This is a genomic window from Nocardia sputi (genome assembly GCF_023501985.1).
This window is the reverse complement of record NZ_JAMFLC010000004.1, coordinates 114455-339162: the sequence shown is the minus strand read 5'-3', so window position 1 is coordinate 339162 and position 224708 is coordinate 114455. Positions and strand designations below refer to the sequence as shown.

Below are 224708 nucleotides of genomic sequence, written 5' to 3'. Positions count from 1 at the left end.
TGGTGCGCTTCGGCGGCGACGCCGAGCGGGCGGCCAAGGTGTACGAAGGCATCGACCCGCTGGTCGCCCAGGACATCGCGGAGGTCATCGGCTTCGTCGCGTCCCGGCCCGCGCACGTCAACCTGGATCAGATCGTCATCAAGCCGCGCGACCAGGCGGACGCGGGCCGGTTCGCCCGTCGCACCTGACGTTTTCATAGCCGAAGCGAATCACTCGATATACGTGGCTGGCCCGGCCGCGAATTGCCCAGACTTCGCCGAGCGGCCCGAGCCGTTAGCATCCCAGACGCCACAAGACATCGGATGGGAGTGGTTCGGCTCATGTTCAAGGGCTTCAAAGAGTTCCTGATGCGGGGGAACGTCATCGACCTCGCGGTCGCCGTCGTGATGGGCACCGCGTTCACCGCCGTGGTGACCTCGGTGACGAAAGGCCTCATCAATCCGCTGCTCGCGGTCTTCGGTAGCACCCACGAATTGGGCCTCGGCGTGCAGTTGATCGGCTCCAAACCCGCCACTTTCATCGCGTTCGGCCCGATCATCACAGCGGTCATCGATTTCATCATGGTCGCCGGGGTGCTGTATTTCGCGCTGATGCTGCCGATGAAGACCATCAAGAACCGCTTCGGCACCACCAAGGCCGCCGAGCCAACCGAGACCGAGCTGCTGATCGAGATCCGCGACCTGCTCGCCGAGCGGCACGACGCGGTTCGCGCCCAGCGCGCCGCCGATCGCGAAGTCGAAGAGCAGGACGCGAACGCCCGCTAGCTCCGGTCAGCGGGCGCCGGCGGGCTGCGGAGGCACGGGCGTCGCCGAGACCACGGCCGAGGGGGCCCCCCGCAACGCCGACATGGTCTTCCAGGTGTTCCAGTCGATGGTCCAGTCGTAGAGGTCGCCGTCCGCGGCCGAGAGCGGGATCGCGGTTCCGGTCACCTCGACCGGGTCGCCGTACAGGGCCGTGGGGAAATAGGCCTGGGCATCGGCGGGCGACAGATTGATGCACCCGTTGGTGACATTCGCCGAACCCTGCGCCGACAGCGATTCCGGGTTGGCGTGGATGAATTCGCCGTTGTTCGAGATGCGTACCGCCCAGCGTTCGCGGACATTGGTGTAGTACGGCGGATTCGACATCATGAAGTCCTCGTATTTCTCGGTGACCACGTGGATGCCGGAGCGGGTGACATTGCGCGGCTCGTTGCCCTCGCCGTAGCTGACCGCGAAATCGAACAACGTTCGCCCGTCACGGATCACCTGCATGCGGTGACTCGGGGCGTTCGCCTTGACGATCTGGCTGCGGCCGATGCGAAAATCCGAGGTCAGATCGGAGTAGCCGTAATTGCCGCCGCCCAGGTCGAGTCCGTAGAGCCGAGCCGAGACATGCACGCTCGTGCCCGGCGTCCAGTACTTCTCGGGACGCCAGTGCAGCCGCGAGCCGCCGTCGTCCGGGAACCAGGCCCACGCGCCCTCGGTGGGCGGGTCGGTGGTGACCGTGAGCGCCCGCTCCACCGCCGCCTTGTTCACGACGGAGGACTTGAATTGCAGGATGATCGGCGCCGCGATGCCGACTTCCTGGTTGTCACCGATGTTCAGGGTCGCGGGGACGGTGTTCGCGGGCGCGAGCGTGCGGAAGGATCCGTCGATCGGGATCGGCTTGCCGTCGGTCCCGACTGCGGTGCCCGACCAGGTGTAGGTGGCGTCGTAGCCGAGCGGCTCGGTGATGGTGTAGCCGCGCCGGTCGGGTGAGAGTTCGCCGCGGACCTGCTTGCCCGCGGCATTGGTCAGCGCGACCTGATCGATTGTGCCGTCGCTGATCGTCACCGACACCGGAGCGGTCGGATTGACGTTCGTGGCGTCGTCGGCAGGGGTCAACGTCACCTCGGCGATCGGACCGGAGCCGGTGCCCGGCCCGCCCGAGTCGCGGTCTGCCGTGCAGCCTGCCGCGAAGGCGACGACCACCAGCAGGACGGCCGACACCACGGCAACCGATCGGCGGATCATCGGGCGGTGGTTCACCGAATCGAATCTACGCGCGGCGCGCGGTCGGATCCGTCGCCGCAGCGTGTGGTGTCCACCTCAGCCGATCACAACGTGACGCCGACGGTGACCGGTTCCGGTTCCAGACGGATTCCGAAGCGCTCGGCGACGCCGTCGCGCACCGTCCTGGCCAGCGCGACCAGATCGGCCGCACTGGCCGCGCCCCGATTCGTCAGTGCCAGGGTGTGTTTGGTCGACAGCCGGGCGGGCGCCCCGGCGCCGGGGAAGCCCTTGGCGAAACCCGCCCGCTCGATCAGCCAGCCCGCGGAGAATTTGACCCCCTCCGGCGCGGGGTAGGTCGGAATCGTGACCTCGCCCACGTGAGCGGCGATCGCGGCGCGTACCTGCGCCACCCGCTCCGGCGCGACCACCGGGTTGGTGAAGAACGAACCCGCGCTCCAGGTGTCGTGATCGGCCGGATCGAGCACCATGCCCTTGCCCGCGCGCAGCCGCAGTACCGCGTCCCTGACCTGTCCCGCGGGCCGGGACTCGCCGTCCGCGGCGCCCAGCGCCGAGGCCAGTTCGCCGTAGCGCAGCGGCACACTGGAACCGTCGGCGCGCAGCGCGAAGTCGACCGCGAGCACGACGGCGTCGTCGCGGTGCTTGAGCACGCTGGTGCGGTAGCCGAACCCGAGTTCGCCGGGCTCCACCCAGCGGATCTCCCCGGTGGCGCGGTCCAGCAGGCGCACCCTGCGCAGCAGATTCGCCACCTCCGCGCCGTAGGCGCCCACGTTCTGCACCGGCGTCGCACCCGCCGAGCCGGGGATGCCGGACAGGCACTCCAGTCCCCCGAGACCGGCGCCGACCGTCGCGCGCACCACGTCGTCCCAGTTCGCGCCCGCCTCGGCGACCACGCCGCCGTCGCCGAGTTCGACGCCCGTGGTGGCGACCCGGACCACCACACCGTCGAAGCCGTCGTCGCCGACGAGCAGATTGGAACCTCCCGCCAGCAGCAATACCGGGACACCGGCCGTGTCGAGGGCCCGCACCGTGGCGACCAAGGCTTCGGTAGTCGCACATTCCGCGACCAGTGCCGGCCCGCCCACCCGCAGCGTGGTCAGGTCTGCCAGCCGCACGTCGGGGCGCAGCCGCGCACCGGTACCCGCGAGGAGATGCGAGGGCACCATTCGTGAAGTTCGCACGCCACACGGTAGCGTGCGCGCTCACGGCTACACGCCGGCGTATTCGGCCCGCGAGCAGATCGGATGCCACCATTCGTCTCGCTCGCGCGCCACACGGTAGCGTGTGGTGCCATGGCTACACCGCTGGCGTACACGGCCCGCTACTCTTGCCCGCCCGCCGCGGTGCGCGCCGCGTTCGCGAACGACCAGTACTGGAAGGATCGCATCGCGGCGGTCGGTGGCCCCGACGCCCGGCTGGAGTCGGTCACCGTCAGCGGTGAGCAGGTGCGCATCGAGATGGTGCAAGCCATCGCCGCCGAGAAGCTGCCCGCCGCGGTCACCGCGGTGCGCCCCGGCGATCTGATCATTCCGCGCGTCGAGGACTGGACCGGCGAGCACGCCTCCTTCGAGGCACGCGTCGAGGGCGCGCCCGCCGAGGTCCGCGGCACCATCACGCTGGCCGCCGACGGCTCCGGCGCCGTCGCCACGGTCGAGGGCACCATCGAGGTCAAGATCCCGCTGTTCGGCGGCAAGATCGAGAAGGCGATCCAGGAGCACCTCACCGAGCTGCTGAAGAACGAGGCGGAGTTCACCGCCGACTGGCTCGCCGCGCACTGATCCGAGCCGGGAGCACGGGCACTGTTCGACGTCACATCGTGCGGCGCCCGCGTTCGTGTCACCTCCGCACTCCACCCGCCCGGCGAGGTCGGCCCCGCCGGACCCAGTAACGTGTGAGCCCATGGCACGCCGATTGGACTACTCCGCCCGATACCCGCTGCACACCACAAAAGAGCTGTACGCGGCGCTGTCGAACCGCGATTACTGGGAAGCGCGGATGGAAGAGATGCGGAAGTACTCGCCCGGCAACCAGGTGGTCCGGCTGGAAGCCGGCGACGGCGGGATCGACATCGAACTGCATCACATCCTGCCCCGGGAGATGCTGCCGGAGATCGCCCAGACGGTCATACGCAAAGACATGGTGATCACCCGCAAGGAGACCTACAGCCCCTACGGCGCGGAGGAGATCACCGGTAAGTACTCGGCGTCCATCCCGGCGGGGCCGGGCAGCCTCGGCGGCACCATTCGCCTCTTCCCCACCGAGACCGGCTGCACGATGCGCTTCTCCTCGGAGGCGAAGGTGTTCATCCCTATGGTCGGGCCGCGCCTGGAGCAGCTGATGCTGGTGAACCTGGTCGATCTGTTCCGCGGCGAGGCCGAGTTCACAGTCCAGTGGTTGGAAGAGCAGCACCCCACCCGCTGACCAAACCGGTCGGCACCATCACCCGTGGCACCACCGCCGTCAACCGTCTCCGCCGCAGCGATCGCTGGCTGATCAACGACGAGTTCGTCGCAGACCGGCTGGCAGGCGCTCCCGATCCGCTGGTGGTCGACCTGGGGTACGGCGCGAGCCCGTGGACCACGTTCGAGCTGGCCGCACGGCTGCGCACGGTCCGCGCCGACGTGCGGGTGGTCGGGCTGGAGATCGACCCGCAGCGCGTGGTGCCCGGCCGCGACGGCGTCACCTTCGCCCGCGGCGGGTTCGAACTGGCCGGGCTGCGCCCCGTCCTGGTACGCGCCTTCAACGTCCTGCGGCAGTATCCGGAAGCGGCGGTTCCCGAGGCGTGGTCCACCGTCCTGGCCGGGCTCGCGCCGGACGGCCTGCTCGTCGACGGCACTTGCGACGAACTGGGCAGACGCTGCGCATGGGTCCTGCTCGACCGGGACGGACCGCGCTCGCTCACGCTGGCCTGGGACCCATTCACCGTCGAACGCCCTTCGGACCTGGCCGAACGCTTGCCGAAGGCGTTGATCCACCGCAACGTTCCCGGTGAGCCCATCCACGCGCTGCTCGCTGCCGCGGACCGCGCGTGGGCACGTGCCGCGCCGATGGCGCCTTTCGGTCCGCGCGTCCGGTGGCGGGCGGCGGCGCAGGCGCTCCGCGAGGAAGGCTTCCCGATCCGGCACTACCGCCGCCGTCTGCGCGACAACGTGCTGTCGGTGCCGTGGTCGGCGGTCGCGCCCCTGGCTACCAGCTGATCGGGCACTTCCCGACCCGCACAAGTTTCGTCACGCTACGGCCAGCGCCCGGTACAGCCGTTTCGCGGCACGCGGTGACAAGCGCGCCCCCGCGTCGGTGATCTCCTCACCCGCACAGCGGTGGATGGCGGCCGCGTCGGCGACCACTTCGTTCAAGGCGTCCTGCCCGATGTCGGCCTCGGCCAGGTCGAGCACCGTGCGCACTGGTGTCGTCACCAGGAACGGGCCTGCCGATTCGAAGTCGGCGCCGGTCAGCGAGCGGCGCAGGACCACAAGCCGCGGTATGGCCGGGGCGCGGCCCGCGCGCACCGACAAGTGCAGGAACCGCGGGCCCAGACTGCCGAGTCCGTGCAGTTCCGCCGCGCTCTGATGGGAGACGACCGAAGCACCGTCGAACCAGGCCGCCCACATCGCGTATTCGTCCAGCGGACCGTCCGGCCACTCGGCCAGCCGCAGCACGCCCACCCCGGCCCTGGTCACCGAACCGTCACCGAGTCCTGCCCGCACTCGCGCCCCGCAGCCGGTGCGCAGGACCTGCCGAGTTGTGAAGAAACCGGCGTGCCGACCGGCCCAGCGGCGCAGGACACGCCATCCTTGTTCCGCGGATCCGATCGCGCGGCTTGCCGCATCGCCAGCCATGGGCACCAGGCTACGCTGGGTTTTTGTGCCTCATGTCACATTCGGACCCCTCACTGCCTCCACAGAGACGGCACAGAAAGGTCGGGAAGAATTTTCGCCATGAGTACGGACGCAAGCTCCACCTCGACGGTCAACCGGCGGGCCCTGCTGATCGCTGTGACCGTGGTAGCGATTCTGCTCGCCACGGTCCTGGTCGGCGGTGAGGCGTACGCCAGGCACAGGGTCTCGAACTGCATCAGCTCGCAGTTCGAGAAAGAGATGGGATCGAAGATCGACGTGAGCTTCGGTCCGAAGCCGATGCTGATCACCTGGATCGACGGCAAGGTGCCCACGGTGCGGGTGAACAGCAACGACACCAAGTTCGGACCCGCCGTCGGCATGGTGGTGCACTCCGTCTTCCGGGACGTCGACGTCGACGATCCGAACGGGAGCGTGATCGGCAGCTCCTCCGCCGACGTCACCTGGAGCAACGAAGGCATCAAGGAGACGCTCGGCGGGATGGTCAGCAATGTGAGTTCCTCCTCGAGCTCGGGCATGCTCACCCTGTCGGTGCTCGGCGGTCTGGCCGAACTGCAACTCAAACCGCAGATCGTGAACGGGGCGGTACAGGTGGAGACGATGTCGGCGGAGCTGCTCGGCATCGGCATGCCCGCCGACCTGGTGCAGAGCATCGTCGACATCTTCACCGAGAGCTTGCAGAGCTACCCGCTCGGCATGACGGCGACGAAACTCGAGGTCACCGACTCCGGCGTCGATGTCCAACTGGCGGGTGGACGTACCCAGCTCGAGCCCGCGAGCGACAACTCCAGCACGCGCTGCTGAAACCCACCACGGCAACGCCTCCGGATCCGGCGGCGGGCGAACCGGGTGCCCGCGAGAGCTTTCGGCCGCCGGTCAGGCCGCGAAGCCGTCCAGCACCTCGCGCGATCTCGACAGCCCGAGCCGAGTCGCGCCCGCCGCGATCATCTCCGCCGCTGCTTCGGCTGTCCGGATACCGCCACTGGCCTTGACGCCGAGGCGGCCGCCGACTGTCTCGGCCATCAACCGCACCGCGTGCGGGCTGGCGCCGCCCGCGGGATGAAAACCCGTGGAGGTCTTCACGAAATCGGCTCCTGCCCGCTCGGCGGCCCGGCACACCCGCACGATCGCTTCGTCCGGCAGCGCGGCGGATTCGATGATCACTTTCAGCAGCGCCCGATCGCCCACCGCCTCGCGCACCGTGACGATGTCGGCGAGCACCGCCTGGTAATCACCCGCGCGGGCCGCGCCGACGTCGACGACCATGTCGACCTCGGCCGCGCCCTGGTCCACCGCGAGCCGCGCCTCGGCGCCCTTCACCAGCGAGTGATGTTTCCCCGAGGGAAATCCGGCGACCGTCGCGACCACGAGCCCCGGCGCGCGTACCGGCAGCATGGAGGGCGACACACAGATCGCGAGCACGCCCAGCGCACGCGCGTCCTCGATCAGCGTGTCGACGTCGGCGCGGGTCGCCTCCGGGGCGAGCAGGGTGTGGTCGATCATGGCGGCCACTTCGGCCCTGGTCAGCGACGCGGAACTTGCCATGGGGTGAGAGTCTGGCATACCGGAGGCGAATTGCGTTGCGCGCGTGGCGGCACTTCCCGCACACTCGTAGCTGACGGCGCATCGGAGAACGTAACGCCTGGCCTCGACTGACTAACGTGTGCGGATGGGCCCTACTTCGTTCGGGAGGAGACGACCGTGCTGATCCGTCGCGAACGCGCCGACGACGCCGCTGCGATCGCTGCGGTGCACCGCAGCGCATTCGCACCGCACTATGCCCGTGCCGAGCATGTCGAGGAGGCCGTGGTGTCCGGCAATCCCGGCAGCGCGGATCCCCCGGAGGTTGGTCTCGTCGCCCAATTGCGCAGCGACGAGGGCTGGATCCCGACGCTGTCGCTGGTGGCGATCGAGCACGACAGCGTGGTCGGACACCTGTGCCTGACCAGAGCCGCGGTCGGCCCGTTCCCCGTGCTGGCACTCGGCCCGATCGGCGTCCTCGCCGATCATCAAGGCGCGGGCATCGGCTCGGCGCTCATGCACGCGGCGCTCGGCGCCGCCGACGCGCTCGACGAACCACTGATCGGCCTGCTCGGCAGCTTGGAGTTCTACCCACGCTTCGGTTTCGTCCCCGCCGCCCGTCTCGGCATCACACCGGACGACCCCGCCTGGATCAGCCACTTCCAGGTCCGATCCCTGTCGGCCTACGACTCCCGGATCGCCGGCGAATTCCATTACGCGGAACCGTTTTACACCCTCTGACCGACCGGACGACATGGATCGTCCGCCGAGGCGACCGGTGACGCCCACGCGGTTCGATCCCCACCCTCGACCGTGCGGCGTGCGGTTCACGCCCAGGGGTCGATGACACTCACCCCGGCAGCCTGGCACGGCGCGCAATCGCGAGTCGCCACGGCCATGTTCGCGGCACTCGCCGTCGCGGCGACATAGCCGTCCGCGGCACCGGCAGCCCGTGCCGTGGCCATGAGTTCCGCATATGCGATGGAAGCAGTCGAGTCGAATGCGAGCACTCGTCCCGCGAACAGGGGCAGCACCCGAGTTTCGAGTCGTTCGCGCAAATAGGGCGGATAAGGATGCTTCGGACCTCCCTCGGCTCGCAGGCCGCAGCGCGAAGGCGCGGCAAATCTTGTACGGCGCACCTGGGAGGATGAACGCATGAGTTCCGCTCCACCCGTTCAGGACGACCGCCGCTACGTGCTGACCCTCGGCTGCCCGGACCGGCCCGGCATCATCGCCGGGATCACGTCGTTCATCGCCGAGTTCGGCGGCTCGATCGTGGAGGCCGGATACCACTCCGATCCGGATACCGGCTGGTTCTTCACTCGCCAGGCGATCAAGGCCGCGACGGTGCCGTTCGGGATCGCGGAACTGCGTGACCGGTTCGCCGCGGTGGCGGCCGCCCTGGGTCCGGAGACCGAATGGCAACTGCTGGACTCCGGCGCGCGCCGCCGGGCGGTCCTGCTGGTCAGCAAGGACGGCCATTGCCTGCACGACCTGCTCGGACGCGCCGCCAGCGGTGAGTTGCCCGCCACCATCGAGGCGGTGATCGGCAATCACCCGGATCTTGCCGCGATGACGGAGGCGCACGGCGTGAAGTTCCATCACGTGCCGTTCCCGAAGGACCCGGCCGAACGCGGTCCCGCGTTCGAAGAGGTCCGCGCCCTGGTGGACGCGCACGACCCGCACGCGGTGGTGCTGGCCCGGTTCATGCAGGTGCTGCCCGCGCGGCTGTGCGAGCACTGGGCGGGCAAGGCGATCAACATCCACCACAGCTTCTTGCCGTCTTTCGTCGGCGCTCGCCCGTATCACCAGGCGTTCGCCCGCGGCGTGAAGCTGATCGGAGCCACCTGCCACTACGTGACCGCGGAACTGGACGCGGGCCCGATCATCGAGCAAGACGTCATCCGCATCGATCACGCCGACGAAGTGCGCGACATGGTCCGCCAAGGCCGCGACATCGAGCGGGTGGTCCTGGCGCGCGGGTTGCGCTGGCACCTGGAGGGGCGGGTCCTCGTGCACGGTCGCCGGACGGTCGTATTCTCCTGACCTGCGCGCGAACGGGAACCCGGTAGATCAGCCCGCGAGATCCGCGCGGGCGGGTTTGCCCACCGCGGCGAGCAGGCGCGCGAGCTCCTGGTTGAACCGCTCGTAGGCCTCGACATTGCCGAGATGGCCGGTCGGCAGCATCTGGTAGCGCACCGGACTGCCGGTCTGCCGGAGCATGTCGACGATCCGCTCGGAGTGGACCGGCGGCGTCATGTCGTCGAATTGGCCCGAGAGCACCGTCGTGGGGACCACCAGGTTGCGCGCCGACTGCCCGACATCCATCGTGGCGAGCAGGAAACCGAACTTCGAACGCACCCAGGCCGGGCACGAGCGAACGATGGCCATGCTGAAATCCAGCAGGTCGCCTTTCGCCGCGGTGCTGAGAATCTGGCGCGCGAACAGCCAGCGCACCGGCGCGACAGGCGGGAAGACGATCGGAGCGCCGAGGCCGAACCTGCCGAACAGGAACGGCAGCGGCACCTTCAATTGCAGCAGCCGCAGCGGCCGGTTCAACAGCGGCACCACCGTGGTCTCCAGGATGAGCCGGTCGGCCGCGGTATTGGTCAGCAGCACCGCCAGCGCCTGCCGCGCGACCCGCTCGGGATAGCGTCCCGCCCACGCCTGCAGGGTCATGCCGCCCAGGCTGTGGCCGACCAGCACGGCTCGCTGTCCGGGGGCGAGCGCGGCGTCGAGCACCGCGGCCAGATCGTCGGCCAGCAGGTCCGTGGTCAACTCGCTCGACCCGTATTCGCTCTCGCCGTGGCCGCGCTGATCGTAGGCGATCACTCGATAGTCGTCGGCGAACGCGTTGATCTGCGGGTTCCAGTATTCGAGGCAGCAGGTCCAGCCGTGGACCAGCACGACGACGGGACGATCCGACGGACCGTAGGCGTGAACTCGCAGCCGTGCCCCGTCGCCTGCCCGGACCGGAATCACCTCATGGCGCACGGTCGGGGGATTGAACGCGGCGGTCCGGTAGGTACGGGAACGCAAGTCGGCGCTGTGCGCGGCGCGCAAGCTCCGGAGCAGCCCCGGGAAGCTGGTCAACGCGGTCGGCAGCATGGCACGCATCGGACACTCCTTTGTGTTACTGATAGATACAGTAACCCCGATTCGCACCGCTTGCTAGTGCAAGCACCCTTACCCGTCGGCGAACTCGCCTCTCACCAGCGCGGACCTCGCTGCACCTCGTCCACCTTGGGCCGGACGTCGGCCAGGTAGATGCCCGTCGCGATGATGGCCGCGAAGGAAAGCAGGCCCAGACCTGCCGGGAAGAGAACGAGCACGAGCACGGCCGCCCCGAGAATCGCCAGCCAGATCGGCTTGGTCAGCTTGTCCACCGCGGTGAACGCGTCCGGACGCTGACGCACGGCGTGGATCAGCGCGAAAATCGTCGCACCGAGCGCCGCCAGCCACAGCACCAGCAGGATCATCCCGGTCAAACCGTGCACCATATTCACCCCACCCATCATAGAAGCAACGCCCCCGCACACCAGGGGTGTACGAGGGCGTCGGGCAGCCTCAGCGCGTATCGGTCAGGCCTTCTTGGGGGCGGCCTTCTTCGCCGGAGCCTTCTTGGCGGCGGTGGCGGTGGCGGGAGCGGCCTTCTTGGCCGGAGCCTTCTTCGGCGCGCCGTTCACGACGGGAGCCGCGGCGGGCTCGGTGGTCACCTCGACGACCTCGGCCTCGACGACCGGCGCCGGATCGGCCGCCTGCTCGGCCTCGGTCTCGACCTTGGCCGGGCGGCCGAGCAGTCCGTTGACGCGCTCGAGCACATCCTCGGCGCGGCTCACCGCGTCGCCGTAGATGGTCTCGACCTTGCCGATCCGCTCCTCGACGAGGTGGTTGGCGCGCAGCCGGTCGATGGCTTCCTCACCGCGGACGGCGAGGTCGGCGTAGATGTCGAGCGCCTGCCGGTAGTACCTCTCGGCCAGCGTGCGCAGCTCCTCGGCGGTGAACTTCTCGCGCAGCTCGGCGAGGTCCTCCGGGAGTTCCGACGGCAGCCCGGACAGCCGCTCGCGCAGCGACTCGAACTGCGCCTGCACGTCGGCGGGGACGTTGGCGAAGCGCTCGCGCGCCTCCTCCACCCGGGCCTGCACCTCGGTGGCGACCGCACGCTCGCGCACCTGCGCGACGACGTCGTTGACGGCGGTGTAGAGGGCGTCACCCGCGCCGACGGTGGCGAGTAAGGGCTTGGTGACGGTGGCGTTCTTCTCGGTCATTGTGTTTCGTTCTCCTGGCGTGGCGGAGTGTCGGTTGTCGTACGCGGAACGTCGCTGTCCCATACGTCCCCCCCTGCCTCGTTTCCTCCGTTTTCCCGGCGAAACGATTCATAGATGTCCAGCAGCACCTGCTTCTGCCGCTCACTGATGAACGTGTCGGCGAGCAGTGCGTCCCGGACCGGACTGTGCGGCCGCTGCTCGAGATAGCCAGCCCGTACGTACAAGACCTCCGAGGAGACCCGCAGCGCCTTCGCGATCTGCGTGAGCACTTCGGCGGACGGGTTACGCAGTCCGCGCTCGATCTGACTGAGGTACGGATTGCTCACCCCCGCCAGCTGGGCGAGCTGGCGTAGCGAGACTTGCGCGGCTTCGCGCTGCGCCCTGATGAAGCCTCCGATGTCGTGCGCCGCACTGACGACGCGCCCTCCTCGTTCGCCGACGCCGGACGAGTGCTCGTCCGATCTGTCGGTGTACTCGGCGGAAACCTCGGGCTGGTCTGCCATCACTCACCTTCTGGCGGTTTGTACGGGTTCGATTCTAGGTCAGGGTGCTAGCTATTGCAAGCAGTCTGCTAGCAGCGACTGGGCAAACGTTCCGCGTGCCGTGGATCAACCGCCGAACATCAGATGCGAAATCGTGTAGATCGCCAGTCCGGCAAGCGAACCGACGACAGTTCCGTTGATGCGGATGAATTGCAGATCCCGGCCGACCTGCAATTCGATCTTCTTGCTCGCTTCGTCGGCATCCCACCGGGCAACCGTGTCGGTGACCAGGGTGCTGATCTCACCCGCATAGTTTTCCACCAAGTAGCGAGCGCCGCGGTCGATCCAGCCGTCGACGTTGGCGCGCAGGTCCGCGTCGTCGCGCAATCGCTCCCCGAGCTGCTGGACGTTCTCGGCGACCTTGCGCCGCAACGTGCTGCCCGGATCGTCGGCGGATTCCAGGATCAGCCGCTTCGCCGCGCGCCAAGTGGCCGAGGCCAAACCGGTGATCTCCTCGCGACCCATGATCTGCGCCTTGATGCGTTCGGCCTTCTTGATCATGGCGTCGTCATATTGCAGGTCCTCGGCGAATTCCTCCAGGAAGCGATTCGCGGCGAGGCGGACTTCGTGCTCCGGATTCGAGCGGACTTTCCAGGTGAACTCGACCAGTTCCCGGTAGATCCGCTCGGAAAGCAGGATGTTGACGAATTTCGGAGCCCACTGCGGCGCGTCCCGCAACACGATCCGGTCGATGGTCTCCTGCGAGCCGAGCGCCCACTGGTGCGCGCGCTCGGCGAGCAGGTCCAGCAGCGCCAGCTGCCGGTTGTCGGCGAGCAGTTCCGCCAGCACCCGCCCGATCGGCGGACCCCACAGCGGCTCGGCGATGCGCTTGACGATCGTGTTGTCGATGACCTGCTCGACATCCTCGTCGCGCAGCACGCCGACGACGGCCCGCAGGATCGTCGAACTCTCCTGCGCCACCCGCGCGGCATGACCGGGATCGGCCATCCAGCGCCCTACCCGCCAGGAGATCTGCGCTGAGTTCACCTTGGCCGACACCACTTCCGGCGCCAGGAAATTCGTGCCGACGAAACTACCGAGACTGGCGCCGAGCTGGTCTTTCTTTCGCCGGATGATCGCCGTGTGCGGAATCGGCAGGCCGAGCGGATGACGGAACAGAGCGGTCACCGCGAACCAGTCCGCCAGCGCGCCGACCATGCCCGCCTCCGAGGCAGCCCGCAGATAGCCGACCCAGTCGCCACCCGCCCCGCGCGATTCGGTCCAGCGGCAGAACAGATAGATCGCGGTGGCCGAGGCGAGCAGGCCGGTCGCGAGCGCCTTCATCCGCCAGAGGTCGCGACGCTTGGCGGCCTCGTCGAGCACGGCGTCGAAGCCGAAGGACGCGGCGGCAGGCGCGGCGGGGGCGTCCAGCACCGCGGTGTTGCCGGGGGCTTTCTCCATACCTCCCATTCTGCTGTGCGCGGCGAAGTAGGCGAGCGGGCGAGCGGATCTCGACACGCCCGACGCGCCCGACGCTGTGGTTCGTACCGCATCCGGGCCCAAACGCGCATATCACGGGTAGCGGGGACCTAAGCTGGTAGCCACCGGAGAAGTTACGAACGAGGGAGCCCACGCTGTCCACCGAAGATCTTGTCGATATCGACGAGCGACCGTCGGCGGTGCGCGGCGGCCGGATGGACGGCCGCAAGCGCCGGTGGCGGCAACACAAGATCGATCGCCGCGAGGAACTCGTCGACGGCACCCTGGCCGCGGTGCGCGCCCGCGGCAGCAACGCGGGCATGGACGAGATCGCCGCGGAGATCGGCGTCTCCAAGACCGTGCTCTACCGCTATTTCTCCGACAAGAACGACCTGGTCCACGCGACCATGCAGCGGTTCATCGAGACCACGCTGATGCCCCGGGTCTACGGCGCGATCAGCCTGGACGCCGACGAGTATCAGCTGGTGCGCTCGGCACTGGCCGAGTACGTCGGCACGGTCGACGAGGACCCGGAGGTCTACCGGTTCATCATGGGCAACGGCTCGGCCGACCAGTCCTCGCTCGCGGAGTTCGAGAAGCTCTTCGCCGAGGTGGTGTGCGCGGTCATCACCGAGCGCGCGCGGGAGCGGGGCGTGCGGACCGAGGGCGCCGCGCTGGCGTCGTACGTGCTGGTCGGCGGCATTCAGCTGGCGACGCACTGGTGGACGACCAACAAGTCGCTGTCGCGCGAGGACGTCATCGACTACCTCACCATGCTCGCCTGGAGCGCCATCGAAGGCATGGCCCGCGCGGGCGGTTCGCCCGCGGCGTTCAACGCCCAGACGCACGTGCTGTCCACCCCTGAGGCGCCCGCGCAGGACTGAACCGGCCCGATCCCCGGGGTGCTAGCTGGGCCGCTTGCTGAAGTTCACCGGCCCTCTCGACTTTGCCGGAACGTTGGCTAGTCTGAACCCGAGCGGTGCGCCGAGTGCGCTGCGTCACCGCCGGCGCCGTACGCGACGGCGGTCTGCGCGGGACACCACGGTCACGCAAGGGGCCGCCTGCGTCCGTCGCTCCGACCGCGGCACCAACGGAGGTACCTCGATGGCGAAGCAAGTACCGACCTCTCGGCTTGCTCGTGGCACCAAGCTGGGTGCGGTGGCAGCCAGTTCGGTGCTTCGCACACAGCGCGCACGGTTGACCATGCGGGGCAGATCCGAAGCCGTCCGGGCGAAGATGGCCGAGGAATCCATGATTCGCACCACCGAGCAGGTGGTCATGGTGCTGGGCACCATGAAGGGCGTCGCCATGAAGCTCGGCCAGATGATGTCGGTGCTCGACCTGGATCTGGTCCCCGAGGACCACCGGGAGCGATTCCAGAAACGCCTGGCCGTGCTGCGCAACGCGGCCCCGACGGTCTCCTTCGCGGCCATGCGCCAGGTGATCGAGGACGATTTCGGCAAGCCGCTCGACGCGGTCTTCGCCGAGTTCGACGCCGAGCCGGTCGCCGCCGCCTCGATCGGCCAGGTCTACCGGGCGCGACTACACGACGGCCGCCAGGTCGCGGTGAAGGTGCAATACCCGGGCATCGACGCCGCGGTGCGCGCGGACCTGAAGAATCTCGCGATGTTCCGGCGCGTGCTGCAATCCGCGATGCCGTGGGTGACGCCCGCGGTGCTGGACGAATTGCGGCTGAACATGGAAGCCGAACTGGACTACCGGGCCGAGGCGGCCACGCAATTGCAGATCGCCGAGCTCTACGCCGAGCATCCGTTCGTCATCGTGCCGCGCTCACTGCCGGAATTCTCCACCACCCGAGTGCTGGTCACCGAGTATGTGCAGGGCAAGGGCTTCGAGGCGATCCGGCAGTTGCCCCAGGCCGAACGCGACCGGATCGGCGAGATCATCTACCGGTTCTACGTGGGGTCGCTGTTCACCTTCAACGAGTTCTGCGGCGACCCGCATCCCGGCAACGTGCTGCTGGCCACGGACGGCCGGGTCGGGTTCCTGGATTTCGGGTTGTTCAACCGGATGGATGCCGAGCACGTGCAGTTCGAGCTGACCTGTCTGCGGGCCGCCGCGGAAGATCGCGCGGAAGATCTGCGCGAGTTGATGATCGAGCGCGGCGTCATCGATTCGCCGCAGGAGATCGGCGCCGAGGAGTGCCTGGAATACGTGCTGGCCGCCTCGGAATGGTGTCTGGTCGACGAGGAGCTGACCATCACCCCCGAACTGGCCAGCGGCGCCTTCCTGCTCGCGGTCGACCCGCGGGCCAGCGAGTTCACCGGCATGAAGCAACAGAATCTGCCGCCGGAGCACCTCTTCTCCCGCCGCGCGGACTTCCTGACCTTCGGCATGCTGGGTCACCTCGGGTGCACCGCCAACTGGCACCGCATCGCCCGGGAGTGGCTCTACGACGAACCACCGGTCACCGAGCTGGGCCGGACCCATCACGCCTGGCTCGCCGACCGTGCCCACACCGCGTCGCAACGGCCGCGGGCGCGCAAGAAGACCACGAAGTAGCCGATCGGCGACACGACCCCAGAACGGAAAACCATGGCAGACACTCGGGAATTCGACCTGGTCCTCTTCGGCGCGACGGGTTTCGTCGGCCAGCTGACCGCGGAGTATCTCCTCGCGGCAGCACCGGAATCCGCGCGGATCGCGCTGGCGGGCCGGTCGCTGGACAAACTGACCGCCGTGCGGGAGGGTCTGGGGCCGAAGGCCGCGAGCTGGGGGCTGGTAGTGGCCGACTCGAAGGACCAGACCGCGCTGGACGAGCTGGCCGCGCGGACCAAGGTCGTGGTCACCACCGTCGGTCCGTATCTGCGCTACGGGATGCCGCTGGTGGGGGCATGCGCCAAGGCCGGAACGCATTACGCCGACCTCACCGGTGAGCCGCTGTTCATCCGCGAGGCCATCGACGCCTATCACGAACAGGCCGTGGCCACCGGCGCGAGAATCGTGAATTCCTCCGGCTACGACTCGATTCCGTCCGATCTGAGCGTGTACCAGCTCTACCGCCGCACGGTCGAGGACAACGCCGGTGAGCTCGTCGACACCACGCTGGTCGCCTCGTTGAAGGGCGGTGTCAGCGGCGGCACCATCGATTCCGGCCGCGCCATGATGGAGGCGGTCGCCGCCGATCCGGCCAAAGGCGCGGTGCTGTCGCATCCGTATTCGCTGAGCCCGGACAAGTCGATGGATCCCGATGTCGGCCGCCAGTCCGATCAGGCGCTGGCCCGGGCGAGCGCGATCGACCCGAGTCTGGACGGATGGGTGAGCACGTTCGTCATGGCCGCGCACAACACCAAGATCGTGCGCCGCACCAATGGGCTGCTCGGCTGGGTGTACGGCAAGAACTTCCGCTACCGCGAAGTGATGAGCGCGGGGAAATCGCGGGTCGCGCCACTGGTCGCGGCGGGCGTGGCCGGCGGCATCGTGGCGGGTCTGACCGCGGGCGCGCTGCTGTCGCGGGCCGCCGCGGGCCGCAAACTGCTGGACCGCGTGCTGCCCAAGCCGGGGACCGGGCCCAGCGAGGAGGCCCGCAAGAGCGGTTGGTTCACCATGAAGACGTTCGCGCACACCACTTCGGGCGCGAAGTACGTGGCCACCTTCTCCGGCGCTGGCGACCCGGGATATCAGGCCACCGCGGTGCTGCTCGGCGAGAGCGGCCTGTGCCTGGCGTTCGACACCGGCAAGCAACCCGAACTCGCGGGCATCCTCACTCCCGCGGCGGCGATGGGCGACGCGCTCACCGACCGGCTGCGCGCGGCGGGCATGACCATCACGGTCGAGCGTGCCTGAGGTCGCACGCCGGTGAATCTCGCACGCAAGACGATGAATGCCCCGGCCCTCGCCGCGGTGTACGAACGAGCCTGGCGGCCGACGCTGTTCTATCTCGCCAGCGGGCGCACGACCGCGGCGGACCGGCGCGACGCGGTCGCCACGCTGCGGCTCGGCGGCGCGCAGAAGGTTCTCGACATCGCCTGCGGGCCGGGCAATTTCACCAGATACCTGAGCGAGGCGCTGTCGGGTGACGGCTACGCGATCGGTTTGGACTACTCCGAACCGATGCTGGCGCGCGCCGTCGCCGACAACGCCGGACCGCGCGTCGGGTATCTGCGCGGGGACGCGCGCAGGCTCCCGTTCGCGGACGGAACTTTCGACGCGGTCTGCTGTTTCGGCGCGCTCTACCTCATTCCCGACCCGCTCGTCGCCGCTCGGGAGATGATCCGCGTCCTCGCTCCCGGTGGCCGCATCGCCATCACCACCAGCCACCGAGCCCCCAACCCCGTCGGCGAGGTGAGCCGCGTGGTCGGCGGCTTGAGCGGTCTGCGGGTGTTCGGCACCCGGACGTTCCCCACCCTCTTCGCCGAACACGGCTTGGTGGAGATCGACCAGCGGGTCCATCGCCTGCTCCAGTACGTCAGCGCGACGAAACCGGCTTAGCCCCGGCGCTGCTCACCGGTGACGGCTCGGATCAGGAATTCGAGTTTGTCCACGGTGTGATCGAGCGGACGGATGCTGCGTTCGGCCCGGCACATCGCCACCGTGCCCTCCATCGCGGCAACGACCAGGGTGGCGGTCTGCTCGGCGTCGATCTCGCTCGCGCCGTGCTCGCGCAACGACCGTGCCAGCAGTCCGGTCCAGTTCTCGAACGCGGCGGCGGCGGCACGCTGCGGTTGGTCGTCGTCGCCCGGATCTTCGATCGCGACGGCGAGCACCGGGCATCCTGCCTGGAAGTCGCTGTCCAGCACCACCTTTCGCCACATGTCCACAAATGACCGCAGACCGGCGACCGGCCCGGCCGCAAGCCCCCCGGCGAGTTTGCGGGCGGCCAGCGCGTCGGTGAACCGAACCGCTTCGGCGGCCAGTTGCGATTTGCCGCCCGGGAAATAGTGGTAGGTGGAGCCCAGCGGCGCCTGGGCGTGCTTGGCGAGTTCCCGCACGCTGGTCGCGTTCAGGCCGCGGCGGCGGATCATGTCGGCCGCGCCGGCCACCATCCGCTCCCGCGCCTGCGGCGTCTCGGCCATCGCTTCCCCTCCCTTGCTCATGACGACTGTCATAGCGTACCGTGCAGGAGTTATAACGATCGTTATAGACGCCGATATTCGTTTCGAATGGAGTTCGACATGCCGATGATCCAGCTGACCCTGCCCACCGGAGTCCTGTCCGCCGATACTCGCGCCGCGCTGCGCGGCAGGCTCGCGTCCACCTTGCTGAAGTGGGAGGGAGCGCCCGACGCGGCGTTCTTCCGCGCGCTGGCCTGGAGCCGCATCGATGAGGTCCCGGCAGGCGCTTTCGGCAGCGACGAGGACGAGCTGCCGAGATTCCGGGTCGACGTCACCGTGCCCGCGGGGGCACTGTCCGATCGCCGCAAAGAGGGCCTGATCAAGGAGGTGACCGCGGACGTCTCGGCTGCGGCGGGACTCGGCGACGCCGACGGCTTACGAGTGTGGGTGCTCATTCACGAACAGCCCGAAGGCACCTGGGGCGCCGCCGGGAACGTGGTCCGCTTCGCTGAGCTGGCCGCTGTGGCCAAAGGTCAGCGCGCCGATGCGTGAGCCGCGCCTTCTCGAGCCATCCGCCACAGCTGTCTGTCGCTGCCTCGACCGCGGCTCACTATCTGAGAGTACGGGCGCGAGGGGATCAGGGCGTGGGCGGGGCCGCGCCGAGATCGACCATGCGGTGGAGGATGGCAGGGGCCAAGGCCAATTCGAATTCGGTTCCGCTACTTTCGAAGACGAAGGCCAAGTAGTCGTCGCGAGTTAGTGGGGCCAAGCGGACCGAGCACTGCTCCCCCACGACCACCCAGCCGCCGACGGTCAACTGATCGGACATCGCCACTCCCCACCCTCCGACACTTCCGACAAGTGGACTATGCCAGTTGCGGGCTCAGGGTGTCAACGGCGGAAATTGGCCGCTGAGCTGGTGAAATACTCCTGTGCGCACCACTGGCCGGGCGGATGGGTGATCTCACGGTACTCGAGCGCGACGCGCCCGGCGTCGAGGCCGACGCGGCGCACCACCAACACCGCGGCCGGGTGTGGGAGCGCGAGGTGGCGGCGTTCGTCCTCCGTGGCCAGCCGGGCGCCGACGCTCTCGCGCACGACCGCGGTGACGCGACCGACCGCCGATTCCAGGTAACGCCGGACTTCACAGGGCAGCGGATCGGAGCCGAGCAGGAGGGTGGCGGGTTCGGCGAATCCACCCGGAAACCAGCAGGTGATCAGCCGCGTGCCCGCGGAAGCCGACTCCCGCAGTGTTGTTCGCACGATCACCCGGCTTCGCGCGGGCACGCCGAGCGAGTCGGTCACCTCTCGTGGCCCTTCGACCACCTCCGCGCGCAGCACGGTCACCGACTCGCCCGCGAGCGCGGACGATCCGTATCGGGGCGCGCTTTCGCGCATCAGCACGCCGCGTTCGGCGACATAGGTGCCCGATCCACGGCGGGTCTCCACGATTCCCTGTCGGCGCAGGACATTCAGCGCCTTGGCGGCGGTGGGTCGTGCCACCTTCCAGCGCGCCGCGAGCTCCCGTTCGGAGGGCACCTCGGCGCCGGGAGCCAGCTCGCCGCTCTCGATCAGCCCCAGCAGATACGCCGAGATCCTCAGGTATTTCGGATATACGTCATGGATTTCGGCCACCGGTCGCCCTCCCCTGCCGACACCGCCCCTCGGACCGCTGGCCAGTGTAACAACGGCGCGCGGGGTCGCCGGGGGCCTCGCACAAGCCGGTACCGAGTCGGTCCACGGTGTTGTACCGACCGGTAAAGTGCGGATCCAGTACAGCGCGGTACGAGCAGGACCGAGCGGAAGGGGGCTTCCACGTGGCGGTACCCGATACCGGACAGGGGACGGCGCGAGAGCTGTACGCGGCGGCCATCGGCGCGGGCGGGGGCGAACCGTTCGAGCTGGACACCGCGGTGGCGGAGAATCTCGCCGCGGCGTGCGACAAGCTGGTCGACGATCTAGGTCGCGCGATGACCGGCCAGCACTTGGTCACCGACGTGACCGGCTTCCCGGATCTGCCCACCGGACATGGCCTCACCCGCGGATTCGCCGACAAAGGACGGCAATACCTGGACACCCTCGCGGCGTTCCAGGAAACCGCGCTGCTGTTCAAGGCCGCGTATCTCGCCGCGGCCAACCGGCTGGCCGAGGCCGAAGCGGCCAACCAGGCCGCGCTGCGGCTGATCGCCGAATACCTGGAGCCCCGATGAGCGGGCCTCCCCACGCCGGGATCGACTGAGGGGGACGAAGAATGGCAGACTCCGCGGCACGGGCCGCCGCCGACGACATCCGGCAGGAGCTGGCCGGATTCACCGCTGGTGCGACCGATCCCGCCTACGCGCCGGATCGAGAGCTGTTCGGCGCCTACACCCATCAGCAGATATGGGACCTGGTGCACGAAACGCTCGACCCGGCGGCGCTCGGCCGGGTCGCCGCGGCGTGGCACACCAACGCCGCCGCGATGGCCGAAGCGTTCCAAGCCTTCTCCGATGCCACCAACCGGGAGTTCGCACGCTGGTCCGGCCGGGCAGCCGACGCCGCCGTGGGTGCGACCAGGCAGTTCGTCCGCGCGGGCGAGGAGGCTCACGACGTGTGCCGGGCGGTCGCGCGGCTGATGGAGTTGAATAGCGATGCCGCGCAAACGGTCCGGGGCGCGATCGCGCCACCGCAGCGGTATCGGCCACTGGCGGACCCGGCCGCCGAAGCGGTTTACGGTGGAAAACGTAGGATGGAACACGATAGTGCGGCGGCAGACATCGAGGCGGATGTCCGGGACACGATGACTTACGTCTACACCCCGACGATGCCCGCCACCGGCGACCGCGTTCCCCAGTTCCCCCAGCCACACGAAGGCTCGACCGCCGACAACGGCGCACCCGCTGATCCGGACTCCGTCCGCGGAGGCGGCGCACGGTGAAATGGGTGCTCACCCCGGACGAATTCACGCATGTCTGGACGAACGAAACGAGCCTGGACCGTAGGCCCTACCCGGTCAACATGGTCCCCTCGGCTACCGTGCGCACCGAATCGGAGTATCACGCCCTCGGTTTGCCGCAGCGCTTCTCCCGGCAGGCCGACCCCGATCTGGCCGCCGCGCTGATGCTCTGCGCGCGCCACGACGCGACCACCATCACCGTCTCCGGCGAGCGTTCCGCGGCGTCGCACAACGGCAGCGCGGCGGAACCCGTACGGATTCTCGCGTTCGCCGCGGTGGTGCACAACCACGCGAGCATCCTGGTCGCCACGCCGGACCGGGTGACCGTGCACATGTGCCATGTCCGGGCAGTCGGCGAACGCCTGGTGCAGATCATCGGTTCGGCGCGGCCGGGCAGACTCGCCCCGATGCGTGAGCCGCAGGACGCCGTGCTCAGTCCGGACCGCACCGAGCCGTTCGTCACCAACGGCCAGCGCGGCGCGGCGAAATTCCGCCAAATCCTGCGCAAGCCGGTGGACGGGCGCGGCTTCATCACCGTCACGGTGGAGCCGGAGAATCCCATGTCCCCACCCACCCGCCACCGCACCTGGCTGGACTTCACCGGTGACGGGCGCTACCTGCTCACCACAGCGCACGATCTCATCCTGACCCCCGTATCGGACGAGGAGTTCGCCGCCCAACTCCTGCGCCTCGCGCAGATCTGACCACTCGCGACTACCGCGGGTAGGTTCGGAACATGTCGAAGCTGTGGACGGTCACACCTGCCGAGGCCCTGAAAGCGGACGGGTTGCGAGTCGCCGAGCTGGATACCTCCGGGCGCCCTGGATTCACCGGCGACAAGAAGACAGGCCTCGAACTGCTCGCCGAACGCAGCGTGGTGCTGTCGGATCTGCAGGAGAAGCTGTACGCCAACGGCCGGTCCGGCGGCGACCGGCGCAGCGTGTTGCTGATCCTGCAGGGCATGGACACCGCGGGCAAGGGCGGCATCGTCCGGCACGTGATCGGATCGGTAGATCCGCAGGGCGTCGACCACGCCGCGTTCGGCGTGCCGACGCGGGAGGAGCGGCGTCATCACTACCTGTGGCGCATCCGCAAGGCGCTGCCGCGCGCCGGTCAGCTCGGCGTGTTCGATCGCTCGCACTACGAGGACGTGCTCGTGGTGCGAGTGCACAATCTGGTGCCGCCCACCGTGTGGGAGCCGCGCTACGAGGAGATCAACACCTTCGAGCGCGAACTGGTGGACGAGGGCATCTCGCTGGTGAAGGTCGCGATGTTCGTCTCGCTCGACGAACAGAAGAGGCGGCTGGCCGAGCGGCTGGAACGTCCGGACAAATTTTGGAAATTCAACCCCTCCGACATCGATGAGCGCGCGTTCTGGCCCGCCTACCAGGAGGCATACCAGGCGATGCTGGAACGCACGTCCACCGAGTACGCGCCCTGGTACGTCGTGCCCGCCGACCGCAAGTGGTTCGCCCGCCTCGCGGTGACCGAACTGCTGATCGCGGCGCTGGAGCGGCTGGAGTTGGATTGGCCCCCGGCGAAGTTCGACGTCGAGCGGCAGAAGCAGCGGCTGGCGCAAGCCTGAGTCGACGCGTCCTGTTGTCGGGCCCCAAGCGGCTCGCGCGAGACCACATCGCCGTGCTCCAGTCCGCCGGAGCCAGGCCGCCCCGCTCGACGTAGATCTCCGATGCCGTCCCTTCGAGCTGTCCGCCGGCGCGGCCGGGGCGGCCTGCGGCGCGGGGTTCCAGCTCCGAGTAGGCGAGTGCGCTGCCGACGACGTGGTCGCGGTGCCGCTGACCCGGCAGCGGATGCGCGTCGGGGGCCTGGACGCACTCCTAGCTGCTCACGGGACCAGAGGTCGGACCTCCTCGGCGACGAACCGGAGGAAGGCGGCGGGATCCGGATCGTCGGCCGTGGTCTGGAGCACGACGGTGTCGGCGCCCGCTTCGGCGAGCATGGTGACCGCCGCGGCGATCGCCTGCGCGTCACCGGCCACACCCGCGCCCGGCGCGTGCGCCGGAGTGCGTTCGGCGGCCAGGCGCGCGTCGGCCTCGGGGCCGGTGACAGCCAGCAGATTCGCCACCACGTGGTGGTGATCGGTGCGCCCCGCGGCGGCGCGGCCCTCGTCGATCAGCGTGCGGGCGGCCCGCACACCGTCGGCATCGGTGATCGAATCGAGCAGGGTGCCGTCGGCGTGCTCGCCGGACAACCGGATCGAGCGTGGGCCGCGCGCGCCCGCGTAGACCTTCGGCGCGGTCGCGGGTGGCCAGTCCAGCGCGACGTCGTCGAGATGCACATAGCGGCCGGAGACGGTGACCCGCTCGCCGCCCAGGAGAGCGCGCAGCGCGGCCAAGTGCTCGCTGAGCAATGTCACCGGCGATTCGACGCGGCCGCCGACCTGAGCCATCCAGCTCTGCACACCGTGTCCGACGCCGAGAGTCAGCCGGGCGGGGAACAGACGATGCAGCGTGGCGGCCTCCATGGCGGTGAGAGCGACGTTGCGCAACGGCACGGGTAGCAACCCGATACCGACGCGCAACCGCTCGGTCCACGCCAGTACCGCGGCAGCGCTGGCGATTCCGCTTTCCAGGAAGCAGTCCTCCCACAGCCACAGTTCCTCCAGGCCCGTGGCCTGGGCCACCTGAGCCGCCTCGCGCAGCAGTTCGGGTGGATTTTGCGGGCGGAACACAGCACCGAGAACAGTCATCCCACCATTCCTACCCGCCGAGCCCGGCGGACGCGGGTTTTCTCGCGTGGAGACGGCCGACGCGGCCGCGCTCAGGGTAGCTGCCGGGCGAAACGCGAGTTCGGTCGATGTGCCGTCCAGTCGGGGTCGCCGATTCGTCCGGTGTGGACGAATTCCCCCCAATACCGCCGGGTTCGGATGCCCAGCGCGTCGATCTCGGCGGGGGTGAGCGGCGCGAGCATCGGCGCCGCGCGCCATGTATCGGCGTCGCCGAACAACAGCGGCAGGTCGACGCAGTGGCAGGCGCCGTACGGGTTCGCCGGATGCAGCCGTCCCACGCGGTAACAGTAGACGGTGGCGCCGGCATCGACCAGCTCGTCGGCAAAGCGGAAAAGTCCTTCCTCGAACGCTTTTCGCCCGATCAGGCGCTGCCCCGCCGAGTCGAGCCTGCCCCCGATCCCGGGCAATCGCCGCAGCCTGCCGAAGACCGGGTGCGGGCCGCCGTAGAACGCGCGCGCTTCCTCGGCCGCGCAACCGAGCACCACCGGCAGTCCGCCCGCCGCGTCCCGCACCGCCTGTCGCCACTCGCGCTCGCCGGGCAGCGGGCCCGCATCGGCTACGGGCAAGAAGGGCGGTGCGGAGTTCAGTGCTGCCGGTCCCGCCGCGCGGCGCACCGTACGACCCTGCGCGGCGAGCAGGTCGGACACCGGCGCGGTGAACGGATCGGCGCCGAGTTCGGCGAGGAACATCGCCCCCGTCCGCTCGGCTTGCCGGTGGTTGTGGAATCCGACGCCGAAGGGAGCGCTCTGCACGATCGCCTGGGCGAACAGCGGCCTCGCTTCCGCGATGCCCAGCAGCGCGACGACCGATTGCGCGCCCGCCGACTGCCCCGCCACCGTGACCCGCCGCGGATCGCCGCCGAACTCGGCGATGTGCTCGCGCACCCACCGCAGCGCCGCGATCTGGTCGCACAGCCCGAGATTCCCCGCCGAGACGCCCGGCGCGCGAAGGTAGCCCAGCACGCCGAGCCGGTAGCTCACCGACACCACCACGACGCGCGTCTCACGCACGAGCCGGTCCGCGTCGTACAGGTTCCATTGCCCGCTGCCCGCGAGGTATGCGCCGCCGTGCAGCCACACCAGCACCGGACAGCTGCCCGGTTCAGCGCCCGCTGGGATGGTGACGGTTAGCGCCAAGCAGTCCTCCGACTGCTCGAGCGGGTCCGCCCGCCCGATCACCCCCTCGAGCCGTCCGGGCAGTTGGGGTGCGACGGCGTAGCGGCGCGTCGCGTCGTACACCCCCGTGTGTGCCGCGACCGGCTCCGGCGCACCGAATCGCTCGGCCCGCGCGTAGGGAATCCCGCGGAACACCACGGCCGAGCCGCGGGTCTCGCCCCGCCAGCGCCCCGAGGGCGCGACCACGTCGTTCATGCCTCTCTCACCTTCTATCGCAAGTCTACTTGCGATAGCACCACGCTAAGGCTCGAAGGCGAAACAACGCAAGAGGAGTTGCGATAATCGACGCATGAGTGACTCCCCCGCGCAGATCCGTGGTGCGCGCCTGCAGAAGGCAGTGCTCGACGCGACACTGGCCCGCATCGAGTCGGCGGGCATCGGCAACGTGCGCGTCGCCGACGTGGCCGCGGACGCCGGCGTGCACGAGACCTCGATCTACCGACGGTGGAAAACGCTGCCTCGGCTGCTGCTGGACGCGCTGCTGTCCCGAGTGGCCGAGGAGATCCCGCTGCCGGACACCGGGTCGCTGCGCGTCGACCTGGAGCGGTTCATGACCGATCTCATCCGGTTCGCGCGGACACCGTCCGGCCAGGCCCTGATCCGGGGCACCGTGATCGCCGAGTCCGATCCCGAGGTCGACGCCGCACGGCGCGAATTCTGGGTACGGCGGCTGTCGGCGTCGGAGGAGATCGTCCGGCGCGGTATCACCCGTGGCGATGTGGCCGCGACGGTGGACCCTCGGCTGACCATGCTGACCCTCGGCGGACTGGTCCACCTGCACGTCACGCAACTCGGCGCGGAACTGCCGCCCGGCTTGGCCCGCGACGCCGTCGACCTCGTCCTCGGCGGCATCACGCCGCGTTGAGCGCGTCTTCTCGGCACGCTCCCGCCCGGTATCAGCGACCGTAGGCGGGATGTTTCGGAATCTCTCAGGTACGCCGACGATGATGACCGCGTGTGGCCCGATCACCCGGCAAGGTGGTCGGCGGATCTACCATCGTGGCGGTAGGAAACCGTCCGGCGAGCGAAAGGCGTGGTGAGCGCACGGTGAGCAAACAGGGTGGGAAGTCGAACCCGCTGCTGGCGGCGGAACGCGCCGACCGCAACCGCAAGATCTTGATCCAGGTGGCCGTCGCCGCCGTGCTCGTCGGGTTGATCGCGGCCATCGGCATCGGCATCGCGGTGCAGAAGGCCCGCAAGGACGACCCGGGCCCCACCCCGTCCATCGCCGCGACCGGCGCGGCGAACGCGGGCCCGGTGGCCGCCTCGATCACCGACAGCGGCGCGGTCCGGATCGGCAAGCCGGACGCGAAGGTCAGCGTGCGCGTCGTCGCCGACCTCCAGTGCCCCGCCTGCAAGGCCTTCGAGTCGGCCAACGGTCAGGTGCTCACGGACGCGGTGAACAACGGCACCGCCGTCGTCGAGTACAACATCATCGCCTTCCTGGACAAGGCCTCCACCACGCGCTACTCCTCGCGCGCGGGCAGCGCCTCCTACTGCGTCGCCGAGGCCGACCCCACCAAGTACCAGGACTGGCTGAAGGCCATGTTCGCGCAGCAGCCGCCGGAGGGCGGCGCGGGGCTGTCCGACGACCAGCTCGTCCAGATCGCCAAGAGCGTCGGCTATACCGACGACGCGGTCGCGCAGTGCATCACCGAGCACAAGTACGACAAGTACATCCAGGCCCGCACCAAGGAAGTGCTGGAAAGCGGCATCCAGTCCACCCCGTCGGTGTTCGTCAACGGCAAGAAGGTCGAGTCCAGCCAGGAGATCTTCGGACCCGGCGGCCTCGCACCCGTGATCAGCGCCGCCGCTGCCCAGTGATCACCGCGGGGCCGCGCGCCGCGTGGGTGCTGCTGGTCGGCGGACTCGCCGGCTGGCTGGCCGCCGTCGCGCTGACGGTGGAGCGGTTCAAGCTGTTCACCGACCCCGGCTACACCCCGTCGTGCAGCATCAACCCGATCCTGTCCTGCGGGTCGGTGATGGTGACCGACCAGGCTTCGGTCTTCGGGTTCCCGAACCCGCTGATCGGCGTCGTCGGGTTCTCCGTCGTCGTCACGCTCGGCCTGCTGTCGGTGGCCGGGGTCGGCTTCCCACGCTGGGTCTGGGGCAGCCTGTGGCTCGGCGCCCTGCTCGGGGTCGGCTTCGTCTGCTGGCTGATCTTCGAAAGCCTCTACCGGATCAACGCGCTGTGCCCGTACTGCATGGTGGTCTGGGCGATCATCACGCCGCTGCTCGCGGTGTGCACCGATCAGCTGTGGGGAGGCTCGCGCGGTCCGCTCGGCGTGCTCGCCGAATGGCGCTGGACGATCGTCGCGCTGTTCTTCGCGGTCGTGCTGCTGCTGGTGTTCCTGCGTTTCCAGGACTACTGGTTGTCGCTGGTCTGATCCGCCGGTTCAGTTCGGCGGGCCCGCGACCAGGACCACGGCTACCGTGCGCGCCCCGTGTGCGCCGGTGACGCCCAACCGGACGGTGTCGTTCGGCTTGCGCGTGTTCAGCGCGGCGCGCAGGGACTGCGCACTGCTGACGGCGTGACCGTCGATCGAGGTGATCACGTCACCTGAGGCGAGACCGGCGGCGTAGGCGGGCATGCCGTAGATCGCCACGTCCACGCGCGCTCCCGTGCCGACGGGCAGCGCGTTGGAAACGAGCACACCGAGGGTTGCCGTCGGGCCGATGTGCACGGTGTCGGTCGGGGTGCCGGAGCGAATCTGCTGGACCACTCGCATCGCGGCGTCGATCGGCACCGCGTAGCCGTTCGCCGGCTCGTCCGCCGCGCGCGCCCCGTCACCGGATGCCGCGGCGATGACACCGACCACGTGCGCCTTCCGGTCGACCAGAGCTCCGCCGGATTGGCCGGGAGTGACCGCCGCCGCGACCTCCAGCATCCCGCTGAGCGCTTTGCGCGACAGATCGGCGGCGTTGACCGCCACGATCGCGCTGTCCAGGTCGGTGAGCGGGCCGTGCACCGCGGTCGGCGCGCCACCGGTCCCGCCCGCGTTGCCGATCGCGAGGACCTCCTCACGCAGGCGCAATCCGGCCGAACTGCCGATCGTCGCGATCGGCAGCTCGGCGGCGGCCAGGTCGAGCAGCGCGATGTCGGCCTCCGCGTCGTAGCCGAGCACGACCGCGTCGTAGACCTTCCCGTTGCCGACGTCGGTGACGGTCACGATATCCGCGCCTTTGACCACGTGGTGGCTGGTGAGCACCTCGCCGTCGGCGGTGAGGACGATGCCGGACCCCGCCGCGCCGGGCCCGGACCGCTCGGTGGAGGCGTTGACGTTGACCAGCGCCGGACGCACCGCCGCGGTGACCAGTCCCGGGTCCAGCGGATCGGGCGGGGCGAACGCGACCGAGGCCGGGGCCCCAACGGTGCGATTGTGATCGGGCAACTCGCCGCGATACCCGAGGAAAGCGACGACCGTGAGCACGAAGGTGACGACGAGCACGAACACCCGGCCACCGCCCGGCGTGCGCCGCGCCCCGGTCCACTGCTGCCGTTCTTCGTCCATGGCTCTCCCGCCTCGGCCGAACCGCTCACCGATTCCATTGTCCCCACCAGACGCCGCCGAAGATCATCGAACCGGGGACCGCGCCCGAAAAATACCCCGTGACCGCGCCGTTCTCGTGTCCCAGTTGGCAACCGCACCCATGCGACGGTAGGCATGTCCTCATGAGCACAGCCGCCGCCTACGCCCTGAACGCCCCCGAGGGCTCGTTCGAGAAGGTCACGATCCAACGCAGGGACCTGGGCCCGCACGATGTGCTGATCGACATCAAGTTCGCGGGTATCTGCCACTCCGACATCCACACCGCGCGAGGCGAGTGGGGCCGGACCCGCTACCCCTGCGTGCCGGGGCACGAGATCGCGGGCGTGGTCGCCGCGGTCGGGTCCGCGGTGTCCAGGCACCGGGTCGGTGATCGTGTCGGCGTCGGATGCATGGTCGGTTCCTGCGGGGTGTGCGCACCGTGCCTGGCCGACGAGGAGCAGTACTGCGCCGCGGGCGCGACCATGACCTACAACACCGTGGTCGACCCGGCGGTGCAGCCGGGCGGGCACACCCTCGGCGGTTACTCCACGCAGATCGTGGTGACCGAGAACTTCGTGGTCGCGATCCCCGAGGGCATCGGCCTGGATGTCGCCGCGCCGCTGCTGTGCGCGGGCGTCACGCTGTACTCGCCGCTGCGGCACTGGGGCGCCGGACCGGGCAAGAAGGTCGCGATCATCGGCATGGGCGGGCTCGGCCACGTCGGGGTGAAGCTCGCCGCCGCCATGGGCGCCGAGGTCACGGTGCTCAGCCACTCGCTGAGCAAGCAGGACGACGGCAAGCTCTTCGGCGCCGCCGCCTACTACGCGACCGGCGACGAGCGGACCTTCCGTGAGCTGCGCGGCCGGTTCGACCTGATCCTCAACACGGTGTCGGCGGACCTGCCGATGGACGCCTACTTACGCCTGCTCGCTTTGGACGGCACCCTGGTGCTGCTCGGTCTTCCCGAGAACCCGTTGACCGTCCGGCCCTTCCACCTCGCCGCGTACCGGCGCTCGCTGGCGGGCTCGTCGATCGGCGGCATCGCGCAGACCCAGGAGATGCTGAACTTCTGCGCCGAGCACGGCATCGGCGCGGAGATCGAGTTGATCGCCGCCGACGAGATCGATGGCGCCTACGACCGGGTCGTGGCCAGCGACGTGCGCTACCGTTTCGTCATCGACATATCGACCATGTGAGCCTGCTCGCCCACCGGCGCGGCCACGCGGTGTCCGGCCGCTAACCGAACGCGGCGTGGGTACTTTGACCTTGTGTCTGTGGAGGACGAAGACGAGACGCCACCACCCGACAACGGTGGAGGCCGCGGCATGCCGCCGTGGGTGCCGCGAGCATTCCTGCTGGCGGCGGCGACGATCACCGGACTGCTGGCGGCCTTCTGGGTGCTGGAGCGCCTGCAGGGTCTGCTGACGGTTCTGCTCGTCTCGCTATTCCTCGCCTTCGCGATCGAGCCCGCGGTGAACTGGCTGGCGCGGCGCGGCATGCGGCGTGGGCCGGCGACCGGATTGGTGTTCCTGGTGATGACGGCCCTCGTCGTCGCCTTCCTCTGGACCCTCGGCGCGCTGCTGGTCGAGCAGGTCACCACTCTGGTCGAGAACGCCCCCGAATACGCGGACCGGGGCGTGGAGTGGATCAACAACACCTTCAAGACGGATGTGTCCAGCACCGACATCCAGAAGTACGCCACCGACTGGAGTTCCACCCTGGAGGGTTACCTCACCGGACTGGCGGGTGACGTGTGGGGCATCGGCACCGCCGCGCTCGGCGCGCTCTTCCAGGGCCTCGGCATCCTGCTGTTCACCTACTATTTCGCCGCCGACGGTCCGCGCATCCGCACTGCCGTCTGCTCGCTGCTGCCGCCGCGGCGTCAGCGGCATGTGTTGCGCGCCTGGGATATCGCGGTGGAGAAAACCGGCGGCTACATCTATTCGCGAGCTCTGCTCGCACTCTTCTCCACGCTCGCGCACTACGTGGTGCTGCGCGTGCTGGACGTGCCATCCGCGTTCGCCCTCGCGCTGTGGGTCGGCGTGGTCTCCCAGTTCATCCCCACGGTCGGCACCTATCTCGCCGGTGCGCTGCCGGTCATCGTGGGGCTGGTGCACGGCCCGAGCACCGCGCTGTGGATTCTCGGCTTCATCGTGCTCTACCAGCAATTCGAGAACTATGTGCTGCAACCGCGCGTCACCGCGACCACCTTGGACATGCATCCGGCCGTCGCTTTCGGGGCGGTGCTGGCGGGCGCGGCGATGCTCGGCGCGACCGGTGCACTGCTCGCCATTCCGGTCACCGCGACGGTGCAGGCGTTCTCCGGCGCCTACATCCGCCGCTACGACGTCCCGGCCGACGTGGAAGCCGACCTCGACCGCACGGCCCCGCGCAAACGACGGCGAAAGTTGGCCAGGCAGTTGACCCTTCGTCTGGCGGGCCGCCACAACCCGCCTCCGCGCTGAACCCGGCGCGGGGTCAGCCGGCGCGAACGGAGGTCAACGCCCCGATCAGCGCCTGGCGTACCGCGCCGAGCTGGGCGCCGCTGTGCCGCGCGGTGTCGTACTCCACCTGAATGGTCATCCTGCCGTCGACCGTGAAGACGGTCAGTTTGGGCGGCATGCCCGCCGCCATGGCGAAGACGTCGTCGCGGATGATCCGCACACCCGGCGGCGTGGAATGCGCGGGCAGCCGACCGATATTCGAGATGGTGAAGGTGTTCTGCGCCGCGAACATCGCGGCCGTGGCCGGATCGGTGACACGCTGTGCGGTGAGCATCATGCCCAGCGCTTCCCCGCGTTCGGCCGAAGCCCGCATTCCCGCCGCTACCACGTGCGCCAGCGCGACCGGGTCCGCTTCGGCTTCGACCAGCGCGAACGTGCCGACCCCGGACACGCAGTTGAGCACGGTGCTCGCAGGCAGCGGCGGCGCCAGATCCGCGCGGACGTCCGCCGCGTGGCCGCACACCATCGGCAGCGCTCCCGTCGATGGCGCCAACTGGGCCCGGAACGCGGCGAACGCCGCCCCGCCGATCAGGCTGTTCACCGTGAGACCGTGCGAGCGAGCGGCCACGACCACGGCGGCGGTTTCGCTGTGATCCAGCTCGATACGGTCGAGGGTCAACCGGCCCGGCGCGCCGACGCCGAGTTCCGGCAGGTAGCGCGGCGCGAGATCCGGGCTCATCATCGCGGCGCCCGCGCGCATCAGGTCGAGCAGCTGGGCGACCTGCTCGTCGGAGACGATCCGGGCCAAGCGGATGTCCATCGCTTCGGGCAGGCGCTGATCGGATTCCGGTCGCGGCGCGAAGGCGCCCGTCACCTGCGCGGTGTAGCGCTCCCACAGTTCCGCCAGCAACGCGAAAGCCGATCTGCCATCGGCGATTCCGTGATGGAGAATCAAAACGATCCGATCGCGGTCACCCGCGCGGAACAGATGCGCGTGGAACAGCCCGTCGTTCCAGTCCTGCGGCGTGTTCACCAGGTCCAGGTACTCGGGTTCGCCGCCCTCGGTGATCGCCAAACGGGGCAGGTAGGAATCGTCGCGCCGGAAGTATTTCGCGCCGTGGTCGTCCACGAGCTGCTTGCTGCGCAGCAGGGGGTGTGCGGCCGCCAGTTCGGCGAACACTTCGCGCAGTGTGGGCACGTCGAGCGCGCCCTGCACGGTCGAACCGATGAACAGCGGCATGCCGCCGACCGGGATGCTGCCGATTCTGGTGCCGGAGCCGAAGTAGCCGGCCTCGAAGGGGGACAGGACGCGCTGAGCAGTCATCATCTCGTTCTTTCTCGTGGGAGTGACCACCTGAACATACAAGCGTTTCAAACGTCTGTCACATACGATTGTTTGAAACATGTGTGTTAAACGCCTGTATGGCGCGCTGCTAAGGTGCAGGAGTGGGAACCCGGGAAGACCTTCTCGCCGCGGCCAAGCGGTGCCTGGCCGAGCGCGGTTACGCGCGAACCACCGTGCGCGAGATCGTCGCCGCCTCCGGCAGCAACCTGGCGGCGATCAACTATCACTTCGGCACCCGTGACAAGCTGCTCAACCAGGCGATGATCGAATCGAGCGCCGAAGCGGTGCAGCGGATCGCCGCGGCGCTGCCGCGGGACGACTCGGATACTCCGGCGGCGCGTCTGGAAGCGTTCTGGCGGGAACTCATCGCGTCGTTCACCGAGGACCGGCCGCTCTGGTCGGCGAATATCGAAGGCATGGCACAAGCGCTGCACTCCCCCCAGGTGCGCGCGGAGTTGGCGGTCGCGCAGGAACGCGCACGCGAGTCGATCTGGCAACTCTTCGGCCCGACGCGCGGCGCCGAAGCCGACCGCGCCGTAGGCGCTGTGTTGCACGCGCTGATCGGCGGTCTCATGGCCCAATGGCTGGTCGATCCCGAACACGCGCCCTCGCCCGATGACCTGATCGCAGGGTTGCGCACACTCGCGGGCGAGATCGGCGCCGACTGAGCCCTCCAGCACCCGGGTGCGGGTATGAGCCTTCCGAGAACCGGGGCGCACGGCCTATCCCACGCTGTGGGTAGCCATGGATCGCGCGCCGATGTACAACTCTTCGGAAACGATTAGCACCACTCGGTGCCGAGGCTGGATGGGAACAATGCTGAAGCGGCCGCCGGACCTGGCCTTCGACCTCGGCAAGATGCACCGCAGGCGCAACGACGTGGCGGCCGCGCGCGAGGCGTTCCAGATTGCGATCGCCTCCGGTCATCCGAACTGGGCGCCACTGGCCGCCGCGGAGCTGGGTGGGCTGCTCAGCGCGGTGGGTGACAAGCCGGCCGCGGAAGGCGCCTACCACGTCGCGGTCGATTCCGGTCACGAGGACGCGGCGCCACGCGCCGCCTACAACCTCGGACTGCTGCTGGCCGAGCGCGGCGACACCGCGGCGGCCGAGGCGATGTACGAGCGTGCCGCCGAGTCAGGGCATCCCGACGCCGCGCCCCGGGCCTGGATCAATCTCGGCTACTCGCGAGCCAAGCGCGGGGACTCGGACGCGGCGCGCACCGCCTACCAGCACGCGATCGACGCGGGCCCCAGTGACATCGCCCGGCTCGCCCTGTCCAATCTCGCCTACCTCCTTCGCACCGAAGACGATCTGGACGGCGTGAAAGCCGCCTATCGCGGCGTCATCGACGGCTGGCCCGAGGATCAGGCGCTCGTCGCCGCGGGCGATCTGGTCCAGCATCTCGGCGAGGCCGGAGATCTGTCCGGGGCCAGGGAGGTCAGCCGGTCCATGGCCGAATCGGACGATCCCGCGGTCGCCGCGCGGGCCAGCTTCGACGTCGGGGTGTTCAGCGAGCGGCTCGGCGAACCGGACGTGGCGCTGGCAGCCTTCCAGCGAGCGCTCGATTCGACGGATGCCGAAGCCCGGACCCGGACCGCCGCCGCGCTCGCCCCCATCTACCACGAGCGCGCCGCGACGGTGCTGCGCGAGACGGACTGGGCGGGGCTGTCACACGCCCACGGAGCAGCCCTCGACGCGCCCGCCATGCTCGCCGACCTGATCGGCGCCGCCGTAGAAGACCAGACCCGCGGCGTCGTTTTCCTGTACTCCGCTGTCCTGCATCAGGGTTCGATCTACTCGGTCACCGCGCCCGCAGCCGAAGTCGTGCTCGGCGCCCTGCTGCACGAGCGCACGGACGTGACCTATGCCCGCGCCTGGGTGCACGAGCCGCAACCGCTGCGCTTGGAGCTGCTCAACTGGCTGCACGAGGTGATCGTCACCGCCGCATGGCAATCCGCCGTCGAGGACGACGCCGAGACGACCCCGGCCGACCGGGACGCCGCCGCTGCCTGCTTGGCGCTGTTGCCGCACGTCCGCGCCGCCACATCGGCCGCGCTGGCCATGGCCGGAGCCGGCTCGGTCGCCAACGCCGCCACCGAGGTGCTCGCGACGCTCAGCGCGCTGTCCGCGGTCGGCGAGTGATCGCGCTCACCACCGCCGCGACCGACTGTTCGGCGAGTTCGTCCGACAGCGGCAGGTGGCCGAACAGCGCCCGGTAGTAGATCGGCGCGGCGACCGAGTCCAGGACGAAATCCAGATCGATGCCGGGGTCCACGTCGCCGCGCGCGATGGCCGAGCGCAGCGCCGTCGCCGTGGTCCGCCTGCGGGGTTCGAAGACGGTGGCCAGGAAGTGGGCGCGCAATTGCTCGTCACCCGCCAGATCGGCGACCAGCGCGGGCAGCACACGGTGCAGCGAGGTGTCGCGCAATGCCGCGACCAGATCGCGCATCGCGCCCACCAGGTCGGCGCGCAGGTCGCCGGTGTCCGGGGTCGGTCGCAGGCCGAGCAGGTCGGCGACGACATCCACCACCAAGTGCCGCTTGGACGGCCATCTGCGGTAGATGGCGGGACGGTGCAGGCCCGCCCTGGCGGCGACCCGGCCGATGGACAGGTCGGCGTATCCGACCTCGTCGAGCAGCTCACGCGCGGCCTCGAGCACCGCTGCGTCGATGCGGTCGTCGCGAGTTCGTCCCGCCATCAGAAGACCGGCCGCGGCATCAGGACGACCCGCCAGCCGTCCGGATCGGGAAAGGTCAAGCCGCCGTTGGCGGCCCAGAACGGATTCTCCGCCCGCACCGGTTCCACGCCGAACTCGCCGAGCCGCTGCGCCGCGTCGTACATCTGCGACTCGCCCTCGAAGTAGAGCACCAGCAGGTTCTCCGCGCTCGGCGCATCGCCGGGGCTGCCGTCCGCGTGCGTGGTGAATTCCAGATGGTATGCGGCCCCGGGCAATCCGAGCATCACCCCGTCATATCCCGCGTGGTTCCGGAAGCGGTAGAGCTCGCACAGGCCGAGCCCTTCGACATAGAACCGCACCACCTCGTCGAGCCGGTCGGTGGGGCGAGCGATCCGGACCTGCGCGACGCGCAGCGAGTCCGGCCAGTCGTTGTCGGTCTCCATACTCGAATATTACAGTACGTACTGTACCGAAATAGATCCCGGACAGACCGAGGGCCGCCCCGTTCGGTCGAACGAAGGCGGCCCTCGATGCGCTGTCGCGCCTATCTCACTCGGCGGCCTCCGCGCGCCTGCGGACGCGCCGAGCCGCAGCGACCATGTTGCGCAGCGACGGTTCGAGCTGCCAGTAGTGCCGGGTCTTCAGGCCACCGTCCGGATTGGCCCACAACCGTTGCGGTGTCACGGCTTCGGCCGCCGCGGTGAGCAATTCGTCCAGCTCGTCGATGTCCGGGATGCGCGCGGAACGGCTCTCGTACACGCCGGGCCCGACGCCGTGGCTCAGGCCGTGCCCGGAGGCGCAGTCCTCCTTCAGCGCCCGCAGCACCCACTCGATGGAGCGCGTGGCCACGATGGCGGTGACGTCGGCGTCGAGTTCATCGATCGCCTCGACCACCTCGGCACGGCCGGAATAGCCGATGTGCGTGTGGATCTGAGTCTCGGCCTGCACCCCGGAGGTGGCCAGCCGAAACGCGCCGATCGCCCAGCGCAGGTACTCCGCGCGGCCCTCCGGCCGCAACGGCAGCATCTCGCGGATCGCGGGCTCGTCGACCTGGATGATCGATATCCCCGCCTTCTCCAGGTCCACCACCTCGTCGCGAATGGCCAGCGCCACTTGATCGGCGGTCTCGTGCAGCGGCTGGTCCTGCCGGACGAAAGAGCGGGCGATCATGGTGACCGGCCCGGTGACCATGCCCTTGACCGGCTTGTCGGTGAGCGACTGCGCGTAGCTGATCCACTCCACCGACATCGGCGCCGGGCGCGACACGTCGCCGTAGATGATCGGCGGCCGCACGCAGCGGGATCCGTACACCTGCACCCAGCCGAAGTGCGTGGTCGCGAAGCCGTCGAGCAACTCGGCGAAGTACTGGATCATGTCGTTGCGCTCGTGCTCGCCGTGCACCAGCACGTCCAGGCCGATGTCCTCTTGCAGCCGGATCGTCGACTCGATCTCGGCCTCGATCCGCTTGCGGTACTCCTCGTAGGACAACCGGCCCTCACCGAGTTCGTAGCGCGCCTGACGGATCCGGGCGGTCTGCGGGAAGGACCCGAGCGTGGTCGTCGGCACCGGAGGCAGATTCAGCTTGCGCTGCTGGGCTTCCCTGCGGACCTCGTAGGGTTCACGCGAGCGCATGTCCGGGGTGACCGCGTACACCCGCTGCCGCACCGCGTGCTTCTGCTTGAAGTGCACCTCGGTCGGGCGCTTGCGCCACTTGTCCGATGGGCCCTCGGTGAGCGCCTTGGCCAGCGAGACCACCTCGCCCACCTTCTGTTTGGCGAAGGCGAGCCGGTCGGCGACGTGCCCCTCGATGTCGTACTCGATCAGCAGGTCGTAGGGCACGTGCAGCAGCGTGGTGCCGGTGGAGACGACCAGGTCCGGGCACACCTTGGCCAATTCGTTGAGGTATTCCAGCGTGACGTAGCGGTCGGCGCGCCACACGTTGCGGCCGCTGATCACACCCGCGTACAGGCGCTTGCGCCGGATGCCGGGAATCTCGGCCAGATCCTGCGGCCGCATCCGGTAGCTGGCGAGGTCGAGGCCGATCGCCTCGACGTTGGTGCTCGCGAGAATGGTCAGCGCCTCACCGAAATCGCCGTACTGGCCGGTGACCAGCATGCGCGGGCGCAGCGGCGCCTTCGCCAGCCGCTGATAGACGGCCTCGAACGCGGCCAGTTCGGCGGGCGTGCGCTCACTGGTGAACGCGGGCTCGTCCAGCTGCACGCAGGTGGCGCCGCGCTTGGCGAGGATCTCGAACAGTTCCTCGTAGACCGGCAGCAGCTTGTCCAGCAGGCTGATGGTGTCGAATCCGCCCGACTCGCCGGGGATGTGCCCGGCCTTGGACAGCAGCAGCAACGACACGGGGCCGAGGACGACCGGCCGCAGCTCGATGCCGACGGCCTTCGCGCGGTCGAACTCGTCGAGCAAAGCCTCGGGATGCAGCGAGAACTCGGTCTCGGCGTCCACTTCCGGCTGGCGGTAGTGGTAGTTCGTGCCGAAGAAGCGGACCAGCTCGAGCGGCGGCAGGTCCGGACGGCCGCGGGCCATCAGGAAGTAGAAGTCCAGCGGGTGCATGCCCTCGCGGTAGGGCTCGAACCGCCTGGGCACCGCGCCGAACAGCAGCGCGTTGTCCAGCACGTGGTCGTAGAACGAGAAGGTGTTGCCGGGCACCTGGGTCAGGCCGGTGGCCGCCAGCTCGTTGAACTGGGTCTCCTGGATCTCCCGACCGACCGCCAGCAGTTCCTCGCGATCGAGCGAACCGTGCCAGTAGGCCTCCAGCGCCCGCTTGAGCTCGCGGTGCGGTCCGATCCTGGGATAGCCGAGAATGCTCGACCCGTAGCCGTCGGTCACGTTCACCATGAGCGGATTACCTTCTTTCGATCACCTGCGCGGCCCGCCGAGATCGACGGGTCGATCCGGCTGCGCTCTGGATACCCAGCCGCACCGTCGACATGGCCCGGCTGTTGTGCAGCTTATGCCGACCGTCCGAGTGCCCGCCGCGGGCGCGAGCGGCGGGCACTCGGACGCGAGACTCCCAGGGGCCGCGAACACGCGGCGCCGCAGGCGCCGCGAATCAAGCCCGGTACTGGTAGAAGCCCGCTCCGGTCTTCTTGCCGAGCAGGCCCGCCTCGACCATGCGCATGAGCAGCGGCGGCGCGGAGTACAGGGGCTCCTTGAACTCGGCGTACATCGAATCGGCGATGGACTTCACCGTGTCCAGGCCGACCAGGTCGGTCAGCGCCAGCGGGCCCATCGGGTGGGCACAGCCGAGCACCATCGCCTTGTCGACGTCCTCTTTGGTGGCGAAGCCGGACTCGACCATGCGGATCGCCGACAGCAGGTACGGCACCAGCAGCGCGTTGACCACGAAGCCGGAGCGGTCCGCCGACCGGACGACCTGCTTGCCGAGCACGTCTCCGGCGAAGGCCTCGGCCCGCACGGAGACCGACTCGCTGGTCTTGAGCGTGGTGACCAGCTCGACCAGCGGCAGCACCGGGACTGGGTTGAAGAAGTGCATGCCGACCACGCGCTCAGGGTTCGCCGTGGCGACCGCGATCTTCATGATCGGGATGGAGGAGGTGTTGGAGGCCAGCACGGCCGAGGGGTCGGTGACGACCTTGTCGAGCTCGGCGAAGATGCTCGTCTTCACCTTCTCGTCCTCTAGCACCGCCTCGACCACCAGCTGGCGGTCGGCGAAGTCGCCGAGATCGGAGGTGAATCGCAGACGCCACGCGGCCTGTTCGCGTTCGCGCTCGGTGATCTTCCCGCTGCTCACACCGCGATCGAGGGACCGCAGGATGCGGGCGCGGCCCGCAGCGGCCAGTTCCCGGGTCTGCTCGAACACCAGCACGTCGATATGCGCCCTGGCACACACCTCCGCGATTCCGGCGCCCATCTGGCCGGCGCCGATAACACCGACGCGTTGGATCTTTTCGCTGCTCACGTCCCGCTCCTGCTGGGTTGTCTGGCTCTGGGGTGGCTGGTCTGCGAAGGTGTCGCTCCGGTGTGAGCGCGCCCTTCGATGGTCCAAGGTATAGGGATGCCCTCCCCGCCGGGGCTGTTCAGCGGGGAGGGCAGTACACCCCTACCGGAGTAGAGGAATGTCGGTTTTCACGTCGGGAACCTCACTTCCCTTTGCGAGCACCTGATGTGATTCAGCTCAGTGGAACTGGCCTTCTTCGGTGGAGCCCTTCAACGCCGCCGTGGAGGTGTTCGGGTCCACGGTGGTGGCGATGGTGTCGAAGTAGCCGGCACCGACCTCACGCTGGTGCTTGATGGCGGTGAAGCCACGCTCGGCGGCGGCCTTGAACTCGCGCTCCTGCAGGTCGACGAAGGCGGTCATGCCCTCGCGGGCGTAGCCGTAGGCCAGGTCGAACATGCCGTAGTTGAGCGAGTGGAAGCCGGCCAGGGTGATGAACTGGAACTTGAAGCCCATCGCGCCGAGCTCACGCTGGAACTTCGCGATGGTCGCGTCGTCCAGGTGAGCCTTCCAGTTGAAGGACGGCGAGCAGTTGTAGGCCAGCAGCTGGTCCGGGAACTCGCCACGGACGGCCTCGGCGAACTTGCGCGCGACCTCGAGGTCCGGCACGCCGGTCTCCATCCAGATGAGGTCGGCGTAGGGGGCATAGGCCTTGGCACGCGCGATGCAGGGCTCGATGCCGTTCTTCACACCGAAGAAGCCCTCGGGGGTGCGGGTGCCGTCCAGGAACTCCCGGTCGCGCTCGTCCACGTCCGAGGTGATCAGAGTGGCGGCCTCGGCGTCGGTGCGGGCGATGATCACCGACGGCACGTCGGCGACGTCGGCGGCCAGACGCGCGGAGGTCAGGGTGCGGATGTGCTGCTGGGTCGGGATCAGCACCTTGCCGCCCAGGTGGCCGCACTTCTTCTCGGAAGCGAGCTGGTCCTCCCAGTGCACACCGGCGGCGCCGGCGGCGATCATGGCCTTCTGCAGCTCGTAGGCATTCAGCGCGCCACCGAAGCCGGCCTCGGCGTCGGCGACGATCGGGGCCAGCCAGTTGGAGACGGCGGTGTCGCCCTCGACCTTGGCGATCTCGTCGGCGCGCAGCAGCGCGTTGTTGATGCGGCGGACCACGGACGGAACCGAGTTGGCCGGGTACAGCGACTGGTCGGGGTAGGTGTGGCCGGACAGGTTCGCGTCACCGGCGACCTGCCAACCCGACAGGTAGATGGCCTTCAGGCCGGCGCGGACCTGCTGGACCGCCTGGTTGCCGGTGAGGGCGCCGAGGGAGTTGATGTAGTCCTCGTTGTTGACGAGATCCCACAGGATCTCCGAGCCGCGGCGGGCGAGGGTGTGCTCCTCGACGACGGTGCCCTGGAGCTTCGACACCTGCTCCGCGGTGTAGTTACGGGTGACGCCCTTCCAGCGGGGGTTGGTGTCCCAATCCTTCTGGATTTCCGCGGCGGTCCTCGGGGTGCCGGTGGTCGACATCTGTGACTCCACTTCTTCGTTCGGTCCATGCCGCCCGGTCGAGCTACGAGGCAGCTCGTACTGCTGAAGCGGCAATTTGCAGGCTTGCTAGGCCCGTGGGGTGTACTTCCACACGATGGCACACGAAGAAATGGCCGTCTACCTGTTGTTCATGTGAATCTAAGCTAGGTTTCCAAGCCGCTTTGCTAACCCTGCAAAATTTGCCCCCGAATTGCAAAGGTGCAATCTACTGGCGGGTAGCCCTGACGTGGGGTTTTAGCGTAACGCTTGTACTGTTAGCGACCGACGAGCGGCCCCCGCCCGGAGAGCCGTGCGCGGCCCGACTGTGAGCACCTTCACAAGCCCGCTGTGGCCGGCGCCACGTCCAGGATCCGACCGTTCCAGCTCACGACGAGGCATTCACCGGATGCACCGCGCGCCAGTGTTCGGCTATGTCGAGGCGTCGGGTGATCCATACCTGGTCGTAGGACTGCACGTGGTCGAGCAGGCGTTCCAGGGCGGCGGTGCGGGCGGGGCGGCCGATGAGGCGGCAATGCAGGCCGATCGAGAGCATTTTCGGGCTGCCCTCCGCCCCTTCGCGGTAGAGCACGTCGAAGGCATCGCGGACGTGTGCGAAGAACTGGTCGCCGGTCGGGAAACCGGCGGGTGAGGCGAAACGCATGTCGTTGGTGTCCAGGGTGTAGGGCACCACCAAGTGGTCGCGGCCGTGCACGCGCACCCAATAGGGCAGGTCGTCGGCGTAGGAATCCGAGTCGTAGACGAAACCTCCGTGCTCGACGACCAACTCCCTGGTGTGCGGGGAATCGCGACCGGTGTACCAGCCCAGCGGCGCGGCGCCGGTCAACTCGGTGAGGATGCGCACCGCCTCGGCCATGTGCGCCCGTTCGGTGTCGCGGTCGGTGAGCTGGTAGGACTTCCAGCGCAGACCGTGGCAGGCGATCTCGTGGCCGAGTTGCCGGAAGGCCGCCACCGCCTCCGGGTTGCGTTGCATGGCGCGAGCGACCGCGAAGATCGTCAACGGCAGGCCGCGTCGCTCGAAGACGCGCAGTACCCGCCACAGCCCGGCGCGTGAACCGTACTCGTAGAGCGACTCCATGCTCATATGACGGTTCGGAAACGCCTCCGCGGGCGTCATTTCCGACAGGAACGTTTCGGAGTGGTCATCACCGTCGAGGACGTTGTTCTCGCCGCCCTCTTCGTAGTTGAGTACGAACTGAACGGCGATCCGCGCCTTCCCCGGCCATTTCGGGTCCGGCGGATTCGGGCCGTAGCCGACGAAATCCCGTGCATCGCCCGCCGTCACGCTGCACTCCCCCCTCCGGCCCGACCGCTCACGACCACGCCCCGTCGCCGCTCGGCTGCCCGCCCTGGAGCTTGGCTCCTCACGACCGCGCCTGGTCGACGCTCCGCTCCCGCAGGAGCGGTGCGCGGTATCGACTTCCGCTCGCCGCGCATCCTCACGCGCCGAGTTCGCCGTACAGCCGCAGCCGCGCCAGCCCGCCGTCCGGGTAGATATCCAGACGGACCTGCTCCACCGACGCGGCCATCGGTGCGATCGGGAACCGGTGCCTGGTATCGGGTTGCAGCGCGGTGCGCGGCAACAACTCCAGCTCGGTGCCGTCGTTGGTGCGGCCGGTGAGCCGGGCCGCGCCCGGGCTGTTGCCCAGGAAGTAGGAGGTGTCGAGTTCGGCGAGCCGGATCAGTCCCGGACCGGCCAGGCGGATGCGCACCCAGTCGTTGCCGTCGTCTCTGCGCCGCGCTGTCTCCCAGCCCTCCCCCATGGTCCGGGCCCGGCCGGGATACAGCAACTGGTTCGGCGAGCTGTAGAAGCGGTTGGAGCAGTCCAGCACCAGCGCGCCGTTCTCCAGCGCGGCCAGATCCAGTGGGCCCAGTCCGAGCAGTCGCGGATCGGGCCTCCCCTCGCCGTGCACCCGCAGCCTGGCCACGCCGCCGTCGGGATGGATGGTGAGTTTCACGTGCGTCCAGCGCTTCTCGTTCTCGACGGAGAACAGGTTGCGGCTGTCGCCCGCCACCGGGGAGCGATCGACCAGCATCACCCAATCGTCACGCGCCGCGATGGATTCCGCGGATGGGTAGTCCTCGATCTCCAACGCCGAAACCGAGACGGCGGGCGGGTAGTTGCCCGTGAACCACGCGGTGTCCACGACGATCCCGCGGATCACGCCGGGCACGCCGAGTCGCACGATCGCGGAGTCGTCACCGGGGCGCCCTCGGTGTCTGCGGGTCTCCCAACCGTCGTAGATCTGCCCCTTGTGCCCGAAGGTGGACGGTTGGAACCGAGGCGGGCCAGGGTTTATCAGATTCTCCTTCTCCGCGAAGAATTCGTCGCTCGCCCAGATCACCGAGCCGCCGATCGGCCGGGCGGCCAGATCCGGCAGTAGCGTGAACTCCTCGTCGTCGCCCCGGTCGCCCATCGCTTCTCCCGTGTCGGTAGGGACCGTCCCGTTCGGATGGCCGGTCACGGCGTGTCCGTCGGCAGCGGCGCGCGTGCCGCCAAGGCGCGCAACACCGCCTCGGTCAGTTCCGGAGCCCCCGCGTCCGGACGGGCGCCGCATTGGATGCCGCGCAGTACGGTGGCGGCCAGCGCTTCCGCGGTGGCAGGCTCGTCGACGACGTCGCCTCCGCGCCGCGCCAGGTAGTCCCGCAGGCGCGGAACCGCCACGTCGATGGCCCCGCGGAAGAAGTCGTAGGTGGCCAGCCAGCGCGTGACCAGGTGACCCGGGTGCATGTCCCAGCCCTGGTAGTACCCGCGTCGCAACGCTCGCGCGACCAGGCGGTGATGGTTGCGCAACGCGGCTTCCGGGTCGCCGTCGGGCACGACCTGAGTGGAGCCGTCGCACACCCACACCCCGGTCTGCGCGGCGGCCACCTGCATGACCGCCTTCGCGTAATCGGCGGCCGGGTGGTCGAGCGCTTGGTCCGGCGCGGCGACGCCACAGGCGGCGGTGTAGTCGTAGGTGCCGAAATGCAACGCGCTGCAACGTCCCTCGGAAACACTGAGCATCGAGGCCACCGGCGCGGTGCCGTCCGCGGCGATGATCGCCTGCGGACTCTCGATCTGCAGCTCGAAGCGCAGGCTGCCTTCGGTGATGCCGTACGCACGCTCCAGCCCGACGCACAACTGCACCAGAGCCGTGACTTGCTGCACAGCGCGAATTTTCGGCACCGTGAAGACAAAACCCTCTGGTACCGCGCCCGCGCCCTCCAACACGAGGTCGAGTGTGCGCAGCGCGCGACGACGCTCACCGCCGGCCAAACCCTTCATCCGGATGCCACTGCGGCCCGGTGCGTCCGAACGCCGCGCCCAGGCCGCGAGCGCGGCGCCCGCCGCCGCGGCCGCGCGATCCTCCTCGGCGTCGGGGCGCAGGCCGTAGCCGTCCTCGAAGTCGATGCGCAGATCCTGGACCGGGTCCACTTCCAGCCGTTTGCGCACGTCGGGCAGTGAACCCGTCTCATCGAGCGTGGCCAGCAGGTCGTGGTGGCGGTCGAGCAGTTCTACCGCGGTCGCGCCCCATTCCCTCGGCGTCTCCTCGGCGATCCGGTCGGCGGGGACGTACACCGTGTGGATCGGTTGCTGCCGCCCGTTCGATCCGGGATATCGGCGGCGCAGCTCGGCGTCGACCCCGTCGAGCATCGACTCTATCCGCGCGCGAACATTTTCCGGCACCTTCATCGTGACCCCTTCTCGCGCAGCGCGGCCCAGATCCGGTCCGCGGTCATCGGCAACCGGTCCAGCCGCACGCCGACCGCGTCGCGAATCGCGTTGGCCAGCGCGGGCGCCACCGGGTTGTACGGCGACTCGCTCATCGACTTGGCGCCCAACGGGCCGAGCGCGTCGGCCGTGTCGGCGAAGTACACCTCCGTGCGCGGCACGTCGGCGAACTGTGGCACATGGTAGTGCCGCAGGGTTCGCGCACCCACCACCCCGCGCGCACTGCGCATGTCCTCGTACAGCGCCGTGCCGATGGCCTGCGCCGCACCTCCCTCCACCTGCCCGCGGCACTGCACCGGATTGAGCACCGTGCCCGCGTCGGCGGCCTGGATCGACTGGAGGATGCGCACCGAGCCGGTGGCGGGGTGCACGGCCACGCGGAAGGCGTGCACGTTGAAGCTCACCGACCTCGGGCTGCCCCCGTGCTCGGCGTGGGCGGTGAGGTCGCCGCCGGTCAGCAGCTCCCGCGCGTCGAGCAGCCGGTCACCGCAGTGCACGCCGCCGGAGGTCAGCACGCAGTCGCCCTCCGGAACACCCGACAGTTCGGCCGCTCTGGCCAGGAGCAGTCCCCGCAGTGCGCACGCCGCCGCGTACACGGCTTTGCCGGCGACCACGATGCCGGTGGACCCGAACGCGCCGGTGTCGAAGTCGACCAGATCGGTGTCGGCGTGCCGGACCACGATGCGAGCGACCTCGGTGTCCAGCGCGGTGGCCGCGAGCTGGGCGTGCACGGTGGTGGTGCCGTTGCCGAACTCTGCGGTGCCGACTCGGATCTCGTAGCGTCCGTCGGGTAGCAGCGACGCCGTAGCCGCCGACCGGTGCCCGCGCGGCGGGATGGTCGCGATCATCGCGGCGGCCATGCCGGTGCCCACTCGCCACTGCGGGCCCGGCGCGTGCACGTCGTTGCCGCGCAGCAGCGCCCGTTCGGCGAGGTCGAGACACTGGTCGAGGCCGTAGCTGCCGAACTCGAGGTCGCTTTCGTTCACCGCCGCGCCGACGAACCGGTCGCCGGGCGCCACGACGTTGCGGCGGCGCAATTCGAACGGGTCCATGCCCAGCGCGTGCGCGAGTTCGTCCAAGGCCGACTCCACCGCGAAGATCACCTGCCCGAGCCCGTACCCGCGGAACGCACCGGAAGGAACGTTGTTGGTGTACACCGCCTGTGCGTCCACCCGCTTGTTGGCGCAGCGGTACAGCTCCACCGACTCGCCGACGCCGTGATACATCACCCCGCCGCTGTGGTTGCCGTAGGCGCCGGTGTCGGCGAGCACGTCGACGGCCAAGGCGGTCAGCACGCCCTGCGCGTCGGCCCCCGCCGTCACCGCGACCCGCATCGGGTGCCGGCACGTCGCGGAGGTGAACTCGTCCGAACGCGTGAACTCGTACTGCACCGGCCTGCCGGTGCGCAGCACGGCCAGCGCGATCAGGTCCTCGGCCAGCATTTCCTGTTTCGCGCCGAACCCGCCGCCGACCCTGGCCGCGAACACCCGCACCCGCCTCGGCGGCAGACCGAACAGGCGGCACAGTTCGTCGCGGACGAGGAACGGAACCTGGGTGCTGCACCGGATGACCAGCCGCCCGGCGTCATCCAGCCATCCGACCCCGCCGTGCGTCTCCAAGTGCACGTGCTGCCCACGCGGCGAATGCCATACGCCCCGCACGACGTGAGCCGCGGCGGCCAAGCCTGCCTCGACGTCGCCCACCTCACCGTGCAGTTCGGCGACCAGGTTGCGGCCCGGATCGGCGATGCGGGCCGAATCCGGCTTGTCGACGTGCAGTTTCGGAGCGTCCGCGCCCAGCGCCTCCCGGGGGTCGAACACCGCGGGCAGGACCTCGTAGTCGACGACCAGCAGCCGGCACCCCGCACGGGCGAGCGCGACGCTGTCGGCCACTACCGCGGCCACCCGCTGCCCCACGAATCGGACGGTCCGGTCGAGCACATAGGTGTCGTCGGGGTCGTCGGTGCGCAGCTCGTGCCGCGCGGTGGAGAACGGCAGGTCCGGCGCGTCGGCATGGGTGAGCACCGCGTGCACGCCCGGCAGGGCCTCGGCCGCGGCGGTGTCGATCGAGCGGATTCGCGCATGGGGATGCGGACTCGTCAGCACCGCGATATGCAGCGGGGCGGTCGGCGGTGTGGTGGCGGCATCGCCCGATCGGGGGTGGTCGGCAGCGAGAACGGCGGCCGCTGGGAGGTCCAGGGTGAACGGCTCGCCGCCGCAGACGATGCGGGGTCCGGCCGGGGCGCCGACTCCCGCACCCGCGCCCACGGTGGTCGTCGCGGTGGGATCGGGGGCGACGGCGGCGGGGTCGTCCGGGGTGAGCGGCTCACCCAGGGCGGCGCGGATAGCGCGGTAACCCGTGCAGCGGCAGAGGTTTCCCTTCATCAGTTCGGCGAGTTCGTCCCCTGACCGCTCGGCGCGCTCATCGGCCCCACACCCCAGTCCCGCGGCCGTGACCACCATGCCCGCGGTGCAGAACCCGCATTGGAATGCGGCGTTGTCGATGAATCGCCGCTGCACGGGGTGCGGGCGCTCGGGGGTCCCGAGCCCGGCGGCGGTGGTGACGGAACGTCCGGCGGCCCGGTAGGCGGGAAAGACGCAGGAGTGCACCGTCGATCCGTCGACCAGCACTGAGCAGGCCCCGCAATCGCCCGAGTCACATCCCTTCTTCACCGCCAGGTTGCCGCTGTCCCGCAGCACCGTACGCAGGCACTGCCCCGGTAGCGCCTCGATCTCGACTGGCCTGCCGTCCACCTCCAACCGCATCACGGCCCCCGCAGTTCCTCGGCGACCTCGCGGGCGAGCAGCCCCGCGACGTGCCTGCGCCACTCCGGCGACCCGTGCGGGTCGTCGAACCAGAGTTCGGGGCCGATCGTGCCGAGGGCGTCGTGGATCTCGCGCTCGCTCGGCGGTGCGGCGAAGTCCAGGACGACCGGCTTGGTCGTGGCGGCCGTGATGGTGACCGCGCTGCGGCCGTCCCGTTCCCGGCGTCCCATCACGACGGCACCGGACCGGCCGAGCGGAGCGAGCGCGATCTTCCGGAAACTGGTGTGTGCCAGCAGACTCGAGCGCGGCAGGAGAATCGAGCGCAGCACCTCACCGCGCCGCAGCGCCGTGCGTCCCGGACCGATCACGAACTCCCGCAACGGAATACGCCTGTCGACCCGATCCGCCCCCCACACCGTCGCCATCCCGTCGAGCGCGACGAGCGCCCCGAGCACCGCGCCCGCGGGCAGCGCGAGGCAGACGTTGCCCCCGACGGTGGCGGTGCGCCAGATCTTGTGCGAGGCCAGCAGCGCCCGGCAGGACGGAGCGAACAGCGCGGTCCCCGGCCAGGCATTGTGCAACACCGGCATCCCCAGCTCACGCCCCGGCGCGGCTGCGGCGAACTCGGCCAGGGTGCAGGTCGCGGCGATCTCCAGTCCGTCGTCCACGACCTGGAGCGCGGGCCACCCCAGGCCGGTGATGTCGACCAGGCGCACCAGCTGATCCTGGGGTTCGGAGAACAGGAAGGTCCCTCCGGCGAGCACCGCGGTCGACGCGCCGAGCAGCGCCAGGTCTTCCCGTTCCCGGGCGATCACCACCTCGCGGATCGTGTCCAGGTCCACGTCTCACCTCGTTCCGGCCTCTCCGTCACCGTAGAGCCAGTCGGTTGCCGCCATATTGCGCGCGACGCACGTCAGGTTGCGCGGCAGTTACCTCGCCGCCACGACGACCGCCCGCCGCCGCGGCTGAGCGCTCCCTCCGCGACACCACAGCTCCCGCCCACCGCACGCGGGCCGTGCGAGCCGACACTGCTTCAGTATCGCGCGTCCGGGCTGACCAGGCACGACGCCCCGCCCGCAGATTCGATGGCGATCTCCCGCGGAGGCCGGTTCACCCGGCCTTCGCGATCAACGCCGCCTGCGCTCGCGCCACCTGCGTGGCGACCACATCCATATCGACCGTCCGGACCTCGCCGTCGCGTACCACCTCGCGTCCGTCGACCAGCAGCGCCGCCAGCGGCGGGGCCGAGCCGAGCACCAGGGCGGTGACCGGGTCCGCGATCCCGGCGTGCGCGGCCGTGTCCACCCGCCACAGCGCCAGATCCGCCAGCTTGCCCACCTCGATCGACCCGATCTCGGCGTCCCGGCCCAGTACTCGCGACCCGCCGATGGTGGCCAGTTCCAGCGCGGTGCGCGCGCTCATCGCGCGCGGTCCGCCCCGGTTGCGCGCCCACAGCAACGCGTGCCGTGGCTCCTCGATCATCGAACCGGACTCGTTGCTCGCCGCGCCGTCGACGCCGAGCCCCACCGGGACGCCCGCGCGCACCAGGTCGGCGATGCGGGCGACGCCCGCGCCGAGCCGCGCGTTCGAGGTCGGGCAATGCGCCACGCCGGTCCCGGATTCGGCCATGGCGCCGATCGCGTCGTCGTCCAGGTGGACGGCGTGCGCGTACCAGACATCCGGGCCGAACCAGCCGAGCCGCTCCATGTACCGCGCGGGCGTGCAACCGAAGGTCGCCACGCAGTAGTCGTGTTCGTCGACGGTCTCGGCGAGGTGGGTGTGCAGCCGGACCCCGGTGGCGCGGGCCAGCGCCGCCGACTCGCGCAGCAGGTCCGGGGTGACCGAGAACGGCGAGCACGGCGCCAGCGCGATCCGCAGCATGGAGTCGAACGACGGGTCGTGCCACCGGGCGATGGCCTCCGCGCTCGCGGCGAGGATGTCGTCCAAGCGCTCCACCAGATGATCAGGCGGCAACCCGCCCGCGCTGATCCCGAGGTCCATCGAGCCACGGCAGGGGTGGAACCGCAACCCGACCTCGGCCGCCGCGGTGATCTCGGCCGCGAGCGGATCACCGCCGTCGCGCGGGAACACGTAGTGGTGATCGGTGGTGGTGGTGCATCCGGTGCGCGCGAGCGCGGCGAGCGCACCCCTGGCCGCCACTCGCACCCCGTCCTCATCGATACCCGCCCACACCGGGTAGAGCGTGGTGAGCCATTCGAACAGCGTGTGGTCGGTGGCCAGGCCGCGGGTGATCCATTGGTAGAGGTGATGGTGGGTGTTCACCAGCCCGGGAGTGAGCAGGCAGCCGCGCCCGTCCACAAGCCGCGCACCCTCGCCGAGTGCCGGTGCGTCGCCTTCGCCGACCGCGTCGATCCGATTGCCGCGCACGACGACGTAGCCGCGCGGATACTCGGTCCCGTGCGCGTCGACGGTCGCGACGGCGCAGTCCGCGACGACGGTCACCTGGTCCACGCGGGACCGGCTTCCGGCGCGTCGGCACGCGCCACGGTGGCGTGGATCAGCCCGTAGGGACGGTCGTCGGCGTGGTAGACCTCGCCGCGATTCTCCATGCCGAAGCGGGCCAGGTCGTAGTCGAAGTGATGTTTGTTCGGCGCCGCGAGCCGGATCTCGGCCAGCACCGGGTACGCCGACAGCGCGGACTTGCCCATCTCGAACAGTGTCTGTTGCAGCGCCTTCGAGTGCAACGTCGCGAAGGTCTCCACCAGCCGCGCCCGCACACCGGTGTAGACCTCGTCCCAGTCGATGCCCGCACTGTGCGCGAACCGCCACTCGGCGACCAGCGTGGTGGCCAGCATCCGATCGTCCGTCGGCGCGAGCACGGTGAAGTCGTCGGTCAGGAAGTCCGTGAACTGCGAGCCGGTCGACTTCAAAATGGTCAGATCCTTCACCCCGCCGACGACCCACGCCTGCCGGTCGGCGCCGCTGCCCACCACGGTGACCGCCGCGGTGCGCACTTCGGGACCGCCGCGCACCCAGGTGTGGTCGTGCTCCACGCCGCCCACCGGCACGCGCCGCCAGGCATATTCGTCGACCTCGACGCGCGCGCTGCGCACCGGTTCGATGTCGGCGACGAAATGATCGGCCAGCGCCAGCGCGTAGTCCTCGATTCTCCGCAGGCCCGGCTGTTTGGCGAAGGCGTAGGCGGTCTGCTTCTGCGAGTCGGTGGGCAGGACCTTCGCCTGGTCGCCGGTGACGTACGCGTCGGCGAAGTCGCCGCGCAGCACTGTGGAGACGTTCACATCGCGGATCTCGTGCCGTGCGCCGTCCCGGCGGATACGGACGATCCGGTTCTCCGCCTTGCCGTAGCGGTGGTCGGTCAGCACGATCGGCCCGGTCAGTTCCATGCTCGGCTCAGCTTCCTCGATAGGTGGAAAAGGCGAAGGGCGACAACAGCAACGGAACGTGATAGTGCCGCTCCTCGGTGACGGCGAACGCGACTGTCACCTCCGGATAGAAAGTTTCGACCTCCCGGCCCGCGAAGTACGCGCCGGTGTCGAACACCAGCCGATAGGTTCCCGGCTCGATCGTTTCGCCGAACGCTCCGATCCGCCCGTCGACGTCCGTTTCGCCCGAATCGATCTGCCGTACCCCTCGATACAACGTCACTGTGACGCCCACGGCGGGCGCGCCGCGCACCGCGTCCAGCACGTGGGTACTCAGCGTGCTCACGGCCGATCCGCCAGCATCGCGTGCAGCCGGATACGGTTGATCTTTCCCAGTTCTGTTCGCACGACGCGCCTTTCGGTTTCGGGGTCATTGCGTAGCCGGGCGTTGAGCAGCGCGAGCAACTCCTCGGCCGACTTTCCGCTCGCGCACACCAGGTAGATGTGCCCGAACCGTTCCTCGTAGGCGCGGTTGCCTTCGGCGAGCGCCGCGCGTACGTCCTCGGCGGCTCCGGCCACACCGGCCTGTTCCCGCGCCGAAACCGCGCTGTGCAGCCGATCGCCGATGCGCGGGTGCCCCGCGAGCGCCAGGTCGAGTTCGGACTCCGGCAGTCGCGTCAACGCCGCGTCCGCCGCGTCGAGCAGCGCCTCGACGCTCCGGTACGGACGGCCTGCGACCAGCGACCGCGCCAGGCCCGGGGACGAGCAGCAGCCGAAGATCGCCTGATAGGCCGCGTCGTCGGACAGCGCGTCGAAGGCCGCGATCCCGGGTCGCTGATCCGTCATCGGACCAGCATCGAATACGACCCGGCGAGCCGCCACCGGAACGGGACGGAACCCTTTCGGCGTGTCGCCCCGGGAAGCCGCCTGAGCACCGTTTTCACATCGTGCGAGGCAAACCGCGCGGTATTACCGTTTATCCATGGCCGACTCCGATCGTCCCGCCGTGGCGCCCTGCGCGGGCGTTGTGCTCGCCGCGGGCGCCGGAACCCGCTACGGAAAACCCAAGGTGCTCGCCGAGGACGGCGCGTGGCTGCGAGCGACGGTCGCCGCGTTACGCGACGGGGGCTGCGATCCGGTGATCGTGGTGCTCGGCGCGACCGGACCGACGCCGCGGATCGTCGATCTTCCGCCGGGCGTGCGGCACGTGTGGGCCGCCGATTGGGCTACCGGCCTCAGCGCGTCACTGCGTGCGGGGCTGATCGCCGCGGCGGCCACCCCCGCGCGCTATGCCGCGATCATGCCGGTGGACACCCCCGACGTCGGGGCCGACGTGATCGCCCGGGTGCTCGCCGCCGCGCTCACCGCCCCGAGCGGCTTGGCACGCGCTGTGTTCCACAACACACCCGGCCACCCTGTTGTTATCGCCCACAAGCACTGGAATGCGATTTCTGGGTCCGCCGCCGGAGATTCCGGAGCCCGCACCTATTTGACCGGGAGAAACGATATGGTGTGCGTCACGTGCGACGATTTGGCGACGGGCGTCGATCGTGACTTCCCGGCCACGACCGCACGGTGATCGGAGCTAGCTGATGCGGGACATCGTCGACGACCTGTTGCGGGTGTGGCACTCGGGCCGGACCGGCGGACTCGGCACCGTCGTGCGCACCGTGGGCGCGGCCCCGTTGCCGGTGGGCTCGGCAATGCTGGTCGACCCGGAGGGGGGTGTCTACGGTTCGGTCGCCGCGGGCGGGCTGGAGGAGATCGCCTACGAGGCGGTGCTCCAGGCAGCGCGGACCGGCCGTCGCGCGATGCACCGCTTCGGCGTTGCCACCGGCCTCGAGGCGGGCGCGAACGGCGAGGGGATGCTGGACGTCTTCACCGAACCGTTCTCCCGAAGACACTTCCCGGAGTTCCCGGATGTCGCCGCGGAGATCGCGGCACACCGCAGGGTCACCGTGTTCACGGTGGTGTGGAACTCCGATGCCGACCTGATCGGCCAGCACCTGATCACCGACAAGAAGCACGCCACCGAACTGGTTGCGCTACCGGATTCGGACGTGTTCGTCGCCTCGTTCGCCCCGCCGCCGCGGCTGATCGTCTTCGGCGCGAATTCCTTCGCCGCCGCGCTGACCGTGCAAGCCGAATTGCTCGGCTACCGGGTGACGATCTGCGATTCGCGCCCCAATTTCGCTACCCCGGAGTCGTTCCCCGGCGCCGAGGTCGTGGTCGACTGGCCGCACCGCTACCTCAACACCCTCTCCGCCGCGGGTGAGATCGACAGCAGCACAGCCATAGTCGTGCTCTCGCACGATCCCACCTTCGAGATTCCGCTGCTCACCGTGGCGCTGCGACTACCCGAGCTCGGTTATCTCGGGGCGATGGGATCACGACAGGTCCACATCCGGCGCATGGAGGACCTCCAGGCATGCGGTTTCAGTGCCGAGACGCTCGCGCGTCTGCACTCGCCCGCGGGCATGGACATCGGTGCGCGCACCGCGCCGGAGGTGGCGGTCGCGATCGCGGCCGAGCTGCTGGCCGCCCGCGCCGCGCAACCGGTGCGCGCGGTCGATCCCTACAGCGGCGAAATCCCGGTCACGCCGAAAACCGCGGTCGGACTCGGTATCTGATCACTTCAGCCCGGGATTCTCGGCATACACCTCGCGCAGCACCGACAGGTCGAACAGCTGCTCGGCCTTGATATCTATCTTCGCGGTGCGCAGCGCGGCGATATTCTGTTCGATCAACGCGTCGGTCATGGTGAGCAGGCCGTTGGTGACCGTGTCCGGTGAGACCACCAGATCGTTCTGCGCGATGGCCTCTTTCGTCTGCTCGGCCAAATCCAGCTTTTGATCCTTGCCGTAGACCTCGACGGCGAGCCGGGCCGATTCGGCCGGGTCGGCCACCGCGTCCTTCCAGCCCTTGATCTCGGCGACCAGGAACGCCTTCAGCTTGTCGCGCTCGTTGTCGATGGTGGACTGCGCGACCGTGAGGGTCTCGGCGACCAGCGGCAGATCGAAGTCGGCGAACAGGAAATGCGTGTTCTGGAAGCCCTTCGCCGCCAATGTGATCGGCTCGTTCGTCACATAGCTGACCCAGCCGTCGACCTCGCCGTTGGCCAGTGGGGTGGGATCGAATTGCGCGGGCACCACGGTGACGTCACCGGGCTTCAACCCGTTGGCGGTCAGCAACGCGTTGAAGATCAGCTGGTTGGTGTCCTGCACACCGATCTTGCGGCCCTTCATGTCCTCAGGCGACTTGATCGGCTTCGCCGCGGAGGAGACGATCGCGAACGGATTCTTCTGATAGGTGGTGGCGACGATCTTCGCGGGCAGTCCCTCCAGGATCGCCGGTGCGGTGGTCTGCGGCGCGGACAGGCCCAGCCACACTTTCCCGGTGTCCAACCCGGCCTCCACCGAAGTGCTGGCCGCGCCACCCGCGATCAGCTCGACCGAGCCGAAACCGGCTTCGGTGAAATAGCCTCTGGCGTCGGCGAAGTATTCACCCGCGAATTCGATGTTCTTCAGCCAGGACAGCTGCACCGCGACGCGGCCGTGTTTCGATCCGTCCGGAGTGGAGCCGCCCGGCGCGTCGCCGGCATTCCCGCCGCAGGCGGCCAGCGCCCCCGCACCACCGAGCGCGGCCCCGGCGAGCGCGGAGTAACGGAGAAACGAGCGTCGGTTCAGGTGCCCGAACGTGGAGCGTTGCACGGGTGTCATGGGCCGAATCTAAGGGGAAGGCGTTTCGTTTTCTTTACTTTGGCGTTCCGAGCGCGAATTCGCGCGAATATCATCGGTCGGACATATCGGTCAGCTTCGCCCGGCTTCGGGTCCGAACCGCGCGAGCACCAGATTCTCGACCACCCCGACGATCGCGTAGAGCGCCACCGAGACCAGGGTGACGATGACGATCGAGGCCCACAGCTTGCTGTATTGGAACGTCGGGATGGCGCGGATCAGGCTGGCGCCCAACCCGGTGCCGCTGCCCAGCCACTCCCCGAGCAACGCCCCGATCAGCGCGCCCGGCACCGAGATCCGCGCCGCGGCGAACACCGAGGGCAGCGCGGCGGGCACGGCCACCATGCGCAGCCCGGTCCACCGCGACCCGCCATAGGCGGCCACCAGCTCCAGCGCTTGCCGCGGCGCGCCGCGCAGGCCCGCCATGATCATGACCAGAGCGGGGAAGAACACCACGATCGCGGCGAGCACCGCCACTCCGGCCAGGCCACGGCCGAACACCAGCACGATGATCGGCGTGAGCGCAACCAGCGGCACCGAGCGCAACAGCATCGCCACCGGAAGGAAGGTCTGCTCGACCGCGGCGAACGACACGAACAGCGCGGCGACCACCAGCGCGGCGAGCATGCCCGCGCCGAATCCGATGGCCGCGTCGCGCAGCGTGATCCGCAAATCGTCGATGATCGCTTCCCGCGCGGCGTCGGCGCCCTGCGCCGTCACCAAGTAGGTCCAGATATCGCCGGGCGTCTTGCCGACCCGCGGGCCGACCTGCGGGAACGCCTTCAGGAAGACGTACCAGATCCCCAGCATCAACAGCAGCGAGGTGCACAGCGGGAACAGGAAGACCCCGATTCGGCGCAGGAGGTTCATCCGGCGTCCTCCACATTCGCGGTCGAGACAAGGCCCGTCGCATGGCTTTTCATCGCGCCTCCTGCGCGGTCCACGGAGCGGCCATCCGGGCGGCCAAGGCTACCAACGCGTACCCGAGTCCGGCCAGCGCCGCGGCGGCCAGCGCCATACCCCAGGTGCGCGGCACGTTGTAGGACGTCTGCGCAGCGGTCAGCGCCACCCCGATACCGCTGTCCACGCCGCCGAGATACTCGCCGATGATCGCGCCGAGCACGGCCGAGGGCGCGGCGATCTTCAACGCCGCGAAGGTACTGGGCAACGCCGAAACCGCCCGCACCCGGGACAACTGCTGCCAGCGGCCGCCGCCGTAGGCGCGCACCAGGTCCAGACTGGTCCGGTCGGCCGAGCGCAGACCGGTGACGGTGCCGACCATGGTGGTGAAGAAGCAGTACATCGCGGCGAGGAACACCGTCGGGGTGCGTCCGCCGAAGACGACCAGGATGATCGGGCCCAGCGCGAGCAACGGAGTGCAGTAGCTCAGGATCGCCAGCTGGGTGGCCAGCGACTCGATCGGCGGGATCAGCACGATCAGGATTGCCAGCGCGATGGCCAGGCCGTTGCCCCAGACGAATCCTTGCAGCGCGCCGAGGGCGGTGATCCGGAAATTCGGGCCGTACAGATCCCATCCGTCGGTGTACATGGTGTGCAGCACTCGCCAGGGGCTGGGTATGGTGCCGCCCGCGACCTCGAACGCCGCCAGAGCCCACCACACGGCGACCAGTCCGAGAACGCCGAGCGCACCACCGAAGCGCTTCATGCCACCCCTCCTTTCCCCGAGGTCCCGAACAGCAGCTCCGACAAGTAGTCGTGCAACTTGTGGAACTCCGGCGTGCGCATCATCTCCGGCAGTCGCGGGCGCGGCAGATCGATCTCGACCAGTTCCAGCACCCGTCCCGGCCGCGGGCTCATCACGGCCACCACGTCGGACAGGAACACCGCCTCCGCGATGCCGTGCGTAACCATCAGCGTGGTCGCGGGCTTCTCGGTCCAGATCCGCAGCAGCTCCAGATTGAGCCGCTGCCTGGTCATGTCGTCGAGTGCGCCGAACGGTTCGTCCAGCAGCAGCACCGCCGGCTGCACCACCAGCGCCCGCGCGATCGAGACACGCTGGCGCATACCGCCGGACAACTGCGCGGGTTTGGCCTTCTCGAACCCTTCCAGCCCCACCAGCCGGATCAGGTCATCGATCCGATTCGCCTCCGGCGTGATGCCCGCGACTTGCAGCGGCAGCTTGATATTCGATTCCACCGAACGCCACGGCAACAGCGCCGAATCCTGGAAAGCGATGCCCAGCGCGTGGCGTCCGCGCAGCTCGGCGGGGGTCGCGCCGTCGATCAGCGCCTTGCCCGCAGTCGGCGTCTCCAGCCCGGCGAGAATGCGCAGCACGGTCGACTTGCCGCAGCCGGAAGGACCGAGCAGCGACAGGAAGGCACCCTGCTCGGTGTGCAGATCGACGCTCGCCAATGCCTGCACGGTTTTCCGCCCGACCCGGAAGGTCTTGGTCAATCCGCTGAGATGAATTCCGGTTCCCCCGGCGGCGGCGCTGTCCGTGCTCATGACGGCCACCCTAGGAGCACGCCATTGCACCTATATTGCGAATCGCGCCGCCAGATTGCGCAATCGTTAAGGTCCGCACCGCGGCCGCGAGGTGGATTTCGAATCGCGGCGATCCGATCCGGATGAGAAACGGCCCGCCGCGGGTTGCACGACAGGTGAACCCGATCCTCACGCTGCTCGACGCCAAGTTGCACATCGCGGGCTCGGAGATCCTCTGGCGCGAAGTGATCGGCAACGGCTTCGGCTTGGCCTCCGCGATCGGCGGCATGCGGCGGCGCGTCTGGGCCTGGCCGGTCGGCATCGCCGGGAACGCCCTGCTGTTCACCGTGTTCGTCGGCGGCGTCTTCCACACCCCTCAGCAGCTGAACATGGCCGGGCAGGCCGGACGCCAGCTGATGTTCGTCGCGGTCAGCGTGTACGGCTGGTGGAGCTGGTACCGCCACGCGGCGCGGGAGACCGGGCTCGAGCATCGCGGCGTCGACCCGCGCTGGGCAAGGACGCGCGAACGCGTCGTGCTCGTGGCGGCGATGCTCGTGGGCACGGTGGTGTTCGCCCAGCTCTTCGAGTGGCTCGGTTCCTACGGTCCGTGGGCCGAGGCGTGGATCTTCACCGGCTCGGTTCTGGCCACCTACGGCATGGCCCGCGGGCTGGCCGAGTTCTGGCTGATCTGGATCGCGGTCGACCTGGTCGGCATCCCGCTGCTGGTGCGCGCGGACTACTACCCCTCGGCCGCGCTGTATTTCGTCTACGCGGGCTTCGTGGCCTGGGGATTCCTCGTCTGGACACGCGGCATGCGGCCGGACGCCGAGACCCCGCGGCCGCTGACGCCCGCCACCGCGGAGTAGGCCGGAAAACGGGCAGCGTCCCGTATCCGGCTCCGCTACACCACGTCGACCCGCACGCCCGCCGCTCGGATCTTCTCCACCGCGACCGGATCGGCGTCGGTGTCGGTGACCAGCACGTGCACCTGCTCGATGCCGCAGATGCGAGCCAGGGCGGTGCGTTCGAGCTTGTCTCCGGTGGCCACCACCAGCACCCGCCCGGAACGCCGCACCATCTCGGTGGTCACCCCGGCCTCGTCGATGTGCCTGCACTGGGCGCCGCCCTCGGCGGAGATCGCGTTCACCCCGAGCACGAGCTCGTCGAGCCGCAATTCGGCCAGCGCCCGTTCGGCCAGCGGCCCGTGCAGCTCGTAGGACTCCCGCCGCGCCACTCCGCCGAGGACGATGGTGCGCATGTGCGGCCGCAGCACCATCTCTCCCGCGATGTTCAGCGCGTTGGTGACGATGGTCAGCTGCTCGTCCCCCGACGAATCCGGATCGGTGCGCCCGGCCAGCGCCCTGGCCACCGCCGTTGTGGTGGTGCCGCCGTTCATCCCCACCACCGCGTGCGGATCGACCAGGGATGCGGCGTGCTCGGCGATGCGCTGCTTGGCCTCGCCCGCGCTCTGCCGGTAGCGGGCGGGCAGGTCGTAGGCCACCGAGGTGGCCACAACACCGCCGTGCGTCCGGGTCGCCAGCTGTTGCTCGGCGAGCGCGGTGAAATCGCGGCGCACCGTCGCGGCGGACACGCCGAGCCGCTCGGCGGCCTCCTCCACCGAGAGCCGACCGGACTCGGCGAGCAGCTCGAGCAACCGGTTCCACCGTTGCGGTCGATCCGTCGACCCGGTCATCTCACACCGCCCCGCTCGCACGGGGGACCTGCTGTTTCGGCGAGCACGCGAACAATATGACCACACGCACGCGCCGACCGCGAAGATTGCCTGCGGCCGGTGCCGAGCCGGGTCGGCTCAAGGCACATCGACCTCGACCGCGGGCCTCGACCGGAGCGTCGGTGGGTGGGAAAAGCGTCCGGCCCCGTCTCCCCTGGGCACATCGGCCCCTGTGAGAGACAGACCGGAGTTCACGAAATAGGCGATTTCTTCGCAGATTTCGTCCAGACTCACTGTCGCGTCCGGGGCGGTGCTGTGCACCAATTCCTGGGCCAGGGACGTGACCGCGCCGATCACCGCCAGCGCGAAGAGATCGAAACGCCGCGGGCCGGTCTCGCCGCGGCCGACGGCGCGTTCGGCCTCGCTGATCAGCAACGCCGAGAGCAAGCGGCGCTGCTGCCTGCGCCACTCCTCCACCGCGGCGCTGACGCCGACGATCTCCACATAGCAAACTCGCGCGCACCGGGCGTCGGCACACGTGACGCTCAGATACGCGCGGAAACTCGCCACCACGCGCGCGGGCAGGGGCTCGTTCTCGGTGGCCGCCAGTGCCGCGATCGCGCATTCCAGCGCACGGGAGGTGATGCGATTGGCCAGGGCGATGAGCAGTGCCTCGCGGCTGCCCATGTCCTCGTAGAAACTGCGCGTGGAGACATTCGCCACGGCGCAGAGGCGTTCGATCGATGTGGCCGCGTAACCCTGGGTGCCGAATAGTTCGAGAGCGGCGTCGATCAGCCGGGTCTGCCGCTGGGCAACCCGCTGTTGCTTGGACAGTCCGCCGTAGCTGCGACCGTCTCTGGGTCGGTGATCCCGCCGTGTCACCGTTCGATGCTACCGCGCGGCTACCTTTCGTCAGCGCGCTGAACGGTAGACACGCGACCATGTCGCCGGACGTTTCCGCCATGGGCGGCAACGGAATCGATCGTGCCCGAACTATTTCACGCTGCCCGCCGTCAAGCCGGCGACCAGACGCTTCTCGATGACAGCGAACAGCAGCACCACCGGGATGATGCCGACGGTGGAGATCGCGAACACGTACTGCCAGGCGGTGTCGTACTGGCCGACGAACTTGGTCAGCGCCACCGACAGCGGCTGATTCTCCGGCGTGGTCAGCACGACCAGGCTGGCGGCGAATTCGTTCCAGCACGCCACCGCGACGAAGATCGTCGCCGTGACGATGCCGGGCCAGACCAGCGGCAGGCTCACCCGCACCAGCGTCTGCCAGCGGCCGAGTCCGTCGAGCATCGCGGCTTCCTCGATCTCCACCGGGATCGCGGCGAAGAAGCTGTGCAGGATCCACACCGCGAAGGACAAGTTGAACGCGGCGTTGACCAGGATCATGGCCAGCCAGGTGTCGTTGATGCCGAGCGCGAAGAACTCGCGGATCAACCCGGTGACCAGCACCGTGGGCTGCAACATCTGGGTCACCAGCACCACACCGAGAAACACTCCGCGACCCGGGAACCGGTGCCGGGCGGTGTAGTACCCCGCCGGTATCGCCACGGCCAGCACCAGCGCGGTGGCGCAGACGGTGATGATGATCGTGCTGGCCAGATTGAACGGCAGCGGCGTCTCGGGGGTGTCCCACATCGTCGTGTAGTTGTCCGGATGCCAGGACTGCGGCAGATACGTCGGCGGGATGCGCAGGATCTCGGCTCCGCTCTTCAACGACCCGAGCACCATCACGACGAAAGGCAGCAGGAACCCCGCGGCGAGCACCACGCCGACCGCGGTGAGCTCCCAGCGCCGTCGCTCCCGCCGCGCGGGTTCGGCCGCGGCGACCGGCGCCACGGGCACCTGCTCGCGTACCCGCACCCGCGTCGTCATCGGTCGACCTCCCGGGTCGGGCGGGCCAGCCGGACGTAGATCGCGATGACGACGACGATCAGCGCGAAGTTCAGCACGCTCATCGCGGCGGCGGTGTCGACCTGCTGGTTCTGCCGGATCAGCTTGAACGTGAGCGTCGTGGTGGTGTCCGCCGAGAACCCGGCGATGCTGCCGGTGATCACTTGCAGGATCGGCAGCGAATTGAACACGTTGATGATGTTGATGATGGTCGCCACCGCGATCGCCGGACGCAGCTGCGGCAACGTGAGATAGCGGTAGCGCTGCCACGCGCTCGCGCCGTCGACCCGCCCCGCCTCCTCGATCTCCGCCGGGATCGACTGCAACCCGGCCAGAATCGTGTAGGTCGTGAACGGCACCGAGACGAATACCGCGACGGCCATCGCCACGAGGAACGCCTGTGCCGGCTGCTTGGTGAAGCCGTAACCGCGGTCGAGCAGGCCGATGTCGACCAGGAACCGGTTCGCGATGCCGACGTCCGGGTCGAGCATGTAGTAGAAGATCGTCGTCGTCATCACCACCGACGCCGCCCACGGCACCAGGATCGCCATCCGCACGGCGGTGCGGCCGGGGAAGTCCTTGTGCAGGAACTGGGCCAGCGCCGCGGACAGCACCAGGGTGAGCAGCACGACGCCGACCACCCAGACCACCGTGTGGGCAAACACCGAGCCGAGTTCCGAGATCGCGAACAGGGTCCGGTAGTTGGCCAGTCCGGCGTTGCCGCGGTCCTGGCCGTAGGCGGTGAGGTCCCTGGTGCTGGTCCACACCATGTAGCAGGCCGGGAAGGCGACGATGCCCGCGATCAGGACCAGCGAAGGCGCGATCCACGGCAACGCCGCCGGCAATCCCCTGCGCCGCACGTCAGTTCGCGGCTTCCTGGATGCGACGCAATACCTGAGCCGGGTCCGCGCCCTGTCCGATCGTGCCCATCTGCTGGCGGATGGCGCCCTGAGCCGCGGCCCATTTCGGGTTGTTGCTCGGGTAGAACCGTGCCACCGAGAGCGTGGCGGCGAACGCTTTCGTCACGGGGTCATCGGCGAGCGCGGCGGCGGCACTGTGCGTGATCGGGATGAAGCCCTCGTGCTTGACGAAGTTCGCGTACACCGCGGCCGAATAGAAGTAGTCGAGGAACTTCTTGATCGACTCGGCTTTCGCGCCGTCCTTCTTGAACGCCATCAGGTGGTCGGCCACACCCAGCGTCACCGGGTTGCCGGTCTTGGTCGGCGACGGCGCGGTCGCGTAGCGCAGGCCGGGGTTCTTCGCGGTGATCTGGCCGATGGTGGGCGGCAGCGCTTCGATCATGCCGATCTTGCCCTGGATGAAGGCGTTGATCACGTCCTTGCGGTCGGTCGCGCCCGGATTCGGCTGAGTGGCGCCGGCATCGATGAGTTCACGCATGGCCCGCACACCCTCCAGGTTCTCCGGGGTGTCCACGGTGATCCGGTCGCCGTCGGCCCAGGAGCCGCCCGCGCCGAAGGTCCAGATGGAGGCCTCGCCCTGCGCCTCCTCGCTACCCAGTGGGAGCCCGTACCCGGAGACGCCGCCGCCGAGCGCCTGGATCTTCTTCGCCACGTCGGTCAGCTCGGCCCAGGTCTTCGGCGGCCGGACGATGCCCGCCTTGTCGAACAATTCGGTGTTGTAGAACAGGGTGCGAGTGGAGGCGAACAACGGCAGTGCGTACTGGGTGCCGTTCAGCGACGCGTTCTGCGCGAAGGCCGGCTGGATGTCCGCCAGCACCGGCGCGGAGACGATGTCGGTGGCCGGGTAGAGCAAGCCGTCTGCGGCGAAGCTGGCGTAGGCGTCGATGTTGAGGATGTCCGGGGTGGTCGCCTGCGACTGGAGCTTCGTGCGCACCACGTCGTTGATCGAGTTCCACGATTCCATCTGCAAATTCACCGTGATGCCCGGGTTCTGCTTCTGGAATTCGGCGATGATGCCGTCCCACAGCGCCTTGGTGCCCGTGGCGCCGTCGCTGTAGGCGGGGGCCAGGAGATTGATCGTAGTGTCGGAGTCCGCGGCATTCTTCGGACCGAACCCGCAGGACGAGAGGGTCAGCGCGAGGCCGGTGACCATCGCGACTCCGGCAAGCACGCGGTGGAATGGTCTTTTCACGAGCAGAACCTTTCAGATTTACCCACCCGGCGCCAGCGGAGCCGCCGATGATGGGAGGACACACCGTCCGTGCGCCTCAATCTAGCCCGGATGGTGATCATATGTGACCGATTTGATCGTAAATTTGACATGAACGATCACTCGAGCGAAGCTGTTCAGGTGCCTACGCCTGCCGACCACACGCCGGAACCACATCTGGCCACCGAGGTGGCGACCCAGCCGGACGACTGGACGCACGCCGCCACCATCGCCGCGGATCATCACGCCGCACTGCCGAAGCCGGGCGAGCGCGTCGCCGTGATCGGGTGCGGCACGTCGTATTTCATGTCCCGGGCGATCGCGGCGCTGCGGGAGGGCGCGGGCCGGGGGCTCACGGATGCCTGGCCAGCCAGCGCGGTCCCGGCCCGGGAGTACGACCGCTACCTCGTGATCTGCCGCTCCGGCACCACCACCGAGGTCATCCGCGCCATGCGGGCGATCCCGGCGCGCGTCCCTCGCGCGGTGATCTGCTCCAGTCCCGGCACACCTGTCCTCGAACTGGGTGATCCGATCCTCATCGAGCAGGTCGACGAGCGGTCGGTGGTGCAGACCCGTTTCGCGACCACCACCCTCGCCATCCTGCGCAGCCACCTCGGCGAGGACCTCACGCCGGTGATCGCCCAAGCTCGCGCCGTGCTCGCCGAGCGGCCCGCCGAGTCGCTGGCGGCGGTACGCGGCGCCGAGCAGATCAGCTTCGTCGGCATGGGATTCGCGGCGGCCATCGCCGACGAGGCGGCGCTCAAGCTGCGCGAATCCTGCCAGTCCTGGACGGAGGCCTATCCGGCGACCGAGTACCGCCACGGCCCCATCGCCATCTCGGCGCCGGGCCGGGCGGTTTGGGCCTTCGGGCCGCTGGAGCCGGGATTCGCCGACGATGTCGCCGCCACCGGCGCCCACCTGGAACACCGCGAGATCGACCCGATGGCTGATCTGCTGCGGGTGCACCGGCTCTGCGTCCTGCGTGCCGCCGACCTGGGGCTGGACCCGGACCATCCGCGCGGCCTGAATCGCTCCGTGGTCTTGAAGTCGTGATCGAGCACGTGCGGTGAGAACCGGTCGTGGCCAGGCCGCGCGCACCCTGGCCCAGGGTTCGCCACGAACTACTCTGCCGAGCATGGGAAACGAACAGCCGAGGACACCGGCGGGTTCTGGTGCGTCCGTGGCCGGGCCGCGCACCCCTGAGACCAACTCGCGCCGCGACGAGCCGACCGGGCGTTCGGGCTCGGGGCGGGCCACGACCGTGCTCGGCACGACGACGCTCACCGCGCCGCTACCGGGCGAGGCGCTCGTGCTCGGACTGGATGTCGGCGGAACCACCATCAAAGGCGAGGTCACCGATGCCGAAGGCGCGGCTCTGGCGATGGGCTCGGTCGCCACGCCCCACGGTCCGGTCGCCTTCGACGCGATGGGCGAGCTCGGCGAGCGGTTGCTGGCCGAACTGCCGGAATCCGACCGCGGCCGGGTGCGCCGCGCGGCGGTGGTGCTGCCGGGGATCGTCGATACCACGCGCTCGATCGCGGTGTTCAGCAGCAACGTCGGTTGGCGCGACGTGCATGTGGGCGATCGCTTCACCGAGCGCTGGGGCGTGCCGACGCTGATCGAACACGATGTCGCCGTGGCCGGTTGGGCGGAATGGAAGTACGGCGCCGGGCAGGGCCACGAGAACGTGTGCGTCGTCATTCTCGGCACTGGTATCTCCGGGACGCTGTCGGTCGGCGGGCGGTTGGTGCGCAGCAGCTACGGGCAGGTCGGCGAGTACGGGCACGTGCCGGTGCGGCGCGCGGGCGGCTTGCCCTGCCCGTGCGGCAATACCGGCTGCGTCGAGACGGTCGCGTCGGGCGCGGCCATCGCGCGCGCCTACACCCGCCGCACCGGACGGGAGACGACCGGCGCCGCCGAGGTCTTCGCCCTCATGTCCACCGACCCCGACGCCGCCGCCGTGGTCGAGGACGCGGTCGAGGCGCTCGCCGACGGGCTGGTCGGCATCGTGCACGCCGCCTGTCCCGAACTGGTCGTCCTCGGCGGCGGCCTCGCCGGAGCGGGCACGGCGCTGACCGCCCCACTGCACCGGGCGCTGACGGACCGGCTCCGCCTGGTCCCCGCACCGCGAGTGGTGCTCGGCGAGTTCGGCGCCCGCGCCGGGCTGGCGGGCGCCGCCCTCTTCGCCCGCCGAGGGGCACTGACATGACGCCGTACACCGAACTGATTCGCGGACGCATCGTCTCGGCGAGCGTCACGCTGAACGACGGCGTCGTCCTGGTCTCCGGAGACCGGATCGAGGCGGTCCGGTCGTTCAGGCAATGGCGCGCGACGCATCCCGATTTACCTGAGCCGCCATTTTCCGGCACCGTGCTGCCGGGGCTTGTGGACATTCACAATCACGGCGGATTCGGGTACCGGTTCGACACCGTGAACAGCACGTACGCGCGGATGGCGGCCGAATCGCACCATGCGCGCGGCTCGACCACGGTGGTGGCGAGCGTGGTCACCGGCCCCGGCGCGGAGATGGTGGCGCAGACCGCCACCCTGCGCGAACTCGCCGAGGAAGGCGTGCTCGGCGGAATCCATGTCGAGGGGCCTTTCCTCTCCGAGGCGCGATGCGGAGCACAGGATCCGCGTTTCCTGCGCGACCCCGATCTCGGGTTGACCGAGCAACTGCTGGCCGCCGGAGGCCCACACCTGCGGGCGATGACGCTCGCGCCGGAGCGCCCCGGCTACGCGGCCGTCGCGCAGCGGCTGACCGACAACGGGGTGGTGGTCGCGCTCGGCCACAGCGACACCGACTACCGGGCTTTTCGTAATGCCCTGCGCCCGCACGGATCGGGCAGCATCGTGACGCACCTGGCGAACGGCATGCCACCGCTGCATCACCGGCACCCGGGTCCGGTGGCGGCGGCTCTGGTGGCCGCGGCCGCCGGGGACGCGATCGTGGAGCTGATCGGCGACGGCGTGCACGTGGATCCGGGCTTCGCCGCGCTGGTGTTCGCGACCGCGCCGGGGCGGGTCGCGCTGGTCACCGACGCCATGCAGGCGGCCGGACTCGGCGACGGCGAGTACCAGCTCGGTCCGCAGCCGGTGACCGTGCGGCACGGGGTGGCGCGCATCGCCGACGGGTCGATCGCGGGCGGAGTCAGCACCCTGCTGGAGTGCCTCGCGCGCGCGGTGCGCGAATCCGGCGTCGGGCTGCGGGAGGCGGTGTGCGCGGCCACCTCGGTTCCGGCCGCCGCGCTCGGGCTCGCCGACGTCGGTGACCTGCGGCCCGGCCACTTCGCCGACATTCTGACAGCCAGTGACAATCTCCACTTGCGCAGGGTGCTCAGACGTGGACAGTGGTTGAGGTGATCCTCACCGTGACAATGAATCCCGCGTACGACATGACCTATCGCGTCGAACGCTTCGAACGCGGGCAGGCGCATCGGGTCCGGTCGGTGGAGCAGCGCATCGGCGGCAAGGGCATCAACGTGACCCGGGTGCTGAACCAGCTCGGCAGGTACGCCAGGGCTACCGGATTCTCCGACCACGCCTTCGCGGCCGCCGCCGAACTGGAGTTGCCGGTCGACTTCGTGCACGCGCTGCCCTGGGTGCGCCGCACCGTGGTGATCAGCGAATCCGACGACGGGACCGCCACCGCGCTGTGGGAGCCGGGCGCGCGGGTCTCCAATCCGCATGCCGCCGAGCAGTTGGCCGTCCGGGTGGCCGGCATGCTCCCCGACATCGCCGGGCTGGTCATCTCCGGGTCGCTGCCGGGCGGCATCGAACCCGCGCTGCCCGCCGAGATCGCGCGCAACGCCATCGCGGCCGATGTGCCCACCATCTGTGACGTCGACGGCGAGGCACTGCGCTTGGCCGCCCAGGTACCGGGCATCGTGCTCACGCCGAACGCGGCTGAGCTGCAACGCCTCACCGGCGCGGAACCCGCGTCCGCGGACGAGATCGTCACCGCCGTGCACCCGCTCATCGAGAACGGAGTCCGGGCCGTGATCGCCACGCGCGGGACGGAGGGAATCACCGCGGTGACCGCTGACGGCGCGTGGTCGGCGGCGTTGCCCGAACCGCTCGCCGGGAATCCCACCGGTGCGGGCGATGCGGCGGTGGCGGCGGTGATCGCCGCCCTGGCATCCGCATCGAGCACGGACTGGCCCGCGCTGCTCGCCGACGCGGTGGCGACCTCCGCGGCGGCCGTGGTGGTCCCGGTGGCCGGTGAGATCGACCGTTGTCTGCGGACCCGACTGGCCCCGACCGTTCAGGTCGAACAACTGGATCTACCCGAACCACAGAAAGCGCTCCCATGACCACCGCCGACCACACCGAGCCTCCAGCGGAGGCCGAAGGGCAGCGCGAACTATGCCACTGACCTCGATCCCGGATCTGATCTCCGCGGCCCGGCCGGGTGGGCTCGGCGCGTTCAATGTGATCACCCTCGAGCATGCCGAGGCGATCGCCGCAGCAGCGGAGTCGGCGAAAAGACCAGTGGTCTTGCAACTTTCGGAGAACACGGCGATCTATCACGGCGGCATCGCGCCCCTCGCACTCGCATGCCTGCGCATCGCCGCCGACAGCGACGCCGCCGTCGCGGTTCATCTCGACCATGCCACCAGCGCCGAATTGGTGCGCACCGCGGTCGATCTCGGTATCCACTCTGTCATGTACGACGGCTCGGCCCTCGACTACGCCGACAACCTCGCGACCACCGCCGAGGTCGCGGCCTGGTGCCATGAGCGCGGGGTGCACGTCGAAGCCGAACTCGGCGCGGTGGGCGGCAAGGACGGCGCGCACGCACCCGGGGTGCGCACCGATCCCGACGAAGCCGTCGAGTTCGTGAGCGCCACCGGTGTCGACGCACTGGCGGTGGCCGTCGGCTCTTCGCACGCCATGCACACCCGCACGGCGGCACTCGACAACGACCTGATCGCCCACCTGGCGGCGAAGGTTCCCGTCCCCTTGGTGCTGCACGGCTCCTCCGGCGTCCCGGATCGAGGTCTCCGCGACGCCGTGGACCACGGCATGACGAAGATCAACATCGCCACCCGCCTGAACATTCGGATGACAGCCGCCGTCCGCGCCTGCCTCGCATACGATTCCCACCTCTCCGACCCACGCAAGTACCTCACCCCCGCCCGCGCCGCCGTGCAGGCGGAAGTCGAGCACTTCCTCCGCCTCCTCGCCTGATCGCGCGTGCCGCTTCATCACCGGCCCACCGCGTGATCAGATGAGGGAATGATCATTCGACATGTGACGGTCGACTGTTCCGACCCCTTCGCCCTCGCGTCGTTCTGGAGCGCCGTCACCGGATGGCCGGTGGCGCAGGCCAATGGACCCGACGACGACTACGCCGTCGTGGAGGCACCGGAAGGAACCCCGGGCCTGCTGTTCATCCGAGTCCCCGAACCAAAGGCGGTGAAAAACCGAGTCCACCTCGACTGGATGCCCACCGAACGCACCCGCGACGAGGAAGTCGACCGCGTCCTCGCCCTCGGCGCAACCCTGCACGAAGACCACCGAACCCCCGATGGCCTCGGCTGGGTCACCCTCCGCGATCCCGAGAACAACGAATTCTGCATCGAACGCCCCCACCACTGATCCTCCACTAGTGGCGCATCACCGAGACGTCTACTCGGGTTTCGCCGCAGCCAGGTGCCCCTGGCGAAAGCGAACGGCCGGCGGCGCACGCGAGGGTGCGCGCCGCCGGCCGGTTCTCATGGTGGGCAGGGCAGTTGTCCACCGGCAGGGCTGTCGATGGATCGCTTCGCATCGACGGGGTCACTCTTCCCGGTGGAGCTGAGTTTTCGGTGTAGTGAAGCTGAGAGTCGGCTGGGAGAGGCGCGCTGTGGTGGGGCCGCTAGGTGATTTCCGCGGCGCGGATGGCCGTTGTGAATGCCGCCCACTGCGTCGGCGTGAACGCCAGCACGGGGGATGTCCCCGGTACTCCCGCGAACTTGCTGTCTCGAACCAGGATTCGGTCGCCGTCGAAGCAGACTTCGACGCAGGCAGTGCTGTCATTCGAGTGTGATGACTTGAACCATGCGACCGCACTTGCCATGCCGATCACGCTACAGCGCAGTCAGTCTGCGTTCTATCAACGCTGTCGACTCGTTTCGCGGGAGCGCGTGTTCGGCGAGAGTCGTACCGAACATGGTCTCGAGGTGGCGTACCGGTTCGCTCTCTTCGATCACGCCGAGATGAACCAGCGTCTCGGTCCACGCCACGTCGGGCAGGAGTGCACTCTCGAACCCGAGCAAATGGAACGACGCACCGGTGAGCAACACACCGCCTGGCGCGTCGAACGGTACGACCCGGATGTCAACCGTGTCGGCATGCGTCTCGGTAATCGACAGGAGGTGGCGGAGCTGCCCCTTCAGGACGGCCACACCGCCGGTGCGCTGAGTCAGCGCGGCCTCGTTGACGATCGCGGTCACCAGTAGCGGATCCGATTCGGCGAGCCGCTTCTGGCGCCTCATCCGGACCTCGACCCAGCGCTCCACTTCCACTTGCCGAATCCGCGCCCTGTCGTTGGCGATTACGGCCCGCGCGTAGTCCTCGGTCTGCAAGAGACCAGGGATCAAGATGCTCGTGTAGCTGCGGATGTCGTGCGCCCCGTGCTCCAACCCGTACAGGCGCAACACCTCGTCCGACAGCAACCCGGCGTACTCAGACCACCACCCTCGGCGCTTGGCGATATCGCGCAGCCGCAACATCTCCTCGCGCTCGTCCGGGTCGAATTCCAGCAGGCTCATCAGCTTTCGCAGTTTGTCCTCGGCCAGGACGCGTTCCTTCTCGACCTTCGACCAGTACGACAGGGTGAAGCCCAGTTCCTTGGCGATGAGGGACGCGGAGACGTCGAACTCGGTGCGGCGGCGCTTGATCCGGAGCATGAGCTCCCAGCGGGCGACCGTGGGCGAGAGTGGTGCCATCGTCCGATGAGTCCTTCCGGCTCCGGCTGTTCGTGCAGATGACCGTACCCGCATCCACAGCGCGCGAAGTTTGTCAAATGGACTGGTCAACTTGACCTATCAACGGACCGACTTCTAAGCTGCTTGTGTTGTGCATCACAGGCGGGGCTGTCATCGGAACCCGCCCTGCGGGGATGGAGGGGGTTCTGATGTCCGTGCACGTCGTCGACCGGATCTGGATCGTCAGTGACCGGACGCCGCATCAGGCGCGCCGGGTCAGCGACGACGCGTGGGTGGTGTCCTACCTGCGTGGCCGGATGGTGACCACGGAGCAGGCGACGGCGGCTATCCAAGCGGCGGAGATGGTTTCCTTGACGGAGGAGCTGACGTGCCGGTTCGGGCTCACGGCACTGGAGGCCGTCGGGCTCGTCGTCATCGAATCGCCATGGGACGGCGGGCCGCTGTCCCATCGCCACCGTCCGGGCGGGCGTCGTCGCCGCTGATATTCGCGTCTCGCGTAATGCCGGCGCGACCATTTCGACCGAGGGGGTTATCCGCAGTGGAACCACTGCCGACCAAAGAGCTCGTCCTTCATGCCTGCCGCAGCGCGCCGCACCGCGCCCACCCCATCCTGGAGTCCGCCCACCTACTCACGGGATTGCACAAGCGCCGCCTCGGCCGTGAACCGGGCGGTGCGAACGACATCGACCGGGATCGCGCCCGGCTCGTCCTCGCCGTCGATCGCTGGGTCGCCACCGAGGCGCCGCCGCCACACGGCGGTGCGCACATGCACACCGAGACCGTCGGCATGGTGGTCGATCGTCTCGCTCAGTTCTCCGCCTGCGCGTACGCGATCCTCGCCGGGGCGCCGGAATGGGCGGTGCACAATGCTTGGGAGCGCCTGGCCGAACTGGCGCTCGGCTACGAGGATCTCGCCTATGAGGTCGCGGCGGGCGTGCGCCGCTTGCCCTACCTCAGCGGCCCGCGCGAGCAGCCGTGACTCATTCCCCGTCTGGGTGCGGCCAGGCATTGGCCTCCACACGGGCGCGCACCCGGGCCACGTCGGCTTCCGACGGCATCGCGTTGGTGATCTTGGTGATCATCACCTGGATATCGGTCTCATCGATGTCCGCCCCGCCCGCACCGGCCAGCTCGGCGGCGATCCGTGCGACCTCCTCGTCGGACAGGCGACGGCGCAGCAGCGCGAGCAGCGGGATGTAGTCGGATTCCGGCACGCCATCCGGGTATCCGACCCGCAGCCAGCCGATGATCGCGTTCAGGAAAGGTGGCATCGGCGGCGGCTCGGTCAGTCGGAATCAGCGGGTGGATCGGCCAGCGGCCAGCCGCCTGCCGCCAAGTGGGAGGCAACGCGGGCGACGTCGCCTTCGTCCGGCTGTTCCATGGCGATCCGGGCGATGGCCTGCTCGATCTCGACGCGGGTGATCCCGCTGTCCGGGTTCGAAGCCACCAACTCCTCGGCGATGACGACCACCTCGTAGTCGGTGAGGTGCCGGTGCAGCACGGCGAACAGCGCCACGTAATCCGATCGCGGAACGCCCTGCGGATACCCGGCACGGAGCCAGCCCACTACCTTGCCGAGCAGCTTCGGCCGGGTCGGTGCGGGTTTCACTGGTTCGGTCACGGTGCCACTCCTCACGCCTGGCCGAACAGATGGATGCCGAATCTGGCGGCGAGGAACGCCTTCGCCGTGTACAGGATTCCGCCCACGATCGCGACGACGACCACCGCGAAGCACGTCAGCGCTGCCGTGAGCGCGGGATAGTCGCGCCGCACGGTGCTGGTATCCGCGTCGGCCGTCTCCGACATCGACCAGAAGCGCACCCCGATCGCGAAGATCATCGGCAAGCCCGCTCCGAGCACCAGCCCGGCCGCGACGACTTTCCACAGCCCGCTCAGATTCGTGACGAGAGTGTGCACGCTGGTCCTCCTACACCTGGGCCGATCGGTTCGAGTCCGCCGACGTGGTCCGGTCGTCGCCGGCGGGTGCCGCCGGGTCGGTCCCGTCGCCCGGCCACTCGTTGACATTGCCGGTGTGCACCGGATTGCGCCGCGACCGCAGCCACATCAGCGTCGACAGCCCGATCAGCAGACCGAAGACCACGAGCACCCCGGCCAGCCCGCCGACGAAGTGGGCGATGGCCCAGCAGATCGCCCCGGCCACACCGGCCAGCGGCAGCGTGAGCAACCATGCGACCACCATCCGCCCCATCACGCTCCAGCGCACCTCGGCGCCCTTGCCGAGGCCGGTACCGAGGATGGAGCCGGTGGCGGTCTGCGTGGTGGACAGCGGCAGACCGAAATGGGCGGAAGTCAAGATGATCGCGGCCGACGCGGATTCCGCCGCGAGCCCCTGTGGCGAGTCGATCTCGACCAGGCCCTTGCCCAGTGTGCGGATGATCCGCCAGCCGCCGAGATAGGTGCCCGCCGCGATGGCCACGGCACAGGCGGCCATCACCCACAGCGGCAGCTCGGCGTCCTTGGTGAGTGTCCCGTGCGCGACGAGCGCGAGGAAGATCACGCCCATCGTCTTCTGGGCGTCGTTCGTGCCGTGCGCCAGCGAGACCAGCGAGGCCGAGCCGATCTGGCCCCACCGGAACCCCTCGGTGACCTTGTCCTCGTCGGCGCCGCGGGTGATCCGGTACACCAGCCACGTGCCGATTGCCGAGACCAGCGCGGCGACGATGGGCGCGAGCACGGCCGGAAGAACGATCTTGGTGAGCACGCCTTCGGAGCCGGACGCCCAGATCACGCCGCTCCACCCGAGCGCGGCCAGCGTCGACCCGATCAGGCCACCGAACAGCGCGTGCGACGAACTCGACGGCAGACCGAACAGCCAGGTGAGCAGGTTCCACAGGATTCCGCCGACCAGACCGGCGAACACGATGACGAGCAGATCGTGGCCGCTGACGGCGTCGAGCCGGACGATGCCTTTCGCCACGGTGGCGGCCACGGCGACCGACAGGAACGCGCCGACCAGGTTCAGCACCGCCGACAGCGCGACCGCCACGCGCGGCCGGAGGGCTCCGGTGGCGATCGAGGTCGCCATCGCGTTCGCCGTGTCGTGGAAGCCGTTCGTGAAATCGAATGCGAGTGCCGTGACGATGACGATCAGGAGAACCAGGAATTCGACGGTCACGCCTCCAGTGTGCTGCACCGCCGAACGTCATAGCCATGTGGTTACCGAAAGTCCTCCGGCCGCCATGGACTAGCCTGGTTCGTCCGGTATCAGCCGGATCGGGTGCAGTGCGGGATGGTCGCACGCCCGGCGAACCGGTCATCGATCCACGAGTTCGCGCCGGGTATGCCGCTGAGGCCGACCAGGAAGTGTTCGCCGAGATAGACCTGGAAATCCACCGGCGTCCCCGCGCCGCACCAGTCCGTGTAGAGCTTCTCCGCACCGGCCAGCGGCACCCATGGGTCGTGCGTGGCGTGATAGAGGAACACCGGCACCGTCGGCGCGCTCGCTCCCAGCCGGTTGGCGGCCAATATCTCCTGGATCATCGGCAGCTCGGTGGGCGCGGCGGCGTGGGTGAGCGCCTGCACCGGGATCGGAGCGACGACCCCGGCGAATTCCTCCGCCGACATGCACACGTCCTTGCCGATCTGCGCCAGCCGCCAGCCGTTGTCGTTCATCAGGTCGAGCATCTCGGGATACTCCCGGGCCAGTCCGAGCGTCGCGGCCAGGAAGACCCCGGAAGCCAAGTTGCGGCCGTTCATGGTGGACAGCAGCATGCCGAAGTCGGCGGGAACACCGCCGAACGCCGCACCCACCAGATTCAGCTCCGGCGCGTATTCGGGGGCCAGCTGCGCGGCCCACCCGCTCGCGATCGCCCCGCCGGAGTATCCGGTGACCACCGTCGGAGCGTCCGGACGCAGCCCGAGCTCCGGCGTTCCCACCACGGCCCGGATCGAGTCGAGCACCGCGTGCCCGGCCATCAGGCCCGCCCCGTATGCCTGTCGCGGGCCCTGGTGGTCCGGCACGAGCACCGCGTACCCCTTGGCCAGCGGGATCTGGGCGGCCCACAACTTGGCCGACAACACGGTCCTGAGTTCGTAGGACGGTGCGCACCGATGCCCGAGCGAGTCGATGGCGGCATTGAACGACAGCACCGGGCGCGGCCCCGGCCCGGGCCACGGTGTCCGCGGCACGAGCAACGTCGCGACCACCGGCACCGGACGCCCCTTGGAATCGGTGGACCGGATCAGCAGTTCGGTCGACTCCAGCGGGAACACGGTCAGGCCGGTGCCTCCCGGGCGGGACGCGAGAACCGTTCCCGGCGGCAGGCTCTCGAAGTCCGGCGGCGGCGTGTAGAACGGATCACCCAGCGGCGTGGGGAGGATCCCGGGATATTCGCGGGAAGGCGTGAGGAACTGCTCGATCGGATTCGCCTGCGCCTGCGGACCTACCGCACTCACCGCCAACGCGCCCAGCAGCGACATTACGAGCCGGACACACCGCCCGGACAGCACCATTCGCATCATCCCACCCGCCCGCCGATTCCTTGTCCGGAAGCACGAACCGGCCGGACCAGAGCATTGTGGCGGCCATCCGGAACCTTGCGCTGCCCATACTTACAGCGGCTCGACGCGCCTCGCGCGACCGACACGCTCCTGCTGGGGAGCGTGCGCGCTTCACATCACGGCAGCAGCGCGCGAACGGTGTCGATGGTGTCGGCTTCGGCGGGTTCTTTGTCGGGGCGATAGCGCACCACCCGAGCGAAACGCAACGCGACACCACCGGGATAGCGTGGGCTGACCTGCACGCCGTCCAGGGCTATTTCGACGATCAGTTTCGGCCACAGATACACGGTGTGCTGATCGCGGGAGCGTTCGTGCCGTGGGAATTCGGCGGTCTGCCATTGCAGCAGCGCGTCGGTGAGTCCTTTGAACGTCTTGCCCACCATGACCGGCTCGCCGGTGTCCGGGTCGAGAGCACCCAGATGCAGGTTCGACAGGTAGCCCGTGCGGCGGCCGTATCCCCATTCCGCGCCGAGCACGATCAGATCGAGGGTGTGCGTGGGCTTGATCTTCTGCCAGGCCCGGCCGCGCCTGCCCGCCGCGTACGGCGCGGTCAACGACTTGATCATGACGCCTTCGTGACCCGCTGCCAGCGCGCCGTCGAAGTATTCCGCGGCCGCCTCGGCATCCGGCCGCAGCAGCGCGGGAATGGTGTGCGCGCCGGCCACCTTCGTCAGCGCCGCGCGCCGCTCGGACAGCGGAGCGTCCAGCAGGTCCCGGCCGTCCAGGTGCAGGCAGTCGAAGAAATACGGATGCAGCAGCAGTTCCCTGGTAGTACTCACCTCGGCGAACCGGCTCATGGTCTCCTGGAACGGGCGCGGCCGCCCGGAGTCGGTGAGCGCCAGCGTCTCGCCGTCCAGCACGACGCTCGTGCAGTTCAGACCCCCCACCAGCTCGACGAGTTCCGGCACGCTCGCGGTGATCTCGCGCAGCGTCCTGGTGAACACCCGAATCCGGTCGCCGTCCCGATGCACCTGGATGCGGGCGCCGTCCAGCTTGTGCTCGAGGCTCACCTCGCCCTCGAACTCGATCAGCGCCTCGTCCAGCGTCGCACCGGGTGCGGCGAGCATGGGCTGGATCGGGCGGCCGACTTCGAGCCTGAACTCCGCGAGCGCGGCAGCGCCACCGGTCAGCGCCGCGACGGCGGTGACCGGCAACCGGCCCGACAGCATGTACGCCCGGCGCACCAGATCGGGCGGCACGCCGGCGGCGACGGCCACGGCTTCGGCGACCACGGCGGTGAGCGCGCCCTGGCGCAGCTCTCCGGTGAGCAGGCGTACCAGGAAGCCCTGCTCCTCCGCGGTGGCCGCGGACCACAGCGCCGCGAGCAGTTCCTTGCGCCGAGCCGCGGAACCGGCGCCGGAGGTGCCTGCCAGATCGCTCAGCGCGGCGTGCACCGCCGACACCGTCAGCGTCGCCACCGGGGCCGACGGGATGTCGAGGGTGGTGAGCGTGCGCCAACCCGTGCCGATCCGCCCCTGCGGTAGCTCGCCGGACGCCCAGGCGACCACCGGCGTCAGCTCCTCGGGAGCGGCCGCCGTCAGCAACCCTGCCAACGTGGCGATTTTCGTCTTGCGTGACCTGGTCGCGCGCACGGTCTCCGAGCCGAGGACGACATCCGAGAACAACACCCTGCCGACGGTAGCCGCCGGGTACGACACCGCGCTGGAACCTGCTGCTAATCAGAAATTGGCACGAATGCGAAAGCGTCCATAAGCTGGACGCATGGCCAAGACCTACGTCGGCGCTCGGCTGCGTCAGCTGCGGACCGAACGCGGGCTGAGCCAAGTCGCGCTGGCCCAGCAGCTGGAGATCTCGGCGAGTTATCTCAACCAGATCGAGCACGACGTGCGGCCGCTCACCGTCCCGGTGCTGCTGAAAATCAGCGACCTGTTCGGCGTCGACGCCACCTTCTTCTCCGCGCAGGACGACACCCGGCTCATCGCCGAACTCCAAGAGGTCGTGATGGACCAGGAGCTGGGCATCGAGGCCGACGCCCAGGAGATCGCCGACATGGTCTCGGCGCACCCGAGCATGGCCCGCGCGCTGGTCAACATGCACAACCGCTACCGCAACACCTCGGCCCAGCTGGCCGCGGCCACCGAGGACCGGTTCGCCGACAGCGCGGGCAGCGGGGCGATCAGCAAGCCGCACGAGGAAGTGCGCGACTACTTCTATCAGCGTCAGAACTACATTCACGAGCTCGATACGGCCGCCGAAGACCTCACCGCGCGCATCCGTTTCCACGGCGGCGACGTCAACAGCGAGATCGCCAGGATTCTGCGCGCGCACGACGTGCGGATCACCGAGCGCATCGACCTCGGCGAGGGTGTGCTGCACCGCTTCGACCCGCAGACCCGCAACCTGGAGATCGCACCGCATCTGTCCGGCGGGCAGCGCACCTTCAAGCTGGCCGCCGAACTGGCCTACTTCGAGTGCGGCGAGCTGCTGGAGAAGCTGGTCGAGGAGGGCAATTTCGCGTCCGAGGACGCCCGCAAGCTGGCCATGCTCGGGCTGGCCAACTACTTCGCCGCGGCGACGGTGCTGCCGTACACGCATTTCCACGAGGTCGCCGAGGACTTCCGTTACGACATCGAACGGCTGTCGGCGTTCTTCACCCAGAGTTACGAGACCATCTGTCACCGGCTCTCCACGCTGCAACGCCCGTCGCTGCGCGGCGTGCCGTTCTCGTTCGTGCGAGTGGACCGGGCGGGCAACATGTCCAAGCGCCAGTCGGCCACCGGATTCCACTTCTCCGCCAGCGGCGGAACATGCCCGCTGTGGAACGTCTACGAGACCTTCGCCTATCCCGGCAAGATCATGACGCAGATCGCGCAGATGCCCGACGGCCGCAAGTACCTGTGGGTGGCCCGGACGGTGGAACGCCGCGCCACCCGCTACGGCCAGCCGAGCAAGACCTTCGCCATCGGACTCGGCTGCGAACTGCGGCACGCGGCCCGCGTGATCTACGCCGACGGCATCGATCTCGACGAAGTGCAGCCGACGCCGATCGGTGCCGGATGCCGAGTCTGCGAACGCGCCAATTGCCCGCAACGCGCCTTCCCGCCGCTGGGCAAGGTGCTCGACATCAGCGAACACCGCAGCTCGGTGTCGCCGTACGTGCTGAAGTAGTCGTAGCCGATCGTCCTGGACGACGTCCGGCCGGTGTCGCAGCCCGACCGGCCGGACGTCGTGTCAGGCGGCCTGTGTCTTGCGCGCGATACGCAGACCGGCCACCGTCATGCCCAGCGCGGCCACGAGCAATCCCGCCAGAATCCAGGCCAGCGCCGCGAAACCGTGCGGTGCGGCGGACGCGGCGACCAGCGGGCCGATGGTCGCGCCCACGTAGAAGCTGAACATCGCGACCGACATGGCGGCGGCCCGTGATTCGCCGCCCAGCTCGCCCGCGCTCTGCAGCACGGCGGGAGCGATGATGCCGAGACCGCCGACCAGAACCGCGAGCAGGACGGCCAGCACGGCCGGATGGGTTCCCTCGAAGGTCGCCAGCACCATCGCCGTCGCGGCGATCAGTACGCCGAGCACGATCTGACCGTGCTTGGACAGCCGGGCCAGCGGCACCGCGAGCAGGGGAAGCGCGACCATCACCGGCAGCGCGCCCGCACGCAACGCGAGCAGTTCGCCCGAGCCCCGCACCACTCCGGTCAGTTCCAGGCCGGTGTACACCCCGACCATCACGGCCATGCTCATCGCGCCCGCGATCAGCATCGGCAGCAGCGCCCGGATGCGCAGCACCGCCGGAATGGCGGCGTAGCTGTACCGCAGCGGCAGCTCGCGGCCGATGGGAGCGTCGGCCAGCAGCACCGAACGCAGGACCAGCGCCAGTAAGGCGAAACCGACGGCGGATGCGAGGAAGACGGTGCGCCAGGGGAAGACGTCCACCATCGCCTGCGACACGATCTGCGCGATCACCGTGGCCGCGAGAAACGACGTGGCCACCGACATGGTGGCCACGGCACGGTGCGCTGGATCGATGCGGGTGGCCACATAGGCCATGATCGCGGGCGGAATCGAGCCGACCACCAGGCCCTGCACGACCCGCAGGCCGACGGCCAGCGGTGCATCGAACGCCAAACCGGTCAATAGGGTGACCACTGCGGCGACCAGCATTCCGGCCACGAGCACCCGGCGGTGTCCGTAGCGATCCGCCAACGGCCCGAACAATACGAAGCCCCCGGCGTACCCGAAGGCGAACGCGCTGATGATCCAGGTCATCACCGCGGAGCCGACGCCCCAGTCGGCCCGCATGGCGGCGAAAAGCGGGATGGGGACGTACATCTGGCCGGTGGCCAAGAGGGCGGCCAGAACGAAGAAGGGCAGGGTGCGCCCCGTGTGGGCCCGTGCGGACGTATCCCGGACGGGCGTCGCGACCGGAGCCGCGGACTGGAAGGTGGGCATTGCCATGGACTCGAAGGTAGGCGCGGCGGGATCCGTTGTCAACCAAATAGTTGGTTTAATGAACTGGTAAAGTGTTCGTCATGACGGCCACGATGAAACGCAGTGACGCGACCAGGCAGGCTCTGTTGCGCGCCGCCCGCGACGAATTCGCGCAGTACGGGCTGGCCGGGGCGCGAGTCGATCGGATCGCCGAGACGGCCGGCGTCAACAAGGAGCGCATCTACGGACTGTTCGGCAGCAAGGACAAGCTGTTCGACGTCATCCTGATCGAGACGCTGCGCGAGTTCATCGACGTGGTGAAGCCCCTGGCCGATACCGAACCCGGCGCGTACGTCGGCAAGCTGTTCGACTACCACCGCGACAATCCGCAGCTGTTGCGGCTGATGCTCTGGGAGGCGCTGCATCGCGGCGCCGACGCCCACGACATCGACGGCTGGCGCGCCCGGCACTACGTCCGCAAATCCGACCGCGCCCGAGAGCAGTTCGACATCGACGCCACGAACGCGGGGCGCCTGCTGCTGGCGCTGTGTGGCCTGGCCAACTGGTCGCTCGCCGTCCCGCAGACCACCAAGCTGCTGCTGGGTGAGGCCGGTGCGCAGGACAAGGACGCCACCCGCGCGTTCCTGATGGACTTCGCCAGGGCGGCGATGCGGCGCGACGCGGCCCCGGACGAGCGGGGAGCACGCCTGCCGGAGGTCGAACTGGTCAATGATTTGACCACCGGCGACGGACAGTCCGAGGTGGACCGCGCCGCACGCAGGCTGCGCGACGCCCAGGCCACCGCCGAGGCCGCCCGCGCGGACCTCGCCACCGCCCTGCGGGCGGCCCATGCCGCGGGCGCGAGCGCCAATAAGCTCGCCAAGCAGGTCTCCGGCACGCTGTCGCGGCCCGTCGTACTCAAACTGCTGTCCGATTCAGAGGGCTGACCGCTAGAACGCCGCCTCGTCCAGGTTCATGATGTCGTTGTCGAGTGACTCGATGATCTCGCGCACCGCGGTCAGGTTCGGCAGCGCGTTCTTGGCGAAGAAGCTCGCGACAGCGACCTTTCCGGCGTAGAAAGCGCGATCTTTCTCGGGCGCGCCGGCGGCGAGTGCCGCGGCCGCGATCTCCGCTTGCACCAGCAACCGCCAGCCGATGAGGAGGTCGCCGACTGCGAGCAGGAAGCGCACCGAGCCCGAGCCGACCTTGTACAGCTCGCTCGGCTCCTCCCGGGCGCCCATGAGGAAGCCGGTGAGGGCGGCCGCCATCGCCTGCACATCCGCCGCGGCGGTGCGCAGCAGTTCGCGTTCGGTCTCGAACCGCCCGGTCTTCGCGTCCAGGAACGCCGCGATTCGCGCGCTGACGTGGGCGAGCGCGACGCCGCGGTCGCGGGCGATCTTGCGGAAGAAGAAGTCCTGCGCCTGGATGGCGGTGGTGCCCTCGTAGAGCGAGTCGATCTTCGCGTCGCGGATGTACTGCTCGATCGGGTAGTCCTGGAGATAGCCGGAGCCGCCCAGGGTTTGCAGCGACTCGGTCAGGTACTGGTAGGCGCGCTCGGAGCCGACACCCTTGACGATCGGCAGCAGCAGATCGTCCACGCGGTGCGCCAGGTCGGGGTCCGCGCCCGAGACCAGTTGCGCCACGTCGTCGTTCTGGTGAGCGGCGGTGTACAGGTACACCGCGCGCAGCCCCTCCGCGTACGCCTTCTGCATGGCCAGCGACCGCCGCACGTCCGGGTGGCGGATGATGCTCACGCGCGGCGCGGCCTTGTCGGTCATCTGCGTCAGGTCGGCGCCCTGGACCCGCTCCTTGGCGAAGGCCAGCGCGTTGAGGTAACCGGTCGACAGGGTGCCCGACGATTTGACGCCGACCATCATGCGCGCGTTCTCGATGACCTGGAACATCTGGGCGATGCCGTTGTGCACCTCGCCGACCAGCCAGCCCTTGGCGGGGATGCCGTGGCCGCCGAAGGTCAGCTCGCAGGTGGGCGAGGATTTCAGGCCCATCTTGTGCTCCACCCCGGTGACGTACACACCGTTGCGCTCGCCGATTTCCAAGGTCTCGGGGTCGAAGAGGAACTTCGGCACATAGAACAGCGACAGGCCCTTCGTGCCCGGTCCGGCGCCCTCGGGGCGGGCCAGCACCAGGTGGAAGACGTTCTCGGCGGTGTCGCCGACCTCGGCGCCGGAGATGAAGCGCTTCACGCCCTCGATGTGCCAGGAGCCGTCCTCCTGACGGATCGCCTTGGCGCGGCCGGCCCCGACGTCGGACCCGGCATCGGGTTCGGTGAGCACCATGGTGCCCTGCCAGCCCTTCTCGAAGCCGAGTGTGGCCCAGTGCCGCTGCTGCTCGGTGCCGACGTTGTAGAGCACCGACGCCATGACCGGGCCCATGTTGAAGAACGACGCCGACGGATTGGCGCAGGTGATCATCTCGGCGACCGCCCACACCAGCACCGCGGGCGCGGGCGTGCCGCCCATGCCCTCCGGCATGCCGAGCCTGCTCCAGTCCGCGTCGCGCACGGCGGTGACGGTCCTACGTAGCGGCTCCGGAACAGCGATCGAGAAGGTGGCCGGATCGTAGACGACCGGATCACGATCGGCCGCCGCGAAGGAGTCCGCCACCGGTCCCTCGGCCAGTCGCCGGACCTCGGACAGGATCTCCCGGACGGTGCCGGAGTCCAGATCGCCGTAGGCGCCCGTATCCAGGAGCTTGTCCAGCTCGAGCACCTCGAACAGGTTGAACTCGATATCCCTCAGATTCGCCTTGTAGTGGCCCACCGGGTCCTCCTCGACTCGAGTCCGCGGGCCGCCGCGGATTGGGACGGTTCAGGCGTCGTACGAATCGAAGCGTGCCGCATCGCGGCGACGCTACGCAACCGTAGCCACCTCCGCCCCGGCCAGCGGGTTTGCCGGAACCTCACAGCGGGGCACCGAACATTGACCGGGAATGTTCACCTCCGCGAAACAGACGAAACGGACTTGTCATCGAGAGATATTCCGGCGCAACAACTTCTGTCTACCGTTCGCATCACGGATACAGCCGTTGTATACAGCCCCGTCTACAGCCGTGAGCGGGGCGAAGACGGGTGTGTTCGATGCGGCGCCCTGCCGACGCCGCCGCAACACCTGATGAGGAGAGGGTTCGCCCCATGCCAGATTCCCGTGCCATCCATCGCTCCGGGCGTGTGGCGAGAGTGATGGCGGTGCCCACCGCGGTCGCGCTCGCTGCCCTGTTGCTGACCGCCTGCGGCGCCAAGGACGACGCCTCCACCACCGGCTCCGGCGCCGCGTCCTGCGTCGACACGTCGAAGGACACGATCAAGATCGGTTCGCTGCACTCCCTGTCCGGCACGATGGCCATTTCCGAGGTCACGGTCGCCAATTCGACCAAGCTGGCCGTCGACCAGATCAACGCCGCAGGCGGCGTGCTCGGCAAGAAGATCGACCTGGTGCTCGAGGACGGCGCCTCGGACCCGAAGACCTTTGCGGAGAAGGCGGAGAAGCTGATCAGTTCCGACTGTGTCGCCGCCGTGTTCGGCGGCTGGACCTCGTCGAGCCGAAAGGCGATGAAGCCGAAGTTCGAGAGCCTGAACTCGCTGCTCTACTACCCGGTGCAGTACGAGGGCCTCGAGGACAGCAAGAACATCTTCTACACCGGCGCGACCACCAACCAGCAGATCATCCCGGCGCTGGACTACCTGAAGCAGAAGGGCATCACCTCCCTCTACCTGGTCGGGAGCGACTATGTCTTCCCGCAGACCGCCAATCGCGAGATCAAGGCGTACGCCGCGGCCAACGGCATCGAGATCAAGGGCGAGGATTACACCCCGCTCGGCTCCACCGACTTCTCCACCATCGTGAACAAGGTCCGCAGCGCCAAGGCGGGGGCGGTGTTCAACACCCTCAACGGGGACTCCAACGTCGCGTTCTTCCGCGAGTACAGCAACGCGGGCCTGAAGGCCGCGGAGATGCCGGTGGTCTCGGTGTCGATCGCCGAGGAGGAGGTCGCGGGCATCGGCGCGCAGCACATCGCCGGGCAGCTGACCGCGTGGAACTACTACCAGACCGTCGACAGCCCGGTGAACCGGAAGTTCGTCGCCGACTACAAGGCCGCCTTCGGCGCCGACAAGCCGACCTCGGACCCGATGGAAGCCGCCTACGCGTCGGTCTACCTGTGGAAGAACACCGTCGAGAAGGCCAAGTCGTTCAAGGTGGAGGACATCCAGGCCGCCGCCGACGGCGTCAGCTTCGACGCCCCTGAGGGACTGGTCACCATCGACGGTTCCAACCACCACATCACCAAGACCGCCCGCATCGGCGAGATCCGCCCCGACGGACTCATCTACACCGTGTGGGATTCCGGCAAGGCCGTGACACCGGACCCCTACCTGAAGTCCTACGACTGGGCCGAGGGCCTGAAGTAGTCCGCCGCTGTCCGCGGCCCAGCTACCGGTGCCCGCCCAGCGACACAGTCGCGACGGCGATCACGCGGAGCGCGCAATGAGGGGGGCCGCGGACAGCAACGGACCACCACAGGCAGGCCAACATCCGGTCAGCATCGACCTCCGGTCCGCATGTCGAACACCCAACGCGCCCAGCGCACCTCACCCCCCGGTTTCGAGCGAAGCGAGACCGAGCATCCGCCGTTCGCGGCCCGGCTCGCGTCCGAGTGGCCGCCGCGTAGGCGACGAAGGAGCACGCGGAGGCGCGGCAATCAGATACAGGAGCTCCCATGGAAGTCGTGATCGGACAGCTGTTCACCGGGCTGAGTCTGGGATCGATTCTCTTGCTCGCCGCGCTCGGTCTCTCGCTGACCTTCGGTCAGATGGGCGTGATCAACATGGCGCACGGCGAGTTCATCATGGCCGGTTGTTACACGACCTACGTCGTGCAGAAGGTCGTCTCGTCGGCGGGCGTCTCGCTCGTCGTCTCCCTGCTGGTCGGTTTTCTCGTCGGCGGTCTGCTGGGCGCCGCGCTGGAGATGGGCTTGATCCGGTGGATGTACGACCGGCCGCTGGACACCCTGCTGGTCACCTTCGGTGTCGGGCTGGTGCTGCAACAGCTGGCCCGTGACATCTTCGGCGCGCCGGCCAAGAACGTCATCGCGCCGGAGTGGCTCAGCGGCGGCGTCACGATCCTGGGCGCGGTGGTGCCCAAGACGCGCATCTTCATCCTCGTCCTGGCGGTCGTCGCGGTGACCGCGCTGGCCGCGGTGCTCAAGGCGACGCCGTTGGGCCGCCGCATCCGCGCGGTGGTGCAGAACCGCGGCTTGGCCGAGACATCGGGCGTGTCCAGCCGTTTCACCGATATCAGCACCTTCTTCATCGGTTCGGGACTGGCGGGCGTGGCCGGTGTCGCGCTGACGCTGATCGGCTCCACCAGCCCGACCATCGGCCAGAGCTACCTGATCGACGCGTTCCTCGTGGTGGTCATCGGCGGGCTCGGCCAGATCAAGGGCACGGTGATCGCGGCGTTCGCGCTCGGCCTGCTCAATTCCTACATCGAGTACTCGACCACCGCGTCCATCGCGAAGGTCATCGTCTTCGTCGTCATCGTGATCGTCCTGCAGGTCCGCCCGCAGGGCCTGTTCACCGTCCGGACAAGGAGCCTGGCATGACCTCGCTCGTACAACGGTGGCGCGCGCACTCCTCGCTCAGCGCGCCGACCGGATTCGCCGTCGCCGCCATCCTGTTGTTCGCGGTCGCGCCCGCCGTGCTCAGCGATTTCCGGCTCAACCTGCTGGCGAAGTTCCTGTGCTTCGCGATCGTCGCGGTCGGCATCGGCTTGGCTTGGGGGCGAGGCGGAATGCTCACCCTGGGTCAGGGCGTGTTCTTCGGTATCGGCGCCTACATCATGGCCATGCATCTGCAGATGGCCGACGCCGCCCGGCTCGGCAACGACGTGCCGGAATTCATGGAGATCGCGGGCATTCGCGAGTTGCCGTCGTTCTGGAAGCCTTTCGCGTCGGCTCCGGTGGCGCTGCTCGGCATCCTGGTGCTGCCCGCGCTGATCGCCGCGGCCTTGGGATACGGCGTGTTCAAGCGCCGCGTGAAGGGCGCGTACTTCGCCATCCTCAGTCAGGCGCTGGCCGCCGCGCTGGCCATCCTGCTGACCGGCCAGCAAGCCATCGGCGGGTTCACCGGCCTGTCGGATTTCCGCGCGTTCTTCGGGTTCAAGCTGTCGGACCCGGTAAACCGGCAGATGCTGTTCTTCATCGCCGCCGGCACGCTGCTGGTGGTGGTGGCGCTGGTGCGGCAGCTGATGCACAGCCGGTACGGCGAGCTGCTCGTGGCGGTGCGCGACCAGGAGGAGCGCGTGCGTTTCCTGGGGTACGACCCGGCGAACGTGAAGATCGTCGCCTACGTGGTCGCCGCCTTCTTCGCGGGCATCGCCGGTGCGTTGTTCACCCCGATCGTCGGCATCATCTCCCCCGCCGACATCGGTGTCGTTCCCTCGATCGCCTTCCTCATCGGCGTGGCGATCGGCGGCCGGACCACCCTGCTCGGTCCGGTGCTCGGCGCGATCGGCGTGGCGTGGGCGCAGACGGCGCTGTCCGAGGAGTTCCCGTCGGGGTGGACGTATCTGCAAGGCGTGCTGTTCATCGTGGTGGTCGGGTTCGTCCCGGCCGGGCTCGCCAGACTGTGGCCCCTGGTGAAGGGCGTTCTGGACAACCGATTCCGGCGTCCCGCTCCGGCTCCGGCCGTGGTGGCCGCGGCGGCGCAGGCACCTGTGACGGAGAAGGTGGAATCGCGATGACCGAGACCGCGCACGAACCGAAGCTCGGCGGCAACGCCGGGATGTCCAGTGAGTACCTCGAGATCCGTGGCCTTTCGGTGAGTTTCGACGGATTCAAAGCCGTCACCGACGTCGATCTGACGGTGTTGCAGGGCGATCTGCGCTTCTTGATCGGTCCCAACGGCGCGGGCAAGACGACGCTCATCGACGCGATCACCGGGCTGGTCCCGGCGACCGGGTCGGCGCAGAAGACCGGTGTGGAACTGCTCGGCAAGAAGGTGCACCAGATCGCCCGGCTCGGAGTCGGACGCACGTTCCAGACCGCGAGCGTGTTCGAACAGCTCAGCGTGCTCCAGAACCTCGACATCGCGGCGGGCGCGGGACGTTCGGCGCTCACCATGCTGCGCCGCCGCAAATCGGTGCTGCCCGCCATCGAGGAGGCTTTGGAGACCACGGGTCTGGCCGACCTTCGCGACAAGCCCGCCGGGGTGCTCGCGCACGGACAGAAACAGTGGCTCGAGATCGGCATGCTCCTGGTGCAGAACGCCTCGGTGCTGCTGCTGGACGAGCCGGTGGCCGGGATGAGCGCCGAGGAGCGGGAGGAGACCGGCAACCTGTTGCGCCGCATCGGCGGCGACCGGGTCGTCGTGGTGGTCGAGCACGACATGGATTTCATGCGCGCCTTCGCCAGCTCGGTCACCGTCCTCGCCGGCGGCACAGTGCTCAGCGAAGGGACCGTCGAACAGGTCCAGGCGGATCCGAAGGTCCAAGAGGTCTATCTCGGCACCGCCGCGGCGGTCGGGACCGAACTGGAGGACGCGTCGACCGCACCTGCCCCGCAGTTACCCCAGGAAGGCGACAGCGATGCTTGAACTCACCGATATCCACTCCGGTTACGGCCGCACCGAGGTGATCCACGGCGTCTCGGTGACCGTGCCGGACGACAGCGTGGTCGCCATCATGGGGCACAACGGCGCCGGGAAGACCACGCTGCTGCGCACCGCCGTCGGCTTGATCGGCGCGAAGTCGGGCCGCATCGAGTTCGATGGGGAAACGATCACCAAGCTCGCGCCGTCGCGGCGAGTGCGCCGCGGGATCGCGTACGTGCCGCAGGGACAGCAGAGTTTCCCCCAACTGACCACCGCCGAGAATTTGCAGGTGGTCGCGGACGGCCGTAAACGCGGCAAGGCGCTGATCGATGAAGCGCTCGAGCTGTTCCCCGCGCTGCGCGAGTTGCTCACCCGCAAAGCGGGCCTGCTGTCCGGCGGCCAGCGTCAGCAACTCGCCATCGCGCGGGCGCTGATCACCGAGCCGAAACTGCTCATCCTCGATGAGCCGACCGAAGGGATCCAGCCGTCGGTGGTCGCCGAGATCGAGCGCACCATCATCGATCTCACCCGGCGCGGCGGGCTGAGCGTGCTGCTGGTCGAACAGCACATCGGCTTCGCGTTGCAGGCGGCGCAGCGCTACTACGTGCTGCAATCCGGCCGGGTGACCTCCACGGGCGCGGGTGGCGCGGGCGCCGAGAGCGCGGTCCGCTCGGCGATGGCGATCTGAGCACCGCCGTGACGCGCGACAGGGGGCGGATTCCCTTGCGTGAGCAGGTGTACGACTCGTTGCGCCACGACCTGGCCACCGGAGCCATCGTGCCGACCGAACGGCTCGGCGAAGAACGTCTCGCCGAAACTTACGGGGTCTCACGCACCCCGGTGCGCGAGGCGCTGGCCCGATTGCAGGCGGACGGCCTGGTGGAGCGGCTCGCCGACGGCTTGTACCCGTACCGTCCCCGACTGGACGAACTCGATCACCTCTACGAGTTACGGCTCGTGCTGGAGGCCAGGGGCATGCAACGAGTGGGGCCGTCCGGCGAGGCTCCCGTGCACGATCTGGAACTCGTGCGCGCGGAACTCGACGTCTGGCGCGCGCTCCTCGACGACCCACCCGAACCCGGCCCGGCGCTGGTGGCAGCCGACGAACGGTTCCACACCACCCTGCTCGCGGCCGCGGGCAACGCCGCTCTCGCCGACGCCCTCACCGCCGTGCACGTCCGTGTGCGCCCGGTGCGCACACTGGACATGCCGACCCCGGAACGAATCGCCACGATGACCGCCGAGCACATCGCGGTGGCCGAACATCTGGTCTCCGGTGCGGTGGACGCGGCGGCGGCCACGCTCACCGCCCACATCGACACCTCGCGAACGCACGTGCTGGCCCGCGCGCAGCACGCGCTGCGCCTGACCAAACTCGGCCGCGCCGTGCGCGATTGACGTGTCAGCAGCTCTGTTGGAAGGGGAAGCACTCGGTGGGCCGGTACGCGGGCGGCGACGGGGTGGGAGTCGTCGTATCGGTCGCCGGGAGCGGCTGCGCCGAGTCGTGGGCCAAGGCGGTGGCGATCACCCCGAGCACGAACAGGACTCCGACCACCGCGATCACGACGACCGACCAACCGGCGTAGGCCTGTCCCTTCGTCGCGACGCCCGGCGTCGGCTGCACGCGCGGCTTGGGTGAGCGGGCGATGGTCGTGACCGGCTCCGGCGCCTGGTCTTCGAAGCCCGCCTCGAGCAGTTCCGCGCGGGACGGCGCGATCTCCGCCAGACCGAGCGCGCCGCACGCGCCGATGACCCGGTCCACGGTCCAGTTCCGCGGTCCCGCGGAGAATCCCTCCAGGTAGATACGCAGCTCGGTCGCGTCGGTGACGTTTCCGACGACGACGTCCAAACCCGGCCGCAGGCTGGTGCGCGCCGGTCGCACCACGGCGCCCCGGAACGGGACGAGCACCACGGCGCCGCTGATGTGGCCGGGGTCCTGTAACGCCCGCTGGAGCATGTGCTTGACCGCGTAGATGCCGTGTTCCACGCGCTCGGCGGGGCTCCCGGATTCCGGGTCGTCCAATTCCACCGGTGCGTCGCTGATCTTCCACGGTTCTTCGGCCGGTGTGCTCAGAATGCCGCTCTGCCTGCGCCGGAACCCGTGTACCTCCAGCACGGTCAGCCCACGCGGGGTCCACACCACGGCGTCGACGCGCCGGTTGTCCGCTTCCAGATCGATCACGGCGAGGCCGGTCGTCGGATACGACCGCAGGCACGCGACGAATTCCCGCTCGGCACCGGAAAGCTCCGCTCCGGGCCTGATCCTCACCAGCATCTGTTCCCCTGCCGACCTGTTGTCCACACCTGACGCCGCGAAACCCACTGCGGCCGCGGTGACCCGCACCGGTACTGATGATGACGGGGTACCCGGCCGAAAACCACTCCGAAAGCAAAAGAATGCTGACCTCCGCACGGGATACTGCCAAGTAGGCTCGAATCTCGGTCGGCACCGACGCCGGCCGAACAGACCACGCGGAGGTGGCAACCAGCATGGTTTCAGCGCTGCAACCACGCATCTCACCCGGACGGTTCCGAGAACTCGGCCCGCTCAACTGGGTTGTCTGGCAGGTGCTTTCCCGCGCCGCAGGCACCGGTGACGCCCACTTGTTCAGCACGCTCGGCCGCACCCGCGGTCTGTTCCGGGGCTGGCTGCACTACTCGGGCAAACTCATGCCGGGCGGACGCCTGCCCCGTCACGAGTCCGAGCTGGTCATCATCCGGGTCGCGCACCTGCGCGGCTGCGACTACGAGATGGACCATCACATCCGGCTCGGCAGGCGCGCCGGGGTGACGGGCGAAATCCTCGAGCGGCTGCGCGAAGGCCCCGCGGCAGCGGGCTGGTCGGACAAGCACCGGGCGCTGCTGGCCGCCGTGGACCAACTCGTACGGACGCGCGACCTCGACGACGACACCTGGGCGGAACTGGCGAAGCACTACGACGAGCGCAGTCTGATCGAAATCGTCCTGCTGATCAACCAATACGACGGGCTGGCCTCCACCATCACCGCGCTGCGCATCCAGCGCGACGGCGTCTAGGAGCCGACGGGCGGCCCCTCGATCCGGCGCGCCAGACCGTCCAGCACCAGCGCCAAACCGAATTCCCAGGCGTGATCGGCGCTGTAGGCGGCGTCGTGCGCTCGGCCCGCGGACGCGCCGATACGTGCGGCCAGCGGGTAGCGCTGGGCATCGAAAACCTGCGCCAGGATCGGTGCGGCCCGTTCCCACCACTGCCCGTCGGACATGGCGCTGTCGGCCGCGGCCCGCGCACTGTCGATGGCGATGCGGGCGACGGAGGTGACCCAGCCGAGCACGAACGTCAGTGCGGCGTCCATGGCGACGTCGTCGAGCCCGAGGCCCGCGAAGGCCTCCAGCTCGTGGTCGTATTTGGCGGCGAGGCCGGGGCCGAGCGGTGGCCGGGTGGTGGGCAGATACGCCACCCAGGGATGGCGGGCCAGCATGACGCGGTTCTCGGCCGCGATCCGGGCGACCCGCTCGCGCCAGGACAGGCCGGTGAGGTCGGCGCGCTCCATCCGCGCGTAGACCGTGTCCAGCATCAGGTCGAGCAGTTCGGCCTTTCCCGGCACGTAGGTGTAGGTGGCCATCGGGGTCAGGCCGAGCCTGGTGGCGACGGCGCGCATCGTCAGCGCGCCGAGCCCGTCGGTGTCGGCGATCTCGATCGCCGCGGCGACGACCGCCTCGATGCTGCTGCGCTGCTTCGGCCCCCGGCCCGTGCCGGAAGCGGGCGGAATCCGCCACAGCAACTCCAGCGTGCGCACCGGGTCGCCCGCACCGCTGCGTTCCTTCGGCTGTTCCACCGCCGCCTCCTCAACCCACTCGGATCACCGATCGTATCGATGTGACCCAGCTCATAGTGCACCACTCCAAGAGAATCTATACAAAGTATAGAGTACTTAGTACAGAGTTGATTGCTGTCGCCGAGGAGGACTCATGAACATCACCGCTTCCGCCATCTCGCTCAACGTCCCCGACCCGGCCGCCTCGGCGAAGTTCCTCATCGACCACCTCGGTTTCGAGGAGAAGATGTCGGCCGACGGGTTCGTCTCCCTGGACCGCGCCGACGCCGGATCGAACGTCATCTACTTGCGCACCGGGCTGGCGAGCTTCAAGCCGAAGAGCGCCGCGGGCAGCGCGGGCGAGGGCCTGCTCGTCGTCTTCGTCGTCGACGACATCGACGCCGAGTACGCCCGGCTGCAAGGCGAGGGAGTGCCGATCGTGACACCCATCGAGACCGAAGAGTGGGGCGAGCGGTACTTCCAGATGAGTGATCCGAACGGAATCATCATCCAATTGGTGCAGTGGGTATGAGCGAACGGCGCGGATCTCGCGAGGATCCGCGCCGTTCGGCTTCGGCGGCACTCAGCCGAGCGCGGCCCGGAAGACTTCGACGGCCGCGGTAGCCGGTCGGCCGAGCAGTTTCTCCAGGTCTCCTGAGCGCACGTCGAGAATGCCCTCGGCGATGCCCGCGTCGGCGTCGGCGAGTGCCTTCGCGTAGACCTCCGGCAATCCGGCCTGGATCAACGCGGCGGCGTAGTCCGCCTCCGGCAGGTTCTCGTAGCGCACCGGCTTGCCCGCCGCCTCCGAAATCGCTTGGGCCAATTCGGCATAGGTGAGGCTGTCCCCGCCGCCGAGTTCGTACACCCGGCCCGCGTGACCCTCGGTGGTGAGCACCCGTGCGGCAGCTTCGGCATAATCGGCGCGCGCCGCACCGGCCACCCGCCCGTCGCCCGCGGCTCCGTGCAGCACGCCCGACTCCACCGCGCCCGCGAGGCCGCCCAGGTAGTTCTCCCAGTACCAGCCATTGCGCAGAAGGACATGCGGCACGGCGGATTCGGCGAGCACCGCTTCGGTGGCCTTGTGCTCCTGCGCGAGAATCAACGGGTTGTCGATCGCGTTCGGAATGCTGGTGTAGGCGAGTAGTTCCACGCCCGCGCGTTCCGCCGCGCGGATGACGTTGGTGTGCTGAGCTACTCGTGCGCCGAACTCGTTGCCCGAGACCAGCAGCACCCGGTCGATGCCCTCGAGAGCGCGTTCGAAGGCCGCCGGGTCGCCATAGCCGGCCTGCCGGACATCCACTCCACGTTCGGACAGGTCGGCCACCTTCCGTGGATCACGCACGATCGCGACGACGGGCGTCGCCCCCGCGCGCAACAACTCCTCCACCACCAGTCGGCCCAACTGTCCACTGACTCCGGTCACGGCGACGGTCATGAATACCTCCCAGGCATACGAATTTTATAGTGCTAACTATTCGTAAGCACTATGCATTCCGTGGCCGCTGTGGTCAAGTTCGCTACCATTACGGTCATGACCACCCAGCGAACCGTCTCGGCCGAGGCCGACGACCCCACGCTGGAAGCCGACGTCTTCGCCCGGAACTGCACGTCACGACCGGTCTTGCAGAACGTCGCCAGTCGCTGGGGCACCTTGGCGCTGGTCGCGCTGCGCGAAGGCGCCTTCCGGTTCAGCGCCCTGCGCCGACGCGTGGACGGCGTGAGCGAGCGCATGCTGTCGCAGACCCTCCAGGCACTCGAACGCGACGGCATGGTGCATCGGGAGGTCCTGGAGACCATTCCGCCGCGGGTGGAATACACCCTCACCGAACTCGGCGCCGAGGTCGCCGCGCACTTGGAGGCGCTCATCCAGGTGCTGGAGACCAACATGCCGCGGGTGCGCGAGGCCCAAGCGGCCTATCACCGCGACTGAACCGCGACGGCGGGAAGAGACCGGCGTCACCGCGGGTTACACGGGCATGGAACTCGCCGCCGCAGTCGCTTTCGCGCGCGACCACCGCAGGTCCGTGCTCACCACGATCCGCCGCAACGGACGGCCGCAACTGTCCAACGTGCTGCACGTCGTCGGCGATGACGGCCGCATCCGCATCTCCATCACCGCCGACCGTGCGAAGTATCACAACCTCGTTCGCGACCCGTGGGCGGCGCTGCACGTGACCCGCGACGACTTCTTCGCCTACACCGTGCTCGAGGGCACGGCCGAGCTGACCCCCGTCGCCGCCGCGCCCGGCGACCCCACCGTCGACGCGCTCGTCGACTACTACCGCACCGCCACCGGAGAACACCCCGACTGGGACGAGTACCGCAACGCGATGGTCACCGATCGCCGCGCCTTGGTCCTGTTCACACCGACCCACGCCTACGGCATGCTCTGATACAGGGTCGTCGAAGCACCGTTCGCCGGTCCACGATCACGCGGGCTGGTCTTTGTCCGAGGCCAGCCAGACTTGCAGGTTCTCCGGGTTGATCGGAATCGAGACATGCTCGTGCCCGATCAGCCATGTGCCGTTCGACTGTCGAAGGCACACGGTCTCTCGCACCCATATCGCGCTCTGAAACCCTCCCTTGCGCGTTCCCGAGTCCGGCCGCATCTGCCTCGACCTGCTCGGCTCGGCGCGCGCCAGACGGGAACGCTATGTGGGCGAGTGGATTCCCGCACCCCTGCCCGACCACGGAGAGTGGACCGGCAACCGGTCCGGCGGCTCCGCCGACCCCGCCGACCGGATCACCCTCGACGAGTCGGTCGACATGGCGTTCCTCGTCGTGCTCGAATCCATGACCCCGGCCGAGCGCGTGGCCTTCATCCTGCACGACATCTTCCGCTTCCCCTTCGGACATCAACGCCCTCATCGGCCTGCTCGACCCCGATGCCACCGGAATCGCCGACGGCGGCGGCCAGGCCAACGCCCTCCCGCACCCGATCGAAGGCGGCGAGCGGATTGCTCGCTACATCATCGGTCTCACCGCCAGGACATCCGGCCAAACGATGCTGGAACGCACGGTCAACGGCCGTCCCGGTCTGGTACTCCAGCTGGGCGAGACCACAGCGACGGTGGTGGCGTTCGAGATCGCGGGCGACCGGATCAAACGCCTCTGGGCCGTCCGCAATCCCGACAAGCTCCGCCAGTGGACAACCGGAGGCAACGACTGAGCGAAGGGCCGCGGGGTGGCCGACCACGGCCGCATCGGCGGTGGGCCGACGAGAGACTCAGCGGGACATCAAGTCCGATACGGTGACGAACTGGTAGCCCGCCGCACGCAACTCGGTCACGATGCGCGGGATGGCGTCCAAAGCGGCGGTCGTGCCGAACATGACGTGCAGCAGGATGATCGAGCCGGGACGGACCTCGGCGAGGGTCTCGGCGACGATGTCGTCCGCGGTGGCGCTCTTCCCGGAATCGGGTTCGACGTCCCACATCACGGTGGTCCGGTCGTGCTCGGCCAGGTAACGCGGCAGCGTGAACAGCTTCTTGCCGTAGGGCGGGCGGAAGGTGATCGGACCGACGTAACCGGTCTTCATGATCTCGGCGTCGGTGCTCTCGACCTCCTCGCGGACCGTGCCGGGGGTGACGAAGACCATCCGCCGATGCGAATAGGTGTGGTTGCCGATCTCGTGGCCCGCCGCGGCGATCGCCCTGCCGTGCTCCGGGCGCGCCACAAGATCGCGGCCGTTCAGATAGAACGTGGCCGGAACCTGAGCGGCGGCGAGCACTTTCAGCACTTCGGGCGCGCGATCTGACGGCCCGTCGTCCAAGGTCAGTGCGACCACCCGCGCGTCGGTGTCCACCCGGCTGACCACGTGACCGGCCAATTGGAAGGTGCGCGCTTTCGTCAGATAGTAGGTGCCCGTCACCAGCAGCACCACCACGACGAGCAAGGGCACACTTCCGATCAGCCACCTGCGAAACATGCACGCTGTATAACAGAATTCGCGTATCGGCGCCGTGTCCCGCCGTCGCTACCGACGCGGAACCATTGCCCGGGAGACGAAAAGGGCGTGCGATCGATGACCGCACGCCCTCGTCGGGGACAGCTCAGAAGTTGATCATGTGGCCTGCCAAGCCGTGGAAGGCTTCCTGCAGGGCCTCGCTGAGCGTCGGGTGGGTGTGCACGTTCCTGGTCAGCTCGTTGACGGTCAGATCCCACTTCTGCGCCAGCGTGAGCTCGGGCAGCAGTTCGGAGACGTCCGGGCCGATGAGGTGCCCGCCGATCAGCTCGCCGTACTCGGCGTCGGCGATGAGCTTCACGAAACCGGTCGGGTCGCCGAGGCCGTGCGCCTTGCCGTTGGCGGTGAACGGGAAGGTCGCGACCTTCACGTCGTAGCCCTCGTCGCGGGCCTGCTGCTCGGTCAGGCCGAAGCTGGCGACCTGCGGCTGGCAGAAGGTGGCCCGCGGCATCATCCGGTAGTCGCCGAGGGTGACGGTCTCCGCACCCGCGATGGTCTCGGCCGCGACCACGCCCTGCGCCTCCGCGACGTGCGCGAGCTGGAGCTTGCCGGTGACGTCGCCGATCGCGTAGATGTGCGGCACGTTGGTGCGCATGTAGTCGTCGATCCCGATCGCGCCGCGGTCGGTGACCTGCACGCCGGTGGTCTCCAAGCCGTAGCCGTCGACGCGCGGGGCGAAGCCGACGGCCTGCAGCACCTTGTCGACGGTGACGGTCTCGACCGAGCCGGTCTTGTTGTCCTTGATCGCGACGGTGACCTTGGCGCCGTCGTCCTCGATGGACTGCACGGCCGCACCGGTGGTGATGGTGATGCCGAGCTTCTTGTACTGCTTGGTGATCTCCTTGGAGACGTCCGCGTCCTCGTTCGGCAGCGCGCGGTCGAGGAACTCGACGATGCGCACGTCGACGCCGTAGTTCTTCAGAACGTAGCCGAACTCCATGCCGATCGCGCCCGCGCCCACGATGAGGATCGAACCGGGCAGGTCCCGGGTGAGGATCTGTTCCTCGTAGGTGACCACATTGGCGCTGAGCTGGGTGCCCGGCAGCAGTTTGGTGACGGTGCCCGCCGCGATGATCGCGTTGTCGAAGGTGATGTTCTCGGTGCCGCCCTTACCGAGTTCGACCGAGAGCGAGTTCGGGCCGGTGAAGGTGCCCTTGCCGTCGAACTCGTCGATCTTGTTCTTCTTCATCAGGAAGTGGACGCCCTTGACCCGGCCGTCGGCGACCTTGCGGCTGCGGTCGAAGGCGACCCCGAAGTCGAAGTTCACCTCGCCGGAGATGCCGAAGGTCTTCGCCTCCTTGGTGAAGATGTGGGCGAGCTCCGCGTTGCGCAGGAGCGCCTTGGACGGGATGCAGCCGACGTTCAGGCACACACCGCCCCAGTATTTCTGCTCGACGATCGCTGTTCGCAGGCCGAGTTGAGCGGCGCGGATCGCGGCGACGTATCCGCCGGGACCAGCACCGAGAACGACGACATCGTAGTGGGAAGTCACGACCCGAGCCTAACTCCGCGGCGGGAAGTTCACCCACCCGTCCCCCACTACTGTGAGGCGTGGACCACACCGGCGGGCGAACTTCCCCTGATCGGGAAGAACGCGGTGGCTGTGCGCGGTTAGCATGCCGCGTGAGCAGCCGTGTCGACCCGATCCCGGCACCCGTTCGCGGCGCGGCCGAGACCCCCTCCGACCCGCTCGACGGGACCGCTTCCACCCATCTGACCCGGCTGGTGCGCGACACCGCCGCGGCCGCGGGAGTCGGGCCCGACCTGCTGGCCGCCATTCCCGGCACCGATGACGCGACGCTGACCGGCGAGTTGAACCGGATTCCGCTGAGCTCGGTGATCCGGCTGTGGGACCTGCTCGCCCGCACCGCACCCGAACCGGGCGCCGGGCTCGCCGTGGCCGCCGCCGCACCGCTCGGCACCCTCACCACCTGGGACTACCTGGTCACCAACGGGCCGACGCTGGCGGATTCGCTGCGCACCTCCCAGCCCTACCACCGCCTGGTCACCGCGGCCCCCGAACGCTTCGATCTCGGCGAGGACGGCGCGCTGACCGTCGCCTTCCACACCACCGCCCCGGACCCCGCGACGGTCTCCGTGGTCACCGAATACGTGCTCGCCTACTACCTGCGCCGCGCCCGCGAAGCCACCGGCCGTCTCGTGGTCCCCGAACGGGTCGTCCTCAGTCGCTCCGCGCCGCCCGGCCACCGGATCCTCACCGAGGCGTTCGGCACCGCACGTATCGACTTCGACGCTCCCTTCGACGCGATCACCTTCGCCGAAGCCGATGCCCGAGCGCCGCTGGTAGGCGCCGATCCCCGACTGGCGGAACTGCTGCGCAGCCACGCCGACCTGGTGCTGGCCGCCGCCCGGCCGATCCCAGGACCACTGGAGTCCTTGCGGCTGGCGATCGCGGCGGCGATCGATGACGGCGATGCCTCACTCGGCGCCCTTGCCCGCAGACTGACGGTGAGCACCCGCACTCTGCAACGCCAACTGGCCGAGCAGGGCACCACGTGGAGCAAGGAATACGACCGCGTCCGCTACGAGCGGGCGCGCACCCTGCTGACGGAGGGACGGCTGACCACGGCCGCGATCGCGGGGCGGCTCGGGTTCGCCGACGACCGCGCGCTGCGCAAGGCCTATCAGCGGTGGAGCGGCTCACCGCCGTCGCGGGCCAGAGGGCGGTAGCGCTTCCTGCCAGGTCTCTGATCGCCCGGCGCGTCCGGACCGGTTGATGGCGGCGGAGGACCTGGGCGCGGGACCTCGGCGCTCATAGCGTCGTCGGTGCCGGATCGCATCCGGCGAATCCTGAACAACCGGCCGCCCCGCGGCCGTACGAAAGGCACCGCCATGACCCTCCCGCTCACCGCGCGTGAGTTCCACCTCGCCGCACGCCCGACCGGCGCGCCGACGGCGGCGAACTTCGCTCTGGTCGAACGCCCGATCCCCGAACTCGGCGAAGGACAGATCCTGGTGCGCAACACCTGGATGTCGGTCGACCCGTACATGCGCGGCCGGATGGACGACCGTCCGTCCTACATCCCGCCGTTCCAGGTGGGCGCGGCGCTGGAAGGCTCGGCGGTGGGCGAAGTGATCGCCTCGGCATCCGGCATCCCGGTCGGCGCGACCGTCACCCATTTCGCGGGCTGGCGCGACTACTCGGTGGTCGACGCCGCCACCGCCACGCCGGTCGACACTTCGCTCGCCGCACCGCAGCACTATCTCGGCGCACTCGGCACCACCGGCTTGACCGCCTATGCGGCGCTGACCGATGTCGCCCGGGTCGATTCCGGCGACACCGTGTTCATCTCCGCGGCGGCAGGCGCGGTCGGCAGCGTCGCGGGGCAGATCGCCAAGAAGCGCGGCGCGGCGCGGGTCATCGGGTCAGCGGGCGGCGCGGCCAAGACCACCCTGCTGCTCGACGAGTTCGGTTTCGACGCCGCCATCGACTACCGAAAAGGTGACCTCGCCGGACAGTTGACGTCGGCTGCCCCCGAAGGCATAAACGTGTATCTCGACAGCGTCGGGGGGGAACACCTGCGCGTCGCGGTAGAGGCCATGCGGCCCACCGGCCGCATCGCGCTGGTCGGCGCGGTCAGCGGGTACAACGGCCCCACCGCCGAAGCGGGCCCCGACCTGTATCTCGCCGCGACCAGGGAGCTCTCGCTACGCGGCATGCTGGTCAGCAGCTATTTCCCGATCTTCGGCGAGTACATCACCAAGGCCGCCGGCTGGCTGACGGACGGCACCCTACGCACCAGGCACACCGTGTACAACGGCCTGGAACAGGCCCCCGCCGCATTCCTCGGCGTCCTCTCCGGCGCCAACACCGGCAAAATGCTGGTCCGGCTGGCGTAATCCCCCGACTTGTCTCGCGAGCGGCACAGGGCGGCTGCGGCAAGCTGGGTCGAGGACTATTGCGAGGGCGACTATAGGCCAGTCAACGACTCCCACAGCAGTATTCCCGCCGATTACTGGTGGCATTCGGTCGTCACCGACCTTCGACTCGACACCACGTATCGTCTTCACGCGCGCTGCGCGTTTACCGCGACCAATGGACACACCACCGCGCCAGGCAACGTGCAATACACTGCCGAATTCACGTTGCATTCGACATGAATTCGCGCCGGTGTCCTGCCACGCGCGGGTAGAGATCATGCGCGCCCAGTTATAGCTCACGGACATCGAGGAGAGTGCTGTACTCCCTGCGACCGCGCTGGCGGTCGGGCAGACGTTCGACGTGGCGGATCGGCTGGAACTCGTCGTCGACGACGGATGGATCGTGCGTGTGACACCCCGGGCCGATACCCATGGCGAGCTTCTTTGTGAGCCAACAGACTCGACGGGCGAGGACTGCCTGTTCCCGCCCCGCTTCGCGGCCGATGAATACCGCACGGTCGACCGGACCTGTGTCTGGGCTGCCTCGGCGGGGGGTGTCCGGCCGCTAGTTGTGGCCAGACGTACGCACTACAGGTGCGTCACACGCTGGGGACGCTACCCCAGCAGGTCGGTCGTGAGCCGGTCAGGGCGCAGAGGGCGTTGAGGGCCGCTTCCAGCAGATAGCCCGAGCCGGATGAGGATCCGGAATCGACCGGCGACGCTACCGAACCAGCGGTAGCGGGTTGGCCGGGGAAGGCCGACGCGGCAGGGGCTCCGGCCACGGCCAGCGTCAACCCGATGATGACAGTTGTCACAGCCCTGTGGAGACGGGTGCGGGTGGTTTCGGTTCGCATGGTGTTCGACCATGCGCGGCCGAATCGAGAATCACAAGCCCCTATTAGATACGGCTGGCTTCGCGTCGGTCGACGGACTAATAGTTCCGGTAAGACCGGCACGGGCACGACACAATCCCCGACATGTCTCGCGAGTGCTACATGGCTGTGGCAAAACACGAGTAGGTCCTACGGCGATGTGCCTCCATGGCAGGGTTCGGTGGGACCACCTGGCTGGGTGGGGGCGAGGCGTCGGCGCGGCCGACCGGTGTCGATGCGAGATTCGGCCCCACCCGCAGGTGATCGGGCTCAGTTCAGCAAGCGGTCACAGACACTCGCGTCCGCCCCACGACCGTAGGCCCGTTCGATATCGGAGTAATCCGGATCGACTTTGTCCAGATAGTATGGAATCAAGGCCGCCTCGACGGTGCCGCATACCCACTTTTCACCGGTCGCACTGTTTTCCATTTGGAAAGTGATCATGTGCCAACCGCCCAGTGGGGCACCCCCCGAGGAAGTGCATTCGCGGCCTTTCACGGATCCGAAATGCGGTTCGTCGAGCGTGTATTTGCAGGTGTAGGTCGGCAGGGCTTGCGCGGCAGCGGTGGCGTCGGTCATCAGACAGGCGGTGGCGGCCAGCACGAGTGCGGGCAGCCCGAGGCGGAACAGGGGAGTCGTGATCATCGTGTTTCTCGTTCCGAATAGAAATCGGCAATTATCAGAAGAGGCGGCTCGCATGCTGCATCGTTTGCGTCGCGCGGTCAGATCGGGCGGCAGTTGCTCGCGTCGACCCCGGCGTTGAGCACCTGCTCCGCGTCGTACTGAGACATTCCCGGGTGGATCGGATTGTCGAGGTACACGAATGCGGCGCCGCAGTCCCATTTCTCACCGGTGAGGCCGTTTTCCATCCTGACGGGGTAGAAATAAATATCGTCCAGCGGGGCGCCCGGTGACGCCGTGCATTTGCGCCCCCTCATGGAGTTCAATACTACGAAGTAGTGCTCGATGGGCGTGTATCGGCACGTGTAAGTCGGCAGCGGGTTTTGCGCCGCGGCGACGGGAGTCGTCGCCGGACCGGCAACAGCGGCCAGCACGAGCGCGGGAAGCCCCAGGAGGGCGAGGCGGGTGGTGATCATCAAGGCTCCGTTCGACATCGAAATCACTGCCGCAATGGAAATCCGGCCGCACAGTCCGAGTCTTGTCAAGTTCTCGTACCGACCGGCGGATTCGCGATCACACTCGCCGATCAGACTTGCGAAATCCTTAACGACAGGTAAAGAGGCCGACCGGTATCGCTGTCGTACAGACCATTTCCTACCGCAGCGCATTCGACATCCTCCCGATACGGTTGCGCCGCTCAGAGCAACGGGTCCAGCCTTGCTGAAATCGCCTCGACTACATCGCCGTCGGTACCCGGATCCGCCCATGCGGTTCCGCATCACCTGTGGCCTTCAATTCCTCCACACCAGCGCGGCGGCGCGCCGGAAGTTCTCACCGAATACCGCCGCCAGATCCGCAGCGGTGAACCCGCGCCGGGCCAGCGCCTCGGCGAGGCCGGGCACGTCGGCGGCGCCGAGCAGATCTTCCGGCGGAACCCACTGCAACGGACCCCATTTCGTGTATGCCTCGGAGAAGGCGTGCGGATTCTGCCGCATTTCGGCGTTGAAGTCCTCGGCGTCGAAGGAGTAGTCCGAACCGATCCCGATGTGCTCGATTCCGACGAGTTCGGCGCCGTACTCGATGTGCCGCGCCATCGCCTCGATCCGTTCGGCACGCTCGCCAGGAGCGTTGCGGCCGAGGAAGATTCCCACGCCGTTGATCCCGATCACGCCGCCGGTCGCCGCGCAGGCTCGCGCCTGCTCGTCGGTGATATTGCGCGGATGCTCCCACAGCGCGGCGAAGTTCGAGTGGCTGTAGATCATCGGGACGACACTCAGCTCGGCGATCTCCAGCCCGGTGCGCCGGGAACAGTGCGACCCGTCCGCGAACATCCCGGCTTCGTTGAGCGTGTGTACGAGGTCGCGCCCGTACCCGGTGAGTCCGGTGTCCTCGGTGTCCAGACACCCACAGCCCGCGGCGTTGGCGTGGTTGTAGGTGGGCAGCAGCGAGCGCACGCCGAACTCGTAGAACCGCGCGACGTTGTCCAGGTCGCCGCCGAGCGGCCCGGCGTCCTCCAGATCGAACGCCAGCCCGATGGTGCCAGGATCGCCGATGTCGTCCACGGTGCGGACCAGGCGGAACCGGTCGTCCGCCTGCGCCTCCCGGCGGAAACGGCGCAGCAGGGCCAGGGAGTCGTCGGTCGACTGCCGGGAGTACCCGACGTTCACCGACAGGTAGGACCCGGCCGGGTAGCGCGCGAGGTCGCCGATGCGCGCGGCGGGCGACAGCGGTAGACAGCAGTGCTGCTCCCATAGCAGTGGTGGCAACCTCAGCAGTGGTGGCAACCTCGAACCTCCTGGTCGGATCGGCCTCGGAGCAGCGATCCTACTGTCCGGTCGCAGCGGGCGTCCGCAGACAGCAAACGATGAGCCTCGATGCGCCACACAGTGGCCGAGTTGCCGCGTTCGACAACGCTTTTGGGTCGCTGCAGCTGTAACAGGGCGCCCGCGATGACCGATGCATATTACGCATCAATACTCCTGTGCCCCGAAGGCGGTGCGGCCATGCGTCGCTTGCTTCTCCTGTTCTTCTCCTTCGTGACATTCGCCGGTCTCTGGATCGCGCCCGTCCCCGCCTCCGCCGCCCCGGAGTGCGCCTCCGGCTGGGGCTCGATCCCCAAGGTGAGCCAGGCACGAACGCCCGCGCCGCTGACCGGCGTGCGCGCCGGGCGGCACGACTGCTTCGACCGCTTGGTCTTCGACATCGCCGGGCCCGCGACGGGCTACCACGTCGGCTACGTCGAGCGGGTGGTCATGGACGGCTCCGGCGCACCTGTCCCGTTGCGCGGCGCGGCGTTCCTGAGCATCACCGTCAACGCCCCCGCCCACGACGACGCGTTCACCCCCACCTACAACCCCGCGAACCGGGCCGAACTCGCCGACGTGCGGGACTACCGGACCTTCCGCCAGGTGTCGTGGGCCGGTTCCTTCGAAGGCCAGACCACGGTCGGTCTGGGTACGCGCGCCCGGTTGCCGGTCAAGGTGCACACCCTCGGCGGGCCGGGCAACGGATCGCGCGTCGTGGTGGACGTAGCGCACTCCTGGTGACCCCGCCGCGGCAGGGCTCGGCAACAATGTGGGGATGAGCGGCGTTGAGCAGAACGTGACCGACCCCTACCTCTGGCTCGAAGAAGTGACCGACGAGCGTGCCCTGGACTGGGCCCGCGCGCACAATGCCGTCGTACATGCCCGGTTCGCCGAATCCGATCGCTTCCGCGAACTGGAGCGCCGCATCCTCGCCATGCTCGACACGGACGCCAAGATCGCCTACCCCGGCCGCCGCGGCCGCTGGCTCTACAACTTCTGGCGGGACGCCGAGCACCCGCGCGGCCTCTGGCGGCGCACCACGTTCGCCGAGTACGCCAAGGACGCGCCGGACTGGGAGGTGCTGATCGACGTGGACGCGTTGGCCGCCGCCGAGGACGAGAACTGGGTGTGGGGCGGGGCCGGGGTGCTGCGGCCCGAACAGTCCCGCGCGCTGATCAGCCTGTCGCGCGGCGGCGCGGACGCCAAGGTGGTGCGCGAGTTCGACATCGAGCGCAAGGTATTCATCGACCCGGCCGACGGCGGCTATTTCCTGCCCGAGGCCAAGTCGGAGATCCGCTGGATCGATATCGATTCGGTGTACGTGGGCACCGACTTCGGCCCGGGCTCGCTGACCGATTCGGGGTATCCGCGGATCGCGAAGCTGTGGCGCCGCGGCACCGCTCTGGCGGAGGCGAAGACCGTCTTCGAGGGCGAGCCCGGTGACGTCGCGGTCTCGGCGGGTTACGACCGCACTCCGGGTTACGAACGGCACTACGTCGGCCGCGCCACCGACTTCTTCAACGAAGAGGTCTACCTGCTCGAGGAAGACGGCACGCTGCGGCATCTCGACATCCCGAGCGACGCCAGCGAATCCTGGTACAAGGATTGGCTGCTGGTGCGGCTGAAGTCGCCCTGGGAGGTCGGCGGCGCGAGCTATCCCGCGGGTGCGCTGCTGGCCACCGACTTCGAGAAGTTCCTGGCCGGCGCACGGGAATTCGAGGTTCTCTTCACCCCCGACGCGCACACCGCGCTGCACGGCTACGGCTGGACCGAGAATCACCTGTTGCTGGTCACGCTCGAGGACGTGCAGACCGAGCTCTACGTGCTGACCCCCGGTACGGAGGGCTGGCGCCGCGAACCGCTGGCCGACACCCCGTCGATGGCGACCACCAGCGTGCTGAACCTCGACCCGCTGGAGGGCGGCGACGAGTTCATGTTGAGCACCAGTGGATTCACCACTCCGGCGACGCTGCTGACGAGTTCGGTCGGCGGGCGTACCGAGCGGCTCAAGCAGGAGCCCGGGTTCTTCGACGCCGACGGAGTCGAGACCGAGCAGTTCTTCGCCCGCTCCGACGACGGCACCATGGTGCCGTACTTCGTGATCCGGCGCGGTGACCGCAAAGACGTTCCGGGACCGACGGTGATGTCCGGCTACGGCGGCTTCGAAGTGTCGCGCACCCCCGCCTACAGCGGCGCGTCGGGCATGGGCTGGCTGGAGCGCGGCGGAACGTGGGTGATGACGAATATCCGCGGCGGCGGCGAGTACGGGCCGCAGTGGCACACCTCGGTGCAGAAAGCCAACCGGCACAAGGTCTACGAGGACTTCTCCTCGATCGCCAAGGATCTCGTCACGCGCGGGGTCACCACCGCCGATCAGCTCGGCGCGGTGGGGGGCAGCAACGGCGGACTGCTCATGGGCGTGATGCTGACCCGCTACCCGGAATTGTTCGGCGCGATCGTCTGCCAGGTGCCGTTGCTGGACATGAAGCGCTACCACCTGCTGCTCGCGGGAGCCTCGTGGATGGCCGAGTACGGCGACCCCGACAAGCCGGAGGAATGGGAGTACATCAGCAAGTACTCGCCCTACCAGAACGCTCGCGCCGACCGCGCCTACCCGCCGATCCTGCTCACCACCTCCACCAGGGACGACCGGGTGCACCCCGGCCACGCCCGGAAAATGGCCGCGCTGCTGGAGGAGCAGGGCCACGAGTTCTGGTATCACGAGAACATCGAGGGCGGTCACGGCGGCGCCGCCGACAACAAGCAGTCGGCTTTCCAGGCGGCGCTGATCTACGAGTTCTTCACGCAGATGTTGATCGAACGCCGCGCCTGATCAATCGACGCGCCTGATCAATCGACGCGCCTGATCAATCGACGCGCCTGATCAATCGACGCGCCTGATCAATCGACGCAGCCGTGCGCAGTCCGTTCCGTTCCCGCGCACGGCGCGGCGGCCTGCGCACGGTCCAGCGAAGGCGCAGGTTCGGCTATCGGTCGCGCAGCCACTTCTCGATCTGGTCGACGGTGCTGGTGTACTGGCGGATCCAGCCGTTGTGGCCCAGCGGTTCCGGCTGACGCCAGCGCGTCACCTCGGCGTTGGGCAGCTTCTCCAGCAGGTGCTCGGCGGAGCTGGGCGGGGTGAGGTCGTCGCCGGTCATCGTGATCGACAGCACCGGCAGTTTCAGCCTGGCGATGCGTTCCTCGTAATCGATGTCCGCGCCGACGGGTACGAACCGGCCGGTGCGCGCCAGCCGGGCCCAGTCCGAGATCAGGACCTTGGACTGGCGGCCGAAACCCATCGACACGCGGTCGCCGGGCCAGAAGCCCGCCAGGTTCGCCGTCAGCGACATCGCCGCGGTGCCGACCAGCATGCCCGGACCCGAAAGTCCCCGGTAGCCACGGTAATACGGGGTGCCCGACGCCACCAGGATCAGCCCGCCCAGCCTGCCCCGGATGCGCGCGGCGTACATGACGCCGAGCTGGCCGCCCATGCTGTGACCGAGCAGGTAGGGCGTGCTGTCCGGGAACTGCTCGCGGACCACCTCGAAGATCGCGGGGAAGTCCACCGAGACCAGTTCGTGGTAGCCGAAGGTGCTGGCGGAACTCGGCCTCGGCCTGCTGTCGCCGTTGCCGCGCATCTCGCCGATCGCCACGTCGAATCCACGCGCCGCCAGACCCGAGGCGAACAGTTCGTAGTAACCCCCCGGAACGCCGAGCCCCGGCACGATCACCAGGACCGGGCGCGGTGCGTCGGGGGTGACCGGGTGCCGGTGCGCGCCCTCGGCGGGTATCAACCGCACCGGAACCGTGGTGCCGTCCGGCATCTGGATCGGAACTGTCTGCATGTTCGCACGCTACCGCGCCCGTCGCCCCTGGTCGCGCAGGCCGGGACGCTAGGCGCGGACCGCGCCGATGATCACTCTGCTCAGCACCCGGATGACGTCGTCGAGCGGCGGGCGCGGCTCCGCGCCGCTCCACGAGTCGACCACGTAGTTGACGGCGCCGATGGTGGCGAGCATGCGCATCTCGTAGTCGCCGGTGGGTATCTCACCGTGCAGCGCGGCGTCTTCGGCGGCGCCCGCCAGCAACGAACCCCACTCCCGGCGCACCGCGAGGCGGAACTTCTCCACCTTCGGGCCCGCCCCGACCACTTCGACCAGGGCGACGCGCGCCTTACGCGGATCGGATCCGAGGGATTCGACGTAGGCGCGCACGGCGGCGTCGATGACGTCCAGCGCCTTGGCGCCGGACTTCGCGTCCAGCGCCTTCTTCACGGCGTCCCGCGACTCCCGGTCGATCTGCTCGTAGAGTTCTAGGAGTAGCGACTCGCGACCGGTGAACTCCTCGTAGAACTGTCGCGAGGAGAGTCCGGCGTCCTTGCAGATGGCGCCGACCGAACTGTTGGCGTAGCCGTCTCGTGCGAAGACCGTCAGGCCTGACTCCAGAAAACGCGCACGCCGCTGACGCTGCCGGTCCTCGACGGGTTGCCCGGCATACATTCGACCTGTATTCGCATCCTGTGACATTGGGGCAGACAATACAGAAGGGCCCGAACTCATCGTCATCGATCGGGCCCTTCGTTACAACCCTCGGCGGAACAACAATTAGCCGAAAGTTGGCTGAGCAGTTGCTACCTCATTGATCGGTCGCCGAGCCTGAGCCCGGCGACCATAGTAGCCTGCGCACTAGCACGCTCATCAGCGGATCGAACATCCGGCAACTCCGATCTGACCGTTGAACTTTCCTTGTCACTGGCTATTTGCCGAAACAGACCATACCGAGACACCTTGTGATGCGGGCAATTTTAGAGGGAAACTGTAGAATTTTTTGTTCCATTCCGATTCGTCGGTTACGGCCGGTTCGCCCACTTTGTCGGAACACCCAATAATTCCGGCAGCGCGGCCACGGAATCGAGAACGTGATCGGGCGCGCGGTCGGCCGAAGCGAGCACACCGGACCGGAACTTTCCGGTGCGTACCAGGACGCCGGTCAAACCCGCGTCTTGCGCCGCAAGCACATCCGAGTGCAGGTCGTCACCGATCATCAGGACTTGCGCCGGGTCCAGGCGCATCAGCGCCGCGGCGGTCCGGAATCCTGTCGCGGCCGGCTTGCCGACCACCTCGATACGGGCGTTGCCCGCCGCTTCCAAGCCGGGTAGGTAGGCGCCCGCGTCGATGCGCAGACCCTCCGCCGTCGCCCAGGTCAGCCCGCTGTGCATGGCGACGACGGGCACGCCGTCCAGCATCAGTTCCGCCACCCGGCTCAGCGCCGCATGGGTGAATTCCGGTCCGGCTCCGCCGATCACGACGACGTCGGGATGATCGTCGTCGAGCGGCAGACCGGTGAGGTCCGCCGCGATGTCGCCGTGATTGAGCACCCAGACGGTGGCGTCAGGGTAGCGGCCGCGCACGAACTCGGCGGTCAGGCGTGCGGCGGTGACGATTTCGGCGCCGTCGACCTCGATACCGGTGTCGCACAGTCGTTCCGCGATCTCGGCGCAGGTGCGCGAGGTGGTGTTCGTCAGGAAGGCGCGGCGCAGCCCGCTGTCCCGGATCCGGCGCACCGCGGCGGCGGCGCCCTCGATCTCCTGCCAGGAGGTCACCAGGACGCCGTCGATGTCGTAGAGCACGCCCTGAATCCGATCGCGGTCCGGCATGGCTTCAGCGTACGACCGCCACCCCCGCCAGACGCCGGGAGCCGCGGCTACGAGGCCGGGTCGGGACGGATCGAGTCCAGTCGGTCGGCGCATCGAGTGAGCAGGTCTTGCAACGTCGCTCGTTCGGCGGCGGTGAATTCCTCGGCCAAGGCGCGTTCGACGCGGATCGCGCGGGCGTCCGCCTCGCGCATGAGCGCCGTGCCTTGCTCGGTCAACGTGGTCTCCAGGACGTTCTTGTGCCACGGGTGCGGTGTGCGCTCGATTAGGCCACGGTCTTGCAGATTGCTCAACACGGTGTTCATCGACGGTGGGGTGACGCCGCACAGCCGCGCCAGGGCGGCGGCCGAGATGCCGGGATTCTCGGCGAGGTACAGCAGCGCGGCGTACTGGGGGACGGTGACGCCCGCCGGCTTCAACGCGGCGTTCTTGGCCGCGTTGAGGGATTGCTCGGCACGTTTGAGATACGAGCCGATCCGTTCGGCGGCGGGCATGGACGTCATGAACGCATGCTATCCGCCTGATCTATTATTCAACCCTTGACTGATATTAGAGTTCTAACTTATGTTCTATGACATAGAACGATGTAAGTCGATTCGATCGCCCTGACTCGAAGAGGTAGACCGATGTCCCACGCCCTGTCCCGCCGCCTGCTGTCGAGCCTGGCGTCCGCGAGCGCCTGCGTCACGCTTGTGGCCTGCGGCGCGAGCGACGCGCCCGCCACCGCCGTCCACACCGCCTACGCACTGCCGGGCGAGCATGTCTACCCGGAGGGCATCGCGGTGGACGAGCGCACCGGCGACAGCTACGTCGGCTCCTACACCACCGGGGCGGTCTACCGCGCGACTCCGAACACCCGTCGAGCCGAGGTCTTCCTGCCCGAAGGCGCCAACGATCACAAAACCGCCAACGGCTTGGAAGTCGACGCGGCGGGCCGGCTCTGGGTCACCGACTCGACCACGGGAGTCGCGGTCTACGACCTCGCGACTCGCGCGCTGCTGGCCGACTTCACCGTGCCCGGCCCCGACCCGCGCTTCGTGAACGATCTCGCCATCGCCCCGGACGGCACCGCGTATCTGACCGACAGCATCCGAGCGGTCGTCTACAGCGTCACCCCCGACCAACTCGCCGCTGCCAGAGCACAGGGCGGGCGCGGCGAACTGACCCCGCGGTTCGACCTGCGCTCCGCTCTGCCGCCGATCGAACCGGGCGCCTTCAGCCTGAACGGCATCGTCGTCGATCCGGCGGGCCGCTATCTGCTCACGGTCGACATGCCGCGCGGCGACCTCTACCGCATCGCGTTGACTCCGCAAGCGAGCGCGATCAGCGAAGTCACCCTTCGGGGCGGTGATCTCCGGCAGGGCGACGGCCTCGAACTGCGCGACGGCACGCTGTGGGCAGCGCACAACACGACCAACACCATCAGCCGCTGGAGCGTCTCCGACGACGGCGCCACCGCGGCGCTGGCGCAGCAGCGCACCGACGAAGCGCTTTCCATCCCTACGACTCTGGCCCGCGCCGGTGACCGCACCCTGATCGTCTCCTCCCAATTCGACAAGGGCGGTCCGATGGGGCCAGGCAGCCCGCAGACGCCGTTCGCCGTCGTCACCCTCGACGGGATCTGAGCGGAAACGCCGGAAGCCGGCCCACCTCGCGGTGGGCCGGCTTCCGGTTCGAAATGTGCTGCCGGGTGGCCGGACTCAGAAGTCCATGCCGCCCATGCCACCGGTCGGGTCGCCGGCGGGAGCGGCGGCCTTCTCCGGCTTGTCGGCGACGACGGCCTCCGTGGTCAGGAACAGGGCCGCGATCGAGGCCGCGTTCTGCAGCGCCGAGCGGGTGACCTTGACCGGGTCGGCGACGCCGGCGGCCAGCAGGTCCTCGTACTCGCCCGAGTCGGCGTTCAGGCCGTGACCCGCGGGCAGGTTGGAGACCTTCTCGGCGACGACGCCGGGCTCGAGGCCCGCGTTGAACGCGATCTGCTTCAGCGGAGCCGACAGCGCGACCCGGACGATGTTCGCGCCGGTGGCCTCGTCACCGGTGAGCTTCAGCTCGTCCAGCGCCGGAGCCGACTGCAGCAGGGCGACGCCACCACCGGCGACGATGCCCTCCTCGACGGCGGCCTTCGCGTTGCGGACGGCGTCCTCGATGCGGTGCTTGCGCTCCTTGAGCTCCACCTCGGTGGCCGCGCCCGCCTTGATCACCGCGACACCGCCGGCCAGCTTGGCCAAGCGCTCCTGCAGCTTCTCGCGGTCGTAGTCCGAGTCGGAGTTCTCGATCTCGGTGCGGATCTGCGCGACCCGGCCCTTGATGGCCTCCGGGTCACCCGCGCCCTCGACGATGGTGGTCTCGTCCTTGGTGACGACGACCTTGCGCGCCTGACCGAGCAGCTCGAGACCGGCGTTCTCCAGCGAGAGACCGACCTCTTCGGTGATGACCTCGCCACCGGTCAGGATGCCGATGTCGGCCAGCTGCGCCTTACGGCGGTCGCCGAAGCCGGGCGCCTTGACGGCGACGGACTTGAAGGTGCCGCGGATCTTGTTCACGACCAGGGTCGACAGGGCCTCGCCCTCGACGTCCTCGGCGATGATCAGCAGCGGCTTGCCCGCCTGGATGACCTTCTCCAGCAGCGGCAGCAGGTCCTTGACGGTGGAGACCTTGGAGCCGACCAGCAGGATGTACGGGTCCTCGAGGACCGCTTCCTGACGCTCCGGGTCGGTGACGAAGTAACCGGAGATGTAGCCCTTGTCGAAGCGCATACCCTCGGTCAGCTCCAGCTGGAGGCCGAAGGTGTTGCTCTCCTCGACGGTGATGACGCCTTCCTTGCCGACCTTGTCCATGGCCTCGGCGATCAGCTCACCGATGGACGAGTCGCCCGCCGAGATGCCCGCGGTAGCAGCGATCTGCTCCTTGGTGTCGATCTCCTTGGCGGTGTCGAGCAGCTTGGCGGTGACGGCCTCGACGGCCTTCTCGATGCCCCGCTTCAGGCCCAGCGGGTTCGCGCCGGCCGCGACGTTGCGCAGACCCTCGCGCACCAGCGCCTGGGCGAGCACGGTGGCGGTGGTGGTGCCGTCGCCCGCGACGTCGTCGGTCTTCTTGGCGACTTCCTTGACCAGCTCGGCGCCGATCTTCTCGTACGGGTCCTCCAGCTCGATCTCCTTGGCGATGGACACACCATCGTTGGTGATCGTGGGAGCGCCCCACTTCTTCTCCAGGACAACGTTGCGACCCTTGGGGCCCAGCGTCACCTTGACCGCGTCGGCGAGGCTGTTGAGACCCCGCTCGAGGCCGCGGCGGGCCTCTTCGTCATACGCAATTGTCTTGGCCATGGCGTTGTTGAGATCCTCCATGTGTATGGCTGACACACAGGACGACCGCTGGTTGGGTCGCCCCAGTTACGCTGGCCAGGTTCGGTGCCCGCGACGGACGACCGAGGGTGTCGATGGAACCCGGTCTCACCGTCCCGACCTGGCACTCACAGGTCGAGAGTGCCAAAAGCATTTTTAGCACTCGAGGGTGGCGAGTGCAAGGTCCCCGGCGCCGCCGCGCCGGTCAATACCGGTCGTCGACGCGCAGGACCAGCGCGACGAAGGCGTCGGTGCGGCGTTCCTCGGGCGTGCGGGGCTCCCCGCCCTCGACGGTGACGAGCTCGGCGTCGTGCAGCAGCAACTCCGCCTCCACGCGCATGATGGCGCGGATGAAGGGCGGCGCGACGTCGGGCGGCAGGTCGCCGTTCACCACGTAGCTGCCGTCCGGTTGGGACTCGGTGGACACATACGAAAGCGCGCGCAGCAGATCTGCGCGCCGTTCCCCCGCTATTAGGTCGGAATCCGTTTCATCCGCCATTGCTATAGCTTAGCCGCCAGCGGTTCGCCTCTGCCCGACCTACGATTCGCCCGTTCCGGCGCCGACGGCGAAAGCGCAGTTCAGAACGCCGCCCCGGTGACCTTCGGCATTCGGACGCCGCGCCCGCACGGCCGTGGCGGCGTAGATTCCGGGTGCGACCATGATCAACCCGATCCCGAGAGGGGAGCCGGTGACCGCCCTGCCGTTCGATTCGCTGTACCGCCACGGATTCGCGCGGGTGGCGGTCGCGGTACCCCGGGTACGGGTGGGCGACCCCGCCTACAACGTGGAGCAGACCGTGGAACTGGCCGCCCAGGCCGCGTCCGCGGACGCCGTGCTGACGGTGTTCCCCGAGCTGGGCTTGTCCTCCTACACCGCCGACGACCTGTTCCACCAGGACGCGCTGGACGCGGCGGTCGAAGCGGCGCTCGCCAGGCTCGTCGCGGCCAGCACGGACCTCGACACGGTTCTCGTGGTGGGCGCCCCGGTACGGGCCCAAGGCAGGTTGTTCAACTGCGCGATCGCGATCTGCCGGGGCCTCGTGCTCGGCGTCGCGCCGAAGAGCTACCTGCCGAACTATCGCGAGTTCTACGAGAAGCGCCAGTTCGCTGCGGCGCGGGAAGCGCTGGAGGATCACATCACCGTCGCCGGGCATCGAGCGCCGTTCGGCTCCGATCTGCTGTTCCGCGCGACCAACCTGGAGGACTTCGTCTTCCATCTGGAGATCTGCGAGGACGGGTGGGTTCCGTTGCCGCCGAGCGGCTTCGCCGCGCTGGCCGGTGCGACCGTGCTGGTCAACCTGTCCGCGAGCAATATCGTGATCGGGAAGGCGGACTACCGCCGGTCGCTGTGCACCTCCCATTCGGCGCGCTACCTCGCCGCGTATCTGTATTCCGCCGCCGGGACCGGCGAGTCCACCACCGACCTCGCCTGGGACGGGCAGGCGGTGATCTGCGAGAACGGCGATCTGCTCGCGGAGGGCGAGCGGTTCGCCGATCATCCCCAGCTGGTCACCGCCGACCTGGACTTGCGCCGCCTCGCCGCGGATCGCCTGCGCACCACAGCCTTCGCCGACAACGTGCACGACCACCGCGACCGGCTGGTCACGATGCGACGCATCGACGTGCGGCTGCCGGTCCCCGAGGAGCCGGTCACACTGCGCCGCGAGATCGAGCGCTTCCCCTACGTCCCCGCCGACCCGGCCGTACGCAGCGAGCGCTGCGCCGAGGTGCACCACATTCAGGTCGAGGGCCTGAGCACGCGGTTGCGCTCCACCGGCCTCGAGCGCGTGGTAATCGGAGTATCCGGCGGATTGGACTCCACCCAGGCGCTGATCGTGGCGGCCAAGACGATGGACCGGCTCGGCCTGCCGCGGGCGAACGTCTTGGCCTACACCATGCCCGGATTCGCGACCAGCACCAGGACCAGGACCGACGCGCACCGCCTGATGGCCGCCCTCGGCGTCACGGCACGCGAGATCGACATCCGGCCCTCGGCCACGCAGATGCTGCGCGACCTCGGCCACCCCGCGGCCGACGGGACGCCGCAGTACGACATCACCTACGAGAACGTGCAGGCGGGCGAGCGGACCTCGCATCTGTTCCGGCTGGCCAACATGCACGGCGCGCTCGTCGTCGGCACCGGGGACCTGAGCGAACTCGCGCTCGGCTGGTGCACCTTCGGCGTCGGGGACCACATGGCGCACTACAGCGTGAACGCCTCGGTACCCAAGACCCTGATCAAGTACCTGATCACCTGGGCGATGGACACCGATCAGCTCGGGCCCGAAGCGGGTGCGGTGCTGTCGTCGATTCTGCGCACCGAGATCTCCCCCGAGCTGATCCCGCATGCCGACTCCTCCGCGCCGGCCCAGAGTTCCGAGGCTACGGTCGGCCCGTACGAGTTGCAGGACTTCCACCTCTACTACGTGCTGCGCTTCGGCTACCGGCCCAGTCGCGTCGCCTACCTGGCCAGGCACGCCTGGTCCGATCCCGCGACCGGCCGCTGGCCCGATCTCGTCCCCGCCGACCAGCGCAACGCCTACGACCTCGCCACGATCAAGCACTGGCTGGGCGAGTTCTTGCTGCGCTTCGTGCAGACCAGCCAGTTCAAGCGCTCGACGCTGCCGAACGCGCCCAAGGTCGGCTCCGGCGGTTCGCTCTCGCCGCGCGGCGATTGGCGAGCGCCGAGCGACGCCTCGGCGGCGGCCTGGCTGGAGGAGCTCGCCCGCAACGTGCCGGACGCCTGACCCGGCGAAGCGTTCGACGCCCCGGCGTCGGCCGGATGCGCCCTGCCTATGGTGGCTGGGTGAGTGAAAAACCCGGCTGGGATGCCATCGATGAGGCGTTGCGGCCGCTGTACGGCGATATCGAGCCCTTCCACTGGGCGTCCGACCAACCGTGGTCTCTCGGCGGGTCCGACCCGCTCGACGGGATCAGCGCCTACGCCCGCACCGAACCGGTGCCGCACTGGCACTACATCAGCTACGGCATGACCGAGCTGTACGAGAAGGAATGGGACAACCCGGCGGAGTCCGGGTGGGGCTTCGAGTTCACCTTCCGCTTGGCACGCAGGCCCGACGAGACCGAACCGCCGGTGTGGCCGACGAACTTCGTGCAGAACCTCGCCCGCTACGTCTTCCAGTCGGGCAAGTGGTTCGAGCCCGGACACACCATCAAAGCGAACGGGCCGATCGCGGCGGGACGTGCCGACTGCACCAATCACGCCGTCTGCTTCGCGGTCGACCCGGAACTGGGCAGCATCCACACCCCGCACGGCCGCGTCCTGTTCTTGCAGATCGTCGGGCTGACCATGCGGGAATACCGAGCCGCGCAAGGTGGGCGCGCCCTTTCCCTGCTCGCCGAACTCCAACCGCGGCTTCCCCTGTACGTCACCGATATCCACCGCGAGCCTTTGATCACCGAGCCGAAGCCGCAAGCTCGATGGCCGCGCTGGGGAGGCGGCCTGGCGGGGCGAGGGTGATCAAGCCGCGTGCATCATCCGTCGTTCGACCGGAGCGCGCCGGGGCGGCCCGGCGCTCCACGCTCCTCGGGTGCGCAGCGCCCGGCGACGGCGCACCCGTGCGCTGTGCGCGCCACGCATCCCGTTGACGGCGTTGCGTATTCGGTGACCGGAATCCGCTCGCGAAGACTCGGTGATCACCAGTAGGGCCACCGTGACAGCGAGTACGATCCCCGCGCGGAGCTTCCCGCCGCTCATCGGGGATCAGGATTGCCCGGAGGTGAACGTCGCGAGCAGCTCGCCCAAATGCGTCTCGGCCCTGGCCTTGTCGACGCCGAGATCGCTGAGCAGACCGGCGCCGTTCTCCTGTTCCAGCAGCGCGAGCAGGACGTGCTCGGTGCCGATGTAGTTGTGCCCGAGGCGAAGCGCCTCGCGGAAGGTGAGCTCGAGTACTTTCTTGGCGTCCGGGCCGAACGGGATGAGCGTGGGGACCTCCCCCTCGCTCGGCGGCAGGGACGCCGACGCCGCGGCGGACAGCACATCGAGGGAGACGCCCTGGTGGACGAGCTCGTGCACCGCGAGTCCCTCCGGTTCCGTGAGCAGTCCCAGCACCACGTGCCCGAGCGCGATCTCCTTGTTGCCCGCGGTGCGCGCGGCCTCCTGCGCCGCCATCACGACCGCGCGCGCCCGCGGGGTGAACCGCGCGAAGCCCGCGTTCGGGTCCATGGCCGAGGCGGCGGCCGGATCGGGCGCTTTGGGCACGAACCGCTTCTGCGCGGCCTGTTTGCTGACGCCCATGCTCGCGCCGATGTCGGTCCACGAGGCGCCGGAGCGACGGGCTTGGTCCACGAAGTGGCCGATCAAGTGGTCGGCCACCTCGTCGAGGTGATTGGCCACGACGACGGCGTCGGACAGCTGCTCGAGCACGTTGTCGGGGCGGGCTTTCTTGATGCCTTCGATCAAATCGTCGAGGCGGAATTGTGAGGTCATGCGTCAACCATAGGTTGACGACAGCGCGTCGTCAACCAGTAGTTGACGATTGCCGCCTCAGGGTCTGGCAGCCCAGACCGCGCTGCGCACGATCCGCTCCTTCACCCATGCGCCCGTCCGTCCGGTCAGCACGATCCGGGCAGGAGTGTCGTCGGCGTGCACGGCCTGGACTACCGCGTCGCGCCGCCCGAGGCTGATGCACTGCAGCACATAGCGGAACCGCAGCGGCGCAGGCTCGCGGCCGCGCATCCGGGCGACGGCGGCGTCGGCCGCGTGCTTGCCGGTGGGCAGGGCCGTAGCACAGGCCATGCGCAGGTCACGCCCGCCCGGTCCCGCGATGACGGCCGCGTCCCCCGCCGCGTAGATGTCCGGGTGCGACACCGAACGCAGGGTGACGTCGGTCAGCACCCGGCCGTCGGAATCCACCGCCAAGCCGGCGCGCGCGGCGAGGGCGGGCACGCGAAAACCGGTGGTCCACACAGTGGTAGCGGCCTCGACCAGCGAACCGTCCGCCAAGCGCGGCCCCTCGGGCGAAACCTCGATCACCTTGGCGCCGGACCGGATCTCGACCCCCAGACGTTCCAAGGTCCGCCTGATGTGCGCCTGCGCCCGCGCCGAGAGCCAGGCGCCCGGTTCCTCCGAGCCGAGCAACAGCACCTTGGTCCCCGGGTGCGACTCGGCCAGTTCCGCCGCCAGTTCGATCCCCGTCGCCCCGGCCCCGACGATCGCCACGGGTCCGCGGACAGCCGACAGCGCGTGCACGTCTTCTTGCGTCGCGACCGAATACGCGTGCTCCGCCACGCCGGGGACGCTCTCGGCATCGGCGACGCTGCCGAGAGCGTAGATCAGGATGTCGTAGTCGAGGGCGGGTGCCACGTCGAGCACCACGCGCTTCGCAGCCGTGTCGATGTCCGTCGCCATGGCGCGCACGAAACCGATCTTCTTGCTTTCCAGCGCTTCCCGCAGATCCCACGAGGAAATCCGTTGCCCTGCCGCCTGCTGGTGCAGTCGTACTCGCTCGACGAACGACTCGTGAGCGTCCACCACGGTGATCCGCGCGCCCCGCGCCGTGCGAGCGAGCCTGCGTGCCGCCGCCAACCCCGCGTACCCCGCGCCGAGAACAACGATCCGATGCTGTCCGGTCATGATGTGGCTCCTTTCGATCGGCCATCACCCTTCAGACCGGACAGGCCCCCCGATCCTGACAACCCCGGCGGTGAAGCGCGTCACAGCCGGTGGTGGCGCCGGTCGGGCAGCGCGCCGACGCCGCCATCCGGCCCGCTCGACTCGGCGAAGTAGGACAATTTGTCCGGATTGACGATCAACCGCAGCGCGGTGACCACGCCGTCGGCCACATCGATGCCCATCACGAGCAGTGGCGCGCCGTCCACGCGCGCGACCACGGCGGGCGCGCCGTTGACCTCTTCCACCAGCAGCCGCATTCCCGGCACCTCCCAGCGCAACAGGCCCGCCAGGTAGCGCGCCACATTGTTCGCGCCGTGCACCGGGCGCCGTGCCGCGTTGATCTTGCCGCCGCCGTCGGCCGTCGCGCTCACGTCGGCGGCGAGCAACCGCTCCAGCGACTCGACATCACCTTCGCGTGCCGCCTTCGTGAACCGTTCGACCAGTTCGCGGGCATGCTCGGCCGAAATATCGAAGCGCGCCTTGCCTTCTCGCACGCGCAGGCCCGCCCGGCGGAAGATCTGCTGGGAGTTGGTCTCGGTCACGTCGAGCATGTCGGCGATCTCGCGGTGCGCGTACCCGAATGCCTCGCGCAGCACGAAGACGGCGCGCTCGATCGGGGTCAGCCGCTCCAGCGCGGTCAGCAGCGCGAGGGAGACCAGTTCGCGCTCTTCGACGGTCTCCAGCGGACCGAGTTCACCGCGCGCGGTCGGCACCGGCTCCGGCAGCCATGGGCCGACGTAGCTCTCCCGCCTGGCCCGCGCCGAAACCAGCCAGGTACGACAGATATTCACCAGCACGGTGGTCAACCACGCCTCGGCGGAGCGGATATTGCCGCGGTCGGCGCCGTCCCAGCGCAGATAGGTCTCCTGCACCGCGTCCTCGGCCTCACCCGCCGCGCCGAGCATTCGATAGGCGAGCGCGAACAGCCGCGGCCGATGCTCTTCGAATTCCCGCAGCCCGTCCGGCTCCATCGCTGTCCCGCCTCCCCGAGTATTCAGGCCGTGCCGGTCACTGCCGCGAGATTCGCGTGCAGCTCCCGCGTTCGGTGCCGCTCAGCTCTGGGCGTACCCGATGAGTCACCCATGTGCTCACGAATTCAATTGTTACCCGCTAGATGCCGGTTCCCGGCGGTGGGTGGCCGTTCTGGCGTTGCTTCGCACCAGGTCGGCGCAGGCGCAGACGAGCCGAGGAGCCACGAATGGCCGGACGCCGGATCGCGGGCAGCCGCCGGTTCGCCCGTCGTTGCGCACGCCGCTCGGCGGGCTTGTGGGTCCAGGTCTCCGGGCGCGCGGCCACCCAGCGCTGGGAATGCCAGGCGAAGGGGATGTGCCCCAGATACAGCGCGACCAGCACCAGCAGCAGCACGATCGGATAGGTGACCAGCGCCGCCGCGGCGAGCGCGACCAGCACCAGCAGCCCGGCCGCGGCCTGCGGGGCCACCGAGACCGACTTCATGGCCAGCGTCGGGATGGTGCTGACGCACAGCGCGGCCGCGAACACCGTCCACGCCGCGACCTCGTAGAAGCCGACCCACCAGCCGTCACCGAACTGCACGAGCAGCGCGACCGGCACCATCGCGATGAGCGCGCCCGCCGGAGCGGGCACGCCGACGAAGTACTCCCGCGCCCAGTCCGGCCGGGTGTCGTCGTCCATCAAAGTGTTGAACCGGGCCAGGCGCAGCACGATGCTGACCGCGAACAGCAGTGCGACGATCCATCCCACGCTGTTGCTGCTGAGCAGGGTCACATACAGCACAAGCGCGGGCGCGACGCCGAAGGAGATGGCGTCCGACAGCGAATCCAGCTCGGCGCCCATCTTCGTGGTGGCGTCGAGCATCCTGGCCAGTCTGCCGTCGAGGGTGTCCAGCACCGCTGCCGCGCCGATCATGGCCAGCGCGATACCGAGCTTGCCGTCGAGGCCGAACTTCACCGCCGACAGCCCGGAGCACAGCGCCAGGATGGTGACGATGCTGGGCAGCAGCCGGATGCTTCGCCGCCTGCGCCGCTGGGTGGGTACCGCCGCCTCCATCACGCGTCAGCGGGTGAGCCGAGCACGGCGAGCACGGTCTCGCCGCCGATGGTGCGCTGGCCGGGCTGTACGAGCAGTTCGGTGCCGGGCGGGAAGTACGTGTCGACCCGCGAGCCGAAGCGGATCAGTCCATAGGTGTCGGCGATGGTGAGCACGTCACCGACCTGGGCGTCGCAGACGATGCGGCGCGCGAGCAGCCCGGCGATCTGCACCACGACGATCCGTTCGCCCTCCGGGGTCTCCAGGACCATGCTGTTGCGCTCGTTCACCGAGCTCGCCTCGGGCAGGTCCGCGGAACGGAACTGACCGGGCTGGTGCAGCACGGTTCGCACTGTGCCGGAAACCGGCGTCCGCTGCACGTGGACGTCGAGCACGGACAAGAAGATGCTGACCCGGGGCAGCGGTTGATCGCCGAGACCCAGCTCGGCGGGGGGAGCGGCGGTGTCGACCAAGGCGATCTCGCCGTCGGCGGGGGCCACCACGACGCCAGGCCGGTTCGGCGGCACGCGATGCGGGTGGCGGAAGAACGTCGCGCAGGCAGCCGCGGCGAACAAGCCCGTACGCCGCACCCACTTGCGCTTGCCGCCGACCACGGCGACCGCGATGGGTGCGGCGACGAACGGAAGCCCGGCGGGATGCAACGGAGGGATCGCGTTGCGGACCAGATCGACGACGTGGCCGACTCCGGTTCGTTCAGGCGTGCCGGGCGGGGTGGGACGGCGGGCCACAGGCTCCTCTTTCGTGCTCGATGCAGACGGATTGCGCCCCTCAACGATAGGACCGGCGCAAGCGTTCACACCTTACGGGAAGGGAGCCTGTGGCACGCGAGGTCAGGACCTGACGCGAGAGCCCATGACCAGCCGAACCAGGAACAGCAAGATGATCGCGCCACCCAGGCAGGTGAAGAAGCTGAACCAGAGTCCGGCGCCCTCGACATCGACTCCGAACAGCCTCAGCAGGAACCCACCGAGCAGGCCACCGATCACCCCGACGACGATATTCAGCAGAATGCCCTGCTGCGCGTCCGTCTTCATGATCTTGCTGGCGATCCATCCGGCGAGACCGCCGATGATGATCCATCCGATAATCCCGAGACCGAGCATGGTGTCCTCGCATCCTAGTTGGGCCACGCCTCGTGCAGCGGTGGCGTGCGTCGGGGGAGATACCCACCGATTGTCGAAATACGCGCGGCAAATGAGCGACTTTCGGGCTAATATGAGGAGGCCTCATGTCTATCCACCGATGGACAGTGGCTGATGAGGGACCGATTTCGATGCTTCGGGGAACACCCGGCGGCGCCGCCGCAGGTACATAGGAGACGCAGATGGCTGCTCGAATCGCCCAGACCACCGGGGCAGAGCACACGGCGATCCTCGGGCTCGGCGTTTACCGCCCTGCTCGAGTGGTCACCAACGACGAGGTGGCGGGTCCGATCAACTCGAGCGACGAGTGGATCAGGACCAGATCGGGCATCAAGACCCGGCGGTTCGCCGACGAATCGGAGACGATTCAGAGTATGAGCGTCGCGGCTTCGCGCGGCGCGCTGGAATCTTCGGGCATCGCGGTCGACCAAGTCGATTGCGTGATCGTTGCTACCTCCACCCATCTGTTGCTGACCCCGGCCGCTGCCCCGCGCATCGCCACCGAGCTCGGCATGAACGGCGCCGCCGCCTTCGACGTCTCGGCCGGTTGCGCGGGTTTCTGTCACTCGATCGCGCTGGCGTCGGATCTGGTCCGGGCCGGTACCGCCGCGCACGTGCTCGTGATCGGTGTGGAGAAACTGACGAACACGGTCAACCCCACCGACCGCTCCACCGCCTTCCTCTTCGCCGACGGCGCGGGCGCGGTGATCGTCGGCCCCTCCGACGAGCCGGGCATCGGCCCCACCGTATGGGGCTCGGACGGCACCCAGCATCACGCCATCCGGCAGGACAAGGACTGGATGGAGTACTTCCACGAGATCGACGAGAAGGGCTTGGACGCAGTGCGGCCCTATCTGGCCATGGAGGGCACCGCGGTGTTCCGGTGGGCCGCGCACTCGTTGGAGAAGGTGTGCCGCGACGCCATCGACCGCGCCGGTCTGTCCCCAGAGGACCTGGACGCGATGATCCCGCACCAGGCCAACGGCCGGATCATCGAGATCATGGCCCGGGTGCTGAAGCTGCCGGAGCACTGCGCGCTCGCCAACGACATCGAGGAGGCGGGCAACACCTCCGCCGCCTCGATCCCGCTGGCCATGGAAGGGCTCCTGCGCAAGGGCGAGTCGAAGCCGGGTGACACGGCGCTGCTCATCGCGTTCGGTGCGGGTCTGTCCTACGCGGCCCAGGTCGTCAACCTGCCCAACTGGAAGTAGCTCACGCGAACAGCTCCGCCCTCCCGGTCGCGCGCCGGGGGGCGGGCCACGGCTGGGGGGTGAGGGCGCGGGGGCGCGCGACCGCGTGCGCTCAGGCGCCGGTCTCGACCGCCTTCTTGATCTTGCCCAGCGTCTCGTTCATGCCGCGCACCAGATCTTCCTCGAACGAGGCCTCGCCACCGAGCGCGACATCGATCCCTTTGCGGGAAAACCAGGTGGTGCCGTTGGGCACATCCCGCCGCTCGATCAGCCGCGTGCCGGATTCGGTCGGCTCCAGGGTGTAGCTCCACACCGTCCGGTTCTCGTTGACCTTGAAGGCCCAGGCCTGGTTCGGCTCGAACCGCACGATACGGGCGGTGGTCGGCCAGAATTTCTTGCCGTCCCGGTTGAGGTTGATCGTCCAGGTGCCCGCCGCGGGCCTGCCCAGCGCCACCATGCGGACGCACTGTGGGCTGAACTCCGGCATCCGCCTCAGATCGGAGACCACCGCCCACACCCGCTCCGGGGGCGCGGCGATGTCGATGCTGGCTTCGAGATTTTTCGGCAACGCTGCCTCCGGGTGACGAGCGACGGACCGACGACCATCCGTCCGAGCGCTTACGGTCGATTCGCGCACATTTTAGACGGGAGGACAGTTGCGTCACATTTCCGCTATACGCGCACCGGCCGCTGTAATGAACGGCGCACAATAACGGATAGATGAAGCAACAGACCAACAGACACTGCCTCCGACTTTCGACGTCCCCACGTGAGGTGATCGGCCGTGAAACTGCGCTCCCTGCTGCATCGTCGACCAGCGGACCAGGTTCCGCTACTGCCGGCTATCGAGCCCGAGAACGGGCGAAGAGCCTCCGGCGCCTCGGCGTCCCTGCGCAGCGTCCGCGCGGCCGCGCAGGAAGAACGCCTGGAGCGCCTGCTCACTCCGAGTGAGCTCGATCTCGTTCTGCGTCGTCGGCTCTGAGCTCTGCGCGAACGCCCACGACAGAGCCCGTCCAGAGGCTCCATACTCGTCAGGTGACTTCACCCGCTGCTACGAAACCGGCCATCCTGAGCGTCGATGACGATCCGGGTGTTTCCCGGGCGGTCGTGCGCGACCTGCGCCGCCGTTATGGCGCCGATTACCGGATTCTGCGCGCGGAATCGGGTGCGCAAGCGCTCGACGCGCTTCGCGAGATGAAGCTGCGCGGCCAGCCGGTCGCGGTATTGATCGCCGACTATCGGATGCCGGGCATGGATGGCATCGAGTTCTTGGAGCAGGCCATGGACCTGCACCCCTACGCGCGTCGCGTGCTGCTGACCGCCTATGCCGACACCAATGCCGCGATCGACGCGATCAACGTCGTGGACTTGGACCACTACCTGCTCAAGCCGTGGGATCCGCCGGAGGAGAAGCTCTACCCGGTGCTGGACGGCCTGCTGGAGGCCTGGCGCAGCAGTGAGCATCGTCCGGTCACCGAGACGAAGGTGGTCGGCAATCGCTGGTCGCCGCGCTCGTCGCAGGTGCGGGAGTTCCTCGCCCGCAACCAGCTGCCCTACCGGTGGTACCTGGCCGACGAGCCCGAGGGCGCGCGGCTGCTGGAGGCGGCGGGAGCCGACCCGGAGCGCTGTCCGGTGGTGATCACCTCGGCGGGCGAGGCGCTCGTGCAGCCCACCGACAGCGAACTGGCGCAGAACGTCGGCCTGACCGTCGACCCGGCGGGCGAGTTCTACGACCTGATCGTGGTCGGCGGCGGTCCAGCCGGTCTCGGCGCGGCGGTATACGGCGCGTCCGAGGGTTTGCGCACGGTGCTCGTGGAGCGGACCGCCACCGGCGGACAGGCCGGGCAGAGTTCGCGCATCGAGAACTATCTCGGCTTCCCCGACGGCCTGTCCGGCGCGCAGCTGGCCGACCGGGCGCGGCGGCAGGCCGCGAAATTCGGCGCGGAGGTGATCACCACCCGCGAGGTGGTCGGGCTGGAGGTCAACGGGTCCGCGCGCACCGTGCGGTTCGCCGACGGCGGCAGCCTGTGCGCGCACACCGTGATCATCGCGACCGGCGTCGACTACCGCCGCCACCCGGCGCCCGGCGTCGACGACTTCACCGGGCGCGGCGTCTACTACGGCTCGGCCATGACCGAGGCGTCCGAGTGCGCCGATCACGAGGTCTACATCGTGGGCGGCGCGAACTCCGCGGGGCAGGCCGCGGTGTTCCTGTCCCGCAACGCGCGCACAGTGCACCTGGTGGTCCGGGCGGATTCGCTGGAACAGTCGATGTCGCACTACCTGATCCAGCAGATCGCGCAGATCGCGAACATCGAGGTGCACACGAACACCGAGGTGATCGCCGCCGACGGTGGCGATCACCTGCAGCAGATCGTGCTGCGCGACAACCGGACCGGAGCCGAGGAGAAGGCCGACGCGGAGCGGCTGTTCCTGTTCATCGGCGCCGCGCCGCAAACCGATTGGCTCGACGGCGTGGTCACGCGCGACAGCGCCGGTTACGTGCTCGCCGGGCCGGACCTCATGGTCGACGGCGCGCGCCCCGCCGGCTGGGAACTACCCCGGCCCCCGCATCATCTCGAGACGAGCGTGCCCGGCGTGTTCGTGGCAGGCGACGTGCACGCCGAATCGGCCAAGCGCGTCGCCTCCGCCGTCGGCGAGGGTGCGATGGCCGTCATGCTCGTGCACCGCTATCTCGCCTGATCAGGAGGCTGCCAGATGACTTCGAACCCGACCGCGGACCGCCGTAGCCGGCTGGTCTGCGACCCCGCCGAGCTGCGCACCTTGTTCCTGTTCGAGAAGCTGAGCGACGAGCAGCTGGCCTGGCTGTGCGCCGACGGCCGGATCGAGACCATCGAGCCGGGGGTCGTCTACCACGAAGGCGAACCGGCCACCTGCCTCTACGTGCTGATGGACGGCGAGGTGGTGCTCACCAAGCAGTCCAGCGGCGCGGAGATCGAGCTGGTCCGCACCGAGCACCGCGGCTCATACGCGGGGGCGTGGATGTCCTACATCGGCGACAAGGTCGAGCAGACCTACAACAGCTCGCTGCACGTGACGCGGCCGTCGCGGTTCTACGTGCTCGACGCCGAAGTCTTCGCCCGGATGATGCGCGAGTGGTTCCCGATGGCCGTCCACCTGCTCGAGGGCGTGTTCTTCGGCAGCCGCAACACGAATGCGCGCATCGGTGAGCGCGAACGGCTGCTCGCGCTCGGTTCGCTGTCGGCGGGCCTCACCCACGAGCTGAACAATCCGGCCGCCGCCGCGGTGCGCGCCACCTCGGGTCTGCGCGAGCGGGTCGCGGGCATGCGGCACAAGCTGGCGATGATGGCGGAAGGCAAGTTCGACGCGGCGTCCTTGGGCGCCTTGGTGCGCCTGCAGGAGGAAGCTGCCGCCCAGGTCGCGAAGGCGCCGGAACTCACGCCGATGGAGGCCGCCGACCGGGAGGACCTGCTCGGTGAATGGCTCGAGGAGCACGGGATCGCCGACGGCTGGAACCTCGCGCCGAACTTCGTGCAGGCCGGTTTCGACACCGACTGGCTGGAGCGGGTGGCCGCCACCCTGGAGGGTTCTCCGGAGCAGGTGTTCCAAGGCGCGATCCGCTGGTTGAACTACACCATCGAGACCGAGCTGCTGATGAACGAGATCGCCGACTCGACGACGCGCATCTCCTCGCTGGTCGACGCCGCGAAGCAGTATTCGCAGATGGACCGGGCGCCCTTCCAGGTGGTCGACGTCCACGAACTGCTGGACAGCACGCTGGTGATGCTCAGCCGCAAGATCGGCGACGGGGTGCGCGTGGTCAAGGAGTACGACCGGAGCTTGCCGCAGGTGCCCTGCTACGCGGCCGAACTGAACCAGGTGTGGACCAACCTGATCGACAACGCCGTGTACGCGATGAACGGCAGCGGCACGCTGACCATCCGCACCAGGCACGAGAACGACTGCGCGGTCGTGGAGATCGGCGACACCGGGCCGGGTATCCCGCCGGAGGCCCGCAACCGGATCTTCGAACCGTTCTTCACCACCAAGCCGATGGGCGAGGGCACCGGGCTCGGGTTGGACATCTCGTTCCGCATCGTGGTCAACAAGCACAACGGCGACATCCGGGTGGACTCCGAGCCGGGCGACACCAGGTTCACCGTCTGGTTGCCGCTTCGCCGCCCCGAACAAGAGCAGATCGATGCCGTCGCCGCGACGATCACGGAAGGACAGTCATGACCGAGCAAGTCGCGGGCATCGATCCCGCGGTCCCACCCAGCGGCCCCGGTTGCCTGGAGTGCGAGCAGAACAGCGGCTGGTGGGTGCATCTGCGCCGCTGCGCCCAGTGCGGGCATGTCGGCTGCTGCGACACCTCGCCCGCGCAGCACGCGACCCAGCACGCGAAGAGCACCGGACACCCGTTCATCCAGAGTTTCGAGCCGGGCGAGGACTGGTACTACAACTTCGAAACCGAGCAGATGTACACGGACGGACCGGAATTGGCTCCACCGCGCAGTCATCCAGCCGATCAGGGCGCGCCGGGCCCGCGTGAGCGGGTTCCGTCGGATTGGCAGGCACACATCCACTGACCCCGGGAAAACCGGTACGCTGCTGCGAACGCCGGGCCTTCCGGCGCCACGATCCACCCGGGAAAGCACGGTATGAAACGAATTTCCACCATCGTCCTGGCTGTCGGGACGGTGGGTTTCCTGCTGGCAGGCTGCGGCGGAGCGGACGAGTCCAGCGACGCGAACGCATCGCGCCAGAGTTCCCTGAGCGCGACGATCTCCGCCCCGGCCACGCGCACCACGACCGCTCCCGACGCCGCGACGACGAGCGATTCGGCGCCGACCGACACCCCGGCCACGACGAAGGACAGCGACTCCTCCCTCGGTCCCGCCTCCAGCACCACCTGCGGTGAGTTCCGGAAGCTGGACACCGACGCGGAGAAGGCGCTGATCGAGCAGATCCTGGCGGAAAACCCGGGTGGCCCGTTCGACGGCAGTCCGAACGTCGCGCTGGGCACGGCCAAGCTGGTGTGCCTGTCGCCGAGCGTCGCCGACACCTCGGTCGCGGTGGCCGCCGGAATCGTGCGGAAGTAGCCGGTAGATCGCGGTCCGCGGCCATACCGAGACGACGGACCGTGACCGAGGGCGGGGGCGCGCGGCAGAATGGCACAGTGGCAGAACTGGCACTCACCGCCCGCCTGAATCCCTCGGCCGCCGACGCCCGGCGGGGGGTGGTCCGACTGCATCCGGAAGCGCTGACCGCGCTGGGGTTGCGGGAGTGGGACGGAATCATGCTGGTCGGCTCACGACGCACGGCCGCTGTGGTCGGCGTCGCTCGCCAGGGAACGCCCGCCGGGGTCGCCCTGCTCGATGACGTCACGCTGTCCAACGCCGGACTGCGCGAGGATTCGACGGTGGTGGTCTCCCCCGCGACCGTCTACGGCGCGAAACAGATCGCGGTGAGCGGCTCGGTGCACGCCACCCGCACGATCCCGGCCGCGACACTGCGGCAGGCGCTGCTCGGGAAGGTCGTCACGGTCGGCGACGCGGTCTCCTTGCTGCCGCGCGACCTCGGACCCGACATCAGCTCCACGGCCGCCACCTTGGCGCTGTCGCGCACCTTCGGGATCGCGTGGACCACGGAGTTGCTCACCGTCACCGCCACCGATCCGCGCGGGCCGGTGAGCGTGCAGCCGAATACCGCGGTGGTCTGGGGCGCGGGAGCGGTCGCCGCGCGGTACGCCGCCGATCTGGCCTCGGCCGGGACCCCGATCCCGGTTGGCGAGGCCTCGCGCGGCGCCACCGAAGCCGCCGTCTTCGGCACGGCGGCGGGCAACAACGGCGTCGCGACCGGGCGGACCGCGGCGGCCAGGGACACCACGCCGAGCATCTCGGTCGATGACCTGCCGGGAGTGCGCGGCCAAGCCGCGAAGCTCGACGAATGGCTCAGTCTCGCCTTGGACGAGCCCGAACTGCTGCGCACGCTCGGCGCACGACCTCATCTCGGCGTGCTGATCACCGGCCCGGCCGGCGTCGGCAAAGCCACTCTGGCCCGGGCGGTCGCGTCGCCGCGGCGCGTCGTGGAACTCGACGGTCCCACCATCGGTGCGGCCGAGAGCGGCGCACGGCTGCGCGAAGTCGCCGAGGCGGTGGCCGACATCGGCTGCGGCCAGGGCGGCGTCCTGCTGATCACCGACATCGACGCGCTGCTGCCCGCGGATGCCGAGCCGGTCGCCACGCTCATCCTCGACCAATTGCGCGCCGCGATCGCCGAACCCTGCGTCGCGTTCCTCGCGACCACGGCGCACCCCACCGGAATCGACCAGCGACTGCGGGCGCCCGACCTGTGCGACCGCGAACTCGCGCTGCCGCTGCCCACCGCCGCCGTGCGCAAGCAGCTGCTGGAACAGCTGCTGCGCAAGGTGCCGACCGCGGAGCTGAAACTCGACGAGGTCGCCGCGCGCACGCCGGGCTTCGTGGCCTCCGATCTCGCGGCGCTGTGCCGGGAGGCGGCGCTGCGCGCGGCGTCGCGGGCCAGGGAGCACGGCGAACCGCAGCTCACCCAGCCGGACCTGCTCGGCGCGCTGGAGGTCATCCGGCCGCTGTCGCGCTCGGGCATGGAGGAACTCGCCATCGGCAGCCTGGGTCTGCACGACGTCGGCGACATGGTGGAGACCAAGCAGGCGTTGACCGAGGCGGTGCTGTGGCCGCTGCGGCACCCGGACTCCTTCGCCCGCCTCGGCATCGAACCGCCGCGCGGGGTGCTGCTCTACGGCCCGCCCGGCTGCGGCAAGACTTTCCTGGTGCGCGCGCTGGCGGGGACCGGTCAGCTCAGCGTGCACGCGGTCAAGGGCGCCGAGCTGTTGGACCGGTGGGTCGGTTCGTCGGAGCGGGCGGTGCGCGAGCTGTTCCAGCGAGCGCGCGATTCGGCGCCCTCGCTGATCTTCCTGGACGAGGTGGACGCGCTGGCCCCCCGCCGCGGCCAGAGCGCCGACGCCAGCGTCGGCGACCGAGTGGTCGCGGCTCTGCTCACCGAGCTCGACGGCGTGGAACCGCTGCGCGACGTAGTGGTTCTCGGCGCGACCAACCGCCCCGATCTGATCGACCCGGCGTTGCTGCGGCCGGGCAGGTTGGAACGGCTGGTCTTCGTGCCGCCCCCGGATGCCGCCGCCCGCAGGGAGATCCTGCGCACGGCGGGCCGCGCGGTGCCGCTGGCCGACGACGTCGACCTCGAAGCCCTCGCACAGCAATTGGACGGCTACTCAGCGGCCGACTGCGCCGCGCTGCTGCGCGAGGCCGCGCTCACGGCGATGCGCCGGGACATGCAAGCGGCCGACGTCACCGCGGATGACGTGCAGGCCGCCCAAACCGTGGTGCGGCCATCGCTCGACCCGTCGCAAGTCGACGCGCTGCGCCGCTACGCCCTGGATCGAGGATAGGCCGCGCAAATCGCCCCGTTACGGGCAATTTGTCGGCAATCACAAGATCGCGCGCGAACCACGGGTATGTTCGACAACCGTGCGCAGGGTCGGCGACATTCTCGACGCGACCACGGCCTTCACGGGAGCCGCGGTCGCGGGCGTCACGCTGTTCCTGCCCGTCAGCGTCGGCACGCAAGGTCAGGCCTCGTCGTACCGGATCGCGGGCCTGCTCAACAGCGTGCCCCGCGGCGCCGCGCTGGGGATGATCGTCGCCGTGACGGTGGCCGTGCTGGTCACCACCACCAAGCGGCCGCTGACCGGGTGGGCGACGGCGACGGCCGCCGCGCTGGCGCAGCTGATCAACCACTTCGCCGGACGGCGGGGGTCCACGGCCGAGATGCTGACCACGCAGAACTACATCGACGCGGTGTGCGCCGCGGTGCTGCTCGGCGGGCTGGGCGCGGTGGTGCTGCGCCGACCCCTGCCCGGCGCGGCGTTCGCGGTCGGCGGGGTCGGAATCTTCGGCTTCGGCGATCTCGCGGCCCTGCTGGACATCACCGCGGATCCGTACGCGGTGCTGGAGACCCCGACGCGCTGGATGATCGCCGCGGCGCTGGCCATGCTGATGATCAGCACCATGCACAACTGGCGGCGCACCGAGGAGCCGAAGACGTCGCGGATGGCGATCGCGCTGCCGGTGGCGCCGATCCTCGCCGCCATGGTGCTCGCGCTGGTGGTGCTGGCCGGCACCGAATGGCTGGGCCGGCAATACAGCAAACTTCCCGCGGAGGGTCACGCGGTCGAGATCGGGATCGTCGTCGCCGCGACGATCGTCAGCGCGACCGCCGCGGCGATGCTGCTGCCCGGACGCGACGGCACCGGCGTGTACCTGGCCGTCAGCCTCACCGCGGCGGTCGACGCCGTGGGTTACGCGGTCCGTCCCGGGTGGACCTCCGCGGTGCTGATCGCGTTGACCGCGGCTGGCGTGGCCATCGGCGCCCGTGTGCCCTCGACGGCCATCGCCATCCTGCTGCTGGCGGGCATCGCGGTATTCGCCATCGTCACCTCCACGTCCGCGGGCACCGTCGCCTTCGCCGTCATCAGCGGCGTCATCGCGTTGACCGCTGGTTACTGCTGCGGTACGACGCGACCGCAGTACGCGCCCAGCGGTGTCCTGGCGATCAGCGCTCTCTACCTTCCCTCGGCGGTGTCGGTGATGCCGGACAAGTTCAAAGACTGGCGCGAGGACGTGGCGATCCACGACGCGACGCCCGGCCGCACCGCGCTGGCCATCGTCGTCGGCAGCGCGATCGGCCTCGTCATGCTGCGCAAACTCCGGCCGCGCAGCAAGTCGCAGGCGAAAGGGCAACTCGAGAGCGAATCATTAGCGGACATATAGCCCCGCTTCGAACCGATGGCGGACGCCATACTTGCCCCGTCCGCGAAAAATGCAGGGTTTACGTAGGATTGTCCCGAACACCCCGCCGCCCCTACTCGACGGAGTGAGTTTGCTCGCAATCCTGCTCGTCCATGCCGCAGCCGCCTTGTCGGCTCCGCTGTGGGTGCGGGCACTGGGGCGCAACGCTTTCTACCTGCTGGCTTTGGTCCCGCTCGGCTGTCTCGGCTGGGTGATCGCGAATTGGTCCGTTCCGCAGCGCGTTCGGCTGGCTTGGGCGCCGAGCGTCGCGCTGAACGTCGACCTGCGCTTCGACACCCTCGCGGCCGTCCTGTGCGCGCTCGTGCTGGGCATCGGGGCGCTGGTGCTGGTCTACTGCGCCAGGTACTTCCAGGACGACGAGCCGCGGCTGGAAGTGTTCGCCGCCCAGCTGGTGGCGTTCGCCGGGGCGATGTTCGGCCTGGTCACCAGCGACAACATGCTCTTGCTCTACGTGTTCTGGGAAGCGACGACAGTGCTGTCGTTCCTGCTGATCGGCCACAACGCCGAACAGGCGGCCGGCCGCAGAGCCGCGATCCAGGCGCTGCTGGTGACCGGCGCGGGCGGATTGGCGATGCTGGCCGGCATCGTCGTGCTCGGCACGGTGACCGGCAGCTATCTGCTCTCGGACCTGATGTCGGGAGCACATTCCCCGAGCGGGGTGGCGGTCGAGATCGCGGTGGCGTTGGTGCTGGTGGGCGCGCTCACCAAATCCGCTGTGGTACCACTGCATTTCTGGCTGCCCGGCGCGATGGCCGCGCCGACACCGGTGAGCGCGTACCTGCACGCCGCGGCGATGGTGAAGGCCGGTGTGTACCTGGTCGCCCGGCTCGCACCGGTGTTCGCGCAGAACCCGGTGTGGCATCCGCTGGTGCTCACCCTCGGCCTGGCGTCGATGCTGCTGGCCGGGCTGCGAGCACTGCAAGTGGTGGATCTGAAACTGGTGCTGGCCTTCGGCACGGTCAGCCAGCTGGGCTTCCTGATCGTGCTGGTCGGCATCGGCACGCCCGGCGCCGCACTGGCCGGAGTCACCCTGCTCGTCGCGCACGCGCTGTTCAAGGCGTGCCTGTTCCTGGTGGTCGGGATCATCGATCACGGTGCGGGGACCCGCGATCTGCGGCGGCTGTCGGGTCTCGGCCGCCGTGCTCCGGTGCTGTGCGGCACCGCGATCCTCGCCGCGCTCAGTATGGCGGGCATCCCACCGCTGCTCGGGTTCGTGGGGAAAGAGAGCGCCCTGAGCGCCGTACTGGACGCCGGTGTGCTCCCCGCCTGGGCTCGCGGCGCGGTGCTCGCCGGAATCGTGCTCGGCTCGATGCTGACAGTCGGCTACAGCATCCGGTTCATCTGGGGAGCTTTCGCGGACAAAGGCAACGAGCCGCGGGCCGCTCCTCGCGCCGCATCCATGGCCCACCAGCCCAGCGACGTACCCGTCATCGGGGGTCGGCCGGAGGCGGTAAGCAGTTTTCGCTGGCACGCGCCGGGCGCTGTCTTCGTGGCGGCACCGGTGATCCTCGCCGTCGCGAGCCTGGTGGCAGGTCTCGCACCGTCCTGGCTGGACGCACGGCTGCGCCCCTACGCCGAAACGCTGACCGGCCCCGCGTTTCCCCCTCTGGCGCTGTGGCACGGATTCACCCCGCCGCTGGCGTTGACGGTGCTGATCGTCACCGTGGGCGTCCTGCTGTTCCGGCTGCGCGACCGCTTCCCCGAATCCGCGCAGCCCCGCCTGGGCAACGCCGACCGCGCCTACGACGCCACGCTGCGCGCGATGGACACCCTCTCGCTGCGGATGACCGGCGCCGTGCAGCGCGGGTCGTTGCCGCTGACCCAGGCGACGATCCTGGTCACGCTGATCATCCTGCCGACCGTCCTGCTCGCCCTCGGCGCCCGCACCGGCGTGACGCCGCGCCTGTGGGATTCGCCGCTGCAAGCGGCCATCGGCGCGATCATGGCGGTGACCGCGATCGCCGCGACGGTGCTGCGCAACCGCTTGGCCAGCGTGCTGGTCGTGGGGGTGACCGGGTACGGCTGCGGGGTGATCTTCGCGCTGCACGGGGCGCCCGACCTCGCGCTGACCCAATTCCTGGTGGAGACGCTGACCCTGGTGATCTTCGTCCTCGTCCTGCGCGCTTTCCCCGCGCGGATCGAGGCCCGCCGCAGGGCCGCGTTCAAGGTGCGCAGGGCGATCCTGGCGGTGGGGACGGGAACGGCGGTCGCGGTGCTGGCCGGTTTCGCCGTCGCGGCCCGCACCGCCGAACCCGTCTGGCCCCGGATTCCCGATGCCGCCTACGAGTTCGGCGGCGGCAAGAACGCCGTCAACGTCCTGCTCGTCGACCTGCGGGCGTGGGACACCCTCGGCGAGATCTCGGTGCTCGTCGTCGCCGCTACCGGCGTCGCCTCACTGGTGTTCCGCAGCAGGCGTTTCGGCAGCGCGCCGCGCGCGACGGACTCCCCCGACTACGACCCGGAACTGGTGAGCTGGCTGCCCGCGGGCCGTCTGGTCGACCGGGCCGAACGGTCGATGGTCCTGCAGATCACCACGCGGCTGGTGTTCCCGACCATCATGGTGCTGTCGGTCTACTTCTTCTTCTCCGGCCACAACGCACCCGGCGGTGGATTCGCCGGTGGGCTCACCGCTGGACTCGCGCTGACCCTGCGGTATCTCGCGGGTGGCCGCTACGAATTGGGCGAGGCGCTGCCCGTCGACGCGGGTCACGTCCTGGGCGCGGGTCTCACCTTGGCCGCGGGCACGGCCGTTTCGTCGCTGCTGCTCGGCGCGCCCCCGCTGTCCTCGGCGATCTTCGAGGTGTCGCTACCGGTTGTCGGCCACGTCAAGGTGGTCACCGCTCTGTTGTTCGATCTCGGGGTCTATCTCATCGTGGTCGGCCTGGTGCTGGATGTGCTGCGCAGCCTGGGCGCGCGGCTCGACAGCGAACTGGCCGACGCCGAGAACCCCTCGGCGAAAGGCGACCCCGGCACATGACCGTCAATCTGACACTGCTGGTGGTAATCGGCATCCTGGTCGCGTGCGGGGTGTATCTGATCCTGGAACGCGCCGTGTCGAAGATGCTGCTCGGGCTGATCCTGTTCGGCAACGCGGTGAACCTGCTGATCCTCACCGCGGGCGGCGGCGACGGCAAACCGCCCATCCGCGGCGAGGCGGACGTCGACGAGATGGCCGACCCGCTCGCCCAGGCGATGGTGCTCACCGCGATCGTGATCACCATGGGCATCGCGGCATTCGTTCTCGCCCTGGCCTACCGCGCCTACACGCTCACCACCAGCGACGACGTCGCCGACGACCAGGAAGACGCGGATGTCGCACGGCGGCGCGCCGGAGAGGACCCGGAGACGTGAACCTGTCCCCCGGCCTGCTGCCGATTCTCGCGCCGCTGCCGGTGCTCGTTCCGCTGCTCGGCGCCGCGGCCACGCTCGTGTTCGGCCGCAGGCCCCGCGTCCAGAGCGTGGTCATCGTCGCCGCGCTCGCCGGTGTCGTGGTGATCTGCGGTCTGCTGCTGTACCTGGCCGATCGGGACGGCACCACCGCGTTGCAGGTCGGCGGCTGGGCGGCCCCGATCGGCATCACGCTGGTGGTCGACCGGCTCTCGGCGGCGATGCTGCTGGTCTCGTCGGTGGTGCTGCTGTCGGTCGCGCTGTACGGCGCGGGCCAGAACATCCGCGACGGCGACGAGCGACAGCCCACCTCGATCTACCGCCCCACGTATCTGGTGCTGACCGCCGGTGTCTGCGCCGCCTTCCTGGCCGGTGACCTGTTCAACCTCTTCGTGGGCTTCGAAATCCTGCTCGCGGCGTCGTTCGTCCTGCTCACCGTAGGTGCGACCACCGAACGCATCCGGGCGGGCGTGGCCTACGTGATGGTTTCGATGGTGTCGTCGCTGATCTTCCTCACCGGCATCGGCCTGGCCTACGCGGCCACCGGAACGCTGAACCTGGCCCAGCTCGCCGTCCGGTTCGGCGACGTGCCGGAGGGCACACGCACGGCGATCTTCGCGGTGCTGCTGGTGGCGTTCGGCATCAAGGCGGCCGTGTTCCCGCTGTCGAACTGGCTGCCCGACTCCTATCCGTCCGCCCCGGCCCCCGTCACCGCAGTGTTCGCCGGTCTGCTCACCAAAGTCGGTGTGTACGCCATCATCCGGACGCACTCGCTGTTGTTCCCCGACGGCGGCTTCGACTCGGTGCTGCTGGTGTGCGGCCTGCTCACCATGCTCGTAGGCATCCTCGGCGCCATCGCGCAGAGCGACATCCGCCGTCTGCTGTCGTTCACGCTGGTCAGTCACATCGGCTACATGGTGTTCGGGGTCGGACTGGCCAATGCGGCCGGACTGTCGGGCGCGGTGTTCTATGTGGCGCACCACATTCTGGTGCAGACCGCGCTGTTTCTGGTGGCGGGCCTGATCGAACGGCAAGCCGGATCCACTTCGCTGCGCAGATTGGGCGGGCTGGCCGCGGCCAGCCCGCTGCTGGCCGTGCTGTTCCTGATCCCCGCCTTGAATCTCGGTGGCATTCCGCCGTTCTCCGGGTTCGTCGGCAAGGTCGCGCTGTTGCAGGCGGGCGCCGAGCGGGGCAGCGTGCTGGCCTGGATGCTGGTCGGCGGCGCCGTGCTCACCAGCCTGCTCACCCTCTATACCGTCGCACGGGTATGGAGCAAAGCGTTCTGGCGACCGCGCGAGGACGCGCCCGAGGGCCATCTCACCGCGGCGAGGCCGCCGACGCTGATCGAGGAAACGACCGACGTGCACTACGACGAGCGCACCGATCCAGGCCGGATGCCGCCGCTGATGGTGTTGTCCACCGCGGCGCTCGTGCTGGCCGGTCTGTGCCTGACGGTGCTGGCCGGTCCGATCCTCGCGATCGCCGACCGGGCCGCGCTCGACCTGCGCGACCCCGGCGTGTACATCGGTGCGGTGCTGGGTGATACGCCCGGCGATCGAGGAGGTCCGCGATGAGCGTCGAGCAGACCGGGCGCGGCAGGGCGCGCGACACTGTCGTCCGGGTCGGCATCCTGGTCTGGCTCACCCTGGTGTGGCTCGCCCTGTGGGGTGATCTCAGCACCGCGAACCTGTTGGGCGGACTGGTGATCGCCGCACTGATCATGGTGGCGCTGCCGCTGCCGCGAGTGCCGGTGTCCGGCCGGCTGAATCCGTTTCCGCTCCTCGAATTGGTCGTGGTGAGCGCTTATTACGCGGTGGAATCGAGTCTCCAGGTCGCCTGGCTCGCGATCCGGCCCGCCCCGATGCCGGTGTCCGGGGTGCTGCGCGTGTACGCCCGCACGCGATCGGACTTGGTGCTGGTGTTGTGGAGCGATCTGCTGAACCTGATTCCCGGCACCATGGTGCTGGAGATCGACCGCGGGCGCTGTGTGGTCTACGTCCACGTCCTCGACGTCGGCAGCGACGCAGCCGTCGACAAGTTCTACCGGACCACCCGGCGGCTGGAACGACTGCTGATCGAAGCGTTCGAGCGCTCGACGGGATGGCCGTACTCCCGACCGGTCGAGCCTCCGGAGGCGACATAGTGACCGTGGTCGCCGTGGTCGCCGCCGTCATCCTGACCGCGGCCGCGCTGCTCACCACTTACCGCGTCGTCATGGGGCCGAGCACTTTGGACCGGGTGGTCGGTGTCGACTCGCTGATGGCCATCGCGGCCTCCGGACTGGCCGTGTGGGCGGCTTACAGCGCCGACACCACCGTGGTGCCCGCGATCGTCGCGCTGGCGCTGGTCGGGTTCCTGGGCTCGGCCGCGGTGTCCCGATTCCGGGTGCGGGACGACAAATGAATCTGTGGCATGTGCTCGCGGGCACCTTGATCCTGTTCGGCTCGACGCTCGCGCTGACCGCCGCGGTCGGCATCGTGCGCTTCCCCGACACGCTGACCCGGATGCACGCCGCCACCAAGCCGCAGGTCATCGGGCTGATCCTGGTGCTCGCGGGCGCCGCGATCCAGCTACGCGGGCACGGCAACGTCTGGGCGCTGGCGCTGGTCGGGCTGTTCACCCTGCTCACCGCACCGGTGATCGCCCATCTCATCGGCCGCACCGCCTATCGCGAGCAGCGCCACCGCGACGGGCTGTTGCGCATCAACGAGATGCGCGACGACGACATCGACTAGCTCGGGTCTCGAAGTCGGTGAGGGCGGGCCTTGCCCACCCTCACCGGTGTCGGATCCATTGGTTGGTGGCGGCGATGCGGAGTGCGGCAGGTAGAGGTAACCCGTCAGTGGTCAGGCCGGAACCCGGTCGGCGGCGAGGAAATCGTCGACGAAGCCCAGCGCCCGGTTCTCGAAGCCCGCATAGTGGGCTTCACGGACCGCGCCGGTGAGGGCTTCATCGAACAGCAGATTGCCCGCGGCGTCCAGACGCTGCCGCTTTTCCTCCGCGCCGGCCAACAGCCCCACCGACGACTGTGCGAGGCCGCAGTAGTAGGCGACACCGTCGTTGAGTTGCGCGCTCAGGGCATCCTGCATGAGTTCGACGACCGCGTCGTCGTCTGCCGCTCCCGCCAGGCCCAGCCACAGCATCCGCTTGCCCGCGAGCCGGGGCTTGCTGCGGCCGTAGGCGAATCCGTAGTTCCACACCCGATCGATCCAGCCCTTCAGGATCGCCGGGACCTGCATCCAGTACACCGGGAACACGGCGACGATCACGTCGGCGGCGCGGATGCGCCGCATATGGCTCTCGGCTTCCGGAGAGTAGGTCTTCTCCCGATTGCCCCAGTCCGGGAGGTCGGCGGCGGTCATCCGGGGATCGAAGTTCTCGGCGTGCAGGTCCAGCAGGTCGATCCGGTAGCCGGCCGCGGTGAGCCGCCGGGTGGTCAGTTCAGCGATATGGGCGGTCAGCGAATCGGGCCGGGGGTGAGCGACGACAACCAGCGCGGTGCGGGTGGTCGTGGTGTCCACGGTCGGGTTGTGCTGCACGGGGGCCTCCCATGTGAGTCCGGAGTTCCGGACGAGTCGGTTTGTGCGGTCTGGTCCCATTCCACACTCCGGACAATGGACGATCTATGGGTAAAGATCTACATTCGATAGGAGTTCGTCTACCATCGACGGTGTGGACCCATTGAGCAAACTGCTGGGCGGTATCCGTGCCGAGGGAGCCGTGCTCACCACCGCGGTTTTGGAAGCACCGTGGAGCATCCGGTTCGCCGACGAAGCGCCGCTGACCATGGTCACCGTCCTGCGCGGTGGGGGAACACTGCTGCTGCCGGGCGGTCTCGAGCGTCGGATCACGGTAGGGGACACCGCGATCGTGCGCGGCCCGGAACCCTTCGTCCTCGTCGACAGCGCGGATACTGTCCGCCTACCGCACGAGGAATACGAGGTCGCCTGTTTCGCGCCGGACGCGAAATGCGATCCCGTGCTGGACGGCGGTCGCTGGGGAAACAGCCCCGCCGGTGAGACCGCTCTGATCGTCGGCGCCTACCGCGCGTCCGGCCGGCGCCACGAACGGCTGCTGAGTGCTATACCACCCGTCCTGGTCGTGACCGACGATGTCGAGGTGTGCGCGTGGATGGAGTCGATCGCCGTGGATGCGGCCCGGCGTCCGGCCGGAGCGCAGGCGATGATGGACCGGCTGCTCGACTGGGCGCTGGTGTGCACGCTGCGCGACTGGTTCGAGGGGCTGGACGCTGCCGCGCCGGGTTGGTACCGCGGGTCGGCCGATCCGGTGGTCGGGCCGGCGTTGGAGGCCATGCACGGAAAGCCGGCCGCCGGTTGGACGGTCGCGTCACTGGCCGCCGAGGCGGGGGTATCGCGGGCGCTGTTCGCACGGCGGTTCTCCGAGGTCATGGGACAGTCACCGCTGGCGTATCTCACCGAATGCCGGATGGATGAGGCGGAGGAACTACTGGTCGACCGGAGTCTCACCGTGGCGCAGGTGGCGAAGGCCGTCGGTTATGCGGACGCTTTCGGTTTCAGTGCGGCGTTCAAGCGCCATCGGGGTATCCGGCCCAGCGATTTCCGCGCCACCGCCGATCTCGGAGCGTGAACCGGTACCGGTCTCAGCTCGCGACGGGCTCGACTTCCCGCTCGGCCTGCCGCGGCTGCCGCACGGTCGCGAACCACGTCGCGTGGAATGCCGCGGCGAGTCCGGCCAGCAGCCCGAGCACGACCGTGCCCGCGAACACCGGGTACTCGGCCATGGGCACGGCGAGGTACCGGTAGGACAGCAACAGCACGGCCAGCACGACCGCACCGGAGGCGACCAGCCGGACCCGGAACCATCCCCAGCCGCGCTCCGGCTCGCGCAGCGCCGACTCGACGGTCAGGCACAGCACCGCGCCCGCGACCAGGTCGACGCCGTAGTGGTATCCGAAACCCAGGGTGGCGGCCAGAGTGGCCAGCAGCCAGAACGCACCACCCCAGCGCAGCCAGGCCGGCGCGGGCTCGCCGTCGCTGTCGCGACGGGTGTGCAGGAACACCGACAGCGCCCAGGCCGTGTGCATGGAGGGCATGCAATTGCGTGGAATCGCGGCGTCGAACGGCAGCGGCATCGGAGTCCGGTCGATCGGCGGCACCACGCCCGGCCAGTAGTTGCCCAGTTGCAGCCCGTCGCCGTCCGGTCCGTACGCGAACATCGGCCCGACGACCGGGAACAGGACATACACCACAGGGCCGATCAACCCCAGCACCAGAAAGGTCCGCACCAGGTAGTGCGACGGCCAGCGGCCCGACGACATCACGCGGCGCAGCTGCCACACCGCCACGACGATCGCCGCCACCGGCAACTCGATATAGACCCAGTGCAACACCGCGTAGACCACTGGGCCGAGCGCGTCGACCGCACGGCCGAGCACCCACGACGGATCGCCCAGCGCGTGGTCGGCCAGCATCACGTACTCGTCGAGCACCGTCGGCCTGCCGATGACGGTGACGTGCAGCCACACGTCGCCGACCTTGGTGGCCAGGATGAGCAGCGCGCCCAGCGCGGCCGCGTGCAGCGCGGCGCGTCGTTCGGCGCCCGGCCAGCGCAGCCAGGCCACCAGCGCCAAGCCGGTCAGCACGATCACCGGGCCGTTGCCTATCGCGAACGGCTCGCCCGCCAGCAAGCGGGCCCCCGCCCACACCACGTCGACGGACACCGCGATGCCGACAGCGACCAGCCGCCTGCGGGCCGAGATGCCCACCAGCGCAAGGACCAACCCGGCCCAGGGCACCGACATGGATTTGGGTGTGCCGACGTAGTCCCGCGCCAAACTCTCCAGCGGGCCTTCGAACCCCTGCCAGGTGGCGACGACCTGCAACACGATCAGCAGCACCGGCACCGCGGCCACCGCCGCGGTGACCCGAACCCGGGTCTGTGGCACGCGGCGGCTCGATACCGCTCTTCCTGCTTTGGAACCCGGGTCTTCGACTAGCATCCGACCATAGTAAACGGGGGGTGAACTGCGTCCCCCTGGCCAGCTGAACAGCAACCGACCTGTCCGCGGCCGGACGCTACTGTTTCAGCTCCTCGACCAGCGCGTCCACCACCGCGACCAAATCGCCCTGCGACGCCGCGGCAACTCGGCGTTGACGCTGATAAGAGGCCCCGCGCTTGGGGATCTCGGCGACCAGCGCGAGCTCGTCCGCGCAGTTCAGCCGCGCCGCCGTCGGTTCCAGCCGGTTCAGCAGATCGTTCAGGTCGTCGGTGACCAACCGCTCATTGCTGTCGGAGTCGGTGATGATGATCGCGTCCAGCCCGTAACGGGCTGCCCGCCACTTGTTCTCCTGCACATGCCACGGAGGCAGGGTGGGCAGGTCCTCGCCGTTCTCGACGCGGCGATCCAGGTCGACGATCAGGCAGTGGATGAGCGCGGCCATCGCGGCGAGCTCGGCGCGCGTGGAGATCCCGTCACACACCCGCACCTCGATGGTGCCCCACTTCGGCGCCGGACGGATGTCCCAGTGCATGCCGCCGAGCTGTGTGAAGACGCCGGTCTTGATCTGATCGTGCACGAAATGCTCGAACTGGGTCCAGTTCTCGAACTGGAACGGCAGGCCCGCGGTCGGCAGCTGCTGGAACATCAGCGTTCGGTTGCTGGCGTAGCCGGTGTCCGATCCGGACCACATCGGCGAGGACGCCGACAACGCGAGCAGATGCGGATACGACAGCAGCAACGAGTTGAGGATCGGGAACACCTTGTCGCGGTGGGAGACTCCGACGTGCACGTGCACGCCCCAGATCATCATCTGCCTGCCCCACCACTGCGTGCGGTCGATCAGCTCGTCGTAGTGCTCCGACCGGGTCAGCTGCTGAGCCGACCACTGCGCGAACGGATGGGTGCCCGCGCAGAACACGTCGACGCCGAGCGGGTCGCCCGCGCGCCGCACCGTGTTCATGGTGCCGGTCAGATCCTCCACCGCCGCGCCGACGGTCTCGTGCACGCCGGTGACGAGTTCCACGGTATTGCGCAACAGCTCCTTGGTCACCTGCTGCGTGCCGTCGTGGGCGCGCAGGTCACCGAGCGAATCGAAGACCGCCGCAGCGGTATTCGACAGATCGCGGGTCACCTTGTCCACCAAGGCGATCTCCCATTCGACCCCGATGGTGGGCCGGGGCGAACCTTCGAAGGGAACGTGCTCGATTCCTGCCCCGGCCATATGCCACCCGCGCTACTGGATCACGCCACAGGCGACACGGCCACCCGCGTCGCCCGTCGCTAGGGTCGTGTCGTCGGGGCCCGCGACGCCATCGGCACGGACGTAACGGTTGGGAATGTTGCCGAAGTTGTCGGCGTCGGCGTGGATGATCAGGGCCTTGCCCTTCACCTCGTCCAGGGTCACCGAATCGGTGGTGGTGACCAGCTTGGCGGCGCCGTCGGAGCGCACCTCCAACGATGTCAGGTCACCGCTGGCCGGGTGGGTGTTGGCGCTGCCGACCTGGAGGTGACCACCGGCGGACAGGAAGTCGCCCGCCGGGCCTCCGGTCGGCGCGACCGAGTTGGGCTCGCACTTGCCGACCTGGTGCACATGCATGCCGTGGAAGCCGGGACGCAGTCCGCGGACCTCGACCGTGACCTGCAGGTGCTCGCCCTCCTCGGCGAAGTTCGCGGTGCCGATCGAGGCGCCCGAGGGGTCCTTCAGCTGCACGGTCACCCCCGGAGCGGTGTGCGGCGTGCCGTGCTCGGTGCTCGACTGTCCGGCCGGAGCGGGGGACCCGGTCCACACCGGCGGGGGCGTTCCCTGGACGTCACTCGACTCCTGGCTGTTCGAGCAGGCGGCGAGGCCGAAGACCGCGACCGCGAGCACCGGGGTCACAGTCCGCCAGGACGGGCGTCGAGTTGGGGACGGGGCCATCGGGGAACTCCTTTACGAGTACCGAGTTTACGAGTAAAGCTGGGTGGACACGTTCGTTACCGGACAAGATGATGCCACGGCCGCCGTGTCGCGCCCCCGACAGGGCGGCACGCCCTCACCTGACCTTCACCGCTGCGTGCGCGCGAACGGCGACCACACGGGTCAGTTACCCGTGACGATCACCGTTACACCCGGCCCGGTGTCCCCGATCCCGGCCGACTTCGGCTCCACGGATGCGTCGAGTTCGTCCGCGACGGCCTGCGCCGCCTCCTTGTCGCCGGGCGAATTGCCGTAGTACACCGTGGTTTTCGCGATATTGGCGCCGGGATAGTTGCCGGTTCCCGCGATCGTCCACCCACTTGCCGAGAGCTGATCGGCCGTCTTGGCGGCGAGCCCGGCCACCATGCTGTTGTTGAGCACGCGCACCGGCACCGAACGGGCTGCCGTGGAGGTGGCCGCCGCGGGAGTCGACGTCACGGTCGCCCGCGCGGTGGACGAGGACGCGGCCGAGGTGGGCGCCTTGGGCGCGGTGGTGCTCGCCGGTACCTGGGGCGCGGCGGTCGCGCTGGTGGTCGGCGATTCGCTGGTTCCCGAGGCGTCGGTGTCGGCATCGGAATTCGACAGCGACATCGCCCCGAGACCGGCGAAAACGATGGCCAACGCGATCAGCACCATCGCCAGGGCGCGCAACGGTGGCCCACCGGAGGTGGGATTCGGGTAGCTCACCCTCGCGAGCCTAGTCGCACCGGGCGGGTCCGGGTCCGCATCGCCGGGTCAGACCTGGAATCCCAGCCGCCGCGCCGCGCGCGCCTTCTGCCTGCTCGCGCGCAGCCTGCGCAGCCGCTTGACCAGCATCGGATCGGCGGCCAGCGCTTCCGGCCGGTCGACCACCGCGTTCAGCACCTGGTAGTACCGGGTCGGCGACATGGCGAACAGCTCGCGGATGGCCTCTTCCTTCGCCCCGGCGTACTTCCACCACTGGCGCTCGAAGGCCAGGATGTCGAGGTCGCGACGGCTCAGCCCGTCGCCGTCGGCCTGCTCGGCCGCAGTGTGCCCCGCCGTGGCATCCGCGCTTGCGGAAGGGTCGTCCTGGATCGCGGAAAGATCCCGTGCCGCTGCGCCGTCCATCTCGCTCCCTCGCCGAGTGACCACCAGACGAAAATGGTGCTTGTACGTCGCGGAACATTCAACCACGCGCACCGGGAATCGCCCGGTCCGCGGCGCGGCGTGTTCCCTACCGGCCGGTAGCGGCGGTACCCGAGGCGCTGTGACGTGGCACCCACGGCAATAATCGGCATATGGCAATCCTCCCGATCGTGATCGTCGGCGACCCGGTTCTGCACAACCCGACCGCGCGGGTCACCCAATCGCCGGAGGAATTGGCCCCGCTCATCGCGGATATGTACGACACGCTCGACGCGGCGCACGGCGTCGGGCTCGCGGCCAACCAGGTCGGCGTCGGGCTGCGCCTGTTCGTCTACGACTGCCCCGACCTCGGCCCGGACGGCACCGCGACCCGGCGTCGCGGGGCGGTGATCAACCCGGTGCTGGAGACCTCGCAGATCCCGGAGACCATGCCGGACCCGGACGACGACGAGGAGGGCTGCCTGTCGGTGCCCGGCGAGCAGTTCCCCACCGGCCGCGCCGAATGGGCCAAGGTGACCGGCACCGATGAGCACGGGCAGCCGGTCGAGGTGGAGGGCAAGGGCTTCTTCGCTCGGATGCTCCAGCACGAGGTCGGGCATTTGGACGGGTTCCTGTACGTGGACGTGCTGCTCGGCCGCAACGCGCGGGCCGCCAAGAAGGCGATCAAGCGCAACGGCTGGGGCACACCGGGTTTGAGCTGGCTGCCCGGCACCGATCCCGACCCGTTCGGGCATGACGACTGACCCCGCCGCCGGCCTGCCCGATATTCCGCTCGGCCGCCGCGTGGTGCTGCGCTATCAACTGCCCGCGGGTTATCCCCAACCGCTGACCGACGTGATCGGCGAACTTCTCTCGCTGGATCCGCCCACCGTGCGCGGCGCCGACGGCCAGGTCGTCTCGGTGGCGCCGGACCGGGTGGTCGCGTTGAAAGCCATCGGCCCCAGACCGATTCGCACGAAGGAGATCCGCGCGCTCGAGGCCGCGGCCGCCTACGCCTGGCCCGGTGTCGAGCACAGCTGGATCGACGGGTGGTTGGTGCGCGCGGGCCACGGCTACACCGGCCGAGCGAACTCCGCTGTGCCGCTGGGCAACTTCGGCAGCCCCGCCGTCGTGTCCGCGGAGACGCTGCACCGGATCGGCGAGTGGTACACCGCGCACGGCCTGCCCTTGCAGCTCGCGCTGCCCGACCGGCTGGCACCGACGCCGCCCGGCTGGCACAGCTGGCGGGAGACGCTCATGCTGGCACTCGACATCGACAATTTCGTCCTGCCGCGGGGTCCGTCGATGGTGCGGATCGCGCCCGCCCCCGACGCCGACTGGCTGGAGATGCACCGCTATGGCGGCGAGGCCCCGGCCGCGCAGGCGGTGCCCGCCCCCGCGCCGGTTCCCGAGGTGCTGACCGCGGTCCTGGACGGCGAACTCGGCTTCGCCTCGCTGGGCCTGCCGCGTCCCATCGCGATCGGCCGCGGCGCGCTCACCACCGCCCCGGACGGACGCCGGTGGGTCGGGCTTACCTGCGTGGCCGTCGCGGCCGCGCACCGCAGGCACGGGCTCGGCTCGCTGGTCTGCGCCGAACTGGTGCGCTGGGGCCGCGAACGCGGCGCGACGCACGCCTATCTCCAGGTGGAAGCCACCAACGAGCCGGCCCGCGCGATGTACCGCGAACTGGGATTCGTCGAACACCACGCCTACCGCTACGCCGCGCCCGAACCCCTCGCCGGGCCCGGCGGCCTGCGGTAGAACAGACCTGTCACCCCGTGCGAAGGAAGTCCGCAGTGCGTCTCGCCACCTGGAATGTCAACTCGATCCGCTCCCGGCTCGACCGCGTCGCGGACTGGCTGGACCGCCAGGACATCGACGTGCTGGCCCTCCAAGAGACCAAGTGCCGCGACGACCAGTTCCCGTTCGAGCGCTTCGACGAGCTCGGCTACGAAGTGGCCCACCTCGGGATCAATCAGTGGAACGGGGTGGCGATCGTCTCCCGGGTCGGTCTGACCGACGTCGAGTTCGCCTTCCCGGACCAGCCGGGCTTCGACAAGGACGCGGAAGAATCTCTGATCAGCACGCCGGTGGTCGAGTCGCGCGCGATCGGGGCCACCTGCGGTGGCGTGCGGGTATGGAGCCTGTACGTGCCCAACGGCCGCACGCTGGGCGATCCGCACTACACCTACAAGCTGGAATGGCTTGCCGCGCTGCGCGACAACGGCGCGCGCTGGTTGGCCGAGGACCCGCAGGCCAAGATCGCGCTGGTGGGCGACTGGAACATCGCGCCGACCGACGACGATGTGTGGTCTGTGGAGTACTTCGCCGACAAAACGCACACTTCGCAGCCCGAACGCGACGCTTTCCAGGCCGTCGTGGACGCCGGCTACGCGGACGTCATGCGTCCGTTCGCGCCCGGGCCGGGCGTCTACACCTACTGGGACTACACCCAGTTGCGCTTTCCGAGGAAAGAAGGGATGCGCATCGATTTCATCCTCGCCTCCCCCGCGCTGGCCGCCACCGCGACGGACGCGATGGTCGATCGCGAGGCGCGAAAAGGCAAGGGCGCCAGCGATCACGCTCCGGTGATCGCCGAGTTCGCCGACGGCCCCGGGCACTCGTGACCCGCCCGGCGCAGCCGCCCTTCCCCCGCCGCAGCGGGAGCCGGACGACCGGCGCCAGGTTGGGCGGAATGAACAACGACGCGGCCGTGGGGCCACGGCAACGTGCGCAACACCTCGGCCCGGAGCGCCGCCGCCCGCAGGTGCTCGACACCGCGCTCGCCATCGCCGTGGAGGACGGCATCGCCGCGGTCACCATGGCCGCGATCGCGGAGCGCATGAACGTGACCAGGCCGGTGGTCTACGCCTGCTTCGCCGATCGCGTGGAGCTGATCGAGGCACTGATCCAGCGCGAGGAGGGCTACCTGGTCAGCGGCGTGCTCGAGGTGGTCACGCCGCGCCCCGTGAACGCGGACGAGACCGTGTTCGTCGAGGGGTTCCGCGCCCTGCTGACGAAGGCCGCGATCCGGCCCGAAGCCTGGCGGCTGGTCTACGGCAATCCCGATCCCGCGGTGGCGAATTCGTTCGGTCGCGGCCGCGCGCTCGTCATCGAGCGCTGTACGAAACTGTTGCGGCCGACGCTGCGCGCCTGGGGCACCGCGGACGCCGAGCGCAAGCTGCCCGTGCTGGTGGAGCAGTGGGTGTCCGCGGGCGAAGGGGCGGTGCGCGCGCTGCTCGCGGACCAGCAGGGCTGGACACCGGCGGATCTCGGCGCGTTCGTCGGCGCGGCGGTCTACCGCGCCCTGCGCAACGCCTGATTGTCAGGCTGCGTTTCCGCTGCCCTCGCCCGGCCCGGTCACTACGATGGTGATCAACTATCCGACCACCGGCTGGCGGAGGAACGGTCATGGCGTTCTATCGGCAAGTGGGTGCGGTGCCGCCGAAGCGGCACACCCAGCATCGTGACGAGCGGGGCCGGCTCTACTACGAGGAGCTGATGGGCGAGGAGGGCTTCTCCGGCGACTCCTCGCTGCTCTATCACCGCGGCCTGCCACCGGCACTGGTCGACTCGACAGTGTGGGAACTGCCCGATCAGCGGACGACGCCGAATCATCCGCTACGCCATCGGCATCTGCGCCTGCACGCCCTGTTCCCCGGCGACGTTGCGGCGGAGACCGACCCGGTCACCGGGCGGCGCCTGCTGCTCGGCAACGCGGACGTGCGCATCTCCTACGTCGTCGCCGAGAACGAATCGCCGCTGTACCGCAACGCGATCGGCGACGAGCTGGTGTACGTGGAATCCGGCACCGCGGTGGTCGACACGGTATTCGGCGCGCTGCCCGCGCGGCAAGGCGATCAGGTGCTCATCCCGCGTGCCACGACCCATCGCTGGCGGCCTACCGGCCCGGACCCGTTACGGGCATATGTGATCGAGGCGACCGGGCACATCACGCCGCCGAAACGCTACCTGTCGAAGTTCGGCCAGTTGCTCGAGCATGCCCCGTATTGCGAGCGCGACCTGCACGGACCGACCGAGACGATCACCGAATCCGGCGCGGAGGTGGAGGTGCTCGTCAAGCACCGCCCCGGTGGAGAGATCGTCGGCACCCGGATGGTCTACGCCACCCATCCGTTCGACGTGGTCGGCTGGGACGGCTGCCTGTATCCGTGGACGTTCAATATCGCCGATTTCGAACCCATCACCGGCCGCATCCATCAACCGCCCCCCGTGCACCAGGCATTCGAGGGCGGCAACTTCGTCGTCTGCAACTTCGTTCCGCGCAAGGTGGACTACCACCCGCGATCGATCCCGGTGCCGTACTACCACTCCAACGTCGATTCCGACGAGGTCATGTTCTACTGCGGCGGGGACTACGCGGCGCGGAAAGGATCGGGTATCACCCAGGGCTCGGTGTCGGTGCACCCCGGCGGCTACGCCCACGGGCCACAGCCCGGCGCCTACGAGAACAGCATCGGCGTGGAGTACTTCGACGAGCTGGCCGTCATGGTCGACACCTTCCGCCCGCTGGAACTCGGTGAAGGCGCCTTGGCCTGCGAGGACCCGGCCTATGCGTGGACCTGGTCCGGGCGGAGCCCCGAGTGAGGACCGAGCTCGAGGTACCCCCGGAGTCCTTGTTCGGTCCGGACAACCTGCCTTATGGAGTGTTCGCACCGGCCGGCAGCGCCCCTCGGGTGGGCGTCCGGCTCGGCGAATACGTCATCGATCTGGCTGTGCTCCTCGATGATCCGGTGTTCGCCGCGCCGAATCTGAATGCTTTCCTGGCGCAGGGCCCCGCACGCTGGCGCGAGGTACGCGATCGGATTCGTGAATCCGTGGGCGGTGAGATCGACAGCGCCGCGGTACACCACCTGGACCGAGTGGAACTGCGGCTGCCCGTGCGAATCGGCGATTACGTTGACTTCTACGCGAGCATCGATCACGCGACGAACCTCGGCCGCCTCTTCCGGCCGGACGGTGACCCGCTGCTGCCGAATTGGCGCCACTTGCCGGTCGGCTACCACGGGCGTGCGGGGACCGTCGTGGTCTCCGGCACCGAGGTGGCACGGCCGTGCGGTCAGCGCAGGACCGAGTCCGGCACACCGGATTTCGGACCGTCACGGCGGCTGGACATCGAGGCGGAACTCGGCTTCGTGATCGGTGTCGGCTCGCGGCTCGGCGTCCCGGTCGGGATCGATGAGTTCGCCGAACGGGTTTTCGGCGTCGCGCTGGTCAACGACTGGTCCGCGCGCGACATCCAGGCCTGGGAGTACCAGCCGCTCGGCCCGTTCGTCGGCAAGTCGTTCGCGACATCGATGTCGCCGTGGATCACCCCGCTGGCCGCTTTCGAGGCCGCGCGGATCCCGCTGCCCGAGCAGTCGCCCGAGCCGCTGCCCTACCTGCGGGGAACCGAGCACTGGGGGCTGGACATCGATCTCACCGTGGCGTGGAACCGACAGCCGGTCGCGTACCCGCCCTACGCCCGGATGTACTGGTCACCGGCGCAGATGCTCGCCCATCTCACCTCGAACGGCGCGTCCACCCGCACCGGCGATCTGTACGCCTCCGGCACCATCTCCGGCCCCGCACCCGACCAGCGGGGCTCGTTCATCGAGTTGTCGTGGGGCGGCAGCCGTCCGGTCCTGGTGAACGACCGGCAACGCACCTTCTTGGAAGACGGCGACGAAGTCACCATCACGGCGCAGGCTCCCGGACCGGGCACGACCCGGATCGGATTGGGCGAGGTCACCGGCCGCATCCGCCCCGCAGCTCACTAGCCGGAATCGCCGTCGCCGGTGCCCTGCTGCTCCCCGCGCAACTCGCCCCCGCGATCGCCACCGCCGCCCCGGCGCCGGTCGCCGATTCCGGATCGTCATCGACCGGCTCGGGGGGCTGCACCTCCAGCCAGCCACCGACTTGCAGCTCGCCCTTGGCTTACCTGCTCGTCCAACTCATCTCGGCCCTCTCCAGCGGTTCCGCCAACGCCCGCTGACGCGTTCCGGCGTGGGCGCGCCGGCAGATCCACTCGAGGATCCGGCGCGCCGCGCGGGGCCGCAGCAACCTGCCGGTGCTTGAGCACCAAGGCATCGGGGTACGCCGCGGCTACGGCCCCATACGCCAGACAAGGAGCGAGGTCATGACCGATCGCCCGGACGTGCTGCACCGCCGCCCCGACGGCGTCGACGACGCCACCGTCGCCGCGACCGGCAAACTCTCCGAAGCGCTGGAGACCGTCGAACGCGCCCGCGGCCACCTGTACGCCTTCCATCAGCTGACCGGCGGCGCCGACCTGGCGCTGGACGAGGCGGTGGAGATGTTCCGCGCGGCGGGCCACGCCCACATCGCCGACCGCATATCGACCGAGCTGATCGGGCGCAACGTCCTGGCCGGGCGCTGGACGTTCCAGATCGTCGAGGATTACGACGACAATTACTACGACGTGTTCCGCGGTATCGAACGGGCCACCCGGGAGGAACTGCTCGGCGGCCGCCGCCATCTCTACGAAGCCGAGATGAAGGAATCGCGGCGCACCCACGGTTTGCCCGGCCATTCGGCCACCCCCGAAACGGCGGAAGGTTCGTAACCCGAGCGTCGACACGACATTCGGCGTCTCGGATCACCCACGGCCCGCACGAGCGCTGCCCCGGCTCCCTGGCGGTTCAGTCGATCCTGCCGAATCGCCGGGCGCTCGTCGAACCGGGCCGGGTATGGTCGGGCGGGACAATTTCACACCCAACGGGGGCTCGCACCAGCGGGCTGAGAGGACGGCTAGCCGAGAGGCGTCAGGGCCGTCGACCGTATGAACCTGACCGGGTAATGCCGGCGTAGGGAGGAACAATATGGCACCCGCCGCTGCGTCCGACGGCGCATCCGCACCTGTCGACAGCGTCACCACCGGCCCCATCGAGGGCAGCGTCAAGCACTATCTCGAAGTCGACGACCTGCGCATTCCGGTGCGCCGGGTCAACCTGACCAACGGAGAGCACTTCGACGTCTACGACACCTCCGGCCCGTATACCGACGAGACGGCGACGATCGATCTGGAGAACGGTCTACCGAAGCTGCGCGATACCTGGACCAAGCCCGAGGGGGCGGGGCCGCGCACCCAGCTCGCCTGGGCCCGGGAAGGCATCATCACGCCGGAGATGCGCTTCATCGCCGCGCGCGAGGGCGTCTCACCGGAGCTGGTGCGCGAGGAAGTGGCCGCGGGCCGCGCGGTGATCCCGGCCAACCACCGGCACCCGGAACTCGAGCCCACCATCATCGGCAAGAAATTCCTGGTCAAGATCAACGCCAACATCGGCAACTCGGCGGTCTCGTCCTCGATCGCCGAGGAAGTGGAGAAGATGGTGTGGGCGACCCGCTGGGGCGCGGACACCATCATGGACCTGTCCACCGGCAAGAACATCCACGAGACGCGCGAGTGGATCCTGCGCAACTCCCCCGTCCCGGTCGGCACCGTGCCGATCTACCAGGCGCTGGAGAAGGTGAACGGCGATCCGACCGCGCTCACCTGGGAGATCTACCGCGACACCGTGATCGAGCAGTGTGAGCAGGGCGTGGACTACATGACCGTGCACGCCGGCGTGCTGCTGCGCTACGTCCCGCTGACCGCCAAACGGGTGACCGGCATCGTCTCGCGCGGCGGGTCGATCATGGCGGCGTGGTGCCTGGCGCATCACCAGGAATCGTTCCTGTACACGCACTTCGAGGAACTCTGCGAGATCCTGGCGCGCTACGACGTCACCTTCTCCCTCGGTGACGGCCTGCGGCCCGGCTCCATCGCCGATGCCAACGACGAGGCGCAGTTCGCCGAGCTGCGCACCCTCGGCGAGCTGACCAAGATCGCGAAATCTTATGGCGTACAGGTGATGATCGAGGGCCCCGGCCATGTGCCGATGCACAAGATCGTGGAGAACGTCCGGCTCGAGGAAGAGTTGTGCGAGGAGGCGCCGTTCTACACCCTCGGCCCGCTCGCCACCGACATCGCGCCCGCCTACGACCACATCACCTCGGCCATCGGGGCCGCCATCATCGCCCAGGCGGGCACCGCCATGCTCTGCTACGTCACGCCGAAAGAGCATCTCGGCCTGCCCAACCGCGACGACGTGAAAGTGGGCGTGATCACCTACAAGATCGCCGCGCACGCCGCCGACCTCGCCAAGGGGCATCCGCACGCACAGGAGCGCGACGACGCGCTGTCCAAGGCACGTTTCGAGTTCCGCTGGCGTGATCAGTTCGCGCTGTCGCTGGACCCGGACACCGCCCGCGAGTACCACGACGAGACGCTGCCCGCCGAACCTGCCAAGACCGCGCACTTCTGCTCCATGTGCGGCCCGAAGTTCTGCTCGATGCGGATCTCGGCGGACGTGCGCGAGTACGCCGCGCGTCAGGGACTGACCGAGACCGAGGCGCTGGAGGCCGGTATGGCGGCGAAGTCCGCCGAGTTCGCCGACAAAGGCAACGCGGTCTATCTGCCGGTCGTCTCGTAGCGACCGGCCGCCGCCCGCCGCATCCCGAGGATGTGACGGGCGGCGGGACGCCGGTTCATCACCTGGTCAAGGTTCGAGGTAGAGCCGTTCGCAGGGCAAGCGTGGGAGCCCGGTCGTGTCGCCGGGCAGCACAGTTACCGCGTCGGGGCGGTGGTGGGTGTTCCATTCCTGCACGAACACCACGGCGGCGGTCAGGCAGGCCGCAAAGTCCATGCGCTGATCGTGCAGGTACACCGACAGGTGGACGTCGGGCTCCTCCGGGCGCGGAGACCCGGCCGGGCCGATCACGGCGCACACCCGCGCGAACTCGGCCGGGACCGACCCGCCCAGATGCGCCATCCCGGAACGATCACCGCACCCGCCCGCGCCACATGCACCATTTCCAGCACAGCGGCCACAACGACCGACGAGACCGTCTGCGGTGCAGTCACATATGTGTGAGCCAACCTATAGCCATGCCGACGCGCCAGCGCCTCGATGGCGGTCTGATCGCTCGCCGCCTCCGCACCCGATACGCACCGCAACCCGATCGCCGACGCGCCGGGCGTTTCCGTCGGCAAGCCACGTAGCGGCGTCGACTCGTCTCTCAGATACGCCGCTATACGTTCCAGCTCGGCCACTCCCGCCGCATACAATCCCCGCTCGCTGCTCGCATCCATACCCCTGCGCCTCCCTGCGATTCGAATGGAAGGCACCCGACGCCGAGGGCATCAACACCAGCCAGCGGCCATAGCTGTGCTGGCGCGGCCGCGAGGAATCGGCCCGCTCACCCCGGCGTCGGGGCCGGAGCTGACGTTATGAGCAGGGCTACAACGGTTTTGTCCATCAAGGACAAACCACGGGGATTGATCAGTTCTTCGGTGCGGCTTCGGGACCGATGCCCAATCGCCAAGCCAGACCGCGCAATTCACGCCCTCCGACGTCGCGGCGAGCGGCACGTAGCACGTCGGCCACGGCTTCGCGTGCCAGGACATCGGCGTGGACACGTTGCGGTGCGAGATGTTCGGCGCGCAACAGCACTTGCACACCTTGTTCACGGCGGGTGGGATCGGTCAGCAGTGCGCGCCCGATTTCCATGTAGAACTCGGCTTGCCGTGACTTGCTGGGAATGCTGTGCACATTCACCCCGCGTGCCTTCTCGGCGACCTTCACCCCGTCGCCGAGTTCCATGCCGATGCACGCGCGCCAGATACCGACATTCGATGACCCGAACCACAACCGCCCGAATGTCCCCGTCTCGGTGTCCATGCGCGCGGCCAACTCGGCGGCCTCGTCCAAATGCGTGTCGGTAGTCGCGCGGTCGCGCTGCACCGCCGAGGCAAGCGCGGCCGACAGGTGCAGCATCCCGGAGGTTTGCAGGACTTCCGCGTCGTCCAGGTGCGGGCTCAGTTCGTCGAGGCACCGCACCGCGCGCCGATACTGTTCCGGCCGCGACAACCCGCCCGTGGCATCACCGCGTAGCCAGACGGCGAACCCGGTCCATGCAGGAGATTCCAGCATGGCGGCGCACTCCTGCGCGGCTTTCGCAGCGAGCAGCGACAGGCCACGTCCGGCGAACCGCTTGGTCACCCACATAGCCGACGCATAACAGGTGATCAGGCCCAGCAGCGCGTTACGGCGATGTTCCGGAGAGCGGGCATAGACCGCGTGTAACTCAGCCAGCAGCGCAGGGGCAAGGTCGGCTTGACCGGCGTAGTCCGAAGACACCTGCGCCATATCGGCCAGTCGCTCGAGGTCAGCCGCGATGACGGGCCAATCGCGGACCTCGCCGCCGGGATCTTCGCCGAGTTCGTACACATCGAGCGCGCGTTCGATTGCCACGACGCCCGCATGGGCGGACTCGTTGCTCTCGGCACAGGAACCGGCTTGCCCGGCTGCGGGATAGAACTCCGCAGGCGAAACGCGCAGCGCCCGAGCCAGCGCCTCCAGGGTGGCGCGGTTGGACAAGGCTTGTTCACCGCGTTCGAGGCGAGCGAGGTATCCGAAGCTGATACCAGCCAGGCCCGCAACGACCTGGAGGCTCAGCCCGCGCCACGCGCGGATCTCACGCAGCCTGCGCCCGACTTCGTTCGGTGGAATGTCGTTCATGGCGTACTCCTCCGCCGATGGCTACCACTTGCGACGGTACCTTTCGCTTTCCATCGGCGAGTGGGGGCATGCAACAAAATTCGACATTTCGGCGTCCTGACGCCTGTGGCAGCCGACTACTGGCGCGGTCGACCCGACAAGGGGCATCCCTCGACCGAGTCGGCGCTCTGTCGGACTCTTAGCGCCAAGGCAGTCGAGCAGACCCGCGTCCTCGCACAGGCACCCAGCAAGGTGGACGCGCAGCGATCGAACGCGAACGCGCCGAGGCCCGTGCCGACAGCACACAGATCCTCGACACCGCACCCAAGGCCGCCGAGCGCTGAGCAGAACGCGCCCGAGCGCGACACCACGGACGCCGCCCAGGATGCGACCCCCGATGTAGCGGGTTTTCGGAAGCGCATGGGTTACGCCGAGCGTGATGATCGCAGGACATCGATCCGAGGAGAATTTATGCGACGACATGCCGGGCGGGCCTTGTTGGCCGCCGCAGGGCTGCTCAATACCGCGCCTGCGATCGGCGCGGTCGCCCCACAGGGAATGTACGCGGCCTACGGCATAGCTGCCGCAGACCGCGATCTCGAGGTGGTGCTGCGGCATCGGGCCGTGCTGTTCGCGGTCGTCGGTATCGGTCTGCTGCTGGCAATCCTTCGCCCCGTGCTACGTCCGATCGCTGTGTGCGCCAACACGATCAGCTTCGGCGGTTTTCTTGTCCTGGTGATCGCCGGAGGTCCGGTCGGCCCGGGATTGATGCGCGTCGCGGCATTCGACGTCGTGGGACTGGTCGCACTCGGCATCGGAGTCGCGTGCCTGCGGGATGAGCGCGCTGTCGAGCAGGATCGCTCGGTTGCCGGGCGGTAATGAGAACCACCGCGCCTGTCTGATCCGAACCGATTCCATCTCGAACGCCCGTGCGCGGTGGCGGGGCCACCATGCTGACCTTGCGCGACCAGGTCGTTCCGCCCACCCTGATGCTCGACCATCCCGACCCCGCGATCGATCTGGACATCGTCACGGGCGGCCCGCGCACCCAGCGCGTGGACTTCGCGTTGAACAACTCGTTCGGTTTCGGCGCGCACAACGTGGCGCTCGTGTTCGGCCGGGTCTGACCTCCAGCACGGTCAGGGTGCGGGCTACCGTCGTCGTAGAACGGATCGATCGGCCCGGAGGATGGACGAGGACGTGAGCGAGCGCCAGCGAGGGAACACGACGGAGCCGAGCGAGGCGCGGCCATGAGCGACGCCTTCTACCTCCCCGACCCGCGGCGTCCGGATCGGTTCGTCTCCACCGAGCTCACCCGCGGCCCCTGGTCGCCGGACGCCCAGCACGCGGGTCCGCCCTCGGCCCTGCTCGGTCACGTGATCGAGCGGTGCGAGCCGCGCCCGGGATTCCAGGTCGGCCGGGTCGCGGTCGAGATCCTCGGCCCGGTGCCGCTGGAGCCGCTGACGGCGGCCGCGCGTGTCGTCCGTCCCGGCCGCAGCGTCGAGCTCATCGAGGCGAGGTTGTCCACCGATCGCGGCCCGGTGATGCGGGCGAATGCCTGGAGGTTCAAGCTCGCGGAACCGGAATTGCCGCTGCCGGAACGTTTCCTACCGACCGGCACGCGGCCCGGCCCCGAGCAGGCGGACGCGCCCGCGCCGTTCCCGTCCACCCAGCCGGTCGGCTTCCACACCGCCATCGAATACCGCTTCGTCAGCGGATCCTTCACCGAGCCCGGCCCCGCCACCTGCTGGATCCGGATCAAACACCCGATCGTCGCCGGCACCGATCCGAGCCCGCTGGAGCGCACCCTCGCGGCCGCCGATTCCGGCAACGGCGTCAGCGCCATCCTCGACTGGTCGAAGTACCTGTTCATCAACACCGATCTGACGGTCACCCTGCACCGCCAACCGGCGGGTGAATGGGTCTGCCTCGACGCCGTCACCTACCCCCAACCCCATGGCATGGGTATGGCCGAATCGGCGCTCTACGACGAAAAGGGCCCCTTGGGCCGCAGCACGCAAACCCTCTTCCTCGGCACCCGGTAGCCGAGACAGACCCACCCGAGGTTCGTCACCGATCCGCTTCCGGACGGGTCGAGATCTGTTGTGTTGTATGACCGTTGCCATCGAAGTCCCAACAACGGAGCCGCAATGGTCTCCGCTTTCTACCCAGCAGAGGGGCGACCGTGGCCACCGCGCGGAGGCCGAAGAGACACGTGTGCACAGCTGCGGCCTCACCCGCACACCACCGAGGCTCGCTTCAGCGCACCCAGGAACTGCATGCAGCGCGCGCCGTGCCCAGCGTGCTGGGTCAAGATTATCTTCGCGACGGCGAGTGAGATTTCGCCGGGTTGTTCGCCGCAGACGCGATGGCGAATTCGAACGATATCCGCGCTGACGGGTAGGGTCATGGCGCCCTCCGCTGCACGCGTTCGTCCGGAACGATCTGCCCGGCACCGACCAGCGTCCAGTACGCGAAAGCCTTGTCCTGGCAGGAATCAATGCTGCATCGGACGTGGTCTTGCATCGTTGCATGAGCGTCCTCGATGTCGAGGCGGTCGATGATGTCGCCAAAGGGCACTGCTGATTTCGGTAGGACGTCATCTCTGTCGAGCAGGTAGGGCAAGACGTAGAAGGTGCCGACGGCCAGCAGCGCCAAGCCGACGGCAACGATTCCTGCGGTGACGATCTGAACCATGCGAAGAGTCTCGGCAGCGCACCAGTCTGTCCGCGCCGCCACCAATGCATCACCTTGATCAGCGAAACCGGCGGAGGTATCTTCTATGTCTCATCTTCGCTGCGTCGCCGGAATCAGGAAGACCAGAGAGCTGGTGTACCTATGGGAACCGTACTGAAAGCATTGCTGCAACAGCGCCACCTCCAAACCGTGTCCGCGTTCAACCGCGAATACGACAGAGTCGCGAACGAATCCGAACCCGAACTCGTCGGCGCAGGACCGAAGAAGGCGCAGTTCTATCGTTGGCTCTCCGGAAACCTCACCAGTCTCCCGTACCCCCATCACCGCCGGATCTTGGAGGCTATGTTCCCCGGCTGGTCGGCCGACGAGCTGTTCGAGGACTGCGCGAGTCCCAGCGATGTTCGATCACGCCGCGAAATACGTGATGCTGCACGCTCTTTCGTTCGCGATATGGCCGACGTCGAGGCGATCTTCGCAAACCGAACCCACTTCCTGCATGCCATACCGCCACGAAAACTGTTCGAGAACACCCGGCGAGTCGATATGGCGGGCCTGTCGCTGAATCTGCTCTGCCAGCAGTATTCGGATACCGACCTCATGAAGTTGCTCGAGTCCGGTGCCACACTCCGATGCCTATTCCTCGACCCGAGCGGAACCCATATCCGCCTTCGAGAGACCGAGGAGGGCCATGCACCTGGCGTGCTGTCGAGCCTCACGGAATTGAACATGAAGTGCTTGATACGAGTGCAGAGAAAATTCGCCACATCACAGGCGAAGCCCATTCGAATCCGCACCTACGATGAGACCGTCCGCTTCAATATCACCATTGTCGACTCGGCAGTCTGCATCATCCAGCCCTACCTACCGAGAGCCCGAGGAGTCGAATCACCGACGCTGGTCGCTCGCAAATCCGGGTCACCAGGGCTTTTCGAGACGTTCTCCGAAGTGTTCGAAACGATGTGGTCCAGCGGCCGGGAGGTTTCGTCAGTATGACAATGAGTCGAGACGAACTGCTCGCAGTAGCCCGTTCGGCTGTCGACCGAGGAGCGGCGCTCCTCCGCACGGCTGACCGAGGAAGCATCCGCGCCAAGAGCGACCGGGATTATGTGACCGACCTGGACCATCGGATTCAAGACCACATCCGGAGGTATCTGGCCGATACGACGCCCACGTTCAGTTTCCTAGGGGAGGAACTCGATGACATGTCGGTACCCAACTCCGGCCAACCCATGTGGGTGCTCGACCCGATCGACGGGACATCCAACTTCATCCATAAACTTCCGCTCTGCGCGGTCTCGCTGGCTCTGGTTCGCGACAGGGAACCAGTGATCGGAGTCGTCGGCGCACCCTTCCTCGGCCTGGAGTACTACGCTGCCGCCGGGCAGGGCGCGTTTTGCAATGACAAGCCGATCAACGCAAGCAATACCGAAACACTCAGCGGGGCGATTGTCTCCATTGGTGACTACGCGGTCGGACCGGAGGCGGAGCTGAAGAACAAGCGGCGGATCGCTCTCACCGCCGCACTGGCGGCAACCGTGGAGCGAGTACGAATGTTCGGGTCTGCCGCTCTCGATCTCGTGTGGGTCGCCGAGGGACGAACCGACGCCTGCGTGATGCTGTCCAATAAACCCTGGGATACAGCCGCTGGTGTGCTCATCGCCCGAGAGGCGGGCGCAATTGTCCTCGATTCCGCCTCTCGTCAGCACAGTCTCGACTCCCCTGACACGATCGCTGCATCACCCGCCGTCGCCGATCAACTCATGAGCCTGATTTATAAGACGATCCGCTGACTACCGACGGACTGGCCTGACCGGGTCGGCCATGCTTTCCATCGGTAGCTGAATCATCCTCACCCGCTCCGGACAGACGCGGCCGCTATCCGCAGCGCGCTCAGGGGCGAGTCGAGATCTGCTGAACGGCCCAGCCGTTTCCGTCCGGGTCGTTGAAGAAGAAGAATCCGACGTTGTCCAGTGGGTCCGGCATGGGTCTCGGGTTTTCGCCGAGGACCTGGATCTCGGTTAGCTCGACGCCCCGGGAGGTCAGTTCCTCGTGGGCCTTGCGCAGATCGTTGACCACCAGTTGCAGGCCCTGTTGGGAGCCGGGCGGCAGGTCCGGCACCGCGCCCTCGCCGATCACGATCGAGCATCCCGAGCCGGGCGGGGTGAGCTGCACGATGCGCACGCCGTCGGCGACCTTGGTGTCGTGGTCAAGGGTGAAGCCGAGCTGCTCGGCGTAGAACCGCTTGGCCCGGTCGATATCCGACACGGGGACGATCACGACCTCGAGTGTCCAGTTCACGGCACATCCTTTCCGGCGACTGCGGGTATTCCTACCAGTGCAGACCAGTGCGCACGGCGAAATTCATCGGCGCGCTATCGCCGCGCCCAGCGCCAGGAGAACTCACCCGGCGCCGGTGGGGGGCCGGGCAGGTCACCGTCCGCGCTGAGCCCGGCCACGAGCATCGCGAGGACGCGCCTGCGCAGCTGGACGGTGCGCTCCGGGGCGGGCACCGCGACCGCCGCGCAGGACTCCAGGATCAACCCGAGATCCTGCGGCGTCACGTCGGGACGCAGCTTGCCGGTGGCGTGGGCGCGGCTCACTATCTCTTCGGTCGCCGCACCGGAGCGCCGGATGTCCGGCAGCATCGATTCGTCGGGGGTGAAGGTGCCCGCGAGATGCACGGTGAGCGAGTGCACGTCGGCGTCCACCACCCGCTCCAGAAAGCCGACGAGGCCACGCCAGCCGTCCGCCTCCTCGAGCGCCGCTTCGGCTTCCACGTTGTACCGGCGCAAGCCGTCGTGGCAGAGCTTGCGCAGCAGCGCTTCTTTGCTCGGGTAGCGGCGATACAGGGCGCTGATCCCCACGCCCGCGCGTTCCGCGACGGCGGAGATCGGGGCGGTGGCATCGGCGAGGAATACCGCGCGGGCGGCCTCCAGGATCAGACCGTCGTTGCGGGCCGCCTGCGCCTTGCGGCCGGGTAGACCCTTCTGAGCTGGTACATCGGTTGTCTTCGGCATGAATTCAGGATAGCAGTTGAAACGGAATGCTCCGTTCTGATATGTTCAAACAGAACAGAACATTCCGTTTCAATCAGGAGCAGCAGATGACCGCGATCACCCCCTTCCGCATCGACGTCGACCAGGCCGACCTGGACGACCTGCGCGATCGGCTGGCCCGCACCCGCTGGGCCGAGCAGATCCCGGGCTCGGGCGACACCTACGGGGTGAGCGTTGAGCGGGTGCGCCACCTGGTCGGCTACTGGCGTGACGGGTTCGATTGGCGGGCGGTCGAGCAGTCGCTGAACGCGTATCCGCAGTTCACCACCGAGATCGACGGCCAGAACATCCACTTCCTGCACGTGAAGTCCGCGCAGGACAACGCGTTTCCGCTGATTCTCACGCACGGCTGGCCCGGCACCTTCGTCGAGTTCGTCGGCGTCATCGAGCCGCTCACCGCGGCCGGGTTCGATCTGGTGATCCCCTCCGTGCCGGGATACGGATTCTCCGGTCCCACCACCGAGACGGGCTGGAACGACACCCGGATCGCCCGCGCCTGGGCCGAGCTGATGCGACGGCTCGGATACACCCGCTACGGCGCGGTGGGCAACGACGGCGGCTCGCAGATCTCGCCGGAACTCGGGCGGGTGGCGCCGGACAACGTGGTCGGCGTGCACGTCACGCAGGTGTACTCGTTCCCCTCCGGCGATCCGGCCGAGCTGGCCGATCTCGACGAAGGCGAGCAGCAGTCGCTGGCCACCCTGGACTGGTTCGTCAAGAACAAGATGGGCTTCAACGTGCTGCAATCGCAGCAGCCGCAGACGCTGGCGCACGCGATCACGGATTCGCCCGCCGGGTTGGTCGGCTGGAACGGCCAGCTGCTCGGTCCGGATCTCGACGACGACTTCGTGCTGACCAACATCGCGATCCACTGGCTGACGGGCACCGCCGGTTCGGCGATCCGGCACTACTTCGAGAAGGACAAGGCCGAGCACCCCACCGCCCCGACCACGGTTCCGCTCGCGCTGTGCGGCTCCGCGGGCGATTTCCACGGCATCCGGCGCTTCGCCGAGCGCGACCACAACATCGTGTCGTGGCGCACGCACGACGTGTACACCCACTACCTGCACCATGTGGCGCCCGCGTTGATGGCGGAGGAGATCACGAAGTTCTTCACCGAGCTGCGCTGATCGGTGACGTGGCCGCCACGCCGGTCGCAGTGGCGGCCACGTCGCACGCTGGTTCGAGACAGTCTCTTATGTCATCGAGACTCACGGCCATGGTTCGTCTCGCTACGCGCTGATGTACTGGATTGACCAACAGCACAGAAGCTTTCGAACCAGGAGAGAAACCATGAGAATCGCAGTCTTCGGCGCCACCGGTACCGTCGGTCGTCTCGTCGTCGAGCGGGCCCTGCAGGAGGGGCATGAGGTCACGGCGTTCACCCGCAGCGCGGCGGGCGTAACGCAGCGCCACGAGCGGCTGCGGGTAGTGGAAGGCGACGTGCTGGACACGCATTCGGTGCAGCGCGCGGTGGAGGGACAGGACGCGGTGCTGATCTCGCTCGGCGACGGCCGCAAGGGCGTGGTCCGGGCGGGCGGCACCAAAGCGGTCATCGACGCGATGAATCGCACCGGTGTCAAGCGACTGATCTGCCAGACGACCCTCGGCGTCGGCGACAGCCGGGGCAACCTGAACTTCCTGTGGAAGTACGTGATGTTCGGGCTGCTGCTGCGTCCCGCCTACGCCGATCACGTCCGGCAGGAGCAGTACGTCCAGGCCAGCGATCTGGACTGGACGATCGTGCGGCCGAGCGCGTTCACCGACGGACCGCGCACCGGCAGCTACCGGCGCGGATTCCCGGCGGACGAGCGTGGTCTCGCCTTGAAGATCACCCGCGCCGACATCGCCGACTTCATGATCGAGCAACTGACCGACACCACCTACCTCCGCCAGGCGCCCGGCATCTCGAGCTGAGAACGGCCCGCCATGCGGTGGCGCAGCGACGGCCCACGTCCCGGCATCGGCGAGCGTGGGCCGCCGCCGTTGTCAGGCGTGTTCGTGCAGGTCCTCCCAGACCGGGAAGGGGTCGGGGTAGTCGGCCCACGCGCTCGGCCCCTCGGTGAACTCCTCGTCGGTGAGCAGGGCGGCATCCAGCAACGCGCGCACCTCCTCGGAATCCAGCTTTATCCCGATGAAGACGATCTCCTGTCCCGGCGGCACCTCCAGCGACGACCACCAGGCGGCGGGTTCGAAAACCAGGTTCGGCCCCGCCTGCGACCACACCGCGGCCAGCGTCGAACGGCTCGCGATCCAACAGAACCCCTTGCTGCGCAGCAGGCCGCGCAACTGCTCCAGCGCTTCGGACAGGCGCAGTGGATGGAACGGGCGGTCGGCGGTGTAGGTGAGACTGCGAATGCCGTACTCCTCGGTCTCGGGTGTGTGCCCGCCGGCGAGTTCCTCTGCCCAACCCTCGGCCTCCGCGGCGACCAGCGGGTTGTAGCGGCCGGTGTCCAGCACCTCGGCCAGGTCGACCACGCCGTTGCTGGTGCGCAGCACGTGGGCGTGCGGATTCAGGCGGCGCACCGCGGCCTCCACCGCGCCCGCGGCGGCGGCGCCGACCAAGTCGGTCTTGTTGACCAGCAGCACGTCGGCGAACTCGACCTGATCCACCAGCAGATCGGCGATGGTGCGCGCGTCGCCCTCGCCCGCTTGCAGGTTCCGCTCGGCTAGCGCCTGCCCGCGCGCCACCTCCGCGAGGAAGGTCGAGGCGTCCACCACGGTCACCATGGTGTCCAGCCGGGCGATGTCTCCCAGCCGGAACCCGTCCTCGAATTCCCAGTCGAACGTGGCGGCCACCGGCATCGGCTCGGAGATGCCGGTGGACTCGATAACCAGCTGATCGAACCGCCCCTCGCGAGCGAGCCGGGCGACGGCCTCGATCAGGTCCTCGCGCAGGGTGCAGCAGATGCAGCCGTTGGTCAGCTCGACCAGTTTCTCCTCCGTGCGGTCGAGGTGACCCTGGCCCGCGACCAGCGCGGCGTCGATGTTGACCTCACTCATGTCGTTGACGATGACCGCCACCCGGCGGCCCTCTCGGTTGGCGAGGATGTGGTTGAGCAGCGTCGTCTTGCCCGCACCGAGAAAGCCGGACAGCACGGTGACGGGAAGCAGATCGGAGTCCATGGGATTAATGATAACGATTTTCATTTGCTGTCGGCGAACCGGTCCCGGGCGCCGGTGTCGACGCGGCCGCACCGCCGTAGGGTTTGTGTCGTGAAATTGCTGCCATTGCCCGCCGAGGGGCAGACCCCCGTCCGGGCGCTCACCATCGCCGGTACCGATTCCGGCGGAGGCGCCGGAATCCAAGCCGATACCCGCACGATGGCGTTGTGCGGCGTGCACGCCTTGGTGGCGGTGGCGGCGGTGACCGTGCAGAACTCGGTGGGTGTCAGCGGCTTTCACGAGATTCCGCCGCAGGTCGTGGCCGATCAGGTGCGCTCGGTCGCCGGGGACATCGGCGTCGGTGCCGCGAAGACCGGCATGCTGGCCTCCACCGCGATCATCGAGGCGGTCGCCGCGGTGTGCCGGGAGGTCGGCATCGGTCGCGAGGGCGACATTCCGCTGGTCGTCGATCCGGTCGCGGCCTCGATGCACGGCGACCCCCTGTTGCACGCCGAGGCGCTGGACGCGGTGCGAAACACGCTGATTCCGCTCGCGACCGTGGTGACGCCGAACCTGGACGAAGTCCGCCTGCTCACGGGCATCGACGTCGACGACGACGATTCGGCGCGACGCGCGGCCGAGGCGCTGCACAAGCTGGGGCCGCGGTGGGCGATCGTCAAGGGCGGGCATCTGCGCTCGTCGGAGTACAGCACCGATCTGCTGTTCGACGGAGAGCAGTTCCTCGAGTTCACCGCGCCGCGCATCGCGACCGGCAACGACCACGGCGGCGGCGACACGCTGGCCGCCGCGATCGCCTGCGCGCTGGCACACGGCTATCCGGTGCCCGAAGCGGTGGAATTCGCCAAGGAGTGGACCTATCGCTGCCTTGCCGCGTCCTACGACCTGGGGGCGGGCCACGGTCCGGTCTCCCCGCTGTGGCGGTTGCAGAGCTGACCGCTCGGCGCGCGTCGTTTCTTGTCGGTGGCTGCTGCGATACTGAGGAGGTCGCGGACACAGGTGGCCTCAACGGCGAGGCGATCAGAACAACGTTGTTCGGCGTGGATGCGGCACCCGACCTCGGCGCCGTCCCGGGGGCGCTCCGGTCACATAGATGAAAAAGCCGAATGCAGCGGAAGTTCGGCCGCGATCACGATGCCGTGTAGCCGAGCGCTCGCCGTTACCAGCGCGAATATGATCTCGCTCAGATAGTCGGCGAACTCTTCGACCGACATGGCGGGCGGCTGCGAACGGTTCACCTTCAGCCACCAATCGGTGGCCGATGCCACCGCGCCGAAGATCGAATAGATCACCAGCTCCACGCTCACGATTCGCACCGACTCGTCGTCCACGGCGTCGGCGAACAGCTCGGCGGCGCGTTCGGCGGACTGCCTGGCCGATTGCAGGGCGCGGTCGCCATCATCGGACCGCTGCGTGAAATGACTGTGCAGCATGAACCGGAAGACGTTCGGCTGCCGCGACACCACCAGCGCGTATTCGGTCGCCGCGCGGCGCACGAGGTCACCGGCCGAGTCGCCGGTCAGGTCGAAGCTGGTCATGATCTGTTCCCAGAGCATGTCGCGCACCCGGTCGGCGATCGCGTTGTAGAGGTCGGTCTTGTCCTCGAAATGCCGATACAGCTTCGGCTTGGCCGCGCCCGCCTCCTTGGCGATGTCGCCCATGCTGACGGCGGGACCGAACTTGTCCAGCGCGCGGAACGCCGCGTCGACGAATTCCTCGCGCACCTTCTTGCGATGCTCGCGCCAGCGCTCGGTGCGCGCGTCCACGCGTCTGCTCGGCTGGTCCCCTACCGTCCGGCCGCTGAGCATCACGAATTCGGATGCTACCTGCAACCACCGGTACCAAGCCCGCACCCGCCGACTCGACCGAGCTGTGCGGGCACTACGGGAGGTTCGCGATGCTCGAGCACGACGCGCCGCCCCCGGCGGGAACCCCGCTGAGCGAGGGATTCTCGCTCAGCGGCGAGATCAGCGCTTCTTGGAATCGATGGTGGGCTCGCCGGCGGCCTTGGCCTTCTTGTCCGCTCGCTTTTCCTTGAGGGTCTTCTCGGACTTCTTGGACATCGAGCTGCGCGGAGATTTGTCGGACAATCGTGGTCCTTTGTTCGGAGACCTGAATGGTCCCGCTGCTACCGACCGTACGCTACGTGGGCCACTTTTCCGGTGCGACCGACGAGTTCGGCTTGCAGGAACCTCACTGCTGAGACCCAGCTCCGTGGCAGCGTGGCCGCCGAATGTGGTTCGCATGACCGAGACTCTGACCGTCACGGCGGCGGAACGAACCGAGACCACGGGTGCGCCCGTGCTGGACGTGGTGATACCCGTCTACAACGAAGAGACCGACCTCGGCGTGTGCGTGCGCCGACTGCACGCCTACCTGCGCGACGGGTTCCCGTTCCAGGCGCGTATCACGGTCGCCGACAACGCGAGCACCGATGACACGCTGCAAGTCGCCCAACTGCTCGCCGGGGAGCTGGACGACGTACGGGTCGTGCACTTGGCGGCCAAGGGACGCGGGCGGGCGCTGCGCGCGGTGTGGGAGCGCTCCGACGCGCAGGTGGTCGCCTACATGGACGTCGACTTGTCCACCGACCTGAACGCCCTGCTTCCCTTGGTCGCGCCGCTGATCACCGGGCATTCCGACGTGGCCGTCGGCACCCGGCTGGACTCCGCGTCCCGCGTGGTGCGCGGACCCAAGCGCGAGATCATCTCGCGCTGCTACAACCTGTTGCTGAAAGCTTCGCTGCGAGCGCACTTTTCCGATGCCCAGTGCGGATTCAAGGCCCTGCGCGCCGACGTGGCGCGCCGCCTGCTGCCGCTGGTGCGCGACGGGGAGTGGTTCTTCGACACCGAATTGCTCGTCCTCGCCGAGCGGGCCGGTCTGCGCATTCACGAGGTCCCCGTGGATTGGATCGATGATCCCGACAGCCGAGTCGACATCCTCGACACCGCGCGCAAGGACCTGCTCGGCATCTGGCGGCTGGGACGGGCGCTGGCCACCGGGGCGCTGCCGCTCGACGAATTGCGCAGCGCGGTGGGCCGGGAACCGCTGGTGGCGGGAGTGCCCCTGGGCATGGTCGGCCAGCTGGTGCGGTTCGCGATCGTCGGCGTGCTGAGCACGCTGGCCTATCTGTTGCTCTACGTGCTGGCGCAACCACTGACCGGCGCGCAGGTGGCGAACTTCGCGGCGTTGCTGATCACGGCGGTGGCGAACACCGCGGCCAACCGCGCCTTCACCTTCGGCGTGCGCGGCTCGACCGGCGCCGTGGCCCACCAGTTCCAAGGTCTGGTGATCTTCGGCATCGGATTGGCGCTCACCAGCGGATCGCTGTTCACGTTGCATCGGTTGGCCCCGAGAGCCTCGGTGCATCTGGAACTGTTCGTCCTGGTGGCGGCCAATCTGCTGGCGACGTTGTCGCGGTTTGTCGGGCTGCGGTGGGTGTTCCGCGACAGTGTCGATCGCCTCGCTGCCCGTGGTAGCACGGCGGTCTCCGGTATCGGGCGCGACGACGAGGGAGAACACTGATGACCGCGACCTCGAGCACCGTCGCGGCCGAACCGCTGCCCGCGGCCGCGCGAAGCCGCGAGTATCCGGCGCTGGCGGCACTGTTGCTCGGCACGGCGGTGGCCTATCTGTGCAACCTGAGCGCCAACGGGTGGGCGAACTCCTTCTATTCGGCCGCCGTGCAGGCGGGTTCGGTGTCGTGGAAGGCGTTCTTCTTCGGGTCCTCCGACGCGGCGAACTCCATCACCGTGGACAAACCGCCCGCCTCGCTGTGGTTGATGGAGCTGTCGGTGCGGGCGTTCGGGCTCGACAGCTGGAGCATCCTGGTGCCGCAGGTACTGCTCGGTGTGGCCACCGTGGCGCTGGTATGGGCGACGGTACGCAGACCGTTCGGGCCAGCGGCCGGACTGCTCGCCGGGTCGGCGCTGGCGGTGACGCCCGTCGCGGCGCTGATGTTCCGGTTCAACAATCCCGACGCGCTGTTGGTGTTCTTGATGGTCGCGGCGGCCTGGGCGATGACGCGGGCGGTGGAGGAGGGCCGCTGGCGCTGGCTGATGCTGACCGGCGCGCTGATCGGTTTCGGTTTCCTGACCAAGCAATTGCAGGTGCTGCTGGTGGTGCCCGCGCTCGCACTGACCTACTTGATCGCGGGTCCGCCGAAGCTCGGCAAACGCATCGCGCAACTGTTCGCGGCAGGAGCCGCGATGATGGTCGCCGCGGGCTGGTGGTTGCTGGCGGTGGAGCTGTGGCCCGCCTCGTCACGTCCGTGGATCGGTGGCTCGCACGAGAATTCGATCCTGGAACTGACCCTCGGCTACAACGGGCTCGGCCGGCTCAACGGCAACGAGCGCGGCAGCGTCGGCCCCGGCGGTGAACTTCCGGCGGGCGGGAACGGCATGTGGGGCAACACCGGCATCGCGCGGATGTTCGAACCGGCACAGGGCGGTCAGATCGCCTGGTTACTCCCCGCGGCGCTGGTCGCGCTCGTCGTGGGAATCCTGCTGCGCGGCAGAGCGGCTCGCACCGATCGACAGCGCGCTTCGCTCGTCCTCTGGGGTGGCTGGCTGCTGGTGACCGGGCTGGTCTTCAGCTTCATGGCCGGCATCTTCCACCAGTACTACACCGTGGCCCTGGCTCCGGCTGTCGCCGCGCTCGTCGGGGCGGGTGCGGCGCTGGCCCGGCGGGAGCGGCATCGGCTGTGGGTGCGGCTGCTGACGGCACTCGCGGTGGGTCTCACCACGGCGACCGCGTGGATGCTGTTGTCCCGCAGTCCCGAATGGCAGTCGTGGCTGCGCTGGACGGTGCTGGTCGTCGGCGTGGTCGCGACGCTCGCCGTCCTCTTCCCCGCCCCGCGAGAACTGGCCGCCCTGTCGGCGCTGGCTGTCGCGTTCACCTTCCTGGCCGGGCCGGTCGCCTACTGCGTGGACACGATCGCGACGCCGCACGCCGGTTCGATCCCCTCGGCCGGGCCGCACGTCGCGATGAGTGGCCGGCCGCCCTGGGGGGAGGGAATGCCGGGCATGGGTCGCCGCATGCCGGACGGATCGGCGATCACCAGCCGTGCCGACGGCGGGCAGGCCCCGGGCGGTACACCACCGGACGGGCTTTCGCCGGGAACAGGTCCGCAGGGCAACCCACGCGGCCAGCAGGCAGCGGACGGCATCACCTTCCCGCCCGCGACCATGCCCGATGGGCAGATCGCGCCGGATGACGGCGGTGCGGGACCCGGTGGCGGTGGCATCGGCGGTCTCCTCGGAGCGAGCGAACCGAGCGCGCAGGTGGTGACCCTCCTCGAGCACAACGGCGGCGACTACACCTGGGTGGCCGCGGCCATCGGCTCGAACAGCGCGGCCGGCTTGCAGCTGGCCACCGAATTGCCCGTGCTGCCCATCGGCGGATTCAACGGCAGCGACCCGTCGCCGACGCTCGAGCAGTTCCGACAGTATGTCGCCGAAGGAAAGGTCCACTACTTCGTCGGTGGCGGTCGTGGGGGCCCGGGTTCGTCCAATTCCTCCCCCAGCGCCCAGATCACACAGTGGGTCCAGGAGAACTTCACCGCCATCCAGGTGGACGGGGTCACGTTGTACGACCTGACCGCAGCGCGCTGAAACCGTGCGATGCGGTCCCGTCGCCCTGCACTCCCCCGACCGCATCGCCTGCCAGTGTTCAGCGCGACTCCCTGCGCCCGCTGAACACCGCATCCGCACCGAAGCCGACCCTCGGCGTCGGTGCGGATCGTGGGTGCGCCCTTCGCGCGTTCCGGCCGCTCCTCGAACCGATCCACAAGGGATTCGGCCGCCGCTCTTGGCATCCCGCAAAACGCCAGCGATGATGATCGGGATGTGTGACGGCTCCTGGTCGGAGCCGGGGCCACCGCCACCATCAGGTCACGCGTCCACCGCGAACATCCAGGGAAACAATTGAACGCTTTCGTGAAGCTGGCCGTGACGGTAGTCAGCGCATTGGTCGCAACCGCGCTCACCGTCGGATTCGCCGCCACCGCGTCGGCCGCCCCCGCCGACCGGGCCGAGCCGATCGCCGCCGCGACCGGCGAACCCCCGCAGGTCACTTACATCAAGGCGTGCCTGCCACCCGGCGACACGATCGAACTGCGCACGGGCATCGGCGCGGCGATCGGGGCCGCGATCGGGGCGCTCGTCGGCCTGCCCGTCTTCTTCGTCGGCGCGATCCCCGGCGCTATCATCGTCGGCCTGATCGGCGCCGCCATCGGAGCGTCTTCCTACGCCATCGACTCCGGGCGGCTCGAGCAACAAGGACTGTGCTGATCGCCTGACTCGGCCGAACGGGCTCGCCACGGCGTCGCACCCTGCTGAAACGGGTGATGGCACTTGTGCCGTGTCCGTGGCAGGCCCGGCCTCTCGGGCACCGAAGGTCGGGCCGCACGTCTTTCGGCCCACGGGCAGCGGTTTCAGCGCGATGCGTGCAAGGCGTCGTGCAGGGTGGCCGACCACTGCTGGACGATCTGCTTGCGGCGAGCCGAGTCGTCGGTGAGGACGTCGGCCAGGCCGAGGCCGCGCGCCATGTCGAGGGTCGCTTGGACCAGGTGGTGGGTGACGGGGTCGGAGTCGTCCACGCCGAGCGCTTCGACCGCGCGGCGGTGGGAGGCGCGGCCGAAGCGGGCCTCCAGCGGGACGATGCGTTCGCGCAACGCCGGGTCGGCTGCCGCGTGCGTCCACACCTGGAGCGCGGCTTTGAACAGCGGACTGGTGTAGGACTCGACGAGACCGGCCACCACGGCCTCCGTGCGGGCCAGGCCGTCGCCCAGCTCCACCAGCGTCGCGGCCTCCTGTACGGCCTGCCCGCTGCGCGTGTCGAACATGTACTCCAGCGCGGCGGTGATCAGATCCTCCCTGGTGGGGAAGTGATGCTGCGCCGCGCCACGCGACACCCCCGCCCGTTCGGCGACGACGGCGACCGTCGCGGCCGCCCAGCCCATCTCGGCCAGGCAGTCGATGGTCGCCTCGAGCAGGCGCTGCCGGGTGGCTCGGCTGCGGTCCTGCTTGGGTTCGTGCGGTGTCGCCATGGTCGCTATTCTGCCCAGCTGGGCGGGCGACGCTGCAAAAAGGCCAGCATCCCCTCGCGAACTTCCGGGGTGCCGAAGAAGCTCGCCGAACGACGCGCCAGTTCCTCGGCGGAGGCGTCGAACTCGGCGAGGATGCCGGCGTTGACCAACCGCTTGGCCTCGGCCAGTCCCTGCGGCGAGCCCTTGCGCACCTGCGTGCACAACCGCGCCACCTCGGCCGCCGGATCGTCGGCGGTGACGGTGACCAAGCCGATCTCCCGCGCCACGGCGGCGTCGAACTTCTCGCCGGTCAGGTAGTACCGGCTGGCCGCGCGCGGGCTGAGGCGAGGCAACAGGGTCAGCGAGATCATGAACGGCGCCAACCCGATGCGCACCTCGGTGAGCGCGAAACTGCTGGCCGGCCCGGCCACGACGACGTCACAGCCCGCCACGATGCCCATGCCGCCCGCCCGCACGTTTCCGTCGATCCGCGCGATCACGGGCTTCGGTATCTCCACCAGCCTGCGCAGCACGCCGATCATGACGCGGGTGCGCTCGTCGGCGGCCACGGCGGGATCGGCGGAGCCCGCTTCGCTGAGATCCGCGCCCGCGCAGAAGGTGTTGCCGGTGTGCGTGAGCACGATGACCCGAACCTTCTCGTCGGCGGCCGCGTCGTCGAGCCCGCGCAGCAGCTCGGCGACCAGCTTGGACGACAGCGCGTTGCGGTTGTGCGGCGAGTCGAAGGTGAGGGTCGCGACACCGTCGCCCACCTCGTAGCGGACGAACGGACCCGTCTCGGTCATGCGGTTCCTCTCAGTACGACTTCGGCAGACCCAGCGAGTACTGGGCGACGAAGTTGAGGATCATTTCGCGGCTCACCGGCGCGATGCGTCCGATGCGCGCGGCGGCGAGCATCGCGGCCAGGCCGACGTCCCTGGTCAGGCCCGAGCCGCCGTGCGTCTGGATGGCCTGGTCGAGTGCTTTGATACTGGCTTCCGCCGCCGCGTATTTCGCCATGTTGGCCGCTTCGGCGGCGCCCATCTCGTCGCCGGTGTCGTAGAGGGCGGCGGCCTTCTGCATCATCAGCTTCGCCAGTTCGAGTTCGATCTTCACCTGCGCCAGCGGATGCGAGATGCCCTGGTGGGCACCGATCGGCGTTTTCCACACCGTGCGCTCCTTGGCGTATTCCACGGCGCGATCGATGGCGTAGCGGGCCAGACCGATCGCCATCGCCGCGCCCATGATGCGCTCGGGGTTCAACCCCGCGAACAGCTGCATCAGCGCCGCGTCCTCCTTGCCGACCAGTGCGGTGGAGGGCAGGCGGACGTCATCGAGGAACAGGGTGTACTGGTGATCGGGCTCGATGATGTCCATCTCCTGCGCCGTCTTGGTGAAGCCTTCGGCGTCGGTCGGCACGATGAACAGGGCGGGCTTCAGTTTGCCGGTCTTGTGGTCGGAAGTACGGGAGACGATCAGCACGGCCTCGGCCTGGTCCACGCCGGAAATGAAGATCTTGCGGCCGTTGAGGATCCAGTCGTCGCCGTCGCGGCGCGCGGTGGTGGTGATCTGGTGGGAGTTGGAGCCCGCGTCCGGCTCGGTGATACCGAAGACCATCTTGCCGGAGCCGTCGGCGAGCTTGGGCAGCCATTCCCGCTTCTGCTCGTCGGTGCCGTATTTGGTGATGATGGTGCCGCAGATGGCCGGGGAGACCACCATGAGCAGCAGGCCCGCACCCTGGGCGGACAGCTCCTCCATCACCAGCGACAGTTCGTACATGCCCGCGCCGCCGCCACCGTACTCCTCGGGCAGGTTCACCCCGAGGAAGCCGAGTTTGCCCGCCTCCTGCCACAGTTCGTCCAGCGGCTCGTTCTTACGCGCCTTCGGCAGCACGTAGTCGCGGTAGTTGTATTTGGCGGCCAGCGCGGCGACGGCGGCCCGCAGCGCCTTCTGCTCGTCGGTTTCGATGAAGCCCATCAGTTCTCCTGTGTCTCGCGGGGGCTCACGCACCCCGTCGGATCGATGAGCGCTGCGCGATTGTGGCTCATCGCTCCTCCTGTGTTTCCTCGTTGTCGGCGGGTTCGACGACCGCGAGCACGGCGCCGACCTCGACCTGCTGGCCGACGGTGACGTTGACGGCGCTGAGCACGCCCGCGGCGGGCGCGGCGATGGTGTGCTCCATCTTCATCGCCTCCAGCCACAGGATCGGCTGGCCCTGTTCGACGTGGCTGCCCACCTCGGCGCCGAGCCGGATCACGCTGCCCGGCATGGGCGCCAGCAGCGAGCCGGTGGCCACCTGGTCGGCCGGGTCGCTGAAGCGCGGCAACCTGCGCACGGCGACCGGGCCGAGCGGTGAATCGACGTACACCTGGTCGCCGTAGCGGGCGACCTCGAAATGCCTGCGCACCGGGCCGCGTTCGCCCGGGATCGACAGCACGACGCGATCGGGAGCCGACTCGACCAGCTCGAGACCGTCGTGACCGTCCACGGTGACGCCGGTCCGTCCGAACCGGTATCCCACCTCGTGCGTCCCGGAGACGCGGCTTCCGTACGACTTGCGCTGCGACTGCGCCGGCAGGTTCCGCCACCCACTGGGCAGACCGCCGCCCACCCGCGCGCTGCCGCGATTGGCGGCGGCGTCGGCCAGCGCGGCGGCCACGATGGACAGGGCCTCGTCGGACTCCGACACCAGCGGGGCGGCGAGAGTCTCCAGCCCGTGCGTGGCGAAGAACGCGGTGTCGGTGTCACCGGCCAGGAACGCCGGATGACGCAGCACGCGCACCAGCAGGTCCCGATTGGTGACCAAGCCGTGGATCTTCGCCCGGTGCAGCGCCGCGGCCAGCAGGCGCGCCGCCTCGCCGCGCGTTTCGGCGTAGGAGATGACCTTGGCCAGCATCGGGTCGTAGTGCACGCCGACCACCGAGCCGTCCACCACACCCGTGTCCAGGCGCACGCCCGGCCGGTCGAGCAGGTCGAATTCGGTGCGCACCGAGGGGATGTCGAGCCGGTGCACGGTTCCGCTCTGCGGCTGCCAGTCGTGTGCCGGGTCCTCGGCGTAGAGCCGGACCTCGATCGAATGTCCGCGCATCGCGGGCGGTTCGGCGGGCAGCGCGCCGCCCGCGGCGACGTCCAGTTGCAGCCGGACCAGATCCAGCCCCGTGGTGCACTCGGTGACCGGATGCTCCACTTGCAGGCGGGTGTTCATCTCCAGGAAGAAGAACTCGCCCTGTTCGTCGGCGAGGAACTCCACGGTGCCCGCGCCGGTGTAGCCGATCGCGCCCGCCGCCAGGCGCGCCGCCTCGAACAGCCGCGCCCGCATGCCATGGGTGCGTTCCACCAGCGGCGAAGGCGCCTCCTCGATCACCTTCTGGTGGCGGCGCTGGATAGAGCATTCGCGCTCGCCCACCGCCCAGATGACGCCGTGCGTATCGGCCATCACCTGGACCTCGATGTGCCTACCGGTCTCGAGGTAGCGCTCGCAGAAGACCGTCGGGTCGCCGAACGCGGATTCCGCCTCGCGCCGGGCCGCCTCGATCTGCGGGGCCAGGTCGGCCAGCTCGCGGACCACGCGCATGCCGCGACCGCCGCCGCCCGCCGACGCCTTGATCAGCACCGGCAGGTGCGCCTCGGTGACCTGCGCCGGGTCCAGTTCGGCGAGCACCGGCACTCCGGCGGCGTCCATCATCTTCTTCGACGCGACCTTCGAGCCCATCTGCTCGATCGCCTCGACGGGCGGTCCGATCCAGACCAGCCCGGCGGCGAGCACGGCCTCGGCGAATTCGGCGTTCTCGGAGAGGAATCCGTAACCGGGATGGATGGCGTCGGCGCCCGCGGCCAGCGCCGCCTCGATGATCAGCTCACCGCGCAGATACGTTTCCGCGGGCGTGCTGCCGGGCAGCCGCACGGCGGCGTCCGCGTCGCTGACGTGCGGCGCGGCGGCATCCGCGTCGGAGTACACCGCGACGGTGCCCAGGCCCATCCGGCGGCAGGTGGCGAAGACCCGCCGGGCGATTTCGCCGCGATTCGCGACGAGTACGTTCGTGAGCCCGCCCGTCACCCGGTCGCCGCTGATCGAATCGCTCTGTGATGCGGTCATATTCGGCCTCACATTCGGAAGACGCCGAAGCCGTCGGCGCCTTTGATCGGGGCGTTGTGAATGGCCGACAAGGACATTCCCAACACGGTGCGGGTATCGCGCGGATCGATGACGCCGTCGTCGTAGAGCCGCCCGGACATGAACATCGCCAGCGACTCCGCCTCGATCTGCGCCTCCACCATGGCGCGCATCCCCGCGTCGGCCTCCTCGTCGAACGGCAGGCCCTTGGCCTCAGCGGCGGCCCGGCCGACGATCGAGATGACGCCCGCCAGCTGCGCGCCGCCCATGACGGCGGATTTCGCGCTGGGCCAAGCGAAGACGAACCGCGGATCGTAGGCCCGGCCGCACATGCCGTAGTGGCCCGCCCCGTAGGACGCGCCCATCAGCACCGAGATGTGCGGCACCTTCGAGTTGGAGACGGCGTTGATCATCATCGCGCCGTGCTTGATGATGCCCTTCTGCTCGTACTCCTTGCCCACCATGTAGCCGGTGGTGTTGTGCAGGAACAGCAGTGGCGTGTTCGTCTTGTTGGCCAGCTGGATGAACTGGGTGGCCTTCTGCGACTCCTCGGAGAACAGCACACCGCGCGCGTTGGCCAGGATGCCGACGGGATATCCGTGCAGTTCGGCCCATCCGGTGACCAAGCTGCTGCCGTAGAGCGGCTTGAACTCGTCGAAGTCCGAGCCGTCGACGATGCGGGCGATCACCTCGCGCGGGTCGAACGGGATCCGCAGATCCGACGGCACGACGCCGAGCAGATCCTCCGGGTCGTAGAGCGGCTCGATCACCTCGGCGCGCGGGGCCGGGCCCTGCTTGCGCCAGTTCAGCCGTTTGACGATGGAACGGCCGATGCGGATCGCGTCCTGCTCGTCCAACGCGTAGTAGTCCGCGAGGCCGGAGACCCGCGCGTGCATGTCCGCGCCGCCGAGGGATTCGTCGTCGGACTCCTCGCCGGTGGCCATCTTGACCAGCGGCGGACCGCCGAGGAATACCTTCGAGCGCTCCTTGATCATCACCACGTGATCGGACATGCCGGGGATGTAGGCGCCGCCCGCGGTGGAGTTGCCGAACACCAGCGCGATGGTCGGGATGCCCGCCGCCGACGCCTGGGTGAGATCGCGGAACATCCGGCCGCCGGGGACGAAGACCTCCTTCTGCGTGGGCAGGTCCGCGCCGCCGGATTCCACCAGCGAGATCACCGGCAACCGGTTCTCCCGCACGATGTCGTTGATGCGCAACGTCTTGCGCAACGTCCACGGGTTCGAGGTGCCGCCGCGCACGGTCGGGTCGGGCGCGACGATCATGCACTCGACGCCCTCCACGATGCCGATACCGGCGACGGTGCTGCCGCCGACGTGGAACTCGCTGCCCCAGCCCGCCAGCGGGCACAGCTCCAGGAACGGCGAGTCCTCGTCGACGAGCAATTCGATGCGCTCGCGCGCGGTCAGCTTGCCGCGCTTGCGGTGCCGGGCCAGCTTGTCCGGACCGCCGCCCGCGATGGCCTTGGCGAACTCGGCCTCGACCTCGGCGAGCTTGGCCGTCATGGCGTCGGCCGCGGCTTCGTACTCCGGCGCGGTGGTGTCGAGGGCGCTGCGCAGGATGGTCATGACTGGTACCCCAATCGCTTCGCCGCCAGGCCGGTGAGGATTTCGGTCGTGCCGCCGCCGATGCCGAGGATGCGCATATCCCGGTACTGGCGCTCGATCTCGGATTCGCGCATGTAACCGAGGCCGCCGAACAGCTGGACGGCCTGGTTGGCCACCCACTCGCCCGCTTCCACCGCGGTGTTCTTGGCGAAGCACACTTCGGCGATGAGGTCGGTCTCGCCTTCGGCGCTGCGCCGCACCACCTCGCGGGTGTAGACGCGGGCGACATCGATGCGCCGCGCCATCTCGGTGACCGTGTTCTGCACCGCCTGCCTGCTGATCAGCGGACGGCCGAAGGTCTCCCGGTCGCGCACCCACTCCAAGGTCAGGTCCAGGCAGCGCTGGGCGCTGGAATACGCCTGCACCGCGAGGCCGACGCGCTCGCTGACGAACGCGCCCGCGATCTGGAAGAACCCGGAGTTCTCCGGCCCGACCAGGTTCTCCACCGGCACCCGGACGTCGACGTAGGACAGCTCGGCGGTGTCGGAGGCCAGCCAGCCCATCTTGTCCAGCTTGCGGCTGACCGTGAAGCCCGGCGTGTCCTTGTCGATGATGAGCAACGAGATACCGCCGGAACCCGAGCCGCCCGTGCGCACCGCGGTGACGACGAAATCGGCGCGGACGCCGGAGGTGATGTAGGTCTTGGCGCCGTTGACGACGTAGTGGTCGCCGTCGCGGCGCGCGGTGGTGGTGAGGTGCCCGACATCGGAGCCGCCGCCGGGTTCGGTGATCGCCAGCGAGCCGATCTTCTCGCCCGCCAGCGTCGGCTTCACCCAGCGCTCGATCTGCCCGGCGTCGCCCGAGGCGATGATGTGCGGCACGGAGATGCCGCAGGTGAACAGCGAGGCGAACACTCCGCCGGACGCACCGGCCTGGTGCATCTCCTCGCAGACGATCATCGCGTCCACGCCGTCGCCACCGGACCCGCCGACGGATTCCGGGAACTGCACGCCGAGCAGGCCCAGCGCGCCTGCCCTCTTGTGCAGCTCGCGCGGGATCTCCCCGGCGCGTTCCCAGCCGTCCAGGTAGGGCAGGATCTCGCGTTCTACGAATCCGCGCACCGTGGAACGCAATTCGCGCCGTTCCGGCGTCTCCCAGAGTTTCGTCATGACAGCAGCTCCACTGGAATGTCGAGGTGACGAGACCGCAGCCATTCGCCGAGTCCCTTGGCCTGCGGATCGAAGCGGGCCTGATAGGCCACGCCCTGACCGAGTAGGCCTTCGATGATGAAGTTCAGCGCCCGCAGGTTGGGCAGGACGTGCCGCGTGACCGTCAGCGCGGCCGCTTCCGGAAGCAATTCCTTGACGCGCTCCACGGTGAGCGTATGCACCAGCCAGCGCCATTGCTCGTCGGTGCGCACCCACACGCCGACGTTCGCGTCGCCGCCTTTGTCACCACTACGGGCCAAGGCGATCGTCCCCAGCGGCACGCGGCGGGTTTCCCCGGGGGGCAGTGGCTCCGGAGCGGGCGGTTCGGCGACTTCGGTGAGTTCGGCTGTCTCCGTGGAGGGCGCGACCTCGACGCGGGCGCCATCGGGCAGCACCGCCGTGTGCGGCACCTCGGCGGCGTCGACGAACCCGGGCGTGAACACGCCGTAGGGAGATCCGTTGCCAGGCAGCGTCGTGAAGCTGCATCCCGGGTAGCTGGCCAACGCCAGCTCCACCGCGACGTTGGAGAACGCGCGCCCCACCTTGTTCGGGTCCGGGTCGCGCACCACGCAGCGCAGCAGCGCGCTGGCCTGCTCCTCGGTCTGCGCGTCCGGCCGGTCCAGGCGGGCCAGGGTCCAGGTCAGCTCGGCGGGCCGGACCGGTAGCCAGGACTCCAGCTGCCGCCGCGCCAGCTCCGCTTTCGCCTCGATGTCCAGACCGGTGAGGACGAACTCCATCTCGTTGCGGAGACCGCCGAGGGTGTTCAGCGACACCTTGAGCCGGGGCGGCGGGGCCTCACCGGTGACGCCGCTGATCCGCACCCGGTCCGGCCCGTCCTGCTCGAGCCGGATGGTGTCCAGGCGGGAGGTCACGTCAGGTCCGGCGTAGCGAGGTCCCTGGATCTCGTACATCAGCTGGGCCTCGACAGTGTCGACGGTGACCGCGCCGCCCGTACCCGCGTGCTTGGTGATGACGCTGCTGCCGTCGGCGCGGATCTCCGCGATCGGGAAGCCGGGCCTGCCCAGGTCGGCGAGTTCGGTGAAGAAGGCGTAGTTGCCGCCGGTGGCCTGGGTCCCGCACTCGATGACGTGCCCGGCCACCACCGCGCCCGCCAGCCGGTCGTAATCCGTTCGGCCCCAGTCGAAGTGCGCGGCGGCCGGGCCGACGATCACCGACGCGTCGGTGACCCGGCCGGTGACCACGATGTCCGCGCCCGCGTTCAGGCATTCGACGATGCCCCACGCACCGAGATAGGCGTTGGCGGTCAGCGGCGCGCCGAAACCGAGTTCGGCGGCGCGCGCGACCAGATCGTCGCCCTCGACGTGCGCGATCTTCGCGTCCAGTCCGAGGTCGGCGGCGACCTTGCGGAGCTTCTCCGCCAGACCGGCCGGGTTGAGACCGCCCGCGTTCGCCACGATGCGCACGCCGCGCTCCAGCGCCAGGCCCAGGCAGTCTTCGATCTGCTTGACGAAGGTCTTGGCGTAGCCCAGGTCCGGGTCCTTCATCCGGTCCCTGCCGAGGATCAGCATGGTGAGTTCGGCGAGATAGTCGCCGGTGAGCACGTCGAGCTGTCCCCCGTCCAGCATCTCGCGCATGGCACCGAACCGATCACCGTAGAAGCCGGAACAGTTGCCGATCCGGAGCACGTCCGGGTCGGCGGCGAGCATACTCATCAGCGGGAATGCCTCCTGTACGGCGAACCGTCAGGATGAGCCGCATGCCGCATCCGTGAAGTCCGCGTTCCGCGACCAGCATCACATCCGGGTTAGAAAAAAGCAAGCATGCGTGCTTGTTAATTGCCCTGTGACACCCGGGCACCGGATACGCCACCCGCACCGAGGTGGCCGACCGGGCTGGAGCAAGATGGGCACGGTGTCCAGCGACGTCACCGTGATCGTTCTGTTCGCCCTGTCCGGCTTCCTGCTCGGCGGCGCCTACACCACCTGGAAGACGGCCCGGCCGCTGTCGATCGCGCTCGCCGTCTGCGGCGTCCTCGCGGCGGGCGGCGCGCTGGTCTGGTGGCTCGGGTAGGGACGAAGGCTCGGCAGACGCCTAGCTCTTCGACAGCCGGAAGATCCGTAGGCCGTCGGGGACGCCGTTCAACGGCGCGGCGAAGAGACTGCGGCGGTAGGGCTTGACCGTCAAACCCAACTCCGTCAGCGTCTCCGGCCGCAATTCCCGCAGCGTGACCTCCGACAGCATGGTGTGCCCGTTGCCGCCCGCCTCCATGACCCTGGCGGCGATCGTGACGTCCACGCCCAGCCAGTCGCCGCCGATCTCGCGCGGCGAACCGGTGTGCAAACCGATCCGCATCTGCGGGGTGTAGCCGCGCACCTGCACATCGGCGAGGTTGCGCTTGGCGGTCACGGCGGCGCGCACCGCCCGGTCCGCCGAGGGGAACACGGCCATCACCCCATCGCCCATTCGCTTGACCACGTGTCCGCCGCGCTCGGCGATCGGGGGCTCGATGGCCTTGGCCACCTTGCGCAGCAGTTCCAGGGTGGCCTCGTCACCTGCCGACAGCGACCATCGCGAGAAGGCCACCAGGTCGGTGAACATGACAGTTACCTCTTGGTTACCTCTGCCGCGTCCGACCCGCTCCAAGGCGGCCTGCCAGACCTGCAAGGCCCCGAAACCGATCTCGCGCGCCGCGCTGGGAGTGTCGCCGACCAGTTTGTCCGCCGCGCGCGCGACCGCTCGCGCGCCACCGGGCCCGGAAACCGAGAGCGGATCACCGAAAGCGGGGTCCCCCGGCAACTGCCTGCGCGCCCTGCGCAGCACGCCGATCAGGTCGGCCCGCTGATTCGCCGCGCTCACCAGCGCGGACAGCTGGCCGCGGCGCAATCCGCCGGTACGGCGGGGAGGATCGACCGCCTCGGACGGCTCCAACGGAATGACCACCTCGGGCGGTACGCCTCCATCGGCCTCCGGCGTCGGCCTCGACTCGGCGCCGCCGGAAGGTGTTTCACTCACGCCCCGAGGGTATCTCAGCCCGCCAGGCGTGGACGGGTTACCGATCATCGCCATCTGCCACCTCCGCTACGAACCTCGGCGAGCACACCGTCGGGCTCGGCGATGGATAACGAGCTGGTTGCCGAATCGAGGCTACTCGGGCGAGAACGGGTCTCGGAAGCGGCGCGCGGCATAGTTTCCTCGATGTTCACACGCACGATCGGCCCGGCGCGAAGGCATATTCGCACCGGGCCGATCGCCGCACCGTCCGCCGGGCAGTGACGGGCGGTGGGCGAAGCGCCGGACCTCCCGACAAGGTCGGCGCTCCTACCACCCGAGTGGCGAGGGAGGGCGACTCGGGTAGCTGGGCGGCTCCCCCGCGCTGGTCACGCGTCGCGCTGGTTCACCACGACCAGGGCCGCGCCGAAGACGATCGCGACGAAAGCGGTGAAGTACAGCAGGCTGCCCCACGGTCCCCAATGCCAGTTGGCCGTGGACGGGGCCGCGCTGAAGAAGTGGTTGGCGTTCGCGAACGGCAGGAACGGGGTGACGTTGCGGCCGAAGCTGCCGAACGCCCCGAGCAGTCCCTCGATGAGCAGCGGCCACAGCACGATCAGCGAGATCGCGGCGGCGGACTGCCGCACCAGCACGCCGACGCCGACCGCGAGCAGGACGCACAGGAACGCGTAGATCGGGATGCCGTAGACCTCCCGCCAATCGTCCGGGCTGGACAGGGTCAGGGTCGCCCCCGCGTCCGGACCGCCGAGGGCCTTGGCCACCAGGTAGGCGAGGAATACCAGCACGAGGGTGAGCACCGCGCCGTACACGCCCACCAGCCCGGCCTTGGTCAGGATGACCTTGGCCCGGTGCGGGGTGGCCTGGAACGTCGTCCGGATGATTCCGAAGCGATATTCGCTGGTCACGGTGAGAGTCGCCATGATCATCAGAACCATCACGCCGAAGCCGCTGATCCCGGCCACCGCCGTGGAGACGGTCAGGTCGATCGCGCCTTCCTTGCCGTAGGACGCGCGCGCCACCGAGGCGAGCAACGCGGCCATGCCGAGCGCGAGGGCGACGACGATCGCCGAGCACCACCAGGGCGACCTGGTGGAGGTGAGCTTGATTCGTTCCGCTGCCAGCACACCCATCAGAGCGCACCTCCCATAACTTGATCGAAGCCTTCGCCGTGGTACTCCACGGCGCCGCCGGTCATCCGCATGAACGCCTCCTCCAGCGAAGCGCGCTGCGGAGCCAGCTCGAACAGCGTGATCTCGTTCGCACCGGCCAGCTTGCCGACCGCGTCACTGGTCACGTTCGCCACCACGAGCGCCGGCCCGTCGGGGCCCGCCCCGTCCTCGCGGACGGTCATGCCGTTGGAGGTGAGCACACTGCGCAGCTGGTCGAGCTGCGGGCTGCGCACCCGGACCGACTGCTCGGAGGCGCGCTCGATGAACTCCTGGGTGGTCGAGTCGGAGATGAGCTTGCCGCGACCGATCACCACCAGGTGCTCGGCGGTCTGCGCCATCTCCGACAGCAGGTGGCTGGAGACCAGCACCGTGCGGCCCTCGGCGGCCAGCCGCTGCATGAACCGGCGGATCCACAGGATGCCCTCCGGGTCCAGGCCGTTGACCGGCTCGTCGAACAGCAGCACCTGCGGGTCGCCAAGCAGCGCGCCGGCCAGGCCGAGCCGCTGCGACATGCCCAGCGAGAATCCGCCTGCGGACTTGCCCGCCACCTCCGACAGGCCGACCAGCCGCAGCACTTCCTCCACACGGGACTTGGCGATGCCGTTGGACGCGGCCATCCATTCCAGATGGGCGCGCGCCGACCGGTTCGGATGCACCCACTTGGCGTCGAGCAGCGCGCCGACGGTGCGCAGAGGATGGTCCAGTTGGTGGTACGGCTTGCCCTGGATCAGGGCAGTGCCCGCGGTGGGCTTGTCCAATCCGAGAATCATCCGCATGGTGGTCGACTTGCCCGCGCCGTTCGGTCCCAGGAACCCCGTCACTTGTCCCGGTCGAACGGTGAAGGACAGATCCTGCACCGCCACGGTCTGCCCGTAGTGCTTGGTCAGGCCCCTCAGCTCGATCATGCCGCCCAGCATTCCGCAGATCGCGGCCGCGCGCGTCGATAAATGGTGTCGAGTTGCCTCATCCTCGAGGATGAGGACGCGGGCTTACCCCTAGGGGCTCGACCCGCACCGACCCAGCAATTCGGCGACATGGAGCGGCGGCGCGACGTCACCGGGGATCATGCGCCGATCACGCAGCGCACCTTGGCCGGAACGCAGGTGAGCAGTTCGACTGGCTGCGATCACACAAAGCGCTGTTGCCGGGCCGGGCATCACCACGTTGGGGCGTTGGTCGCCGAAGGCCGCACCACGGCCGGCGATGTTGGAGCCGGATCAGCGACCAGAGCAGGCCGGGAACGGGGCGGCGCTGATGCGGCTGTGGACGTCCCGGAAGACGCCGAGCCACGGGTCAGCGAGCTGGAGCCGCTGCGAGGGCACAATACGCACCTCATCAAAGGGAATGGTCAAGGCTTTGCGCCAGCTGGGCGACATCCAGGCGATCGGGACGGGTGAGGTGGATCTGAGCTTGATCCGGCCGCGCCGGCTCATGAGGTAGGCGATGAATTCAACCTCTACATCGGTGTCGATGTGGTGTGAGACATGATCGAGAAGAATGTCACTCGCTTGGAGCTGTCACGCGGTCGAGGCAATCGACGAGCTGTGCCCGCCGGGTTCGCCGAGTTGGACGGGCAACGCCTGGCCGAGTTGGCTGGGAAGTTGTGCACGGCCAGGCCGTTCCTGCCGCGGCTGATGGAAAGGTGGCCTTGTGATCATCACCGACACCGGTTCCTACAGCGACATCGTCTTCGGCTGCTGCATCTATTGGGTTTCCAGTACAGGCCGAAGCTGGCGAACCTGCCCAATAAGCGGCTGCCGCGCATCGCCCACTATGGGCGGATCTTCGAAACCTGCATATCCGACGGCTGGCCGACGAGAAATCTATCGCCGCGAAGGCAAGCGCCAGTCGAACCTCATTGCGGACATCGCGATTTGGCACGCTCCGTCTCCCACGGAAGAAGCGCGAGATGTACCGGGCCTACTACAAAGGGATGCAGGACTGTCGGCCCTCGGGCTCGTCCTGAACTGCGTCGTGTTGTGGAACACCGTCTACCTCGACCAAGGCCTGAGCAGCCTGTTGCGTGGACGAGGCTATCCAATGCTGGATACCGACGTGACGCGGCTGGTCGGCGTTCATCCGCGCCCAACTGGAGTTGAACGGGCAGTACAGCTTCGCGCTGCCCGACCTGGAGGGGCGGCCCCGGCCACTATGCGATCCGGACTCCCCGACGACCGATAAATGAGTTCGGCCGTGTCATGGGTGAGGCTGTCCATCGCCTCCTCGGGGCCACCAGCAAGGCGGTCAAATGGCGTAAAGGTCATAGCGATGCCGTTACCGGGGAGCTTCGGCATGGAGTCGCCGAACACAGCCTCGACACCGACGAGCACTGTGGATATCGGGTCGCACGAAGCGAATTCGCGTCGTCGGATACAGCAGTGTCCGCCCCCGGTGAGATCGCTGGTGGGCGCAGGCCGGATGCGCCGCTGTTGGTCGCGGACGAACTGGACACGATGCTGGGCATCGAGGCGACATGGGGAAATATGGTTGAACCGAATCGGACGTTCGAGATGTGGGCACGCTCACCCGACGGAACGCCTCGACCGCCGGTGAACCGGGACGCGGTGCTGTCCTGCTGGGACTTGATCCTGGAGGCTGGAGTCCGTTCCGGCGTGCTGGAACACGCCGACATCCGTCGAATGTACGAGTGGTTCCCACTGAATGAGCCCTCGAATTGGTACCGACAGCACGGGGGGAAGGTCTCGGAATCGATCCAGGACGATTCCGATGCATGGGGAGAACGCTTCAAGCGAATGCTCGCACCCCATGGATTGCAACTCTTCACACCGGGTGATCACCTGTGCCCTCAGCCGCGGCGCGGTGATTTGATCGTGTGGGCTACCGAGGAGTATCCCTTAACCCATGTTGGAGTTTTCACCGGGCGCTTTGTTGGCGAGGGCAGTAGCAGATCACCCGAGGTGTACACCTTTTGGCCGCCACCGGGAAATTTCGACATGCACGAGGGCAGCTGGGCCACGGTGACCGCCCTGAAAACAGCATCGGCCAAAGAACTGACCGACTACATGGTCGATCCACCACCAGGATCCAACGCAGACCGGTTTACATCTCCGGTACTCTATTTCGCGCGAGGCCCCTGGTAGACAGCGCCCCCGATCTCCGTACACCCGGCCAGCGTCTTGGCGAACGCCGGATCCACTGTGGCGATCTCGTACCGCGAGCCGGCCAGCGCGAAGTTCGTGTAGCAGCGGAATGGGCAGCGCGTCACTCCAGCGAGCGAGAGCCGGGCGGTCCGTTCTCGCCTGCGCCGGTTTCCGACTGGGGGCTTCCCGCGAGCGCGATCACGGCGGTGAGCGCGGCGGCCGCGTCGAGAAGCGCACGAGAGCGGGCCGTGATGCTCGCGTCCCGAGCCGCCAGCGCGGCTTCGACGTCTTCGGAACGGTCGCCGCGCGGCAGGTCCGGCATCAGAATCCGGAGGCTGTCGACGCGGTATCCGGCGCTGCGGAGCTGGTGGACGATCCGGGCATCTCGCACTTGCGCGGGCGAGTACCGTCGCACTCCCTGTGCGGTGGGGCGGTCCGGAACCACCAATCCCTCGGCGTCCCAATGCCGCAACGTCGACGGGCGCACGCCGAGCGCCGCGGCGAGCTCGGACACGCTCATCGAATCCGATGGACGCACGTCATCGATCGGTTCGGCGGAGATCGCTTCGGCCGCCCGCTTGGCGAGCCCGAGATCCCGGCGCTCCCGGTCGAGCCGGGCATGCGCCGCGTCGAGCAGCGCGAGCACCTCGGCGATAGGCCTCTCGTGAACCGCGCGAACGATTCGTTTGGCCTCGACCGGGCCGACACCGGCAGCCAGCGCCCGATAGGCCAGCGCGCAACGCAGGTGGATCTCCCCGTACCTGCGATAGCCCGATGCCGTGCGCAGCGCAGACGGCAGTACGCCGTCCCGCTCCAGGTTGCGAATCTGCTGCACGGAGTACCCGGCGCGGCGCGCGACATCGACCGTGCGCATGGACGAGTTGAGAGTTGGCACCCTACCTATCCTCGATATCCGTCCCGAAGTCTCCACAAGCGCCTCAATGAAACGCTGGAACCATGACCATCGACGAGATCATCGACTTCGTATCGGCTCTCGAGGGCGTGTTGACCCTCCGCCCCGGACCCGGCGACGGCTCCCCGCAGATCAGCTGGGGCGACACGTTCTTCTACTACTCACCAGACGGCGGCGTGCCGAAGGCGACCCAACCCTTCGCGACAATCGTCACCAAGAACTATCCGGACGACGAGCGGTCCCGCCTGGACCGCCCCGACACCTTCCGCGTCAACATCGCCGCCGGAAAAGAAGCCTTCACCCACTGGACCGGCCATGCTCCGCGTGAGCTACCCCCGAATCTCGACCACAGCGTCACCGACACCGTGTTCCCGCATCCCGTCTACGGCTCCGCCGGTTGGCTCGCGATAGTGAACCCAGACAGCCGGACCGATGAGACGACCCGCGACCTGCTCCGCACCGCGTACGACCGAGCCCGTGCACGCTACGAACGGCGAGCCGCATCCACCGAGAGCTGACGCAACTTTCCAGCCATCTCACGGACCGCTCCTCGGCGAGCTGACACGCCACGGCCGCCGGCGACAAGCCGACATGGGGCTTCGGCGAGCTGAGAATTCCGGCCGCCCTGCCCATGCTGTAGGCGCGAGAGTCCTCGTCATCGAGCCGGTCCGCTGCACTGGAGGCGTCGGTGGGGTCGGTGTGCTGCACAACACCTCTGGTCACGACGCCGACGGGCCCCGGCGCACTGTTCACCGGGGCCTGGGATCGAGGGGGTTTGATATCAATTCCAATCGCCGACCCGCAGAGCCGACGTCGAACACCGCGCCCGGCACTTCTTCCCGGGCGCGCAAGGTGTAGGTACCTGTCTCAGCGACCACCTCCCGGATCGACGAACTAGACCTGCGGTATGTCATCCCCTCCGGCGGTCCGGTCGACTGCACCGAATTCTCTTCTCCGCCGGAGGGGATGGTGATTCTTGCTCTCCGGGCAGTTCACCTGCCCGGCCAACCAGACTCTTCATCTCCAACGACAGCGACTGTATATCAGCCTTCGGAGAATGTCTCCATTATGGAGTACAGCTTTTCTGCGCAAGGTGAGGTGTCCTGCACGACGGAACTTCGGGCCCGGCTGCGCGAGTTCCGCAGCAGTCTTCCGGTTCGGAGAGGATGTAACCGCCGCCGAGGGTATCCACGCCTCCCGCCGCGCACACCTGATCGCGTCCGCGCGCGGTTGACATGGAGTGCGCTCCAGCTCTTAGCGTCGGAACCGATGGTTTCGAGTTCAGGAGGTAGCAACATGATCGACGTCCCCACCCGGCAGCTCGGTGAACTGGCGGTCTCCGCGCAGGGCCTGGGATGCATGGGTATGAGTCACGCCTACGGCGCGGCGGACGACGCGCAGTCGATCGCCACTCTGCACCACGCCCTCGACCTGGGGGTGACCTTGCTGGACACCGCCGACTTCTACGGCGCGGGGCACAACGAGGAGTTGATCGGACGCGCGATCGCCGAGCGCCGGGACGACGTGGTGCTGGCTACCAAGTTCGGCTTCGCCAACCGCTTGGGCGAGCCGACTCGCATTCGGGGCGACGCCGCCTACGTGCGGCAAGCGTGTGACGCGTCGCTGCGCCGGCTGGGGGTCGATCACATCGACCTCTACTACCTGCACCGGGTCGATCCGCAGGTGCCGATCGAGGAGACCGTCGCAGCCATGGCGGAGCTCGTGCAGGCAGGGAAGGTCCGCCACCTCGGGCTGTCGGAGGCGGGCGCGCAGACCATCCGGCGGGCGCACGCGGTGCATCCGATCGCCGCTTTGCAGAGCGAGTGGTCGTTGTGGACTCGCGACCTGGAGGCGGAGATCCTGCCGGTCTGCCGTGAACTCGGCATCGGCGTGGTTCCGTTCTCCCCGCTCGGGCGCGGATTCCTCACCGGCCGCTACAACTCGGTCGAAGGCTTGGCCGAGACCGACGTGCGGCGCAGCCAGCCGCGTTTCGCCGAGGGCAACCTCGAACGGAACCTGGCGATCGTCGCGAAGCTGAACGAATTGGCGGCGGCGAAGGGAGTCACCGCCGGCCAGCTCGCTCTGGCTTGGGTGCAGCATCGGGGCGAAGACGTGGTGCCGATTCCCGGCACCCGGCGGCAACGGAATCTCGAGGAGAACCTCGCGGCGCTGACCGTCGAGCTGTCCTCCGAGGACCTCGCGGCGATCGAGGCCGCCGCCCCGCCCGAGCAGGTCGCGGGCACCCGCTACGACGCGACGAACCTCACCTTCGTCAACGGCTGAGCCCGCCGCGTCCCCGGCCCGCTCTCGTCGCGGGCTGGGCGACGCTGCCGCCCGCAGAGCGGCGTCGCTCACGCCCAACCGACGACAGCTGTTCCACCGGAGCGGGCTGCTGCATACCGAGATCCGCTCGGACGCTCGAGCCGTTCCGAGACCGCCCTGCTCGGGGGTTCGAAGCCGAGACAGCCCTGCCGACGCAGGGATGATCATCGACATCCCTGCCCTGGACTCGAGCGAATCCGTCACAGCGCCGGAGACGACGCCTGCGCCCAGAACCGCTTCGGGATGCGCCCGGCCAGCCGGGCCGCGTATCCGGCGCGGACCGCGTCCGCCATCGCGGCGGCCATCAGTTCGGGGCGGCGGGCCCTGGTCACGGCCGTGGCGAGCAACACCGCCGAGCAGCCGAGTTCCATGGCGAGGGCGGCGTCGCTCGCGGTGCCGATGCCCGCGTCCAGGATGACGGGGACCTTCGCGTCGGCGACGATCATCTCGATGTTGTGCGGGTTGCCGATGCCCAGGCCGGTGCCGATGGGCGCGCCCAGCGGCATCACCGCCACGCAGCCGGTGTCCTCCAGACGGCGCGCCAGAACCGGGTCGTCGTTGGTGTAGGGCAGCACGACGAACCCGTCGTCGACGAGTTGTTCGGCGGCGGTGAGCAATTCGATCGGGTCGGGCAGCAGGGTGCGCTCGTCGGCGACCACCTCGAGTTTCACCCAGTTGGTGCCCAGCGCCTCGCGCGCCAGCTGCGCGGTGAGCACCGCTTCGGCCGCGGTACGGCAGCCCGCGGTGTTCGGCAGCGGCGCGATGTCCAGCCGCTTCAGCAGATCGAGTACGCCGGTGCCGCCCGCGGCATCGACCCGCCGCATGGCCACGGTGGTCAGCTCGGTGCCGGAGGCGATCAGCGCCTCCTCCAAGACGGCGAGGTTCTCCGCGCCTCCGGTGCCCATGATCAGGCGGGAGCCGAATTCCCGGTCGGCGATCCGCAGCGGGGCGTCGGCCCGCTCGGATGCCGTCGCGACCTCAGCCACCTTGAACCGCCGTCAGCACCTCGATCTGCCAGCCGCGCCCGACCGGTTCGTCCCAGCGCGACTTGGGAAAAACCGCGCCGTCCACCGCCAGCGCGACGCCCCGGCACGGCAACCCGAGTCGTTCGAGCAGCTCGCGCACGGTGAGCGGCTCGGCGAACTCGTGCTCGTCGCCGTTCACGGTGACACCGATGGGGATGGATGACAGCGTCATCGGCTTCCTCCTACAGTCGTCGAAAAGCGTTGCGGGTCGGCGGCTTCCGCCTCGGGCAAGGCTGCCCCGCCGAGCAGGCCGGTCACCGCTTCCGCGGTGAGCGGCACGGTCAGCATGCCGTTGCGGCCGTGCCCGGTGGCCGCGATGATCCGGTCGGTGAGCCGGCCGATCAACGGCAGGTTGTCCGGGCTGCCCGGCCGCGAACCGGCGCTCGCCTCGGCGAGCTCGTATTCGCCGATGCCGGGGAACACCGCCTCGGCGTCGGCGATCAGGTCGCGAACGCCCGCGACGGTGACCGCGGTGTCGAAACCCGCCTCGTACTGGGTGGCGCCGACGACGATGCCGTCTGCGCGCGGCACCAGGTAGACCGGCCGCCCGTGCACCCGCGCCCGAATCACCCGGCGTGGCGCGGGAGCGACGCCCGGCCGTTGCCGCAGGCGCAGGATCTCGCCCTTGACCGGGCGGACCGGCAGTCCGGGCCACAGCTGCGCCGACGCGGCTCCGGCGGCGAGCACGACTTGGTCGTGCGGAAGTTCCGTCAGCGAGTCTACGGACTCGGCGCGCACACCGACGCCCGCCGCCTCGGCCGCCCGCCGCAGCGCGGCGACCAGCTTGCGATTGTCGATCGCGGGTTCGGCGGGCGCGAGCAGCGCGGCGCGCACCGTTCGGGCCAGGTTCGGTTCCCGCTCGCGGACCCCGGTGCGATCCAGGATGGACAGCTCGTGCCCGCGCCCGCCGACCCAATCGGCCACGGTGCGCAGGTCGGCCGCGTCGGCCGCGTCCAGCGCGACGGTCATGGTTTCGTCTGCCACGAAGACCGAAACTCCGGTCGCGGCCTCGAGCCGGGCGGCGAATCCGGGCCAGCGGGCCAGCGACGCCGCGCCGAACTCGAGCACCCGATCCTCGCCGGGCCAACCCTCCGACAGCGGTGCGAGCATGCCCCCGGCCACCCAGGAGGCGCCGGTCGCGACCGCCGGATCGAGCAGGGTGACCGACCAACCGGCTTCGGCGGCCCGCCAGGCCACGGCGAGCCCGATGGCGCCGCCACCGACGACGGCCAGAGTCCGCATCCGATCCACCTGCCTCCTGTTTCGCATCCCCACGGTAGCGCGGCTACCGTCGAAGGCGTGCAACCCTCCCACCCGAATCGACCCGCCTCGCCGCGGGAACGTCTGGCGAACGCGCTCCTGTATCTCTGCACCGACGCACGCCGGGAGAAGGGCGATCTGGCCAAGTTCGCCGAGGCGGCGTTCGCGGGCGGAGTCGACATCATCCAGCTCAGAGACAAGGGATCGGCGGGCGAGGCCCAGTTCGGCCCGCTGGAGGCCAAGGCCGAGCTCGGCGCGCTCGCCGAGTTGAAGGCCGCCGCGCGCAGGCACGGCGGCCTGGTCGCGGCGAACGATCGCGCCGACATCGCCCTCGCCTCGGGCGCCGACGTGCTGCATCTCGGCCAGGCCGACCTCCCGCCCTGGTACGCGCGCCGGATCCTCGGACCGGACGTGGTGATCGGACGATCCACGCACAATCGCGCGCAGGCCGGACTCGCCGCGATCGATGAGCACATCGATTACTTCTGCACCGGCCCCATCTGGGCGACCCCGACCAAACCCGGCAGGCAGGCGGCCGGTCCCGAACTGGTCCGATCGACGGCGGATGCCCATCCCACCCGGCCTTGGTTCGCGATCGGCGGGATCAACGCCGACAACCTCGCGCAAGTGCTGGAGGCCGGGGCGAAGCGGGTCGTCGTGGTGCGCGCGATCACCGAGGCCCGCGATCCGGAAGCCGCGGCGCGCGAACTCAAAACGGCCCTGCTCGCGAACGCGTGAGCGCAGCGGTCAGGACAGCACCTGCCCGCGGGTGAACGAAAGCGCGGTCTCCACCGCGGTGTTTCCGCTCTGCGCGGGCTCGACGACCTGCGCGTCCGGCTCGTCGATGATCCTGGCGTAGTCGCCAGGACCGGCTGGATCCGAGTGCAGCCAGACGAACCCGAGATCGGCGAGGTCCAGCGTGCGCGGCAGCGCGGCGGCCACGGCGCGGTCCTCGCCGATCTCGGCGAGCAGCACCCGTGCGGGTGCGGCGCGCAGGGTGGGCCAGGATGCGGCGAAGCCCGGATGCAGGGGACGGGCCTCCACCTCGTCCTCCGAGACCCACGCCAGCTCGGTGCTCTCGCGATTCCCCGTGGTCGGCAGGGTCATGACCGCGTCGGCGACGACCGTCGTATAGGTCCAGCCGCTCAGGGCCGACGCCGTCACCCGCTCGGCGCGCACCCGGATGTCGTCGGCATCGATCCCCGCCTCCTCCCATGCCTCGCGCACAGCCGCGTGCACGGGCGTCTCATGGCTGTCGCGTGCCCCGCCGGGCAACGCCCATGTTCCGCCCTGATGGCTCCAGGGGGCGCGGTGTTGCAGCAGTACCGCCGAACCGCCGTCGGCGAGCGGAGCGCGCAGGAGAAGTCCGGCGGCGCCGAAGCGACCCCAGTGCCGCAATCCGTCGGGGCCACGCGACCAACCGTCACCGTCACCACGCATCTCGTACCCATCCTCGTCCAGCTACGACACTGTCCCGCCCCGCTTCCTCCCAACCGGGGGTGTTTCACACGCCGCGGCGCCCGTACGACCACAATAAACTCCGCACCAATACGCACGGGTGGACCGGATATACGGTCGAGCCGTCGAAAAAACCGCGTTTGCGGCCCAAACTGGGGAGGTGGACATGGCTAGCTCCGAGCCGACGACGGCCGAACTCCGGCCGTCGTCCGCGCCCGAGCCCGCCGGTCGGGACGATCCGGGCGGGCTGAGCGTCGCGGTGGTTCGCGAACGCATCGACCTGGCCAACTTGCTCTCGTTCGCCAATTCCTCACCGGGACGGCTGATCGCGCTCGGACTGCTGCTCATCGGCCTGTGCCTGGCCGCGGGTTCGGTGACCGCCGCGACGGTCGGCGACCGCCAGCAGAGCCTGGACGTCTTGCTCTACAACACCGAACCGGACGCCCACTCCGCACATCGGCTCTACACCTCGCTGTCGATCGCCGACGCCGCCGCCAGCACGGCCTTCATCGCGGGCGGGCTGGAACCGCAGGCGGTGCGGGATCGCTACACGCAGGCGATGGGCGAGGCGGCCGCGGAATTGGTGACCCAGTCCGACCGCGCCGTCGGGCCGAACGCGGCGAGCGATCCGGATTCCCGGCTGCGCACCGGCATAGTTACCGGGCTGCCGGTGTACTCGGGTCTGGTGGAGACCGCACGGACGAACAATCGCAGCGGATATCCGGTCGGGGCCGCGTATTTGAGCGAGGCGTCCAACCAGATGCAGACGACGCTGCTCCCGATGGCCGAGGAATTGCACAATCATCGCTCGGCGGCGGTGACGGCCGCGCAGCGCAACCACGTGCGGCCACCGTGGCCCGCGATCGGCCTGCTGATCCTCACCCTCGGCGTGCTGGTCTGGGTCCAGCGGGATCTGGCGCGTCGCTGGCGGCGGGTGCTCAATCCGGGCCTGCTGCTCGCCTCGGCCGCCATGCTGATCCTGCTGGCATGGACGGTGATCGCGGGCTCGGTGTCGGCGACGTCGATGATCAGCGCACGCGACGACGGCGCGGTGCCCTCCTCGCGGCTGACCGAGAGCCGGATCCTGGCCCAGCAGGCGCGGGCGGCGGAGACGTTGAAGCTGGTGCGCCGGGACGCGACCGGCGACTACGACCGCACCTACGACGCGGACATCGAGCGGCTGGCCGATCTGATCGGCAACTACCCGGATTCCGCGCCCGCGGCGGGCGAGGTGCGCAACGCCGTTCCGGCGCTGGCTCGCTGGCGGGTGGCGCATCAGCGCATGAACGACGCGCTGGCGAAGGGCGATTTCAACAGCGCGGCCGCGGTGACGACCGGCCCCGGCTCCGCGGACGCCACCGCGCAGGTGGAGGCGCTGGACCGTTCACTCGAGCAAGGCATCGCGCAGACCCGGGACACGCTGCGCGACGAGATCTCCCAGGCGGCACGGGTCCTGGACTTCTTGGGAGCGGGAGCGATGGTGCTCGGCATTCTGGCGGCGGTCTATGTGGGACTAGGCATGTGGCCCCGGCTCCGGGAGTACCGATGAGATCCGCGCGCGGCATTCTGGTAGCCGTCGTCCTGGTGGTGGCACTGGCGAGCGGCTGCGCGAGCGATTCCAGCGCGCCGCTGCCGACCAAGACGCCGAAGTACACCGATCCTCCGCTGCCCGCGAAAGCCGTACCGGTGCTCACCGATTCGCCGGTCCCGCCGCCGCCGGGCACACCGCGGTGCGGGGACCCGACCGCCAGCCTGCGCCCGACCGGAGCGGGCGCCGCCGCGCGCGGCCCGGCGATCGACGCGATCCGGGCGCGGGGCAGGCTGCTCGTCGGGCTGGACACGGGCAGCAATCTGTTCAGCTATCGCGACCCGGTCTCGGGCGCCATCGTCGGCTTCGACGCCGACATCGCCCGGGAGGTGGCCCGCGACCTGCTCGGCAGTCCGGATCTGATCGAGTTCCGCAGCCTCGGCTCCGCCGAGCGTGAGACGGCGTTGCAGAACCGCACCGTCGACCTGGTCGCCAAGACCATGACGATCAACTGCGAGCGGCGCGAGAGGGTCGCGTTCTCCACCGTCTACCTGCACGCGAATCAGCGGGTGCTCGCGGTGAAGAACTCCGGGATCCGAAGCCTGGCCGACTTGGCCGGCCGTCGGGTATGCATCGTTTCCGGCACCACGTCGCTGGAGCACATGCGCCGCGAGCAGCCTGCCGCGACCATCCTCACCGTGCCGAGCTGGGCCGACTGCCTGGTCGTCCTGCAACAGCGCCAGGTCGACGCGGTCAGCACCGACGACGCCGTCCTCGCGGGTCTGGCGGCGCAGGACCCGTACACGGAGTTGGTCGGCGGCAGTATCAGCGAGGAGCCGTACGGCATCGGCATGCCCAAGGGCAACGACGATCTCGTCCGCTTCGTCAACGGCACGCTGGAACGGATCCGTAACGACGGCACGTGGGTCGGGCTGTACCAGAAATATCTCACCGTCCTCGGCCCCGTTCCCGCCCCACCCGCTCCTACCTATCAGGATTGACAGGCCAATGAGCACACGGCCGGCTCCCGAGCCCGACCCGGGCGAATCCGCCCCGGGACGGCCCGGTTCGGCGGATGTGTTCGAGGACGGGGTCACCGGGCCGCATGAGCATCGTCCAGGGGCCGCACCGGAGCCGCTGCGCACAGACCACGAGCCGCCCTCGAATCAGGACGCAACCGGTGTGGCTGGTCGGTCGAAACCGCAGGCCGAGAACGACCCGGACGCGACCCGCATGCAGGTGCATCGCCTGGACACGACCGCGGGCACGGTCGCCTGGAACCGCGAGCCGGACGACGAACGGTCCGGAAGGCCGCAGCCACCGGCCCCCGACCTGGACGTCGCGGAACCAACGCCCGCTGCCGGGGCCGACGACGGCCCGGGCACGGAGGTGGCACGCGACGAGCGGGGTACGGCAGCGCGGACCGAGGCAGCGGGGCAGGAAGGCACTCGCCGAACGGATTCCGACCCCACATCGGCGCCGCTGCGCACCTCCGGACGCAGCGTGCGCACCGCGCGAACCCGTCCGGTGGTGCGGCGGCTCGGCGCGGGACTGGTGCCGATCCCGACGGTGACGCCCGCCGACCCGCGCGACGCGGTGCTCACCGACGCGGTGGTCTCCGAGGGCAGGCGATTCTGCTGGCGCTGCGGCAAACCCGTCGGCCGGGCGACCGCGACCAGGCCCGCGACCACGGCGGGTACCTGCGCGACCTGCGACGTGCCCTTCGACTTTCGCCCCACCCTGCACGCGGGCGACATGGTGGCGGGGCAGTACGAGATCCAGGGTTGCATCGCCCACGGCGGACTGGGCTGGATCTACCTGGCCATCGACCGCAATGTCAGCGACCGCTGGGTCGTGCTGAAGGGCCTGCTGCACACCGGCGACGCCGAAGCGCAGGCGGTGGCCATGTCCGAACGTCAATTCCTCGCCGAGATGGCGCATCCCAGCATCGTCAAGATCTACAACTTCGTCGAGCACACCGGCGACGACGGCACACCGGTCGGCTACATCGTCATGGAGTACGTGGGCGGCCGGTCGCTGCGCGACATCCTCGACGCCTACGAACGCCCGCGGCGCATGCCGGTCACCGAGGCCATCGCCTACCTGCTGGAAATCCTGCCCGCGCTGGACTACCTGCACTCGACCGGATTGACCTACAACGACCTCAAACCCGACAACATCATGGTCACCGAGGACCAGGTCAAGCTGATCGATCTCGGCGCCGTCACCACCATCGAGGCCTACGGAAACCTCTACGGCACCAGAGGATTCCAGGCGCCGGAGCTCGCGCGCACCGGCCCGACCATCGCCTCGGACATCTACACGGTGGGGCGCACGCTGGCCGTGCTCACCTTGCACATGCCCTCCGAGCACGGGCGTTACCTCGACGGACTTCCCGAGCCCGCCGACGAGCCGGTGCTGGCACGCTACGAGTCCTTCCACCGTCTGCTGCTGTGCGCCACCGACCCGGACCCGCAGCGCCGATTCCCCTCCGCCCGGGCGATGTCGGCCCAGTTGTCGGGCGTGCTGCGCAAGATCCTCGCGCTGGAGACCGACACCGAGCACCCGCAGCTGTCGGTGGTCTTCACGCCGCCACGGGCCAGTTTCGGTACCGAGGAGCTGATCAGCCAGACCGACGCCTACACCGACGGCCGACCCCGCAGCAGCGGATTGGACGCCCTCGACGTGGTGGCAGGGCTGCCGATCCCGCTGCTCGACCCGGCCGAACCGTCGGCGCCCCTGCTCGCGGCCGCGGTGCATCCGGAACCAGCCCACGCGTTGGAGGCGCTGCGGCACGCCCGAGACCGAGCCGAGTCCGACCCCGGCAACGCTCCGGAGACGCTCGACCTGGAACTCACCCTCGCCGAGGCGCGCGTGCGGCTCGATCTGCGCGAGTCCGCCACGGTCTTGGACCTGCTCGCGCGGCTGCCCGAACGGGAATGGCGGGTGAGCTGGTATCGCGGTATGGCCGAATTGCTCGACCGGGAGTACGAGCGCGCTTTCACGAATTTCGACGAGGTCTTCCGGGTGCTCCCCGGTGAGATCGCACCCCAGCTCGCCATCGCCGCCACGGCCGAACTCGTGCTCCAGCACTGGGATTCACCCGACCCCGAACAGTGGCGCGCCTACGCCGAGAAGGCATACGAGACCGTCTGGCGCACCGACCGCACCGTGGTCAGCGCTGCCTTCGGGCTGGCCAGGCAACTGGCCGCGGACGACCAGGTGGACGAGGCGGTGCAGGCGCTGGACGCCGTGCCCGCCGCGTCGCGGCATTTCACCACCGCGCGGATGACCGCCGTACTGCTGATGCTCACGGCCGCGCCGGTGGCCGACCTCGACGAGGCCACCCTGCACATCTCGGCGTCGCGGGTGCTGAGCCTGCCCGCGGGCGAGAGTCGCGCGGTGCAGATGCGGGTGCTGGTACTCGGCGCCGCCCTGGCGTGGCTCCAGGCGGGCAACACGCCGAAGCGCCCCGATGCCACGCTGTTCGGCGCGCCGTTCACCGAACGCGAGCTCAGGGCGGGCACCGAGGCGGGCCTGCGCTCGCTGGCTCGGGGAGCGCCCAATCGCAAGCATCGCTACGCGCTGGTCGACCTGGCCAACGTGATCCGCGCGAAGACCTGGATCTAATCGAGCCGGTCGACCACCTGCCGTGCGGCGCGGGCGATCGCCAGTTCCTCATTGGTCGGCACCACGAGGACCGCGACCGGCGCGTCGGGCGGGGAGATACGCCGCGCGCCACGGTTTTCGGCGGTGTTGGCCGCCGGGTCGACCTCGATGCCGAACCGGGTGAGGCCCGCGAGGGCATCGGCGCGCACCTGCGGGCTGTTCTCCCCCACTCCGGCGGTGAAGGTGATCGCGTCGACGCCGCCGAGTTCGATCAGGTACGCCCCGAGGTAGCGGCGCAACCGATGGATGTACACGTCGTAGGCGAGCCGGGCGGCCTCGTCACCGTCGGCGATGAGGCGGCGTAGTTCGCGGAAATCGTTCACGCCGGACAGCCCCTTGATGCCGGAGTCCCGGTTGAGCAAGGTGTCGATCTCATCGATGTCCATGTGCGCGGATCGGGCCAGATGCGCCACGATGCCGGGGTCGAGATCGCCGGACCTGGTGCCCATCACCAGACCTTCCAGCGGGGTGAGTCCCATGCTGGTGTCGACCGGACGCCCGCCGCGGATGGCGGAGGCCGACGCGCCGTTGCCCAGGTGGAAGACGATCTGGTTCAGCTCGGCAGGGTCGCGCCCGAGCAGTTGCGCCACGCAGCCGGACACGTACTCGTGCGACGTGCCGTGAAAACCGTACTTCCGGATGCCGTGCGCGGCGGCCACTTCGGCGTCGATGGCGTAGGTCTTCGCGGCGGCGGGCAGGCCGTGGAAGAACGCCGTGTCGAAGACGGCGACCTCCGGCACTCCCGGCAGCAGCGCACGCGCGCTCTCGATCCCGGCGACGTTGGCCGGATTGTGCAGCGGCGCCAGCGAAGCGAGTTCGGTGATCGCGGCGACCACGTCGTCATCGATCAGCGTGGGCCGGTAGAACACCTCGCCGCCGTGCACCACCCGGTGCCCGACGGCCCGCACACCCTCTCGGACCAGATCGTGGCCCGTCGCGGCGAAGGTGTCGAAGACCAGCCGCAGCCCGGCGGCGTGGTCGGCGATCGGCTCACGACGCTCGGTGGTCGAGCCGTCGGCGCGATGCACGATCCCGCCCTCGTCCTCGCCGATGCGCTCGACCATCCCGGACGCCGCGACCACGCTCGAATCCGGATCCACGAGCTGGTATTTGATGGACGAGGAGCCGGAGTTGATCACCAGCACCATGCCCTCGGCCGTCTTGCTCATCCCGCCTCCTGTGTCCCGCGCGGCGCCCGCACCCGGCGGGCTCGCCGCACTCGCACGGCAACCACGATCACGACGCGATCATTCCGCGTCGCCCGCTCGCGGCGGCATCAGCTGTCCTGCGCCTGGATGGCGGTAATCGCCACGGTGTTGACGATGTCGGCCACCAGCGCGCCGCGGGACAGATCGTTGACCGGCTTGCGCAGCCCTTGCAGCACCGGGCCGATCGCGATCGCGCCCGCGCTGCGCTGCACCGCCTTGTAGGTGTTGTTGCCGGTATTGAGGTCGGGAAACACGAACACCGTCGCGCGCCCGGCGACTTCGGAATCGGGCATCTTGGTATCGGCGACAGTCGGTTCGATCGCGGCGTCGTATTGGATCGGCCCTTCCACCGGCAGCTCCGCCGCGCGCTCACGCACCAGCTTGGTCGCCACGCGCACCTTGTCCACATCCGCCCCGCTGCCCGATTCGCCGGTCGAGTACGACAGCATCGCGACCCTGGGTTCGATGCCGAAGCGGTCGGCGGTCGCCGCGGAGGAGATCGCGATGTCGGCCAGTTGCTGAGCGCTGGGGTCCGGCACGACCGCGCAGTCGCCGTACGCGAGGACCCGGTCGGCCAGGCACATGAGGAACACGCTGGAGACGGTGGAGACCCCTGGCACCGTTTTGATGATCTCGAGCGACGGCCGGATGGTGTGCGCCGTGGTGTGCGCCGCACCCGAGACCATGCCGTCGGCGATCCCCTTGTACACCATCATGGTGCCGAAATACGAGATGTCGGCGACGGTTTCGCGCGCCCGCTCCAGCGTCATGCCCTTGTGTTTGCGCAGTTCGGCGTACTCGGCGGCGAACTCGCCCAGGTAGCCGGAGCTGCGCGGGTCGAGCACCTCCGCGGCGGAGATGTCCACCCCCAGTTCGGCGGCGCGGGCGCGCACGGCGGTCTCGTCGCCGAGGATGACCAGGTCGGCGATCTTGCGCTGGAGCACCCGGCCCGCCGCACGCAGGATGCGGTCGTCGTCGCCCTCCGGCAGCACGATGCGCTTGCGATCGGCCCGCGCGCGCTCGATGAGCTGGTACTCGAACATCTGCGGCGTCACCACCGAGCTGGGCGGAACGTCGATGCGCCGCAACAGCTCCGCGGCGTCCACGCGCTGTTCCATCAGCGCGAGGGCCGTGTCGACCTTGCGCGGGTTGCCCGCGGACATGCGACCACGGGTGCGGTACGCCGCGCCCGCCGTGTCGTAGGTGCCGAGATCGGTGGTGAGGATCGGCAGCTTGGGCTTGAGGCCGGTCATCAGCCGCGCCACCGCGGGATGCGGCAGCAGGCCGCCGTTCATGATGATGCCCGACAATGACGGAAAGCCCTCGGCCTCATGCGCGTTGACGACGCTGAGCAGCACATCCGAGCGGTCGCCAGGGGCGATCACGACGACGCCCTCGACCAGCCGCTCCAGGATGTGCTCGGCCGTCATGCCGCCGACCATGACTTTCAGCGCCTCGCGGTGCAGCAACTCCGGATCGCCGCTGTACATCTCGCCGCCGACGGCCGTGCACAGCTCGGCCATGGTGGGCGCGATCAGCAGCGGGACCTCGGGCAGCGTCCACGACGGGACGCCGAAATCGCGCAGCGCCGCGCACACCTCCTCCAGTCGCTCCGGGTCGCAGCGATTGGCGATGATGGCGACCAGCTGCGCGTGCTCGTGCGACAGCTCGGCCGCGCACAGCTCGGCCAGCTGCTTCACCTCGGCCGGGGTGCGGTCCGCGCCGCGCACCACCAGCAGCACCGGTGCACCCAGATTGACCGCGATCCTGGCGTTGAAGCGCAGTTCGCTGGGGCTGGCCACGTCGGTGTAGTCGCTGCCGACCACGACCACCGCGTCGCACATCTTCGCGACCTCGTGGAAGCGCATGACGATCTCGCTGATCGCGGCGTCCGGGTCGGCGTGCACCTGCTCGTAGGTGGTGCCGATCGCCTGCGCGTAGTCGATGTCGGCCGTACTGTGCTCGAGCAGCAGCTCGAGAATGTAGTCGGGCTCGGTGGTCGAGCGCGTGATCGGACGGAACACCCCGACCCGCGCGGTCGTCGCGCACAGCATCTGCAGTACCCCGAGAGCCACCGTCGATTTACCGGTGTCGCCTTCGGGAGAGGCGATGTACACGGCGGATGGAGCGTTGTCGGCCATGACCGAGAGCTTAGTGAACCGGCGGCTACCGGGCCGTGCCACGCGACGGTCGGCACCGGCCGCGTGACCCGGGCCTCTCCCGCTCGAGAGCGGGTCCAGCGCGACGCGGACCTGCTCGGGGCGAGTCCCGACGCGACGGGTTCGCCGCGACGACGAGAGCGCGAGCAGCGCCGCCTCCCGAAGCCGCCGTGGCCGTTGCCGCTCGCCGCTATAGTCCGGGCATGGCTGAGCAATTTCCGGATCGGCAGTGGGGTTCGCGCACCAACCTATACGCCCGCGCGGCAAGTAGATTCGCGGCTACGAAGCTCGGTTCCCGGCTCGTCCGCGCCCTCACCCCGCTGGACCGGGCGGTCCTGGAACGCACCCACGCCAAATACACCGTGCTCGGACCGATCGGCGCGCCGGTCATCCTGCTCACCACCATCGGTCGCAAATCCGGCCGACCGCGCACGCAGCCGCTGCTGTACGTGCACGACGGCGACACGCTCTACGTGATCGGCAGCAATTTCGGCCAGGCCCATCACCCCGCCTGGACCGCCAATCTGCTGGCGAACCCCAAGGCGACAGTCGCCATCGCGGGCCGGCGCCTCGAGGTAACCGCCACCCCCGTCGAGGACCCGGATAAAACCGCCATCTTCCAGCGCTTCGTCGACATCACCGGCGCCTACGCCGCCTACCGCTCCCGAACCACCCGCGACCTGCGCATCTTCGCCCTCCGCCGGGCGTGATCGCGCGAGTGGCACACCGTCGCGGCCGAGAAGGCCACCGCGTGGTGTGCCGGTCGGGAAACGTCAGGCCAGCGCGCGCAGGCGGGGGGCCAGGTCGCGTTGGAAGAGGTCGAGGAAGCGCCGCTGGTCGTGGCCGGGGGCGTGGAAGACCAGGTGGTTGAGGCCGGCGTCGAGGTAGGGCTTGATCTGTTCGACCGCTTGGTCGGGGTCGCTCGCGACGATCCAGCGCTTGGCGATCTGTTCGATCGGCAGCGCGTCGGCGGCGGCCTCCATCTCGATCGGGTCGGTGATGCTGTGCTTCTGTTCCGCGGTGAGCGAGAGCGGTGCCCAGAAGCGGGTGTTCTCCCGGGCCAGTTCCGGGTCGGTGTCGTAGGAGAGCTTGATCTCGATCATCCGATCGATGTCCTCCACGCCGCGTCCGGCCTTCGCCGCGCCCTCGGCGACCGCGGGCATCAGCTTCTCGGTGTAAAGATCCATGCCCTTGCCCGAGGTGCAGATGAACCCGTCACCCGCGCGCCCGGCGTATCGCGCGACCAGCGGGCCGCCCGCCGCGACGTAGATCGGGATGCCACCCTTGGGCACGTCGTAGATGGAGGCGCCGACGGTCTTGTAGTACTGCCCGTCGAAGTCGACGCGGTCGCCGGTCCACAGGGCGCGCATCAGGTCGACCGCCTCGCGCAGACGCGCGAAACGCTCCTTGAACTCCGGCCATTCGCCGGTGTACCCGGTGGCGATCTCGTTGAGCGCCTCGCCGGTGCCGACGCCGAGCATGACCCGCTCCGGATACAGGCAGCCCATGGTGGCGAACGCCTGGGCGATCACCGCGGGGTTGTAGCGGAAGGTGGGGGTGAGCACCGAGGTGCCGAGTTGGATGCGCTTGGTGCGCTCGCCGACCGCGGCCAACCAGGCCAGCGAGAACGGCGCGTGCCCGCCCTTGTGCCGCCACGGCTGGAAGTGGTCGCTCACGGTGGCGCTGTCCAGGCCGTGTTCCTCGGCCAGCACCGCGATCTCCACGAGTTCACGCGGACCGAACTGCTCCGCCGATGCCTTGTATCCGAGCTTGAGTCCGCTCATCTGCCACGCTCCTCGCGTTTCGTTTCGCTGCCATCGCGATCCGTCATCGACAGTAGCCAACGCTGCCGCCGCCCCTGCCGATGGCCCGGCGCGGATGATCTTCGCAGTGGGGCGATCGCAGGCCCACCTCGACCGGCCGTAACAGGAGAACGCCGTGCCGGGGGTGGAATGTTTCTGCGGCCGAAGATGCCGACGGCACCGGCCCGGCCGGTCGTGCCGGTTTCGGTCGCGGGGCGATAGCGGATAATGGCCCGCGTGACCGCAGACGACGAGCCGATCCTGTCCTACTTGACCGATATGGACGGCGTGCTGGTGCACGAGGACCACCTCATCCCGGGCGCCGACAAGTTCCTCGCCGAACTGCGCGCCAACGAGACGCCGTTCCTGGTGCTGACGAACAACTCGATCCGCACCCCGCGCGATCTCCAGGCGCGGCTGCGCCACACCGGCCTGGACATCCCGGAAGAAGCGATCTGGACCTCCGCGCTGGCTACCGCTACCTTTCTGAGCGAACAGCGGCCGAACGGAACCGCCTACGTGGTGGGCGAATCCGGGCTCACCACCGCCTTGCACGAGATCGGCTATGTGCTGACCGACAGCGATCCGGACTACGTCGTGCTCGGCGAGACCCGCACGTACTCCTTCGAGGCGATCACCACCGCGATCCGGCTGGTCGAGCGAGGGGCCCGTTTCATCGCGACGAACCCGGACCCGACCGGGCCGTCCCGCGAAGGTTCGCTGCCCGCGACCGGCTCGGTGGCCGCGCTGATCACCCGCGCGACCGGCCGCGAACCGTACTACGTCGGCAAGCCGAACCCGCTGATGATGCGCTCCGCATTGCGTCGCATCGGCGCGCACTCCCAGTCCTCGGTGATGATCGGCGACCGGATGGACACCGATGTCATCTCGGGGCTGGAAGCGGGCATGCGCACCATCCTGGTCACCTCCGGCATCTCCACCCGCGCGTCCTTCGAGGCCTACCCCTACCGGCCCACGATGGTGGTGGACTCCGTCGCCGACCTGATCGGCAAGACCAAGTCCCCGTTCACGGCCTGATCTGGTGCGCGGGCCGACAGCCGCCCACCAGATCAGGGCTGGACGCTTCCGGTCCGAACACCGTCACGCGCACCGATCGGCCGTGATGCGTGATTCCTTCTGCGTCCGAGCCATTCGAGGAAATCCCGCCCTCAGTCGGCGTCGGTGGTGATCGCGTCCATCGCGGCGGACAGCTTCGTGAGCACCTCGACGGTGCGCACGAGCTGCTCGGGGCCGAGTTCGTCCGCGAGCCGTTCGGACATCACTTTGTGCTGCGGGTCGATGCGGCGGACCGCGGCCAGCCCCGCGTCGGTGACTGCGACGAGTTTCGCGCGGCGGTGCGCGGGGTTGGGACGGTATTCGGCCAGTCCCTTGTCCACCAGCAGATCCGCGATGCGCTGCACGCTCTGGCGGGTGATGCCCATTTCGCGGGCGATCCCGGCGACGGGCAGCGGCGTCCGCAACACCGCGCCCAGCACCTGCCACCAAGCGGCGGTGAGACCCGCCGGTCGCGCCAGTTCCTCGGCCACCGCGAGGAACTGACCGTTCAAACGGAACGACGTGATCGCCGCCGTGGCGAACAGCTCCTGTTCACCGGTCATGCCGAGCCTCCGATATCCCTCGCTCACGCATGCTGCGCGTCGTACTCCGCGAGCACCGCCCACCCGGCCGGATCGGCGTGGGCGAACAATCGGTACCAGCCGTCGAGCACATGCGGCTCGTACACCCCGAGCCTGCCGAGCACCTCGCGCGCGAATTCGAACGGCGCGCTCGCACTGGCGGTGATCACGTCCCCGTCGGTGACGGCAGGCTCGTCGACATAGTGCTCGGCGCCCGAATACCCGCTGTAGAGCAGGAATTCCGCGACATTGCTGGTGTGCCTGCGCGTATCGAGCAGGCCCGCCTCGGCCAAGCCGAACGTCGCCCCGCAGATCGCGGCGACCGGAACACCCGCGTCCACGAACTCGCGCGCCTTGTGGGCGAACGGCTCCAGCTCCGGCCCCTCCCAGGTCTCGGCGCCCGGCAGGATCAGCATCGCGCTGTCGGCGGGCGTGAGATCGGCGAGCACGAGGTCCGGCACGATGCGCATCCCGCCCATCGTTGTGATCGGTTCCGCCGTCGGGCCGACGGTCCGCACCTGCCAGGTTCCCGGCTCCCGATGCCAGCTCGACTTGTTGATGTGCGCGGTGGCCGCGCCCACCTCCCAGTCGGCGAGCGTGTCGTAAACGGCCATGTGCACTGTCTTCGTGGTCATGACAGTATCCTGTCATAATTGACAACATACTGTCAATCCTCGCAGCGCCGTCGAACGCCGGGTAGGAAGCACGACGCCTGGGCGAACCGGGAACTACGCTGAGTGCATGCGGATCTCGGTGGCGGCGGACGAGTGGGCCGGGGTGGCTCGGGAGCTGGTCGAGGAGCTGGGCAAGCGCGGCCACGAGATCGTGCCGCACGGCGCGCTATCGGACGAGGAACGCGACGACTGGGCGTGGGCAAGCGAAGCGGCGGCCCGCGACGTCGCCTCCGGCCGGGCCGATCAGGCCGTCGTTTGCTGCTGGACCGGTACCGGCGCCTCGATCGCGGCCAACAAGGTCGCCGGCGTCCGCGCCGCCCTCTGCGCGGACGCCTCGACCGCGGCCGGCGCCCGCACCTGGAACGACGCCAACGTCCTGGCCCTGAGTCTGCGTTCGACCTCCAGCGCCGAACTCCGCGAAATACTGGACGCGTGGTTCACGACCGAACCCAGCTCCGCCCCCGACGACCAGGCCAACATCGCCCATCTCGCCGAGATGGAACGGCGCTCCTGACACGCCGCACAGCTGCCCGAGATTCCCCTGACCCCTTGCCCGCGCGCGGCGGGATCAGGAGAGGGCGTGCTCGAGATCGGCGAGGAGGTCTTCGACGTCTTCCAAGCCCACCGAGATACGGACGACGCCGTCGGTCAGACCGATGGTGGCCCTGCCTTCGGGGCCCATGGCGCGGTGCGTGGTGGTCGCCGGGTGCGTGATCAGGGTCTTGGCGTCACCGAGGTTGTTGGAGATATCGACCACGCGCAACCGGTTGAGAACCTCGAAAGCGCGCTTCTTCGCCTCGTGCTCGGGGGCGTTGAGCTCGAAGGTAACCACGGTGCCGCCCGCGCTCATCTGGCTGGTGGCCAGGGCATACTGCGGATGCGACGCCAAGAACGGGTAGCGCACCCAGCTGACCGCCTGATGATCTTCCAGGAAGCGGGCGATACGCAGGGCGGCCTCCGCCGAATGGCGTATCCGCAGCGGCATCGTCTCGAGGCCCTTGAGCAGCGTCCACGCGTTGAAGGGGCTCAGCGCGGGGCCGGTATGACGCATCAGCGTTTTCACCGGACCGTCGATGTAGTCCTTCGCGCCCAGGATCGCCCCGCCGAGCACCCGACCCTGCCCATCGATGTGCTTGGTGCCCGAGTAGACCACCACGTCGGCGCCGAGCTCGAAGCCGCGTTGCAGCAGCGGAGTGGCGAACACGTTGTCGAGCACGACTTTCGCGCCCGCCGCGTGCGCCAGCTCGGTCACCCGGCGCACATCGACCAAGGTCTGCATCGGATTGGCCGGCGTCTCGAAGAACACCGCCTGGGTGGGCACCGACAGCGCCTGCTCCCACTGGTCGAGGTCCTCGCCGTCGACGAAGACGGTCTCCACGCCCCAGCGCGGCAGGATCTCGTTGCACACCACGAAGCACGAGCCGAACAGGCTGCGCGCGGCGACGAGCCGGTCACCCGCCTTCAGCAGCGCGCCCAGCGCGGTGAACACCGCGGACATGCCACTCGCGGTCGCGAAGCACGCTTCGGCGCCGTCGATCAGGCGCATCCGCTCCTCGAACATGGCCACCGTCGGGTTGCCGTAGCGGGAGTAGACGAAGTGCTCGACCTCGCCGGTGAACGCGGCCTCGGCGGCCTCGGCGCTCTCGTAGACGAAGCCGGAGGTCAGATAGAGCGCCTCGGCGGTCTCCTCGAAACCGGAGCGCCGCAGCCCGCCGCGCACGCCCAGCGTCGCGGGGCCGACGCCGTCGGGCAGCGGCTTGTCGAACGCGCCGCCGGTGATCACGACTGCCGCCAGGGCAGTCCGAGGGCGCGCCAGCCGGCGCCGCCGCGATGCCCGAATTCGTCGAGAGGGCCTTCGAAGCCCTCGAGCACGTTGTAAGAGGTGCGGTAGCCCGCCGACGTGGCGGCGATCGCCGCGCCCACCGAACGCTGACCGGAGCGACAGAGGAAGACGACGGGGGCCTCGGGGTCGTGGCCGTCGAGCGCCTGCTTCAAATGCTCGACGAAGGCCTCGTTGCGGGCGCCCGTGGAATCGACCCACTCGATCAGCACGGTCGGCCGTTCGATCGAACTCGTGTCGGGGACGCCGACGAACTTCCATTCCGCTTCTGTCCGCACGTCCACGAGGACGGCGTCGGGATTGTCCCGCAACAGTTCCCATGCCTGCTGCGGAGTGATGTCACCGGCATAACTCATGTGCACCTCCTGCGAATCCGCACTTGCCGCGCCCGGGACCGAGGCGCCGCCAGGTCGTCACCCGGAGCACCCCACCGCGGAGGAGGGTTGCCGACCAGTAATGCCGGGGCTTGACACTGGTTCTCATGACCTTCGACTGAGATTGCACCGACCCGGGTCATCGTGTCAAACGATGGCTCACACTGCGGGAACGCTCAGGTGCAGACCAGCCACTTGTCGCCGGATCTGGTGAGAATCCAGGTGGAGGTGGCCGCCCTGCCGTCCACCGTCGTGGTGACGGTCGCCTTGCCCCGGTCGCCGTCCACCATCGGCGGGTCGATTTTCGCGATCTCGACGGGCTTTCCGGCGCCGTCCTGTCCCGCCAGGGGCGAGCGGTCGGCGTCGAATCCTTGGCACGCGGTGCCGGGCGGCGGCACGATGTCGCTCCGGTTGGAGCCGTCGACGAAGTTGCGCACGGCCGCCACGATGCGGTCGGCTTCTGTGACATTTTTCTCAGCGGGCGACAGCACGCCACCGAGCACGATCGCGATCAGCACGATCACCGCGACCACCGCTGCCGCGACGAACGGGGCCGCGGAGCGCTTGTCGGTCTGATCGACCCGGATGATCTCGTCCTCGCCCGCGGTCGGCTGCTGTTCGGTCATGGCTCGATGATCCCTGGTCGGCGCCGGTATCGAGCGCTCGGCCCCGGCTCGAGACAGTGGCGGCGCGGACCAGCTGCGGGCGGGGCGCGATAGGCGGCGCGGGAGCGGGTAAGCGAGGAATGTGACATGCGATGGCATCCGCCGAGTTCACGCACCGACGCGGGGCGGTATGGACCATCCCGATAGAATCGCGGGACGGCGGCCTGCTGTCATAGCGAATCGGCAGCTCATCGCCGCGGCGAACGGAGCACCGTGCAGCCACGAGCCGGCAACGCCGGCGTCCGCACCGGACGGGTGCGACCGAGCCGGTGCGTCAACTTAGCCTAAGCTAAGCCCAGACGTCATTAATTGTTTCGACCATAAAGGTGCGCGTAAAGAGATGACCGAACAGAGTGAAGTATCGGATGGCGGTGTGCGCGAGCCCTCCGTGGTGACGCAGGCTTCCTCCTCCGGGCCTGACGCGCACACCGCGAGGACCCGCCCGCTGCGCATCGCGATCGTGGGCGCCGGGCCGGCTGGGATCTACGCCGCCGACGCGTTGATGAAGTCCGATGCGGAGGTGAGCATCGACCTGTTCGAGCGGATGCCCGCGCCGTTCGGGTTGATCCGCTACGGCGTCGCGCCCGACCACCCGCGGATCAAGGGCATCATCACCGCCCTGCACAAGGTGCTGGACAAGCCGCAGGTCCGCCTGCTCGGCAACATCGACTACGGCACCGACATCACTCTCGACGACCTGCGGGCCTTCTACGACGCGGTGATCTTCTCCACCGGCGCCAACGCCGACCGGGCGCTGCCCATCCCCGGCATCGATCTCGACGGCTCCTTCGGCGCCGCCGACTTCGTCTCCTGGTACGACGGCCACCCCGACGTCCCCCGCACCTGGCCCCTGGACGCGGAGAAGGTCGCGGTCCTCGGCGTCGGCAACGTCGCGCTCGACGTCGCCCGCGTGCTGGCCAAGACCGGCGACGAGCTGCTGCCCACCGAGATCCCGCCGAACGTCTACAAGGGCCTGAAGGAGAACAAGGCCGTCGAGGTCCACGTCTTCGGCCGCCGCGGACCCGCCCAGGCCAAGTTCACCCCGCTGGAACTGCGCGAGCTCGACCACTCCCCCACCATCGAAGTCATCGTCGACCCCGAGGACATCGACTACGACGAGGGCTCCGAAGCCGCGCGCCGTCATTCCAAGCAGGTCGACATGGTCGCCAACACCCTCGAGCAGTGGGCCATCCGCGACGTCGGCAACCGGCCGCACAAACTGTTCCTGCACTTCTTCGAATCCCCCGCCGAAGTGCTCGGCGAGAACGGCAAGGTCGTCGGCCTGCGCACCGAGCGCACCCAGCTCGACGGCACCGGCAACGTCAAGGGCACCGGCGTGTTCAAGGACTGGGACGTGCAGGCGGTGTACCGCGCCGTCGGCTACCTGTCGCAGAACCTGACCCAGCTGCCGTTCGACGACCAGGCGGGCACCGTGCCGAACGAGGCGGGTCGCGTGATCGCCGACGAGAACGCCGACGGCGCCGAGCGCTACCTGCCCGCCACCTACGTCACCGGCTGGATCAAGCGCGGCCCGGTCGGCCTGATCGGCCACACCAAGGGCGACGCCAACGAGACCATCGCCTGCCTGCTGGACGACGCTCCCGGCTTCGCCCCGGCCGAGCAACCCGAGCCCGAGGCCGTCACCGAGTTCCTGGAGAGCAAGGGCATTCCGTTCACCACCTGGGCAGGCTGGTACCGCCTCGACGCGCACGAACGCTCGCTCGGCGAGCCGGAGGGCCGCGAGCGGGTCAAGGTCGTCGAGCGCGAGGACATGCTGCGCGCCAGCGAGCCGCACAAGGTCTGATCACACCGCGGTGACCGACGCCGCTGCCACCGCCGCACCCCCGCTGTGGCAGCGGAAATTCCGACACTGAGGCATTCTGTACAAGTGTTCGATGCCCACCTGCACATCTTCGACCCGCGGTTTCCGCTGGCCGAGAACGAGGGCTACCTGCCCGATCCGTTCACCATCGCCGATTACCGCAAGCGCATGTCGCGATACGACATCGGAGGCGGCGCGGTGGTCAGCGGGTCGTTCCAGGGCACGGACCAGAGTTATTTGAAGGCCGCCCTCGCCGAACTCGGCGAGGGCTGGGTCGGCGTCACCCGGCTCGATCTGGACGCCACCGACGAGGAGATCCTCGAACTGGACCGGGTAGGTGTGCGCGCGCTGCGGTTCAACCTCAAGCGCGCGGCCACCGACATCACCGGGATGACGTTGCAGGCGCTGCGCGCCTACGAGCTGGCAGGCTGGCACGTCGAGGTCTACATCGACGGCACCATGCTGGCTTCGCTGCAACCGGTCATCTCCAAGCTGCCCGCGCTGTCGGTCGACCACCTGGGCATGTCCGCGGAAGGCGTGCCCTTCCTGCTCGATCTCGTCGACCGCGGAGCCAAGGTCAAGGCGACGGGTTTCGGCCGGGTCGCGATGAACGTCGCCGACACGCTGCGCCGTATCCACGCGGTGAATCCCGAAGCGTTGATGTTCGGCACCGATCTGCCCGGCACCCGAGCCGGACGCCCGTTCCGGGACTCGGACGTCGATCTGCTCTGTGATGTGGTGGGCACCGACATGCACGCGGTGCTGGAGGACAACGCCCGCGCGTTCTACCGGCTTCCGGCCCGGGAGCGCACCGTCAGCGACGATCCCGCCCCCACGCTGCCGCTGTACCGCCCGGAACCGCCGACTCTCCGGCTGCACCGCGACGAACTCCCGGGAAGCCGTGCGGGAGACACCATTCCGTTCCCCGCCATCGATCGGTAGCGCTCAGACGGCGAAGACGCCGACGATCCAGACACCGATGGCCAGCAGCGCGCCGAAGAGCTCGATCAGGATGGACAGGCCGACGCCCTTCAGCGCGTGTACCGTCGCTTGCCAGGCCTGCTGGTTGACGCGCAGCCGCTGGAGTTCCGAAAGGTACACGCCCAGCACGAAACCGATGAACAGGCCGACCACCGGAATGACGAAGAAGCCGACGACGCCGAGGATCGCGCCGAGCAGGACCGCTCGGTTGGACACTCCCGCGTCCTTCATCTTGCGCCCCGGCCAGGTGTATTTGACGACCCCGGAGAGCACCAGCAGCAGCGTGCTGATCGCGAAAACCGTCCAGGCCGTGGCCCCTCCGGTCAGAAAGGCCCAGACGGCGATCGCGGCGAAGATCAGGATGACGCCCGGCAGGATCGGGACGACGATCCCGACGAGGCCGACCAGAATCGCGAGGGCGGCGAGAAGGGTGTACCACCCCTGATCAGAGAGCGCTTCCACACGTGCAGCCTATAGTGGCCTGCCCCGCGGAGCCGTCATGAGATTCCGCCCGCTCAGAGGAACTCGGCGAGTGCTTCGTTGAAGCGCTCCGGTTCCTCCGAGAACGGCGCATGACCGCTGTGCTCGAAGCGCACCGCCTTCGCGTTCGGCAATCGCGCCGCGAGCCATTCGTCGAGCGGACCGGGGAAGATCTTGCTCTGCGCGCCGTAGATCAGCAGTGCGGGCACGGTGACCTGGGGCAGGACCTGCCGGAAGTCCGCGAAGGCCATGTCGTACCAGATGGCGCAGGCCGCCGCGGTCGGCGTTTTCGCCGTCTCCGCGTACACCGCGTCGATCACCTCCGGTGGCGGGGTGTCGGCGAAGCATGCCGCGATGAACGGCTTGATCACCGACGGCCGCGCGTGCTTCACCGCTTGCACGAAAACCGCGAGATCGCTCTGGGAGTAGCCGCCCTGGAGCGGAAAGTCCCAGCCCGGCGCGTCGAGAAACCGCGGCGACTGGTCCACGAAAACCACCGAATCCAGCCGCTCGCAATCGAACTGCTGGATGTAGGCGAGGATCACCGCGGTGCCCATCGACCAGCCGACCAAGCACACGTCCTCGAGCGAGAGGTGTTCGAGCAGACTGCGGATGTCCCGTGCGTACTGCGCGAGGGTGTGCCCGTCGTCGGTCTTCCCGGAGGCGCCGTGCCCGCGAAGGTCGAGATTGATCACCCGATTTCGCTCTGCCAGGGCGGGCACGTTCTGCGTCCAGAAGGTGGTGTTCATGGTCCATCCGTGGATGAGCACGACCGGCCGCCCGGCCCCGTGATCCTCGTAGTACATCGGCACACCATCGGGCAGTTCGAAGTACGGCATCGACAACCTCCAGTCCACGAGCAACGGTTTCGCACACGATGGCGCGCATTCGTCGCCGTGGAAAGGCACCGGTCGGGGGTTGCATCAACGTTGCAGCGCAGCGCGACTCGTTGTCAGGGCGACGGCGCGGTCCTTAGTCTGGTCCCGACGCCGGGACGTCTCCGGGCGGTAGGACACCGCGGCCGATCCGAATACCACGAGGCACACGCTTTTGGTGACAAGGCAGACACACTCGACGCGTGCGGACGTGCGCGCCTCATGGGATCGCGCCCGAGGTCGCGGCCTGCATCCGGACCGGCATCTCCCCGAGGTCGGCCTGACCGACGACGAGGTGCGCACCTGGCGCAGGAATCATCGGATGGCCTCCGTTTGGCCGGTCCTGTTCGCGAGCCTCGAGGGCGCCGCGTTCGAACCGGGCCACGTGCTGTTCGGCGCCGACGCGGACGGGCATCTGCTGTGGGTGCAGGGCGATCCCGCGACCAGACGAGCGGCGGGACGAGCCAATCTCGTCCCCGGAGCGCGCTGGCACGAGACCGAAGCGGGGACCAACGGCGTTGGCACCGCTCTGGCGCTGGGGCGCGCGTTCCAAGTCCGCGGCACCGAGCACTACCTGTCGGTCGCCGCGGACTTCACCTGCTCGGCAGCCCCCATCAGGGATCCCGTGGGCGGCGCGGTGATCGGCGTCGTCGACGTCACCTGCCGACTGCGCGACCCGAATGCCCTGGCGTTGCCTCTGGTCACGGCGGCGGCGCGGCTGGCCGAGGCGCATCTTCGTTCGCTCACCTGGCGGCATGACGCCGAGATACGGACCCGCTACCTCGATCGTGTCCTCAGCCGGCTCGGCGACCGTGGCGCCCTGCTGTCACACGACGGCCGGCTGTTGCACGCGTCGCCTCGCGGCTGGCTGCCCGACGTCTGGCCCGCACCACTGGTCGAGGGCGAAACCGAACTGCCCGACGGTCGTCGCGTGGTGCTCGAAAGGCTCGCGCCGGGCGGACCGTTCTCGGTCTGCGCTCTGGCGGGCAGCGTTTCGGGCGAACGGGCGCCGCGCGTGAGCACACTGGGCCGCGCCCGCGCCCTGTTGTGGATGGACGGCGTCGTCCATGAACTCAGTCCTCGGCACAGCGAGCTGGTGGTTCTGCTGCTCGACAATCCCGATGGACTGACCGCGGCGCTGTTGGCCGAAGAGCTGTACGGGACCGGCGGAAAGGCGGTCACGGTACGCGCGGAACTGGCCCGGCTCCGGCGAATCGTCGGATATCGCCTGGTATCGGACCCGTATCGTCTCGACCCGCGAATCCGCGCCGACTTCCGTCAGGTGGAGGACGGTCTCGGGCAGGAATCGGTCAGCGAACTCCGCAGCCGATATCCGGGTCCCTTGCTGCCCGGCTCCCAGGCACCCGGCATCCGGAGAATTCGACATCGGTTGGACAACCGGCTGGCATCCTTCGGTCCTGCTCGGTAGTGCCGGCTTCCGGCGGATGGCGTCTCGCGATTCCCAGTGGTGAGGACCGCGCGGTGAAATCGAGCGGCACAATCGATCTCGGCAACAGCGCTGGTTGAGAGGCGTGCCGGATGGGCGTGTGGGCATGCGGAGGTGGTCGTGACTAGCGGGGAAGCGACTCACCTCGTGGATGGCGAGGCAGCTCCCGAGGGCGGCGCTGTCGAAGACTCGACCAGCGCCCCGGGGCCCGCGACCTCCGCGTCTGAGCGAAAAGACTCCGACATCGCCGCCCAGACAGCCCGTGTCCTCGCCGATCTGGCACGACACGCGCCCGGTGGAGCCCCCGCAGCCCCCACGTCGAACTCACGCGCGCAGCCCGTTTCCGCCCCCACCCCCGCCGCTCCGGCACCCAATGGCGCGCAACCGCCACCGGCTACCGGCACCGCGGTCCCCGGCGGAACGGTGGCGCCGCAGCCCGGTGGCGTGGTGGCGCCGCCCGGGGGCGCTGCACCGCCGCCGAACGGCGCCCCGCCACCACCGGACGGGGAGCCCGCCCCACCACCCCCCGGGATCGATCCGGAGATGATCGCGGCCATCGCCCCGACCGCCTTGATGGCCGGATCGATGGCCATGATGGCACTGCCGATGCTGGCGCAGGCGCTCGCCGGCCTCGCGGGCGGCGGATCCGGCGCGGGTGCGGGCGGGACGAATGCCACCCCCACCGCCGCCAATGCGGCCGCGCTGACTCCGGAGGCGCAACAAGCCCTGGACGCGTTGAAGAAGCTGGAGGCGCTGTACGGCACCGACGGCGACGCGGCGGGCACCGCGGGTCTGGGCGCACGACCCGGTGGGTCGGTCGGTTCGGGCGCGGGAGCTACAGCGATCAAGGCGCGAGCGTTGTACCAGAAGAACGCGGCGAAGGCGTTCAACAATCTGGACAACGACCTCGCGCGCTACATTGCCGGCCTGGCCGGGGACAACCGAGCCGACCGGAAAGCGGTGGTCCGGCTGATCCGGGAGGTCAACGTACAACTGGCCGAACTCGGGCCCAGCGCCTACACCAAGGAAGGTCAGCGGAAGGTACACCAGATACTCTCCGAGGCTTTGCGCAAGGCTCAGGCCATAGTGCGGGGCGGGCAGGCCAAGGCGACCGAAACCGCCGCCATGGTCGACCGCCTCACCGCGCAATACCTCAACGGCATAGCCGGGAATCACAGGAGGCTCGCAAGCGCCTTGCCGGGCGACGGCCGCCCCCGCTCGCCCATCGACCCCGGGAAATACCGGATCAGCTCGCACTACGGTCCCCGGGGCGGCAAACACCACGGTGGGCTCGACCTCGCCGCCCCCGCAGGCACGCCCATCTACGCCGCCACCGGCGGCACCGTGGTGAAGGCGGGCAACTTCGGCGACGGCTACGGCTATCAGGTTCGGATCCGCTCCGCCGACGGCACCGAGACCATCTACGCCCACCAGACCCCGGGCAGCATCCGGGTCCAGACCGGCCAGCGAGTCTCCGCGGGCACCGTGATCGGCGCGGTCGGATCCACCGGCAACTCCACCGGCCCACACCTGCACTACGAGGTGCGGCGCAACGGCCGCGCCGTCGAGCCCGTCGCCTATCTGGCGTCACAGGGTGTTCGTGTATGACCCGGCTCCGGCCGCAGCGTTATTGTCATACTGTCAATACACCCCTCCCGGTCGCGTCCGGGAGGACGCACCGTCCATTCGGTGCGCTGGATCAACGACGAACCGAGGTAGGGCGTGAGCATTCCATCCACCGCCGAGAAGGGCCCGCTCGCGGGCATCAAGGTCATCGAGTTGGCCGGTATCGGCCCTGGCCCGCACGCCGCGCTGCTGCTCGCCGATCTCGGCGCCGACGTGGTGCGGGTGCAGCGTGCGGGTCAACTGCCCGGCGGGTTCGACCGCCCTCAGCTGCGCGGCCGGACCATCGTCGAGGCCGACCTCAAGGACCCCGCCGACATCGAGAAGGTACTCGGCCTCATCGAGAAGGCGGACGTGCTCATAGAGGGCTTCCGCCCCGGCGTCACCGAGCGGATGGGCCTCGGCCCGGACGACGCGCTCGCCCGCAATCCCCGCCTGGTCTACGGACGGATGACCGGTTGGGGCCAAGAGGGCCCGCTGGCCGACCGCGCCGGACACGACATCAACTACATCTCCATCACCGGCGTGCTGCACGCCATCGGCCGCAAGGGCGAGCGCCCGGTCCCGCCGTTGAACATGGTGGGCGATTTCGGCGGCGGTTCGATGTTCCTGGTGTTCGGCATCCTCGCCGCGCTGGTCGAACGGCAGCAGTCCGGCAAGGGCCAAGTGATCGACGCGGCCATGGTCGATGGCGCCCTTGCCCTTTCGCACATGATCTGGGGCATGCGCGGCGCCGGCGTCTGGTCCGATGAGCGGGGCGTGAACCTGCTCGACACCGGAATGTCGTTCTACGACACCTACGAGACCTCCGACGGCAAGTACATGGCGGTCGGCGCGATCGAACCGCAGTTCTACGCCCAGCTGCTGACCGGGCTGGAGATCGACGCGGAGGGCCTGCCCTTCCAGCTCGACCCCGCCGGGCAGGACACGCTGAAAAAGCTGTTCGCCGAACGCTTCCGGACCAAGACGCGCGACGAGTGGACCGAGATCTTCGTCGGCACCGACGCGTGCGTCTCGCCGGTGCTCACCTTCGAGGAGGCCACGCGCAACGAGCACATCGCGGCCCGCGGTTCGTTGCTCGAGTTGGATGACATCACCCAGCACGCCCCGGCCCCGCGATTCTCGCGCACTCCGAACGGGATTCCGACCCCGCCGCCCACCACCGCGACCCCGATCGAGTCGGTCTGGATCGACTGAGCACGCGGCGGGGTGTCGCGGCGCGGCATCCCGCCCGAGCGAGGCTGATTGAAAGTTGTAACAAACCAACCGGTTCGACAGTTCGGCGCTGCGCCTGCCATACTGTCCGCGAGCAGGTGGCTTCCGAGAACAGCGGATGCCCCGGACATCCTTCCGGTCCGCTTATTGACCGCCGCTCGAGCTGGAGGCCTCGGCGCCGTGCGAGCTTTCTGCACGCTGCCCGAGCACGAGGAGGGCCAGCCCCGAGGGGTGGCCGGCCGATCGTGCCCGGCGGCGCTCGGAGGGGAAGTGCCGCCGGCGGAGGCTCTCCCCGCTCCAATTCGGCAGAAACGAACGCGAAATCCTCTCAGTAGCAGGTCAACGGCGTCAGCGGATCTACCGCGCGCGGCGTCAGCGCGGCGTAGGCGGACGCGATGGCCTTGACCGCCAATCGCAATTCGGGCTCCTGATGGGTGAAGGGCAGCCGCAGGAACCGTTCGAACGCGCCTTGCACGCCGAATCGGGGCCCGGCCGCGAGCAATACGCCGTGGTTGGGAGCCGTGGCTGCCAGCGCCGTGGAGACCGAGGTCGGCAGCTGCGCCCACACCGACATGCCGCCGGCGCCGACAGTGACGCGCCAGTCCGGCAGTTCCTCGGCGAGCGTGTCGAGCAGGGCCGCACGCTGGGAACGCAGCTGGTCCCGCCGGCGGTCGAGGATGAGGTCCGCGTGCTCGAGCAGGTGCACGGTGGCCAGCTGATCCATGACGGGGGTGCCGAGGTCGACCGTGGAGCGGATGCCGAGCAGCTTGGTGATCAGCGCCTGGTTGGTCCGGATCCAGCCGACGCGCAGACCGCCCCAGAACGATTTCGAGGCCGAGCCGATGGTGACGATCTCGGAGCCCTTGGCGAAGGACGCGACCGGCGGCGGCGGAAGGCCGCCATCGAGGCCGAGATCCGCCATGGACTCATCGATCACGACGGTCATCCTGGTATCCCTGGCGATGGCGGCCAGTTCGGCGCGGCCCTCGGCGTCGAGCAGCAGGCCGGTGGGGTTGTTGTAGTCCGGCACCAGATAGGCCAAGCCGGCGGCGGTCTGCCGGGCGGCACTGCGGATTCCGTCGAGATCCCAGCCGCCCGCCGGGTCCTCCGGCCGCAAGGGCACCGGCACCGGCCGAGCGCCGACGTCGCGGATCGCCTCGATGGCGTTCGGATAGGTCGGATGGTCGATGAGCACACGGGCCGCGGGCGCCGTGAGCACGTTCAGCAGGAGACGCAGACCGTGCTGGGCGCCGAGGGTGACCAGGATCTGGTCGGGTTCGGTCGGCAACCCGCGCTCGGTGTAGCGGCGGGCGATCGCCTCGCGTAGCGCGAGCACACCGACCGGGTCCATGCCGTGGGTCCCCAAGTAGGCCGGAATCCCCTCCAGGGCAGCGGAATACGCCTCCTGCATCTCCAGCGGGGCGGCCATCGCGGCGTAGGTCATGTCGATGGTGGGCAGCTCGGGCGCGGCCATCATCGCCAGGATGCTCCTGGCCGGTTTGACGCCGTCGTGTTGCACGTCCCGGGGCAGTGCCACCGTACTGCGCGATCCCTGGCGGCTGATCAGGTAGCCGTGCTCGCGCAGCAACGCGTAAGTGGAGGTGATGGTCGTGCGGCTGACCCCGAGGGTGGCGGCGAGATCGCGTTCGCTGGGCAACGCGACACCAAGTGGTGCGCGACCGTCGTGGATCAGCAGCCGGATGCCTTCGGCGAGCGCGAGATACGCCGGGCGGGTGGACCGCCGCCCGGCCGCATCCGGACCACCGTCGTGCGCCTGCCGCCAGCGGCCCAGATCGCGGGCCAGACTGCCCGCGCCGATCACTCTCGTCGCCATGCGGTCCAGTATCGGCCGATTGGATATTTCTTGGCAAGGCCAGTGGCGCGCACGCTGACGGACATGACCGCCCTCGCCACCCTGCTCATTGTCGCCCTCTTCGGCTACCTGATCCACCGATTCGCGCCGAGGAACGACGAGCGCGCCTTCCGGCTCGAACGCTTCCACCCGGGCATGCCGGTGTCCCACCAGAGCCTGTCGTACTACGACCACCAGCGGCGATACTCCGATCTCACCGCCGTCTACGGCCGTGGCGACGTGCCGGACCAAGGCTTGCCCGGCTGAAAGGAGCCGCGCGAAACGCGCGGAATCGACTTCGTGCCGCGTACGAACCAAGCGCCCCGCTAAGCCACACTGCGCCCATACCAGGCCAGTGGGGGCGGCACTCCGTGTACCGCCACGTGACCCAGCACGTCGACGCCGCACGCGATCGTCGCGACACATACTGATACAAGGCCACTTGTGAAACTGGCCTGCTCATTGCGTACTTGTCGGTCCCGCGGTGCAAACTTGGCTCATGAGTGACGCCACTCGGCTCGCCGCCGCGACCGAGCCACCGGCGACGGAGACCACCGGTTCCGCTACCGAGCCTGGAGCCTCCGGCCGCCACGCCGCCGCGACGCTGTTCGACACGACGATCGGCTGCTGCGCGATCGCATGGAGTTCGGAAGGGGTGATCCGATTCCAACTCCCCGAGGCGAGCCCGGCGGCCACTCGCGCGCGCATCACGCGCCGTCGCGCCGGACACCCGGACGCGGAGATCCTCGAGGAACCACCCGCCGACGCCATCGCAGAGGCGATCGCAGGCATTCGCGCCCACCTGGCGGGCGAACTCGACGACCTGCGCTGGATCGCCCTGGACACCAGCGGCATTCCGCAGTTCCACCGTGCCGTCTACGCTGTCGCCCGCGCCATCGACCCCGGCCACACGCTCAGCTACGGTCAGGTCGCCGACCGCGTCGGCGCACCCGGTGCTGCCCAAGCGGTCGGGCAGGCTCTGGGCCGAAACCCGATTCCGCTGATCATCCCGTGCCACCGCGTACTCGCCGCCGATCACGCACTACACGGCTTCTCCGCCCCAGGCGGCATCGACACCAAGCAGCGTTTGCTGACCATCGAGCGCACATCGGGATTCGGCGAGCCCACTTTGTTCTGAGCAACCCAGGCGCCGGTACCGGCCCCGTACAGCGCCGGATCCGGCCGCTCGCAGTCCCGCGGATCCCACGCTCCGATGAATTCGTGGAGTTCGCTTCGTCCCTATGAGCGAAGCATCGGCGGAACCCGCCCGATAGGAAAGAAAGTGAGCAAACGATGGAGACTGTGACCTCGGCCGACGGTACCGCGATCGCGTTCGACCGGCACGTCGGCGGCGACAACGGAGTCGTGATACTGATCGGCGGCGCCTTCGGTTTCCGCCGATTCCCCAAGATGGTCGAGTTGGCCTCGGCACTGGCCGAGCAGCACCACCTGACCGTGATCAACTACGACCGGCGTGGCCGCGGCGACAGCGCGGATTCGCCTGGCGTCTACGAAGTCGACCGGGAAATCGATGACATCGCCGCGTTGGTCGAGGCCGCGGGTGGCACGGCGGCGTTGTTCGGCTGGTCCTCAGGCGCCGCGCTCGCGCTCCGCGCCGCCGAGTCCGGCCGGGTGCGGGGCATTACGAAGGTCGTCGCATTCGAGCCGCCTTTCGTGGTCGACCGCGAAGGATTCGTGCCCCAGGCCGACCTGGAGATACGGCTGCACGAACTGATCGCCGCCGACCGCCGCGGTGACACCGTGCGGTTGTACATGACCAAGGCTATGGGGATGCCGCGTGTCATGGTCGCGGCCATGCGTCTGACCCCCTTCTGGAAGGATCTGCGCGCCACCGCACCGTCCACCGCGCACGACTGGGCGGTGATGCGTGACTTCATGCGCGGAGAGCCGTTGCGCGCCGAGGATTGGTCCGGGGTCGGTGTTCCCACGCTGGTCATCGCGGGCGGCAAGAGTGACGCGCTACTCCGCAAGGGAGCCCGCGCCATCGCCGCGGTTCTTCCCGACGCCGTATTCCAGGAGATCCCCCGACTCAGCCACAACCCGGATATCAAGCTCCTGGCCCCAGTCGCCGGTTCGTTCCTCACCGGTGTCGAGCAGCATGCCGAGTAGGGCGGCTCACTCTATGGGGTGCGCGCGGAAGAATTCGCAAGCTTCTCCGGTGATGTAGCCGTCCGCGCAGCCGAAGTAGGTCTGGATGCAGGCGTTCGACGAGCAGCCGAGTTCGATCAGTTTCTGCCTGATCCGCGCGTTGCGCTCCTGAGGCGTCTCGGTCTTCGACGCCACCGTCGCCGAGGGAGGCGCCGAACTGGTGGCCGGTCCGGGCCGGCCGTCCGAGCATCCGGCGCCCAGGACCGCCGCGGCCGCCAGCACGCACATCACGAGGGTGGATCGCACGACCACTCACCCGCTCCCGGACTCGCCGCGCATCAGTGCTCCGAGGGACTCGCGATCGGTGACGTCCATCTTGATGCAGGCGCGATACAGATGGCCTTCCACCGTGCGCACCGAGACCGTGAGCCGGTCGGCGATCTGCCGGTTGGACAAGCCCGCCGCCACCAAATTCGCGATCTCGCGTTCCCGGGCGGTCAACGGCAGCGGCTGCGCGGCCTGTCGCAACGCCGGGGTACTCGCTCCGCCGCAGGCGGCGGCGAGCCGGTTGGCCGTGGCGGCGGACTCCAGCAATCTGCGCCGGTCCCCGGCTCGCTCGTGTGCCGACGCGGCCTGCGCCGAGGCGTCGGCAGCCGACAGCATCACGCCGATGCGCTCGAAATCCGCTGCTACCGCGTCGAGTCCGGGGCCGTCGTGGTCGGCGAGCGCCACCGCGTGCCGGGCCTGCACCTGCACCAGCCGCCCGTCCAGGCGTGCGGCCAGGTCCGCCAGTCGTCCGGCCACGGAATGATCGCCGAACCGGGCCGCCGTGTGCAGTGCCATGGCTTCGATCGCGTGCTGATGTGAGCGGGCGGCCGAGTCGGCGGCGCTCACCGCGATCCGGATGGCCGGGGTCACGGTGCCTTCGGCGGCCGACAGCCAGGCCCGCGCGATTTCCAGCTGCGGTTCGTACACCGCGCTGTGCCTGCCGCCTCGCGCGGTGGCGTGCATGATCGACTCGGCGGCTTCGGCGGCGCGCCCGAGCGCCGAATAAGCTTCGGCCAAACGGATCCGCGCGGGGAACATCCAGGCGGCCGCGCCCTCGGCGGCCAGTGCGGCCAGCGCCTGTTCCAAATTCTCGATGCCGTCTTGAAACCGGCCCTGCGCCACGTCGACGGTGCCCTGCAGGATCTTCGACATGCCCCAGGCCAGGTACTGGCCGGGTGAGGAGTAGCCGACGAACGCCCCGGCGCAGCGTCGCGCCTCCTCCAGGTCGCCGGTGAAGGTCAGGGCGAGCACCTCGGCGTGCGTGGACATGAAACGGTTGAGCCCGTCGATGTGGCCTTCCACCTCGTGCCCACGGGCCGCGTACTGCCTGGCCGCTGCGCCCTTGCCCATCAACGCCAACGCCAAGCCGCCGCCGAAGGAAGCCCACCACACCGCCCACGGCGGCGCGCCATCGGCGGACATGACCGTTTCCGCCTCGGCGATCGCGTTCTCGACCAGGTTCTCGTTGACCGCGCTCGCGGACGCCAGACCGGTGAAGATGGCCGCGATCTTGGGATGACGCACCTTGCTCCGCACCAGTTTCAGCACCTCGTCGGCGCGGTCGGCGTCACCCATGGCCCACAACAGGTTCGCCACCCGGGTGCTGCCCCAGCGCGCCAGCTGCACCTCGTCGAGCTGGTCCGGGTCGAAGCTGGCCAGGGTGCGCTCGGCCTCGATCCGGTGCCCCTGCCACAGCAGGGCGCGGGCCAGCAGGTCGGCGGACTCCACACCGCCGCGCCGCTCCACCGCCGCCCGCGCGAAACGTTCCCCCAACGGCAGATTCGCCAATCCGATCGCGTCGGCGGCGGCGGCCTCGAACAACTCCAGATCGGCGGATTTGTCGCTGTCCAGGGCCAATTCGGCCAGCCGGATGCGGTCGGCGGCGGAATTGATCGGGCGTTCCTTCAGCGACGAGTACAGCCTGCCGCGCAGACGCCGCGCCGAGGCGATGCCCAGCCTGCGCCGGATCACCTCGCCGAACAGCGGGTGGTTGTAGCGCACCATGAGATCCCGGGAATTCTCCACGACCCGGATGACGCCGCGGGTTTCGGCGGCTTCCACCGCGTCCTCGCCCGCCAGCTCGGCGAGGACGTCGAGATCGATCGGCTCACAGAAGGTCAGCAGTTCCAGCACCCGCAGCACCGGCTCGGGCAACTGCTCGACCCGGTCCTCCAGCAGCGCGGCCAGCTCGGAGGTCACCGCTGCGCGGCCGCGCAGCTGCCACACGCCGTTGACTTGGCGCAGCGTGCCCGCCTCCAGCGCTCCCTCGACCAAATGCCGGAGGAACAACGGGTTTCCGGCGGAGGACTCCCACATCAGATTGGCGGTGAATCCCTCGAGCTGCCCGCCGAGCATCGACTCCACCAGCTCCACGCTCTGGCGCTGGGTGAACGGGCGCAGATCGATGCGCGTCAGGTGGCCGTCTTTCCACAGCGAGGTGACCGCGTCCGGCACCGGGACTCCGCTGCGAACGGTCACCACGATGTGGGCTGCCTTGTCGATGGCCAGCTGCAGCAGCAATGTGGCGGAGAGCTGATCGAGCAGATGCGCGTCGTCCACGCCGATCACCGTGTCCCCGTCGGCGAGCAACGCCTCGCGCGCCGCCGACATGAACGTGACCGGGTCGTGCGCCGTATAGACGCCCACCATGTGCGCGAACACGCCCAGGGGGATGCTGCGCGCCGACTCGGTGCCCGCGACCCAGCGCACGTTGCCGCCGATCGCGGAGGTGGCATGCCGGGCCAGGGTGGTCTTACCCACGCCCGCATCGCCGGTCAGTACCACCCCGACGTGCTCCGGACCGGTCAGTGCCGCGCGGATTGCCTCGAATTCGCTTTCGCGCTCGATCATCGGCCAGTTCCGAGCCATGCTCTAACTGTAGTTCTTCACCGATCATGATCGAAGCCGAGCGAGCACGATAGATGGGGCCAATGTGTGGTGATGTCCACGAATCTCCGCTGGACCGCGCGAAATTCGAACAGGTTCTAGCCGAGCACGTCGTGGCGGACGATGGTCTGATCCCGGCCCGGACCCACGCCGATGCAGGAGATACGGGCCCCGGAGAGCTCCTCCAAACGCAACACGTACGCCTGGGCGTTCGCGGGCAATTCCTCGAAGGCGCGCGCGCCGGAAATGTCCTCCCACCAGCCGGGCATTTGCTCGAAAATAGGCTTCGCGTGATGGAATTCGGTCTGGGTGGTCGGCATCTGCTCGACTCGCTCACCATCGACCTCGTAGGCGACGCAGATCGGCACCGTCTCCAGACTGGATAGAACGTCCAGTTTGGTGAGGAAGTAATCGGTGATGCCGTTGACCCGCGTGGCGTAGCGCGCGATCACCGCGTCGAACCAGCCGCAACGGCGGGCGCGGCCGGTGGTGACGCCGACCTCGCCGCCGGTCTTGGCCAGGTAGGCGCCGAACTCGTCGAACAGCTCGGTCGGGAAGGGGCCGGAACCGACCCGGGTCGTGTAGCACTTCAAGATGCCGAGCACGGTGTTGATCTTGTTGGGTCCGATGCCCGCCCCGACCGCCGCGCCGCCCGAGGTCGGATTCGACGAGGTGACGTAGGGGTAGGTGCCGTGGTCGACGTCCAGCAGGGTGCCCTGCGAGCCCTCCAGCAGCACGGTCTCGCCGCGCTCGAGCGCCAGATTCAGCTTCAGCCTGGTGTCGGCGATCCGATGGGAGAACCGGTCGGCCTGCGTGAGCACCTCGTCGACCACCTGCTGGGGATCCAGCGCCCGGCGGTTGTAGATCTTGACCAGCACCTGGTTCTTGAACTCCAGCGCCGCCTCGACCTTCTGGGTGAGGATCTTCTCGTCCAGCACGTCCGCGACGCGCACGCCGACGCGCGCGACCTTGTCCTGGTAGCACGGCCCGATGCCGCGCCCGGTGGTGCCGATCTTCTTGTTGCCGAGGAAGCGTTCGGTGACCTTATCGATGGCCACGTGGTAGGGCATGATCAGGTGCGCGTCGGCCGAGAGCAGCAGGCCGGAGGTGTCCACGCCGCGCTCTTCCAGCCCCGCCAGTTCGTCCAGCAGCACGCCGGGATCCACGACGACGCCGTTGCCGATGACATTCGTCACGCCAGGGGTCAGGATGCCGGAGGGGATCAGGTGCAACGCGAAGTTGTCACCGTTCGGCAACACCACGGTGTGACCGGCGTTGTTGCCACCTTGGTAACGGACCACCCAGTTCACCCGACCGCCCAACAGGTCGGTTGCTTTGCCCTTTCCCTCGTCACCCCACTGGGCGCCGATGAGGACGATTGCCGGCATGGTCGTGTCTCCTACGGTTCGACAGGCAACACTGATGTGTTGCAGCTACCTGCCGTACTGAGGCGGTGGCCGGAAGGACAGTCTAGCCGACCCGTCCGCGGCGGCATCGCGGCGGATCTCGTCGTAGGCTCGACAACCGTGTGGTCGCGGCCGGGCAGGGCTATGGTTGCACGGCACGCCGAGCGGCAGCGCGGCGTGGACGGACGAGCCGCAGCCGGTTCGGCCGCAATGGCGAGGGGCCCGACGGTGTCGGCTCGAACCGAGGAGGGTGTACGGCAGCTTGAGTACCCATGTTCTCCGCTGCGACGGCGCCCCCGTACCCATCGCGCTCGCGGCGCTGCCGACCACCCAGACGGCCGCCATCCCCGAGTCGTCCGTGATCGATGAGCTGCTTCCCGTGCTGGCCGCCGACAGCCTGCCGCGGCTGATCGTGCTCGGCGAGGACGCCGCGCTGGCCGCGGTGCTCACCCACCTGATGCGCACCGAGCGCCTGCACGTCGAGATCGGCTACGTACCGATCGAGAAGTCCTACGCTTCGCGCGCCTACCAGACCGGCACCGGCAACGCCGCCGCCAAGCGCGCCATCGAGGGCCGCGCTGTCCAGACGCCGCTGGTCCGCGACGACACCGGCAAGGTGCTCGCGGGCCGAGCCGTGATCACCGGCGTCGGCGGGGAGAAGCTGGAGGGCGAGGCGTACGTCGACGACACGCAACTGTTCTCCGGCAAGGTGGCGGCCATGCTCGTCTCGCCGTGCCTGGAACCGCCCGGCGTCCGGGCGACCGTGCGCAAAGGCTTCCGCAAGCGGCGCTGGCTGGAGGGGCGAGCGGCGCAGCTCGGTACGCCCGGCGCCATCGTGACCAGGGACGGCATCCGCGCCGACCGCCCGGTGCCGCGCTCGACTTTCTACCGCCACCACGAACCCTGGCTGCTTGTGCGATGACCATTCCGATCGACCGCAGGTCGCGCGCGGTGCGGCCGAGCCCGGTGTTCCTGCTCGTGATCGCCCTCACCGCCCTCGGCGGTGCGCTGGCCTGGGATGCCCCGCTGGACTCGACAAGAGCCAAGGCCGGGGTCTTCGTCTTCGTGGTGTTCGGCTGGGTGGTCTCGCTGTGCCTGCACGAGTTCGCGCACGCGTACGGGGCGTGGCGGGCGGGTGATCGTGAGGTCGAGTTGCGCGGCTATCTGACGCTGAACCCGTTGAAGTACAGCCATCCCCTGCTGTCGATCGTGCTGCCGATGGTGTTCATCGCGCTGGGCGGCATCGGCCTGCCGGGCGGCGCGGTCTACGTGCACACGCACAATGTCGCGCCACGTACGCAGCGGATCATCAGCGGTGCGGGGCCCGCCGTGAACGCACTGTGCGCGGTGCTCCTCTTGGTGGTGGTTCAGCTCTGGGGCAGCACCGATTCCCATCCGGCTTTCTGGTTCGGTGTGAGTTTCCTTGCGTTCCTGCAGATCACCGCGACGCTGCTGAACCTGATCCCACTGCCGGGACTGGACGGTTACGGCATAGTCGAGCCGTCGCTGAGCTACCAGACCAGACGCTCGCTCGACCAGTTCAAGCCGTTCGGCATGCTGATCCTGTTCGCGCTGCTGTTCACCCCCGCCATCAACGAAGTGTTCTTCGACGCGGTGTACGCCCTGTTCGAGCTGTCCGGCGTTCCGTCGGACTGGTCGCGCTACGGCAGCTACCTGACTCGATTCTGGACCTGATCCGCGGCTCGAACCGGCCGACCTGCGACGCTCCGGATATACGCGGGCGCAGGGCCGCCCGGTCGAATCGGCCAGGCGGCCCTGCTTCTTCGCTCGCGTCCGATCCGCCCCTTCCCTGGCCACCACACCCCTTGGCCAAGGAACCATTTCGTCCGCGTGCGAAGCGGTCGACCGCGATTCCCCTCGACTCGCGGTCACATCGCAAAACTACGGCGGGAAGACGCGCGGAACACGAGTAGCGGACTACCCGAAGATCAATTTTTCGGCGCGCCGCGCCGGACGCGGACCACGGTGCCGGGCGCGAATGTCCGATTACCGCTGAGTAGTCCGGGTTCATACCTCGGGCCGCACGTAGGGGTTCTTGACCGTCGGCGGCAGCAGGGCAATCGCCGAGACACGTTGGACGCCGCAGACTTGCATCAGGTCTACCAGCGTCGAACGCACCTGCGCGAAGACGACGTGGGCCGAAAGTCCCGCGCCCGCTACCAGTTCCGGACGCGCACCCTTCGCGACCGAGCGCAGTACGCGGGCGGCTTCGGCCCGGTCGGGCTGTTCGCCGGGGTCGGTCAGCATCATCCGGCGCACCACGTCGACGGCCTGGCCGAGGCGCTCCACCTCGTCGATCAATCCGGGGTGGAGGATTTCGTCGTCGCGCACCAGAGTCAGCGAGCGCCGCAACAGGACTCGGGTGTTGCGGATGGCATTGTCCAACGGATCGGCCGTGGCCCTGATGCGTTCGAGGCGGGAACGGGAGTTCCAGTACAGCGGCGAGATCCGGCTGATCTCGCGGCCACCCTCCAGAGTCGCGCGCAACGAGTCGATCTGCGGCTGGGTGGCGCGCATCGCGGTGAGCGCACGGTGCAGCTTCTCCGGATCCTGCTCGAGCAGACCGTCGGCGCAATCGGTGATAGATCTGCCCATCACGCCGAGAATGTCCGCGGCGAGCGTTCGCGCCCTGCGCACGGGGTGCAGGGGAATCGCGGCGACCACCACCACGCCGACCAGACCGCCCACGAGGGCGTCGATCATGCGGGAGAAGCCGCCGCCCACCGAGGGCGGCAGCAAAGTCGCCACCAGCACGGCGGAACCCGCCGCCTGCATGGTGATGATCGAACCGCCGTCCAGGAACACCGCCGCCGCCATGGCGACCGCGACGACCAGCGCGATCTGCCAGACACCGGTACCCGCGCGGGAGATGAACAAGTCGCCGATGCCGATGCCGACCGCGACGCCGACCACCAGCTCCACCGAGCGGCGCAGCCGGGCGCCGAAGGAGATGCCGATCGACACCACGGCGGCCGTCGGCGCGAAGAACGGCAACGCGTGGCCGATGACGTGGTGGGCGAGGAACCAGGCCAGCGCGGCGCCGACCGAACACTGGATGATCGGCAGCACCGACCGGCGCAGCCGCGCCCAAGAAGTGCGCAGCCTCGCCATACTGCTCGCGCGGGCGACGCCGACGCGGGAATCGGGCGCCAGCCCGCCGGTCAACCGGCCGCCGCTGCTCCTGGAATCATTACGCGATGCTGCGCTCACTACGGCTCAGTCGAGACCCAGCTCCGCGGCCGCCCGGGGGTCGCAGTCTTCCAGCAGGTCGAGGCAGCGCGCGTACTCCTCGGTCTCACCGATCGCCTTGGCGGCGCGGGCCAGCGCGCCCACGCTGCGCAGGAAGCCCCGATTGGGCTCGTGGCTCCACGGCACCGGCCCGAAGCCCTTCCAGCCGTTGCGGCGCAGCAGGTCCAGGCCGCGGTGATAGCCGGTGCGGGCGAACGCGTACGCGGCGACGATGTCGTGGTTGACCGCGTCGTCCTGGGCTTCGCCGCGACTCAGCGCCGCTTCGGCGAGGTGCGCCCATGCGATCGAG

227 protein-coding genes, 2 pseudogenes and 1 riboswitch (2 of these 230 running past the window's edge) are annotated in these 224708 nt (G+C 68.8%); of the genes and pseudogenes, 111 read left to right on the top strand and 118 right to left on the bottom strand.

The genetic code is table 11. The features are described from left to right. Together M8859_RS08700 and mscL are read left to right on the top strand one after the other, a co-directional pair. Positions 1 to 188: the final stretch of an SDR family NAD(P)-dependent oxidoreductase gene (locus tag M8859_RS08700; RefSeq protein WP_159921510.1), read on the top strand. It extends 547 nt beyond the left edge of the window; only the last 188 of its 735 coding nucleotides appear in the window; its start codon lies off the left edge, out of view; it ends in the stop codon at positions 186 to 188. A 132-nt stretch (positions 189 to 320) separates the two neighbouring features. Next, positions 321 to 764: a large conductance mechanosensitive channel protein MscL gene (gene mscL / locus M8859_RS08695; protein ID WP_159921764.1), complete on the top strand. Its 444-nt coding sequence runs from the start codon at positions 321 to 323 to the stop codon at positions 762 to 764. Positions 765 to 770: 6 nt separating this feature from the next. Here the strand turns inward: mscL and M8859_RS08690 are convergent, their stop codons facing one another. Next, positions 771 to 1994, bottom strand: coding sequence for a L,D-transpeptidase (locus M8859_RS08690; RefSeq protein ID WP_159921766.1), 1224 nt, complete (start codon positions 1992 to 1994; stop codon positions 771 to 773). An 83-nt stretch (positions 1995 to 2077) separates the two neighbouring features. Continuing rightward, on the bottom strand, positions 2078 to 3157 hold the full coding sequence (locus M8859_RS08685) for a UDP-N-acetylmuramate dehydrogenase (RefSeq protein WP_159921768.1): 1080 nt from the start codon (positions 3155 to 3157) through the stop codon (positions 2078 to 2080). A gap of 126 nt (positions 3158 to 3283) precedes the next feature. Here M8859_RS08685 and M8859_RS08680 point away from each other — a divergent pair, with 126 nt between their 5' ends. The 3 genes from M8859_RS08680 (at position 3284) to M8859_RS08670 (ending at position 5188) form a co-directional block, all read left to right on the top strand. Beyond that, on the top strand, positions 3284 to 3769 hold the full coding sequence (locus M8859_RS08680; protein WP_159921512.1) for a DUF2505 domain-containing protein: 486 nt from the start codon (positions 3284 to 3286) through the stop codon (positions 3767 to 3769). Positions 3770 to 3890: 121 nt separating this feature from the next. After that, the gene (locus M8859_RS08675) at positions 3891 to 4412 is read left to right on the top strand and encodes a DUF2505 domain-containing protein (protein WP_159921514.1); all 522 of its coding nucleotides are present in this window, start codon (positions 3891 to 3893) and stop codon (positions 4410 to 4412) included. Continuing rightward, positions 4382 to 5188 (top strand): class I SAM-dependent methyltransferase, encoded by an 807-nt coding sequence (locus M8859_RS08670; protein WP_249644079.1) that lies wholly within the window; start codon positions 4382 to 4384, stop codon positions 5186 to 5188. The genes M8859_RS08675 and M8859_RS08670 overlap by 31 nt, the downstream gene beginning before the upstream one ends. 30 nt (positions 5189 to 5218) lie before the next feature. On the opposite strand, the gene M8859_RS08665 is transcribed toward M8859_RS08670, so the two are convergent. Then, complete coding sequence (locus tag M8859_RS08665) at positions 5219 to 5827, bottom strand: hypothetical protein (protein ID WP_195069610.1); 609 nt, start codon at positions 5825 to 5827, stop codon at positions 5219 to 5221. A gap of 99 nt (positions 5828 to 5926) precedes the next feature. Here M8859_RS08665 and M8859_RS08660 point away from each other — a divergent pair, with 99 nt between their 5' ends. After that, the gene (locus M8859_RS08660) at positions 5927 to 6649 is read left to right on the top strand and encodes an LmeA family phospholipid-binding protein (protein WP_159921518.1); all 723 of its coding nucleotides are present in this window, start codon (positions 5927 to 5929) and stop codon (positions 6647 to 6649) included. Positions 6650 to 6721: 72 nt separating this feature from the next. Here M8859_RS08660 and deoC read toward each other — a convergent pair whose 3' ends face one another. After that, positions 6722 to 7390, bottom strand: a complete 669-nt coding sequence (deoC, locus tag M8859_RS08655) for a deoxyribose-phosphate aldolase (protein WP_159921520.1) — start codon at positions 7388 to 7390, stop codon at positions 6722 to 6724. Between the two features lie 156 nt (positions 7391 to 7546). Here deoC and M8859_RS08650 point away from each other — a divergent pair, with 156 nt between their 5' ends. Then, positions 7547 to 8107, top strand: coding sequence for a GNAT family N-acetyltransferase (locus tag M8859_RS08650; RefSeq protein WP_159921522.1), 561 nt, complete (start codon positions 7547 to 7549; stop codon positions 8105 to 8107). Positions 8108 to 8193: 86 nt separating this feature from the next. Here the strand turns inward: M8859_RS08650 and M8859_RS37590 are convergent, their stop codons facing one another. Further along, entirely contained in the window at positions 8194 to 8523 is a 330-nt protein-coding gene (locus M8859_RS37590; RefSeq protein WP_159921524.1) for a PIN domain-containing protein, read from the bottom strand. Between M8859_RS37590 and purU the strand changes: the two genes are divergently transcribed. Beyond that, on the top strand, positions 8522 to 9412 hold the full coding sequence (gene purU, locus M8859_RS08645) for a formyltetrahydrofolate deformylase (protein ID WP_159921526.1): 891 nt from the start codon (positions 8522 to 8524) through the stop codon (positions 9410 to 9412). The genes M8859_RS37590 and purU overlap by 2 nt on opposite strands. A gap of 27 nt (positions 9413 to 9439) precedes the next feature. Here purU and M8859_RS08640 read toward each other — a convergent pair whose 3' ends face one another. The 5 genes from M8859_RS08640 to M8859_RS08620 all read right to left on the bottom strand — a co-directional run bounded on the left by M8859_RS08640 (position 9440) and on the right by M8859_RS08620 (position 13577). After that, on the bottom strand, positions 9440 to 10483 hold the full coding sequence (locus M8859_RS08640; RefSeq protein ID WP_249644078.1) for an alpha/beta fold hydrolase: 1044 nt from the start codon (positions 10481 to 10483) through the stop codon (positions 9440 to 9442). 92 nt (positions 10484 to 10575) lie between these two features. Then, positions 10576 to 10866 (bottom strand): DUF2516 family protein, encoded by a 291-nt coding sequence (locus tag M8859_RS08635; RefSeq protein ID WP_321209637.1) that lies wholly within the window; start codon positions 10864 to 10866, stop codon positions 10576 to 10578. 81 nt (positions 10867 to 10947) lie between these two features. Then, positions 10948 to 11634: a heparin-binding hemagglutinin gene (locus tag M8859_RS08630; protein ID WP_195069612.1), complete on the bottom strand. Its 687-nt coding sequence runs from the start codon at positions 11632 to 11634 to the stop codon at positions 10948 to 10950. Next, positions 11631 to 12137: a helix-turn-helix domain-containing protein gene (locus tag M8859_RS08625; protein WP_223519077.1), complete on the bottom strand. Its 507-nt coding sequence runs from the start codon at positions 12135 to 12137 to the stop codon at positions 11631 to 11633. Before M8859_RS08625 ends, M8859_RS08630 begins: the two co-directional genes overlap by 4 nt. A gap of 105 nt (positions 12138 to 12242) precedes the next feature. Continuing rightward, complete coding sequence (locus M8859_RS08620) at positions 12243 to 13577, bottom strand: DUF445 domain-containing protein (protein WP_195069613.1); 1335 nt, start codon at positions 13575 to 13577, stop codon at positions 12243 to 12245. A 233-nt stretch (positions 13578 to 13810) separates the two neighbouring features. Between M8859_RS08620 and M8859_RS08615 the strand changes: the two genes are divergently transcribed. The 4 genes from M8859_RS08615 (at position 13811) to M8859_RS08600 (ending at position 18047) form a co-directional block, all read left to right on the top strand. Beyond that, positions 13811 to 14479 (top strand): TetR/AcrR family transcriptional regulator, encoded by a 669-nt coding sequence (locus tag M8859_RS08615; protein WP_283779456.1) that lies wholly within the window; start codon positions 13811 to 13813, stop codon positions 14477 to 14479. A gap of 220 nt (positions 14480 to 14699) precedes the next feature. After that, positions 14700 to 16118: an ABC1 kinase family protein gene (locus M8859_RS08610; protein ID WP_159921532.1), complete on the top strand. Its 1419-nt coding sequence runs from the start codon at positions 14700 to 14702 to the stop codon at positions 16116 to 16118. 33 nt (positions 16119 to 16151) lie between these two features. Then, positions 16152 to 17402 (top strand): saccharopine dehydrogenase family protein, encoded by a 1251-nt coding sequence (locus M8859_RS08605; RefSeq protein WP_249644077.1) that lies wholly within the window; start codon positions 16152 to 16154, stop codon positions 17400 to 17402. Between the two features lie 12 nt (positions 17403 to 17414). Beyond that, positions 17415 to 18047: a class I SAM-dependent methyltransferase gene (locus M8859_RS08600; RefSeq protein ID WP_159921536.1), complete on the top strand. Its 633-nt coding sequence runs from the start codon at positions 17415 to 17417 to the stop codon at positions 18045 to 18047. On the opposite strand, the gene M8859_RS08595 is transcribed toward M8859_RS08600, so the two are convergent. Then, on the bottom strand, positions 18044 to 18631 hold the full coding sequence (locus tag M8859_RS08595) for a TetR/AcrR family transcriptional regulator (protein ID WP_195069760.1): 588 nt from the start codon (positions 18629 to 18631) through the stop codon (positions 18044 to 18046). The two genes, M8859_RS08600 and M8859_RS08595, sit on opposite strands and share 4 nt — an antisense overlap. Positions 18632 to 18730: 99 nt before the next feature. Between M8859_RS08595 and M8859_RS08590 the strand changes: the two genes are divergently transcribed. Beyond that, positions 18731 to 19162 carry a tautomerase family protein gene (locus M8859_RS08590; protein WP_159921538.1) on the top strand — a complete coding sequence of 144 codons (432 nt, stop codon included), beginning with the start codon at positions 18731 to 18733 and terminating at the stop codon, positions 19160 to 19162. Positions 19163 to 19247: 85 nt separating this feature from the next. On the opposite strand, the gene M8859_RS08585 is transcribed toward M8859_RS08590, so the two are convergent. Continuing rightward, positions 19248 to 19439 carry a hypothetical protein gene (locus M8859_RS08585; protein WP_195069614.1) on the bottom strand — a complete coding sequence of 64 codons (192 nt, stop codon included), beginning with the start codon at positions 19437 to 19439 and terminating at the stop codon, positions 19248 to 19250. A gap of 62 nt (positions 19440 to 19501) precedes the next feature. Next, positions 19502 to 20245 carry a GntR family transcriptional regulator gene (locus tag M8859_RS08580; protein WP_195069615.1) on the bottom strand — a complete coding sequence of 248 codons (744 nt, stop codon included), beginning with the start codon at positions 20243 to 20245 and terminating at the stop codon, positions 19502 to 19504. 182 nt (positions 20246 to 20427) lie between these two features. On the opposite strand from M8859_RS08580, the gene M8859_RS08575 reads away from it, so the two are divergent. The 4 genes from M8859_RS08575 to M8859_RS08560 are packed head-to-tail and all read left to right on the top strand — an operon-like array spanning position 20428 to position 23130. Continuing rightward, on the top strand, positions 20428 to 20820 hold the full coding sequence (locus M8859_RS08575; RefSeq protein WP_195069616.1) for a hypothetical protein: 393 nt from the start codon (positions 20428 to 20430) through the stop codon (positions 20818 to 20820). A 41-nt stretch (positions 20821 to 20861) separates the two neighbouring features. Then, a complete protein-coding gene (locus M8859_RS08570; RefSeq protein ID WP_223519091.1) occupies positions 20862 to 21527 on the top strand; it encodes a hypothetical protein in 666 nt (221 codons plus the stop codon). Between the two features lie 5 nt (positions 21528 to 21532). Further along, on the top strand, positions 21533 to 22249 hold the full coding sequence (locus tag M8859_RS08565) for an ESX secretion-associated protein EspG (protein WP_249644076.1): 717 nt from the start codon (positions 21533 to 21535) through the stop codon (positions 22247 to 22249). A gap of 32 nt (positions 22250 to 22281) precedes the next feature. Further along, a complete protein-coding gene (locus M8859_RS08560) occupies positions 22282 to 23130 on the top strand; it encodes a polyphosphate kinase 2 family protein (RefSeq protein ID WP_195069618.1) in 849 nt (282 codons plus the stop codon). Positions 23131 to 23388: 258 nt separating this feature from the next. Here the strand turns inward: M8859_RS08560 and M8859_RS08555 are convergent, their stop codons facing one another. Both M8859_RS08555 and M8859_RS08550 read right to left on the bottom strand, forming a co-directional pair. Continuing rightward, the gene (locus M8859_RS08555; RefSeq protein ID WP_195139149.1) at positions 23389 to 24252 is read right to left on the bottom strand and encodes an LLM class flavin-dependent oxidoreductase; all 864 of its coding nucleotides are present in this window, start codon (positions 24250 to 24252) and stop codon (positions 23389 to 23391) included. Positions 24253 to 24323: 71 nt separating this feature from the next. Continuing rightward, the gene (locus M8859_RS08550) at positions 24324 to 25661 is read right to left on the bottom strand and encodes a carboxylesterase family protein (protein ID WP_195139150.1); all 1338 of its coding nucleotides are present in this window, start codon (positions 25659 to 25661) and stop codon (positions 24324 to 24326) included. Between the two features lie 94 nt (positions 25662 to 25755). On the opposite strand from M8859_RS08550, the gene M8859_RS08545 reads away from it, so the two are divergent. From M8859_RS08545 to M8859_RS08535, 3 genes are all read left to right on the top strand, one after another. Then, positions 25756 to 26331 carry a TetR-like C-terminal domain-containing protein gene (locus tag M8859_RS08545; RefSeq protein WP_195069621.1) on the top strand — a complete coding sequence of 192 codons (576 nt, stop codon included), beginning with the start codon at positions 25756 to 25758 and terminating at the stop codon, positions 26329 to 26331. A 182-nt stretch (positions 26332 to 26513) separates the two neighbouring features. Next, on the top strand, positions 26514 to 27290 hold the full coding sequence (locus tag M8859_RS08540; protein WP_195069622.1) for a DsbA family protein: 777 nt from the start codon (positions 26514 to 26516) through the stop codon (positions 27288 to 27290). Beyond that, the gene (locus M8859_RS08535; protein ID WP_370523776.1) at positions 27290 to 27853 is read left to right on the top strand and encodes a vitamin K epoxide reductase family protein; all 564 of its coding nucleotides are present in this window, start codon (positions 27290 to 27292) and stop codon (positions 27851 to 27853) included. Before M8859_RS08540 ends, M8859_RS08535 begins: the two co-directional genes overlap by 1 nt. A 9-nt stretch (positions 27854 to 27862) precedes the next feature. On the opposite strand, the gene M8859_RS08530 is transcribed toward M8859_RS08535, so the two are convergent. Beyond that, positions 27863 to 28978, bottom strand: coding sequence for a S1C family serine protease (locus M8859_RS08530; RefSeq protein WP_249644075.1), 1116 nt, complete (start codon positions 28976 to 28978; stop codon positions 27863 to 27865). Positions 28979 to 29139: 161 nt separating this feature from the next. Between M8859_RS08530 and M8859_RS08525 the strand changes: the two genes are divergently transcribed. Together M8859_RS08525 and M8859_RS08520 are read left to right on the top strand one after the other, a co-directional pair. Continuing rightward, entirely contained in the window at positions 29140 to 30192 is a 1053-nt protein-coding gene (locus M8859_RS08525; RefSeq protein WP_159921562.1) for an NAD(P)-dependent alcohol dehydrogenase, read from the top strand. Positions 30193 to 30264: 72 nt separating this feature from the next. Beyond that, positions 30265 to 31461: an AI-2E family transporter gene (locus M8859_RS08520; RefSeq protein ID WP_223519101.1), complete on the top strand. Its 1197-nt coding sequence runs from the start codon at positions 30265 to 30267 to the stop codon at positions 31459 to 31461. A gap of 13 nt (positions 31462 to 31474) precedes the next feature. Here the strand turns inward: M8859_RS08520 and M8859_RS08515 are convergent, their stop codons facing one another. Next, entirely contained in the window at positions 31475 to 32767 is a 1293-nt protein-coding gene (locus M8859_RS08515; protein ID WP_249644074.1) for a phthiocerol/phthiodiolone dimycocerosyl transferase family protein, read from the bottom strand. 119 nt (positions 32768 to 32886) lie between these two features. On the opposite strand from M8859_RS08515, the gene M8859_RS08510 reads away from it, so the two are divergent. Further along, positions 32887 to 33453, top strand: coding sequence for a TetR/AcrR family transcriptional regulator (locus tag M8859_RS08510; protein WP_159921566.1), 567 nt, complete (start codon positions 32887 to 32889; stop codon positions 33451 to 33453). Positions 33454 to 33592: 139 nt separating this feature from the next. Continuing rightward, entirely contained in the window at positions 33593 to 34927 is a 1335-nt protein-coding gene (locus M8859_RS08505) for a tetratricopeptide repeat protein (protein WP_195069625.1), read from the top strand. On the opposite strand, the gene M8859_RS08500 is transcribed toward M8859_RS08505, so the two are convergent. From M8859_RS08500 to uraD, 14 genes are all read right to left on the bottom strand, one after another. Then, positions 34899 to 35483, bottom strand: coding sequence for a TetR/AcrR family transcriptional regulator (locus tag M8859_RS08500; RefSeq protein WP_159921570.1), 585 nt, complete (start codon positions 35481 to 35483; stop codon positions 34899 to 34901). The genes M8859_RS08505 and M8859_RS08500 overlap by 29 nt on opposite strands. Then, positions 35483 to 35905: a VOC family protein gene (locus tag M8859_RS08495; protein ID WP_159921572.1), complete on the bottom strand. Its 423-nt coding sequence runs from the start codon at positions 35903 to 35905 to the stop codon at positions 35483 to 35485. Before M8859_RS08495 ends, M8859_RS08500 begins: the two co-directional genes overlap by 1 nt. A 106-nt stretch (positions 35906 to 36011) precedes the next feature. Continuing rightward, positions 36012 to 38318 carry a 5-methyltetrahydropteroyltriglutamate--homocysteine S-methyltransferase gene (metE, locus tag M8859_RS08490; protein ID WP_249644073.1) on the bottom strand — a complete coding sequence of 769 codons (2307 nt, stop codon included), beginning with the start codon at positions 38316 to 38318 and terminating at the stop codon, positions 36012 to 36014. A 214-nt stretch (positions 38319 to 38532) separates the two neighbouring features. Continuing rightward, on the bottom strand, positions 38533 to 39402 hold the full coding sequence (locus M8859_RS08485; RefSeq protein WP_159921574.1) for a 3-hydroxybutyryl-CoA dehydrogenase: 870 nt from the start codon (positions 39400 to 39402) through the stop codon (positions 38533 to 38535). A 216-nt stretch (positions 39403 to 39618) separates the two neighbouring features. Continuing rightward, positions 39619 to 40908, bottom strand: coding sequence for an isocitrate lyase (gene aceA, locus M8859_RS08480; protein WP_159921576.1), 1290 nt, complete (start codon positions 40906 to 40908; stop codon positions 39619 to 39621). A gap of 385 nt (positions 40909 to 41293) precedes the next feature. Then, positions 41294 to 42211 carry an allantoinase PuuE gene (puuE, locus tag M8859_RS08475; RefSeq protein WP_159921578.1) on the bottom strand — a complete coding sequence of 306 codons (918 nt, stop codon included), beginning with the start codon at positions 42209 to 42211 and terminating at the stop codon, positions 41294 to 41296. Between the two features lie 154 nt (positions 42212 to 42365). Next, complete coding sequence (alc, locus tag M8859_RS08470; protein ID WP_159921580.1) at positions 42366 to 43343, bottom strand: allantoicase; 978 nt, start codon at positions 43341 to 43343, stop codon at positions 42366 to 42368. A gap of 44 nt (positions 43344 to 43387) precedes the next feature. Continuing rightward, a complete protein-coding gene (locus M8859_RS08465; protein WP_236565318.1) occupies positions 43388 to 44602 on the bottom strand; it encodes a DUF6986 family protein in 1215 nt (404 codons plus the stop codon). After that, complete coding sequence (locus tag M8859_RS08460) at positions 44599 to 47406, bottom strand: molybdopterin-dependent oxidoreductase (protein WP_159921786.1); 2808 nt, start codon at positions 47404 to 47406, stop codon at positions 44599 to 44601. Before M8859_RS08460 ends, M8859_RS08465 begins: the two co-directional genes overlap by 4 nt. Continuing rightward, positions 47406 to 48248 carry an FAD binding domain-containing protein gene (locus M8859_RS08455; protein WP_159921582.1) on the bottom strand — a complete coding sequence of 281 codons (843 nt, stop codon included), beginning with the start codon at positions 48246 to 48248 and terminating at the stop codon, positions 47406 to 47408. Before M8859_RS08455 ends, M8859_RS08460 begins: the two co-directional genes overlap by 1 nt. Before the next feature lie 268 nt (positions 48249 to 48516). Further along, complete coding sequence (locus tag M8859_RS08450; protein ID WP_159921584.1) at positions 48517 to 49878, bottom strand: 8-oxoguanine deaminase; 1362 nt, start codon at positions 49876 to 49878, stop codon at positions 48517 to 48519. Continuing rightward, positions 49866 to 50771, bottom strand: coding sequence for a factor-independent urate hydroxylase (gene pucL / locus M8859_RS08445; protein WP_159921586.1), 906 nt, complete (start codon positions 50769 to 50771; stop codon positions 49866 to 49868). Before pucL ends, M8859_RS08450 begins: the two co-directional genes overlap by 13 nt. A 7-nt stretch (positions 50772 to 50778) precedes the next feature. Then, positions 50779 to 51096, bottom strand: coding sequence for a hydroxyisourate hydrolase (gene uraH, locus M8859_RS08440; RefSeq protein ID WP_159921588.1), 318 nt, complete (start codon positions 51094 to 51096; stop codon positions 50779 to 50781). Then, complete coding sequence (uraD, locus tag M8859_RS08435; RefSeq protein ID WP_159921590.1) at positions 51093 to 51596, bottom strand: 2-oxo-4-hydroxy-4-carboxy-5-ureidoimidazoline decarboxylase; 504 nt, start codon at positions 51594 to 51596, stop codon at positions 51093 to 51095. Before uraD ends, uraH begins: the two co-directional genes overlap by 4 nt. Before the next feature lie 136 nt (positions 51597 to 51732). On the opposite strand from uraD, the gene M8859_RS08430 reads away from it, so the two are divergent. Together M8859_RS08430 and M8859_RS08425 are read left to right on the top strand one after the other, a co-directional pair. Next, on the top strand, positions 51733 to 52329 hold the full coding sequence (locus tag M8859_RS08430; RefSeq protein WP_159921592.1) for a nucleotidyltransferase family protein: 597 nt from the start codon (positions 51733 to 51735) through the stop codon (positions 52327 to 52329). Positions 52330 to 52342: 13 nt separating this feature from the next. Continuing rightward, on the top strand, positions 52343 to 53380 hold the full coding sequence (locus tag M8859_RS08425; protein ID WP_195069627.1) for an XdhC family protein: 1038 nt from the start codon (positions 52343 to 52345) through the stop codon (positions 53378 to 53380). Here M8859_RS08425 and M8859_RS08420 read toward each other — a convergent pair whose 3' ends face one another. The 4 genes from M8859_RS08420 to M8859_RS08405 form a co-directional block, all read right to left on the bottom strand. Continuing rightward, positions 53381 to 54469 carry an ABC transporter substrate-binding protein gene (locus M8859_RS08420; RefSeq protein ID WP_159921596.1) on the bottom strand — a complete coding sequence of 363 codons (1089 nt, stop codon included), beginning with the start codon at positions 54467 to 54469 and terminating at the stop codon, positions 53381 to 53383. Positions 54470 to 54559: 90 nt separating this feature from the next. Continuing rightward, positions 54560 to 55357 carry an ABC transporter permease gene (locus tag M8859_RS08415; RefSeq protein ID WP_195069628.1) on the bottom strand — a complete coding sequence of 266 codons (798 nt, stop codon included), beginning with the start codon at positions 55355 to 55357 and terminating at the stop codon, positions 54560 to 54562. 49 nt (positions 55358 to 55406) lie between these two features. Beyond that, entirely contained in the window at positions 55407 to 56153 is a 747-nt protein-coding gene (locus M8859_RS08410) for an ABC transporter permease (RefSeq protein WP_159921600.1), read from the bottom strand. Further along, positions 56150 to 56953 carry an ABC transporter ATP-binding protein gene (locus tag M8859_RS08405; protein WP_159921602.1) on the bottom strand — a complete coding sequence of 268 codons (804 nt, stop codon included), beginning with the start codon at positions 56951 to 56953 and terminating at the stop codon, positions 56150 to 56152. Before M8859_RS08405 ends, M8859_RS08410 begins: the two co-directional genes overlap by 4 nt. A gap of 155 nt (positions 56954 to 57108) precedes the next feature. Between M8859_RS08405 and pnuC the strand changes: the two genes are divergently transcribed. Continuing rightward, positions 57109 to 57798: a nicotinamide riboside transporter PnuC gene (gene pnuC / locus M8859_RS08400; protein WP_249644072.1), complete on the top strand. Its 690-nt coding sequence runs from the start codon at positions 57109 to 57111 to the stop codon at positions 57796 to 57798. Between the two features lie 35 nt (positions 57799 to 57833). Here the strand turns inward: pnuC and M8859_RS08395 are convergent, their stop codons facing one another. The 5 genes from M8859_RS08395 to M8859_RS08375 all read right to left on the bottom strand — a co-directional run bounded on the left by M8859_RS08395 (position 57834) and on the right by M8859_RS08375 (position 62621). Beyond that, a complete protein-coding gene (locus tag M8859_RS08395) occupies positions 57834 to 58625 on the bottom strand; it encodes a DeoR/GlpR family DNA-binding transcription regulator (protein ID WP_195069630.1) in 792 nt (263 codons plus the stop codon). A gap of 117 nt (positions 58626 to 58742) precedes the next feature. Continuing rightward, positions 58743 to 59486 carry a TetR/AcrR family transcriptional regulator gene (locus M8859_RS08390; RefSeq protein ID WP_249644071.1) on the bottom strand — a complete coding sequence of 248 codons (744 nt, stop codon included), beginning with the start codon at positions 59484 to 59486 and terminating at the stop codon, positions 58743 to 58745. 111 nt (positions 59487 to 59597) lie between these two features. After that, complete coding sequence (locus M8859_RS08385) at positions 59598 to 60491, bottom strand: carbohydrate ABC transporter permease (protein WP_159921610.1); 894 nt, start codon at positions 60489 to 60491, stop codon at positions 59598 to 59600. Further along, complete coding sequence (locus M8859_RS08380; RefSeq protein ID WP_195139158.1) at positions 60488 to 61369, bottom strand: carbohydrate ABC transporter permease; 882 nt, start codon at positions 61367 to 61369, stop codon at positions 60488 to 60490. Before M8859_RS08380 ends, M8859_RS08385 begins: the two co-directional genes overlap by 4 nt. Position 61370: 1 nt before the next feature. Further along, positions 61371 to 62621 (bottom strand): extracellular solute-binding protein, encoded by a 1251-nt coding sequence (locus M8859_RS08375; RefSeq protein WP_249644070.1) that lies wholly within the window; start codon positions 62619 to 62621, stop codon positions 61371 to 61373. A gap of 159 nt (positions 62622 to 62780) precedes the next feature. Between M8859_RS08375 and M8859_RS08370 the strand changes: the two genes are divergently transcribed. The 6 genes from M8859_RS08370 (at position 62781) to M8859_RS08345 (ending at position 68240) form a co-directional block, all read left to right on the top strand. Then, the gene (locus M8859_RS08370) at positions 62781 to 63692 is read left to right on the top strand and encodes an SIS domain-containing protein (RefSeq protein WP_159921614.1); all 912 of its coding nucleotides are present in this window, start codon (positions 62781 to 62783) and stop codon (positions 63690 to 63692) included. An 82-nt stretch (positions 63693 to 63774) separates the two neighbouring features. After that, positions 63775 to 64848: an ROK family protein gene (locus M8859_RS08365; RefSeq protein ID WP_195069634.1), complete on the top strand. Its 1074-nt coding sequence runs from the start codon at positions 63775 to 63777 to the stop codon at positions 64846 to 64848. Then, on the top strand, positions 64845 to 66002 hold the full coding sequence (locus M8859_RS08360; RefSeq protein WP_159921618.1) for an N-acetylglucosamine-6-phosphate deacetylase: 1158 nt from the start codon (positions 64845 to 64847) through the stop codon (positions 66000 to 66002). Before M8859_RS08365 ends, M8859_RS08360 begins: the two co-directional genes overlap by 4 nt. Positions 66003 to 66010: 8 nt before the next feature. After that, positions 66011 to 66952 (top strand): hexose kinase, encoded by a 942-nt coding sequence (locus M8859_RS08355; protein ID WP_255466133.1) that lies wholly within the window; start codon positions 66011 to 66013, stop codon positions 66950 to 66952. Between the two features lie 52 nt (positions 66953 to 67004). Next, positions 67005 to 67829 carry a class II fructose-bisphosphate aldolase gene (locus M8859_RS08350; RefSeq protein WP_159921622.1) on the top strand — a complete coding sequence of 275 codons (825 nt, stop codon included), beginning with the start codon at positions 67005 to 67007 and terminating at the stop codon, positions 67827 to 67829. A 63-nt stretch (positions 67830 to 67892) separates the two neighbouring features. Then, complete coding sequence (locus M8859_RS08345; RefSeq protein WP_236565320.1) at positions 67893 to 68240, top strand: VOC family protein; 348 nt, start codon at positions 67893 to 67895, stop codon at positions 68238 to 68240. A gap of 259 nt (positions 68241 to 68499) precedes the next feature. Here M8859_RS08345 and M8859_RS08340 read toward each other — a convergent pair whose 3' ends face one another. Together M8859_RS08340 and M8859_RS08335 are read right to left on the bottom strand one after the other, a co-directional pair. Next, positions 68500 to 68700 carry a DUF397 domain-containing protein gene (locus M8859_RS08340; RefSeq protein WP_159921626.1) on the bottom strand — a complete coding sequence of 67 codons (201 nt, stop codon included), beginning with the start codon at positions 68698 to 68700 and terminating at the stop codon, positions 68500 to 68502. 10 nt (positions 68701 to 68710) lie between these two features. Next, positions 68711 to 69571 (bottom strand): helix-turn-helix domain-containing protein, encoded by an 861-nt coding sequence (locus M8859_RS08335; RefSeq protein ID WP_159921628.1) that lies wholly within the window; start codon positions 69569 to 69571, stop codon positions 68711 to 68713. A gap of 188 nt (positions 69572 to 69759) precedes the next feature. On the opposite strand from M8859_RS08335, the gene M8859_RS08330 reads away from it, so the two are divergent. Both M8859_RS08330 and M8859_RS08325 read left to right on the top strand, forming a co-directional pair. Further along, entirely contained in the window at positions 69760 to 70053 is a 294-nt protein-coding gene (locus M8859_RS08330) for a hypothetical protein (protein WP_159921630.1), read from the top strand. 56 nt (positions 70054 to 70109) lie between these two features. Beyond that, a complete protein-coding gene (locus M8859_RS08325; protein ID WP_159921632.1) occupies positions 70110 to 70550 on the top strand; it encodes a DUF4254 domain-containing protein in 441 nt (146 codons plus the stop codon). A gap of 1 nt (position 70551) precedes the next feature. On the opposite strand, the gene M8859_RS08320 is transcribed toward M8859_RS08325, so the two are convergent. From M8859_RS08320 to M8859_RS08295, 6 genes are all read right to left on the bottom strand, one after another. Beyond that, positions 70552 to 70842 carry a DUF3349 domain-containing protein gene (locus M8859_RS08320; protein WP_159921634.1) on the bottom strand — a complete coding sequence of 97 codons (291 nt, stop codon included), beginning with the start codon at positions 70840 to 70842 and terminating at the stop codon, positions 70552 to 70554. Between the two features lie 14 nt (positions 70843 to 70856). Continuing rightward, positions 70857 to 71192 (bottom strand): DUF3349 domain-containing protein, encoded by a 336-nt coding sequence (locus tag M8859_RS08315; RefSeq protein WP_195069635.1) that lies wholly within the window; start codon positions 71190 to 71192, stop codon positions 70857 to 70859. An 11-nt stretch (positions 71193 to 71203) separates the two neighbouring features. Continuing rightward, positions 71204 to 71488: a hypothetical protein gene (locus M8859_RS08310; protein ID WP_249644069.1), complete on the bottom strand. Its 285-nt coding sequence runs from the start codon at positions 71486 to 71488 to the stop codon at positions 71204 to 71206. 10 nt (positions 71489 to 71498) lie between these two features. After that, the gene (locus M8859_RS08305; RefSeq protein ID WP_159921640.1) at positions 71499 to 72707 is read right to left on the bottom strand and encodes an inorganic phosphate transporter; all 1209 of its coding nucleotides are present in this window, start codon (positions 72705 to 72707) and stop codon (positions 71499 to 71501) included. An 89-nt stretch (positions 72708 to 72796) separates the two neighbouring features. Continuing rightward, positions 72797 to 74011: a lipase family protein gene (locus M8859_RS08300; RefSeq protein WP_249644068.1), complete on the bottom strand. Its 1215-nt coding sequence runs from the start codon at positions 74009 to 74011 to the stop codon at positions 72797 to 72799. Between the two features lie 197 nt (positions 74012 to 74208). After that, on the bottom strand, positions 74209 to 75720 hold the full coding sequence (locus tag M8859_RS08295; protein ID WP_159921644.1) for an ATP-dependent DNA ligase: 1512 nt from the start codon (positions 75718 to 75720) through the stop codon (positions 74209 to 74211). Positions 75721 to 75814: 94 nt separating this feature from the next. Here M8859_RS08295 and ramB point away from each other — a divergent pair, with 94 nt between their 5' ends. After that, positions 75815 to 77221 carry an acetate metabolism transcriptional regulator RamB gene (ramB, locus tag M8859_RS08290; protein ID WP_159921646.1) on the top strand — a complete coding sequence of 469 codons (1407 nt, stop codon included), beginning with the start codon at positions 75815 to 75817 and terminating at the stop codon, positions 77219 to 77221. Between the two features lie 63 nt (positions 77222 to 77284). Here ramB and M8859_RS08285 read toward each other — a convergent pair whose 3' ends face one another. Continuing rightward, the gene (locus tag M8859_RS08285; RefSeq protein ID WP_159921648.1) at positions 77285 to 78511 is read right to left on the bottom strand and encodes an MFS transporter; all 1227 of its coding nucleotides are present in this window, start codon (positions 78509 to 78511) and stop codon (positions 77285 to 77287) included. A gap of 74 nt (positions 78512 to 78585) precedes the next feature. On the opposite strand from M8859_RS08285, the gene M8859_RS08280 reads away from it, so the two are divergent. Then, the gene (locus M8859_RS08280) at positions 78586 to 79431 is read left to right on the top strand and encodes a TetR/AcrR family transcriptional regulator (RefSeq protein WP_236565322.1); all 846 of its coding nucleotides are present in this window, start codon (positions 78586 to 78588) and stop codon (positions 79429 to 79431) included. A gap of 3 nt (positions 79432 to 79434) precedes the next feature. Here the strand turns inward: M8859_RS08280 and M8859_RS08275 are convergent, their stop codons facing one another. Next, positions 79435 to 81264: an acyl-CoA dehydrogenase gene (locus M8859_RS08275; RefSeq protein ID WP_159921650.1), complete on the bottom strand. Its 1830-nt coding sequence runs from the start codon at positions 81262 to 81264 to the stop codon at positions 79435 to 79437. 419 nt (positions 81265 to 81683) lie between these two features. Between M8859_RS08275 and urtA the strand changes: the two genes are divergently transcribed. From urtA to M8859_RS08245, 6 genes are all read left to right on the top strand, one after another. After that, entirely contained in the window at positions 81684 to 82910 is a 1227-nt protein-coding gene (gene urtA / locus M8859_RS08270; RefSeq protein ID WP_223521637.1) for an urea ABC transporter substrate-binding protein, read from the top strand. Positions 82911 to 83218: 308 nt separating this feature from the next. Then, positions 83219 to 84103 (top strand): urea ABC transporter permease subunit UrtB, encoded by an 885-nt coding sequence (gene urtB / locus M8859_RS08265; protein ID WP_159921654.1) that lies wholly within the window; start codon positions 83219 to 83221, stop codon positions 84101 to 84103. Further along, positions 84100 to 85242, top strand: coding sequence for an urea ABC transporter permease subunit UrtC (gene urtC, locus M8859_RS08260; protein WP_249644067.1), 1143 nt, complete (start codon positions 84100 to 84102; stop codon positions 85240 to 85242). Before urtB ends, urtC begins: the two co-directional genes overlap by 4 nt. Then, the gene (urtD, locus tag M8859_RS08255; RefSeq protein ID WP_159921658.1) at positions 85239 to 86093 is read left to right on the top strand and encodes an urea ABC transporter ATP-binding protein UrtD; all 855 of its coding nucleotides are present in this window, start codon (positions 85239 to 85241) and stop codon (positions 86091 to 86093) included. Before urtC ends, urtD begins: the two co-directional genes overlap by 4 nt. Then, positions 86086 to 86778, top strand: coding sequence for an urea ABC transporter ATP-binding subunit UrtE (gene urtE, locus M8859_RS08250; RefSeq protein ID WP_159921660.1), 693 nt, complete (start codon positions 86086 to 86088; stop codon positions 86776 to 86778). The genes urtD and urtE overlap by 8 nt, the downstream gene beginning before the upstream one ends. A gap of 8 nt (positions 86779 to 86786) precedes the next feature. Then, positions 86787 to 87488 carry a GntR family transcriptional regulator gene (locus tag M8859_RS08245; RefSeq protein ID WP_159921662.1) on the top strand — a complete coding sequence of 234 codons (702 nt, stop codon included), beginning with the start codon at positions 86787 to 86789 and terminating at the stop codon, positions 87486 to 87488. Positions 87489 to 87492: 4 nt separating this feature from the next. On the opposite strand, the gene M8859_RS08240 is transcribed toward M8859_RS08245, so the two are convergent. Further along, entirely contained in the window at positions 87493 to 88365 is an 873-nt protein-coding gene (locus M8859_RS08240) for an NERD domain-containing protein (protein WP_159921664.1), read from the bottom strand. A gap of 227 nt (positions 88366 to 88592) precedes the next feature. On the opposite strand from M8859_RS08240, the gene M8859_RS08235 reads away from it, so the two are divergent. Beyond that, complete coding sequence (locus tag M8859_RS08235) at positions 88593 to 89126, top strand: carboxymuconolactone decarboxylase family protein (RefSeq protein ID WP_159921792.1); 534 nt, start codon at positions 88593 to 88595, stop codon at positions 89124 to 89126. Here the strand turns inward: M8859_RS08235 and M8859_RS08230 are convergent. Beyond that, positions 89123 to 89905 (bottom strand): TetR/AcrR family transcriptional regulator C-terminal domain-containing protein, encoded by a 783-nt coding sequence (locus M8859_RS08230; RefSeq protein WP_223519163.1) that lies wholly within the window; start codon positions 89903 to 89905, stop codon positions 89123 to 89125. The genes M8859_RS08235 and M8859_RS08230 overlap by 4 nt on opposite strands. A gap of 133 nt (positions 89906 to 90038) precedes the next feature. Here M8859_RS08230 and M8859_RS08225 point away from each other — a divergent pair, with 133 nt between their 5' ends. Further along, entirely contained in the window at positions 90039 to 90416 is a 378-nt protein-coding gene (locus tag M8859_RS08225) for a VOC family protein (protein WP_159921666.1), read from the top strand. 51 nt (positions 90417 to 90467) lie between these two features. On the opposite strand, the gene M8859_RS08220 is transcribed toward M8859_RS08225, so the two are convergent. After that, the gene (locus M8859_RS08220; RefSeq protein WP_195069639.1) at positions 90468 to 91319 is read right to left on the bottom strand and encodes an SDR family oxidoreductase; all 852 of its coding nucleotides are present in this window, start codon (positions 91317 to 91319) and stop codon (positions 90468 to 90470) included. 96 nt (positions 91320 to 91415) lie between these two features. Here M8859_RS08220 and M8859_RS08215 point away from each other — a divergent pair, with 96 nt between their 5' ends. From M8859_RS08215 to M8859_RS08205, 3 genes are all read left to right on the top strand, one after another. Next, positions 91416 to 91814: a winged helix-turn-helix transcriptional regulator gene (locus M8859_RS08215; RefSeq protein WP_159921670.1), complete on the top strand. Its 399-nt coding sequence runs from the start codon at positions 91416 to 91418 to the stop codon at positions 91812 to 91814. Positions 91815 to 91860: 46 nt separating this feature from the next. Continuing rightward, positions 91861 to 92277, top strand: coding sequence for a PPOX class F420-dependent oxidoreductase (locus tag M8859_RS08210; RefSeq protein WP_159921672.1), 417 nt, complete (start codon positions 91861 to 91863; stop codon positions 92275 to 92277). A gap of 611 nt (positions 92278 to 92888) precedes the next feature. After that, a complete protein-coding gene (locus tag M8859_RS08205) occupies positions 92889 to 93053 on the top strand; it encodes a hypothetical protein (RefSeq protein WP_195069640.1) in 165 nt (54 codons plus the stop codon). 57 nt (positions 93054 to 93110) lie between these two features. On the opposite strand, the gene M8859_RS08200 is transcribed toward M8859_RS08205, so the two are convergent. Both M8859_RS08200 and lpdA read right to left on the bottom strand, forming a co-directional pair. Next, positions 93111 to 93812: a polysaccharide deacetylase family protein gene (locus tag M8859_RS08200; protein ID WP_249644066.1), complete on the bottom strand. Its 702-nt coding sequence runs from the start codon at positions 93810 to 93812 to the stop codon at positions 93111 to 93113. 124 nt (positions 93813 to 93936) lie between these two features. Next, the gene (lpdA, locus tag M8859_RS08195) at positions 93937 to 95340 is read right to left on the bottom strand and encodes a dihydrolipoyl dehydrogenase (protein WP_195069641.1); all 1404 of its coding nucleotides are present in this window, start codon (positions 95338 to 95340) and stop codon (positions 93937 to 93939) included. 131 nt (positions 95341 to 95471) lie between these two features. On the opposite strand from lpdA, the gene M8859_RS08190 reads away from it, so the two are divergent. Both M8859_RS08190 and M8859_RS08185 read left to right on the top strand, forming a co-directional pair. Continuing rightward, positions 95472 to 96539 carry a helix-turn-helix domain-containing protein gene (locus M8859_RS08190; protein WP_249644065.1) on the top strand — a complete coding sequence of 356 codons (1068 nt, stop codon included), beginning with the start codon at positions 95472 to 95474 and terminating at the stop codon, positions 96537 to 96539. Positions 96540 to 96701: 162 nt separating this feature from the next. Beyond that, entirely contained in the window at positions 96702 to 97709 is a 1008-nt protein-coding gene (locus tag M8859_RS08185; RefSeq protein ID WP_249644064.1) for an NADP-dependent oxidoreductase, read from the top strand. A gap of 620 nt (positions 97710 to 98329) precedes the next feature. Here M8859_RS08185 and M8859_RS08180 read toward each other — a convergent pair. The 4 genes from M8859_RS08180 to M8859_RS08165 all read right to left on the bottom strand — a co-directional run bounded on the left by M8859_RS08180 (position 98330) and on the right by M8859_RS08165 (position 100989). Then, the gene (locus M8859_RS08180) at positions 98330 to 98545 is read right to left on the bottom strand and encodes a hypothetical protein (protein WP_159921680.1); all 216 of its coding nucleotides are present in this window, start codon (positions 98543 to 98545) and stop codon (positions 98330 to 98332) included. Between the two features lie 327 nt (positions 98546 to 98872). After that, complete coding sequence (locus M8859_RS08175) at positions 98873 to 99247, bottom strand: hypothetical protein (RefSeq protein ID WP_159921682.1); 375 nt, start codon at positions 99245 to 99247, stop codon at positions 98873 to 98875. Positions 99248 to 99324: 77 nt separating this feature from the next. Next, complete coding sequence (locus M8859_RS08170) at positions 99325 to 99699, bottom strand: hypothetical protein (protein ID WP_195069643.1); 375 nt, start codon at positions 99697 to 99699, stop codon at positions 99325 to 99327. A gap of 315 nt (positions 99700 to 100014) precedes the next feature. Then, complete coding sequence (locus M8859_RS08165; RefSeq protein ID WP_159921798.1) at positions 100015 to 100989, bottom strand: dipeptidase; 975 nt, start codon at positions 100987 to 100989, stop codon at positions 100015 to 100017. 183 nt (positions 100990 to 101172) lie between these two features. Here M8859_RS08165 and M8859_RS08160 point away from each other — a divergent pair, with 183 nt between their 5' ends. Together M8859_RS08160 and M8859_RS08155 are read left to right on the top strand one after the other, a co-directional pair. Further along, on the top strand, positions 101173 to 101769 hold the full coding sequence (locus tag M8859_RS08160) for an AMIN-like domain-containing (lipo)protein (RefSeq protein WP_223519177.1): 597 nt from the start codon (positions 101173 to 101175) through the stop codon (positions 101767 to 101769). Positions 101770 to 101803: 34 nt separating this feature from the next. After that, complete coding sequence (locus tag M8859_RS08155) at positions 101804 to 103861, top strand: prolyl oligopeptidase family serine peptidase (RefSeq protein ID WP_159921686.1); 2058 nt, start codon at positions 101804 to 101806, stop codon at positions 103859 to 103861. 154 nt (positions 103862 to 104015) lie between these two features. Here the strand turns inward: M8859_RS08155 and M8859_RS08150 are convergent, their stop codons facing one another. From M8859_RS08150 to M8859_RS08135, 4 genes are all read right to left on the bottom strand, one after another. Then, positions 104016 to 104873, bottom strand: coding sequence for an alpha/beta hydrolase family protein (locus M8859_RS08150; RefSeq protein WP_159921688.1), 858 nt, complete (start codon positions 104871 to 104873; stop codon positions 104016 to 104018). A gap of 48 nt (positions 104874 to 104921) precedes the next feature. Next, a complete protein-coding gene (locus tag M8859_RS08145) occupies positions 104922 to 105527 on the bottom strand; it encodes a TetR/AcrR family transcriptional regulator (RefSeq protein WP_159921690.1) in 606 nt (201 codons plus the stop codon). A 350-nt stretch (positions 105528 to 105877) separates the two neighbouring features. Then, positions 105878 to 106684, bottom strand: a complete 807-nt coding sequence (locus M8859_RS08140) for an HAD-IIA family hydrolase (protein ID WP_159921692.1) — start codon at positions 106682 to 106684, stop codon at positions 105878 to 105880. Between the two features lie 47 nt (positions 106685 to 106731). Beyond that, positions 106732 to 107184, bottom strand: coding sequence for a MarR family winged helix-turn-helix transcriptional regulator (locus M8859_RS08135; RefSeq protein ID WP_223519183.1), 453 nt, complete (start codon positions 107182 to 107184; stop codon positions 106732 to 106734). Positions 107185 to 107307: 123 nt separating this feature from the next. Between M8859_RS08135 and M8859_RS08130 the strand changes: the two genes are divergently transcribed. Then, the gene (locus tag M8859_RS08130) at positions 107308 to 108306 is read left to right on the top strand and encodes an SMP-30/gluconolactonase/LRE family protein (protein WP_159989284.1); all 999 of its coding nucleotides are present in this window, start codon (positions 107308 to 107310) and stop codon (positions 108304 to 108306) included. A gap of 75 nt (positions 108307 to 108381) precedes the next feature. Here M8859_RS08130 and groL read toward each other — a convergent pair whose 3' ends face one another. Continuing rightward, positions 108382 to 110007: a chaperonin GroEL gene (gene groL / locus M8859_RS08125; RefSeq protein WP_159921696.1), complete on the bottom strand. Its 1626-nt coding sequence runs from the start codon at positions 110005 to 110007 to the stop codon at positions 108382 to 108384. A 223-nt stretch (positions 110008 to 110230) separates the two neighbouring features. Beyond that, positions 110231 to 110524 carry a hypothetical protein gene (locus M8859_RS08120; protein ID WP_159921698.1) on the bottom strand — a complete coding sequence of 98 codons (294 nt, stop codon included), beginning with the start codon at positions 110522 to 110524 and terminating at the stop codon, positions 110231 to 110233. A gap of 160 nt (positions 110525 to 110684) precedes the next feature. On the opposite strand from M8859_RS08120, the gene M8859_RS08115 reads away from it, so the two are divergent. Together M8859_RS08115 and M8859_RS08110 are read left to right on the top strand one after the other, a co-directional pair. Then, entirely contained in the window at positions 110685 to 112772 is a 2088-nt protein-coding gene (locus M8859_RS08115) for an NAD(+) synthase (protein ID WP_249644063.1), read from the top strand. Between the two features lie 59 nt (positions 112773 to 112831). Next, a complete protein-coding gene (locus M8859_RS08110) occupies positions 112832 to 113506 on the top strand; it encodes a suppressor of fused domain protein (protein ID WP_159921702.1) in 675 nt (224 codons plus the stop codon). Here M8859_RS08110 and M8859_RS08105 read toward each other — a convergent pair whose 3' ends face one another. The 7 genes from M8859_RS08105 to M8859_RS08075 form a co-directional block, all read right to left on the bottom strand. Beyond that, the gene (locus M8859_RS08105) at positions 113507 to 113743 is read right to left on the bottom strand and encodes a hypothetical protein (RefSeq protein ID WP_159921704.1); all 237 of its coding nucleotides are present in this window, start codon (positions 113741 to 113743) and stop codon (positions 113507 to 113509) included. It abuts the gene before it with no gap. 6 nt (positions 113744 to 113749) lie between these two features. Further along, positions 113750 to 114475, bottom strand: coding sequence for a Clp protease N-terminal domain-containing protein (locus tag M8859_RS08100; protein WP_159921706.1), 726 nt, complete (start codon positions 114473 to 114475; stop codon positions 113750 to 113752). 57 nt (positions 114476 to 114532) lie between these two features. Continuing rightward, positions 114533 to 115621 carry an NAD(P)/FAD-dependent oxidoreductase gene (locus tag M8859_RS08095; RefSeq protein WP_195069647.1) on the bottom strand — a complete coding sequence of 363 codons (1089 nt, stop codon included), beginning with the start codon at positions 115619 to 115621 and terminating at the stop codon, positions 114533 to 114535. 80 nt (positions 115622 to 115701) lie between these two features. Beyond that, the gene (locus M8859_RS08090) at positions 115702 to 116631 is read right to left on the bottom strand and encodes an RNA polymerase sigma-70 factor (RefSeq protein WP_195069648.1); all 930 of its coding nucleotides are present in this window, start codon (positions 116629 to 116631) and stop codon (positions 115702 to 115704) included. Positions 116632 to 116770: 139 nt separating this feature from the next. Then, complete coding sequence (locus tag M8859_RS08085) at positions 116771 to 117688, bottom strand: CDP-alcohol phosphatidyltransferase family protein (protein ID WP_159921804.1); 918 nt, start codon at positions 117686 to 117688, stop codon at positions 116771 to 116773. Next, complete coding sequence (locus M8859_RS08080) at positions 117688 to 118416, bottom strand: phosphatidylserine decarboxylase (protein WP_159921720.1); 729 nt, start codon at positions 118414 to 118416, stop codon at positions 117688 to 117690. Before M8859_RS08080 ends, M8859_RS08085 begins: the two co-directional genes overlap by 1 nt. Before the next feature lie 102 nt (positions 118417 to 118518). After that, positions 118519 to 118791 carry a GlsB/YeaQ/YmgE family stress response membrane protein gene (locus tag M8859_RS08075; RefSeq protein WP_159921722.1) on the bottom strand — a complete coding sequence of 91 codons (273 nt, stop codon included), beginning with the start codon at positions 118789 to 118791 and terminating at the stop codon, positions 118519 to 118521. 221 nt (positions 118792 to 119012) lie between these two features. On the opposite strand from M8859_RS08075, the gene M8859_RS08070 reads away from it, so the two are divergent. Continuing rightward, positions 119013 to 120041 (top strand): beta-ketoacyl-ACP synthase III, encoded by a 1029-nt coding sequence (locus tag M8859_RS08070; RefSeq protein WP_159921724.1) that lies wholly within the window; start codon positions 119013 to 119015, stop codon positions 120039 to 120041. Positions 120042 to 120132: 91 nt separating this feature from the next. On the opposite strand, the gene M8859_RS08065 is transcribed toward M8859_RS08070, so the two are convergent. Next, positions 120133 to 120588 (bottom strand): SRPBCC family protein, encoded by a 456-nt coding sequence (locus tag M8859_RS08065; RefSeq protein WP_159921807.1) that lies wholly within the window; start codon positions 120586 to 120588, stop codon positions 120133 to 120135. A 216-nt stretch (positions 120589 to 120804) separates the two neighbouring features. Between M8859_RS08065 and M8859_RS08060 the strand changes: the two genes are divergently transcribed. The 13 genes from M8859_RS08060 (at position 120805) to mnhG (ending at position 134991) form a co-directional block, all read left to right on the top strand. Further along, positions 120805 to 121002, top strand: a complete 198-nt coding sequence (locus M8859_RS08060) for a hypothetical protein (RefSeq protein WP_159921809.1) — start codon at positions 120805 to 120807, stop codon at positions 121000 to 121002. Positions 121003 to 121055: 53 nt separating this feature from the next. Continuing rightward, the gene (locus tag M8859_RS08055) at positions 121056 to 122723 is read left to right on the top strand and encodes an NAD(P)/FAD-dependent oxidoreductase (protein WP_159921811.1); all 1668 of its coding nucleotides are present in this window, start codon (positions 121056 to 121058) and stop codon (positions 122721 to 122723) included. A 15-nt stretch (positions 122724 to 122738) separates the two neighbouring features. Beyond that, entirely contained in the window at positions 122739 to 124241 is a 1503-nt protein-coding gene (locus M8859_RS08050) for an ATP-binding protein (protein WP_159921813.1), read from the top strand. Further along, the gene (locus M8859_RS08045; RefSeq protein WP_195069650.1) at positions 124238 to 124591 is read left to right on the top strand and encodes a UBP-type zinc finger domain-containing protein; all 354 of its coding nucleotides are present in this window, start codon (positions 124238 to 124240) and stop codon (positions 124589 to 124591) included. Before M8859_RS08050 ends, M8859_RS08045 begins: the two co-directional genes overlap by 4 nt. Before the next feature lie 72 nt (positions 124592 to 124663). Beyond that, entirely contained in the window at positions 124664 to 125104 is a 441-nt protein-coding gene (locus M8859_RS08040) for a hypothetical protein (protein WP_159921817.1), read from the top strand. A gap of 77 nt (positions 125105 to 125181) precedes the next feature. Next, positions 125182 to 127449: an AAA family ATPase gene (locus tag M8859_RS08035; protein WP_249644062.1), complete on the top strand. Its 2268-nt coding sequence runs from the start codon at positions 125182 to 125184 to the stop codon at positions 127447 to 127449. Positions 127450 to 127528: 79 nt separating this feature from the next. Then, positions 127529 to 128830, top strand: a complete 1302-nt coding sequence (locus tag M8859_RS08030; RefSeq protein ID WP_159921821.1) for a hypothetical protein — start codon at positions 127529 to 127531, stop codon at positions 128828 to 128830. Positions 128831 to 128939: 109 nt separating this feature from the next. Beyond that, positions 128940 to 131846 carry a Na+/H+ antiporter subunit A gene (locus M8859_RS08025; RefSeq protein WP_159922128.1) on the top strand — a complete coding sequence of 969 codons (2907 nt, stop codon included), beginning with the start codon at positions 128940 to 128942 and terminating at the stop codon, positions 131844 to 131846. Beyond that, positions 131843 to 132220, top strand: a complete 378-nt coding sequence (locus M8859_RS08020; RefSeq protein ID WP_159921823.1) for a Na(+)/H(+) antiporter subunit C — start codon at positions 131843 to 131845, stop codon at positions 132218 to 132220. The genes M8859_RS08025 and M8859_RS08020 overlap by 4 nt, the downstream gene beginning before the upstream one ends. After that, positions 132217 to 133830 carry a Na+/H+ antiporter subunit D gene (locus tag M8859_RS08015; RefSeq protein ID WP_159921825.1) on the top strand — a complete coding sequence of 538 codons (1614 nt, stop codon included), beginning with the start codon at positions 132217 to 132219 and terminating at the stop codon, positions 133828 to 133830. The genes M8859_RS08020 and M8859_RS08015 overlap by 4 nt, the downstream gene beginning before the upstream one ends. After that, the gene (locus tag M8859_RS08010; protein WP_195069651.1) at positions 133827 to 134399 is read left to right on the top strand and encodes a Na+/H+ antiporter subunit E; all 573 of its coding nucleotides are present in this window, start codon (positions 133827 to 133829) and stop codon (positions 134397 to 134399) included. The genes M8859_RS08015 and M8859_RS08010 overlap by 4 nt, the downstream gene beginning before the upstream one ends. Next, positions 134399 to 134659, top strand: coding sequence for a monovalent cation/H+ antiporter complex subunit F (locus tag M8859_RS08005; RefSeq protein ID WP_159921838.1), 261 nt, complete (start codon positions 134399 to 134401; stop codon positions 134657 to 134659). The genes M8859_RS08010 and M8859_RS08005 overlap by 1 nt, the downstream gene beginning before the upstream one ends. Further along, the gene (gene mnhG, locus M8859_RS08000) at positions 134656 to 134991 is read left to right on the top strand and encodes a monovalent cation/H(+) antiporter subunit G (protein ID WP_159921840.1); all 336 of its coding nucleotides are present in this window, start codon (positions 134656 to 134658) and stop codon (positions 134989 to 134991) included. Before M8859_RS08005 ends, mnhG begins: the two co-directional genes overlap by 4 nt. A gap of 111 nt (positions 134992 to 135102) precedes the next feature. Here the strand turns inward: mnhG and M8859_RS07995 are convergent, their stop codons facing one another. Next, positions 135103 to 135795: an NAD(P)H oxidoreductase gene (locus M8859_RS07995; RefSeq protein WP_236565328.1), complete on the bottom strand. Its 693-nt coding sequence runs from the start codon at positions 135793 to 135795 to the stop codon at positions 135103 to 135105. Positions 135796 to 135928: 133 nt separating this feature from the next. On the opposite strand from M8859_RS07995, the gene M8859_RS07990 reads away from it, so the two are divergent. Then, complete coding sequence (locus M8859_RS07990) at positions 135929 to 136864, top strand: AraC family transcriptional regulator (RefSeq protein ID WP_249644061.1); 936 nt, start codon at positions 135929 to 135931, stop codon at positions 136862 to 136864. A gap of 13 nt (positions 136865 to 136877) precedes the next feature. Here M8859_RS07990 and M8859_RS07985 read toward each other — a convergent pair whose 3' ends face one another. The 4 genes from M8859_RS07985 to M8859_RS37585 all read right to left on the bottom strand — a co-directional run bounded on the left by M8859_RS07985 (position 136878) and on the right by M8859_RS37585 (position 140574). Beyond that, entirely contained in the window at positions 136878 to 138236 is a 1359-nt protein-coding gene (locus M8859_RS07985; RefSeq protein ID WP_159921844.1) for a phosphatase PAP2 family protein, read from the bottom strand. 76 nt (positions 138237 to 138312) lie between these two features. After that, positions 138313 to 139458, bottom strand: a complete 1146-nt coding sequence (locus M8859_RS07980) for a glutamate--cysteine ligase (protein WP_159921846.1) — start codon at positions 139456 to 139458, stop codon at positions 138313 to 138315. Positions 139459 to 139470: 12 nt separating this feature from the next. After that, positions 139471 to 140154: a superoxide dismutase[Cu-Zn] gene (gene sodC, locus M8859_RS07975; RefSeq protein WP_159921848.1), complete on the bottom strand. Its 684-nt coding sequence runs from the start codon at positions 140152 to 140154 to the stop codon at positions 139471 to 139473. A gap of 162 nt (positions 140155 to 140316) precedes the next feature. Then, on the bottom strand, positions 140317 to 140574 hold the full coding sequence (locus tag M8859_RS37585; protein WP_321209588.1) for a LytR C-terminal domain-containing protein: 258 nt from the start codon (positions 140572 to 140574) through the stop codon (positions 140317 to 140319). Between M8859_RS37585 and M8859_RS37580 the strand changes: the two genes are divergently transcribed. Next, the gene (locus M8859_RS37580; RefSeq protein WP_321209589.1) at positions 140567 to 140875 is read left to right on the top strand and encodes a hypothetical protein; all 309 of its coding nucleotides are present in this window, start codon (positions 140567 to 140569) and stop codon (positions 140873 to 140875) included. The two genes, M8859_RS37585 and M8859_RS37580, sit on opposite strands and share 8 nt — an antisense overlap. A 53-nt stretch (positions 140876 to 140928) precedes the next feature. On the opposite strand, the gene napA is transcribed toward M8859_RS37580, so the two are convergent. After that, on the bottom strand, positions 140929 to 141282 hold the full coding sequence (napA, locus tag M8859_RS07965; protein WP_195069652.1) for a nucleoid-associated protein NapA: 354 nt from the start codon (positions 141280 to 141282) through the stop codon (positions 140929 to 140931). A 170-nt stretch (positions 141283 to 141452) separates the two neighbouring features. Here napA and M8859_RS07960 point away from each other — a divergent pair, with 170 nt between their 5' ends. From M8859_RS07960 to thiC, 8 genes are all read left to right on the top strand, one after another. After that, positions 141453 to 142043, top strand: a complete 591-nt coding sequence (locus M8859_RS07960) for a peptide deformylase (protein WP_159921854.1) — start codon at positions 141453 to 141455, stop codon at positions 142041 to 142043. Beyond that, a complete protein-coding gene (locus M8859_RS07955) occupies positions 142033 to 143040 on the top strand; it encodes an N-acetylglutamate synthase, CG3035 family (protein ID WP_159921856.1) in 1008 nt (335 codons plus the stop codon). Before M8859_RS07960 ends, M8859_RS07955 begins: the two co-directional genes overlap by 11 nt. A gap of 35 nt (positions 143041 to 143075) precedes the next feature. Next, the gene (locus M8859_RS07950; protein ID WP_159921858.1) at positions 143076 to 143906 is read left to right on the top strand and encodes an exodeoxyribonuclease III; all 831 of its coding nucleotides are present in this window, start codon (positions 143076 to 143078) and stop codon (positions 143904 to 143906) included. A gap of 68 nt (positions 143907 to 143974) precedes the next feature. Further along, positions 143975 to 144601, top strand: coding sequence for a TetR/AcrR family transcriptional regulator (locus M8859_RS07945; protein WP_159921860.1), 627 nt, complete (start codon positions 143975 to 143977; stop codon positions 144599 to 144601). Positions 144602 to 144690: 89 nt separating this feature from the next. Beyond that, positions 144691 to 145887 carry a homogentisate 1,2-dioxygenase gene (locus tag M8859_RS07940; RefSeq protein ID WP_195069653.1) on the top strand — a complete coding sequence of 399 codons (1197 nt, stop codon included), beginning with the start codon at positions 144691 to 144693 and terminating at the stop codon, positions 145885 to 145887. Beyond that, on the top strand, positions 145884 to 147059 hold the full coding sequence (fahA, locus tag M8859_RS07935) for a fumarylacetoacetase (protein ID WP_195069654.1): 1176 nt from the start codon (positions 145884 to 145886) through the stop codon (positions 147057 to 147059). The genes M8859_RS07940 and fahA overlap by 4 nt, the downstream gene beginning before the upstream one ends. A 359-nt stretch (positions 147060 to 147418) precedes the next feature. Next, positions 147419 to 147865 (top strand): hypothetical protein, encoded by a 447-nt coding sequence (locus M8859_RS07930; protein WP_159921866.1) that lies wholly within the window; start codon positions 147419 to 147421, stop codon positions 147863 to 147865. A 256-nt stretch (positions 147866 to 148121) separates the two neighbouring features. Then, a complete protein-coding gene (gene thiC, locus M8859_RS07925; RefSeq protein WP_249644060.1) occupies positions 148122 to 149774 on the top strand; it encodes a phosphomethylpyrimidine synthase ThiC in 1653 nt (550 codons plus the stop codon). Positions 149775 to 149840: 66 nt separating this feature from the next. Here thiC and M8859_RS07920 read toward each other — a convergent pair whose 3' ends face one another. Further along, positions 149841 to 150113, bottom strand: a complete 273-nt coding sequence (locus tag M8859_RS07920; protein ID WP_195069655.1) for a hypothetical protein — start codon at positions 150111 to 150113, stop codon at positions 149841 to 149843. Positions 150114 to 150623: 510 nt separating this feature from the next. Continuing rightward, entirely contained in the window at positions 150624 to 151862 is a 1239-nt protein-coding gene (locus tag M8859_RS07915) for a helix-turn-helix domain-containing protein (RefSeq protein WP_249644059.1), read from the bottom strand. A gap of 450 nt (positions 151863 to 152312) precedes the next feature. Between M8859_RS07915 and M8859_RS07910 the strand changes: the two genes are divergently transcribed. The 3 genes and pseudogenes from M8859_RS07910 (at position 152313) to M8859_RS07900 (ending at position 153886) form a co-directional block, all read left to right on the top strand. Next, positions 152313 to 152720, top strand: coding sequence for a hypothetical protein (locus tag M8859_RS07910; protein ID WP_159921874.1), 408 nt, complete (start codon positions 152313 to 152315; stop codon positions 152718 to 152720). A 68-nt stretch (positions 152721 to 152788) separates the two neighbouring features. After that, positions 152789 to 152968, top strand: a pseudogene (locus tag M8859_RS07905) (beta-ketoacyl-ACP synthase); the annotation flags it as partial. Positions 152969 to 153091: 123 nt separating this feature from the next. Further along, positions 153092 to 153886: a thioesterase family protein gene (locus M8859_RS07900; RefSeq protein ID WP_249644058.1), complete on the top strand. Its 795-nt coding sequence runs from the start codon at positions 153092 to 153094 to the stop codon at positions 153884 to 153886. A 361-nt stretch (positions 153887 to 154247) separates the two neighbouring features. Here M8859_RS07900 and M8859_RS07895 read toward each other — a convergent pair whose 3' ends face one another. Next, positions 154248 to 154538 (bottom strand): hypothetical protein, encoded by a 291-nt coding sequence (locus tag M8859_RS07895; protein WP_195069657.1) that lies wholly within the window; start codon positions 154536 to 154538, stop codon positions 154248 to 154250. A gap of 141 nt (positions 154539 to 154679) precedes the next feature. On the opposite strand from M8859_RS07895, the gene M8859_RS07890 reads away from it, so the two are divergent. Continuing rightward, complete coding sequence (locus tag M8859_RS07890) at positions 154680 to 155531, top strand: DUF5919 domain-containing protein (protein WP_249644057.1); 852 nt, start codon at positions 154680 to 154682, stop codon at positions 155529 to 155531. Between the two features lie 2 nt (positions 155532 to 155533). Then, complete coding sequence (locus M8859_RS07885) at positions 155534 to 156328, top strand: inositol monophosphatase family protein (protein WP_321209592.1); 795 nt, start codon at positions 155534 to 155536, stop codon at positions 156326 to 156328. Positions 156329 to 156428: 100 nt separating this feature from the next. Here the strand turns inward: M8859_RS07885 and M8859_RS07880 are convergent, their stop codons facing one another. Next, positions 156429 to 156836 carry a VOC family protein gene (locus M8859_RS07880; protein WP_195069659.1) on the bottom strand — a complete coding sequence of 136 codons (408 nt, stop codon included), beginning with the start codon at positions 156834 to 156836 and terminating at the stop codon, positions 156429 to 156431. Between the two features lie 74 nt (positions 156837 to 156910). Continuing rightward, entirely contained in the window at positions 156911 to 157555 is a 645-nt protein-coding gene (locus M8859_RS07875; RefSeq protein WP_195069660.1) for a TetR/AcrR family transcriptional regulator, read from the bottom strand. Between the two features lie 86 nt (positions 157556 to 157641). Here M8859_RS07875 and M8859_RS07870 point away from each other — a divergent pair, with 86 nt between their 5' ends. Both M8859_RS07870 and M8859_RS07865 read left to right on the top strand, forming a co-directional pair. Then, positions 157642 to 158724, top strand: coding sequence for an epoxide hydrolase family protein (locus tag M8859_RS07870; RefSeq protein ID WP_159921888.1), 1083 nt, complete (start codon positions 157642 to 157644; stop codon positions 158722 to 158724). Between the two features lie 163 nt (positions 158725 to 158887). Then, a complete protein-coding gene (locus M8859_RS07865) occupies positions 158888 to 159511 on the top strand; it encodes an NAD(P)-dependent oxidoreductase (RefSeq protein ID WP_159921890.1) in 624 nt (207 codons plus the stop codon). Positions 159512 to 159583: 72 nt separating this feature from the next. On the opposite strand, the gene M8859_RS07860 is transcribed toward M8859_RS07865, so the two are convergent. Beyond that, the gene (locus M8859_RS07860; RefSeq protein ID WP_159921892.1) at positions 159584 to 160720 is read right to left on the bottom strand and encodes a GTP-binding protein; all 1137 of its coding nucleotides are present in this window, start codon (positions 160718 to 160720) and stop codon (positions 159584 to 159586) included. Positions 160721 to 160810: 90 nt separating this feature from the next. Between M8859_RS07860 and thiD the strand changes: the two genes are divergently transcribed. Further along, positions 160811 to 161653, top strand: coding sequence for a bifunctional hydroxymethylpyrimidine kinase/phosphomethylpyrimidine kinase (thiD, locus tag M8859_RS07855; protein ID WP_195069662.1), 843 nt, complete (start codon positions 160811 to 160813; stop codon positions 161651 to 161653). Between the two features lie 149 nt (positions 161654 to 161802). Here thiD and M8859_RS07850 read toward each other — a convergent pair whose 3' ends face one another. Both M8859_RS07850 and M8859_RS36800 read right to left on the bottom strand, forming a co-directional pair. Next, positions 161803 to 162525 (bottom strand): TetR/AcrR family transcriptional regulator, encoded by a 723-nt coding sequence (locus M8859_RS07850; protein ID WP_249644090.1) that lies wholly within the window; start codon positions 162523 to 162525, stop codon positions 161803 to 161805. A 159-nt stretch (positions 162526 to 162684) separates the two neighbouring features. Then, positions 162685 to 162807 (bottom strand): hypothetical protein, encoded by a 123-nt coding sequence (locus M8859_RS36800; RefSeq protein WP_255466130.1) that lies wholly within the window; start codon positions 162805 to 162807, stop codon positions 162685 to 162687. A 154-nt stretch (positions 162808 to 162961) separates the two neighbouring features. On the opposite strand from M8859_RS36800, the gene M8859_RS07845 reads away from it, so the two are divergent. From M8859_RS07845 to M8859_RS07835, 3 genes are all read left to right on the top strand, one after another. After that, positions 162962 to 164242 carry a bifunctional glycosyltransferase family 2/GtrA family protein gene (locus M8859_RS07845; protein WP_195139176.1) on the top strand — a complete coding sequence of 427 codons (1281 nt, stop codon included), beginning with the start codon at positions 162962 to 162964 and terminating at the stop codon, positions 164240 to 164242. Further along, complete coding sequence (locus M8859_RS07840) at positions 164242 to 166329, top strand: glycosyltransferase family 39 protein (RefSeq protein WP_195069664.1); 2088 nt, start codon at positions 164242 to 164244, stop codon at positions 166327 to 166329. Before M8859_RS07845 ends, M8859_RS07840 begins: the two co-directional genes overlap by 1 nt. Before the next feature lie 312 nt (positions 166330 to 166641). Then, positions 166642 to 167007 carry a hypothetical protein gene (locus M8859_RS07835; protein ID WP_159921900.1) on the top strand — a complete coding sequence of 122 codons (366 nt, stop codon included), beginning with the start codon at positions 166642 to 166644 and terminating at the stop codon, positions 167005 to 167007. Positions 167008 to 167150: 143 nt separating this feature from the next. On the opposite strand, the gene M8859_RS07830 is transcribed toward M8859_RS07835, so the two are convergent. The 7 genes from M8859_RS07830 to M8859_RS07800 form a co-directional block, all read right to left on the bottom strand. After that, entirely contained in the window at positions 167151 to 167765 is a 615-nt protein-coding gene (locus tag M8859_RS07830; RefSeq protein WP_195069665.1) for a TetR/AcrR family transcriptional regulator, read from the bottom strand. Positions 167766 to 167770: 5 nt separating this feature from the next. Continuing rightward, entirely contained in the window at positions 167771 to 168547 is a 777-nt protein-coding gene (locus tag M8859_RS07825; RefSeq protein ID WP_195069666.1) for an enoyl-CoA hydratase family protein, read from the bottom strand. A gap of 10 nt (positions 168548 to 168557) precedes the next feature. Continuing rightward, complete coding sequence (locus M8859_RS07820; RefSeq protein WP_159921906.1) at positions 168558 to 169718, bottom strand: acyl-CoA dehydrogenase family protein; 1161 nt, start codon at positions 169716 to 169718, stop codon at positions 168558 to 168560. A 67-nt stretch (positions 169719 to 169785) separates the two neighbouring features. After that, positions 169786 to 171837: an ATP-binding protein gene (locus M8859_RS07815; protein WP_195069667.1), complete on the bottom strand. Its 2052-nt coding sequence runs from the start codon at positions 171835 to 171837 to the stop codon at positions 169786 to 169788. A gap of 8 nt (positions 171838 to 171845) precedes the next feature. Then, positions 171846 to 173444, bottom strand: a complete 1599-nt coding sequence (locus M8859_RS07810; RefSeq protein WP_249644056.1) for an acyl-CoA carboxylase subunit beta — start codon at positions 173442 to 173444, stop codon at positions 171846 to 171848. Beyond that, positions 173441 to 174592, bottom strand: a complete 1152-nt coding sequence (locus M8859_RS07805) for an acyl-CoA dehydrogenase family protein (protein ID WP_159921912.1) — start codon at positions 174590 to 174592, stop codon at positions 173441 to 173443. Before M8859_RS07805 ends, M8859_RS07810 begins: the two co-directional genes overlap by 4 nt. Next, complete coding sequence (locus tag M8859_RS07800; RefSeq protein WP_195069669.1) at positions 174589 to 176304, bottom strand: acyclic terpene utilization AtuA family protein; 1716 nt, start codon at positions 176302 to 176304, stop codon at positions 174589 to 174591. Before M8859_RS07800 ends, M8859_RS07805 begins: the two co-directional genes overlap by 4 nt. A 190-nt stretch (positions 176305 to 176494) precedes the next feature. Here M8859_RS07800 and M8859_RS07795 point away from each other — a divergent pair, with 190 nt between their 5' ends. Beyond that, positions 176495 to 176662 (top strand): CG2302 family histidine operon protein, encoded by a 168-nt coding sequence (locus M8859_RS07795; protein ID WP_249644055.1) that lies wholly within the window; start codon positions 176495 to 176497, stop codon positions 176660 to 176662. Positions 176663 to 176683: 21 nt separating this feature from the next. Here M8859_RS07795 and M8859_RS07790 read toward each other — a convergent pair whose 3' ends face one another. The 3 genes from M8859_RS07790 to M8859_RS07780 form a co-directional block, all read right to left on the bottom strand. Further along, positions 176684 to 177604 carry an adenylate/guanylate cyclase domain-containing protein gene (locus tag M8859_RS07790; RefSeq protein ID WP_249644054.1) on the bottom strand — a complete coding sequence of 307 codons (921 nt, stop codon included), beginning with the start codon at positions 177602 to 177604 and terminating at the stop codon, positions 176684 to 176686. Positions 177605 to 177969: 365 nt separating this feature from the next. Beyond that, the gene (locus M8859_RS07785; protein WP_159921920.1) at positions 177970 to 178731 is read right to left on the bottom strand and encodes an ABC transporter permease; all 762 of its coding nucleotides are present in this window, start codon (positions 178729 to 178731) and stop codon (positions 177970 to 177972) included. Further along, positions 178731 to 179675 carry an ABC transporter ATP-binding protein gene (locus M8859_RS07780; protein WP_159921922.1) on the bottom strand — a complete coding sequence of 315 codons (945 nt, stop codon included), beginning with the start codon at positions 179673 to 179675 and terminating at the stop codon, positions 178731 to 178733. The genes M8859_RS07785 and M8859_RS07780 overlap by 1 nt, the downstream gene beginning before the upstream one ends. Positions 179676 to 180968: 1293 nt before the next feature. Here M8859_RS07780 and M8859_RS07775 point away from each other — a divergent pair. Further along, the gene (locus M8859_RS07775; protein ID WP_195069672.1) at positions 180969 to 181871 is read left to right on the top strand and encodes a hypothetical protein; all 903 of its coding nucleotides are present in this window, start codon (positions 180969 to 180971) and stop codon (positions 181869 to 181871) included. Positions 181872 to 181992: 121 nt separating this feature from the next. On the opposite strand, the gene M8859_RS07770 is transcribed toward M8859_RS07775, so the two are convergent. Then, positions 181993 to 182766, bottom strand: coding sequence for a MerR family transcriptional regulator (locus tag M8859_RS07770; protein ID WP_159921924.1), 774 nt, complete (start codon positions 182764 to 182766; stop codon positions 181993 to 181995). A 62-nt stretch (positions 182767 to 182828) separates the two neighbouring features. Here M8859_RS07770 and M8859_RS07765 point away from each other — a divergent pair, with 62 nt between their 5' ends. Together M8859_RS07765 and M8859_RS07760 are read left to right on the top strand one after the other, a co-directional pair. Continuing rightward, positions 182829 to 183302 (top strand): DUF6194 family protein, encoded by a 474-nt coding sequence (locus tag M8859_RS07765; protein ID WP_223519256.1) that lies wholly within the window; start codon positions 182829 to 182831, stop codon positions 183300 to 183302. Between the two features lie 778 nt (positions 183303 to 184080). After that, entirely contained in the window at positions 184081 to 185067 is a 987-nt protein-coding gene (locus M8859_RS07760) for an aldo/keto reductase (protein WP_159921928.1), read from the top strand. 239 nt (positions 185068 to 185306) lie between these two features. Here M8859_RS07760 and M8859_RS07755 read toward each other — a convergent pair whose 3' ends face one another. The 3 genes from M8859_RS07755 to thiO are packed head-to-tail and all read right to left on the bottom strand — an operon-like array spanning position 185307 to position 187373. Beyond that, the gene (locus M8859_RS07755) at positions 185307 to 186092 is read right to left on the bottom strand and encodes a thiazole synthase (RefSeq protein ID WP_159921930.1); all 786 of its coding nucleotides are present in this window, start codon (positions 186090 to 186092) and stop codon (positions 185307 to 185309) included. Next, the gene (thiS, locus tag M8859_RS07750) at positions 186085 to 186303 is read right to left on the bottom strand and encodes a sulfur carrier protein ThiS (RefSeq protein ID WP_159921932.1); all 219 of its coding nucleotides are present in this window, start codon (positions 186301 to 186303) and stop codon (positions 186085 to 186087) included. The genes M8859_RS07755 and thiS overlap by 8 nt, the downstream gene beginning before the upstream one ends. Continuing rightward, the gene (gene thiO, locus M8859_RS07745; protein WP_159921934.1) at positions 186300 to 187373 is read right to left on the bottom strand and encodes a glycine oxidase ThiO; all 1074 of its coding nucleotides are present in this window, start codon (positions 187371 to 187373) and stop codon (positions 186300 to 186302) included. Before thiO ends, thiS begins: the two co-directional genes overlap by 4 nt. A 57-nt stretch (positions 187374 to 187430) precedes the next feature. Here thiO and thiE point away from each other — a divergent pair, with 57 nt between their 5' ends. After that, positions 187431 to 188129 carry a thiamine phosphate synthase gene (gene thiE, locus M8859_RS07740; RefSeq protein WP_159921936.1) on the top strand — a complete coding sequence of 233 codons (699 nt, stop codon included), beginning with the start codon at positions 187431 to 187433 and terminating at the stop codon, positions 188127 to 188129. Positions 188130 to 188138: 9 nt separating this feature from the next. On the opposite strand, the gene M8859_RS07735 is transcribed toward thiE, so the two are convergent. Next, positions 188139 to 188831: an NUDIX hydrolase gene (locus M8859_RS07735; RefSeq protein WP_249644053.1), complete on the bottom strand. Its 693-nt coding sequence runs from the start codon at positions 188829 to 188831 to the stop codon at positions 188139 to 188141. Positions 188832 to 189015: 184 nt separating this feature from the next. On the opposite strand from M8859_RS07735, the gene M8859_RS07730 reads away from it, so the two are divergent. Genes M8859_RS07730 through M8859_RS07720 form a run of 3 tightly spaced genes read left to right on the top strand, consistent with a single transcriptional unit; the run spans position 189016 to position 194007 of the window. Continuing rightward, positions 189016 to 190398, top strand: a complete 1383-nt coding sequence (locus tag M8859_RS07730; RefSeq protein WP_159921940.1) for a GlnX family signal transduction membrane protein — start codon at positions 189016 to 189018, stop codon at positions 190396 to 190398. Continuing rightward, the gene (locus M8859_RS07725; RefSeq protein WP_195069674.1) at positions 190395 to 191378 is read left to right on the top strand and encodes a glutamate ABC transporter substrate-binding protein; all 984 of its coding nucleotides are present in this window, start codon (positions 190395 to 190397) and stop codon (positions 191376 to 191378) included. Before M8859_RS07730 ends, M8859_RS07725 begins: the two co-directional genes overlap by 4 nt. A 7-nt stretch (positions 191379 to 191385) precedes the next feature. Next, positions 191386 to 194007: a serine/threonine-protein kinase gene (locus M8859_RS07720; RefSeq protein WP_249644052.1), complete on the top strand. Its 2622-nt coding sequence runs from the start codon at positions 191386 to 191388 to the stop codon at positions 194005 to 194007. Here M8859_RS07720 and M8859_RS07715 read toward each other — a convergent pair. Together M8859_RS07715 and pta are read right to left on the bottom strand one after the other, a co-directional pair. Beyond that, complete coding sequence (locus tag M8859_RS07715; protein ID WP_159921944.1) at positions 194004 to 195215, bottom strand: acetate kinase; 1212 nt, start codon at positions 195213 to 195215, stop codon at positions 194004 to 194006. The two genes, M8859_RS07720 and M8859_RS07715, sit on opposite strands and share 4 nt — an antisense overlap. Before the next feature lie 107 nt (positions 195216 to 195322). Beyond that, entirely contained in the window at positions 195323 to 197395 is a 2073-nt protein-coding gene (gene pta, locus M8859_RS07710) for a phosphate acetyltransferase (RefSeq protein WP_195069675.1), read from the bottom strand. A 221-nt stretch (positions 197396 to 197616) separates the two neighbouring features. Between pta and M8859_RS07705 the strand changes: the two genes are divergently transcribed. Continuing rightward, on the top strand, positions 197617 to 198123 hold the full coding sequence (locus tag M8859_RS07705; RefSeq protein WP_159921948.1) for a nitroreductase/quinone reductase family protein: 507 nt from the start codon (positions 197617 to 197619) through the stop codon (positions 198121 to 198123). A gap of 63 nt (positions 198124 to 198186) precedes the next feature. Here the strand turns inward: M8859_RS07705 and fgd are convergent, their stop codons facing one another. Next, the gene (gene fgd / locus M8859_RS07700; protein ID WP_159921950.1) at positions 198187 to 199197 is read right to left on the bottom strand and encodes a glucose-6-phosphate dehydrogenase (coenzyme-F420); all 1011 of its coding nucleotides are present in this window, start codon (positions 199195 to 199197) and stop codon (positions 198187 to 198189) included. A 297-nt stretch (positions 199198 to 199494) separates the two neighbouring features. On the opposite strand from fgd, the gene M8859_RS07695 reads away from it, so the two are divergent. Further along, the gene (locus M8859_RS07695) at positions 199495 to 200253 is read left to right on the top strand and encodes an HAD-IIA family hydrolase (protein WP_283779477.1); all 759 of its coding nucleotides are present in this window, start codon (positions 199495 to 199497) and stop codon (positions 200251 to 200253) included. A gap of 131 nt (positions 200254 to 200384) precedes the next feature. On the opposite strand, the gene M8859_RS07690 is transcribed toward M8859_RS07695, so the two are convergent. Beyond that, the gene (locus tag M8859_RS07690; protein ID WP_159921954.1) at positions 200385 to 200834 is read right to left on the bottom strand and encodes a MarR family winged helix-turn-helix transcriptional regulator; all 450 of its coding nucleotides are present in this window, start codon (positions 200832 to 200834) and stop codon (positions 200385 to 200387) included. 23 nt (positions 200835 to 200857) lie between these two features. Beyond that, positions 200858 to 201487: a type 1 glutamine amidotransferase family protein gene (locus tag M8859_RS07685; protein ID WP_159921956.1), complete on the bottom strand. Its 630-nt coding sequence runs from the start codon at positions 201485 to 201487 to the stop codon at positions 200858 to 200860. Positions 201488 to 201593: 106 nt separating this feature from the next. Between M8859_RS07685 and M8859_RS07680 the strand changes: the two genes are divergently transcribed. Continuing rightward, complete coding sequence (locus tag M8859_RS07680; protein WP_159921958.1) at positions 201594 to 202040, top strand: RpiB/LacA/LacB family sugar-phosphate isomerase; 447 nt, start codon at positions 201594 to 201596, stop codon at positions 202038 to 202040. 54 nt (positions 202041 to 202094) lie between these two features. Here the strand turns inward: M8859_RS07680 and M8859_RS07675 are convergent, their stop codons facing one another. The 3 genes from M8859_RS07675 to M8859_RS07665 all read right to left on the bottom strand — a co-directional run bounded on the left by M8859_RS07675 (position 202095) and on the right by M8859_RS07665 (position 204366). After that, complete coding sequence (locus M8859_RS07675) at positions 202095 to 203309, bottom strand: O-succinylhomoserine sulfhydrylase (RefSeq protein WP_159921960.1); 1215 nt, start codon at positions 203307 to 203309, stop codon at positions 202095 to 202097. Continuing rightward, entirely contained in the window at positions 203306 to 203722 is a 417-nt protein-coding gene (locus M8859_RS07670) for a rhodanese-like domain-containing protein (protein ID WP_159921962.1), read from the bottom strand. The genes M8859_RS07675 and M8859_RS07670 overlap by 4 nt, the downstream gene beginning before the upstream one ends. A 14-nt stretch (positions 203723 to 203736) precedes the next feature. Then, positions 203737 to 203853: riboswitch (SAM riboswitch) on the bottom strand. Between the two features lie 63 nt (positions 203854 to 203916). Then, positions 203917 to 204366, bottom strand: coding sequence for an Rv0361 family membrane protein (locus M8859_RS07665; RefSeq protein ID WP_159921964.1), 450 nt, complete (start codon positions 204364 to 204366; stop codon positions 203917 to 203919). Between the two features lie 379 nt (positions 204367 to 204745). Here M8859_RS07665 and M8859_RS07660 point away from each other — a divergent pair, with 379 nt between their 5' ends. Then, positions 204746 to 206209, top strand: coding sequence for an FAD-dependent oxidoreductase (locus tag M8859_RS07660; RefSeq protein ID WP_249644051.1), 1464 nt, complete (start codon positions 204746 to 204748; stop codon positions 206207 to 206209). Between the two features lie 84 nt (positions 206210 to 206293). After that, positions 206294 to 207169: an amidohydrolase family protein gene (locus M8859_RS07655; RefSeq protein WP_159921966.1), complete on the top strand. Its 876-nt coding sequence runs from the start codon at positions 206294 to 206296 to the stop codon at positions 207167 to 207169. Positions 207170 to 207172: 3 nt separating this feature from the next. Here M8859_RS07655 and M8859_RS07650 read toward each other — a convergent pair whose 3' ends face one another. Both M8859_RS07650 and M8859_RS07645 read right to left on the bottom strand, forming a co-directional pair. Beyond that, positions 207173 to 207670 (bottom strand): DUF456 domain-containing protein, encoded by a 498-nt coding sequence (locus M8859_RS07650; RefSeq protein ID WP_159921968.1) that lies wholly within the window; start codon positions 207668 to 207670, stop codon positions 207173 to 207175. Between the two features lie 53 nt (positions 207671 to 207723). Further along, complete coding sequence (locus tag M8859_RS07645; RefSeq protein WP_195069679.1) at positions 207724 to 208527, bottom strand: alpha/beta fold hydrolase; 804 nt, start codon at positions 208525 to 208527, stop codon at positions 207724 to 207726. 205 nt (positions 208528 to 208732) lie between these two features. Between M8859_RS07645 and M8859_RS07640 the strand changes: the two are divergent. The 3 genes and pseudogenes from M8859_RS07640 to M8859_RS07630 all read left to right on the top strand — a co-directional run. After that, positions 208733 to 209992: pseudogene (locus M8859_RS07640) on the top strand (GAF domain-containing protein); the annotation flags it as partial. Between the two features lie 138 nt (positions 209993 to 210130). Further along, positions 210131 to 211618, top strand: coding sequence for a peptidoglycan DD-metalloendopeptidase family protein (locus M8859_RS07635; protein ID WP_249644050.1), 1488 nt, complete (start codon positions 210131 to 210133; stop codon positions 211616 to 211618). 114 nt (positions 211619 to 211732) lie between these two features. Further along, on the top strand, positions 211733 to 212830 hold the full coding sequence (locus M8859_RS07630; RefSeq protein ID WP_159921976.1) for a CaiB/BaiF CoA transferase family protein: 1098 nt from the start codon (positions 211733 to 211735) through the stop codon (positions 212828 to 212830). Positions 212831 to 213176: 346 nt separating this feature from the next. Here M8859_RS07630 and yczR read toward each other — a convergent pair whose 3' ends face one another. Further along, entirely contained in the window at positions 213177 to 214682 is a 1506-nt protein-coding gene (yczR, locus tag M8859_RS07625; RefSeq protein WP_159921978.1) for a MocR-like transcription factor YczR, read from the bottom strand. A gap of 63 nt (positions 214683 to 214745) precedes the next feature. Between yczR and M8859_RS07620 the strand changes: the two genes are divergently transcribed. The 3 genes from M8859_RS07620 (at position 214746) to M8859_RS07610 (ending at position 216830) form a co-directional block, all read left to right on the top strand. Continuing rightward, complete coding sequence (locus tag M8859_RS07620; RefSeq protein ID WP_195069683.1) at positions 214746 to 214967, top strand: hypothetical protein; 222 nt, start codon at positions 214746 to 214748, stop codon at positions 214965 to 214967. A gap of 232 nt (positions 214968 to 215199) precedes the next feature. Then, positions 215200 to 215838, top strand: a complete 639-nt coding sequence (locus tag M8859_RS07615) for a methylated-DNA--[protein]-cysteine S-methyltransferase (RefSeq protein ID WP_159921982.1) — start codon at positions 215200 to 215202, stop codon at positions 215836 to 215838. Between the two features lie 155 nt (positions 215839 to 215993). Beyond that, the gene (locus M8859_RS07610) at positions 215994 to 216830 is read left to right on the top strand and encodes an alpha/beta fold hydrolase (protein WP_159921984.1); all 837 of its coding nucleotides are present in this window, start codon (positions 215994 to 215996) and stop codon (positions 216828 to 216830) included. Positions 216831 to 216836: 6 nt separating this feature from the next. Here the strand turns inward: M8859_RS07610 and M8859_RS07605 are convergent, their stop codons facing one another. From M8859_RS07605 to M8859_RS07595, 3 genes are all read right to left on the bottom strand, one after another. Further along, entirely contained in the window at positions 216837 to 217115 is a 279-nt protein-coding gene (locus M8859_RS07605) for a hypothetical protein (protein ID WP_195069684.1), read from the bottom strand. Between the two features lie 6 nt (positions 217116 to 217121). Next, on the bottom strand, positions 217122 to 219725 hold the full coding sequence (locus M8859_RS07600) for a LuxR C-terminal-related transcriptional regulator (protein WP_195069685.1): 2604 nt from the start codon (positions 219723 to 219725) through the stop codon (positions 217122 to 217124). A 116-nt stretch (positions 219726 to 219841) separates the two neighbouring features. Beyond that, on the bottom strand, positions 219842 to 221131 hold the full coding sequence (locus M8859_RS07595) for an adenylosuccinate synthase (protein ID WP_159921990.1): 1290 nt from the start codon (positions 221129 to 221131) through the stop codon (positions 219842 to 219844). 280 nt (positions 221132 to 221411) lie between these two features. Between M8859_RS07595 and M8859_RS07590 the strand changes: the two genes are divergently transcribed. Continuing rightward, complete coding sequence (locus M8859_RS07590) at positions 221412 to 222071, top strand: hypothetical protein (RefSeq protein ID WP_236565334.1); 660 nt, start codon at positions 221412 to 221414, stop codon at positions 222069 to 222071. Continuing rightward, on the top strand, positions 222068 to 222844 hold the full coding sequence (locus M8859_RS07585) for a site-2 protease family protein (RefSeq protein ID WP_249644049.1): 777 nt from the start codon (positions 222068 to 222070) through the stop codon (positions 222842 to 222844). The genes M8859_RS07590 and M8859_RS07585 overlap by 4 nt, the downstream gene beginning before the upstream one ends. Before the next feature lie 333 nt (positions 222845 to 223177). Here the strand turns inward: M8859_RS07585 and M8859_RS07580 are convergent, their stop codons facing one another. Both M8859_RS07580 and M8859_RS07575 read right to left on the bottom strand, forming a co-directional pair. Continuing rightward, complete coding sequence (locus M8859_RS07580) at positions 223178 to 224281, bottom strand: FUSC family protein (RefSeq protein WP_195069772.1); 1104 nt, start codon at positions 224279 to 224281, stop codon at positions 223178 to 223180. Between the two features lie 105 nt (positions 224282 to 224386). Next, positions 224387 to 224708: the 3' portion of a DUF3151 domain-containing protein gene (locus M8859_RS07575; protein WP_195069686.1), read on the bottom strand. It continues 131 nt past the right edge of the window; the window shows 322 of its 453 coding nt (coding positions 132-453); its start codon lies off the right edge, out of view — the gene reads right to left on this strand; the stop codon is at positions 224387 to 224389.

Bases quoted from the DNA above. Each gene is read 5' to 3' on its own strand.
- M8859_RS08515 (WP_249644074.1), bottom strand. From the start codon at position 32,767: ATGATGACTGCTCAGCGCGTCCTGTCCCCCTTCGAGGCCGGCTACTTC.
- M8859_RS08560 (WP_195069618.1), top strand. From the start codon at position 22,282: ATGTCGAAGCTGTGGACGGTCACACCTGCCGAGGCCCTGAAAGCGGAC.
- groL (WP_159921696.1), bottom strand. From the start codon at position 110,007: ATGGCCAAGACAATTGCGTATGACGAAGAGGCCCGCCGCGGCCTCGAG.
- M8859_RS08420 (WP_159921596.1), bottom strand. From the start codon at position 54,469: ATGACACCCGTGCAACGCTCCACGTTCGGGCACCTGAACCGACGCTCG.
- M8859_RS08140 (WP_159921692.1), bottom strand. From the start codon at position 106,684: ATGCCGGACCGCGATCGGATTCAGGGCGTGCTCTACGACATCGACGGC.
- M8859_RS07785 (WP_159921920.1), bottom strand. From the start codon at position 178,731: ATGGGTGTGCTGGCAGCGGAACGAATCAAGCTCACCTCCACCAGGTCG.
- M8859_RS37590 (WP_159921524.1), bottom strand. From the start codon at position 8,523: ATGCGTTCATCCTCCCAGGTGCGCCGTACAAGATTTGCCGCGCCTTCG.
- M8859_RS07900 (WP_249644058.1), top strand. From the start codon at position 153,092: ATGAGCGACGCCTTCTACCTCCCCGACCCGCGGCGTCCGGATCGGTTC.
- M8859_RS07585 (WP_249644049.1), top strand. From the start codon at position 222,068: ATGACCATTCCGATCGACCGCAGGTCGCGCGCGGTGCGGCCGAGCCCG.
- M8859_RS07780 (WP_159921922.1), bottom strand. From the start codon at position 179,675: ATGATCGAGCTGAGGGGCCTGACCAAGCACTACGGGCAGACCGTGGCG.
- M8859_RS07690 (WP_159921954.1), bottom strand. From the start codon at position 200,834: ATGACCGGTGAACAGGAGCTGTTCGCCACGGCGGCGATCACGTCGTTC.
- uraD (WP_159921590.1), bottom strand. From the start codon at position 51,596: ATGACGGATCAGCGACCCGGGATCGCGGCCTTCGACGCGCTGTCCGAC.
- M8859_RS08425 (WP_195069627.1), top strand. From the start codon at position 52,343: ATGCGGGACATCGTCGACGACCTGTTGCGGGTGTGGCACTCGGGCCGG.
- M8859_RS07685 (WP_159921956.1), bottom strand. From the start codon at position 201,487: ATGACCACGAAGACAGTGCACATGGCCGTTTACGACACGCTCGCCGAC.
- M8859_RS08020 (WP_159921823.1), top strand. From the start codon at position 131,843: ATGACCGTCAATCTGACACTGCTGGTGGTAATCGGCATCCTGGTCGCG.
- M8859_RS08675 (WP_159921514.1), top strand. From the start codon at position 3,891: ATGGCACGCCGATTGGACTACTCCGCCCGATACCCGCTGCACACCACA.
- M8859_RS08525 (WP_159921562.1), top strand. From the start codon at position 29,140: ATGAGCACAGCCGCCGCCTACGCCCTGAACGCCCCCGAGGGCTCGTTC.
- napA (WP_195069652.1), bottom strand. From the start codon at position 141,282: ATGGACGGCGCAGCGGCACGGGATCTTTCCGCGATCCAGGACGACCCT.
- M8859_RS08145 (WP_159921690.1), bottom strand. From the start codon at position 105,527: ATGTATGCCGGGCAACCCGTCGAGGACCGGCAGCGTCAGCGGCGTGCG.
- M8859_RS07615 (WP_159921982.1), top strand. From the start codon at position 215,200: ATGAGTGACGCCACTCGGCTCGCCGCCGCGACCGAGCCACCGGCGACG.
- ramB (WP_159921646.1), top strand. From the start codon at position 75,815: ATGGCCAAGACCTACGTCGGCGCTCGGCTGCGTCAGCTGCGGACCGAA.
- M8859_RS08595 (WP_195069760.1), bottom strand. From the start codon at position 18,631: ATGGCCGAGACGCCGCAGGCGCGGGAGCGGATGGTGGCCGGCGCGGCC.
- M8859_RS07665 (WP_159921964.1), bottom strand. From the start codon at position 204,366: ATGACCGAACAGCAGCCGACCGCGGGCGAGGACGAGATCATCCGGGTC.
- M8859_RS08430 (WP_159921592.1), top strand. From the start codon at position 51,733: ATGGCCGACTCCGATCGTCCCGCCGTGGCGCCCTGCGCGGGCGTTGTG.
- M8859_RS08135 (WP_223519183.1), bottom strand. From the start codon at position 107,184: ATGACGTCCATGCCCGCCGCCGAACGGATCGGCTCGTATCTCAAACGT.
- M8859_RS08570 (WP_223519091.1), top strand. From the start codon at position 20,862: ATGGCAGACTCCGCGGCACGGGCCGCCGCCGACGACATCCGGCAGGAG.
- M8859_RS08660 (WP_159921518.1), top strand. From the start codon at position 5,927: ATGAGTACGGACGCAAGCTCCACCTCGACGGTCAACCGGCGGGCCCTG.
- M8859_RS07980 (WP_159921846.1), bottom strand. From the start codon at position 139,458: ATGGCCGGGGCAGGAATCGAGCACGTTCCCTTCGAAGGTTCGCCCCGG.
- M8859_RS08495 (WP_159921572.1), bottom strand. From the start codon at position 35,905: ATGGAGACCGACAACGACTGGCCGGACTCGCTGCGCGTCGCGCAGGTC.
- M8859_RS07595 (WP_159921990.1), bottom strand. From the start codon at position 221,131: ATGCCGGCAATCGTCCTCATCGGCGCCCAGTGGGGTGACGAGGGAAAG.
- M8859_RS07760 (WP_159921928.1), top strand. From the start codon at position 184,081: ATGATCGACGTCCCCACCCGGCAGCTCGGTGAACTGGCGGTCTCCGCG.
- M8859_RS08340 (WP_159921626.1), bottom strand. From the start codon at position 68,700: ATGGCAAGTGCGGTCGCATGGTTCAAGTCATCACACTCGAATGACAGC.
- M8859_RS08105 (WP_159921704.1), bottom strand. From the start codon at position 113,743: ATGAGCGGCGGGAAGCTCCGCGCGGGGATCGTACTCGCTGTCACGGTG.
- M8859_RS07930 (WP_159921866.1), top strand. From the start codon at position 147,419: ATGACCGATCGCCCGGACGTGCTGCACCGCCGCCCCGACGGCGTCGAC.
- M8859_RS07865 (WP_159921890.1), top strand. From the start codon at position 158,888: ATGAGAATCGCAGTCTTCGGCGCCACCGGTACCGTCGGTCGTCTCGTC.
- pta (WP_195069675.1), bottom strand. From the start codon at position 197,395: ATGGCCGACAACGCTCCATCCGCCGTGTACATCGCCTCTCCCGAAGGC.
- thiS (WP_159921932.1), bottom strand. From the start codon at position 186,303: ATGACGCTGTCATCCATCCCCATCGGTGTCACCGTGAACGGCGACGAG.
- M8859_RS08635 (WP_321209637.1), bottom strand. From the start codon at position 10,866: ATGGTGCACGGTTTGACCGGGATGATCCTGCTGGTGCTGTGGCTGGCG.
- M8859_RS08200 (WP_249644066.1), bottom strand. From the start codon at position 93,812: ATGTTTCGCAGGTGGCTGATCGGAAGTGTGCCCTTGCTCGTCGTGGTG.
- M8859_RS07825 (WP_195069666.1), bottom strand. From the start codon at position 168,547: ATGACCGAGACGGGTCCGTTCGTCCGCTACGAGGTGGGCGACGGTGTC.
- M8859_RS08010 (WP_195069651.1), top strand. From the start codon at position 133,827: ATGAGCGTCGAGCAGACCGGGCGCGGCAGGGCGCGCGACACTGTCGTC.
- M8859_RS08465 (WP_236565318.1), bottom strand. From the start codon at position 44,602: ATGAAGGTGCCGGAAAATGTTCGCGCGCGGATAGAGTCGATGCTCGAC.
- M8859_RS07920 (WP_195069655.1), bottom strand. From the start codon at position 150,113: ATGGCGCATCTGGGCGGGTCGGTCCCGGCCGAGTTCGCGCGGGTGTGC.
- purU (WP_159921526.1), top strand. From the start codon at position 8,522: ATGAGTTCCGCTCCACCCGTTCAGGACGACCGCCGCTACGTGCTGACC.
- M8859_RS07645 (WP_195069679.1), bottom strand. From the start codon at position 208,527: ATGCCGTACTTCGAACTGCCCGATGGTGTGCCGATGTACTACGAGGAT.
- M8859_RS08095 (WP_195069647.1), bottom strand. From the start codon at position 115,621: ATGACCGGACAGCATCGGATCGTTGTTCTCGGCGCGGGGTACGCGGGG.
- thiC (WP_249644060.1), top strand. From the start codon at position 148,122: ATGGCACCCGCCGCTGCGTCCGACGGCGCATCCGCACCTGTCGACAGC.
- M8859_RS07660 (WP_249644051.1), top strand. From the start codon at position 204,746: ATGACCGAACAGAGTGAAGTATCGGATGGCGGTGTGCGCGAGCCCTCC.
- mscL (WP_159921764.1), top strand. From the start codon at position 321: ATGTTCAAGGGCTTCAAAGAGTTCCTGATGCGGGGGAACGTCATCGAC.
- M8859_RS08615 (WP_283779456.1), top strand. From the start codon at position 13,811: ATGGACGGCCGCAAGCGCCGGTGGCGGCAACACAAGATCGATCGCCGC.
- M8859_RS08320 (WP_159921634.1), bottom strand. From the start codon at position 70,842: ATGCCACCTTTCCTGAACGCGATCATCGGCTGGCTGCGGGTCGGATAC.
- M8859_RS08300 (WP_249644068.1), bottom strand. From the start codon at position 74,011: ATGTCGCTGCTGGGCGCGTTGGCGGTGAGTGCGGTAGGTCCGCAGGCG.
- M8859_RS08690 (WP_159921766.1), bottom strand. From the start codon at position 1,994: ATGATCCGCCGATCGGTTGCCGTGGTGTCGGCCGTCCTGCTGGTGGTC.
- M8859_RS07805 (WP_159921912.1), bottom strand. From the start codon at position 174,592: ATGACGAAACTCTGGGAGACGCCGGAACGGCGCGAATTGCGTTCCACG.
- M8859_RS08545 (WP_195069621.1), top strand. From the start codon at position 25,756: ATGAGTGACTCCCCCGCGCAGATCCGTGGTGCGCGCCTGCAGAAGGCA.
- M8859_RS08505 (WP_195069625.1), top strand. From the start codon at position 33,593: ATGGGAACAATGCTGAAGCGGCCGCCGGACCTGGCCTTCGACCTCGGC.
- thiO (WP_159921934.1), bottom strand. From the start codon at position 187,373: ATGCGGACTCTGGCCGTCGTCGGTGGCGGCGCCATCGGGCTCGCCGTG.
- M8859_RS08585 (WP_195069614.1), bottom strand. From the start codon at position 19,439: ATGTCCGATCAGTTGACCGTCGGCGGCTGGGTGGTCGTGGGGGAGCAG.
- M8859_RS08045 (WP_195069650.1), top strand. From the start codon at position 124,238: ATGACCGAGCAAGTCGCGGGCATCGATCCCGCGGTCCCACCCAGCGGC.
- M8859_RS07895 (WP_195069657.1), bottom strand. From the start codon at position 154,538: ATGGTTCAGATCGTCACCGCAGGAATCGTTGCCGTCGGCTTGGCGCTG.
- M8859_RS08625 (WP_223519077.1), bottom strand. From the start codon at position 12,137: ATGGCAGACCAGCCCGAGGTTTCCGCCGAGTACACCGACAGATCGGAC.
- M8859_RS07765 (WP_223519256.1), top strand. From the start codon at position 182,829: ATGACCATCGACGAGATCATCGACTTCGTATCGGCTCTCGAGGGCGTG.
- M8859_RS07985 (WP_159921844.1), bottom strand. From the start codon at position 138,236: ATGCTAGTCGAAGACCCGGGTTCCAAAGCAGGAAGAGCGGTATCGAGC.
- M8859_RS07580 (WP_195069772.1), bottom strand. From the start codon at position 224,281: ATGGCGAGGCTGCGCACTTCTTGGGCGCGGCTGCGCCGGTCGGTGCTG.
- M8859_RS08640 (WP_249644078.1), bottom strand. From the start codon at position 10,483: ATGCGTGCCATGCTGCCGACCGCGTTGACCAGCTTCCCGGGGCTGCTC.
- M8859_RS08330 (WP_159921630.1), top strand. From the start codon at position 69,760: ATGTCCGTGCACGTCGTCGACCGGATCTGGATCGTCAGTGACCGGACG.
- M8859_RS08160 (WP_223519177.1), top strand. From the start codon at position 101,173: ATGACCGATGCATATTACGCATCAATACTCCTGTGCCCCGAAGGCGGT.
- M8859_RS07715 (WP_159921944.1), bottom strand. From the start codon at position 195,215: ATGAGCAAGACGGCCGAGGGCATGGTGCTGGTGATCAACTCCGGCTCC.
- M8859_RS08070 (WP_159921724.1), top strand. From the start codon at position 119,013: ATGGCTGCTCGAATCGCCCAGACCACCGGGGCAGAGCACACGGCGATC.
- M8859_RS08175 (WP_159921682.1), bottom strand. From the start codon at position 99,247: ATGATCACGACTCCCCTGTTCCGCCTCGGGCTGCCCGCACTCGTGCTG.
- M8859_RS08410 (WP_159921600.1), bottom strand. From the start codon at position 56,153: ATGAAGCGCTTCGGTGGTGCGCTCGGCGTTCTCGGACTGGTCGCCGTG.
- M8859_RS07940 (WP_195069653.1), top strand. From the start codon at position 144,691: ATGGCGTTCTATCGGCAAGTGGGTGCGGTGCCGCCGAAGCGGCACACC.
- alc (WP_159921580.1), bottom strand. From the start codon at position 43,343: ATGGGCGACCGGGGCGACGACGAGGAGTTCACGCTACTGCCGGATCTG.
- M8859_RS08405 (WP_159921602.1), bottom strand. From the start codon at position 56,953: ATGAGCACGGACAGCGCCGCCGCCGGGGGAACCGGAATTCATCTCAGC.
- M8859_RS08605 (WP_249644077.1), top strand. From the start codon at position 16,152: ATGGCAGACACTCGGGAATTCGACCTGGTCCTCTTCGGCGCGACGGGT.
- M8859_RS07730 (WP_159921940.1), top strand. From the start codon at position 189,016: ATGGCTAGCTCCGAGCCGACGACGGCCGAACTCCGGCCGTCGTCCGCG.
- M8859_RS08335 (WP_159921628.1), bottom strand. From the start codon at position 69,571: ATGGCACCACTCTCGCCCACGGTCGCCCGCTGGGAGCTCATGCTCCGG.
- M8859_RS07620 (WP_195069683.1), top strand. From the start codon at position 214,746: ATGACCGCCCTCGCCACCCTGCTCATTGTCGCCCTCTTCGGCTACCTG.
- M8859_RS08130 (WP_159989284.1), top strand. From the start codon at position 107,308: ATGTCCCACGCCCTGTCCCGCCGCCTGCTGTCGAGCCTGGCGTCCGCG.
- M8859_RS08280 (WP_236565322.1), top strand. From the start codon at position 78,586: ATGACGGCCACGATGAAACGCAGTGACGCGACCAGGCAGGCTCTGTTG.
- M8859_RS08040 (WP_159921817.1), top strand. From the start codon at position 124,664: ATGAAACGAATTTCCACCATCGTCCTGGCTGTCGGGACGGTGGGTTTC.
- M8859_RS08090 (WP_195069648.1), bottom strand. From the start codon at position 116,631: ATGGAGCCGGACGGGCTGCGGGAATTCGAAGAGCATCGGCCGCGGCTG.
- M8859_RS07885 (WP_321209592.1), top strand. From the start codon at position 155,534: ATGAGTCGAGACGAACTGCTCGCAGTAGCCCGTTCGGCTGTCGACCGA.
- M8859_RS08365 (WP_195069634.1), top strand. From the start codon at position 63,775: ATGGGAAACGAACAGCCGAGGACACCGGCGGGTTCTGGTGCGTCCGTG.
- M8859_RS08680 (WP_159921512.1), top strand. From the start codon at position 3,284: ATGGCTACACCGCTGGCGTACACGGCCCGCTACTCTTGCCCGCCCGCC.
- M8859_RS07945 (WP_159921860.1), top strand. From the start codon at position 143,975: ATGAACAACGACGCGGCCGTGGGGCCACGGCAACGTGCGCAACACCTC.
- M8859_RS08210 (WP_159921672.1), top strand. From the start codon at position 91,861: ATGGAACTCGCCGCCGCAGTCGCTTTCGCGCGCGACCACCGCAGGTCC.
- M8859_RS07870 (WP_159921888.1), top strand. From the start codon at position 157,642: ATGACCGCGATCACCCCCTTCCGCATCGACGTCGACCAGGCCGACCTG.
- M8859_RS08285 (WP_159921648.1), bottom strand. From the start codon at position 78,511: ATGGCAATGCCCACCTTCCAGTCCGCGGCTCCGGTCGCGACGCCCGTC.
- M8859_RS08385 (WP_159921610.1), bottom strand. From the start codon at position 60,491: ATGACGACGCGGGTGCGGGTACGCGAGCAGGTGCCCGTGGCGCCGGTC.
- M8859_RS07820 (WP_159921906.1), bottom strand. From the start codon at position 169,718: ATGGGCTTCATCGAAACCGACGAGCAGAAGGCGCTGCGGGCCGCCGTC.
- M8859_RS07680 (WP_159921958.1), top strand. From the start codon at position 201,594: ATGCGGATCTCGGTGGCGGCGGACGAGTGGGCCGGGGTGGCTCGGGAG.
- M8859_RS08220 (WP_195069639.1), bottom strand. From the start codon at position 91,319: ATGACCGTCGCCGTGACCGGAGTCAGTGGACAGTTGGGCCGACTGGTG.
- M8859_RS07845 (WP_195139176.1), top strand. From the start codon at position 162,962: ATGACCGAGACTCTGACCGTCACGGCGGCGGAACGAACCGAGACCACG.
- M8859_RS07850 (WP_249644090.1), bottom strand. From the start codon at position 162,525: ATGCTCAGCGGCCGGACGGTAGGGGACCAGCCGAGCAGACGCGTGGAC.
- M8859_RS08085 (WP_159921804.1), bottom strand. From the start codon at position 117,688: ATGGAGGCGGCGGTACCCACCCAGCGGCGCAGGCGGCGAAGCATCCGG.
- M8859_RS08155 (WP_159921686.1), top strand. From the start codon at position 101,804: ATGAGCGGCGTTGAGCAGAACGTGACCGACCCCTACCTCTGGCTCGAA.
- M8859_RS07600 (WP_195069685.1), bottom strand. From the start codon at position 219,725: ATGGCTCGGAACTGGCCGATGATCGAGCGCGAAAGCGAATTCGAGGCA.
- M8859_RS08460 (WP_159921786.1), bottom strand. From the start codon at position 47,406: ATGCGGTTGGAGGTGGACGGCAGGCCAGTCGAGATCGAGGCGCTACCG.
- metE (WP_249644073.1), bottom strand. From the start codon at position 38,318: ATGGTGAACGTGACCGACGGCTACGGGTCGAGCATTCTCGGCTATCCC.
- fgd (WP_159921950.1), bottom strand. From the start codon at position 199,197: ATGAGCGGACTCAAGCTCGGATACAAGGCATCGGCGGAGCAGTTCGGT.
- M8859_RS08225 (WP_159921666.1), top strand. From the start codon at position 90,039: ATGAACATCACCGCTTCCGCCATCTCGCTCAACGTCCCCGACCCGGCC.
- M8859_RS08550 (WP_195139150.1), bottom strand. From the start codon at position 25,661: ATGAACGACGTGGTCGCGCCCTCGGGGCGCTGGCGGGGCGAGACCCGC.
- M8859_RS07735 (WP_249644053.1), bottom strand. From the start codon at position 188,831: ATGCGTGGTGACGGTGACGGTTGGTCGCGTGGCCCCGACGGATTGCGG.
- M8859_RS07815 (WP_195069667.1), bottom strand. From the start codon at position 171,837: ATGACCGCATCACAGAGCGATTCGATCAGCGGCGACCGGGTGACGGGC.
- M8859_RS08685 (WP_159921768.1), bottom strand. From the start codon at position 3,157: ATGGTGCCCTCGCATCTCCTCGCGGGTACCGGTGCGCGGCTGCGCCCC.
- M8859_RS07830 (WP_195069665.1), bottom strand. From the start codon at position 167,765: ATGGCGACACCGCACGAACCCAAGCAGGACCGCAGCCGAGCCACCCGG.
- M8859_RS08500 (WP_159921570.1), bottom strand. From the start codon at position 35,483: ATGGCGGGACGAACTCGCGACGACCGCATCGACGCAGCGGTGCTCGAG.
- M8859_RS07890 (WP_249644057.1), top strand. From the start codon at position 154,680: ATGGGAACCGTACTGAAAGCATTGCTGCAACAGCGCCACCTCCAAACC.
- M8859_RS07670 (WP_159921962.1), bottom strand. From the start codon at position 203,722: ATGAGTTATGCCGGTGACATCACTCCGCAGCAGGCATGGGAACTGTTG.
- urtD (WP_159921658.1), top strand. From the start codon at position 85,239: ATGACCGAGACCGCGCACGAACCGAAGCTCGGCGGCAACGCCGGGATG.
- M8859_RS07705 (WP_159921948.1), top strand. From the start codon at position 197,617: ATGGCTGAGCAATTTCCGGATCGGCAGTGGGGTTCGCGCACCAACCTA.
- M8859_RS08415 (WP_195069628.1), bottom strand. From the start codon at position 55,357: ATGAACCTCCTGCGCCGAATCGGGGTCTTCCTGTTCCCGCTGTGCACC.
- M8859_RS07810 (WP_249644056.1), bottom strand. From the start codon at position 173,444: ATGACCATCCTGCGCAGCGCCCTCGACACCACCGCGCCGGAGTACGAA.
- M8859_RS08115 (WP_249644063.1), top strand. From the start codon at position 110,685: ATGATCAACCCGATCCCGAGAGGGGAGCCGGTGACCGCCCTGCCGTTC.
- M8859_RS08100 (WP_159921706.1), bottom strand. From the start codon at position 114,475: ATGACCTCACAATTCCGCCTCGACGATTTGATCGAAGGCATCAAGAAA.
- M8859_RS07795 (WP_249644055.1), top strand. From the start codon at position 176,495: ATGGGCACGGTGTCCAGCGACGTCACCGTGATCGTTCTGTTCGCCCTG.
- M8859_RS07610 (WP_159921984.1), top strand. From the start codon at position 215,994: ATGGAGACTGTGACCTCGGCCGACGGTACCGCGATCGCGTTCGACCGG.
- M8859_RS07860 (WP_159921892.1), bottom strand. From the start codon at position 160,720: ATGGACTCCGATCTGCTTCCCGTCACCGTGCTGTCCGGCTTTCTCGGT.
- mnhG (WP_159921840.1), top strand. From the start codon at position 134,656: ATGAATCTGTGGCATGTGCTCGCGGGCACCTTGATCCTGTTCGGCTCG.
- M8859_RS08205 (WP_195069640.1), top strand. From the start codon at position 92,889: ATGCTGGAACGCACGGTCAACGGCCGTCCCGGTCTGGTACTCCAGCTG.
- yczR (WP_159921978.1), bottom strand. From the start codon at position 214,682: ATGGCGACGAGAGTGATCGGCGCGGGCAGTCTGGCCCGCGATCTGGGC.
- M8859_RS08170 (WP_195069643.1), bottom strand. From the start codon at position 99,699: ATGATCACCACCCGCCTCGCCCTCCTGGGGCTTCCCGCGCTCGTGCTG.
- pucL (WP_159921586.1), bottom strand. From the start codon at position 50,771: ATGGAACTGACCGGGCCGATCGTGCTGACCGACCACCGCTACGGCAAG.
- aceA (WP_159921576.1), bottom strand. From the start codon at position 40,908: ATGTCGACCACCGGCACCCCGAGGACCGCCGCGGAAATCCAGAAGGAT.
- M8859_RS08555 (WP_195139149.1), bottom strand. From the start codon at position 24,252: ATGACTGTTCTCGGTGCTGTGTTCCGCCCGCAAAATCCACCCGAACTG.
- M8859_RS07800 (WP_195069669.1), bottom strand. From the start codon at position 176,304: ATGAGTATGCTCGCCGCCGACCCGGACGTGCTCCGGATCGGCAACTGT.
- sodC (WP_159921848.1), bottom strand. From the start codon at position 140,154: ATGGCCCCGTCCCCAACTCGACGCCCGTCCTGGCGGACTGTGACCCCG.
- M8859_RS08240 (WP_159921664.1), bottom strand. From the start codon at position 88,365: ATGCTGGTGAGGATCAGGCCCGGAGCGGAGCTTTCCGGTGCCGAGCGG.
- M8859_RS08610 (WP_159921532.1), top strand. From the start codon at position 14,700: ATGGCGAAGCAAGTACCGACCTCTCGGCTTGCTCGTGGCACCAAGCTG.
- M8859_RS08150 (WP_159921688.1), bottom strand. From the start codon at position 104,873: ATGCAGACAGTTCCGATCCAGATGCCGGACGGCACCACGGTTCCGGTG.
- M8859_RS07720 (WP_249644052.1), top strand. From the start codon at position 191,386: ATGAGCACACGGCCGGCTCCCGAGCCCGACCCGGGCGAATCCGCCCCG.
- M8859_RS07695 (WP_283779477.1), top strand. From the start codon at position 199,495: ATGGACGGCGTGCTGGTGCACGAGGACCACCTCATCCCGGGCGCCGAC.
- urtE (WP_159921660.1), top strand. From the start codon at position 86,086: ATGCTTGAACTCACCGATATCCACTCCGGTTACGGCCGCACCGAGGTG.
- M8859_RS07875 (WP_195069660.1), bottom strand. From the start codon at position 157,555: ATGCCGAAGACAACCGATGTACCAGCTCAGAAGGGTCTACCCGGCCGC.
- M8859_RS08185 (WP_249644064.1), top strand. From the start codon at position 96,702: ATGACCCTCCCGCTCACCGCGCGTGAGTTCCACCTCGCCGCACGCCCG.
- M8859_RS08395 (WP_195069630.1), bottom strand. From the start codon at position 58,625: ATGACCGGGTCGACGGATCGACCGCAACGGTGGAACCGGTTGCTCGAG.
- M8859_RS07955 (WP_159921856.1), top strand. From the start codon at position 142,033: ATGACGACTGACCCCGCCGCCGGCCTGCCCGATATTCCGCTCGGCCGC.
- deoC (WP_159921520.1), bottom strand. From the start codon at position 7,390: ATGGCAAGTTCCGCGTCGCTGACCAGGGCCGAAGTGGCCGCCATGATC.
- M8859_RS07725 (WP_195069674.1), top strand. From the start codon at position 190,395: ATGAGATCCGCGCGCGGCATTCTGGTAGCCGTCGTCCTGGTGGTGGCA.
- M8859_RS08665 (WP_195069610.1), bottom strand. From the start codon at position 5,827: ATGGCTGGCGATGCGGCAAGCCGCGCGATCGGATCCGCGGAACAAGGA.
- M8859_RS07915 (WP_249644059.1), bottom strand. From the start codon at position 151,862: ATGAACGACATTCCACCGAACGAAGTCGGGCGCAGGCTGCGTGAGATC.
- M8859_RS07910 (WP_159921874.1), top strand. From the start codon at position 152,313: ATGCGACGACATGCCGGGCGGGCCTTGTTGGCCGCCGCAGGGCTGCTC.
- M8859_RS08630 (WP_195069612.1), bottom strand. From the start codon at position 11,634: ATGACCGAGAAGAACGCCACCGTCACCAAGCCCTTACTCGCCACCGTC.
- urtC (WP_249644067.1), top strand. From the start codon at position 84,100: ATGACCTCGCTCGTACAACGGTGGCGCGCGCACTCCTCGCTCAGCGCG.
- M8859_RS08350 (WP_159921622.1), top strand. From the start codon at position 67,005: ATGCCACTGACCTCGATCCCGGATCTGATCTCCGCGGCCCGGCCGGGT.
- M8859_RS07960 (WP_159921854.1), top strand. From the start codon at position 141,453: ATGGCAATCCTCCCGATCGTGATCGTCGGCGACCCGGTTCTGCACAAC.
- M8859_RS08075 (WP_159921722.1), bottom strand. From the start codon at position 118,791: ATGCTCGGTCTCGGGATTATCGGATGGATCATCATCGGCGGTCTCGCC.
- M8859_RS08215 (WP_159921670.1), top strand. From the start codon at position 91,416: ATGACCACCCAGCGAACCGTCTCGGCCGAGGCCGACGACCCCACGCTG.
- urtB (WP_159921654.1), top strand. From the start codon at position 83,219: ATGGAAGTCGTGATCGGACAGCTGTTCACCGGGCTGAGTCTGGGATCG.
- M8859_RS08590 (WP_159921538.1), top strand. From the start codon at position 18,731: ATGCCGATGATCCAGCTGACCCTGCCCACCGGAGTCCTGTCCGCCGAT.
- M8859_RS08360 (WP_159921618.1), top strand. From the start codon at position 64,845: ATGACGCCGTACACCGAACTGATTCGCGGACGCATCGTCTCGGCGAGC.
- urtA (WP_223521637.1), top strand. From the start codon at position 81,684: ATGGCGGTGCCCACCGCGGTCGCGCTCGCTGCCCTGTTGCTGACCGCC.
- M8859_RS07840 (WP_195069664.1), top strand. From the start codon at position 164,242: ATGACCGCGACCTCGAGCACCGTCGCGGCCGAACCGCTGCCCGCGGCC.
- M8859_RS07775 (WP_195069672.1), top strand. From the start codon at position 180,969: ATGGGTGAGGCTGTCCATCGCCTCCTCGGGGCCACCAGCAAGGCGGTC.
- M8859_RS08120 (WP_159921698.1), bottom strand. From the start codon at position 110,524: ATGGCGGATGAAACGGATTCCGACCTAATAGCGGGGGAACGGCGCGCA.
- M8859_RS08620 (WP_195069613.1), bottom strand. From the start codon at position 13,577: ATGGAGAAAGCCCCCGGCAACACCGCGGTGCTGGACGCCCCCGCCGCG.
- M8859_RS08530 (WP_249644075.1), bottom strand. From the start codon at position 28,978: ATGGACGAAGAACGGCAGCAGTGGACCGGGGCGCGGCGCACGCCGGGC.
- M8859_RS08050 (WP_159921813.1), top strand. From the start codon at position 122,739: ATGACTTCGAACCCGACCGCGGACCGCCGTAGCCGGCTGGTCTGCGAC.